Here is a 165,496-nt window from a genome sequence, read left to right as displayed (position 1 = left end):
GAGCCCTGACTAAACTGACCGGTAAGGTGGTCCAAATTTAGGGCCGCAGTACACGTGCCGATAAGCGTACCCGCCAAGACCAGGATCCAGGGTGCCTTTTGCATGACTTTGAGTTTACTCCCGAATCACCTCAATCAACTCATCCAGCTCCACCCGGCGCCCGAGGAGGACCTCGAGGGCGCCGTGGATCTTGGCCAGGGTTTCTAGGGTGGGCTGATGGCGTCCTTCCGCTGCGTTGTACACGGTGTTCGTCAATAGGCCACTAGTCCGCGCGATGCGGTATAGGGTGATGCCATTGGCGTCTGCGAGCTCTTTGATGCGGACCCGGTACCTAATCATGCGTGAAGCATATACCAATTCATCTGACCATCTGAAAAGACAAAGGTCTTGACCTCCTATAGACAAAGCCCAAGAAGGTTGGCCCCAACACGCATCCCTGGCAAGGAGGCTTATTCTTCCTCGTATTCCAAAAGGTCACAGACGTCATAGGGTTTTCCCGTGAGCTTGCGTAGCCCCCAGATGACCCAGGCGAGGGCCTCGAGGTCGGGGCGTGCCGGGGCACTTCGTACCCACCGGTATACCGTGGCCCGGCTAATCCGGTCGCCAAGAAGCCTCTCCAGGCGGTAGGCGCTCAACCCCTCCTGTTCAAGGACCTCCTTCAGTTTGAAGCGCACCCGTGGCATGCCTCAATAGTAGCAGATATATAGCCCTATTGACTGATAGTCGCAACTATGCTACCCTAAGGGCACCTAGGGGCCCCCCTACCAAGCAAGCCCCTAGGGCACCGGAGGTACTGGAGGTAGTGGAGGTAGTGGAGGTGCTTATGCATCGTACCACAAGTTTCGCGGCGATAATAGCGGCCTTTAGGACCACCCCCGGGTTGACCCTTTCTCCGGGTCAGGGGATTTTGTTCAACCGGCTGGCCCCATATCTGGAGGCCATCTGGGACGCGGCCCGTCAGGATGACTGGCCCGCTTTTGTTGAGGCGGTGCGGGAGGTGTACCTCGCCGGCCTGCTGGACGGCCCCCTGCCCCTCTCCGTGCTCCTAGCAAGCGCTCTGGAGGAGGACGATGACGACGCCTGAGGCCAAAATCATCCGGATGCGGGACCTCGAGGCCCCCGCCGGCACCCACCTGCCCGTGGCCTGGCTGGACGTGGGGGGGCGGACGGAGGTGGCGGTGCCCCTGGCGCGGTTGGCGGAGGCGGTTGGCTACGATCTGGGGCCTTTGAGGGGCATTGTCAAGCGGGATCCCGTTCTCGCTTCCTACCAGAGTATCGTAACGATCCTCCGGGACGGAGTGCCCCACAAAACGGCCTTCCTCCAACGCCCGGGCGTCCTTGGGGTCTTGGTCAAACTCTCCGCCTCCCGCATCCAGGATCCCGCCAAGCGGCAGAGGGTGATCGCCTTCCAGCGCTGGGCCTTTGAGACCCTGGACAGGCTCCTCTTTGAAGGGGCGGCCCCAGCCCCCGCCCAGCCGCCTCTTTTCCCAGTGGGGCAGGGCAGGGGAGACCGGGCTCTGGCCGTGCGCATGCTCACCGGTGAGGTGCGCGCTCCAGACGGCTCCTTGCTCTCGTACGGGGCCATTGAGCGGGCCACCGGGGTACCCAAGACCACGCTGGGCCGCTGGGCTCGCCGCCTAGGGGTCTTCCACCTGCGCAAGAGCCCCTACCCGACGAAGCGGGCCAAGAAGAAGCCTTTGAGGGCACAGGAGAAGGCGCCCGAGAAGGAGCGGGCCTCGGAAACCGACCTGGCCCGGCTCCTCATGGAACAGGCTAGGCTCCTGGGGGAGATCGCCCGCCGGCTACTGGACAAGCCCCAAGCTCTGGCGTAAACTTGGGCTAAGGTGCCAAACTGCCCCCCGGGCAACCGGGGGGCAAACCCTTATGCGCCTCATCTGGCCCTTTCCCGAACCCGACAAAGTGCGTGTGGACGCGGGTTTCCTGGACCCCGCCTACCCCACCTGGCGCCGGAACGCGGGGCTTCCCCCCGCCGAGCACCCCGGGGCCGATCTAAACCTGAAGGGCACCTCGGGGGACGGGGACTTGGGCTACCCGGTGGTGGCCATCGCCGAGGGGGTGGTTCGGCACGCCAGGCCCCACCGGGTCTGGGGGAACATCGTGCTCTTGGAGCACGACCTGCCGGGCCTGGGGCGCTTTTACACGCAGTACGCCCACCTTCTCTTCATGACCGTCCGCGAGGGGGACTGGGTCATGGCGGGCGAGCCTGTGGGGAGCGTGGGCAAGGGCGATCCCGCCCGCCCCTTCCTGGCCCACCTGCACGTGGAGGTGCGCCGGTCCCCCATCCCCCCCGACGCCTGGCCGGGCATGGACCGGGGCTACATCCAGGCCCACTACCTTGACCCGGTAGCCTTCATCAAGGAGAACTACGCCCCCGCGCGGCGCTACTACCGGGTGGGCGTCCTCTTCAACCCCACCCGGCAGGAGCTCGGCCCGGTGGTGCTGAACCTGGAGCGCCCTGACCTGGCGCAAATCGCCGTGAGGAAGCTGTGAACGCCTTCTTCCGCCTCCAAGTCCTCATGGAGCTCGTGGACCGCATGACGGGGCCCCTGGGCCGGGTAGGGGAGAGCCTGCGCCGGGTGGAGGAGCTCACCCACCGGGCGGACCTCGCCCTCCAGCGCATGGGGGCGGGGCTCAGCGTGGCGGGAGCCGGGGCCGCCCTGGCCACCCCCCTCGTCCTCGCCACCCGGGCGGCGATGGATTTTGAGGACGCCTTCGCCGACGTGCGCAAGGTGGTGGACGCCCCGGCCCCGGCCCTGGCGGCCCTGCAACGGGAGCTCCTCGGCCTGACCCGGGTCATCCCCATGACCGCTCGCGAGCTCACGGAGATCGCCGCCGCCGCCGGGCAGGCGGGCATCCCCATCGCCGAGCTCACCCGCTTCACCCAGGACGCCGCCCGGGTGGGGGTCGCCTTCGGCATTTCCGCGGGCGCCGCGGGGGACGCCCTGGCCAAGCTCCGGAACATCTTGGGGGTCTCCCAAGAGGGCGTCATGCGGGTGGCCGACGCCATCAATACCCTGTCCAACAACCTGGCGGCCACCGCCCCCGAGATCCTGGAGGTGGTCCGCCGCGTGGGGAGCACGGGGAAGCTCATCGGCCTCACAGGCCAGCAGGTGGCGGCCTTCTCCGCCAGCCTCCTGGCCCTGGGCACTGCCCCCGAGGTGGCGGCCACGGGGCTCAACGCCCTCTTCCAGCGCCTGGCCACGGCCCCGGCCCAGCCCAAGGCCTTCCAAGAGGCCTTGGCCCGGCTCGGGCTTTCCGCCACTGCGCTACAAGCCGCCCTCAAGCGGGACGCCACCGGGGCCATCCTGGACTTCTTGGGCCGGCTCAGGGCGGTCCCTGACCAGCTCGCCGTCCTCTCGGACCTCTTCGGCATGGAGTACGCGGACGATATCGCCAAGTTGGTGGGCTCCCTGGACGTCCTCCGGCGGGCCTTCGGCTTGGTGGCGAGCCCGGCGGGCTACGCCGGTAGCGTCATGGCCGAGTTCCAAAACCGCTCCGCCACCCTGCGCAACCAGCTCATCCTCCTCAGGAACGCCCTGGAGCGCATCTGGATCACCCTGGGGAACGCCCTCATCCCCGTGGTGAAGCCCGTGGTGGAGCGCCTCGCCGCCCTCGCCAACCGGGCGGCGGACCTCTTGGACCGCTTCCCCGCCCTACGGGTGGCGGTGGTGGCCGTGGGCGCTGGGTTGGGCGGGCTCCTGGTCGTGGGCGGGCTTTTGGTGGCGGGCCTCGGGGCCTTGGGCTTCGCCCTGGCCAACGCCCGGATGGGCCTCTTGGCCCTCCAAGGAGCCCTCGTGGGCGCCAGCCGCCAAGCCCGCCTCTTCGGCCTGGGGCTGGCCCTGTTGCGGGCCCAGGTGGCGGGGATGGGTGGGCCTTTGGCCGCCGCCCGGGCCGGGCTCCTGGCTTTGGAGCGGGGGGCCATCGCCGCCGGGCGGGGGGTACTCCTCCTGGGGAGGGCCATCCTCCTGAACCCCATCGGCCTGATGGCCACCCTGCTGGCGGGTCTGGCCTGGGCCTTCTGGCGGGCCTGGCAGGCCAGCGCCCAGTTCCGGGAGGGCGTCATGGGCACTCTGGGCGTCATCCGTGGCGCCTTCGCTCCCGTGGTGGCGGAGCTTCGGGGCGTGGGCGCCGCCTTGGCCGAGGCGTTCCGCCCGGTGGCGGGCGCGGTGCGGGCCTCCTTGGCGGCTATCCCGCAGGCCCTAGACCGGGTCCTCTACCACGTGGCCTTCGGGTTGGGCTTCATGGTAGGCCTCGTGGAGCTCCTGGCCCGCCGCCTCGCCCCCATCCTCGGGGAGGGGCTGGCCGGGGCCGTGAGGGTGGTGCGGGGAGCGGTGGACGTTCTGGTGGGCCTCTTCACCCTGGACCTGGACCGGGCCCGCCTGGGGGCTCTCCGGGTGTGGGAGGGCATCCGGGCTGTGCTGTCGGTGCCCATCCGGGTGGCGGGGGTGGTGGTGGACCTGGCTATCGCCGCCCTAGAGCGCCTGTGGGACGTGGCCAGCCGGCGCTTCCCCGCCCTGGCAGCTTTGGGCGAAGCGGTGGGGAGGGCCTGGCAGGGGCTCGTGGGCCTGGCCCAAGCCGTCTTTGGCTCCTTGCGGGCGGTGGTGGCCTCTGTCGTTCAGGCCATTTCCGCCCTCCTCCGAGGCGACCTTTCCCAGGCCCTGGGGTGGGCACGCGAGGCGTGGGGTTCCCTGGTTTCCCTCCTTTCCGCGCCCCTGCGGCTGGCGGGGGTGGTGTGGGAGGCGGTGCGGGGCTCCCTTTCCCAGGCCCTGGGATGGGTGCGTTCCCTCGCCGCTCCCTTCGCTGAGGCGGGCCGGGCCATCGTGCAAGGGCTCGCCGAGGGGATCCGGAGCTTGGCGCTGGCCCCGGTGAACGCCGTGAAGGGGATCGGCCAGAGCGCCCTCGCCACCCTCAAGCGCCTTCTGGGCATCCGCTCGCCCTCTCGGGTTTTCGCCCAGTTGGGGGCCATGACCGCCCTGGGGATGGCGGTGGGTCTGCAGGGCATGGCCCCCGCGGTGCATCGGGCGGCCCAGTCCCTGATTTCCCTGCCCCAGGTGGAGGTGCCCGCTCCTCGCCTGCCCGAACTCCCCGCCTTGCGCCTGGGCCTCGAGGGCGCCCCCGCCCTCCAGCCCCCCACCCTTGCGGCTTCCCCCGCCCAGGCCCCTGGGGCCTCCGCCCCGGCGTCCCCCCGGGAAGGGAGGGTGGTCCAGGTGGTGCGCATTGAGCGCATTGAGCTCCCCTCGGTCCAGGATCCCGAGGGGTTCCTGGAGGCGCTCAAGCGCCTCATGCTCCCCTACCTGGAGGAGGCCTGATGCCCTACTTGCGCTTCGCCACCGGCGACCGCCTGCGTCTGGACGGGGAGGAGATGCCCGGGATCGTGGTTTCGGTGGAGGTGGAAGGGGAGAACGCCGTGGAGAGCCTGCCCCGGGAGGGGAAAGCGGCGGACATCCACGTGCTCAGGGGCTACCGCGACCACCGGGTGCGCATTCTCCTCCGCCTCGTGGGGGGCGACCCTCTGGCGGAGGTAAAGCGGCTTCAGGCCAAGTTCGCCAAGAGCAAGACCGAGCCCCTGCGGGTGGTCCACCCCCACCTGGCGGCCCGGGGGATAGAGAAGGCCCTGTTCGCCCGGCTCACCACCCGGGAGGAGGGCGGGGAGGACGGCCTCTACGCCGTGCTGGAGCTCACCCAGACGGAGCCCCGGGAGGCCCTCAAGGAGGGAAACGCCCGGGAAGAAGCCGCCCTCCAGGCGGCCGTGCAAAGGGGGCCCGTGGCCGGCCCTCCCAAGGGGAGCGCCCAGGCGCAGCGCAACCCCCCCACGCCCCCCAAGCCGCCCGCGTTCGTCCAGGGCTTCGTGGACGGGCGCCAGTCCGCCCTGGCCCTCGGAGGAGGCCGGTAATGGTTCACCTGCCCCAGCCCAAGACCCCCTACGGGGTCCCCTCCCGGGTGGAGCTGTGGGAAGGCCTCTTCGTCCCCTGGCGCACCTGCCTCCTGGAGGGGGTGGAGGCCCCCGTGGGCGGCGAGGTTTCCGTGGAGCTGGAGGGTCTCCTCTTCCTGGGGGTGGCGACCGCCTCCCCAAGCCCCCTGGAACGGGTCTGCTGGGGGCTTCCCGCCTGGCGAAAGGAGGTGGGGCCGATGGGCTTCCAGGACGTGGACGCCGCCACCCTCCTCCGCTGGATCGCCGGCCAGGTGGGGGCAAAGATCCAGGTGGACCTGCAGGCCCCCCAGCGCCGGCACTACGCCCTGCCCCGCCTCCCCGCCTACCAGGCGGTGGAGCGGATCCTATCCCCCTGGGGCGCCGGGGCGGTGGCCCACGAGCTGGATGGGGGCGTGCTCTACGTGGGGCCCGCCTCCCGGAGCCCCCACTACGGCGTGCTGCACGTCTTGCGGGAGCAGGAGGTGGCGGTGGCGCGGGACCTGGGCGGGCGGACCTACCTCAAGATCGCCCCCCTCCCTCGCCTCCGCCTCCTCCACCGGGTGCGCTGGCCCGAGGGGGAGGGGAGGGTGGTGGAGCACCGCCTGGTCCTCGCCCCAAAGGGTTCGTACCACGAGGTGTACCTGGTATGAGGAGCGAAACCCTCAAGCACGCCCTGCGCCGCATCGTGGAGAGCCTGTGGCCGGAGCTCGCCCACCGCACCCACCTGCCCCACAAGGCCAGGGTTCTGCGGGTGCGCTCCGAGGCGGGGGTGGCCGGGCCCCCGGGGAGCGTGCGCTACAGCGTGGACCTGGAGCCCCTCACCCCCGACGGCCGGCCCGATCCCAGGCGCCCCGTCCTGCGGGACGTCCCCCTGGACGTGCCGTGGGCCGGCCCCGGGCGGGGGGTCTTCGCCCTGCCCGCCGTGGGGAGCGTGGTGCGGGTGGCCTACTACGACGGGGACCCCGCCTATCCCTATGTGGACGGGATCCTCCCCGAAGGCCAGGCGGTCCCCCAGGTGGAGGAGGGGGAGTACCTCCTGCAGAAGGACCCCGACACCTGGGTGAGGCTGAAGGCGGACGGGGGGGTGGAGGCCCAGGCGGCCCCCGGGGTGGTGTTGCGCCTGAAGCCGGACGGCACGGCGGAGCTCCGGGGCACGGCGGTGGTGCGCGTGGACGCCCCCCGGGTGGAGCTGGCGGGGGGAGGCCCCGCCGTGGCCCGGGTGGGGGACCCCGTGCAGGTGGGGGCCTCCATCGGGGTCATCGTCGGGGGCTCGGGCAAGGTGTTCTCGGGGTGAGGGATGTACCGGGATTGGCTTTGGGAGGATGGCGACTTCCGTTTTTCGCCCCGGGGCGATGCGGTCCTGGTGGAGGGGCTCGCGGTGGTGCGGCAGGACCTCTTGGCCCGCCTCGTCTCTCCCCGGGGAAGCCACTGGGCCTTCCCCGCGGAGGGGAGCGACCTGCTGGACTTCGTGCAGGCCGCCGCGGACGAGCTCACCCGCGTGGAAGCCCAGCAGGAGGCGGAGCGAACCTGCCTGGAGGACGCCCGGGTGCGGGAGGCGGCCTCGGAGTGGCAGGGGGACCGCCTGCGCCTCGTCCTCACCCTGGAGGAGGGGACGCTCGTGCTCCTGCCTGAGCTAAGGAGGGCCTGATGCCGGATATCCCCGTCCCTACCCTGGAGGAGGTCACGGAGGAGCTCCTCGGCTATCTGCCGAGCAATTTCCCCGTTCGCAACCCGGACGCGTTTAGCGCCTTCGGCACCTACCTGCGCCTGGCCGCCCAGGTGGGCCTGGACGTGCGGGCCACCCTCCGGGCCCTCCTGCCCCAGCTCTTCGTCACCACGGCCACGGGGGAGTGGCTGGACGAGCACGCCCGAGGGCTCGGCCTGGCGCGCAAGGTTGCCCGGCCCGCCCGCCTGCGGGCGCGGGTGGAGGCGAGCGGCGCGGGCACCTTCCCCCCCGGGGCCCTGGTGGGCCTAGACGACCTGCGGTACCGGGTGGAGGGCCCCTTCGCCCCCGGGGCGGAGGTGGTCCTCACCTCCGAGGGGGTGGGGGCCCGTTACAACCTTCCCGAGGGGACCCGCCTGTACCCCGTGACCGTGGTCCCTGGGGTAGAGCACCTCCAGGTCCTCGCCGTGGAGGAGCCGGGGCTGGACCGGGAGACGGACGAGGAGCTGCGGGCCCGGTGCCTCCTCTCTTGGCCCGCCCTGGGCCTGGGGAGCACGTACCACGCCTACATGAGCTGGGCCCTCGAGGACCCCGAGGTGCGCAAGGTGGTCGTCCTGGATGACCACCCCCGGGGCCAGGGGACCGTGGACGTGGTCATCGCCCCGGCCCAGGGCCTGCCCTCGGCGGAGCTCATCGCCCGGGTGCAGGCCGTGGTGGACGCCCGACGTCCCCTCACGGTGAACGCCCTGGTGCGGGGGCCGAGGGCAAGGACCTTGGACCTGGCCCTCCGCCTCTACCTGGAGCCCGGGGCCCCGGCCCCCGAGGTGTGGGCGGGGCGGGCGTCCGCCTTCCTCCACAGCCTGGGCATTGGCGAGGCGTTTTGGCCCTCGAGGCTCATGGACACCCTGCACGGCTACGGGGGCCTGAGGGCGGTGGAGCTCCTCTCGCCCGCTGGGAGCGTCTCCGTGGCCCAGGACGAGCTCATCGTCCCCGGGTCCGTGGCCGTGGAGGCGGTGAATGCTTAAAGAAGCCGCCTACCGCCACCTCCTCTCCCTCCTCCCTCCCGGGCGCTACCCCCGGGAGGGAGGGGCGGCGGATGGGATGGTCCGAATGTTGGGGGGGGTGGAGGGGCGGCTTCTGGAGGAGCTTTTCGCCCTCCTGCGGGAGGCCTTCCCCCACCAAGCCTCAGAGGAGGCCTTGGCAGAACATGCCAAGGCCCGGCTGATCCCTACGTTGGCTGGTGAACAGCCAGAGGCGTTCCGGGCGCGAGTAGTTCACGCCCGTACATTCTGGCTCCTCGCGGGTACCCTCTCGGGAGTCCAGCAAGGCCTCCTGGTTGCCGGCTACCGTGCGCACGTGCGGGAGCACTACCTGGACGACCCTACCCTATGGGCGGAGTTCAGCGTGTGGCTCTGGCCGGAGGTAACCGCCTACATCTCGGACTGGTGGGACGACGGGGCGGGGTCATGGGACGATGGGACGCCTTGGGACTATACGCTCGGAGCCACCGAGCTTAGGCGTATCCCGAACCTCATCAGGGAGCTTAAGCCGGCCCATGCCAAGCTTTGCGGCCTGTACTACACGCCCTCACCCTACGATGCCTGGGATGACGGGGCCGCCTGGGACGATGGCGGAGTGTGGAGTCCAGATGCCATTCAAATCCTTTAAGGAGGTAGACCATGCCTAAGAACCTGACACCGCAGAACCGGTGGGAAGACGAGTTTCAGGTACCCCTCCCTGGCGAACCGCGCAACATCGGGCCGTTAGAGACCTTGTTCCAACGCCTGCTCAACCGGACCGAGCGCCTGAAGAACCGCATCGCGGATATCCTGGGGGTGGCGTGGGACGCCACCCCACCGGACACCCTCGCCGGGGTCCACAACCGCGTGGCGCGGCTAGAGAACCCCTCCTCCCTCCCCGCCCTCACCCCGGTCGTGGGCGGGCTAGTGGTCGCTCTGGGGACGAGCGGCCTGGGGAGGGTCAGCCTGGGGACTCATGTCCCGGTGTCCGTTGACGGCGAGGTGGGCTTCAACGGGGTGGATTGGAATACCCTAGGCACCCACGGGGTTTACCGGGTGACGGATGCGGGCACGGGCGGTGCGAACCCACCCCCCGCGGCGTACCGGCATGGGGTACTCATCGTCGCCAGAGGGGGCCAGGACGCAGTAGCGCAGATATACGTACCCCACGATAGCGGGATTGACCCCTTTATCTACGTGCGACAGCGGTGGGTATGGGGTGGGTGGTGGTCTGGTTGGGTGCGGCTGGGCGTCCAGTACGGCCAAAACACGAACGGGCGCTTTGCGCGTTTCGGGGACGGGACGCAGGTTGCGTGGTTCTCCGTGGATGACGCCGACGGGGGTATATACACATGGGTATTCCCGGCGGCCTTCTCCGCGGCACCAACCATACTCGCGACGGCCAGCGTGATTGGTGGGAACGAAAACTGGTCGGGCAAGATGCTCCTGGCGACCAGCAACACAACCTCCGCCTCCATATACCCTTACAACAACACGAATACCGCCGCTCTGTTCACGGGCGCCATCCGGTATCACCTCATGGCCATCGGGAGGTGGCTCTGATGATCCACGTAGTGTACATACCCCAGGTCGCTTTGCCTGGGCACACGTTGACGTACTCGTGGGCAGCACGGGTCCTGACTGCCCGCTTGCAACGCGGTGAGGAGGTTTTGGAAGAGGTTTACGACCTAAGTGGGCTGAGTCCCGGGGATACGGTGATCGGGGTAGAGCCAGAGGTGATGTCCTTTTCTCCGCTCATCTCCGTGTGGGTAGACGACGATCATACACTGCACGTGCGCTTGCTGCGCTGGTACGAGGGCCCAGAACCCGACGTACTAGAGGAGGTCCTAGATGGCTAGGCTTAGGGTTCGTACACTGGCTGACCGCCTACACGAGGCATGGGCGGCCTTTCGAGCAGAACGTGACCGGAGGTTGGCAGCAAGCGACTGGGTGGTGGCTAGGGCCTACGAACGCGGTGAGCCCGTGCCGCCGGAATGGGCGGCCTACCGCCAGGCCCTCCGGGACCTGCCGGGCCAACTCACGGACGAGCAGGTGTTAGCTGGAGAGATACCCTGGCCTCAGTTGCCAACTAACGAACAATCCAGTTAGCCCATAGGGACTCATATAAAGTGTGCATAAAGACTCACATTACTGCCTCGGAACTTGACTGAACTCAGTCAAACTATCTAAAAACGTGATCAAAAATTGTCCTCTGAATGCGACGCATGACAGTGGGGTTTGCCGTGCCCCAGCCTGTTACCAGGCCAGGCGGTGGGCTCTTACCCCACCGTTTCACCCTTGCCCGCACCGGGCCTTGGGCCCGGCCGCTGGCGGTCTCTTCTCTGTGGCACTTTCCGTCGGGTTACCCCGCCCAGCCGTTAGCTGGCACCCTGCCCTATGGTGCCCGGACTTTCCTCACCCAAGGGGGTTTGGCCCCTTGAGCGCGACCGCACCCCTATCCCGGGGCATCCTTTAGTTTAGCGGTTCTTTCTGGTAAGGTGAAGGGGTGGGCCTGCGTCTGCCCTGGTATGTGCCCTTCCTGCTCCTCTTCCTGAGCTTGGTGGGCCTTGGGGTTTTGGCCACCCTATGGTTTTTGGGCGTGCTTTTCCTGCTTGGGGGCGCCGCCTACTTGGCCCTTAAGCGGCTATCGGGTCCCCGCTGGCGCCGCTTGCCCCCGCCCCGCTAGGCCTTGCCTTAAGGGCTTATGGGCCCTAAACTAGGAAGCGGTTTTCGCACGGCCAAGACCGTGCGGGAGGAGGCGAGCGTGAAAGAGGGCATTCATCCCAAGCTGGTTCCTGCCCGCATCATCTGCGGGTGCGGCAACGTGATCCATACCTACTCCACCAAACCCGAGATCCACGTGGAAGTGTGCAGCAAGTGCCACCCCTTCTACACGGGCCAGCAGAGGTTCGTGGACACCGAGGGGCGGGTGGAGCGCTTCCAGCGCCGCTTCGGCGACTCCTACCGCAAGGGGCGCTAGCGGTAAAGGGCCGGGCCGGGGGCTTCGGCCCCCGGTTCTTTTTAAAATGCCCCCTGGAGGAAAGGATGCCCCCCGTACTGCACCGTCAAGGGTGGATTGAGGTCATCGCCGGGCCCATGTTCTCCGGAAAGAGCGAGGAGCTCATCCGTAGGGTGCGGCGGGCCCTTATCGCCAGGCAGAGGGTTTTGGTCTTTAAGCCGAGGCTGGACGACCGCTACCACGCAAGCCACGTGGTGAGCCACGACGGGGAAAGGGTGGAAGCCATCCCCGTGGAGCGTGCGGCGGAGATGGAGGCCCACCTTGCCCCCTTGCCCCAGGTGGTGGCGGTGGACGAGGTGCAGTTCCTGGACCGGGGCTTCCTGGACCTGGCGGAGCGGCTGGCCCAGGCGGGGGTGAGGGTCATCGCCGCCGGGTTAGACCTGGACTTCCGAGGAGAGCCTTTTGGCATCATGCCCGAGCTGCTCGCCCGGGCGGAGTTCGTGGAGAAGCTCACCGCCATCTGCCCCCGTTGCGGGGCCCCTGCTACCCGGACCCAGCGCCTGGTGGACGGGAGGCCCGCCCGTTACAGCGACCCCGTGATCCTGGTGGGGGCCAAGGAGCACTACGAACCCCGGTGCCGGGCCTGCCACGAGGTGGCTTACTGAGCTAAGGGTAAGGGCGTTCCCTTCTTTTTCCTAAAGCGCACCTCCAATACCCCCTGGCGGAGGCTGGCCTGGGCGGTGCCCTCCTCAATGGGGCCGGGGAGGTCCAGGGTGCGGCGGAAGGTGCCCATGGGCCTTTCCTCCAGCAAGTAGGTTCCGGGAAGGGGGTGGCGCACCCCAGCCAGGGTGATGCGGCTTCCCTCTTCCAAAAGCTCCAGGTCCTCGGGGCGCACCCCGGGGAGGTCCACCAGGAGGACGTAGTGGTCCTCGTCCTCCAGGAGGTCCACCCGGGGGGTCCAGGCGGCGGGCTCCTCGCCGGTGAGCTGGTAGGCCAGCTCGGCGATGCGCTCTTGCAGCTCCTTTAGCTTGCGCAGGGTTTCCAGGCGGTCCAGGCGCTCCAGCATGCCCTTAGCATAAGGGATGTGGAAGCGGTGCCGGTGCTGGCGGGTCCCACGGGAAGCGGCAAGACCCTCCTCGCCTTGCGCCTGGGGGAGGAGGTGCCCCTCGAGGTCATCTCCGCCGACGCCACCATGGTCTACCGGGGCCTGGACATCGGGACGGATAAGCCAAGCCCAGAGGAGCGGCAAAGGGTGCCCCACCACCTGGTGGACGTGCTCGAGCCCTCCGAGGCCATGAGCGTGGCCCGTTTCGTGGAGATGGCGGAGGCGGCCATTGGGGACGTGCTCGCCCGGGGCCGCCTGCCCCTGGTGGTGGGGGGAACGGGCTACTACATCCGGGCCCTTTCCGAGGGGCTTCACGACCTGCCGCCGCCGGAGCCTGCGGTCCAGGCTGCCCTTTGGCAAGAGCTAGAGGAGCGGGGGCTTGCCCCCTTGTGGGCGGAACTTTTTCAGGCAAGCCCCCGGGATGCGGCCCGGGTAGGGCAAAACCCCAGGCGGCTCGTGCGGGCCCTGGAGGTCCTGCGCCGCACCGGAAAGCCGCCTGCCTGCTTTCCCAAACGCCCCCCGCGCTTTCGCTACAAGAAGCTCGTGCTCTGGCCGGAGCGGGCCTGGCTTTGGCCGAAGCTAGAGGAGAGGGCCCGCTCCCAGTTTGCCCGCGGGCTCGTGGAGGAGGTCCGAAACCTCCTCGCCCGCTATCCCGAGATCCCCACCGCCCTTCAGGCCATCGGCTACAAGGAGGTGGTGGGTTACCTGAAGGGGCAGTATTCCTTGGAGGAGGCCCTTTTGCGGGACATCCAAGCGGTGAGGGCCTACGCCAAACGGCAGTACACCTGGTTCCGCCACGAGCCGGGGGACGTCACCTACCTGCCCCGTGGGGGGGAGGCGGCCTACACGGGCTTTCGCGACTGGCTTGGCCTTCACTTCGGGCTATAGTGGGAGCATGTTGGCCTATGAGATCCGCGCCCGGGTGGCCCGGGGGGAGCTTACCCCAAAGGAGGTGGTCCAGGCGTACTGGGAACGGGTCCAACGGCTTGACCCAAAGCTCGGCGCCTTCCTCACCCTCAACGAGGCCATTGGGGAGGAAGCAGAGCGCCTAGACCCACGCCTTCCCCTGGCCGGGGTGGTGGTGGCGGTGAAGGACAACATCGTCACCCGAGGCCTGCGCACCACGGCGGGGAGCCGGCTTTTGGAAAACTTCGTTCCTCCTTACGAGGCCACGGCGGTGGCCCGGCTGAAGGCGCTTGGGGCCTTGGTCCTGGGCAAGACCAACCTGGACGAGTTCGGGATGGGCTCCTCCACGGAGCACTCCGCCTTCTTCCCCACCAAGAACCCCTTTGACCCGGGCCGGGTGCCGGGAGGGTCCAGCGGGGGAAGCGCCTCCGCGGTGGCGGCGGACCTGGCTCCCGTGGCCCTGGGCTCGGACACGGGGGGTAGCGTGCGCCAGCCTGCGGCCTTTTGCGGCGTCTACGGCCTGAAGCCCACCTACGGCCGGGTGAGCCGGTATGGCCTGATCGCCTACGCCTCGAGCCTGGACGGGATTGGCCCCATGGCCCGCTCCGTGCGGGACCTGGCCCTCCTCATGGACGCCATGGCGGGCCCAGACCCCTTGGACGCCACGAGCCTGGACCTTCCTCCCCGTTTCCAAGAGGCCCTGGGGGAGCCCTTGCTCCCTTTGCGCCTCGGGGTGGTGCGGGAGGGGCTAGGGGGCAACAGCCCGGGGGTGGAGCGGGCGCTGGCGGAGGCCTTAGAGGTGTTCCGGGGCCTGGGGTTTCGCATCCAAGAGGTTTCCTGGCCCTCCTTGCCCTTGGCCCTCAACGCCTATTACATCCTGGCCCCGGCGGAGGCCAGCTCCAACCTGGCCCGCTACGACGGGACCCTCTACGGCTACCGGGCGGAAGGGGAGGAGCTTTGGCCCGTGGTGGAGGCCACGCGGGCCCGGTTTGGCCTCGAGGTCAAGCGCCGCATCCTGGTGGGCACCTTCGTCCTCACGAGCGGCTACTACGAGGCCTACTACGGCCGGGCCCAGGCTTTCCGGAGGAGGCTTAAGGCGGAGGCCAGGGCCCTTTTCCAGGAGGTGGACCTCCTCCTCCTCCCCACCACCCCCCACCCTGCCTTCCCCCTCGGGGGGCGGCAGGACCCCCTCGCCATGTACCGGGAGGACCTCTACACCGTGGGGGCGAGCCTTTCGGGGCTACCCGCCCTCTCCTTCCCCGCCGGGTTTGAGGGGAACCTTCCCGTGGGGCTCCAGCTCCTCGCCCCTTGGGGCCAGGACGAGGGCCTCTTGCGGGTGGCCTTGGCCTTTGAAGAGGCCACGGACCGCGCTTTCCTGAAGACGCCTTTGGGAGAGGCCCTGTAGCATGCAGGACCCCTTCCTGCGCTACCGCCTGGCCACCCGCCTGGCCCGCGCCCTCAGGGAAGCGGGCCGGCCTTTACCCCTCCCTGCCTTGGGCGAGACCCTGGGCCTCCGGGGCCCGGTGGAGGGGGTGGTGCGGCCCCTCTTGGACGGGCGCTTCGTATTGGAGGAGGAGGTGGGGCTATGGGAGTGGCGCTATCCCTTTCCCCCCAAGGGGGAGGCGGTGGTGGTCCTGGACCTGGAAACCACGGGCCTGGCCCCCGGCTTGAACGAGATCATTGAGGTGGCCCTGGTGCGCCTGGAGGGGGAAAGGCGCATCCCCTTCCAAAGCCTGGTCCGGCCTGAGCGCCCGCCGAGCCCCTTCATTGAGCGCCTCACGGGCATCCGGGCGGAGATGCTGGAGGAGGCTCCTCCTTTGGAGGCGGTTTTGGAGGGGGTGTATCCCCTCCTTTCCGGGGCCACCTTGGTCATCCAAAACGCCGCCTTTGACCTCTCCTTCCTGCGCCCGGCCCTGGAGGGGATGGGCTACCGGTTGGAAGGCCCCGTGGTGGACTCCGTGCGCTTGGCGAGGCGCGCCTTCAAGGGGCTAAAGCGCTACGGCCTGGACGCCCTTTCCGAGGTGCTGGAGCTCCCCAAAAGGGAGGTGCACCGGGCCCTTGGCGATGTGGAGCGGACCCTTGCCGTGGTCTACGAGGTGTATTATATGCTCACTTCAGGGAGCCCCCGTCCCCTCGAGGACCTTGGGAGGTGATATGACCGCGCGCTATGTCCTCACCAGTGCGTGTATTCAAACGGGAACGATGGCCCTCACCGTCTCCTTGCGCCAGAGGCTATTGGGCAAGGAGCGGGTCCGCTTCGTGGACGAGGATGGCGAGGTGTACGAGGCGGAGGTGGACTGGAAGGCGGGGGTGGTCCGGGGGCTCGGCCCGTATTACGCCAAAAGGCGTTTGGCGGTGAACGAGGCCATTCTCCTCCACTTCCGGGGCGAGGAGGTGGCGCTTCAGGCGGCCCCCAGGGGGCAGGTGCGGCCCCCCGAGCCCCGCTCCGAGCGAAGGGAAGAGAAGGAGGAGGGCAAGGAAAAGCGCCGGGTCCGGGTGACCCCTTACCCCAAGGAGGTCCTCTTCCCCCACGAGCCCCAGGTCCTGGAGCCGCCGGGGGTCACGGAGGACCTGAGGCGGCTTGGCTTCGTCCTGGAGGGGGGGCTTCCCTGGGTCTACAAGGCCCCCTTGGGAAGGCGGCAGGTGGTCTTGGCCCTCCTGCGCTTGGGGGAAGGGGAGCCGGCCCTATTAAAGCCTTACCGCCGGGAGGGGAGTTACCCCGCCTACCTCGCCCCCGAGTCCCACAAGGACGAGGTGCCTGAGGGCTTCGGCCACGTTTCCCCCGAGGCCATCGGCCGCTTGGTCCGCCTGAAGGCCCGCTTCCCCGTTTCCGCCTTGGACCTGGAGGACCTCCTGCGCCAGGGCCGGGTGGACCTGGAGGCGGTGGAGGCCCTGGAGGACCGCCTCGTGGCGGAGCTCGCCGAAAGGGGGGCCTTTGCCGCCTTGCTCCTCCTCCTGGCCAAGAGGCCTTTGGGGCAGGTCTTCTTGCTTTCGGACCTCGAGGCCGAGGCCCTGGAGGAGGGCCTCATCCCCGAGGTGGTGCGCAAGGGGGTGGAGCTTTTGGCAAGCCCGCCCTTCCTCGTCCTAAAGAGGCTTTCCCCGGGGGAGTTCCTCTTAAGGCAGGAGGTGGAAGAGGCCCTAAGCGACCTCCAGGCCTTTGCCGAGGGGCTTAAGGCCAGGCTTAGCCGCGTCCGTGAGGGCGCTTGACCCGGGTGGTTTCCCCGAGGGCCAGGTCAAAGCTCTGCCGCGCCCGCTCCTTGAGGGCCGCCACCTTTTCCCAGTCGGGGCTACGGCCGTAAAGGGCCGCCTTGGATAGGGTGGTGGGGTCCCCGGGGAGGTCTTGGTAGTAGGCCCCCGTTTCCTTGGCGAAGGCGGCCACCTTGGGGTCGTAGGCCACCCCGGCGAAGGGGGTTCCCGCCGCCGCCGCCAGGATGAGGCCGTGGAGGCGCATGGAAATCACGTACCCCGCCTGGGCCGTTAGGTAGAGGAGGCGGCGGGGGTCCGAGGTCTTTTCAATCCGGTGGAGATAAAAGACGTTCGCCACCTCGTCGTCGTAACCGGGCTGGAGGAGGAGGACGATCACCTGCTTCCCCTCGTGCACCAGGTTGTTGGCGGTGATGTAGAGGTTCTTCAGGGCCTCCGGGTCCACCCCGGCCCGGGGGATGACCAGGACCAGGTCCTCCTCCCGCTTCACCGGGGGAGGGGTGAGGAGGAGGGCAGGGTCGGCGCCCAAGAGGGGGTCTAGGCCCAGTTCCCTGGCGTAGGCGTAGGAGTCCTGGTCCCGGACGATGAGGGGTACCCCCTTGAGGGCCCGGCGCACCTGGGCCTCGCCCCAGGGGGAGAGAGGGCCCAGGGACTGGTTGAAGACCACCACCTTCTTGCGGAAGAACCGGGCCAGGCGCAAGACGGAGAGGTAGTAGAGGAGGCTTAGGGAGCTCGTGGCGTCCTGCAAAAGCCCCCCGCCTCCCAAAAGCCAGAGGTCCGCCCGGAGGAGGGCCAAGGGGTTCAAGCGGTGGTAGGCGCGGATGCCGTGTTCCTCCCGGGTGCGCTTGGGGTCTCCGGAGAGGGCCGCCACCTGGTGCCCCCGGGCCTTGAGCTCCCGGGCGATGGCCTCGAGGATGGCCTCGTCCCCCGTGTTCCTAAAGCCGTAGTACCCCGCTACCCCAACCACCATGCCCTTAGCCTCCTTACCAGGATAACCCCGATTAGCCCCAAAAGAAGGCCCAAGATGGCCCCGTTCACCACCCGGAAAAAGGAGATGGGAAGGGGGGTGTGGAAGTGGCTAAACGTGTTCAGAATGGAGGCCATCCCCAAGGCGGCCAGAAAGAGGAGGCCGTTTTGCACGAAGCGGGGCCAGGGGAGGAGGAGGGCCAGGGGGAAGAGGGCGTGGCCGAAGACCTCCTTGAAGCGGGGGCGGACCATGAGGTCTTGAAGGAGGCTTCGCAGCTTAAGCTCAAGCTCCGGGACCAGGGGGGCCTCGTTCCCCCGGCGGAGGAGGGCGAGGGCCAGGAGGAGGAGGGCAAGCCCCGCCAAGGCCACCTCCCCGAGGCGCAGGGGGTGTTGGTAGAGCCGGGCCAGGGCCTGCTTGAAATCCTTCTCTAAAAAGCTATAGGCCACCAGGAGGGGCGGCACCAAAAGGGTCAAGGAAACGCCCTTGAAGGGGGTTAGCCCTTGCACCGTGGCCGGGGTGGAGCCCAGGGCGGAGAGGAAGACCACCCCCGCCAAGGCGTAGCCCAGGGTGCGAAGCCACATCCAAAGGCCGTTCCTCGGCCCCAGGAAGCCCAGCACGGGGAAGACCAGGGCGGCGAGGAGGGCTCCCGCCTGGCTTCCGGCATAGCCCAAGGCCAGAAGGAGGAGCCCGAAGGCCACCAGGGGTCCGTAGACGGGAAGCCCCAAGGCGAGAAGGCCAAGCCCCGCCAGCACCCCCACCCAGGCGGCGTGGCGCAAGGGGCTTGGGGCGAAGTCCCGGGGGGCGGGGCGGCCTAGGGGGATGCCGCTTGCCCTAAGCTCTTCCGTGAGCCGTTTGAGGAAGCGTTCCGTGTCCTCTCGGTAGGGGTAGGGCCTCAGGTAGAGGAGCTGGTGCCCCCGCTCCCGGGCCGCCAAGGCGTACTTGTCCGCCGCCTCCTCGGGGCTTAGGGTGAGCTGCCACTCGTAGCGGAGGCTAAAAAGCCGGAGGACCCCCTTTTCCCTATAGGCCTGAAGGCCCGGCTGGGGCGTGCCCTCAATGAGGGCCACGGGGACCCCCACCAGGGCCTTGGCCTCCTCCAGGCGGTAGGGGTAGCCCAGGGCCTCGAGGCCGGCGAAGACCACGGCGTCCGCCTCCTTGGGCACCAGGGGGAGGCGAGGGTCAAGGAGGCGCAGGCGGTGGTTGATGGGCCGCACGGCCACGTAAAACCCCGCCGCCTTGGCCTGGCGGACCTCCTCAAAGGGGTAGAAGGCGGGGAAGGCCTGCACGTCTAAGGGAAAGCCCAACCATTCCCCGAGGCGGTGGGTGGGGAGGGCGTACGCGTTTGCCAAGAGGTCCAGAAGCCCCTTTTCCCCCTTCACGTAGTACCAGCCCCTCCGGGCGGGAAGCCCTGCCTCCAGGAGCTCGCTTCCCGGCCGGTAAAGGAGAACCCCTTCGTCCACCCAGTCCTTGAGGAAGCGCTCGGGGAAGGCCACCCCCTGGACGCCCAAGGCCCTATAGCCTTCCAGGACCTCCAGGAGGCTTTTCCCCTCCACCCTGGCCTCCTCGCGGACGGACTCGGCGTCCAAAAGGAGGACCACGGGCCCAGGCCGTTCCGCCCTTAGGCGGGGCTCGAGGGCGAGGAGGGAGGGGAAAAGGGCCAGGAGGAGGAGGACATGGAAGAAGGTCCTCACGCTACCCCCATCTCCGCCAGGCGGGAAAGGGCCTTGGCCTTGAGCATCTCCAGGGCCACAGCGTTCTGTCCGCCACCCGGTAGGATCACGTCCGCATGGCGTTTGCTGGGCTCCACGAAGGCCAGGTGCATGGGTTTCACCTTCTCCAGGTACTGGGCCACCACGCTCTCCAGGCTCCGCCCCCTTTCCCGCACGTCCCTCTCCAGGCGGCGGATGAAGCGCTCGTCGGCGTCGGCGTCCACGAAGACCTTAAGGTCCATGAGGGCGCGGAGCTCGGCGAAGTGCAGGACCAGGATGCCTTCCAGGATCACCACCGGGGCGGGGGCGACCCGCACCGTCTGGCCCCCCCGGGTATAGGCCTTGAAGTCGTACGTGGGCCTTTCCACCGATTTCCCCGCCAGGAGGGCTTGGGCGTGGGCCAGGTAAAGGGGGAGGTCAAAGGCCTCGGGGTGGTCGTAGTTTAGGGAAAGCCTTTCGGGAAAGGGCAGGTGGGAGAGGTCTCGGTAGTAGTGGTCCATGGGCAGGAGGGCCACCCGCTCCCCCAGGGCTTCCGCCAGGGACCGGGCGAGGGTGGTCTTGCCGCTCGCCGTACCCCCGGCGATTCCGATGACAAAGGGCTTGGTCAAACCCACCACCCCTCCATCATAAAGGCGGGGGGCCATCCCCCCGCCCAGACCCCCACGGCCTACCGGGCCACCGCCGCCTTCTCCTGGGCGTGGCCGATGGTCCTGTCGGTGTCCACGTCAAAGGCGTGGAGGCGGGAGGTGTCCGCCAAGAGCTCCACCTTGTCCCCGGGCTTCACGGGGGCGTGGCCGTCCACCTTGGCCACCAGCACGGTGCCGTCCACGCTCACGTGGATTTCCGTTTCCGCCCCCAGGGGCTCGGCCACCTCCACCTCCCCCCGGATGACGTTCTCCTCCTCGGGGATCACCGTGTAGCCCTTGAGGCCCAGGTGCTCGGGCCGGATGCCCATCCAGACCTCTTTCCCGGCGTAGGGGCGCAGGGCTTGGGCCAGGACGGGGTTGGTGCGGATGCGGAAGCCCGGGGCGAAGAGGTAGACCTTCTCCCCTTGGGCCTCCACCCGGGCGCGGATGAAGTTCATGGAGGGGCTACCGATGAACCCGGCCACGAAGCGGTTGGCGGGGAAGTCGTAGAGGTTTAGGGGGGTGTCCACCTGCTGGATCTCCCCGTCCTTCATCACCACGATGCGGTGGCCTAGGGTCATGGCCTCCACCTGGTCGTGGGTCACGTAGATGGTGGTGACCCCAAGCCGCCTTTGGAGCTTGGCGATCTCGGCCCGCATCTCTACCCTTAGCTTGGCGTCCAGGTTGGAAAGGGGCTCGTCCATGAGGAAGACCTTGGGCTCCCGGACGATGGCCCGTCCCATGGCCACCCGCTGGCGTTGCCCGCCGGAGAGCTCCCGGGGCTTGCGGTTTAGGAGGTGCTCAATCTTCAGGATGCGGGCCGCCTCCTTCACCCTGCGGTCAATCTCGTCCTTGGGGTAGCGGCGGAGGCGGAGCCCGAAGGCCATGTTCTCGTAGACGTTCATGTGGGGGTAGAGGGCGTAGTTCTGGAAGACCATGGCGATGTCCCGGTCCTTGGGGGGGACGTCGTTCACCAGGCGGTCGCCGATGTAGATCTTCCCCTCCGAGATCTCCTCGAGGCCCGCAATCATGCGCAGCGTGGTGGTCTTGCCGCAACCGGAAGGCCCCACGAAGACCACGAACTCCCCGTCCTCGGTTTCCAGGTTGAAGTCCTTGACCGCCACCACCTTGCCGAAGCGCTTCCACACGTGCTCCAGCTTGACCTTGGCCATCCTAACCTCCTTGGCCCCGCGCTTTGAGCCCTTTGGCCCATCGGGGGTTCGCCGCCATTTTAGCAGGCCTTTCACAGGGGCGCGGTATAAAGACCTCGTGGCTTCCGCCACAAGGTTTGGGAGGTGGGTATGCTTCAAGGGTTTAAGAACTTCCTCATGCGGGGCAACGTGGTGGATTTGGCGGTGGCGGTCGTCATCGGCGGCGCCTTCGGCCAGGTGGTGAACTCCTTAGTGGCGGACGTCCTCACCCCCTTGATCGGGGCTATAGGGGGTGCGCCGGACTTCTCCGCCCTCAAGCTTGGGCCCATCGCCCTCGGCAAGTTCATCAACGCCCTGGTGAACTTCGTGGTGGTGGCGGCGGCCATCTACTTCCTGGTGGTGGTGCCCATGCAGGAGGCGCAAAAGCGCCTGAAGAAGGAGGAGGCGGCGGCCCCGCCCGAGCCCCCCGAGGAGGTCAGGCTTCTTCGGGAGATTTTGGAGGAGTTGCGGAAGAAGGCCTAAGCCGGTTCCAGAAGAAAAGGGCCAGGTACCCAAGGCCCAGTTCCGGCCTTGGGTTAAGGCTTACGGAAAGGGCGAAGGCGTGGAAGAGAAGGCTTTCCAGGGCGTGGCGGGGGCTTCTTCGCAAGAGGTCCTTGAGGGCGGGGCCCTGCCGGAAGGCCACCAGGGCGAGGTAGGGAAGGTAGGGCCAGGGCCCCGTGGGGAAGCCCAGGGCGGAAAGCCCCAAGGAGGCGAAGGCCATGGCCCTTAAAGGGGGTAAGGGGTCGGGCCTGAGGGAGCGGAGCTCTTGCCAAAGGAGGCCCTCCTCCCCAGGCCAAGGAGCCCGAAGGAGGAGGAGGCGCTTTCCCTCGTGCCCTCCCAGGTAGACCCCGGGGTCGGGGGCCACGCCCAGGGGGAGGAGGTGGGCGGGGTTTTCCTGGAGGGCCTGGTGGAGGAGGGGGTCTAGGGGGACGCCGTCCACTAGGAACCAGGTGTGGGGCCTTCCCGAGAGGAGGAAGCCCAAGGCCCTTTCCACCCTGTGCCCCCGGTGGGCCAAAATCCCCGGCCAAGCCTCCGGGGGCTCGCGGAGGAGGGCCTTGCGCCACGGGGGGCTTTCCCGCACGGGATACGTCTTCAGGCGGAACCTTAGCTCCAGGGCCTCCCCCTCCCTCAGGGCAAAGCGGGCCCAGAGGGTTCCCCGGGCCTCGTAGGCCTCGAGGGGCTTCTGCGAGAGGAAAAGGCCCTCCACCTCCTGCCCGGGAAGGCTTTGGGGGAGGGGCAGGAGATAGGTGTCCGGGGCGGGGGCGAGGAAGCGGAGGGCAAAGGCCACGGGACTACGATACACTTTTCCCATGGAGTGGCTCCTTACCCCAGGTCCTGTGCGGCTTCACCCCAAGGCCCTGGAGGCCCTGGCCCAGCCCCAGCTCCACCACCGCACCGAGCCCGCCCGCGCCCTCTTTTTGGAGGCCCGTTCCCTCCTCAAAAAGGCCTTCGGCACGGAAGGGGAGGTCCTCATCCTTACGGGCAGCGGCACCCTGGCCATGGAGGCCCTGGTACAGAACCTCTTTGCCCCCGGGGAGAGGGTCCTGGTCCCCGTCTACGGCAAGTTTTCCGAGCGCTTTTACGAGATCGCCCTGGCGGCGGGCCTAGAGGCGGAGCGCCTGGACTTCCCCTATGGCCGGGTCCCTCGCCCCGAGGACGTGGCCAGGAAGGGGTTTCAAGGGCTTCTCCTCGTGCACTCCGAGACCTCCACGGGGGCTTTGGTGGACCTCCCCGCCCTGGCCCGGGCCTTCAAGGAGGCGAACCCCGAGGGCCTGGTGGGGGTGGACATGGTGACGAGCCTCCTCGTGCGGGAGGTGGCCTTGGAGGCTTACGGGGTGGACGCCGCCCTCTCGGGAAGCCAAAAGGGCCTCATGTGCCCTCCGGGCCTTGGCTTCGTGGCCCTTTCCCCGAGGGCCCTGGAGCGCCTGAGGCCCCGGGGCTATTACCTGGACCTCGCCCGGGAGCTCAAGGCCCAGCGGGAAGGGGAGAGCGCCTGGACCCCCGCCATCAACCTGGTGGGGGCGGTTAGGGCGGTGCTGGAGGCGGTCTTGCCGGACCTGGAGGCGCACCTGGCCCTCAAGGCCTGGCAGAACGCCCTCCTTTACCAGGTGGGGGAGGCGCTTGGGCTAAGGCCCGTGCCCGAGGTGCGAAGCCCCGCCGTGGCCGCCTTTTACCTGCCCGAGGGGGTGCCCTACCGGGCGGTCAAGGAGGCCTTTGCCCGGCGGAAAGCGGTCATCGCCGGCGGGCAGGGGCCCTTAAAGGGCAAGATCTTCCGCCTCTCCCTCATGGGGGCTTACGACCGGTACGAGGCCTTGGGGGTGGCGGCCCTCTTCAGGGAAGCCTTTGCCGATATTCTTCCACCTTCTTGAGCATCTCCTCCCGGGTGTAGACCGCCCGGGCCCCCCCGATGAGCTTGGGCCGGGTCTTGGCAGCGAGGAGTACCGCCTCCCCCAGCTTGCGCACGGAAAGGCGCACGGGCACGGCCACGGGCCTTAGGTGCATGCCGATGAGGACCCCGCCGATGTCCATCCCCCCGTGGGCTTGGGCCTTTAGGCTTTCCACCACCACGGGCTCCCGGAAGCGGAGGAAGGCCGCCGTGGCCAAGGCCCCCCCGGCCTTGGGGTGGGGGAAGACCGTGACCTCCTCTAGGCCATAGGCTAGGGCCGCCTCCCTTTCCACCACCAGGGCGCGGTTCAGGTGCTCGCACCCCTGCACGGCCACGTGGATGCCCCGCTCCAAGAGGGGCGGCAGAAGCCCTTCCAGGATGGCCTCGGCGGCCTCGAGGCTCGGCCTCGTGCCCACCCTTTCCCCCAGGACCTCGCTCGTAGACCCCCCGAGGACGAAGAGGCTTCCCCTGGGCATAGGGAAGAGCTCCAAGAACTCCCGGATGGCCGCCTCCGCCTGCCGCTTTAGGCCCTCCATGCCCCAAGCCTACCCTAGCGGAGGAGGTCCAGGAGGATGAAGAGGAACATTCCCAGGCTCACCCCCACGTTGGCCTGGAAGAAGGCCACCTCCACCTTGGAGAGGTCCTCGGGGGATACCAGGCGGTGCTCCCAAAGGAGAAGCCCCCCCACCAGGAAAAGCCCTAGGTAAAAGGCCCACCCCGCCCCGTAGCTCAGCCCGGCCATCAGGAAGGCGAGCCAGGCGAGGAGGTGGGTGGCCCGGGCCACACTGAGGGCCTTGGGGATGCCGAAGCGGGCCGGGATGCTTTTTACCCCGTAGGCCCGGTCAAAGGCGTAGTCCTGGGTGGCGTAAAGGATGTCAAAGCCGGCGATCCAAAGCCCCACCCCCGCCCAGAGCCAGTAGGCGGTGGGGGCGAAGCTCCCCGTGACGGCGATCCACCCCCCAGGGGCGGCGGCCCCGATGGTGAGCCCGAGCACGTAGTGGCAAAGCCAGGTGAAGCGCTTGGTGTAGCTATAGGCGGTGAGGAAGAAGACGGCCACCGGGAGGAGCCTGGCCGTGAGGGGGTTTAGGGCGAGGCCCGCGTAGACCAAGAGGCCAAGGCCGAGGAGGGCGAGGAGAAGGGTCTCCCAGGGCTTCACCAAGCCCTTGGGCAGGTGGCGGTTTTGCGTGCGGGGGTTTAGGGCGTCAATCCGCCAGTCTATGAGGCGGTTTAGGGCCATGGCCATGGTCCTCGCCCCCACCATGGCCAGGGTGACGAGGAGGAAGGTGCGCCCACCCGGCCAACCCCCCGCCGCCAGGAGCATCCCGGCGTAGGCGAAGGGGAGGGCGAAAAGGGTGTGCTCAAAGCGCACGAGCTCCAGGTAGAGCTTGAGGCGGCTCACCCCTTCCTGACCTCCAGGATGCGGTTTTGCCCGTCCACCAGGACCACCGTGGGCTTGAGGGCCCGGGCCTCCTCCTCGTCAAAGATCCCGTAGGCCACAAGGATCACCAGGTCGCCGGGCTTCACCAGGTGGGCGGCGGCCCCGTTGATCTGGACCACCCCCGAGCCCCTGGGGCCTGGCAGGGCGTAGGTGGTGAGGCGGGCCCCGTTGGTGATGTCGTAGATGTCCACCTGCTCGTAGGGCAGGATGCCGGCGGCGTCCAGGAGGTCTTGGTCCACGGTCACCGAGCCCACGTAGTGGAGGTCGGCCTGGGTCACGGTGGCCCGGTGGATTTTGGCGTGGAACATCACCCTCTTCACGGGGTCTAAGTTTATCCCGCCTCGAGGCCCTCGGGAAGCGCCCCTTCCACGAAAAGGGTCTTGGCCTGGGTGTAGAGGACCTGGCCGGGTGGGGCTTTGCGGGGCCGCCAGACGTGCTTCTTGCGGGTGTAGTCCACGGGCACCTGCCGCTCTCCCCGGGCCTTGGAGTGGTAGGCGGCGAGCCTGGCGGCGAAGAGGAGGTCCTCCAGGGGGGGGTTCTTGCCCTCCGCCTTTAGGATCACGTGGCTCCCCGGCACCCCTTGGGCGTGGAACCAGAGGTCCTCGGAGTGGGCCATGCGGGTGAGGAGGTCGTTCTCCTTGGCGTTCCGCCCCACCAGGACGGGAAAGCCTGAAGGGGAGGTGTAGCGGAGGCCAAGCCTCGGGCCCTTTTCCCCCTTGGGCCTTTGGGTGAGGGCGAGGAGTTCCTGTAGGTCTGCGCTGGCGATGCGGGCCATCTCCCCTTCCAGTTCCGCGATGCGGGCTTCCGTCTTGGGGATGAGGTCCAAGGCCCTTTCCGCAAGCTCCTCCAGGCGCCGGGCCCTTTCGTAGAGCTTCTTGGCGTTTTCCTGGGGGGAGAGGGCGGGGTCCAGGGGGATTTCCACGGGGTGGCCGTCAAACCCCTCCAGGACCACCTTTGCCTCCCCCTTGGGCACCTCCTTGAGCCGGGCGAGGAGGAGGTCGGCCTTGCGCCTGTGGGTCTCCGCCTCCTCCAGGCGGGCGAGGGCCTGGTGGTAGTCGGCAAGCCGGGCCCTAAGGGTGCGCACCTCCCGGGCCAGGGCCTCGAGGAGGGGCTTCCTCAGGGCCTCCTTCTCCTCCTCCTGCCACTTCGCCCTGAGCTCCTCGGAAAGCGCCGTGCGCAGGGTGGGGTCCTCCACCAGGCCCTTGAGGGCCCGGTGGAGGCGGGCAAGCTCCCCTTCCCCCAGGACGCTTTCCGGGGTGAGCCCGGTCCGGCGGGCGAGTTCCCGCATGAGCTCAAGCCCCACCCCGTCCACGTGGCGCACCACCTCCTTGAGGGGCTTCCCCAGGAGGACCCTAAGGTCTTCCTCCTTGAGGGTTCTCGGGTCCAGCTTGGCGTAGGGGGGGGGTGGGGTGTAGGGGAGGCCGGGCTTGAGCTCCCGGTAGCGGTTCACCTCCCGGGTGATGACCCGGTCCACCCCCAGGATGGTGCCCTTCTCGTCCAGAAGGAGGAGGTTGGCGTTCCGCCCCGTGGCCTCAAAGACCAGGACGGAGGGCGGGGTGTCCACGAAGCCCTTCTCCCCAGCGAAGCGGAAGAAGACCACCCGGTCCAGCTTCCACTGCTCCGCCGCCACCAAGGGCCCCTTGACCCGGGCGGCGAGCTGCCGCTGGAAGGGGGTCTTGGGCTCCCCCAGGAGGCTCCCCTCCTCCAGGACCAGGCTGGGGTTTGGGGGGCGGTAGTGGAGGACCAGGTTGAAGATCCGCCCCGTCTTCCCCTTGAGGAGCACGGCCAGGGTGCCCTCGTCGGGGAAGGCGAGGCCCAGGTTCAGGGCGGGAAGCTCCGGGAAAAGCCCCCGCAAAAGGGCGTGGATCAGGAGGCCTTCCATCTGCGAAACGCCAGCAAAAAGGCGGTGTGCCCCACCTGCTGGAAGCGGGGATGGGCCACGGGAAGCCTCACCTCCCACTCCCGCCAGCCCACCTCCAAGACCCTCTCCAAGCGCAAGGGAAGCCCCTCTGCCGCCCGCACGGTTTCCAGGACCTGGGTGATGTTGGGGAGGTAGGCCACCAAAAACCGGTCCGGCATCAGGGCCTCCGCTGCCTTGGGGAGGACCTTCCAGGGCTCCATGAGGTCCAGGGCCACCCCGTGGAAGCTTTCCGGTTTTAGCTCCGCCTCCTCCAGGCCCTGGGCGTGGAAGCGCACGTTTTCCACCTGCCAGAAGGCCTTGACGTTTTCCTCCGCCTGCCTTAGGTGGTGGGGGCGCTTCTCGTAGCTTTCCACCAGGCCCTCTTTCCCCACCGCCCGGGCCAGGAAGAGGGTGAGGCCCCCCGAGCCCGTGCCCGCCTCGAGGACCCGCATCCCCGGGGCCAGGTCCAGGAGGGTCACCATGGCGCTGGCGTCCTTGGGGTAGGTGGGGGTGGCGCTCCGCCGCATGTGGAGGACGTACTCCTCCAGGGTGGGCCTGTGGACGGAAAGGGGTTCGCCCAGGTGGGTCGCCACCACCCCCCCGGGCCCTGCCTGCAGGATGGCCTCGTGGGGGACGCTCCCCTTATGGTGATGGAAAACCCCCCCGGGCCGCAGGCGCACCAGGAAGGCGCGGCCCTTGGTGTCTTTGAGGAGGAAAAGCTCGCCTTCCACCCCGCCCACTTTAGCGGGCGAGTTCCAGGTAGTCCAGTACCTGGGTGAGGCTAAAGGGGTTGGGCACCAGGTAGGGTCCGGCCAGGACCGTGGGGGTGCCACGGAAGCCAAGCCGGAGCGCCAAGGCCCGGTCCTCCTCCACGAGGGCCTTGGTCTTTGGGTCTTCCAAGCACCGGCGAAAGGCCTCCAGGTCCAAGCCCAGTTCCCGGGCCAGGGCCAGGTAGTTCCCAAGCCGCCCCGCCATGAGGCGGTCATGGTAGGGCCAAAAGGCCTTTTGCGAGGCAGCGCACTCGCTGGCTAGAGCGGCGGGGAGGGCCTCGGGGTGGATTTCCGTGAGGGGAAAGTGGCGGTAGCTTATCCGAAGCTCCCCCTGCGCCGCCCGGGCCTTGAGGGAGGGTAGCACCTCCCGGGCCAGGCGCTGGCAGTAGGGGCACTGGAAGTCGGAGAAGATCCGCAACATGGGCCCCTTTTCCCCCAGGACGAGGCGGTCTTGGTCCAAGGCGGTGGCCTCCACCCTCCTGGGGGCGAGCCGGGCGCGGAAGGGCTCGGAAAAGGCGAGTTCTAAGAGGAAGGCTCCTTCCAGGTTCAGGGTAAGGGCGCGCCCCTTAAGGCCGGGGGCGTTTTCCTTGTACCAGGTGAGGAAGGCTTCCGAGAAGGGGAGGCCTGTGGCCCGGTCCAGAAGCCGCCCCAGGAAGGCGGCGTTTTCGGGACCTTGGTAGCGCACGGCGAGGAGGCGGTTGTTTCGGGTTTCCACCTCTACCTGGGCGCCCGGGGGAAGGGGGCCCAGGGCTTTTTGAAAACCTTCCGGCGGCTTGGCGATCTGGGCTAGGGCCAGGCCCCCAAGAAGGCCAAGGAGGGCCCCTAGCCTCCTCATACCTTGAAGAAGCCTTCCACCGGCAGAACGAAGACCACCGCCCCTCCCACCTGTACCTCCACGGGCTGGGCCAGGAAGGGGTCGGGAGCCTCGGAAAGGGGAAGGCCCCGGGTCACCAGCCGGGTGCGGGTGCGGCACTTCTCCCGGATGAGCTCCAGGACCTCCTCCACCCGCCCGTCCTCCACCCCGATGAGCAGGGTGGTGTTTCCTTCCCTTAGGAAGCCTCCCGTGGAGGCCAGCTTGGTGGACTGGAGGCCCCGCTCCAAAAGGGCCTTGGTGAGGCCGGGGGCGTCCGTGTCCTGCACGATGGCGATGATGAGCTTCATTGCCGCCTATTGTACACCCGCCTTTAGGCGGGCGTGCCACTCCTGGAGGCTCTTCGCCTCTTGGGCCCTCTCCCGGGCCTTGAGAATGGCCTTGAGGCTCCACCAGGCCCCCTCCAGGGTGGTGATGAAGGGGAGCCCTTTCTCCACCGCGCGCCGGAGCTCGGGGTGGGGAACGGGGCTAATGAGGAGGTCGTACTCCCCTTCGCTCAGGCTAAACCCCGCCTCCTCATAGGCCTTTTTGAGCGCCTCCAGGTGTTCTAGCGCCTCCTTGCGGAGCCCATCGCCGATGAAGCGCACCCTGCCCTCCAGGGGAAGCCGCTGCCCGGCGCCCAGTTCCGCCTTGTAGTAGGCCAGGTAGGGGTCCTCGTCTATCCCCATGCTCTCCCCCGTGGAGCGCATCTCCGGCCCCAGGACGGGGATGACCCCGGGGAACTTGAGCCAGGGGATCACCACCTCCTTCACAGCGTAGTAGGGGGGCACGGGCTCCAGGTCCTTGACCCCAAGCTCCTTCAGGGTCTTCCCCACGGCGATGAGGGCGGCAAGCTTGGCCAGGGGCACGCCGATGGCTTTGGACACGAAGGGCACGGTGCGGCTCGCCCGGGGGTTGGCCTCGAGGACGTACACCTCCTCCCCCAAGACGGCGTACTGGACGTTCAAAAGCCCCTTCACCCCCAAGGCCAGGGCCAGGCGGCGGGTGTAGTCCTTCACCTTGGCCAAGGCCTCGGGGGAGAGGTGCACGGGCGGGAGGACCGTGGCCGAGTCCCCCGAGTGGACCCCGGCCCGCTCCACGTGTTCCATCACCCCGGCGATCATCACCGTCTCCCCGTCGGAAAGGGCGTCCACGTCCAGCTCCAAGGCCCCTTCCAGGTAGCGGTCCAGGAGGATGGAGGGCTTTTCCTCTAGAGGCGCATAGACCTCCTCCAGGTAGCGCGCGAGTTCCCCCTCGTCCCACAGGACCCGCATGGCCCGCCCTCCCAGGACGTAGCTGGGCCGGGCGAGGAGGGGGAAGCCGAGCTCCTTGGCCAGCCTCAAGGCCTCCTCCGGGGTGGCCGCCACCCTTCCCTCGGGCTGGGGGATGCCCAAGGCCTGGCAGAGCTCGTGGAACGCCTCCCGGTCCTCCGCCTTGTGGATGGCGGCGTAGGGGGTGCCGAGGAGCTTGACCCCGTGGGCCTCGAGGCCCTGGGCGAGCTTTAGGGGCGTCTGCCCTCCCAAGGTGGCGATGACCCCCAGGGGCTTCTCGTGCTCCACCAGGTTGAGGATGTCCTCGAGGGTCAGGGGCTCAAAGTAGAGGCGGTCGGCGGTGTCGTAGTCCGTGGAGACCGTCTCCGGGTTGGAGTTCACCATGATGGTCTCGTACCCCGCCTCCCTTAAGGCCCAGACGGCGTGCACCGTGGCGTAGTCAAACTCCACCCCTTGCCCGATGCGGATGGGCCCCGAGCCCAGGATCACCACCTTGGGCTTTTCCGAGGGCCAGACCTCGTCCTCCTCCTCGTAGGTGGAGTAGTGGTAGGGGGTGTAGGCCTCAAACTCGGCGGCGCAGGTGTCCACGGTCTTGTAGACAGGCACCACCCCGAGGGCCTTGCGCGCGGCGCGCACCTCCGCTTCCCCCTTTCCGAGGAGCTCCCCTATGCGCCGGTCGGGGAGGCCTAGGGCCTTGTAGAACCGCCAGTCCTCCCGGTCCTTGGGGGGGTGCTCCTTTAGCCAGGCCTCCGCCTCGGCGATCTCCTTCATCTGGTGGAGGAACCAGGGGTCTATGCGGGTGGCCTCGTGGAGTTCCTCCACGGGCATGCCCCGCCTCAGGAGCTCCAGCACGGCGTAGATGCGGTCCGGGTTGGGGTAGAGCTTCTTCTCCAGGTCCTCCGTGCGCACCCCCGCCAAGGCCCGCACGTCCCGCTCTAGCCCCCGGAGGGCCTTAAGGAGCGCCTCCTTGAAGGTGCGGCCTATGGCCATCACCTCGCCCACGGACTTCATCTGGGTGCCGAGCTCGTCCTTAAAGCCTCCTAGGGTGTTGGGGAGGTCTTGGAACTTCTCAAAGGCGAAGCGGGGGATCTTCACCACCACGTAGTCAATGGTGGGCTCAAAGGAGGCGGGGGTTTTGCGGGTGATGTCGTTGGGAAGCTCGTCCAGGCGGTAGCCCACCGCCAGGAGGGCGGCGATCTTGGCGATGGGGAAGCCCGTGGCCTTGGAGGCGAGGGCCGAGGAGCGGGAAACCCGGGGGTTCATCTCAATGACCACCTGGCGGCCCGTCTTGGGGTCCACGGCGAACTGGATGTTGGACCCGCCCGTGTCCACCCCGATCTCCCGGATCACCGCCTTGGCGGCGTCCCGCATCCTCTGGTACTCGGCGTCGGAGAGGGTCTGGGCCGGGGCCACGGTGATGGAGTCCCCCGTGTGGACCCCCATGGGGTCCAGGTTCTCAATGCTGGTGATGATGACCACGGTGTCGGCGTGGTCCCGCATCACCTCCAGCTCAAACTCCTTCCACCCCAAGACCGATTCCTCCACCAAGGCGGTGTGCACGGGGGAGAGGGCGAGGCCTCGCCCCAGGACCTCCCTAAGCTCCCCTTCGTTCCGGGCGATGCCGCCCCCCGTGCCCCCCAGGGTGAAGGAAGGGCGCACCACCACGGGGTAGCCCACCTCCCGGGCGAAGTGGAGCCCCTCCTCCACGCTCCCCACCATGAGGCCCCGGGGCACCTCGAGGCCGATCTTCCGCATGGCCTTCTGGAACTCCTCCCGATCCTCCCCTTTTTTGATGGCCTCCGCCTTGGCCCCGATGAGCTCCACCCCGTAGCGCTCCAGGACGCCCTCCTCGTGGAGGGCCATGGAAAGGTTGAGGGCGGTCTGGCCCCCCAGGGTGGGGAGGAGGGCGTCGGGGCGCTCCTTGGCGATGACCTTTTCCAGGTACTCCAGGGTCAAAGGCTCCACGTAGGTGCGCTCGGCGAGCTCGGGGTCGGTCATGATGGTGGCGGGGTTGGAGTTCACCAGGATGGCCTCGTAGCCCGCCCCCCTTAGGGCCTTCACCGCCTGGGTGCCGGAATAGTCAAACTCGGCGGCCTGGCCGATGGTGATGGGTCCAGAACCGATGATGAGGATCTTCTTGAGGTCTCTTCTCGGCGGCATCGCGTACCCGGTGGAAGAGCTTACCACAGGCTTGGGTTTCGGCCAAGGGTTGGTGCGAAGTCTATGCACAAGGGGCGGGTCTAAATGCATAGACTTGCGGCCAAGCCCCCGGCGCCCCCGCCCGCTATACTCAAGCCATGCGCAAGGTGCGCCCCGAGGAGCTTCCGGCCCTTCTGGCCCAGGGGGTCAAGGTGGTGGACGTGCGCCCCGCCGACCGGAGGACCACCCCCTTGCCCTTTCCCGCCGAGTGGGTACCTCTAGAAAAAATCCAAAAAGGAGAGCACGGCCTCCCCAAAGTCCCCCTCCTTTTGGTGTGCGAGAAGGGGCTTTTGAGCCAGGTGGCGGCCCTCTACCTGGAGGCGGAAGGGTACGAGGCCATGAGCCTGGAGGGCGGGCTTCAGGCCTTGACGGAGGGCAAGTAGCTCCTTAGAATGGCGGATGCTGAGCGTGGTGAGCGTAGCTCAGCTGGTTAGAGCACCGGACTGTGGATCCGGGGGTCGTGGGTTCAAGTCCCATCGCTCACCCCAAAACCACCACCCCGCAAGGGGTGGTATTTTGAAGGGGGGCCTCGCCCCCATGCGAGGATGGCGGAACCGGTAGACGCGCCGGACTTAGGATCCGGTGGGGCAACCCGTGCGGGTTCAAGTCCCGCTCCTCGCACCAACCGGGCGGGGCCCCTCCCTAGATGCGTGCGAGGTGTGGCGTGGCGGAGATCCTGGAGCGTTCCGGCTATCGGGTAAGGGTTCGGGTGGAGGTCCCGGCGGAGAAGGTGGAGGAGAGCTACCAGGCCCTCCTCAAGGACCTGGCCAAGCGGGTGAGGATCCCGGGTTTCCGCCCGGGAAAGGCCCCTTTGAAGGTGGTGGAGGCCCGTCTGGGCCGCGAGGAGCTCCTCGCCGACCTTAAGGAGCGCCTGGTGGAGGAAACCTACCCCGAGGCGGTGCGGGAGCTGGGCCTGACCCCCGTGGCCGCCCGGGTGGTGGAGGAGGAGCTTAAGGAGGGGGAAGGCTTCCGTTACGTGGCGGAGGTGGAGAACTACCCCGAGGTGAAGCTCCCCGACTGGCGCTCCTTTACCCTCGAGGTGCCCTCGCCTGAGGTCACGGAGGAGATGGTGGAAAAGGCCCTGGAGGAGCTTCGCCACCGCTATGCCGAGCTCGTGCCCGTGGACCGGGAGGCCCAGGAGGGGGACCACGTCTTCGTGCGCACGGAGGAGGGGGCGGAGTTCCCCATTGACCTTTCCAAGGCCCTGCCCCACGTGAAGGAGGCCCTTTTGGGCAAGCGGGCGGGGGATGTGGTCATGGTCCCCGTCCTGAACGAGCAGGGGGAGAAGGTGCGGGAGGTGAGGACCGAGGTCCTGGAGGTGAAGACCCTGGAGCTCCCCGAGCTGGACGAGGAGTTCGCCAAGACCCTGGAGGCGGAGAGCCTGGAGGACCTCAAGGCCAAGGTGCGGGAAAGCCTAAAGCGCCAGGCGGAGGCGGCCTACCAGGAGGCCCGGGAGCGGGCCTTTTTGGAGAAGCTCGCCGAGGGGCTAGAGGCGGATATCCCGCCTTCCATGTTGGAGGCGGAGGAGCGCCACCTCCTAGAGCACCTGGCGGAGGACCTTTACCGGCAGGGGATTGGCCTCGAGGCCTACCTCAAGGCCTTGGAGGAGCGGGGCGAGCTTGCGAAGTTCCAGGAGGACCTGCGGCAGGAGGCCCTCAAGCGGGTGCGCCGTTCCTTGGCCAAGGAGCGGCTTGCCGAGGAGCTCAAGCCCGAGCTCACGGAGGAGGAGTGGCAGGCTTACCTGCAGGCGGTGGCCCGCTCCTACGGCCTTTCTGTCCAAGAACTCAAGCGGCAGTTTGGCGAGCGGGGCCTGGCCCGGCTTAGGGCCGCTTACCTCCAGGACAAGGCGGTGCGCCAGGCCCTGGCGGCCCTGGCCTAACGGGGCATGGTGGCCCAGGGGGGATTTCCCCCTGGGCTTCCCCTTAGAATGGGAAACGGTATGGTCATACCCTACGTCATAGAGCAGACCGCCCGCGGCGAGCGGGTCTACGACATCTATTCCCGCCTCCTCAAGGACCGGATCATCTTCCTGGGCACCCCCATAGATGCCCAGGTGGCCAACACCGTGGTGGCCCAGCTTCTCTTCCTGGATGCGCAAAACCCCAACCAGGAGATCAAGCTCTACATCAACTCCCCTGGGGGGGAGGTGGACGCCGGGCTCGCCATCTACGACACCATGCAGTTCGTCCGGGCCCCGGTTTCCACCATCGTCATCGGGCTTGCGGCCAGCATGGCGGCGGTGATCCTGGCCGCCGGGGAGAAGGGCCGGCGCTACGCCTTGCCCCACTCCAAGGTGATGATCCACCAACCTTGGGGCGGGGTCCGGGGCACGGCCAGCGACATCGCCATCCAGGCCCAGGAAATCCTCAAGGCCAAGAAGCTTCTCAACGAGATCCTGGCCAAGCATACGGGCCAGCCCTTGGAAAAGGTGGAGAAGGACACGGACCGGGACTACTACCTCTCGGCGCAGGAAGCCTTGGCGTACGGCCTCATTGACCAGGTGGTGACCCGTGAGGAAGCCTAGGCCCCACTGCAGCTTCTGCGGCCTGCGCCCGCCCGACACGGGAAGGCTTCTGGAAAGCCCTATAGAGGACGTCTTCATCTGCGAGGACTGCGTGGCGCGGGCCCAAGAGGTCCTCCGCGGGGAAAGCCATCGGCCCAAGGGGCCAAGCCGCCTGCCCAAACCCCAGGAGATCAAGGCCCACCTGGACCAGTACGTGGTGGGCCAGGAGGCGGCGAAAAGGGCCCTAAGCGTGGCGGTTTACAACCACTACAAGCGCCTCCTCCACCCCGAGGCGGAGATCGGCAAGGCCAACATCCTCCTCATCGGCCCCACGGGCACGGGGAAAACCCTCCTGGCGGAAACCCTCGCCCGCTTCCTGGAGGTGCCCTTCGCCATCGCCGACGCCACCACCTTGACCGAGGCGGGGTACGTGGGGGAGGACGTGGAGAACGTCATCCTCCGCCTCCTCCAGAACGCCGACTTTGACGTGGAGCGGGCGGAGATGGGCATCGTCTACATAGACGAGATTGACAAGATCGCCCGCAAGTCGGAAAACCCCTCCCTCACCCGGGACGTCTCCGGGGAAGGGGTGCAGCAGGCCCTCTTGAAGATCATTGAGGGCACCATCGCCAACGTGCCCCCGCAAGGGGGCAGGAAGCACCCCCACCAGGAGTTCATCCCGGTCAACACCAAGAACATCCTCTTCATTCTGGGCGGGGCCTTTGAGGGCCTGGAAAACATCGTCAAGGCCCGGGTGGGCCGCACCGCCATCGGCTTCACGGGGGACAGGGAGAAGCGGGAAGAGCCCCTGGAGGTCATCCCCGAGGACCTGGTGAAGTTTGGCATGATCCCCGAGTTCGTGGGCCGGGCCCCCCTCATCGTCCAGCTCCACCCCCTCACGGAGGAGGACCTGGTGCGCATCCTCACCGAGCCCAAGAACGCCCTGGTACGGCAGTACCAGGAGCTTTTCCGCATGGAAGGGATTGAGCTCCGCTTCACCCCTGCCGCCCTCAAGGAGGTGGCCCGCAGGGCCCTCAAGCGGGGCACGGGGGCCCGGGGCTTACGGGCCATCCTGGAGAAGACCATGGTGGACCTGATGTTTGAGGCCCCGGGGAGCGGGGTGAAGGAGCTCGTCATAGACCTCCCCCACCTGGACAACCCCCTAAAGGCCCTGGAGGAGGCCCGGCTAAAGCAGGCCTCCTAGGCCTATCCGGCGAGCCGGGCCACCAGGGCTTCTTTTAGGGCGAAGAGGCGCTCGGTGAGGGAAACGTGGTAGACGTGGGGGTTCACCAGGCGGCGCACCCCGGGGTCTAGCCGGGACACGTCCTTGTGGCGCCTTTCCCGCAGGACCTCGAGGGGTAGGGGCGGGAAGAGGCGCTTGCCCCGGAAGGCTTCTTCCAGGAGGGGCTCGAGGGTGAACTCCCCGGGCCTTAAGGTGCGGCGCTTGGTGGGGTCGGTGGGGTGGCGGAGGTGGAGGGGGGTGTCCGCCCGCACCTCCTCGTCAAAGGTGGCGAGGAGGTCCGCCGTGGCCAGGCCCCGGTGATCGTAAACCCGGTAGACCTTCTTGTGCCCGGGGTTGAGCACCTTTTCCAAGGAGTCCGAGATCTTGATGGCCGGGGCCCAGGTGCCGTTTTCCCGGATGGCCACCAGCTTGTACACCCCCCCTAGGGCCGGGTACCCCCAGGAGACCACCATCCGCGTCCCCACCCCGTAGACCAGGCGTTTGAGGAGCCTTTCCGGCTCCACCCCGTAGCGGGGGGCCTCCTCCAGGATCTGGCTTTTGATCTGCCAAATCACGAGCTCGTCCAGGTCCCCGGAGAGCACGATGAGGGTGTCGGCAAAGCCCGCCTTGTCCAGCTCCTTGGCCACCTGGATGGCCAAGTAGGCCAGGTCCCCGGAATCAATCCGCACCCCCACGGGCCGGTGCCCCTTGCGCCTTAGCCTTTCAAAGACCTTGAGGGCGTGGGGTAGGCCGGAGTGGAGGGTGTCCACGGTGTCCAGGAGGAGGATGGTGTCGTCGGGGAAGACCTCGGCGAAGGCTTGGAAGGCGTCCTCCTCGGAGTAGCCCAGGGCCAAAAAGGCCTGCACCAGGCTGTGGGCGTGGGTGCCGGAGGAGGGGAGGCCCAGGAGGTGGGAGAGGCTTACGGCGCTGGAGCGGTTGGCGCCGCCGATGAGGCTTGCCCGGGTGGCGCTTTCCCCTCCCTTGCCCGGGGCCCGGCGCAGGCCGAACTCCAGGACGATGGCCTCCTCCCCCGCCGCCTCCCGCACCCGGCTCGCCTTGGTGGCGATGAGGGTCTCGTAGTTGATGCGGTTCAGGAGGGCGGTTTCCAGGAGCTGCGCCTGGAGGAGGGGGCCTTCCACGCTGAGGAGGGGCACCTGGGGGTGGGCCACCCGGCCCTCGGGGAGGGCCCTCACCGTCAGGCCGGAAAAGCCGCCCATCTCCTTTAGGTAGCGGAGGTAGTCCTCCGCGAAGAGGGGCTTGCCCGAGCGGCCCTTGAGGGCCCTGAGGGCCTCCAGCTCCTCGTTCCCGAAGCGGGCGCTTTCCATCCAGGAAAGCAGGGGGTCCAGGCCGGCGAAAACGGTATAGCCCGCCTGGTGGGCCCCGTAGTCCGGGTTTTTGCGATAGAAGGCCTCAAAGAGGGCCTCCTTTTCGTGAAGCCCTAGGCGGAAGTAGACCTGGCCCATGGTGAGCTGGTAGAGGTCAGTGTAGAGGATGCCGAAGGGGTCCATGGGCCTAGCATAGCCCTCCGCTTTTGGCTACACTAGCGGGATATGGTGGAGGTCCACACCTGCAGTCCCGGTTGCCGCCACCACCTGGGGGGGGCGGGGTGGGGGGATGCCCCTTTGGTGCGCCTGGGCTACAACAAGGAGGCCCGGGCCAAGAAGTTCCCCTACCTAAAGGCCCTTCTGGAGCGCCCCCTGGTCTTTGACGGGGCCATGGGCACCGAGCTGCAAAAGAGGGACCTCACCCCCGAGGACTACGGGGGGGAGGCGTACTTCGGCTGCCCCGAGGTGCTCAACCGCACCCGGCCCGAGGTGGTGCAGGAGGTCCACCGGTCCTACCTCGAGGCCGGGGCCGAGGTGATTGAAACCAACACCTTTGGGGCCTTGCGGCACGTGCTGGCGGAGTACGGGCTCGGGGAGGAGGCGGAGGCCCTCGCCTACCTTGGGGCCAAGCTGGCCAGGGAGGTGGCGGAGCCCTACGGGGCCTTCGTGGCGGGGGCCCTGGGCCCAGGGACCAAGCTCATCTCCTTGGGCCAGATCTCCTGGGACGAGCTCTTCGCCGCCTACAAGGAGGCGGTGCGGGGGCTACTCCGGGGCGGGGTAGACCTCATCCTTTTGGAAACCGCCCAGGACATCCTCCAGGTGCGCTGCGCCGTCCTGGCGGCGCGGGAGGCCATGGCCGAGGTAAAGCGGGAGGTGCCCCTGCAGGTCCAGGTGACCTTTGAGGCCACGGGCACCCTCCTGGTGGGCACGGACGAGCAGGCGGCCTTGGCCGCTTTGGAGAGCCTGCCCGTGGACGTGGTGGGCATGAACTGCGCCACGGGCCCCGACCTCATGGACAGCAAGGTGCGCTACTTCGCCCAGAACAGCACCCGCTTCGTGGCCTGCCTGCCCAACGCCGGCCTGCCGCGGAACGAAGGGGGGAAGGTGGTCTACGACCTCACCCCCGAGGAGCTCGCCCGGTGGCACCGCAAGTTCGTCCTGGAGTACGGGGTGAACGCCGTGGGGGGGTGTTGCGGCACGGGGCCCGAGCACATCCGCAAGGTGGCGGAGGCGGTCCAGGGGGTTCCCGTCAGGGAGAGGCCCAAGGCCTTCCCGCCCCAGGTGGCCTCCCTCTACCAGGCGGTGCCCCTCCGGCAGGAGACGAGCCTTTTCCTGGTGGGGGAGCGCTTGAACGCCACGGGGAGCAAGCGCTTCCGGGAGATGCTTTTCGCCAAGGACCTCGAGGGCATCCTGGCCCTGGCCCGGGAGCAGGTGGCGGAGGGGGCCCACGCCCTGGACCTCTCCGTGGCCTGGACGGGGCGGGACGAGCTTGCCGACCTCAACTGGCTTCTCCCAGGCCTCGCCACCGCCGTCACCGTGCCTATTATGGTGGACTCCACCTCCCCCGAGGCCATGGAGCTCGCCCTCAAGTACCTGCCGGGCCGGGTCCTCCTGAACTCCGCCAACCTGGAGGACGGCCTGGAGCGGTTTGACCGGGTGGCCTCCTTGGCCAAGGCCCACGGGGCGGCCCTGGTGGTCCTGGCCATTGACGAGAAGGGCATGGCCAAGACCCGGGAGGAGAAGGTCCGGGTGGCCTTGCGCATGTACGAGCGGCTCACGGAGCACCACGGCTTCCGCCCGGAGGACCTCCTCTTTGACCTCCTCACCTTCCCCATCACCCAAGGGGACGAGGAGAGCCGCCCCCTGGCCAAGGAGACCCTTTTGGCCATGGAGGAGCTAAGGGAGCGGCTTCCCGGGGTGGGGTTCATCCTGGGGGTTTCCAACGTGTCCTTCGGCCTAAAGCCCAGGGCCAGGCGGGTCCTCAACTCCGTCTTCCTGGACGAGGCCAGGAAGCGGGGCCTCACCGCCGCCATCGTGGATGCGGGGAAGATCCTCCCCATCGCCCAGATCCCCGAGGAGGCCTACGCCTTGGCCCTGGACCTCATCCACGACCGAAGGAGGGAAGGGTACGACCCCCTCATGGCCTTCATGGCCTACTTTGAGGCCCACCAGGAGGACTTGGCCCAAAAGGAGGACCTTTTCCAGGCCCTGCCCCTCTTGGAAAGGCTCAAGCGGCGGGTGGTGGAGGGGAGGAAGGTGGGCCTCGAGGCCGACTTGGACGAGGCCCTAAGGCAAGGGCATAAGCCCTTGGACCTCATCAACGGCCCCCTCCTTGCGGGCATGAAGGAGGTGGGGGAGCTCTTTGGGGCGGGAAGGATGCAGCTTCCCTTCGTCCTCCAGGCCGCCGAGGTGATGAAAAGGGCCGTGGCCCACCTGGAGCCCCACATGGAAAAGCGGGGTGCGGGCAAGGGCCGGATGGTCCTGGCCACGGTGAAGGGGGACGTGCACGATATCGGCAAGAACCTGGTGGACATCATCCTCACCAACAACGGCTACCAGGTGGTGAACCTGGGCATCAAGGTGCCCATTGAGGAGATCCTAAGGGCGGTGGAGGAGCACAAGCCCCACGCCGTGGGCATGTCGGGCCTCTTGGTGAAGAGCACCCAGGTGATGAAGGAAAACCTGGAGTACATGCGGGATAGGGGGTATACCCTCCCCGTCATCCTGGGCGGGGCGGCCCTTACCCGGAGCTTCGTGGAGGAGGAGCTTCGGGCCATCTACCCCAACGTCTACTACGCGGAGGATGCCTTTGAGGGCCTGAAGCTCATGGAGGAGCTCACGGGCCACGCTCCTCCCGAGCTCACCCGGAAGGCTCCGGCCCGCCCCAAGCGGGAGGCGCCCAAAGTGGAGGCCCGCCCCAAGCCCGTGGGCGAGCCCCCCGCCATCCCCCGCCCCCCCTTCTTCGGGGTGCGGGTGGAGGAGAACCTGGACCTGGCCACCATCGCCCACTACGTGAACAAGCTCGCCCTTTACCGGGGGCAGTGGGGGTATAGCCGAAAGGGCATGAGCCGGGAGGAGTGGCGGGCCTTGGTGGAGCGGGAGGCGGAGCCCGTGTTCCGCCGCCTCCTCAAGGAGGCGCGGGAGGAAGGGTGGCTTCGGCCCAGGGTGCTCTATGGCTTCTTCCCCGTGGCCCGGGAGGGGGAGGAGCTTTGGGTCTATTCCCCGGAAACGGGGGAGGTTTTGGAGCGCTTCCGCTTTCCCCGGCAACGGGGCGGGGGCCTGAGCCTCGTGGACTACTTCCGCCCCCGCTACGCCCCGCCCCTAGGAGACGAGGAGGCGTGGCTTCCCGCCTTCAGCGAAGGGGCCCGGGATGTGCTTGGGGTGCAGCTCGTCACCATGGGGGAGGAGCCTGGCAAGAAGGCGCGGGCCCTCTTTGAAGGGGGGGCGTACCAGGACTACCTCTTCGTCCACGGCTTCGCCGTGGAGATGACGGAGGCCTTGGCGGAGTACTGGCACAAGCGCATGCGGCAGATGTGGGGCATCGCCGGCCAGGACGCCACGGAGATCCAGAAGCTCTTCCAGCAGGGCTACCAGGGGGCCCGCTACTCCTTCGGCTACCCCGCCTGTCCCGACCTCTCGGACCAGGCCAAGCTGGACCGGCTTATGGGCTTTGCCCGCATCGGCGTGCGGCTCACGGAAAACTTCCAACTGGATCCCGAGCACGCCACCAGCGCCCTGGTGGTCCACCACCCCGAGGCCCGCTATTTCAGCGTGGACTGAAAAGGCCCCGGGATGCCCCGGGGCCTCCCCTTACTCCTCCCCTTTGGCGATGGGTACCCCCACCAGGTTGCCCCACTCCGTCCAGGAGCCGTCGTAGTTCTTCACGTGGGGGTAGCCCAGGAGGTACTTGAGGACAAACCAAGAGTGGCTGGAGCGCTCGGCGATGCGGCAGTAGACCACCACGTCCTTGTCCTTGGTGATGCCCAAGGGCTCGTAGAGGGCCTTTAGCTCCTCAGCGCTTTTGAAGGTCCCGTCGGGGTTCACCGCCTTGGCCCAGGGGATGTTCTTGGCCCCGGGGATGTGCCCGGCGCGCAGGGCCCCTTCCTGCGGGTAGTTGGGCATGTGGGTGAGCTCGCCCCGGTACTCCTCGGGGCTCCGCACGTCCACCAAGGCCCCCTTCCCCTCCTTGACCTTGAGGATGTGCTCCAAGACGTCGTCCCGGTAGGCGCGGATGGACTCGTCCCGGTAGGGGACCTCGTAGCGGCCCGGGGGGTAGCTCGGGACCTCGGTGGTGAGGGGCCGGCCCTCTTCTACCCACTTCTGCCGTCCCCCATTCATGAGGCGCACGTCCTTGTGCCCGTTGTACTTGAAGAACCAGAAGGCGTAGGCGGCCCACCAGTTGTTCTTGTCGCCGTAGAGGACCACGGTGGTGTCGTTGGAGATGCCGAGCCTTTCCATGAGCTGGGCAAACCCTTCCTCGCTGATGAAGTCCCGCACCACCGGGTCCCAGAAGTCCCTCTGCCAGTCAATCTTCTGGGCCCCTGGGATGTGGCCCGTCTCGTAGAGGAGGATGTCCTCGTCCACCTCGAGGATCCGTACCCCAGGGTCCTCCAAGTGCTCCTGCACCCATTGGGTGCTGACCAGAACCTCCGGATGCGCGTATCCCATAGGCACCTCCCGCTCCCAATATACCCTTGAGTGTCTGAATGCAAAGAACAGGGGACACAATTCCCATAACCTCCTTGTTCCCCAGGGCGGGGTCTGGTATAAAGGTACCTGCGGGGAGTAGCCGCCCCCATTCGGGGGCCAGCCGGTCGTCAGTACGGGAGGTTTCCCCGGTCGGCTGGGGCGCTTTAGGCGCATGGCGAGACCACCTAAAAGGTGGCCTCGGTTTTTGCTACGTCCCGCAAGGAGGTGAAGCATGGACTTACTGGCGATCGCGCTCATGGCCGTGGTTTTCGTGGCTAGCCTGGCCATTCAAGGGGGTCTGCAGGCCACCTTCGCCCGCTTCAGCCGGGTGGCCAACGCCCGGGGGCTCACCGGGGCCCAGGTGGCCCGGGCCATCCTGGACGCACACGGGCTCACCCACGTGCGGGTGGAACCGGTGCCCGGGGCCTTGACGGACCACTATGACCCGCACGCCAAGGCGGTGCGGCTATCCGAGCCCAACTACGCTTCGCCAAGCCTCGCCGCTTTGGCGGTGGCGGCCCACGAGGTGGGGCATGCGGTGCAGGACGCCCAGGGCTACGCTTGGCTCAGGGTGCGGGCAAGCCTTTGGCCCGCGGCGAGCCTCGGGAGCAACCTGGGGCCCATCCTGGTGGTGCTCGGGCTCATGGTGGGGGCCTTGGGCTTGGCGAAGCTCGGGCTTTACCTCTACCTGGCGGTGGCCTTCTTCCAGCTCATCACCCTGCCCGTGGAGTTTGACGCCTCCCGGAGGGCCCTGGACTTCCTGAAGCGCATGGGCTTCCTGGACGCCCGGGAGATGGGCCCGGCGCGGCAGGTGCTCACCTGGGCGGCCCTGACCTACGTGGCGGCCCTGGCCAGCTCCCTGGCCACCATCCTCTACTACGCCAGCCTCCTCATGGGGCGGAGGGAGGAGTAGATGCCCCTTCTCCTCTGCCCCCAGTGCGGCGTGGGCATGAAGGAGGTGGAGCGCCGGGGGGTGCTCATAGACGTCTGCCCCCAGTGCGGGGGGGTGTGGTTGGACCGGGGGGAGCTGGAAAAGCTCCTCGCCGAGGCCCGGGCGGTGGAGAGGGCCTACGAGGAGGAGCGGGAGGCCTACTACCGCAAGGAGGGCAAACCCTACAAGAAAAAGAAAGGCTTCTTGGAATTCTTTGACCTTTTTGACTGAGGGAACACCCCCTGGGTCCTTACCCCAGGGGGTTTCCCTTAGTCCGCCCGCTTCAGGCGCAGGTACCAGCGGCGGTATTCGGCGTACGCGTCCTTCCTAGCCTCATCGGCGTTGAGTTCGTCCCAGGTGGCGGGGGGCTTGACGTAATTGTGCAAGCAACTCTCGTTAGCGATTATCCCCAGACCCCGAAAGCTTCCCACGCGCCTTGCGGGAGCGGAGCTTCTCCAGGTTGGCCTGGGCCACCGCCTCGAGGCGCACCTCCAGGTCCGTGGCCACCTGGGCCACGTACCAGAGTACGTCCCCAAGCTCCTGCAAGAGGGCTTCCCGGATCTCGGGGGTAAGCCTGCCCCCGTGGTCGCGGAGGACCTTCTTCACCTTGTTGGCCAGTTCCCCCGCCTCCCCCGCCAGGCCCAGGGTGGGGTAGAGGAGGCGGTAGGCCTCGGGGTAGAGGGCGGTCTTCTTGGCCTCTTCCTGGTACGCGTCAAAGGTCATGGGCCACCTCCTTGCGGATGGCGTACACCCGGCTCACGCCCCTGTCCGAGGTGACGCCGTAGAGGGCGTGGCAGGCTTCCATGGTGCGCTTTTGGTGGGTGACGAGGATGAACTGGCGCCCCGAGGCCAAAAACCGGGCGAAGCGGAGGAGGTTGGCCTCGTCCAGGGCGGCGTCCACCTCGTCCAACACCGCCAGGGGAAGCCCCCCTTGGAGCTCCCCCAGGGCGAAGAGGAAGGCCAAGGCGCCGAGGGTTTTCTCCCCCAGGGAAAGGAGGCGGAGGTCCTGGGTGCGCTTGCCCTGGGGCACCAGGAGGAGCTTTAGCCCCCGGCCCTCCCGCCTCACCTCCGCCTGGGCCCCCAGGAGGGCCAGGGCCTGGGTGCGGAAAGCCTCCTGGAAGCGGAGGAAGCTTTCCTTGAGGCGCTCGGCGTAGGCCCTTTCCACGGCTTGGGTTTCCGCCTCCAGGCGCAAAAGGGCTTCCTTGGCCTCCGCCACCTCCCGCTCCCGCAGGGCGAGTTCCTCCAGGAGGGGCGCTAGCTCCCTTTCGGCCAGGGCGTTCACGGGGCCCAGGCTTTCCCGCTCCTTGAGGACCTGGGCTAGACGGGCTTGGAGCGCTCTTGGGGAGCCCGGTATCCTCTCCGCCTCGGGTAGGGGGGCGAGTTCCCGGGATAGCTCCTCCAAGGTGGCTTCCCGCCTTGCCAGGAGGAGGCGGAGGCTTTCCCGTTCGGCCAGGAGGGTGTTGGCCTGGGTGAGGGTGCGGGCCTCCTGCTCCTGCAGGGCTTGGCGCTCCTGCCGGAGCTTGGATAGCTGGGCTTCCAGGACCTTGGCCTCCTCCAGGAGGGGAAGGGTGGCCTCGAGGCGCTCCTTGAGCTCGGCGAGGCGTTCCCTTACCCGGGCCGCTTCCTCCGCTGCTTTCTGCCAGGCGGCGTGGGCCTCGGCCAGGAGGCGCCAGCGGGCGTGGGCCTCCGCCTGGGCCAAGAGCCCCTCCAGGGCCTGCCGCTCCTCCGCCAAGGCCTTGAGCTTCCCCTCGTCCCAGGCGGCCTCGGGCGGGGTGGGGGGCTTGGGGGCTGGGGGAAGGGGGGCCTTGAGCCTGGCCTGGAGGGCCGCCACCTTGGCCTTGGCCTCGGCGAAGGCCTGGGCGGGGGGGAGGGGCTTAAGGGCCTCCTCTAGGGCGTGGATGCGTTCCCGAAGCCGGGTTTCCTCCTCGGCCAGGTCCTCGAGGCGGCGGCGCAGGAGGAGGGTTTCCCCGCCCCCCTTGACCCGCCCCCCGGTGAGGGCCCCGAGGCGCTCCAGCACCTCGCCTTCCCGGGTCACGAGCCGCTCCCGGCCCCCGGCGCGGCGGTAGGCCAGGGCGGCCTCCAGGTCGGCGAAGACCAGGGTATCCCCCAAAAGGGCGAGGAGGATGGCCTCGGCGGGAAGCCCGGGGGCGCGCAAGGAGGCCAGGCGGTAGGCGGGGCCGAGGAGCCCGGGGGCGGGCTTGGGGTTGGGGGCGGGGGGTGGGTGGAGGAGGGTGAGGGGCAGGAAGGTGGCCCGCCCCCCTTCCCGCTTGAGGAGGGCGATGGCCGCCTTGGCCGCCTCCTCGTCCTGGGCCAGGACCCACTGGAGCCTGGGGCCTAGGGCCACCTCCAGGGCCACTTCCAGCCCGGGCTCGGGCCGCACCAGGTCCGCCACCACCCCCAGGATCCCCCTTAGCCCCCGCACCCGCTTGGGGCCCTCGTGCAGGTCCATCCCCGCCTCCAGAAGGCGGCTTAGGCGTTCCCGCTCCCGGGAAGCGGCCTTGAGCTGGGCCTTGGCCTCTTCTAGCTGGGCTTCCAGGGACTTCCTTTTTTCCCAAGCTTCCTCAAGCCTGGCCAGGGCCGCTTCCTTTTCGGCAAGCTCCGCCTGGAGGCGCTCCCGTTCCGCCAGGGCTTCTTGGTACTGGCGTAGGCGCTCCTCGTGGCGGGCGGCTTCGGCCTCGTAGCGGCGCCAAGCTTCCTCCAGGCGGCGCCTTTCCGCAAGGAGCTTGGCCTCCTCCGCCTTCAGCCGGGCGAGGCGGGCCCGGACCTCCTTCGCCTCCACCGGCGGGGCGGGGATGGGGGGTCCAGGGTCCTCCGGGGGCGGCCGGTCCAGGGCCTTGAGGACCCGGGAAAGCTCCCGCTCTTCCGCCTGAAGCCCCTCCCGTTCCTTGAGGAGGAGGCGCACCTCCTCTAGCCGGCGCCGCAGGGTTTCCTCCTCGGCGCGGAGGGCTTCTTGGCGCTCCTTGAGGGCCCGTTGCGCCTCCTTGAGGAGGGCTTCCTCCTTTGCCAGGTCCTCGAGGCGGGCCCGGGCCTTGGCCATCTCCGCCTCCGCCTCCTCCATGCGGGCCAGGAGGAGGCTTCGCCGAAGCCTCAGCGCCTCCAGGTCCAAGGCCCGGGCCCGGGCCGCCCTTTCCGCTTCCCCTTGGAGCCGGCTGGCCTCCGCCTTTAGGCGCCCCAAGGCCTCCTCCCGCTCTTTTAGAAGGGCAGAGGCCTCCTTAAGCCGCTCCTCCGCCATCTTGGCCGCCTCCGCCACGGGCCTGAGCCCGGCGGCCTCCTCCAGGTGGGCGAGGAGCACCTCCTCGGGGGCTTCCAGCAGGGCCCCGATCTCCCCTTGGCCCACGATGGCGTACCCCCCCCGGCCCAGGCCGGTGCCCGCCAGGGCGAGGGCCAAGGCCTTGGCGCTGGCCGGGCGGCCGTTCACCTTGAGGAAGGTGCGCTCCCCCTCAAGCCGCCTTTCCACCACCAGGCGCTCCTTCCCCCGGGAAAGCTCCAGCCGTACCTCGGCGTAGCCCAAGGGGGGGCGGCCCTCCGCCCCGTGGAAGAGGAAGGCGGCGAGCTCCTGGCCTCTTAGCTCGTGGGCCCGGGCCCCGGTGACGAAGCGCAAGGCCTCCACCAGGTTGCTCTTGCCCGAGCCGTTCGGGCCGATGATCCCCGTGACGGGGTCGGGGAAGTCCAGGGTGGTGCGCTCGGCGAAGGACTTAAACCCTTGAAGCGTCAAGCGGTCAATGCGCCAGGCTTCGCTCATGGCAGGCGGATGGGTTTTTGCAGGTCCAGGTGGGCCAGGCCGGGGGTGGGCTTCCCCTCCACCAGAAAGCGCACCTCCTCCGCCTCGGGAAAGGTGGCGAGGAGGGTGTAGGCCAGGCTATAGAGCCGGAAGGCCTCCCCGGTGGCGTCCAGCCCTTGGGCGAAGTTGGCGGGCAGGTCCACCACCAACGTTTTGCCCGTGCGGAAGAGGGCCCTGGGCCTGGGGGACTGGGTGGCCTCGGCCCAGGCGGCGAGGGCCCGGCCCTCGGGGCTTTCCCCGGGGGCGAGGGTGAGGGTTTCCGTTTCCTTCAGGAAGCCCCGGGGTGGGTCGGGGCGGTGGAGGACCAGGACGAGGGCGTTCGCCTTGGCCTCGCCTTCCGAGGGCAGGGGCAAGGCCCCCGTGGCCTCTTTCCCGGCGCTTTTCCAGTAGACGAAGGCCCCCAGGGCGAAGATGAGGAGGCCGAGCACGTTCCAAAAGGTAAATAACCCGCGCACGCTCATTCCTCCAGGTAGGCTTGGATGCCCCGGGCGATGGCCTCGGCCAGGGCCTCCCGGTCTTGCGGGTTTTTGAGGCGCTCTACGCCGACTTCCAAGAGGACCGCCGCCCCCGGCAGGTCCGTGAGGGCATAGGGCCCCTCCGCCCGCGCCAGGACCAGGCCCAAGGTGGAAAAGGACCGTTCCAGGGCGGCGGCAAGACGCCTGGGATCCCCGGCGTAGGTTTTGAGGAGGGCCCGCTCCTCGGCGGGGGCGGTGGCGAGGAGGCTTTCGGCGTTTTGGGCCAGGGCTAGGGAGCGCTCCTTGGGCAGGTAGAGGTTGAGGGCGCTTCCCCGGATGGCGTGCAGGGATAAGAAGACCGCTGCCCCTTGCGCCTGGGCCATGCGGGCCTCGAGGGGCAGGCTTTGGTCCCGGGTCCGGGTGAGGCGGCTTCCCGGGAGGCGGGCCGCCACCCGGCGGGCCAGGTCCAGGGTGAGGTCCTTTTCCGGGAGCCCCCCGAGGTCTACCCCCCGGTCCTCGCCCCCGTGCCCGGGGTCCAGGAGGACCAGGGGCTTGGCCCTGGGCAAGGGCCCCCACTCCAGGGCCACCTGGCCTCCCCCCGGGTAGTAGAGGCGGTCGGGGGGAGCGCTAAGGGGCAGGAAGAGCCCTAAGGGTTCCTGCCTTAGCCCCGCTCCCTCCCCCTTGGCGAGGAGGAAGAGGACCCCGCCCTCCTGGAGGCGGGCGTTCACCTCTCGGGAAAAGCGGAAGACCATGCGGCCATGGCCCTGGTCCACGCCCTGGAGCTCCGCCCAAGGCAGGTCCAGGAGAATGCCCTCCTGGGCCCGGTAGGTGAGGCCGAGGGCCTCGGCCAGGGGGCGGAGGGGCACGTAGACCTCGCCCCCCCGCCGCCAGGCGGCCAGGCGGGAGACGGCCTGGGCCTCCTGGTCCAGGATGGGGAAGACCTTCTGCCGGCTCCCTAGGCCCAGGGCCAGGCGGCCTTCCCCCTGCCAAAGGGCAAGCCCCAGGCCCTGGGCCACCAGGCGGGCGGGCCCGTAGGCCACCCCCCGCCCCCCAGGGTAGAGGGCCTCCCCCGTGAGGCCGCCCACCCTTAGGGGCTTGGGGGCCTGGGCGAAGGCCAAGGCGGCGAAGAGGACCAGGGCCCAAAGCCTCATAGCTCCTCCAGGGCGCGGCGCACCGCCTTCTTCTTATCGTCTTCCTTCTTCTGGTAGGCCTTCTTGCCCCGGGCGAGGCCCAGGAGGACCTTGGCGTAGCCCCGCTCGTTGAAGTAGATCTTGAGGGGGACCAGGGTGAGCCCCTTCTGCTCCACCTTGCCCCGCAGGCGGTTGAGCTCGTGGCGGTGGAGGAGGAGCTTGCGCTTGCGGCGGGGGTCCACGTTGGTGTAGGAGCCCTTTTCGTACGGGGCTATGTAGAGATTTTCCAAATAAAGCTCCCCATCCTCAAACTTGGCGAAGCTCCCGGTGAAGTCCACCTTCCCCGCCCTCAGGGACTTCACCTCCGTCCCCTTGAGGACCAGGCCCGCCTCGTAGGTCTCCAGGATCTCGTAGTCGTGCCGCGCCCGGCGGTTCTCCAGCACAGGGGCTATCTTACCAGAGGCGGTAGGCCCCTTCCCGGCGGTGCTTCAGGAGGGGATACCGGGCCCGGTAGGCCTCGAGGAACCCCCAGTCCGGCTCGGCAAGGAGAAGGCCCTCTTCCTCCCTCCGCCCGAGGACCCGGCCGTCGGGGCCCACGAAGAGGCTTGGGCTTCCCGTGTCCGCCCGGCTCGCCAGGAGGAGGTAGGCCTGGTTCTCCGCCGCCCGGGCCCGGGCCAGGACCTCCATGAGCTCGGCGTAGGCCCCGGGCCAGGCAGCCCCCACCAGAAAGCCCTGGGCGCCCTCGAGGGCGTAGGCCCGGAAGAGCTCGGGGAAGTCCAGGTCGTAGCAGAGGGCGAGGCCGAAGGTGCGGCCCCCGTGGACGAGGGGTACGGGACCCTCCCCTGGGCGGAGCCCCATGTCCCCCTCTTCCTCCTCCGTCAGGTAGAGGTGGACCTTGGCGTAGGCGGGGCCGTGGGGAAAGACCTGGAGGCGGTTTTCCCCTTCCAGGAGGAGGCCCGCCGCCACCTTTAGGCCCTCTTCCCCCGCCAGCTCCTCCAGGGCCTGGGGCAGGTCCGGCGCTTCCCGCTTGCCCAGGAGGAGCTCGGGAAGGAGCAAAAGCCCCGCCCCCTCGGCCCGCGCCTCTTGGGCCAGGGGGCGGAGGGCCCTAAGGAGCGCTTTCGGGCTATCCCGCCTGGCGAGGTGGGCCAGGGCGAGGCGCATCTACCGCCGGCCCAGGAAGCGCCAGGCCGTGGGCAGAAGGAGGGCGGCGAGCACCGCCTTCACCAGGTCGCCGGGGATGAAGGGGAAAAGCCCCATGGCCAAGAGCCCCCCTATCCCCGTGAACTTGCCCACCCCCATGAGCCAGGCCCCAAGCCAGGGGAGGCCCACCAGGTAGAGGAGGGCGTTGCCGGCGAGCATGGCGAGAAGGGTGCCGAGGAAAGTGCGGTCCAGGCCGAACCGCTCCACCAAGAGCCCCGCGAGCCCCGCCGCCAGGGGGAAGGCGAGGAGGAACCCCCCCGTGGGCCCGAGGATTTTGGCCACCCCGCCCGTGCCCCCGGCGAAGACGGGAAGCCCCATGGCCCCCTCCAGGAGGTAGGCCAGGAGGGCTAGGAAACCGAGCCGGCTCCCCAGGGCCGCCCCCACCAGGAGGAGGCCCAGGGTCTGGAGGGTGATGGGCACCGGGGTGAAGGGGAGGGGGATGGCCACCTGGGCGGTGAGGGCCACGAAGAGGCTTCCCGCCAGGACCAGGCTTAGGTCGCGGGCCAAGGTGCGCTTGGGCCAAAGGGTCTTGGCCAAGGGGGTGTAACTCAGGGCTTCCGTCTTCATAGTCGTCAACCAAGTTATTGCTTGGCGGTTTACATGTCAAGGCCTTAAAGGTGTGGGCCGGGAGGCTTAAGGATCTAGGGGTATACTGGAGCCGTGCCTTCTTCCCCTTGGCCTCCCATGCCTTTCGCGGTGGGGCGGTGAGGGTGGAAGGGTTTCCATATAGGAGGTGAACCATGAAGGTAGGGATTAACGGGTTCGGCCGCATCGGGCGCCAGGTCTTCCGCATCCTGCACACCCGGGGCGTGGAGGTGGCCCTAATCAACGACCTCACGGACAACCGCACCCTGGCGCACCTTTTGAAGTACGATTCCGTCTATCACCGCTTCCCCGGCGAGGTGGGCTACGACGAGGAAAACCTTTACGTGGACGGCAAGGCCATCCGGGCCACCGCCATCAAAGACCCCAAGGAGATCCCCTGGAAGGCGGTGGGCGTGGACCTGGTGGTGGAGTCCACCGGCGTCTTCACCGACGCCGAAAAGGCAAAGGCCCACCTCGAGGCCGGCGCCAAGAAGGTCATCATCACCGCCCCCGCCAAGGGGGAGGACATCACCATCGTCATGGGGGTGAACCACGAGGCCTACGACCCCGCCAAGCACCACATCCTCTCCAACGCCTCCTGCACCACCAACTCCTTGGCCCCCGTGATGAAGGTCCTGGAGGAGGCCTTCGGGGTGGAGAAGGCCCTCATGACCACGGTCCACTCCTACACCAACGACCAGAGGCTTCTGGACCTGCCCCACAAGGACCTGCGCCGGGCCCGGGCCGCCGCCATCAACATCATCCCCACCACCACGGGGGCGGCCAAGGCCACCGCCTTGGTCCTGCCCTCCCTCAAGGGGCGCTTTGACGGCACCGCCCTAAGGGTGCCCACGGCCACGGGGAGCATCTCCGACATCACCGCCCTCCTCAAGCGGGAGGTGACGGCGGAGGAGGTGAACGCCGCCCTCAAGGCCGCGGCGGAGGGGCCCCTAAAGGGCATCCTCGCCTACACCGAGGACGAGATCGTCCTCCAGGACATCGTCATGGACCCGCACTCCTCCATCGTGGACGGCAAGCTCACCAAGGCCATCGGCAACCTGGTGAAGGTCTTCGCCTGGTACGACAACGAGTGGGGCTACGCCAACCGGGTGGCGGACCTGGTGGAGCTCGTCCTGAAGAAGGGGGTCTAGATGCGCACCCTGCGCCAGTTGGACCCCAAGGGGAAGCGGGTCTTGGTGCGGGTGGACTACAACGTCCCCATCCAAAACGGGGTGGTCCAGGACGAAACCCGCATCCAAGAGAGCCTCCCCACCCTGCGCCACCTCCTGGAAGGGGGGGCCTCTTTGGTCCTCCTCTCCCACCTGGGCCGGCCCAAGGGGCCCGACCCCAAGTACTCCCTCGCCCCCGTGGCCGAGGCCTTGGCCCGCCACCTCCCGGGGGTCCGCTTCGTGCCCCACAGCCCGGGCTCGGAGGAGGCCTACCAGGCGGTGCGGGCCTTGGGGGCAGGGGAGGTGGCGCTTTTGGAAAACGTCCGCTTTGAGCCGGGGGAGGAGAAGAATGACCCCGAGCTCGCCGCCCGCTACGCCCGGCTTGGCGACGCCTTCGTCCTGGACGCCTTCGGGAGCGCCCACCGGGCCCACGCCAGCGTGGTGGGGGTGGCGCGGCTTCTCCCCGCCTACGCCGGCTTCCTCATGGAGAAGGAGGTGCGGGCCCTCTCCCGCCTCCTCCACGAGCCCGAGCGGCCCTACGCCGTGGTCCTGGGCGGGGCCAAGGTTTCCGACAAGATCGGGGTCATTGAGAGCCTTCTGCCCCGCATTGACCGGCTTCTCATCGGCGGTGCCATGGCCTTCACCTTCCTCAAGGCCTTGGGGGGTGAGGTGGGGAAGAGCCTGGTGGAGGAGGACCGCCTGGACCTGGCCCGCGACCTCCTCAAGCGGGCGGAGGGCCTGGGCGTCCGGGTTTACCTTCCCCAGGACGTGGTGGCGGCCACGGAGATCGCCACGGGGGTGGAAACCCGGGTCTTTCCGGCGGACGCCATCCCCGTGCCCTACATGGGCTTGGACATCGGCCCCAAGACCCAGGAGGCCTTCGCCGAGGCCCTCAAGGGGGCCAAGACAGTGTTCTGGAATGGGCCCATGGGGGTCTTTGAGGTGCCCCCCTTTGACCAGGGGACCTTGGGCGTGGGCCGGGCCGTGGCCGCCCTCGAGGGCGCCTTCACCGTGGTGGGCGGGGGCGACTCCGTGGCGGCGGTGAACCGCCTGGGCCTGAAAGAGCGCTTTAGCCACGTTTCCACCGGGGGCGGGGCCAGCCTGGAGTTCTTGGAAAAGGGCACGCTCCCCGGGATTGAGGTCCTGGAGTAGGCCCCCTTCCTTCCCGCCCCCCTCGAGGGGGGCGGGGTTTTCGTTATGATGGCCCCATGCGCCGGGTACTGGTGGCGGGCAACTGGAAGATGCATAAAGTCCCTTCGGAAGCCCGGGTTTGGTTCGCCGAGCTCAAAAGGCTCCTTCCCCCCTTGCAATCGGAGGTGGCCCTCCTTCCCGCCTACCCCATGCTCCCCGCCGCCAAGGAGGTTTTCTCGGGGAGCCAGGTGGCCTACGGGGCCCAGGACGTCTCCGCCCACCGGGAAGGGGCCTACACGGGGGAGGTTTCGGCCCGGATGCTCGCCGACCTCGGGTGCCGCTACGCCATCGTGGGCCACTCGGAAAGGCGGCGCTACCACGGGGAGACGGACCGCCTGGTGGCGGAGAAGGCCAAGCGGCTTCTGGAGGAAGGTATCACCCCCATCCTCTGCGTGGGGGAGCCTTTGGAGGTGCGGGAAAGGGGGGAGGCGGTGCCCTACACCTTGGCCCAACTCCAAGGAAGCCTGGAGGGGGTGGAGCCCCCTTCCCCGGACGCCCTCGTCATCGCCTACGAGCCCGTCTGGGCCATCGGCACCGGGAGGAACGCCACCCCGGAGGACGCCGAGGCCATGCACCGGGCCATCCGCCAAGCCCTGGCGGAGCGGTACGGGGAGGGCTTTGCGGGGCGGGTGCGCATCCTCTACGGGGGAAGCGTGAACCCCACGAACTTCGCCCAGCTCCTCTCCATGCCCAACGTGGACGGGGGTTTGGTGGGCGGGGCGAGCCTGGAGTTGGAGAGCTTCCTCGCCCTCCTGCGCATGGCGGGCTAAACTCATATTTATGCGGCTCCACCCCCGGACCCAGGCGGCGAAGGAGAGCATTTTCCCCAAGATGAGCGCCCTGGCGAGGGAGCTCGGGGCGGTGAACCTGGGGCAGGGCTTCCCCTCCAACCCCCCGCCCCCCTTCCTCCTGGAGGCGGTGGGGCGGGCCTTGGGGCGGTACGACCAGTACGCCCCCCCAGCGGGCCTTCCCCTTTTGCGGGAGGCCTTGGCGGAGGAGTTCGGCGTGGCGCCCGAGGGCGTGGTGGTGACCTCGGGGGCCACGGAGGCCCTCTACGTCCTCCTCCAAAGCCTGGCGGGGCCGGGGGAGGAGGTGGTGGTCCTAGAGCCTTTTTTTGACGTCTACTTGCCCGACGCCTTCCTGGCGGGGGCGGAGGCGCGGCTCGTGCGCCTGGACCTGACCCCAGAGGGCTTCCGCTTGGACCTCGCCGCCCTGGAAAGGGCCATTACCCCGAGGACCCGGGCCCTCCTCCTCAACGCCCCCATGAACCCCACGGGCCTGGTCTTCGGCGAGGGCGAGCTCAAGGCGGTGGCCGAGCTCGCCCGGAGGCACGGCCTCTTCCTCATCTCCGACGAGGTCTACGATGAGCTTTACTTCGGGGAGCGGCCTAAGCGCCTCAGGGACTTCGCCCCCGAGCGCACCTTCACCGTGGGGAGCGCCGGGAAGCGCCTCGAGGCCACGGGCTACCGGGTGGGCTGGATCGTGGGCCCGCCCGAGTTTATGCCCACCCTGGCGGGGATGCGCCAGTGGACGAGCTTTTCCGCCCCCACCCCCTTGCAGGCGGGGGTGGCGGAGGCCTTGAGGGTGGCGCGGCGGGAAGGGTACTACGAGGCCTTGCGGGAAAGCTACAGGAAGCGGCGGGACCTCTTGGTGGAGGGCCTGAGGTCCTTGGGGCTTAGGGTTTTCCTCCCCCAGGGGACCTACTTCCTCATGGCCGAGCTTCCGGGCTTGGACGCTTTTTGGCTCGTGCGGGAGGCGAAGGTGGCCCTCATCCCCGCTTCCGCCTTTTACCGGGAAAATGCCCCTCAGGACCTCTTCCGCTTCGCCTTCTGCAAGAGCGAGGAGGAGCTTGCCCTGGCGCTGGAGCGGCTTGGGCGTGTGGTAAACTCCCCCCGTGAAGCCTAAAGTGGTCCAGTACCTGGAAAAGGGGGAGTTCCCCTTGGGGGCCGAGGAAGCCCTCGCCCTCTACCGGGCCATGCGGCGGGCCCGGTTCTTTGACGAGAAGGCCCTGACCCTGCAACGGCAGGGGCGGCTTGGGGTTTACGCCCCCTTCATGGGGCAGGAGGCGGCCCAGGTGGGGGTGGGCCTGGCCCTGGGGGAGGGGGACTGGGTGGTGCCGAGCTACCGGGAAAGCGCCCTGCTCCTCACCCGGGGGCTTCCCATCCACACCCTCATCCTCTACTGGCGGGCCCACCCCGCCGGCTGGCGCTTCCCCGAGGGGGTGCGGGCGGTGAACCCCTATATCCCCATCGCCACCCAGATCCCCCAGGCGGTGGGGCTCGCCCTGGCGGGCCGTTACCGGGGGGAGGGCTGGGTGGTGGCCACCAGCATCGGGGACGGGGGGACGAGCGAGGGGGACTTCCACGAGGGGCTCAACTTCGCCGCCGTCTTCCAGGCCCCGGTGGTCTTCCTGGTGCAGAACAACGGCTACGCCATCAGCGTCCCCAAAAGCCGGCAGATGCGGGTGGAGTACATCGCCCAAAGGGCCGAAGGCTACGGCATGCCCGGGGTGGTGGTGGACGGGAACGACGCCATCGCCGTCTACCTGGAGGCCAAGAAGGCGGTGGAGAGGGCGAGGCGAGGAGAGGGGCCCACCCTCCTCGAGGCCCTCACCTACCGCCTCGCCCCCCACACCACCTCCGACGACCCCTCCCGCTACCGCTCCAAGGAGGAGGAAGAGGCTTGGCGGCAGAAAGACCCTGTTTTGCGCCTGCGGAGGGCCTTGGAGGAAAGGGGGCTATGGGACGAGGGGAAAGAGGAGGCGCTTTTCCAGGCGTTGGAGGAGGAGTTCCAGAGGGAGCTCGCCCTGGCGGATAGCGTCTCCGAGCCCCGGCCCGAGGAGATCGTGGAACACGTTTATGCCGAGATGGGGCCTGACCAAAAACGGGCCTGGGAGGCCTTGCGCCAAGGCCTGCACGTGGAGGAGGTATGGTGAAGGAAAAGGCGCGCGTCCTCAACATGGTCCAGGCCATCAACGAGGCCCTGGACCTGGCCCTCGCCCGGGACGAGCGGGTCCTGGTCTTTGGGGAGGACGTGGGGCGGCTTGGGGGGGTGTTCCGGGTCACGGAGGGCTTGCAAGGAAAGTACGGAGAGAACCGGGTCTTTGACACCCCCTTGGCGGAAAGCGGCATCCTGGGCCTGGCCATCGGCCTGGCCATGGGCGGCATGCGCCCCGTGGCGGAGATCCAGTTCGCCGGCTTCCTTTACCCCGCCTTGGACCAGATCCTCTCCCACCTGGGGCGTTGGCGGCACCGCAGCCGGGGCCGGGTGGGGTTGCCCGTGGTGGTGCGGGCTCCCTATGGCGGGGGCGTGCACACCCCCGAACAGCACGCCGACTCCCCGGAGGCCATCCTTTGCCACACGCCGGGGGTGAAGGTGGTCATCCCCTCGAGTCCCGAAAGGGCCAAGGGGCTTCTCCTCGCCGCCATTGAGGACCCGGACCCCGTGTTTTTCCTGGAGGCCATCAAGCTCTACCGGGGCGCGAAGGCCGAGGTGCCCGAGGGCTACTACACCCTTCCCCTGGGCAAGGCCCGCATCCTGAGGGAAGGAAAGGCGGCCACCCTCATCGGCTACGGGGGTATGGTGGAGGTGATGCTGGAGGCGGCGGAGGTGGCGAAGAGGGAAGGGGTGGAGGTCATGGTGGTGGACCTGGAAACCCTGGTGCCCCTGGACGAGGACACCCTCCTTTCCGCCGTGAAGGAAACGGGCAGGGCCATCGTGGTCTACGAGGCCATGCGCACCGGGGGCTTCGGGGCGGAGATCGCCGCCCGCATCGCCGAGGGGGCCATAGACTACCTGGAGGCCCCCGTGGTGCGGGTGGCGGGGTACGACGCCCCCTACCCGCCCTTTAGCGCCATTGAGCACCTCTACCGCCCCAACGCGAAAAGGGTTCTCGCAGCTTTGCGCCGGGTGATAACCCATTAGGCCCGGCGTAACCCCACGGAAGGCTTGATGGCCTTCCGTGGCTATTCTTGTGTGCAGAAAAGGCACATTCTGCCCATGGATGGGCTATAAAACTCGGCAGTAAAAGCCTAGTGTAATAGGTTAACTTGACATATGGTCAATGCTATCCCATCATCAAGCTATGAGTTGGGGACCCATGGGCGCTCCACTACTCAAGGATCTCATGCGGACCGAGCTGGTGGTGGCTGGGCCCCAGATGTCCCTAGAGGAGGCCCACCGCCTGATGGCGCAGACGGGGGTGCGCTACCTACCCGTGGTGGAGGGGCAGCGCTATTTGGGGCTTTTGGGGGAGCGCCAGCTCCGCTTGCTCCTGGCTCCTTGGGCTCCCATGCACCATCGGGCGGACCTGAAAGCTCCGTTGGCTCGCTTTCTCCAGACCGTTCCCGTGGCCCATCCGGACGAGCCCCCGGAGGAGGTGGCCTTGCGCATGGAGAGCGTTCGCATCGGGGGCATGCCGGTGGTGGAGGAGGGGCGTCTTCTGGGTATGGTTACCGCCTACGACCTCCTGCGGGGTCTTCTGGCCCTCCTCCGTCCGCAAGCACCGGCAAGCCGGTTAGAGCTCCTGGTGCCCGACCTGGAAGGGATTGTGACCGTTCTCCAGGCTTTGCGGGCCACCCGTACTCCCCTGGTGGGTCTTCACGTCTATCCGGAAGCGGGGAGGCTCGGGTTCAGGCTTCTCCTGCAGGTGGGAGCCTTGGACACAAGACCCCTGCGGCAGCGCCTTCTCGCCTCGGGCCTGCATCTTCTTCGGCCCTAGGACCCGGTTCTCCTCTAGAGGTCAGCGCTAAGTCCCCATGCCCTATCATTCCAACCTCGGCGCTCCTTAGGACTCGCCTTAAAACCAAGCGCTCCTGCGCCTTTCCCAAGACGCCAAGGCGCGGGAGAAGATCCGGCTTTGGGGAGACCTCCTGGAGAGGCCTACCCCCGAGGTGGTGGAGGCGTGTTGGAGGAAGAGGGAAAGGGTCTCAATCTGTGGAGGTATAAGGGTGGCCTATCTAGACGAGGGTTGCTTTGCCCTGGGCCCGCTACTAGGGTGCGCTGGGTGCCGAAGGGAAGTGGGGTGCCTGCCAGCATCCGGTCCGTACCGCCATCCCGTGGAGGGGGTGTGGCGGTGGTGAAGGGGCATGGGATGCCGCGGCGGTGCTATGAGCGTTTCAGACGTTACGGGAGGCGGTGGTGGGAGTGCTGCGGGCTTTTGGAGAGGACTGGCCTGAAAGGCTAAGGGGAGGCACTTGGTAAGGGCTTGCTACACTAGATAGCGCAGGGTCCGGGATCCCCCCGGTAGCCCTAGGAGGCGTATGCGCGCGCACATCATTACCTACGGTTGCCAGATGAACGAGTACGATTCCCACCTGGTGGCGAGCGAGTTGGTGAGCCTGGGGTGGGAGCTGGTGGACTCGGTGGAGGAGGCGGACTTCGTCCTGGTGAACACCTGCGCCGTGCGGGGCAAGCCGGTGGAGAAGGTGCGCTCCCTTTTGGGCCAGCTTCGCAAGGAGAAGGAGAGGCGGGGCCTTCTCGTGGGCATGATGGGCTGTCTGGCCCAGCTGGACGAGGGCCAGCAGATGGCCAAGAAGTTCGGCGTGGACATCCTCTTGGGCCCGGGGGCCCTCACCTCCTTGCCCGAGGCCCTGAAGCAAAACGAGCGCTTCTTTGACCTCACCTTCCGGGACGACCTCCTGGACTACATTCCCCCACCCCCCAAGGGGGCCCTTTCCGCCCACGTGACCATCATCCGGGGGTGCAACCACCACTGCACCTACTGTATCGTCCCCACCACCAGGGGTCCCGAGGTCTCCCGCCACCCCGACCTCATCCTGAAGGAGATTGAGCTTCTGAAGAAGGCGGGGGTGGTGGAGGTTACCCTTCTCGGCCAGAACGTGAACTCCTACGGCAAGGACCAGCCGGGCTACCCGAGCTTCGCCGAGCTTTTGCGGATGGTGGGGCAGATGGGCATCCCCAGGGTGCGGTTCCTCACGAGCCACCCGGTGAACTTCACCGACGACATCCTCGAGGCCATCGCCGAAACCCCCGCCATCTGCCGCTACATCCACCTCCCCGTGCAGTCAGGCTCGGACCGGGTGCTTAGGCGCATGGCCCGGGAGTACCGCCGGGCCCACTATCTGGAAAGGATCCGGCGCATCCGGGAGCTGTTGCCCGATGCAGTTCTCTCCACCGACATCATCGTGGGCTTCCCCGGGGAAACGGAGGAAGACTTCCAGGAAACCCTCTCCCTCTACGATGAGGTGGGCTATGACCAGGCCTACATGTTCATCTACTCCCCCCGCCCCGGTACCCCCGCCTACAAGCACTTCCAGGACCTGCCCCGGGAGGTGAAGGTGGAAAGGCTGATGCGCCTCATTGAGAAGCAGAAGGAGTGGAGCTACCGCCGCAACCTGGAGTGGGTGGGGAAGACCGTGGAGGTCCTGGTGCGGGGCCAGGCCAAGGAGGAGGGCTTTGCCCAGGGGCACGACCGGGGGAACCATCCGGTCCTCATCCCCGCCGCCCAAGCTCCCACCCCGGGCCTTTACCAGGTGGAGGTCAAGCAGGCCACGCCCCACCTCCTCTTCGGCGAGGTGGTGGGGGCCAGGGAGCCCGCGCCCATTCCCCTGCCGGTGGCCTAAGGAGGCGGCGTGGCCCGGGTCCTTCCCCTAAGCGCCGCCTTGGCCCTTTTCCTCCTCCTGTGGGCGGGCTTAGGGTTTTCCGCTTTTGGCCTTGTCTTGGCCTTGGGGGCGGCCTTTTTGGGCTACCTGGGCGTGGCCCGCTGGCAGGGGCGGGTGCTTTCCCAAGGGCCTTCCCCAGCGGCTTTAGAGCGGCTTGCCATGAAGGAGGCCTGGCGGCGGGGCGGCTTCTTGCGCCCGGAAGACCTCTCCCCTTACATGGGGGAAGGGGAGGCCCAGGCGCTCTTGGAGGGCCTGGCCGCCCGGGGGCTTTGCCGGAAGGAGGGGGAAGGGTTCCGCTTTTGATGCGGGAAGCGGAGCTGGTGGTCCTGGGGGCCGGGGTGGCGGGGCTTACCCTGGCCCGCCTCCTTTGGGAGGCGGGGCGTTCCGTGCTGGTGGTGGCGGAGGCCCTAGGGGAGGCGAGCCGCCCCCCTGTGGCCCTGGTGAACCCCCTAAGGGGGCGGCGCTTCACCTTGGCGGAAGAGGGGGAGAGGGCCTTGGAAGCAGCCCTCGCCTTCTACGGCCGCTTTGCTCCCCTTCACCTCGGCGTTTACCGCCCCGTGCCCGAGAAGGACCGGGATAGGGTGGCGGAGCGGCTTGGGGGGCTTAGGCACCGCTGGGAGGGCGGGGGCGTGGTGCTGGAAGAGGCCTTTTGGCTGGAGCCCAGGCCCCTCTTGGAACGCTTGGCCCAGGGGGTGCCCCTCCTAAAGGGGCGGGTTTTGGCCTGGGAGCCCCCTTACCTACGCTTGGAAGGCGGGGAGAAGGTGCGGGGTGAGATCTTGGTCTACGCCGGGGGTGGGCGGGGGGCGCACCTCCTTGGCCTCCTGGGCCGGCACATCCCGGGCCTGGTGCTCACCCTTTTGGACTACTTCCCCCGGGCCCTAAGCTACCGGGTCTATCTGGCGGGAAGCGCCCTTGGGGGAAGCTACCTGCCCGAGGGGGAAGGTCCAGACCCTCCGCCCCCCACGGAGGGGGAGGTGGCGTGGCTCTTGGAAGGGGCGGAGGCCCTGGTGGGCTACCGGCCCCAGGTGGCCTCCGCCTGGCGGGGGGTGCGCTTCCGTCTTTCTGGGCCAGGGGAGGGTCTTCCTTACCTCTTTCCCGTGGAGGGAGGGTATGCCCTCACGGGCTTTGGCTCCACGGGCTTTCTGTATGCGCCCCTTCTGGCAAAGGGGCTTGCGGCAAGGCTTTAGGGGCGGTGGGGGGCGGTAAACTGGGGGCGTGTACAGCGGGGCGGTCCTTGCCGGGGGAAGGTCTAGGCGCTTTGGGGAAGACAAGGCCCTTTTCCCCTACCGGGGAAAGCCCCTGTTGGCTTGGGTTCTGGAAAGCCTTTCGGGGGCGAAGGAGCGCTTTATCGTGGCGAACCGCCCCTACGAGGGCTTTGGCGTGCCCGTATACCCGGACCTCCTTCCAGGGGCGGATAGCCTCTCTGGGCTCCACTCGGCCTTGGTCCACGCCCAAAACCCTTGGGTGGCGGTGGCGGCCACGGACCTTCCCTTCCTTTCCCAAGCCTACTGGGACTTCCTCTATGAAAAGGCCCTAGAGTCCTCCTACCCCGTGGTGGTGCCGGTGAACCCGGAAGGCCACCTGGAACCCCTCATGGCCTTTTACCACAAGGACTGCCTGCCCCAGGTGGAAGGGCAGATCCGGGAGGGGGACTTCCTCCTGCGGCGGGTAGTGGAGGCCCTGGGGGCTACCCTCGTGGCGCCAGAAGAGGTGGTGGCCCGGTTTGGCCGGGAGGTGTTTGTGAACGCCAACCGAAAGGAGGCGTTGCCCTAGGCCCCTGCGCCCGGTTGCGGCCGGTCCCCTGCGCCCACGGGCGGGGGAGGAGGGGGCAGGAGGAGGAGCCTCAGGACCTCTCCCACCTCCTCCACGAAGGTAATCTCAAGGTCCTTGAGGATTTCCTCCGGCACCTCCTTGAGCTCGGCTTCGTTTTCCTTGGGCAGGATCACCCTATGGATGCCCGCCTGGTGGGCGGCGAGGAGCTTTTCCTTGACCCCCCCGATGGGGAGGACCTTGCCCCTTAGGGTGATCTCCCCGGTCATGGCGATGTCCATGCGCACCGGGCGGCCCGTGAGAGCGCTGGCCAGGGCGGTGGCCATGGTGATGCCGGCGGAGGGGCCGTCTTTGGGCGTGGCCCCTTCCGGCACGTGCACGTGGAGGTCAAAGTCTTTGTGGAAGCCCTCAGGCAAGCCCCACTCCTCCCGGTGGGCCCTTAGGTAGGTAAGGGCGGCGTGAGCGGACTCCTTCATCACCTCCCCCAGGTTGCCCGTGAGGTTCAACTTGCCCGTGCCGGGCACGGCCACCGCCTCAATGGTGAGGAGGGCGCCCCCGTAAGGGGTCCAGGCCAGGCCTTGGGCCGCCCCCACCTGGGGGACCTTTTCTGCCCGGTCGGGGCGGTACTTGGGCACGCCCAGGTAGGCCTCGAGGTCCTTCGCCTCCACAACCCGCACCCCCTCCCAAGGGGCCTCCAGGTAGTCCTTGGCCGCTTTGCGGGCCACCTTGGAGAGCTCCCGGTCCAGGTTGCGCACCCCCGCCTCCCGGGTGTACTCCTGCACGATGCGGTCAATGGCGGCATCGGTGATTTCCAGCTTCCCCTCGAGCCCCGCCTCCTTCACCTGGAAGGGCCAGCGGAAGTGGCGGGCGATGGCCCGCTTTTCCGGCAGGGTGTACCCGGGGATCTCAATCACCTCCATCCGGTCCAGAAGGGGCCTGGGGATGGTGGCAAGGGTGTTGGCGGTGGTGATGAAGAAGACCTTGGAGAGGTCGTAGGGCACGTCCAGGTAGTGGTCGGTGAAGGTGTGGTTCTGCTCGGGGTCCAAGACCTCCAAAAGGGCCGAGGCCGGGTCCCCCCGCCAGTCGGAGGAGAGCTTGTCAATCTCGTCCAGGAGGAAGACGGGGTTCACCACCCCCACCTGCTTCATCCCCTGGATGATCTTGCCGGGAAGCGCCCCGATGTAGGTGCGGCGGTGGCCCCGGATCTCCGCCTCGTCCCGCACCCCGCCCAGGGAGATGCGGTGGAACTTGCGGTTCATGCTCCGGGCGATGCTCTTGCCCAAGGAGGTCTTGCCCACCCCGGGCGGCCCCACGAAGCAGAGGATGGGGGCGTGGCCCCGCACCTCCTTGCCCTGGGTGAGCTGGCGGACCGCCAGGTACTCCAGGATGCGCTCCTTGACGTCCTTGAGGCCGTAGTGGTCCTCGTCCAGGACGCGCTTGGTGACGGCGATGTCCAGGACCTCGGGGTCCGCTTCGGTCCAGGGCACGTCCAGGAGCCAGTCCAGGTAGGTGCGGCTTACCGTGGCCTCGGGGGAGCCAGGCTGCATCCTTTCCAGGCGCTTGAGCTCCTTGAGGGCTTTTTCCTTCACCGGCTCAGGCATGCCCTTCTTCTCAATGCGCTCCCGGAGCTCTTCAATCTCGGTTAGGAAGTCCTCCCCGCCCCCGAGCTCCTTCTGGATGGCCTTCATCTGCTCCCGGAGGTAGTACTCCCGCTGGTTCTGGTCCATCTGTTCCTTGACCCGGGCGGCGATCTTTTTGTCCAGCTCAAAGCGCTCCAGGTCGCGCAGGAGAAGGGCCAGGACCTTCTTCAGGCGCTCTTCCACCTCCGGGGTTTCCAGGAGGTCCTGCTTCTCCTCGAGGGACCAGGTGGCGTGGTGGGCTACCAGGTCCGCCAGGATAGCAGGGTCCAGGGTGCTCCTGATGGCCTCCTGCTGGTAGCGGTCCAGGCGCAGGGTCTTGTGGTTTTGCAGGTAGCGCTCAAAGGCCTCCTGGACCTCGTTCACCAAAACGCGGGCGAGCCCAGGGTCCGCCAAGGGGGGCTCGGGGAGCACCTCGCCCAAGGCCCTGAGGTAGGGGGCGGCCACGAACCCTTGGAGGCGCACCCGGTTCCGGGCCTCCACCATCACCTGCAGGGTGCCGTCGGGGAGGCGCATGGCCTGCTTGACCACCGCCAAGGTGCCCACCCCGTAGAGGTCTTCGGGCGTGGGGTCGTCCACCTCCGGGTCCTTCTGGGCCACCAGGAAGATGAGGCGGTCAGCGGCCAAGGCCTCCTCCACCGCCTTCTTGCTCTTGGGGCGGCCCACGTCCACCCCGGTGGTGGTGTGGGGGAGGATTACGGTGTTCCTCAAGGGGAGAACGGGAAGTTCCAGGCGCAAGACGTCCTTCATCTGCCTTCCATGATAAGGCAGGGGGCGGGCGCTTTAGCGCCCGAGGGCACAAAGGAGGCCTAGAGTCCCACGGTGACGTGGGCCTTCATCTCCTCCAAACGGATTTCACCAAGGCCGGGCGGCACGTTGCCCTCCACGGCCACGCCCAACCAGAGTCGCCCATGGCGTAGGCCCTGGAGCAGGGTATCCCCCGCGAGGGTAAAGGGGGTTTCTGCCCGACCTCCGAAGTCCAGGGTTCCCACCCTCTCCCCGGCCTTGCTGGCGGGGCAAAGAACAAACTGGCTCGTGGCGTAGCATTCGGATCCGGGTTCTTGGGCGCGGGCGTAGACGAGGACACGCGCCTTTAGGGCCAGGTTAGCCCTGGCTATCCCTTTCACCTCCAGGGCCCGCACCGCATCCAAGGGAGGGGGGGTTAGGGTGAGGGGCGTTGTGGGGTAGACCACGTAGGGCTCCCCAAAGGGGTTTGTGGGAGGGAGGCCGTCTAGGTTGAGTTTTGTGGAGCCCAGGTCCACGGTGAAGGTGTAGCTACAGGCGGCGAGGAGGGTAGCCAGGATGAGAAGGGAAAAGCGCGTCTTCCGCACGGGGCCATTCTACCGGAGAATGGAAAGGATGCACCGCCTCCTCTTCGCCCTGGACCCGGAAACGGCCCACGAGGTTGCCCTGAAGGCCCTCGCCTGGTGGTCGGAAAGGGGGCCCCTTTTGGAGGCGCCGGCGAGGCTTCTTCGGGTGGAGGACCCGAGGCTTACGGTGGAGGCCCTGGGCCTCACCTTTCCGAACCCCTTGGGCCTGGCGGCGGGCATGGACAAGGACGCTCGCGCCCTGGGAGCCTGGTGGGCCTTGGGCTTTGGCTTCGCCGAGGTGGGGACCCTCACCCCAAGGCCCCAGGAGGGAAACCCAAGGCCGAGGCTTTTCCGCCTCCTCGAGGACCACGCCCTCATCAACCGCATGGGCTTCAACAACCAGGGGGCTTTAGAGGCGGCCAAGCGGCTAGAGGCCTTCCGGGCGCGGGGGCTTCCTTTCCCGGTGGGGGTGAACCTGGGGAAGAACCGGGAAACCCCCCTGGGAAGGGCGGCGGAGGACTACCTGGAGGCCCTTCGCCTCTTGGAGCCCCACGGGGACTACTTCGTGCTCAACGTGAGTTCCCCCAACACCCCGGGCCTGCGCACCCTGCAGGAGGGCCCCTTCTTGGACGAGCTCCTCTCCCGCCTCCGCCCCGCCACGGCCAAGCCCCTCCTCCTCAAGGTGGCCCTGGACCTTTCCTTTGCGGCCTTGGACCAGGTGGCGGCTCTGGCCCTAAAGCACCGCTTGGAGGGATTGGTGGCGGTGAACACCACCCTAAGCCGGGAAGGGCTCCGAAGCCCCCTTGCCCGGGAGGCGGGAGGGCTTTCGGGGAGGCCCCTTAAGGGGCGGGCCCTGGAGGTGCTCAAGCACCTGGCCCAGGTCCCGGGCTTAACCCTCGTGAGCGTGGGGGGGATAGAAACCCCCGAGGACGCCTGGGAAAGGCTTCGGGCGGGGGCAAGCCTCCTTCAGGTCTACACGGGCTTCGTGTACGGTGGGCCCCTTTTCCCGAGACGGCTTCTAAAGGGGCTCCTTTCCCTCATGGAGGCGGAAGGGCTTAAAGCTTTGGGAGAGCTTCAGACGGTGAGGACGCAGCCGCAGCGCAACGCCAGCTCCACGGGGGAAACGTAGCGGAAAGCCCCGTCCTGGCGCAGGTGGAGGACGAGGAGGGTATAGGGGTCAAAGACCACCACGTCCTTGACCCATTGAAAGGTAGAAGCGGGGGCCGATCTCCAGGTCCTTGGCCTCGTAACCCCGGCGCACCGCCTCGGGGAGAAGGGTGATGGCCTCGTCCAACTCCTCGGGCTCCCGGCAGAAAAGGGCGATGTCTGGCCGCTTGTAGGAGCCATCGGGAAAGCGCACGTAGACGTCGGCCACGTGGATACAAGGGCAGGGCGAGCCCTCCTTGGGACGAATGCTTTGGCGGATCCGGTCCACGGCCTTTTGGTGGCGGTAAGTGGGCTGGGCCTCCCAAAGGGGAAGCCCACCCACCCATTCCAGCCGGAGGCCGATGGCGTCCGCCTCCAAAAGCTTCCTCAGCACCCCTTCATTCTAGCGCCTCGTGGGCCACCCTTCCCGCCACCAGGGTGAGGACGGGCCACCCCCCGAGGACCCACCCCGCCCAAGGGGAGAAGCGGGCCTTGGAGGCGAAGGCCTTGGGGTCCACGGGCTTTTCTTTGGGGGAGAGGAGGACAAGGCTCGCCTCCGCTCCCGCCTCCAGGTGGAGGGGCTTTAGGCCCAGAACCCTCCTTGGCCCGTCCGTGAAGAGGGCCACCAGCCGGGGGAGGGGGAAGCCCCGCTTGAGGTGGAGCTCGGTGTAGAGGAGGGGGAAGGCCACCTCGAGGCTCGGGATGCCAAAGGGAGCCCTCAGGAGGTCCATCTCCTTCTCCGCCGGGGTGTGGGGGGCGTGGTCCGTGGCGATGGCGTCCAGGGTGCCGTCCAGAAGCCCCTCCAGAAGGGCCTCCTGGTCCTCCTTGGTCCGGAGGGGCGGGGCCACCTTGAAGAGGGGGTCAAAGCCCTTTAGGGCCTCCTCCGTGAGGGTGAGGTGGTGGGGGGTGGCCTCGGCGGTCACGGGAAGCCCGGCCCGCTTGGCCTCCCGGACGAGCTCAAGCCCCCGCCGGGTGGAGAGGTGCTGGATGTGGAGGTGGGGCCTGGCCTGGCCTCGCCTTAGGGCGTAGCGGAGGACCTCGAGGTCCCGGGCGATCCGGGCCGCCTCGGCTTCCGGGGGGTTTCCGGGAAGGCCCAAAAGGTCCGCAAGCGCCCCGTCGTTCATCACCCCGCCCCGGCGCAAGGTGGCGTCCTCCGCATGCACCGCCACGGGAAGGCCCAAGGGAGCGGCCTGGAGGAGCCCTAGGGCCAGGACCCCTGCGTCCTCGTTGGTGCGGCCATCGTCCGTGAGGAGGGCGGCCCCCGCCGCCTTAAGGAGGCCCGCCGGGGCGAGGTGCTTCCCCTCCTGCCCCAGGGTGAGGGCGGCGGCGGGGTGGAGCCGGGCGAGGCCCAGGGCTTCCGCCTTCTCCTTCAGGGCCCGCACCGCCTCCGGGGCGTCCACGGGGGGCTTGGTGTTGGGCATGCTCACCACGTCGGTGTACCCGCCCCGGACCGCCGCCAAGAGCCCCGTGGCGAGCTCTTCCTTCACCTCCTCCCCCGGCTCGCGAAGGTGGGCGTGGAGGTCCAAAAACCCGGGGGCCAGGAAGAGGCCCGTCCCGTCAATGACCCGCTCGGCCTCCCCGCCCTCCAGGGAGAGGATCCGGCCTTCCCCGATGAGGACGTCCGCAGGGCCCCGCTCCCCACGGGCGTCCACAAGCCGCACGTTCTTGATGAGGATCATGCCCCCTCCCTTCCCACCAGGAGGTGGTAGAGCACCGCCATGCGCACCGCCACGCCGTTTTGCACCTGCCGGTTCACCAGGCTCCTTTCCGAGTCCGCCAAGGCCCCCTCCAGCTCCACGTCCCGGTTCATGGGGCCCGGGTGGAGGAGGGGGGCCTGGGGCTTCGCCAGGCCTAGCCTCCTTTCCGTCACCTGGTAGCGGGCGATGTAGTCGTCCAGGTGAACCAAGCCCGTTTCCATGCGCTCTTTCTGGAGCCGAAGCACCATGACGGCGTCCGCCTCCCTCAGGGCTTCCTCCAGGCTAGGGGTGAGCCTCGCCCCGGGCAGGGCCTCGGGCAGGAGGCTTGGGGGCCCGGCGCACCACACCTCTGCCCCCAGGAGGGAAAGGAGCTCGGCGTTGGAGCGGGCGACCCGGGAGTGGAGGATGTCCCCCACGATGGCCACCTTCTTCCCCTCCAAGGTGCCCAAAGCCTCCAGGAGGGTGTAGGCGTCCAGGAGGGCCTGGGTGGGGTGGGCCCGGCGCCCGTCCCCCCCGTTGATGACCGCCCCCTTCACCCAGCGGGTGGCCTGGTGGGGTACCCCGGCGGCGTCGGCGCGGATGACGTAGGCGTCTATCCCCATGGCCTCGAGGGTGAGGAGGGTGTCCTTGTAGCTCTCCCCCTTCTGCAGGCTGCTGGTGGCGGCGGTGAAGGAGACCACGTCCGCCGACATGCGCCGGGCCGCCAGCTCAAAGGAGATCCGGGTCCGGGTGGAGGGCTCAAAGAAGACGGTGGCCACGGTGAAGCCCTGGAGGGCGGGCACCTTTTTCACCGGCCTCTCCAAAACCTCCCGCATCACCTTGGCGGTGTCCAGGAGGCTTTCCACCTGGGCCCGGGTCCAGCCTTGGAAGTCCAGGAGGTGCCTCATAGGCCCTCCCTTTCCCAAAGCTCCACCCGGTCCTCCCCGTCCACCTCCTGGACCTTCACCTTCACCACCTCGCTTTTGGCGGTGGGGACGTTTTTGCCCACGAAGTCCGCCCGGATGGGAAGCTCCCGGTGGCCCCGGTCCACGAGCACCGCCAGGTAGATGCGCTTGGGACGGCCCAGGTCCATGAGGGCGTCAAGGGCGGCCCGGGCGGTGCGGCCCGTGTAGAGGACATCGTCCACCAGGACCACCGCCTTGCCCGTGAGGTCAAAGGGGATGCGGGTTTCCCGCACCTTGGGCCTCACCCCGATCTCCGTGAGGTCGTCCCGGTAGAGGGTGATGTCCAGGGTGCCCACGGGCACCTCCTTCCCCTCAAACCCGAGGATGTACCGGGCGATGCGTTCCGCCAAGGGGATACCCCTGGTGTGGATGCCGATGAGGACCAGGCCCTCCACGCCCTTGTTGGCCTCCACGATCTCGTGGGCGATGCGGTAAAGGGCCCGGCGCATCTCCTCGGCGTTCATCAGTTCCGCCTTAAAGCGCACGGCCTACCCCCCTAAAAAAGCGGGGGCGAAACCCCCCGCGCCGTTTTCCTTTTGCCGCTAGCCCTTTGCGCTTCATGTTTCCCCCTTTCCGGCCTCGCTGGACCGGTTTAAAGGCCACCCCCACCTTACACCTTGGGCCTTTTGGGCGCAAGGGAAACCCGCCCAGGAGGTCCTGGGCGGGAAGGGGGGTAGTTCTTAAGCCGCCTTGGGCTTTTCCCGGGTGACGCTTAAGGCCAAGGCCCCCACCAGGACGCCCACGATGAGGGCGTTCCACAGGGCGTTGGCCTCCCCGCTAAACCCCAGGATCCAGGGGGAGAGGATGAGCCAAACGCCCAAGAGGACGTTAACCCACTCCTCCCACAGGGGGCCGCCCCTCAGGTGCATGAGGGCCATAAGCCCCACCACCACCCCCACGATGACGGCGTTCCACATGGCCGCAGGGGTACCGCTAAAGCCGAGAAGCCACGGCGAGAGGATGAGCCATACGCCCAGGACGAGATTGGCCCAGTCCTGCCAGCGCGTCATGGTTGCCCACCTCCTTTCACCCCTTATTGTGAAAGGGCTTGAGCGTGGCGAATAGTGCAAAAGGTTACTTTCGCCCCCCCGAGGGGCGAACGTACCGCCACCCCGTCCAGAGGAGGACGGCGGCGAAGACCACCCGCAAGGCCCCTTCGGGCAGGAAGTGGGCGAGCTCCCCCCCAAAGAAGGTCCCCACCAAAACCCCGGGCACGAGGCCCAGGGCGAGCTTCTCCTCTACGTTCCCCAGGCGCAGGTGGGTGTAGGCCCCCACCAGGCTTGCCGGCACCATGGCGAGGAGGCTCGTCCCTTGGGCGGTGTGCTGGGGCATGCCCAGGAGGAGGACCATGGCCGGCACCATGATGGTCCCCCCGCCCACCCCCATCATTCCCGAGAGGAAGCCGGTGAGGGCCCCCGCCAGGAGGAGGGTGAGGTCCTCCAAGACCTCGCCCCGCACCAGGCCCATGGGGGCCAGGTAGGGCCTGAGGAGAAGGAGGAAGCTCACGGCCACCAAAAACCAACCGAAGGCCCGCTTGAGCTCCCTCTCCGGGAGGCCGTGGGCGTAGCGGGCCCCCAGGCGGGCGGTGAGGATGGCGGTGAGGGCCAGGAAAAAGGCGGCTTTGAGGTCCAAGGAGCCCTGGAGGCCATAGGTGAAGGCCCCCACCAGCCCGGTGAAGAAGACGGCCACGAGGCTCGTGCCGTGGGCCTTGTGTTGGGAAAGCCTGAGGACGCCCACCATGAGGGGGATCATCACCGTGCCGCCCCCAAGGCCCACCAAGCCCCCAAACGCCCCGCCCAGGAAACCGATGAGGAGGCTCATGGGGCTCATACTACCGGGTTTGGCGGCTTGCGGCCTTCCAGGACCGAAAGCAGGTTTTCCACCGCCACCTCGGCCATGCGCTCCCTTGTGCGCCTGCCCGCCGAGCCGATGTGGGGGGTGATGACGGCGTTTTTGAGGGCGTAGAGGGGGTGGCCAGGGGGCAGGGGCTCGGGGTCGGTGACGTCCAGCCCCGCCCCGAAAAGGTGGCCCTTTAGGGCCTCCACCAGGGCCTCCGTGTCCACCAGGCCCCCCCGGGCGGTGTTGATCAGGATGCTCCCGGGCTTCATGGCGAAAAGCCTTTCCCGGTTGAGGAGGCGGTGGGTTTCCGGGGTAAGGGGGGCATGGAGGGAGACGATGTCCGCGGTGGCGAGGAGGTCTTCCAGGGGAAGGAAGGGGTGGGGGAGGGGCTTTGGGGTGCGGCTCGTGTAGACCACCCGCATCCCGAAGGCCAGGGCCCTCTTGGCCACCGCCTGGCCGATGCGGCCCATCCCCACCAGGCCCAGGGTGAGGCCCTCGAGGTCCAGGCCCAGGAGGAGCTCGGGGTGCCAGGCCCGCCACCGGCCCTCCCGGGCGTAGTCCACCCCCTCCACCACCCGCCGGGCCACGGCGAGGAGGAGGGCGAGGGTGAGGTCGGCGGTGGCCTCGGTGAGGACGTCCGGGGTGTGGGTGACCCGGATGCCCCTTTGCCGGGCGGCCTCGAGGTCCACGTGGTCCACCCCCACGCTGTAGCAGGCGATGACCTTGAGGGTTTTCCCCGCCCGGTCCATGACCTCGGCGTCAATGCGGTCCTCCACGGTGGGGATGAGGCCGTGGACGCCTTCCACCTTTCTCAGGAGTTCCTCCCGGGGGAGGAAGAGCCCCTCGTGGACCTCCACCTTCAGGCCCCGCTCCCGAAGGCGTTCCAGGGCCTTTCCCGGTAGGGTGCGGGTGACGAAGACCCTCATGCCCCGGCGAAGGAGAGCTCGGCCACGGCCACCAGGGGGCTACCAAAGGCGCTTGGCCCCATGGGAAGCCACTCCAGCGCTGCCCCTAAGGCCTCTATCCCTTGCAAAAGCTCCAGGAGGTTGCCGCTTACGGCGAAGTTCTCCACGGCGTACTGGGGCTTCCCTTCCTCCACCCAAAGCCCCAGGGCCTGGAGGGAGAAGTCCAGGGTGATGGGGTTGGCCCCGGCGTGGAGGCCCATGAACTCCGTGACCAGGACGCCCTCCTCGAGGGCCAGGTTCCCCAGGGGCTTGAGGTAGAGGTTGCTCGGGGCCACGTCCAGGGCGGAGCGGTAGCCCCGGTGGGCGTGGCCGGTGTTCTCCTGACCCAGGGCCCGGGCGGTTTCCGTGTTGTGGAGGAAGGTGCGGAAGACCCCCTCCTCCATGAGGGCCACGGGCCTGGCCGGGGTGCCCTCGGCGTCAAAGGGGCGGGAGGCGAGGCCCTGGGGCAGGGTGGGGTCGTCCAGGAGGGTGACGAGGGGGCTTGCCACCCTTTCCCCTAGGCGCCCCAAGAGGCGGCTTTTCCCTTCCAGGGCGTTCTTTCCGGAAAGGGCCTGGGCCAAGACCGCCAGGAGGCTCGCCATGGCCTTGGGCTCCAGGTAAGCCCGGTAGCGGCCCGTCCTCAAGGGTTTGGCGTGGAGGAGGCGGGCGGTCCTTTCCCGGAAGTCCAAGGCGGTGCGCCCGGGGTCCAGGGCGTGGAACTCCTTGCTGGGGGCGAGGTCAAAGCCCTGCTTGAGGCTATCCCCTTCGGCCAGGACGAAGCTCGCCATGAGGGCGGCAAGGCCCGTGCGGTAGCCCCCTTCCGCCCCCAAGGTGCTGGCCAGGCTGAGGCGGCGTTCCCGCTCGCTGTAGGCGGCGAAGGCGAGGGCTTTCGTGCGGGGGTCTTGGCGGAGGGCGGCGTCCAGGGCCAAGGCGGCCTCCTTTTTGGCCTCCAAGGGGGCGGAAAGCCCCTCTCCCAAAAGGTCGTGCTCCCCCAGGGGCCTCCCCGGGGGCAGGTGGGCGGGTCTTCCCCCGAGGAGGGCGTTTTCCCGGGCCTCCTCCAGGGCCCAGTCCAAGGCCTTTGGGGAGAGGTCCTCCGTGTAGGCGTACCCCACCCGGCCTTGGGCCAGGACCCTCAGGCCCAAGCCCCCTTGCCGCGCCTCCTTGATCTCCTCCAAGGCGCCTTCCCGGGCCCGCAGGGAAAGCTCCCTGTCCTCCAGGAAAAGGAGTTCCGCCTCGAGGCCGAGCTCCTTGGCCCGCCGGAGCAGGTACCGCTTCGCCTCTTCCAGGGTCATGCCCGTCCTCCCACCACCATCTCCGAGACCAGGACGTGGGGCTGGCCCACCTCCACCGGGACGAAACCGGAAAGGCTGCCGCACATCCCAGGGGCGTTCTCCCAGTCCTTGGCCACGGCCACCACCCGCTAGAGGGTTTCCGGCCCCTTGCCCACCAGCATGGCTCCCCGCACCGCCTCCTCTATGCGGCCCTTGCGGATGATGTACCCCTCCTGCACGGCGAAGTTGTACTCCCCGGAGCCCGGCTTCACCTGGCCGCCCCCCATCTCCTTGGCGTAGAGGCCGAAGGCAATCCCCTGGAAGAGGTCTTCCACCTCCGCCTCCCCGGGGGCGATGAAGGTGTTGCGCATGCGGGAGGTGGGGGCGAAGGTGTAGTCCTGGCGGCGGCCCGAGCCCGTCATGGGGTAGCCGGTGAGGAGGTGGCCGAGCCGGTCCACCATATAGGCCTTGAGCACCCCCTTTTCTATGAGCACCGTGCGCTCCGTGGGGCGGCCTTCGTCGTCCACCTCGCTGGAGCCCCAGGCGTGGGGCAGGGTGCCGTCGTCTATGTAGGTGACGGCGGGGCTCGCCACCGCTTCCCCAAGCCGGTCCGCCAGGACGCTCGCCTTCTTGGCCACGCTGGTGGTTTCCAGGAGGTGGCCCACCGCCTCGTGGAAGAGGACCCCGCCGAAGCCATTTCCCACCACCACGGGGAAGGTGCCCGCGGGGGCGGGCCTGGCCCGGAGGTTGGTGAGGGCCTGGCGGGCCGCCTTCTCCCCCACCGCCTTGGGGGGAAAGAGCTCAAAGAGCTCCAGGCCCACGCCCTTCCCGGGGGCGCTCACCCCGGTCTGGACCTCGGCCCCGTCCTGGGCCACGGCGAGGACGTGAAGCCGCGTTCGGACCCGCTTTTCCTCCGCCCAGGTCCCCTCGGTGTTGGCGATGAGGACCTCCTGCTCCCACTCCAGGAGGCTCGCCTCCACCTCCTTGATCTCCGGGGCGATGCGGGCCCCCGCCTCCGCCTCCAGGAGGCGTTCCAGGCGGTAGCTCTTGTCCTTGGCGGAGAGGGGCACCTGGGGGGCGTGGAGGCCTTGGGGGGCGCGCCTGCGGAAGTCCAAGCCCCCCTGGCCCCGCTCGTCCACCTGGCCTAGGGTCCCCCTGGCCCTAAGGAGGGTTTCCAAGGCCTCCAGGAGGCCTTCCTTCGTGAGGTGGTTGGTGTAGGCGTAGACCACCTGGGTGCCGAAGAAGAGCCGGATACCCGCCCCGTAGTCCAGGCCCGAAAGGGCCTCTTCTAAGCTTCCCGAGCGCACCCGCATGCGCCGCCTCAGGGAGCGTTCGGCGTAGACCTCGGCGAAGTCCGCCCCGCCCCTCAAGGCGCGCCGGAGCACTCCTTCCACCAGTTCGGGTGGGAGCATGGCAAGACTCTACCGCGTGGCTGACCGGCCGGTCAAGGCGCTATGGAGGAGGGCGAAGACCGCCCCCTCCAGGGCGAGCCAGGGGTCCTTCCCCTCCTTGGCCCGCCTTTCCGCCTGGATCAGGGTGTCCAGGGCCTGGCGGAGAAGGCCTTCCTCCAGGGTCCGGGCGAACTCCAGGGCCTTCTTGGCGGCGTAGGGGTGGGCCTCGAGGCGGTGGAGGTCCTCCTCCTTGGGCCTCGGGTTCTCCTTGAGGAGGAGGTGCGCCCGGGCGAGGAGGGCAAACTGCCAGGAAAGCGCCCCCAGCACCCGCAAGGGCTCTTCCCCCTCTTCCCGTAGGGCCTTCAGGCGGCGGAAGGCCTCCTTGGCGTTCCCCTCCAGCACCGCCCGCACCAGGTCAAACCCCGTGACGGGGGGCTTTAGGGCCACCACCCTTTCCACCTTTTCCAGGGTGAGGGGCGGGGTGAGGAGGGCGAGCTTCTCCAGCTCCCTTTCCAAGGCCTCCAGGTCGGCCTCGAGGCCCGCCAGGTACTGGGCCACCCCGGCGGGCAGCTTTAGGCCAAGCCGCTTGGCCCGGTTTTCCAGGTGGCGCACCAGGTCCTTGCCCTTGGGGGTGGGGAAGTCCCGCCTTTCCCGGCCCCGGTAGAAGGCGGCCCGGGCGGGGGTCGGCTTGGGGTCTAGGAGGAGGACCGGCACCCCCTCGGGAACCCCCTCCAGGAGGGGCTTTAGGGCCTTCCACTCCCCCTCGCCCACCTCCCTTAGGTCCAAGAGGGCCCCCGCCCCCCCGAATAGCCCGGGGGAAAGGGCCTCGGCCAGGGCCTCGGGGGTGGGCTCGGTGAAGCGGGATAGGCCCCGAAGCCTGGCCTCCTCCAGGAGGGCCTCCTTGGCCAAAAAGGGGTCGCCGGTGAAGGCGATGACCATTTAAAAGGCGCTAAGCCCCGTGGCCTCCCGGCCCAGGACCAGGGTGTGGATGTCGTGGGTGCCCTCGTAAGTGTAGACGGTTTCCAGGTTGAGCATGTGCCGGATGGCGTGGTACTCCAGGGTGATGCCGCTTCCCCCGAGGATGTCACGGGCGAGCCGCGCGGCCTCCAGGGCCTTTTTGACGTTTTGCCGCTTGGCTAGGGAGACCTGGGCCGGGGTGAGCTTCCCCTCGTCCTTGAGCCGGGCAAGCCGCCAGGCCAGGAGAAGGCCTTCCGTGTGCCAGGCGAGCATGTCCGCCAGCTTGGCCTGCACCAGTTGCTTCTGGGCGATGGGGGTGCCGAAGGTGGCGCGGCTTTTGGCGAAGGCCACCGCTTCGGCGTACACCGCCTCCAAAGCCCCCAAGACCCCCCAGGCGATGCCGAAGCGGGCTTGGGTGAGGCAGGAAAGGGGCGCCTTAAGCCCTTCCGCCCGGGGCAGGCGCAAGGACTCGGGCACCCGAACCTCCTCCAGGACGAGCTCGCTCGTCACCGAGGCGCGGAGGCTCATCTTGTGCTTCACCTCGCTGGCCTGGAACCCTGGGGTGTCCGTGGGGACGATGAAGCCCAAAACCCGCCCCTCCTCGTCCTTGGCCCAGATGATGGCGATGTGGGCCAGGTTGCCGTTGGTGATCCACATCTTGGTGCCGGAAAGGACCCAGGTGTCCCCCTCCCGGCGGGCTCTGGTCTTCATGTTCCCGTAGGGGTCCGAGCCCCCATCCGGCTCCGTGAGGCCGAAGCACCCTACTAGCTCCCCCCGGGCGAGCCTAGGGAGGAACTCCCGCTTTTGCGCCTCGCTCCCAAAGGCGTAGATGGGGTACATGACCAAGGAGCTCTGCACGCTTACGAAGCTCCTTAGCCCCGAGTCCACCCGTTCCAGCTCGTAGCAGATGAGGCCGTAGGCGGCGCTAGACACCCCTGCCCCCCCGTACTCCGGGGGCAGGGTGGGGCCTAGGAAGCCGAGCTCGGCGAAGCGGGGGATGAGGTGGGTGGGGAAGACCCCTTCTTCCCACCAGTCCCGGATATAGGGCAAAGCCTCCTTTTCCAGGAAGCGGCGGGCGGCCTTTTGCACCTCCTTCTCCTCGGGGGTGAGGAGGTCTTCCAGGGCGTAAAGGTCCAGCATGGGGCACCTCCCCTAGAGCATACCCGCCAGGAAGCCCTCTTCCCGGATGGTGCGGATCAGGTCCATGACCGTGAGGGACTGGGGGTCGTACTCCACCAGGACCTGGGCGGGGCCCGTGGCCTGGGCCTGGGCCACCCCTTCCAGGGCCTTCAGGGCCTTGAGGATCCGCTCCATCCCCTCTGGGGTGGGCTCCCCCCGGATGCCGATGAGGACGCGGTTCATGCCCCTATTCTAAGACGCCCCGGGTCTCGCCCCTGGCCCCCCGGCTCCCCAGGACCCGCACCGCCAGGACCAGGGGGCCGATGGCGAAGCCCTGGGCCCTCAGGGCCTCCTCCAGGTCCTTCCGCTCGGGGTCCAGGTGGAGGGCCACCTCGTAAACCCCGGCGTCGTAGGCGCTTTTCACGATGGCGGCGAGGAGGCCTTCCAGGACCTCTGGGCTTTTCCCTTCTATCCGGGTAACGAAGACCGTGGCCCTTTCTCCCTGCCAGACGGCCTGGGCCAGGGCGAAGCCCAGGGGCTCTTCCCCTTCCTCCGCCAAAAAGGAGTGGCCCGTGCGGGCGAAGTGGCGCACGGCCCCCAGGCTTAGGGGGCGGTTTCCCGCCACCCGGTTCAGGGCCTCGAGGTCTAGCTCGCTAAAGGGGCGAAAGCGCATGGCCCCATTATCGCCTTGGGAAGAGGAGGGCCTCCAGGAGGAGGACCAGGGCGGCGAGGAGGGCGAAAAACCGCCCCCCGCCCCCCGGGGTCTTGGGGAGGAAGCTCCCTTCGGGGGTGGGCAGGAGGGTTTCCTCCGGGGCGAGGAGGCCTTGGCGCACCTCCCGGTAGGGCTTGAGGAAGTTGTAGACCAAAAGGGGGAAGAAGGGCCTATCCTGGATGGCCTCGAGGGGGGGAAGGTAGAGCCCCTTTTCCGCCGCGTAGAGGAGGCCCACGCCCCCTTCTCCTTCCGCCAGGGGCTTCCAGGGGCCTTGGGGCTTTGGGGGTGGGGGAAGGCTTTCCCCGAGGAGGGCCACGCCCTCCAGGAGGGGGTGGAGGGCGGTGAGGAGGACGGGGGTGGGGGGGCCAGATGCGGGGGCGAGGAAGAGGGTGGGGGTTTCCGGCGCCCCCTCCGGCACCCCGAGCCGCACCCGGACCTCCCCCCCAGGGCCCACCCCGAGGAGGGCGAAAAGCCTCTCCAGGGCGGGAAGCCTGGGGTAGTCCGCCCCAAGCCGCCTTAGGCCAAAGGCCGCCCCGTCGTCCAGGGCCAGGGCGTCCTCCCCAAGAAGCCGGGCGGAGAAGGTGGAAGGAAGCCCCTCCAGCCGGGCGAAGCCCCGCGCGGGCACCGCCACCTCCAAGACCCTTCCCGCCACCTCCACCCGGGCGGTGAGGGGCCGGCTTGCGCTATTGCCCAGGGCCAAAAACCCCCTGGCCACCGCCACCAGGCCCAGGTTCTCCTGGGGGCTTCCCACCCCGATGTACCCCTCGGCCCCCTTGGGCGGGGGGCCGTCCGTGGCCACCACCACCGGGGCCTTAAGGAGCCGCCTCCCGAGGGCCATCCCCCCCTCCAGGTCCGCCCTGGGGTCCCCCGCCTCCAGGGCCAGAAGCCTTCCCTTGAGGGCCACCCCGGGGGCGGGGCCGTGGGCCTCGAGGGCCTCCCCCGCCCGCACCAAGACCGCCTCCGGGGCCCTTTCCAAGAGGGGAAGAAGCCTCTCCTTGGCCAGGTCCAGCCGGGTCTTGGCCCCCTCCTTGGCGCCCATGCTGGCGGAGGCGTCCACCACGAGGACCAGGGGAGAGGGGCCCATGGGGGGGTTGTCCAGGGCCAGGACCAGGAGGCTTGCGGCGAGGAGGAGGAGAAGAAGCCTTAGGTCCAGCCGGGGGCGGAAGCGGCGCCCCTTCCCCTTCCGCCAAAGCCACACCCCGGCCCAGGCCCTGGGCCTCGGCCTTAGGGCCCGGTAGAGGAGGTAGACGAGGAGGAGGGTGGGGAGCAAAAGCCAGAGCACCTTCCCCCTAGCCTAGCCTTGGTAGGGTGGAAGGGTGTGGGTTTTGGGGATTGACACCTCTTGCGACGACACCGGGGTGGGCCTGGTGAGGGACGGGCAGGTGGTGGTGAACCTGGTGGCGAGCCAGGTGCGCCTCCACGAGGCCTACGGCGGGGTGGTGCCGGAACTGGCAAGCCGCGAGCACCTGAAGGCCATCCGCCCCCTCACGGAGAGGGCCCTGGCCGAGGCGGGGCTTCGCCCCAAGGACCTGGACCTGGTGGCGGCCACCCGGGGTCCGGGGCTCATCGGGGCCCTCCTCGTGGGCTACACCTTCGCCAAGGGCCTGGCTTGGGCCTTGGGAAAGCCCTTCTACGCCATCCACCACCTCGAGGGCCACATCGCCGCCGCCTGGCCCGAGGGGCTAGACCCCCCCTTTTTGGCCCTGGTGGCCTCGGGGGGGCACACCCACCTCTTTGAGGTCCAGGCCCTGGGCCGCTACCGCCTCCTGGGCGCCACCCGGGACGACGCCGCCGGGGAGGCCTTTGACAAGGTGGCGCGGCTTTTGGGCCTCGGCTTTCCCGGGGGGCCGGAGGTGGAGCGGCTTGCCCAGGAGGCGGAGGAGGCCATCCCCTTCCCCGTGCCCCTGCGGGAGCAAAGGGGCTATGACTTTAGCTTCTCGGGGCTCAAGACCAAGGCCCTCCAGCTCGTGGAGCGGGGCCTCCCCAGGCCCGCCCTGGCCAAGGGCTTCCAGGAGGCGGCCATCCTCCACCTGGCGGAGGTGGTGCTAAGGGCGGCGGAGGACACGGGGCACAGGGTCCTCCTGGTGGCGGGAGGGGTGGCGGCGAACCAGGCCCTCCAGGCCCGCTTTAGGGAGGCGGGGCTTCAGGTCTACTTCCCCCCCAAGGGGCTTTCCCAGGACAACGGGGCCATGATCGCCCTCGCCGCCTACCGCCGCCACCGGGCGGGTTTTCCCCCAAGCCCCCTCGCCCTAGGGGCCACCGCCTACTGGCCCCTGGAGGAGGCCTAAAGGGGTTTCTCATCCCCAAGGAGTACAATCGGCCCTAGGATGCTAGGCCTTTTGCGGAAGCTCTTTGACAACAACGAGCGGGAGATCGCCCGCTACTACAAGCAAGTGGTGGAGCCCACCAACCGGCTAGAGCCCGAGGTGGAGAAAATCCCCGACCTGGCCGCCGCTTACCGGGAACTCAAGGAGAAGCACCAAAAGGGAGCCTCCCTGGACGAGCTCCTTCCCATGGCCTTCGCCCTCACCCGGGAGTCCGCCAAGCGCTACCTCGGCATGCGCCACTTTGACGTGCAGCTTATTGGCGGGGCGGTCCTCCACGAGGGCAAGATCGCCGAGATGAAGACCGGGGAGGGGAAGACCCTGGTGGCCACCTTGGCCGTGGCCTTAAACGCCCTCACCGGCAAGGGCGTCCACGTGGTCACGGTGAACGACTACCTGGCCAAGCGGGACGCCGAGTGGATGGGGCCCGTCTACCGGGGCTTGGGCCTGAGCGTGGGGGTGATCCAGCACAGCTCCACCCCGGAGGAGAGGCGCAAGGCCTACCTGGCCGACGTCACCTACGTGACCAACGCCGAGCTCGGCTTTGACTACCTCCGGGACAACATGGCCATCAGCCCGGACCAACTGGTCCTCCGCCACGACACCCCCTTGCACTACGCCATCATTGACGAGGTGGACTCCATCCTCATTGACGAGGCCCGCACGCCCCTCATCATCTCCGGCCCGGCGGAGAAGGCCACGGACCTCTACTACAAGATGGCGGAGATCGCCAAGAAGCTAGAGCGGGGCCTGCCCGCCGAGCCTGGGGTGCGCAAGGAGCCCACGGGGGACTATACCATTGAGGAGAAGAACCGCTCCGTCCACCTCACCCTCCAGGGCATCGCCAAGGCGGAGAAGCTCCTTGGGGTGGAGGGGCTTTTCAGCCCCGAGAACATGGAGCTCGCCCACATGCTCATCCAGGCCATCCGGGCCAAGGAGCTTTACCACCGGGACCGGGACTACATCGTCCAGGATGGCCAGGTCATCATCGTGGACGAGTTCACGGGCCGCCTCATGCCGGGGCGCCGCTACGGCGAGGGCCTCCACCAGGCCATTGAGGCCAAGGAGGGGGTGCGGATTGAAAGGGAGAACCAGACCCTGGCCACCATCACCTACCAGAACTTCTTCCGCCTCTACGAGAAGCGCGCCGGCATGACCGGCACCGCCAAGACGGAGGAGAAGGAGTTCCAGGAGATCTACGGCATGGACGTGGTGGTGGTGCCCACCAACCGCCCCATGATCCGCAAGGACTACCCCGACGTGGTCTACCGCACGGAGAAGGGGAAGTTCTACGCCGTGGTGGAGGAGATCGCCGAGAAGTACGAGCGGGGCCAGCCCGTCTTGGTGGGCACCATCAGCATTGAGAAGTCGGAAAGGCTTTCCCAGATGCTCAAGGAGCCCAGGCTCTACCTGCCCCGCCTGGAGATGCGCCTGGAGCTCTTCAAAAAGGCGAGCGCCAAGCAGCAGGGGGAGGCTTGGGACCGGCTCAGGAAGCTTCTGGAAAAGCCCACCCAGCTCAAGGACGAGGACCTTGCGCCCTTTGAGGAGCTCATCCCGCCAAAGGGGAACCTGCGCACCGCCTGGGAAGGCTTGAAGCGGGCGGTGCACACCCTGGGCATCCTCCGCCAAGGCATCCCCCACCAGGTCCTAAACGCCAAGCACCACGCCCGGGAGGCGGAGATCGTGGCCCAGGCGGGCCGGAGCAAGACCGTCACCATCGCCACCAACATGGCGGGGCGGGGTACGGACATCAAGCTTGGGGGGAACCCCGAGTACCTGGCCGCCGCCCTTTTGGAGAAGGAGGGCTTTGACCGCTACGAGTGGAAGGTGGAGCTCTTCATCAAGAAGATGGTGGCGGGGCAGGAGGAGGAGGCGAAGGCCTTGGCGGCGGAGCTTGGGGTGAAGGAAGAGCTCCTGGAGAAGATCCGCCAGATCCGGGAGGCGTGCAAGGAGGACGAGGAGCGGGTGCGGGCCCTGGGGGGGCTTTTCATCCTGGGCACGGAACGGCACGAGTCTAGGCGGATTGACAACCAGCTCCGGGGCCGCGCCGGCCGCCAGGGGGACCCTGGGGGAAGCCGGTTTTACGTGAGCTTTGACGATGACCTGATGCGCCTCTTCGCCTCGGACCGGGTCATCGCCATGTTGGACCGCATGGGCTTTGACGACTCCGAGCCCATTGAGCACCCCATGGTCACCCGCTCCATTGAACGGGCGCAAAAGCGGGTGGAGGACCGCAACTTCGCCATCCGCAAGCAGCTTCTGCAGTTTGACGATGTGCTTAGCCGCCAGCGGGAGGTGATCTACGCCCAGCGCCGCCTCATCCTCCTGGGCAAGGACGAGGAGGTGCGGGAGGCGGCCATGGGCATGGTGGAGGAGACGGTGGCCGCCTTGGCGGAGAACTTCCTCAACCCCCAGGTCCACCCTGAGGACTGGGACCTCGAGGGCCTCAGGGCCGCCCTCCTGGACACCGTGCCCCAACTGGCGGACTTCCCCTTTGAGGAACTGAGGAAGCTCAAGCCGGAAGAGGGCGTGGAGCGCCTGGCGGAGGGGGCCCTCAAGGCTTACGAGGCCCGGGAGGCGGAGCTTTCCCCGCCCCTGATGCGGGCCGTGGAGCGCTTCGTCATCCTCAACGTGGTGGACTCCGCCTGGAAGGAGCACCTGCACAACCTGGACGTGCTCCGGCAGGGCATCTTCCTCCGGGGCTATGGGCAAAAGGACCCCTTCCAGGAGTACAAGATTGAGGCCACCCGCCTTTTCAACGATATGGTGGGCTTCATCAAGGGCGAGGTGGCCAAGTTCCTCTTCCGCCTCAAGGTGGAGGCCGAGCCCGTGCGCCCGGTGCGGGAAGCCCCCTACGTGCCCGTGCCCGAGGCGCCCAAGGCCCCGGAGGCCTTTGGGGTGGAAAGGAAGCGTCCCCCAACCCCCACGCCCCAGCCGGGCCTCTCCCGGGCGGAGCGCCGGCGGCTCATGCGGGAGGAGAAAAAGCGCAAGAAGGGATAGGCGTCCGCCCGGGGTGACCCCCGGGCGGCCTCTTTACGCCTCCACCTGGAGGCTTGCCGGGTCTAGGTTGGTGTAGACGTTCTGCACGTCGTCCAGGTCCTCTAAGGCCTCCACCAGGCGCATGACCTTGGCGGCCTCCTCGGGGGAGAGGCTTACGGTGTTCTGGGGGTGTTGCACCACCTCCACCGCCTCCACGGGGATGCCCCGCTTCTTGAGCTCCTCGGCGATGCGGTAGGCCTCGGCGGGGTCGGTGTAGAGGGTGAGGCTATCCCCTTCCTCCTCCAGGTCCAAAGCGCCGAGCTCAATGGCCGCCTCCTGGGCAGCTTCGGAGTTTTGGCAGACGATGACGCCTTTCCGCTCAAACTGCCAGGCCACGCTCCCCGAGGTGCCCAAGGAACCCCCGTACTTGGAGAAGACGTGGCGCACCTCGCCAGCGGTGCGGTTCCGGTTGTCCGTGAGGGCGTAGACCAAAAGGGCCACCCCGCCCGGGGCGTAGCCCTCGTAGACGATCTCCTCGTACTGCTCGGCGCTCTCCCCGCCCCCTTGGAGCTTCTGCAGGAGGCGCTCAATGTTCTCCATGGGCACATCGTCGGCGCGGGCGGCCTCAATGGCGTTGCGCAGCTGGACGTTGGCCTCGGGGTAGGGGCTTCCTCCGGCGCGGGCCGCCGCCTGGATGGCCCTGAGGTGCTTGGAGATGATCTTGCCGCGCTTTAGGTCGTTGGCGGCTTTCTTGCGCTTGATTTGTGCCCACTTGCTATGACCGGCCATGGCTCACCTCACCCATTATAGCGAGCCTTTCCAGTACCTTCTCCGCCAAGCGCTCCCCCGCCTCCCGGAAGGGGTGGAAGAGGAGGCTCACCCCGGCGGCCTCCAAGGCCGGGTCCTCCTCCAGGTGGAAGCTGGTGGCCGCCACCACGCCCCTAAAGCCCCTTTCCTTGAGCCAGCGGGCGGCGAGGAGCTTGGCCTCGAGGTCCGGCAGGGCCAGGACCACCGCCTTGACCCCCGAGAGGTCCAGCCTTTCCCAAAGCTCGGGGTCCTCCGCATCCCCGTAGAGGACCCGCCGGCCCTTGGCCCGGTGCCTTTCCACCTTCTCGGGGTCGGCGTCCAGGCCGAAGGGCCGCTCCCCACCCGCCTCCAAGACCCGGTAGACCGCTCCCCCCGTGCGCCCCATGCCCACGATGAGGACCGTGGCCCCGTCCAGGCGCTCGGGCTCCTCGTCGGGGTGGCGGCCCTTCCGCTCTAGGCGGAGGAGCAGGGGCTCGAGGCGCTTATAGAGGGTGTGGCTATAGCGGCCAAGGGGGGCGGAGAGGGCCATGGAAAGGGCCACCAGGAGGGCCAGGTTGCTCAGCGTCACCGGGAGAAGCCCGGCCTTCTCCAAGGCCACCCCCACGATGAGGGCGAACTCCGAGTAGTTGCCGAGGTAGGTCCCCGCCACAAAGGCGGTGCGGGCCCGGAGGCCCAGGAGGAGGAAGAGGAGGAAGAAGAGGGGGGCTTTGAGGAGGGAAAGGAGGAGGAGGCCCAGCACGAGCTTTGCCTCCACCCCGCTTAGCCCCTCCTTTAGGCCGATTTCCAGAAAAAAGGCCACCAGGAAGGCTTCCTTCAGGCTCCACAAGGACTTGGCCATCTCCGTGCCCTTGGGGTGCCCGGAGAGGAGGGTGCCCATGAGGAGCGCCCCCAGCTCCGGGGATAACCCCACCTGGCGGAAGGTTTCCCCGCCCAAAAGGGCAAGCCCCATGCCGAAGAGGACCAAGAGTTCCTCGTGGCCGCTCCTTTCCAGAAGCCAGCCCACCTGGGAGCGGAAAAGGGGGAAAAGGAGGACCAAAAGGGTCCAAGGGCTCACCGAACCCGCCCCATAAAGGGTGAGGAGGCCCACCGCCACCAGGTCCTGGAGTACCAGGATGCCCAAGGAGAGGCGGCCGTGGTAGGTGGTGAGTTCCCGCTTGTCTTCAAGAAGCTTGGCCACCAGCACCGTGCTGGAAAAACCCAGGGCCACGGCCAGGGGAAGAAGGCCCACGAAGGGCAGGGCCAGGAGGGCGAAGAGGAGGAGGTGAAGCCCCCCTGCCCCCAGGACCCGGGGCTCCAGGAGGTCCTTAAGCCGAAGCTTGAGCCCCACGCTAAAAAGGAGAAGGAGGACGCCGATCTCGGCGGCGTGGCGCAAGAACTCCGTTTCCCTAAGGCCCAGGGCGTGAAGGCCAAAGCCTGCCCCCAGGTACCCCACCAAGGGCGGGAGGCCTAGCCGGGTGGCGAAAAGGCCTAGGGCGAAGGCGGCGGCGACCCAGAGGGCCTCCATGCCCCCAGGGTAGCAGAGCAAGGGAAAAGGGGCGGGGGTGTGCTTCCCCCGCCCCTACACCGCTTGGCCTATTTCTGGGAAAGGGCCTGGTCCAGGAGGGCTTTCCATTCCTCGTAGGGCAGGAAGCCCGTGCGCTTCTCCCCGGCGATGAAGAAGGTGGGGGTTCCGGTGAGGCCGAGGTCGTTTGCCAGCTTCTGGTCCGCCAAAACGCCATCCCGGTGCCGCCCGGAGGCCAAGCAGGCCTGGAAGGCCTGGGTGTCCAGGCCCAGTTGCCCCGCCAGGTCCACCAAATAGCGGTCCAGGACCTCCCCCGCCAGGTTGCCCCAGGCGCTCGCCGCGCGGAAGAGGACCTCGTGGTACTCGTAGTAGCGCCCCGCTTCGCTGGCGCAGGCGGCGGCCTCGCTCGCCCGGATCACGTTGGCCTGGCCGGGGAAGGGGAAGTCGCGGAAGAGGTAGCGCACCTTGCCCGTGTCTATGTACTCCGCCTTCAGCCGGGGAAGGACGTTCAGGGCGTGGTTCTGGCAGTGGGGGCAGAGGTAGTTGGAGAAGTCCACCACCACCACGGGGGCGTCCTCCCGCCCCAAGGCGAAGCGGGCCCCCTGGGTGGGGTCCAGCCCCGCCTTGCCCTTGGGTCCCCACAGGATCCAGCCCAGGCCCAAAAGGGCCAGGGCCACCACCAGGAGAACAATAGCGCGCGGCATGGGCTTACTCTACCACCTACCGGATGTAGGGCGCTTGGCGGGCGTCCCCTTCTGGGGTGACGTAGAAGGGGTTGGCGTCGGTGGAAACCATCTCCTCCTTGTCCAAGGCCTCCTGCAGGTCCTTGGGCAGGACGAACATGGCCTCGAGGTAGGGGGCGTTCAGGTGGCGCAAGGGGAGGTTCCGCTCCCGGATGCGGGCCTCTATGACCCCTTCGGAGAAGGCGGCGGGGTCAAAGGCGTCCGAGGCCAGGAGGAAACCGAAGTTTAGGAAGAAGCCCGGGATATGGTTCTTGTAACTCCGCACGTAGCGGAAAGCCTCCCGCACCGTGCGGTGGACCACGGGGTGGACCCGGTGGTGGGTGAGCATGATCATCCCCGCCTGCATCCCCATCACCCCGCCCGGGTTCAGGTGCGCCTTCACCAGGCGGTAGAACTCCACAGTGTAGAGGAGGCGGGCCGGGTTGTCCTCCCCCACGGGGTCGGTGAGGTCAACGATCACCACGTCGTAGGCGTCCTGGGTCCGCTCCAGGTAGGCCCGGGCGTCGTCAATGACGAGGACGGTCCGGGGGTCGTCAAAGGCCCCCTGGTGCCATTCGGGCATGTGCTGCTTGGCCACCTCCACGAGCTCCCCGTCAATGTCCACCATCACCGCCCTTTCCACCGTGGGGTGGCGGAGGACCTCCCTCAGGGTCGCCCCCTCCCCGCCCCCCACGATGAGCACGGTCTTGGGCTCGGGGTGGGCGAGCATGGCGGGGTGGACCAGGGTTTCGTGGTAGATGTACTCGTCCTTTTCCGTGCTTTGCACGTCCTTATCCAGGATCAGCACCTTGCCGAAGCCCTGGCTCTCAAAGAGGAAGTAGTCCTGGTACCGGGTGCGGCCCGAGGCGATGACCCGCTCCATGCGCCGCACCATGGTCTCAAAGGGGGTGATGTGTTCAAAAAAGTACATGCCGTATTCCATCGCTAACCTCCTTGGTTGCCCGCAAAGCTCCGGCGCCGGATGGCGTGCTCCGTGCCCCGCCAGTAGCGGAAGGCGGACTCCTCCTTGGCCCCAAAGGCCCGGGAAAGCCCCTTGAGGACCTCCTCCGGGTCCACCCCGTCCCGGTAGAAGTAGAGGTCCAAGGTGGCGGAGGCGTTGTCCTCGGGCCAGGTGTGGATCATCACCGCCGCCACCGGGCTCACCACGGCGGCGGAAAGCCCCTGGGGGTGGAACTTGTAGACCACGGACTGGGCCGAGTCCTTAGGGGCCCCCAGGCGCATCACCGCATCCAGAAGGGCCGCCTCCACCATCTTGGGGTTTTCCAGCACGTCCAGATCGCAGCCGTAAATCTCCGCTACCCAGCGCCCACCCGGCACCATTTCCACAAGGGGCCATGATAGCACACCCCTAGCCGAAGAAGTCCTTGAGTTGCTCCTTGGTGATGAGGACCTCCCGGGGTTTGGAGCCCTTGGGGGGGCCCACGATGCCCATGGCCTCGAGGGCGTCCATCAGCTTTCCGGCCCGGGCGTGGCCGATGGAAAGCCGGCGTTGCAGTCGGCTCACCGACCCGTAGCCTTCCTCCACCACGATCTCCGCCGCCTTCTTCAGGAGGGGGTCGGAGAAGTCCACCTCTCCCGGCCCGGTACCCTCCGGGGCCTTGGGGGGTTCAAAGTCGGCCCCGTAGGCCTCGGCGAAGCGGTCCTCAAAGCTCTGCCCCCGCAGGTACCCGGCCAGGCGGGCCACCTCCTCCTCGGAGAGGTAGGGCACCTGGAGGCGCACGGGCTTGGTGAGGCCGGGCTGGTGGAAGAGGGCGTCCCCTTGGCCGATGAGCTTCTCCGCCCCTTGCGTGTCCAGGATGGTGCGGGAGTCAAAGCCGCTGGCCACGGCGAAGGCCAGGCGGGCAGGGATGTTCACCTTGATGAGGGAGGTGAGGATGTCCACGCTGGGGCGCTGGGTGGCGAGGATGAGGTGCATCCCCGTGGCCCGGCTCATCTGGGCGAGGCGGAGGATGGCCGCCTCCACCTCCTTGGGGGCGGTCATCATCAGGTCGGCGAGCTCGTCCACCACGATGACCAGGTAGGGCAGGGTTTCGCCCCCCTCCTTCTCCATCTTGGCGTTGTACTGCTCCAGGTTCCTGGCCCCCACCTGGCTCATGAGGCGGTAGCGCCTTTCCATGTGGGCCACCGCCCCTTGCAGGACCCCGGCGGCCTCCTCGGGGCTCGTCACCACGGGGCGCACCAGGTGGGGGATGCCCTCGTAGGGGGTGAGCTCCACCATCTTGGGGTCAATGAGGAGGAGGCGCAGGTGGGTGGGGAGGTGTTTGAAGAGGAGGCTTGCGATGAGGACGTTGATGGCCACGCTCTTCCCGCTTCCCGTGGACCCGGCGATGAGGAGGTGGGGCATCTTGGCCAGGTCCCTTACCCAGATCTCCCCCTCAATGCTTTTGCCCAGGACCAGGGGCAGGAGGGCCTTGGCGTTTTGGAAGCTTGGGGAGAGCACCGCCTCGGAGAAGCGCACCAGCTCCCGCTTGGGGTTCGGCACCTCCAGGCCCACGGTGTGCTTCCCGGGGATGGGGGCCTCAATGCGCACCGCCCCCACCGCCAAGGCCCGGGCCAGGTCGTTTTGCAGGCTTTGGATGCGGCTGATCTTCTCCCCGGGGGCGGGGAGGAGCTCGTAGCGGGTGACCGAGGGCCCCCGGGCGTGGCCCACCACCTCCGCCTGCACGCCGAACTGCTTGAGGGTTTCGGCGATGGCCCCCTTGAGCCTTTCCGCCTCCTCCTCCAGGGCGCGGAGGTGGCCCTTGGGCTCGGGGGGGTCAAGGAGCCCGGGGGTGGGCAGGGTGAGGGCGGTGCTCGGCGCCACCGCCACCCGGACCTCCCCTTGGGGGCGGGGGGGGTCTTTGGGGGGCGGGGTGGGTTCGGGGAAGACCAGGTCCAGGTCAAAGGGCTCGGGTTCGGGCTCCGCCCTGGGGGCTTCCTTGGCCTCCGAAGGCGAGGGTGGGGGGTTGCCGGTGAGGAGGGCCTTGAGGGCCTCCTTCTCCGCCTCGGGCCCAAGGGTGAGGAAGGGGAGCCAGCGGGATAGCTCCTCCTGGCGGGCCTCCAGGTCCTCGAGGAGCCCCGCCACCTCCTCCCAGCGCCCCCGCCGCTCTTCCCGCAGTTTGCGGCCCAGGAGGAGGCCCCTAAGGGAAGGGGTTAGCCGGGGAAGGGTTTGCAGGGCTTTAAGCCGCGCCTTTAGGGCCTGGACCTCCAGGTATAAGGCGGCGCGCCGCTCCTCCAGGGCCTCCCGCAAGGGCCCTTCCCCCGGGATGGGGGCCTTGAGGGCGCCCTCCAGGGCGAGGAGCCTGGGCTCGAGGGGCCTTTGGTCCGCTTCCATTTGGCGCCTAAGCTCCGCTACCCGTTCCTCCAAAAACCTTCGCAAGGCCCCTTCCACCTCGGGGAGTTCCTCGGGGGCGAGGCTTTTGGCCAGGGCATGGAGGGCGGCGTGCTCGGGGTAGAGCCGGGCTAAGGCCCGGATTCTCTGCCGCAAGAGGAGGGCTTTTAGCGCCTGCCGCGTCCGCCGCACCCCCTCCACCCCCTTCCGCATCCCCAAAAGGAGGAGGGAGAAGGGGGGGCGGGAACGCCAAAGGTCCAGGACCAGGCTCCCGAGGAGGAGGGGCGCCAGGAGGCCCAAGGCCCCCGCCCGTTCCTCCAAAAGGCGCCTAAACCCTTGGCCCCATTCCCCCGCCAAGGGCCCCGCCAGGGGGAGGAGGCTAAAGGCGAGGAGGTAGGCGAAAAGGAGGTGGCGGAGGAGGGGCTTGAGGGGCTTTTGCCGGTACAGGGCCACCGCCAGGAGGAAAAGGCTTGGGGGAAGGAGGTAGCCGGGCAGGCCCACCGCCCGGTAGAAGGCGCCCAAGGCCTCGCCGAGGGCTCCGGTGTCCAGGGGGAGGAAGGGGGAGGAGAGGAAGATGGCCAGGGCCCCGAGAAGGGCGACGTAACCCTCCCGCTCGTACCCACGGCTAGCCTTGGCGGGCTTCCGCTTGGCCATCGGGACGATTATAAGGCGCACTCCGGGCAACGGCCATAGACCGTGACCTCGTGGTCCTCGGCCTGGAAGCCGGGGGGGAGGTGGGTTAGGGCGAGCTCGCACCCCAAAAGCTCAAACACCCGGCCGCACCGCCGGCAGAAGAAGTGGTGGTGGTGCTCCAGGCCGGCGGGCTCGTACCGGGGGGGCTCGCCCGGCAGGGCCACGGGGGTGAGGAAGCCTTCCTCCACCAGGGCCTTGAGGTTGCGGTAGACGGTGGCGAGGCCCAGGGAGGGCACCTTCTTCCGGGCCAGGGCCAGGACCTCCTGGGGGGAGAGGGGCCTTTTCGCCTCCAAGAAGGCCTCCCGGATGGCCCGCCGTTGCTTGGTGGCCCGCTCCATGCCCCTTAGCATACAATCTGAGAAGCTCCTTTCATCTTCCCGGGCTAGAGTGGGGGCATGTGGCAAGGGCTTTTCCTTTTTCTCCTCCTTTCCGCTTGGGCCGCGGGGGAAGGAGGCTACCTTTTGGGGCAGATCCTGGCCCTGGACCCGGCGCGGGGCGTGGCCCAGGTGCGGGTGGCGGAAGGGGTCCAGGAGGCCCTCCTTCCCGCCGACGGGGGCGGCTTCCGGGTGGGGGAGCGGGTGGTCCTCTACCGCGAGGGGGGAAGGCTTTACGTCACCGAGCCCGACCGGTTTCCCCACCTTTTCCTTCTCCTCGGCCTCTTCGCCCTTTTTGCCCTCCTCCTCGGGCGGGGAAAGGGGTTTAGGGGGCTTTTGGGCACCTTCATGAGCCTTCTGGTGGTGGTCTACTTCGTGGTGCCCCGGGTGGCCTCGGGGGGAAACCCCCTTCTCTACGCCTTCTTGGGGAGCGTGGGCGTGCTCTTCCTCACCCTTTACCTGGTGCACGGGGTGAACCGCAAGACCACGGCGGCCCTCCTCGGGACCCTGCTCTCCGTGGCCTTCGTCCTCCTCTTAGCCCTTTTTTTCACCCGGGCCATGGGCTTCACGGGCCTCGCCTCCGAGGAGGCGCTTCTCCTCCGGCAGTGGGGTGGGGTGGACCTCGTGTCCCTGTACCTGGCGGGGGTGGTGGTGGGGGCCTTGGGGGCCCTCACGGACGTCACCGTCACCCAGGCGGCGGTGGTCCAGGCCCTAAGCCACGCCAATCCCCACCTGGGGCTTTGGGAGCTCTACCGCCGGGGGATGGAGGTGGGGTACGACCACATCGGGAGCCTGGTGAACACCCTGGTCCTGGCCTACGCCGCCGGTTCCTTGCCCCTTTTCCTCCTCCTCACCAAGGACCCCACCCCCTTGCGCTTCCTCCTCAACACCGAGCCCTTCGCCGCCGAGCTCGCCAGCATGGTCTTGGGCTCGTTGGGGCTTCTCCTCGCCGTGCCCCTCACCACCTGGGTGGCGGCCTTGGCCTTCCGCGGGGGGCGGGGCGGGCCGCCGGACCACGCCCACCCCCACTAGGGCATAATGGGGGCGATGCGCCTCCTTCACACGGCGGACTGGCATTTGGGAAAGCTATTAAAAGGTGTGGACCGCACCCCGGAGATCGGCGAAGCCCTGGAGGCGCTTCTTTCCATCGTCAAAAGCGAGGGGGTGGACCTGGTGGTGGTGGCGGGGGACCTCTTTGACCGGCCCCAGGTTTCCGCCGAGGCCGAGGCTTTGGCGGTGGAGTTTTTCCTAAGGCTTCGCGAGCTTGGGGTACCCGCCCTGGTCATCGCCGGGAACCACGACCCCAAGGAGCGCCTCGAGGCCCTCTCCCCCCTCCTCGCCCTGGCCGGGGCCACGGTGCGGGGCCGGCCCCTTTTTCGCGAGGAGGGCGGCGTGGTGGAGGTGAAGGGCGTAAGGGCGGCCCTCCTCCCCTTCGTTTCCGAAAGGGTGCTCATGAAAAGGCTTTGGCAGGAAGCGGAGGAGCGCCACCGCACCTACGCCGAGAACATGCGCCGCATCCTGGATAACCTGGCGAGCCCCCTCATGCTGGGGCACTTCGCCGTGGAGGGGGCGAGGCCCGGGGGAGGGGAGTTCGCCTTCCACCTCTCAGAGAGCTACGCCGTGCCCGTTTCCGCCCTGCCCACCGCCGCCCGGTACGTGGCCTTGGGCCACCTCCACCGCCAGCAGCAGGTTTCCGAGGCCCCCTTGGCCTGGTATTCGGGAAGCCTCATCCAACTGGACTTTGGCGAGGGGGAGGAGGCGGAGCGGGGAGCCCTTCTGGTGGAGCTTCCCCCTTCGGGCCCGGCCCAAATCCATCCCATCCGGGAGCGCTGGGGCAAGCCGTTAAGGACCTACCGCCTGGCCCCCGAGGCCTTGGATGGGCGGCTAGAGGAAATCAAGGGCTTCCCCGGCTACGTGCGGCTCGTCATAGAGGGGAGGCTTTCCCCGGCGGTGAAGGAGCGGCTTTTCCAGGCCATGCCCAACCTCCTCGCCGTGGAGACCGCCGGGGCCTTGTCCGAGGAGGTCCAGGGCCAGGGAGGGGCGGAGCTTGGCCTTCTGGAGGCGTACGCCCGCTACCTGGAGGAGAAGGGGCGCAAAGAGGAAGCCCTTGTGGGAGGCTTGAAGCAGGTCCTGATGGAGGTGGAGCTTGCGGCCCTTGCGCCTGGAGCTTGAGGGGTTCGGCCCCTACCGGGAACGCCAGGAGGTGGACTTCTCCGACGTGGAGCTTTTCGCCATCACCGGGCCCACGGGGAGCGGCAAGAGCACCCTTTTGGACGCCATCGCCTTCGCCCTCTATGGCCGCGTGCCCCGGGTGGGCCGGGAGGTGGCCAACCTGGTGCACCCCGCTTTGGGAGAGGCCCGGGTGCGCCTCACCTTCCAGGTGGGGGAGAGGGTGTACCGGGTGGAACGGGTGAGGGGCAAGAGGGGCGAAGGGCGGCTTTTTGAGCTGGGGGCCTGGGGCGAGCGCCTGGTGCCTTTGGAAACCCTGGACCGGCTCAACCAGGGGATTGCGGACCTCCTGGGCCTCTCCTACGAGGCCTTCACCCGCGCCCTCCTCCTGCCCCAGGGGGAGTTTGACCGCTTCATGAAGGGGGAGGCGAAGGAAAGGCGCCAGATCCTTTTTGACCTCTTTGAGCTCACCCGCTTAAGGAAGGCCCGGGAGAGGGCGTCCGAGCGGCGAAGCGCCCTCTTGGAGGAGAAGGGGCGCCTGGAGGGGGAGCTTGCCGGCTTGGAGGGGGCTACCCCGGAGGCCTTGGAGGCCTTGGAGGCCGAACTGGAAAGGGCCCAAGAGGAGGCTGCGGCGCTGGAGGGGGAAAAGGCCCGGCTCGAGGGGGAGGTCAAGAAGTGGGAGAAGCTAGTCCAGGACCTGGAGGAGCGCCAGGCCCTGGAGGCGAGGCGAGCCCGCCTGCAGGCGGAAGCCCCCGCCATGGAGGCCCTGCGGGAGCGCTTGGCCCGGGCGGAGGAGGCGGCGCGGGCCCTTCCCCTTTGGCAGGCGTATCGGGAAAAGGAGGCGGCCCTTAGGGGCACGGAGGCGAAGCTTGGGGAGTGGGAAAGGGAACTGGCCCGCTTGGAGGAAGAGCGGAAGCTCCTTGCCTTTGACCCCGAGGCCCTGAGAAAGGCCCGGGAGGCCCTCCTGGAGGCCCAGGGGTTGAGGGCCCAAGAGGCTCTTTGGCGGCGGGTGGGCGTTAGGGAGCACCCCAAGCCGCGCCTAGACCCCAAGGCCCTGGAGGCCCTTTTGGAAAAGGAGCCCCTTCTGGAAGAGGAGGTGCGCGCCCTCGAGGCCTGGGCCAGGGCCGAGCAGGCGCTTCGGGATGCAGAGGCGGCCTTGGATAGGCTCAAGGAGGAACTGAAGGCGGTGGAGGCCCAGGGCAAGGCCAAACGGGAGGAAGTTTCCGCCCTGGAGGAGGCCCTAAAGGGGGCGGAGGCCCACGCCCTAAGGGAGGAGCTTGTGGCCCTCCAAGGGGAACTAGGCCGCCTCCTTCAGGAGAAGGCCCGTTTGGAAGGGGAGCTTGCCAAGCTCAAGGAGGCGGAGAGGCGGCAGGGGCTATTGGCCTACCACGACCTTCTGGAGCCGGGAAAGCCCTGTCCCCTTTGTGGCGGCGTGGTCCACGCCCTGCCCCCAAGGCCTGAGGGTCTGGACCTTTCGGGAAGGCGAAACGCCTTGGAGAAGGCCTTAAACGAGGTCTTGCGGACGCTTGGAAGCCTAGAGCGGGATGTTTCCGAAAAGGAGAAAGCCCTAAAGGCCCTAGGGGTGGAGCCCAAGCCCGGGGACCTCGAGGCCCTCAGGCAGGCCCATCTAGAAGCGCAAAGGGACCTGGAGGACCTGCGGGGCCGCTACCAGGAACTTAGAGGAGAGCTAAAGTCCAAGGAGACGGCGGTGAGGGAGCTAAGGCAAGAGGAATCCCGCCTCCGCCAAGGCCGGGAAGGGGAGGCGGAGGCCCTCCTCGCCGAGGCCCAGTCCGCCCTGGCTGCCCTTCGGGAGGAGAAGGCCGCCTTGGGGGCCGGGCTACACCGCCACCTCCAGGAGGCCACCCGGGGCCTGGGGGTGGAGGCCCACCTGCGGGCCCTCGCCGATGAGGTGAAGGCGCTAGAAGAAAAGGAGAAGAAGGACCGGGCGCTTTCCCAAAAGGTGGAGGAGACCCTCCGAACCCTTTCCGCCTTGCGGGCCAAGAAGGAGGAGCAAAGGAAAGCCCTCGCCGAGGCGGAGGCTTCCCTCCAAGGGCTTTTGCCCGAGGAAGAGGCGAAGCGGTTCCACCTTTCCCCTGAGGAGGAGGCGGCCTTGAGAAGCCGCCTTCAGGGCCACGAAAAGGAGCTCGCCGAGGTGGAGGCCCGTTGGCGCGCCCTGCCCCCTTTACCCGAGATCCCCTTGGAGGAGGCGAGGGCTCGCCTTGGGAAGGCCCAGGAGGCCCTCAACCGGACCCACGAGGGGCTTCGGGAGCTGGGGGAAAGGATGGCCGTTCTGCGGGACCGGGCGAAGACCCTGCGGGAAAATCTGCAAAAGCGCCGGGAGCTGGAGGGCCGGCTGGCGCAGGTGGTGCGGGAGGTGGACCTGTGGGACAAGCTCGCCCGCGACCTCCAGGACAACCAATTCCCCGCCTATCTCCTGGGCCTCAGGCAACAAAGCCTGGTGGAGCGGGCCGACGCCCTCCTCGTCACCCTTTCGGGCGGGCGGTACCGGCTCCTCGCCAAGGAGGACGAGTACGAGGTGTACGACCTCTGGACCGAGGCCCGCCGCCCGGTGAAGACCCTTTCCGGGGGGGAGAGCTTCCTCGCAAGCCTCTCCTTGGCCCTGGCCCTTTCCGAGGAGCTTTCCCGGGGCCGTTTGGGGGCGCTCTTTTTGGACGAGGGTTTCGGCACCCTGGACCCGGAGACCCTCGAGGTGGTGGCCGGGGTATTGGAAAGCCTTCCCACCCGGGGCAGGCTCGTGGGCGTGGTGACCCACGTGGAGGCCTTGGCGGAAAGGCTTCCCGCTAGGCTCCGCGTGCGCAAGCACCCCTCGGGTAGCCGGGTGGAGTGGGTCTAGGGGACGGATGTCCCTGGCCAAGGGCATACCCCTTTGGGTACCTTGAGGGTGCCCGGAAAGCCTTCCCCGAGGTTCGGGCAAGGAGGTGTCCCGTGAAAAAGGCCAAGGACATCATGTCCACCGAGGTGGTGATGATCCAAGGTTCGGCCACGGTGAAGGAGGCCATCAACCTCATGAAGGAAACGGGCCTCCGCGCCCTTATCGTGGACCGCCGGAACGAGGAGGACGCCTACGGCATCGTCACCGAGACGGACATCGTCTACAAGGTCATCGCCTACGGCAAGGACCCCTCCACGGTCCAGGTGCACGAGATCATGACCAAACCGGTGATTACGGTGAACCCCGACCTGGGGGTGGAGTACGTGGCCCGGCTTTTCGCCAACACCGGCATCCGCCGCGCCCCGGTGATCCAGGGCGAGGTCCTTGGGATCGTTTCCGTGAGCGACATCCTGCGCAAGGCGGTCTTTTAGGGAGAGGGGTCCTTAGGGGCGGCCTTGGGGCCGCCTTTTCTTGACTCGGTCCAAACCCTCTTTTAGACTGGGGGCGGAGGTGGAAATGAAGCGGCTTCTAGCCCTCCTTTGGCTTTTGGGTTTGGCCTTGGCCCAGGGGCTTGCCCTCTGGCAGGCGGTGGAGGTGCCGGGCGGGGTTTGCGCCGACGGCTCCCCCTACCGCTTTTACGTGAGCCCGGGGGACCCGAAGAAGGTGGTCTTGGACTTTCAAGGGGGCGGGGCCTGCTGGGACGCCGCCACCTGCGGCCCGGAAAGCCGCACCTACCGCAAGCGGGTGGACACGCAAGAGCTCGCCCTCGCCCAGGGCATCTATAACCGCCTGAGCGTGGCGAACCCCTTCTACGGCTGGACCCACGTCTTCGTCCCCTACTGCACCGGGGACCTCCACGTGGGCAGGGCCACGGTGGACTACGGGGGCTACCGGGTGCACCACCAGGGGGCGCGGAACGTGCAGGCGGTGCTGGAGTACCTTTTCAAGAACCACACCAACCCGGAGCGGGTCTTCGTGACCGGGTGTAGCGCCGGGGCCTACGGGGCGGTCTTCTGGGCGGACAAGGTGCTTGCCACCTATAAAAACGCCCAGGTGGCGGTCTGCGGGGACGCCGGGGTGGGGGTGCGCACGGAGGGCTTCCCGGGGTTCGCCCGCTGGAACCCCCGGTTGCCCGAGCTCCCCGGCCTCGCCCCGAACCCCGAGGTTGCGGAGATCTACCTGGCCTTGGCCCGGGCCTACCCGAAGGCGGTCATCGCCCAGTACACCGCCGTCCTGGACGGTACGCAGATCTTCTTCTACGCCCTCATGAAGGGCGAGGCCACCCCCTCCGAGGCCACCGCCCGGGAATGGGCCCTGAAAGCCCAGGAGGCGGTGCTCCGTCCGGCCCAGGCGGAGAACTACACCTTCTACCTGGCCCCGGGGGGCCAGCACTGCATCCTGCCGAGGCCCGAGCTCTACACCTTGAAGGTGGGGGAGGTGAGCTTCCTGGACTGGCTTAGGGGGTTGGCGGAGGGGAAGGCGTCCCCTCGGGTGCGGCCTTGAGGCCGAAGCCGGCGAACCAGTCCTTTAGCCCGGGGTAGAGCGCCAAAAGGAGGCGGTGGCCCTTCCTCCGGTCCAGGGGGGCCGCCGCCAAAAAGGTTTTGAGGAGCCGGTCGCCGTCTTCCCGGAGGAGCGCTTCCGCCTTTAGGGTGAACTGGGCCTGGAACCAAAGCGCCCCCGCCAACCCCCCCCGCCTTCTCTCGTAGGCGGAAAGGCTCGTTTTGGGGGGTGCCAGGCGGGCGAGGTAGCGGCACCAGGCGAGGAGGTTTTCCGCCAGGTGGGGCCAGGCCTCCTTCAGGGCCAGGAGGAAGAGGTAGTTGGCGAAGAACTCGTCCAGCCACCTGGCCCCGGTGCGGAGCCGCCAGGCCACCTGCACGGCGTGGGCGTACTCGTGCCCCAGGTTGAGGTCCAAGAAGGCGGGGATCTCCCCGGGCGGGGGGCCCAAGGGCAAGAGGGCTTCCCGCAGGCGGTGGAGGAGCCTTTCCGGGTAGGTCAAGGGCGCATAGAGGGCGAGCCCCTCCTTTCCCGCATGCTGGAAGGGGAGGCCATAGGGGTAGGGAACCCGGGCCCGCCAGTCCTTTTCCGAGAGGACGTAGAGGGTCACCTGGGGCAGGGGGGCGTAGCGGGCGTAGGTTTCCCCGAGGGCCAGGAGGTAGTCCCTGAGGGCCTTGGCCCGGAGCACCCCCCCTTCCGAGGCGAAGGCGGGGAGGAGGGGGTGGGGGAGGGCCCGCATCAGATCACTTCCCTAAAGCCGATGCGCGCCGCCTGGGCCCTGAGCTCCTCCTTCAGGGCCTGGTGCTCGGGCCGGGAGAGGTCCGGGTCGGCCTCGAGGATCCGCTTGGCCAGGGCCCGGGCCCGCTCAATGATCCCCGTGTCCTCCGCCAGGTCGCCGAGCTTGAGCTCGGGGTAGCCCGACTGCCGCGTGCCCCTAAGCTCCCCCGGGCCCCTTAGCTTCAGGTCCATCTCGGCGATGTAGAAGCCATCGGTGGACTCCTCCAAGACCCGAAGCCGCTTCAGGGTCTTCTGGCTCGCCTCCCCCGCCAGGAAGATGGCGTAGCCCGGTAATCCCCCCCGGCCTACTCGGCCCCTTAGCTGGTGGAGTTGCGCCAGGCCGAAGCGCTCGGCGTTCTCCACGATGATGAGGGTGGCCTTGGGGATGTCCACCCCCACCTCAATCACCGTGGTGGATACCAGGAGGTCAAAGGCCCCCTGGCGGAAGGCCTCCATCACCTCCTCCTTCTCCCGGGCGGGCATCTTGCCGTGGAGGAGGGCCATGCGCACCTCGGGGAGGAGGGCTTTGAGCTCCTCGTAGAGGGTTTTCGCCGCCTTCAGGTCCAGTTCCTCGTTCTCCTCAATGGCCGGGGCTACCACAAAGACCTGGTGGCCCTTTCGCACCTCCTCCCGGGCGAAGGCGTAGGCCTGGAGGCGGAGGCGGTGGGGGAGGACCTTGGTCTTTACCGGGGTGCGGCCCGGGGGCATCTCGTCCAGGACGCTCACCTCCAGGTCCCCGTAGAGGGTGAGGGCCAGGGAGCGGGGGATGGGGGTTGCGGACATGACCAGGACGTCGGGGGGCACCCGGGCCATCTTGAGGAGGGCCCGCCGTTGGAGGACGCCGAAGCGGTGCTCCTCGTCCACCACGGCGAGGCCAAGGTCCCGGAAGGCCACCCCCTCCTGGATGAGGGCGTGGGTGCCCACGGCCACCTGGGCCTCCCCCGCCGCCAGGCGCCCGATGGCCGCCTCCTTCTCCTTGGGGCTCATGGAGCCCAGAAGGAGCTCCACCCGCACCCCCAAGGGGAAGAGGTAGCGGGTGAGGTTTTGGAAGTGCTGCCGGGCCAGGATCTCCGTGGGGGCCATGAGGGCCCCTTGGGCCCCGTTTTGCGCCGCCAAAAAGAGGGCGAAGGCCGCCACCACCGTCTTCCCCGAGCCCACGTCCCCCTGGAGGAGGCGGGCCATCTGCCTCGGGCTTTGCATGTCCTCGGCGATCTCCCCCATGACCCTTTCTTGGGCCCGGGTGAGGGGGAAGGGGAGGGCCTTCTTGAAGGTTTCCACCCAGGCCTCCTCCACCCGGAAGCTCCGGCCCAGGACCATTCCCCCGGCGTCCAAAAGGGCCTTCAGTTCCAAAAGGAGGTACTCGTCAAACTTGAGCCGCAGGAGGGCCCGCTTAAGGGCCTCCTCGTCCTCGGGGAAGTGGATGTTTTTGAGGGCTTTGCTGTAGTCCTCTAGGCCCTCCGCCTCCCGGTAGGGCCCCAAAGGGTCTGGAAGGGGCAGGGCAAGTTCCAGGGCCCGGTGGACCGTGCGCCGGAGGAAGGCCTGGCTGATCCCCTCCTTGGCGGGGTAGATGGGGACGATGCGCCCGGTGGAGAGGGACTCGGTGCCCTCGTCCTCAAAGTGCTCCACGAAAAGCTGCACGCCTCCCCGCCGTTGCACACGGCCCGTGACGATCAGGGTGGTGCCTTCCTCTATTTGGGAGAGGACCCAGGGCTGATTGAACCAGACCAGGGTGAGGCGGAAGCCCCAGGCGTCCTGGGCCTTCACCTGCACCACCTGCATGCCCTTCTTGGGGGTCTTGATGAGCTCCTTGCTAAGCACCTTCACCTGCAAGGTGGCCTTCTTGCCGTCCTCCAGAAAGCGCACCCCGGGGAGGGTGCGGCGGTCCTCGTAGCGGCGGGGGTAGTACTGGAGGACGTCCCGCACCGCGTGGAGGCCGAGCTCGGAGAGCTTCTTGCGGCTTTGCGGGGGGGCGAGGCGGTGGGCGGGCTCCTCGAGGCCCAGGCGGGAAGGGGGAGGCGTGGGCTTCTCCTGGGAAAGGCCGTCCTGGAGAAGGCGGATGGCGGCTTCCAAGACCTCTTTCCGCGCTTCCGGGGTTTTGGCCCCGTAGCCCTGGAAGAGCCGCTGGACCTCGGGGAAGGGCCGGGCCAGGTTCGCTATCAGGCTCTCCAGGCCCCCCACCACCACCCGGTCCTGGGCCCCGTCCTTGAGCTCGCGAAGAAGGGGCCTGAGAAGCCTTTCCTTAAGTTCCCCTTCCCTCACGCTCCCCATGATACCCTTAGGCCTGTGAGCCGCGTGGAGCGACTGCCGAATGGCCTCCTCCTGGCCCTGGAGGAAAGGGACTACCCAGGGGTGGCCTTCCAACTTTTGGTCCCCGCCGGGGCGGTGAACGAGCCCGAGGGGCTTTTGGGGGCGAGCACCCTCCTGGAGGGGTGGCTTTGGAAAGGGGCAGGGGAGCTGGACGCCCGGGGCCTGGCGGAGGCGCTGGACGCCTTGGGGGTGCGGCGGAGTAGCGGGGCGGGGCTAGAGTACACCGCCTTCGCCGCCGCCTTCCTGCCCGAGGTGCTGGAGGAGGTCTTCCGCCTCTACGCCCTCCTCCTCACCCGCCCCCGCCTCCCCGAGGAGGGGTTTGAGGCGGTGCGGAGCGTGGCCCTTCAGGCCCTCCTTTCCCAGGAGGACCAACCGGCGCGGAAGCTCTTCTCCGAGCTTCGCCGCCACGTCTTCCTCTCCCCCCACGGGCGCGACCCCTTGGGGGAGGAGGAGAGCCTGAAGGGGGCGAGCCCCGAGGCGGTGCGGGAGGACTTCCGTAGGCGCTACACCCCCAAGGGGGCCATCCTGGCGGTGGCGGGGGGGGTTTCCTGGGAGAGGCTCTTGGCGGCCCTCGAGCCCCTTTTGGCCTGGGAGGGGGAGGAGGCCTTTTACCCTACCCCCAGGCTCTCCGAGCCCCACCGCTTCGCCCTGGACAGGCCCACGGCCCAGGTGCAGATCGGCTTGGCCTACCCCGACGTGGGGCCGGAAGACCCCAACTTCTACGCGGCGAGGCTCGCCCTGGAGGTCCTCTCGGGGGGCATGGCTAGCCGCCTCTTCACGGAGGTGCGGGAGAAGCGGGGCCTGGTCTACGCCGTCTCCGCCTTCCCCGCCGGGGTGAGGGGCCAGGGCCTCCTCATGGCCTACGCCGGGACCAGCAAGGAGAGGGCGGGGGAGACCCTGGCGGTGATGCTAAGGGAGATGGAGCGCCTACAGGAAGGCGTGGAGGAGGAGGAGCTCGCCCGGGCCAAGGTGGGCCTGAAGACCGCCTTGGTCCTGGCGGACGAGTCCATCCGGAGCCGGGCCGCCTCCATGGCCCGGGACCTCTTCTACCTGGGGCGGGTGCGCCCCCTGGCGGAGATTGAGGCGGCCATCGCTGGGACGGGCCTCGAGGCGGTGAACCGCTTCTTGCGGGAGCACCCCTACCGGAACCCTTGGGTGGGGCTCCTGGGGGAGGTGAGCCATGTTTCGTGAAGCGGAGCTAAAGAACGGCCTTAAGGTCATCGCCGAAGTCCTGCCCGAGGCCCGCAGCGTGGCCTTGGGCTACTTCGTGAGGACGGGGGCCCGGGACGAGCGGGAGGAGGAAAGCGGGGTCAGCCACTTCCTGGAGCACATGGTCTTCAAGGGGCCCGAGGGGATGGACGCCCTTTCCGTGAACCTGGCCTTTGACCGCCTGGGGGCCCAGTACAACGCCTTCACCTCGGAGGAGGCCACGGTCTACTACGGGGCGGTGTTGCCGGAGTTCGCCTTTGAGCTTCTTGCCCTCTTCTCCAAGCTCCTGCGGCCCGCCCTCCGCCAGGAGGACTTTGACACGGAGATGAAGGTCATCCTGGAGGAGATCGCCCGCTACCAGGACCGCCCCGGGTTCATGGCCTACGACTGGGCCCGGGCCCGCTTCTTCCAGGGCCACCCCTTGGGGAATAGCGTCTTGGGCACGGTGGAGAGCATCACCGCCCTCACCCGGGACCAGATGGCCGCCTACCACCAAAGGCGCTACCTTCCCAAGAACATGGTTCTGGCCGCCACGGGCAGGGTGGACTTTGCGAGGCTTCTGGAGGAGGCGGAGGCCCTCACGGCGGACTGGCCCCAAGGCGAGGCGGAAAGGACCTACCCTCCCCTTAGCCCGGCCTTGGGCGTGGAGGAGCGCCCCTACGAGAAGGCCCGGGCGCTTTACCTGGTGGGGCTATTCCCCGGGGTGGCCTACCAGGAGGAAAGCCGCTTTGCCGCCCAGGTCCTGGCCCATCTCTTGGGGGAGGAGGGCTCGGGGAGGCTGCACTTTGCCTTGGTGGACCGGGGCTTGGCGGAGGTGGCCTCCTTCGGCCACGAGGAGGCGGATAGGGCGGGCTTCTTCCACGCCTACGTGCAGGCGGACCCCGAGAACAAGGAAAGCGTCCTCGCGGCCCTAGAGGAGGAGCTTTCCCGTCTGCGGCGGGAAGGGGTGGGGGAGGAGGAGGTGGAAAGGACCAAGACCCCCTTGGCCACCGCCTTGGTCTTCGCCGGGGAGACCCCCATGGGCCGGCTCTTCCACCTGGGGATGGAGTACCTCTACACCGGCCGCTACCTCTCCCTGGGGGAGCTCAAGGAGCGGATTGGCCGGGTATCCGCTAGGGAGGTGAACGCCCTCTTGGAGGAGGGGCTCTTGGACCGGGGCCTCTACTATCTGGTCGTGCCCCATGGAGCCTAGGGCCTTAGGGGCGGCGCTTCTCACCATCCTCTTTTGGGCGAGCGCCTTCGCCGGCATCCGGGCCGGGCTTCAGGGCTTCGCCCCGGGGCACCTCGTGCTCCTCCGCTTCCTCGTGGCGGGGGGCGTGCTCCTCTTGTACGCCCGCCTCCGGGGCCTACGCCCGCCCAGGCGGGAGGACCTGCCCCGGCTTTTCCTCCTGGGTTTCCTGGGCATCACCCTTTACCACACCGCCTTGGTCTACGGGGAGCTCACGGTGAGCGCCGGGGCGGCGAGCCTCCTCATCGCCACCGGGCCGGTCTTCACCGCCATCCTCTCCTACTTCTTCCTGGGGGAAAGGCTCAGGCCCCTCGGGGTCTTGGGCTTGGGCCTAGCCCTTCTGGGCTCGGGCCTCATCGCCTTAGGGGAGGGGGGTGGGGTGGCCTTCAGCCCGGGGGCGTTCCTCATCCTGCTTTCCGCCCTGGCCACCTCCTTCTACTTCGTCCTGCAAAAGCCCCTCTTCGCCCGCTACCGGAGCGAGGAGATGACGGTCTACACCTTGGTCCTGGGCACCCTGCCCCTTTTGGCCTTCCTCCCGGGGTTGGGCGAGGCCCTAAGGGAAGCGCCCAGGCCGGCCCTTTGGGCCGCCTTGTACCTGGGGGTGTTTCCCGGGGCCTTGGCCTACCTCACCTGGACCTACGCCCTTTCCCGTACGCCGGCCTCGAGGCTCTCCTCCTTCCTCTACCTCTCCCCCCTCTTGGCCCTCCTCATCGCCTACCTCTGGCTTGGCGAGGTGCCTTCCCCCCTTTCCCTGGTGGGCGGGGGGCTTGCCCTTTTGGGCGTCCTCTTGGTGAACCTCCGGGGCGTAAAATAGCCCCCGAGAGGTGGCCTATGGAGGTGAAGACCATCGGCGTGGTGGGGGCGGGCCAGATGGGAAGCGGCATCGCCCAGGTGGCGGCCCAGGCGGGGTACGAGGTGGTGCTGGTGGACGTGGCGGAGGGCTTCTTGGAACGGGGCTTAGCCGCCATCCGCCGCTCCTTGGGGAAGTTTTTGGAAAAGGGGCGCCTCAGTCAGGAGGCCTACGAGGAGACCCTTGGCCGCATCCGGACAAGCCTTGCCCTCGAGGCCCTCGAGGAGGCCGACCTCATCGTGGAGGCCATCGTGGAGGACGAAGGGGAGAAGCGGCGGCTCTTTGAGCGCCTCTCCACCTTGGCCAAGCCCGAGGCCATCCTGGCCAGCAACACGAGCTCCATCCCCATCACCGCCTTGGCCCGCTATTCCGGGCGGCCCGAGCGGTTCATCGGCATGCACTTCTTCAACCCCGTGCCCCTCATGCAGCTCGTGGAGGTGATCCGGGGGGAGCTCACCGCCCCGGAAACCCGGGACGTGGTGGTGGCGGTGGCGAAGCGCATGGGGAAGACCCCCTTGGAGGTGCAGGACTACCCGGGCTTCATCTCCAACCGCCTCCTCATGCCCATGATCAACGAGGCCATAGAGGCCTTGCGGGAAGGGGTGGCCAGCAAGGAGGCCATTGACGGGATCATGCGCCTTGGGATGAACCACCCCATGGGGCCCCTGGAGCTTGCCGACTTCATCGGCCTGGACACCTGCCTGGCCATCATGGAAGTGCTCCATAAGGGCTTCGGAGACGACAAGTACCGCCCCTCGCCCCTCCTTCGCCGCATGGTGCAGGCGGGGCTTTTGGGGCGCAAGGCGGGCCGGGGCTTTTACACCTACGACGAGAAGGGCAACAAGGTGGGTTAGGGGGGCTGGAAGCCTTTCCACGTAGGGGGTAGACTGGGGGCATGGACCTACCCCGCGCCTACGGTTTGCTCCTCCACCCCACGAGCCTTCCGGGCCCTTGGGGCGTGGGGGTGTTGGGGGAAGAGGCCCGGGCCTTTCTCCGCTTCCTGAAGGGAGCCGGGGCCCGCTACTGGCAGGTTCTGCCCCTCGGCCCCACGGGCTATGGCGACTCCCCCTACCAGTCCTTTAGCGCCTTCGCCGGGAACCCTTACCTGGTGGACCTAAGGCCCCTGGCGGAGCGGGGCTTCCTCCGGCTGGAAGACCCCGGTTTCCCGGAGGGCAGGGTGGACTACGGGCTCCTTTATGCCTGGAAGTGGCCCGCCCTACGGGCGGCCTTCCAAGGCTTCCGCCAAAAGGCCTCCCCGGAGGAGCGGGAGGACTTCGCCCGCTTCCGGGAGGAGGAGGCCTGGTGGCTCCGGGACTACGCCCTCTTCATGGCCCTCAAAGCCCACCACGGCGGCCTACCTTGGAACGCCTGGCCCCTCCCCCTGAGAAGGCGGGAGGAGCGGGCGCTTAGGGAGGCGGAAGCTTCCTTGGCGGAGGAAATCGCCTTCCACGCCTTCACCCAGTGGCTCTTTTTCCGCCAGTGGGGCGCCCTCAAGGAGGAGGCCGAGGCCTTGGGCATCGCCTTCATCGGGGACATGCCCATCTTCGTGGCCGAGGACTCCGCCGAGGTCTGGGCCCACCCCGAGTGGTTCCACCTGGACGAGGCGGGGAAGCCCACGGTGGTGGCAGGGGTGCCCCCGGACTACTTCTCGGAAACCGGGCAGCGCTGGGGCAACCCCCTTTACCGCTGGGAGGTTTTGGAACGGGAGGGCTTCTCCTTCTGGATCGCCCGTTTGCGGAAGGCGTTGGAGCTTTTCCACCTGGTGCGCATAGACCACTTCCGGGGCTTTGAGGCTTATTGGGAAATCCCCGCCTCCTGCCCCACGGCGGTGGAGGGGCGCTGGGTCAAGGCCCCGGGGGAAAGGCTTTTCGCCCGCATCCGGGAGGTCTTCGGAAGGGTCCCCATCCTGGCGGAGGACCTGGGCTTCATCACCCCCGAGGTGGAGGCCTTGCGGGACCGCTTTGGTCTGCCCGGGATGAAGGTGTTGCAGTTCGCCTTTGACGACGGGATGGAAAACCCTTTCCTCCCCCACAACTACCCCGAGCACGGGCGGGTGGTGGTCTACACCGGCACCCACGACAACGACACCACCCTGGGGTGGTACCGCACCGCCACGCCCCACGAGCGGGACTTTATGGGGCGGTATCTGGCGGACTGGGGGATAACCTTTAGGGAGGAAACCGAGGTGCCCTGGGCCCTTATGCGCCTCGGGATGATGTCCCGGGCCCAGCTTGCCGTCTACCCCGTGCAGGACGTTTTGGCTTTGGGGTCCGAGGCGCGGATGAACTACCCGGGAAGGCCAAGCGGCAACTGGGCCTGGCGGCTCCGGCCGGGGGAGCTGGGCGAGGTGCACGGGGAGAGGCTTTTGGCCATGGCGGAGGCCACGGGCCGAACGTGAAGGGGGCCCCAAGCGGGGCCCCCCTGGGGCTTAGGCCCCTTAGCCCAGGGCCTTTTTCACGAGCTCCACAATCTCGTCAATGGTGTCCGCCACGGGGATGCCCGCCTCGGCGAAGGCCCTGAGCTTGGACTCCGGGGTGCCCACGTTCCCCATGATGATGGCCCCGGCGTGGCCCATGCGCTTCCCCTTGGGGGCGGAGCGGCCGCCGATAAAGCCCACCACGGGTTTTTTCATGTTCTCCTTCACCCAGGCCGCCGCCTCCTCCTCGTCCGAGCCCCCGATCTCGCCGATGAGGACCACGGCCTCGGTCTCGGGGTCCTCGTTGAAGAGGGGGAGAAGGTCCTTGAAGGTGGTGCCGATGACCGGGTCGCCGCCGATGCCCACGGTGGTGGTGGTGCCGATGCCCGCCTGGGATAGGGCGGCCGCCGCCTCGTAGGTGAGGGTGCCCGAGCGGCTGATGAGCCCCACCTTGCCCCGTTTGAACACGTGGCCCGGCATGATGCCGATCTTGGTTTCCTCGGCGCTGATGATGCCCGGGCAGTTCCCCCCGATGAGGCGGCTACCCAGGGCCTTGATCTCCGCCACCGCCTTCACCATGTCCAGGGTGGGGATGCCCTCCGTGATGAGGACGATGAGGGGGATGCCGGCGTGGGCCGCTTCCAAGGCGGCGTCCGCCGCCATGGGGGCAGGCACGAAGATGATGGAGGCGTCTATGGCGTGGTGGGCCACCGCCTCCTTCACGGTGTCGTAAACGGGTAGGCCGAAGACCTCGGTCCCCCCTTTCCCCGGGGTGACCCCGGCCACGATCTTGGTGCCGTAGTCCAGCATCTGCTTGGTGTGGAACTGCCCTTCCCGGCCGGTGATGCCTTTGACCAGGACCCGGGTTTCGCGGTTCACCAGGATCACGCCGCACCTCCCACCATGGCCACGATGGCCTTAGCCGCTTCTATGGACGTGGGGTACATGTAGATGGGCTTGCCTTCCAGAAGCCGCTTGGCCTCCTCCTCGGCGGTGCCCGCCACCCGCATGACCACCGGTTTGGTGAGAAGCCCTTCCTCCAGGGCCCGGATCACCCCCTTGGCCACCTCGTCCGCCCGGGTGATGCCGCCGAAGATGTTGATAAAGACCCCCTTCACATCGGGGTCTTTAAGGACCACCTTGAGGGCGTTGTAGACCACTTCGGCCTTGGCCCCGCCCCCGATGTCCAGGAAGTTGGCGGGCCTGCCCCCCACCCGGTTCACCAGGTCCAGGGTGTACATCACAAGCCCGGCCCCGTTTCCAATGATGCCGATGTTGCCGTTAAGCTTCACGTAGGCGAAGCCGTAGTTGCTGGCCTCCACTTCCAGGGGGTGTTCCGCCTCAATCTCCCTTAGCTCCGCCAAATCGGGGTGGCGGAAGAGAGCGTTATCGTCCAGGACGATCTTGGCGTCGGCGGCCACCACCTGGCCGTCCGTGGTCACCACCAGGGGGTTGATCTCGGCGATGGAGGCGTCCACCCCCTCGTAGGCGCGGTAGAGGGCCACCAGGACCTGGGCTAGCTTGTTGAGGTTGCCCTCGAGGCCCGCCCGCTTCACCATCTCCCGGGCCTCAAAGGGACGGAACCCCTTGTGGGGGTCAATCCAGAACTTGTGGATGGCCTCGGGGCGTTCCGCCGCCACCTCCTCAATGTCCACGCCCCCCTCCTTGGAGAGCATGAGGACCACCCGCTTCTGCGCCCGGTCCAGGATGAGGCCGGCGTAGTACTCCTTGGCGATGTCCACCGCCTCGGCCACCAGGACCTTTTTCACCGTGAGGCCCTTGATGTTCATGCCCAGGATGGCCTGGGCCTTCTCGTAGGCCTCCTGGGGGGTGTCGGCGAGCTTCACCCCGCCCGCCTTGCCTCTCCCGCCCACGTGCACCTGGGCCTTGATGACCACCCGCTTGCCGAACTCCTCGGCGATGCGCTTCGCCTCGTCTGGGGTGTAGGCCACCTTGCCGGGCGGCACCGGCACCCCGTAGCGGGCCAGGATTTCCTTGGCTTGATACTCGTGCAGGTTCAAGCTCCACCTCCTCGGCCGGCCAAGGCCGAGGGGCATTATACTCCTAGGCCTGGTGAGCGGGACGGGCGAAGAAAAGGCGGCCCACCTGGGTCTGGATGGCCTGGGTCACCACCACCTCAATCTCCTGCCCCCGGTAGCGGATCCCCCCGTCCACCACCACCATGGAGCCGTCCTCCAGGTAGCCCACCCCCTGGTGGGGCTCCTTCCCCTCCTTGAGGATCAGGAGCTTCAGGGTGTCCCCCACCTGGAGTTGGGGCCTTAGGGCCTGGGCCAGGGCCTGGACGGAAAGGGCTTTTACCCCGTAGATGCGGGCCATCTGCAAGAGGGCGAGGTCGTTGCTCACGAGGGCGGCCCCCAGGTCCCGGGCCAGGAAGAGGAGCTTCTCGTCCACGCTTTCCCCCTTGGGGGTTTCCTCTAGGACCTCGAGGGGGACGTGCTCCTTGAGCTTTTCCAGGGCCTCGAGGCCCCGCCTTCCCTTGGCCCGCTTGAGGGGGTCTTGGCTGTCGGCGAAGTGCTGCAGCTCTTTGAGCACGAAGTGGGGCACATAGAGGGGCCCTTCCAAAAACCCCGTGGCCGCCACCTCGGCGATGCGCCCGTCCACCAGAACGCTCGTGTCCAAGAGCTTGCCCCCCTTGGCCCTTTCCGGCCGGGGCAGGCGCAGGTAGTCCCGGTAGCCCAGGGCCAAGTAGGAAAAAAGCCCCACCAAAAAGAGGGCGAGGAGGAGGCTATGGTAAGGGGAGAAGCCCGGCACCTGGGAAAGCAGGGTGGTGAGGAGGACCGTGAGGAGAAGGCCTAAGGTGGCCCCCAGGGTCAGGGCCACGGGCACCTCGGGAGGGAGGTCCTTTAGGCGGCGCAGGGGCCTTTCCGCCAGGGCCTCCAGCCTCGGGACGAGGAGGACGCCGGCGAGAAAGCCCGCCAGGAAGAGGTAGAGCCGGTTGAGGGAAAGGAGCCCGGCGGAGCGGGGAAGGAGGCCCAACCCCTCCAGGACCACCGCCAGCTGGTAACCCAGGAAAGCAAAGAGAAGATACAAGAAGACTTGGCCGCTCATTCCAGGTACCTCTCCACGGCCTCCTTCAGGCCCCGGGTGTTCCCGGGGTGGAGGAAGCGGGAAAAGCCCGCCCGCTCCCCTTCCTTAAGCCGCCTCTCCAGGCCCACCACGTTCCGCACCTCGCCGAGAAGCCCCACCTCTCCCACCACCGCCAGGTCCTGGGGAAGGGGCTTACCCACCACCGCAGAATACACCGCCAGGGCCACGGCCAGATCCAGCCCGGGGTCCAGCACCCGAAGCCCCCCCGCCAGGTTCACGTAGACGTCCAGGTTGCCCAGGGGGAGGCCGAGCCGCCTCTCTAGCACGGCGAGGACCATGTCCACCCGCCTCCCGTCTAAGCCCTGCACCACCCGGCGGGGAGCGGGGAAGGGGGTCTTGGCCGCCAGGGCCTGGACCTCGAGGGCCAAGGCCCTTTCCCCAGCCAAGGCCAGGGCGATGGCGCTTCCCGGCACCCCAATGGGCCTTTCCAGGAGGAAGGCCTCGGAAGGGTTTTTCACCTCTAAAAGCCCCCCTTCCTCCATGCGGAAGACCCCAAGCTCCCCCACGGGGCCAAAGCGGTTCTTGGCGCTCCGGAGGACCCGGTACACCCCAGCGGTCTCCAGGTAAAGGGTGGCGTCCACGGCGTGCTCCACGCTCTTGGGCCCCGCCACCACCCCTTCCTTGGTCACGTGCCCCACCAGGACCACCGCCGTGCCCGTGGCCTTAGCGAAGCGCACAAACGCCCCCGTGGCCTCCCGTACCGCCACCAGGCTCCCGGGGCTTCCCCCCGCCTCAATGGTCTGGATGGAATCCACGAAAAGCGCCTCGGGCGGCGTGCGTTCCAAGAGGGCCAAAAGGGGCTCCAGGCGCGTTTCCTTTAGGAGGAGAAGGTCATCTAGGCCGAGCCGCCGGGCCCGGAGCTTGATCTGCGCCGGGGACTCCTCCCCGGCCACGTAGTACACCTCCCGGCCCATGCGCTTGGCCATCTCCAGGAGGAGGGTGCTCTTGCCCACCCCAGGCTCGCCTCCCAAGAGCACCACCTCCCCCGGGACGAACCCCCCGCCCAGCACCCGGTCCACCTCCGCAAGCCCCGAGGAAAAGCGCCGCTCCTCCCCTTCGTCCACCTGGGAAAGGGCAAGGAGGGAGGCCGCCTCCTTTGGGGCTTCCCGGCGGGTGGTGGGGGCCACCTCTTGGAAGCTTCCCCAAGCCCCGCACCCCGGGCACCGGCCCAGGGGCTTGGGCGTGCGGTAGCCGCACTCCACGCAGGCGTATGCGGTCTTGGCCATGGTCAAAAAGAGGGGAAAGGGCCCTAAAACCCTTTCCCCCACCTTGCGCTACCCATCTAGACCAAGAGCTCCTCGCCCTCCACCTCGTGGAAGGCCAGGCGGCCTTCCTCCACGGCCACGTAAAGCCGCCCCGTGGGCTTTTTCAGGAGGGCCAGGGAAAGGGGGTCTTCTATGCGCTCCCGGATCACCCCGCGGATGGCCCGGGCGCTTCCCGTCTTGGGGGCCTGTTCCACCACGAAGCGGGCCACTTCCGGAGCGAAGGCCACCTCTATGTCCCGGCTCTTCAGCTCCTTCTGGATATCCTCCAGCATGAGCCGGGCCACCTGCACCAACTCCTCCTCCGTGAGGGGACGGAAGCGGATCACCTCGTCCAGGCGGTCCAGGAACTCAGGGGTGAAGAGGGCCTTCAAGGGGGACTCGGTGTCCACCTCCTTGCTGGTGAAGCCGATGGCGGGGCCCACGTTGTAGCCGGTGTTGGAGGTCATGATGAGGATGACGCGGCGGAAGTCCACGGTGCGCCCCATGCCGTCCGTGAGGCGGCCTTCGTCCAGGACCTGGAGGAAGGTGTTGTAGATGTCGGGGTGGGCCTTTTCAATCTCGTCCAGGAGGACCACGCTAAAGGGTTGGCGGCGCACCGCTTCCGTGAGACGGCCCCCTTGCTCGTAGCCCACGTAGCCGGGCGGGGCCCCGATGAGCTTGGAGATGGAGTGGGGCTCCTGGAACTCGGACATGTCAAAGCGGATGAGGGCCCGTTCCGAGCCGAAGAGCACCTCAGCCAGCGCCTTGGCCAGTTGCGTCTTGCCCACGCCGCTTTGCCCCACAAAGAGGAAGCTCGCGGCTACCCGGGTCCTGCCCCCGAGGCCCACCCGGGCCCTCCTTAGGGCGTTCGCCAGGGCGCGGATGGCCTCCTCCTGGCCCACCACCCGCTTCCTTAGCTCCTCTTCCAGGCGCATGAGCTTTTCGTCGTCCTTGTCGTCCACGTAGACCCCGCCCCAGGAGTCCACCACCGCCTCGATGTCCTCCCGGGTCACCACGGGGGTGCCGTCCTCCTCCTCGGCCACGGGCAGGCCCAAGGAGGCATTGAGGCGCACGCGGCTTGCCGCCTCGTCAATGAGGTCAATGGCCTTGTCGGGGAAGTTGCGCCCGGGCAGGGAGCGGATGCCGATTTTGACCGAAAGCTCCAGGATCTCGTCCGGGATGATGACCCCGTGGTGGGCCTCGTAACGGGGGCGGAGGCCCTTGAGGATCTCCAGGGTTTCCTCCGGGGAGGGTTCCAGGACGATCACCGGTTGGAAGCGGCGCTCCAGGGCGGGGTCCTTTTCAATGTAGCGGTGGTACTCCCCGGTGGTGGTGGCCCCAATGACCTGGATCTCCCCCCGGGCCAGGGCCGGCTTCAGGATGTTGGCGGCGTCCAGGGTGCCCTCGGCCCCCCCGGCCCCGATGAGGGTGTGGAGCTCGTCAATGAAGGCGATGACCTTGGCGTTTTTGAGCTCCTCAATGATCTGGCGAAGCCTCTCCTCAAACTCGCCCCGGTACTTGGTGCCCGCCACCACCCCGGCCAGGTCAATGGCCACCACCCTGGCCCCCCGCAGGATGGGGGGAACCCGGCCCTCCACGATGGCCTGGGCCAGGCCTTCCACGATGGCGGTCTTGCCCACCCCCGGGTCCCCGATGAGGACGGGGTTATTCTTGGTGCGCCTCGCCAGGATCTGGATGACCCGGTTGATCTCCTCCTGCCGGCCGATCACGGGGTCCAGCTTCCCTTCCCGGGCCTCCTTGGTGAGGTCGCGGCCGTACTCGTCCAGGAAGGGGGTGTTCACGGGCTTTTCCCGCTCCCGCCCCTCAGCCATGGACAGGACCCGCCAGCGGATGGCGTCCACGTCCTTGGCGAAGTGGGAGAGGATGCGGTAGGCGATCCCGTCCCCCTCGCGGATGATGCCCAGGAGGATGTGCTCGGTGCCGATCACCGAGGCGCCCATGTTGCGGGCCTCGGCGCTCGCCAGCTCCATGACCCGCCTCGCCCTGGGGGTGATGGCGGGGGGCTCGCCCGTGCGGCTCCCCTCACCCCGGCCCACCAGCTCCTCCACCATGCGGCGCATGGCCTCGAGGCTCGCCCCGTACTCCTGGAGGATGCGGGCCGCGGTGCCCCCCTCGCGCATCAGGCCCAGGAGGAGGTGCTCTGGGCCGATCATGGAGTGGCCTAAGCGGCTCCCCTCCTCCCTTGCGTAGTGAAAGACCAGCCTGGCGCGGTCGTCGTACCTGTTCATGCTCCCCTCTACCTCACATTCTAGCCTAAGCCCTGCCCCTTCGTGGGTTTGCGCCCCCGCTCACCTTGGCCTTAAGATGCCCTTTAACCGGGGCTTGGCCCCTTGGGGAGGAGAGATGCCAGCGAGCACCCTTGACGAACTGGTGGCGCTTTGCAAACGGCGTGGGTTTATCTTTCAGGGCTCGGAGATCTACGGGGGCCTTCAGGGCACCTACGATTACGGGCCCTTAGGGGTGGAGCTCAAGAACAACCTGAAGCAGGCCTGGTGGCGCAGGAACGTCTACGAGCGGGACGATATTGAGGGGCTGGACGCCAGCATCCTCACCCACCGCCTGGTCCTCCACTACTCCGGCCACGAGGCCACCTTCGCCGACCCCATGGTGGACAACCGCATCACCAAGAAGCGCTACCGCCTGGACCACCTCCTGAAAGACCAGCCCGAGGCGGTGCTTTCCCGCCTTTACCGGGCCATGGAGGTGGAGGAAGGCCACCTCCACGCCCTGGTGCAGGCCATGATGGCCTCCCCGGAGCGGGCCGGGGGGGCCATGACCGCCGCCGGGGTCTTGGACCCGGCCACGGGGGAGCCCGGGGACTGGACCCCACCCCGGTACTTCAACATGATGTTCAAGACCTACGTGGGGCCGGTGGAGGAGGAGGCGGCCTTGGCCTACCTGCGCCCGGAGACCGCCCAGGGCATCTTCATCAACTTCAAGAACGTCCTGGACGCCACAAGCCGCAAGCTTCCCTTTGGCATCGCCCAGATCGGCAAGGCCTTCCGCAACGAGATTACCCCCAGGAACTTCATCTTCCGGGTGCGGGAGTTTGAGCAGATGGAGATTGAGTACTTCGTGCGCCCGGGGGAGGACGAGTACTGGCACCGCTACTGGGTGGAGGAACGCCTCAAGTGGTGGCAGGAGATGGGCCTAAGCCGGGAAAACCTGGTGCCCTACGAGCAACCCCAGGAGGAGCTCGCCCACTACGCCAAGGCCACGGTGGACATTCTCTACCGCTTTCCCCACGGCCTGGAGGAGCTAGAGGGCATCGCCAACCGCACGGACTTTGACCTGGGAAGCCACACCAAGGACCAGGAGGAGCTCGGGATCACCGCCAAGGTGCTCAGGAACGAGCACTCCACCGCCCGCCTGGCCTACCGGGACCCGGACACGGGGAAGTGGTTCGTCCCCTACGTGATAGAGCCCTCCGCCGGGGTGGACCGGGGGGTCTTGGCCCTTTTGGCCGAGGCCTTCACCCGGGAGGAGCTGCCCAATGGGGAAGAGCGCATCGTCCTCAAGCTCAAGCCCCAGCTCGCCCCCATCAAGGCGGCGGTCATTCCCCTCGCCAAAAACCGGCCCGAGATCACCCAGTACGCCAAAGCCCTTAAGGCCAAGCTCCAGGCCCTGGGCCTCGGGCGGATCCTCTACGAGGACACGGGCAACATCGGCAAGGCCTACCGCCGCCACGATGAGGTGGGGACCCCCTTCGCCATCACCGTGGACTACGATACCATCGGCCAGAGCAAGGACGGCACCACCCGGCTCAAGGACACGGTCACGGTGCGGGACCGGGACACCATGGAGCAGATTCGGCTCCACGTGGACGAGCTGGAGGGGTTTTTGCGGGAGAAGCTTAGGTGGTGATACCATGGGCGGCATGAGGGTAGCCGTGGTGGGGGCCACGGGGGCCGTGGGGCAGGAGATCCTGAAGGTCCTCGAGGCCCGCAACTTTCCCCTAAGCGACCTTAGGCTCTACGCCTCCCCCCGCTCCGCCGGGAAGCGCCTGGCCTTCAGGGGGGAGGAAATCCCCGTGGAGCCCTTGCCGGAAGGCCCCTTGCCCGCCGATATCGTCCTGGCGAGCGCCGGCGGGGCCCTTTCCAAGGCCCTCGCCCCCCTTTGGGTGGAGGGGGGTGCGGTGGTGGTGGACAACTCCAGCGCCTTCCGCTACGAGCCCTGGGTGCCCCTGGTGGTGCCCGAGGTGAACCGGGAGGCCATCTTCCGCCACCAGGGGATCATCGCCAACCCCAACTGCACCACCGCCATCCTGGCCATGGCCCTTTGGCCCCTGCACCGGGCCTTCCGGGCCAAGCGGGTTATCGTGGCCACCTACCAGGCGGCCTCGGGGGCGGGGGCGAAGGGGATGGAGGAGCTTCTAAGGGAAACCCACCGCTATCTCCACGGGGAGACGCCAGAGGCCCAGGTCTTCGCCCACCCCCTTCCCTTCAACGTCATCCCCCACATAGACACCTTCCAGGAAAACGGCTACACCCGGGAGGAGATGAAGGTGGTGTGGGAAACCCACAAGATCTTCGGGGACGAGTCCATCCGCATCAGCGCCACCGCCGTGCGGGTACCCACCCTTAGGGCGCACGCGGAGGCGGTGAGCGTGGAGTTCGCCGAGCCCGTCACCCCCGAGGCGGCGCGGGAGGTCCTGCGGCAGGCCCCCGGGGTGGAGGTGGTGGACGAGCCTTTGGCCAAGCGCTACCCCATGCCCCTCACCGCCAGCCACAAGTGGGACGTGGAGGTGGGGCGGATCCGCCAAAGCCTCGCCTTTGAGAACGGCCTGGACTTCTTCGTGGTGGGGGACCAGCTCCTGAAGGGGGCCGCCCTCAACGCCGTGCAGATCGCCGAGGAATGGCTTAAGGGCGCCTGAGCCAAAGCCAGACCTCCCGGTTTCCCTCCTTGCCCGGGAGGGGGCTTTCCTTTTCCCCGAGCACCCGGAAGCCCAAGGCTTCCGCCTTCTCCCGCACCCGGCGGAGGGCCTCTCGCCTTAGGGCCTCCTCCCGCACCACCCCCTTGTGGGCTCCAGGCCAGAGCTCAAACTGGGGCTTGACCAGGACCAAGGCGTCCCCCCCGGGCTTGAGAAGGTCCAAGACCTTGGGCAGGAGGAGGGTGGAGGAGATGAAGGACACGTCCATGACCAAGAAGTCCACGGGCTCGGGGAGGTGGAGGGTGCGGGCGTCCTGCTTCTCGAGGCTCACCACCCGGGGGTCCTGGCGCAAGGTGGGGTGGAGTTGCCCTTTCCCCACGTCCACGGCGTAGACCCGCCTCGCCCCCCTTTCCAAGAGCACCTGGGTGAAGCCTCCCGTGCTCGCCCCCAGGTCCGCCGCCACCTTGCCCGCCACCTCCAAGGGAAAGGCCTCCAGGGCCCCCAGGAGCTTGTAGGCACCCCGGCTCACGTAGCGGGCCTCTTCCAGGACCTCCACCCGGGCCCCTTCGGGCACAGGGAAGGCGGGCTTCGCCACCACCTTGCCCTCCACAAGAACCTTGCCCTGGGCGATGAGGGCTTTGGCCTTCTCCCGGCTTTCCGCAAGGCCCTTTTCCACCAGGTACCGGTCCAGGCGCACGGAAGGTATTATCTACCCGTGGAGCCCGAGCTTTCCGGGGTCTGGTACGTGTTGGAAGGGGAGCCGGGGGAGCACCTGGTGGTGGAGGCCCTGGGCCAGAGGCTTTCCGGCATCTGGACGCGCCGGGAACTGGCCGAGGCCTTTCTCGCCCACCATCCGCATCTGGGCATGCGGGTGAGCCCTTTGGAAAGCAGGGCCCTAAAGGAGGCCTTCCTCAGGGCCTTGGGGATGCTCAAGGTGGAGGCGGTCATGGTGGACTACCGGCCCGGGGTGCACCGGGCCCAGGTGGCCAAGGTGGCGGAGCTCTTAGAGGAGGTGCGGCGTGCGTAGGGCTTTGGCGCTACTTGGGGTTCTTTTGGCCTTGGGGCTAGCCCAGCGGGCGGAGGTGAGCCTGGGTAGCCCCTTCGGCGTGCAAGGGGGCGTGCGCTTCGCCCTGGTGCCTTTTTTGGCGGAGGGGCGGGTCTACGGGGGGGTGGGCCTCGAGGTCCTGGGGGGTGGGGTGGACCTCCTCCTCAAGCTTCCCCTCACCGACCTCTACCTGGGCCTGGGGAGCTTCTACGGCACGGGGCCCGCCTTAAGCTACCCCGGGGACACCCGGGGCCAGGGGGGCGTGCGGGCGGTCTTGGGCACCTGGCTCAACCTGCCCCTCCCCCTCCTCGGGGCCTACCTGGAGGTTCACCCCACCTACTACCTAACCCCCACCCAGGGCTTCGGGGTGGGGGCGGCCTTGGGCCTAAGCCTGGGGCTTTAGGCCTTGTACCCCTCCTTGAGGGGGACGATGCGGTTTAGGACCAGGGCCCCGGGCCTCGAGTCCACAGGGTCTTGCCAGAAGTAGCCCAGCCGCTCCAACTGGTAGCGGGTGTCCTTGGGGTTTTGGGCGAGGCTCGGCTCCACGAAGCCATGCCTGACCACCAGGGCCTCGGGGTTCAGGTTCTTCAGGAAGTCCCCGCCCTCCTCCGGGTCCTTGGTGAGGAAGAGGCGGTTGTAGAGGCGGAACTCCACGGGCAGGGCGTGGCGGGCGGAAACCCAGTGGATCACCCCCTTGGGCTTGACCCCGTCCTCCGGGTTGGCCCCCAGGGTCCCGGGGACGATGCGGGCCTTGAGGAGCTTCACCTCGCCCCCTTCCTCCACCACGTCCTCCAGCTCTATCACGTAGGCGTGGCGGAGGCGCACCCGCTGCCCGGGGGCGAACCGCTTCCAGCCCTTGGGGGGGTTGAGGGCAAAGTCCGTGCGCTCAATGTAAAGCTCGGGGGAAAAGGGCAGGGGACGGGTACCCTCCTTGGGGATGTCCCGGGGCCAGTAGGGGGCCTCGAGCCACTCCTCCCCCTGGTAGTTGGTGAGGAGGACCTTTAGGGGCTCCACCACCCCCAGGACCCGGGGGGCGATGGGGTTCAAGTCGTCCCGCACCACCTCCTCAAAGAGGTCCATCTCAATGAGGGCCTCGTTGCGGGAAATCCCCGTGCGGCGAACGAACTCCAGGATGGCCTCGGGCCGCACCCCCCGCCGCCTAAGCGCCCTTAAGGTGGGAAGCCTGGGGTCGTCCCAGCCCGAAACGTACCCCCCCTCCACCAGCCGGATGAGCTTGCGCTTGGAGAGGACCGTGTGGCTCAGGTCCAGCCGGGCGAACTCGTACTGGTGGGGCCTGGGGGCGAGGGGCAGGCCGCACTTCCCCTTGAGGTTCTCAATGACCCAGTCGTAGACCGCCCGGTTGTTCTCAAACTCCAGGGTGCAGAGGGAGTGGGTCACGCCCTCAATGAAGTCCTCGAGGGGGTGGGCGTAGTCGTACATGGGGTAGATGACCCACCGGTCCCCGGCGTGGTAGTGGGGGGCGTGGACGATGCGGTAAAGCACCGGGTCCCGGAGCTTGAAGTTGGGATGGGCGGGGTCAATCTTGGCCCTCAGGACCCGGCTTCCCGTGGGGAACTCCCCCCGGCGCATCCTCTCAAAGAGCTCCAGGTTCTCCTCCACGCTCCGCTCCCGGTAGGGGCTCGGCTTGCCCTCGGCCCTGAGGGCGCTCATCTCCTCCTCGGAAAGGTCGTCCACGTAGGCCTTGCCCTCTCGGATGAGGACCAGGGCGCATTCGTACATCGTTTCAAAGTAGTCCGAGGCGTAGAGGATGCGGTTCGGCGTGAACCCGAGCCAGCGCACGTCCTCCTCAATGGCCCGGGCGTACTCCTCCTTCTCCGTTTCCGGGTTGGTGTCGTCGTAGCGGAGGTTGCACTCCCCACCATAGTCCAGGGCGAGGCCGAAGTTGAGGAGGATGCTCCGGGCGTGGCCGATGTGCAGGTAGCCGTTGGGTTCGGGGGGAAAGCGGGTGAGGAGCTTAGGGTACTTTCCCTCCTTGAGGTCCCGCTCCACGATCTCGGTGATGAAGCACTCGGGGACGAGGCCCATAACCCAAGTCTACGAGAAGCGGGGCTTTCTCTTCTCAAAAAAGGCGCGGATGCCCTCCTTGAGATCCCCGGTTTCCCGCACCCAGGCGTTGGCCAAGGCGGCGAGGCGGAAGCCGTCCTCGAGGCCCATCCCCGGCAGGGCGAGCAAAAGCTCCTTGGTGAGGCGCAAGGAGGTGGGGGCGTTTTGCGCCACCTCCTCCGCCAGGGCCACCGCCTCCTCCAGGGCCTTCCCGGGAGGGCTTATGCGGTTTGCGAGCCCTAGGGCCCGGGCCTCTTCCGCCCCCACGAGGCGCCCCGTGAGGAGGAGGTCCTTCGCCACCTTTTCCCCCACGGCCCGCACCAGGATCACGGAAACCAGGGCGGCCACGAAGCCGATCTTGACCTCGGTGTAGCCCAGCTTGGCCCCCTCGTCCATGACCACGAGGTCGCAGGCGGTGGCAAGCCCGGCCCCGCCCGCCACCGCCGGGCCGTTCACCGCCGCCACCGTGGGCTTGGGGAAGGTGTAGAGGCGGTGAAAGAGGCGCATGAGGGAAAGGGAGTGGCGGTAGTTTTCCTCCGCCCCCATCTCCGTGACCCTTTCCAGAAAAGCCAGGTCCGCCCCAGCGCTAAAGGCCTGGCCTTTCCCGGTGAGGACCACCGCCTTGGCCTCGGGGTCTTCCTCCGCTTCCCCTAGGGCCTTCAGGAGGCCCTCCACCATGGCGGGGGAGAGGGGGTTTCGCCGCTCGGGGTCATTGAGGTAAAGGCGGTAGACCCGCCCGCGTTCCACCTGGACCATGCCCCCATTGTAGTGGGGAAGGCTTCCTGCTAGACTGCCCTTAGCCCGCACAGGAAGAGGCCAAGGCCCTGCGGGCTAGGAGGTGGTGTAGATAAAGGAGTACCTGGTAAACGAACGCATCCGCGCCAAACAGGTGAGGGTCATCGGACCCGATGGGCAACAGCTCGGCATCATGGACACGCGGGAGGCCCTGCGCCTTGCAGAGGAGCAGGACCTGGACCTGGTCCTGGTGGGCCCCACCGCCGACCCGCCCGTGGCCCGCATCATGGACTACTCCAAGTGGCGCTACGAGCAGCAGGTGGCGGAGAAGGAGGCCCGGAAGAAGGCCAAGCGCACCGAGGTCAAGTCCATCAAGTTCCGGGTCAAGATTGACGACCACGACTATCAGACCAAGCTCAACCATATCAAGCGCTTCCTGGAGGAGGGGCACAAGGTCAAGGTCACCATCATGTTCCGGGGGCGGGAGATGAGCCACCCCGAGCTTGGGGAAAGGCTTTTGAACCGCGTGGCCGAGGACCTCAAGGGCCTTGCCGTGGTGGAGATGAAGCCCGAGCTCTTGGGCCGGGACATGAACATGCTCCTGGCCCCCGCCAAGGTGTCCGCCTAGACGGAGGGCGTTTCCCTTGGTATAGTGGGAAGGCTTTTGGGGAGCCCTCAAGACCCCTTCTAGGGGCGCTTCCCAAGGGCAGGAGGAAGCGTATGCCGAAGATGAAGACCCATAAGGGCGCCAAGAAGCGGGTAAAGGTGACCGCTTCGGGCAAGGTGGTGGCCATGAAGACGGGCAAGCGGCACCTCAACTGGCACAAGTCCGGTAAGGAGATCCGGCAGAAGGGGCGGAAGTTCACCCTGGCCAAGCCCGAGGCGGAGCGGATCAAGCTCCTTCTCCCCTACGCGTAAAGGAGGTAGAGGATGCCGCGCGCCAAAACCGGGGTTGTCCGCCGCAGGAAGCACAAGAAGATTCTGAAGCTCGCCAAGGGCTACTGGGGCCTTCGCTCCAAGAGCGTGCGCAAGGCCCGGGAAACCCTCTTCGCCGCTGGGAACTACGCCTACGCCCACCGCAAGCGGAAGAAGCGGGATTTCCGCAAGCTCTGGATCGTGCGCATCAACGCCGCTTGCCGCCAGCACGGGCTCAACTACTCCTCCTTCATCCACGGCCTGAAGAAGGCGGGGGTGGAGCTGGACCGCAAGGTCTTGGCGGATCTGGCGGTGCGGGAGCCCCAGGCCTTTGCCGAGCTCGTGGAAAGGGCCAAGGCCGCCCGGGCCTCGGCCTAAAGCGTGCCCCTTGGCGCCCTGCGGGAGGCTTCCTGGCAGGGCGCTTTTTTTGACCATGCCGCCTGAGCTTTACGTGGTCTTGGTGGCCGCCCTGCCCGTGGTGGAGCTAAGGGGGGCGATCCCCTTGGGGGTAGCCTTGGGGCTTCCCCCGTGGGAGGCTTTTCTCTTGAGCCTTCTCGGCAACCTCTTGGTGGCCCCCGTGGCCCTGGCCCTCCTGCCCTGGGCGGTGGGCCTAATCACCCGCCACCCCTTCTTTGCCCGGCTCTGGCGGGCCCTCGAGGCCCGGGTTCGGCTAAAGGGGGAAGAGCAGGTGCAAAGGCTCGGCGCTTTGGGCCTTTTCCTCTTCGTGGCCGTGCCCCTTCCCGGCACCGGGGCCTGGAGCGGGGCGGTCCTCGCCGTGGTGCTCGGGCTTAGGCGGCGCTACGCCTTCTTGGCCATTTCCTTGGGGGTCCTGGCCGCAGGGCTTATCGTCCTCCTCCTCACCGGGGGAGCGGTGGCCGGGCTAAACTACCTGCGATGACCGCCTTCTTGCTTCCCTTGGCATACGCGGTGGGGGCGCTTCCTTTGGGGTACTGGCTCGCCCGGCGGCGGGGGGTAGACCTGCGCACGGCAAGCCCCTACACCTTGGGTCTGGAAAACGCCGTTAGGCGCCTAGGTATAGGGTTTACCCTCCTGGCCTTTGCCCTGGACTTCTTGAAGGGGTACCTCCCCCTCCTCTTGGGGCGCGCCCTCGGGCTTTCCCTGGCGGAGCTTCTCCTTCTGGCGATGGCGGCCTACCTGGGCCACCTCTACCCCCTTTTCCTGCGCGACCCTTGGCCGCTTCGGGCCAAGGGGGCCGGGGTCCTCTTGGGCATCGTGGCGGGGCTTCCCTTGCCCCCCGCCTTGGGGATGGTGCCCGTGGCCCTGGGGCTTGCCCTTTACGCCCTCACGGGCTACGCCTCCTTGGGGGCTTTGGGGCTTCCCTTGGGCCTCGTCTTGGCGGGGTTCCTCGGGGGGTGGGGCGGGGTGGAAAGGCTTCTCGCCTGGGGGCTCCTTCTCCTCGCCCTTTGGCGCTACAAGGAGAACCTGGGCCGGATCCTCGAGGGCACCGAGCCCAAGCTGGGAAACCCCTTGCCCCTCCCCTCGGAAAAGCAGGTGGTCTGCGCCTTCCTCATCCACCCCCTTACCCTAGAGGATTTTTGGCAAAGCCCCCGGTTCCGCTGGCTTAGGCCCTTGGTGCGCCTGGGGCTTCTGCGAAAGGAGTGGATAGAGGGGCTTGCGGAGCGCTTCCGCCCCATGAAGGTGGGGGAGGTGCGCGGGGTGAAGACGGCGGACGGGCGGGAGGTGCTCTGCCACCTGATCTCCGCCCCCCTCCTGCCCCACCAGATCAAGGGGAAGCCCGAGCTTGCCGTGAGGCGGGCCATCCAGGGGGCGAGGCTCGCCCAGGAGCTTGGGGCCACGGTGGTGGGCCTGGGGGCCTTTTGGAGCGTGGTGGGGGAGAAGGGGAAGAGGGTGCAGGAGGCGGTGCCGGGGATCCAGGTGACCAACGGCGGCGCCTACACCGCTGGCACGGTAAAGGCGGCCATCCCCCAGATCCTCGCCCACTTCGCCCAAAGCGGCAAGGACCTAAAGGCCACCACCGCCGCCGTGGTGGGGGCCAACGGGGTGGTGGCCTTCGGCATCGCCCGGCAGATCGCCCCCCTGGTGGGCCGGCTCATCCTGGTGGGGCGGGACCTGGAACGGCTTGGGCGGGCGGCGGAAACCTTGAGGAAAAACCTGGAGCGGAAAGGGGAAGCCCCCGAGATCCAGGTGAGCACCGAGGTGGGGGCCATCCGGGAGGCGGACCTCGTCTTCACCGCCACCAGCGACCCCAACCCCGTCATCTACCCCGAGCACGTGAAGCCCGGGGCCTGGATCTACGATGAGGGGGTGCCCCCGGACGTCCACCCCTCCGTGAGGGAGGTGCCGGGGGTGCGGGTCATCCCCGGGGGGGTGGTGCGGCTTCCCGGGGAGGCTTGGGCCACCCTGGACCTCCACTTTGGCGCCCGGGACCAGGTCCCCGCCTGCCTGGCGGAAACCATGATCCTGGCGGCGGAGGAGGCCTTTGACCGCAAGAGCCTGGGGGGAGAGCTCAAAGGGGAAAACATCCAGTTCTTCGTGGAGCGGGCGGAGGCCTTGGGCTTCCGGGTGGTGGACTAGTGTGGCTCCTCCTTTCCCCCACGGCCCTCGAGGCCCCCTTCCTCCGGGGCGAGCCCTTCGCCTTCCTCGGGCGGAAGGGGCTTAGGGGGGAGGGGTTCGTCTACCTGGAAACGGGCATCGGCAAGGTCAATGCCGCCCTCGCCCTGGCCCTTTGGGCGGCCACCCACGAGGTGGAAAAGGCCCTCCTTTTCGGCATCGCCGGGGCCTACCCGGGTAGCGGCCTCCGCCCGGGGGATCTGGTCCTGGTGGGGGAGGAGGTAGAGGCGGACCTGGGGCTAAAGGAGGGCCTTGCTCCCTTGGGCTTCCCGGCCTTGGAGCTTGGGGAAAAGCTCTACTTTTTTAACCGCTTTCCCCTGGATCCTGGCCTCACCCAAAGCCTGGCCCAGAGCCTCGGCCTTCGGGTCGTCACCGGCCTCACCCGGGACCTGGTTTCAGAAGGCCTCGAGGAGGCCCTGGCCTTGGCCAGCCGGTGGAACGCCGCCTTGGAGAACATGGAGGGGGCGGCCTTCGCCCGGGCCTGCCTCGCCCTCGGCATCCGGGGGGCGGAGCTTCGGGCCATCTCCAACCCCGCCGGCGTCCGGGACAAGGGGGCCTGGCGGGTGAAGGAGGCGGTGGCGGCCCTGGAGGAGGCCCTGGCCCGCCTCTTGGAAGGATAAAGGGGGCCTCTCCCGGCCCCCTGGAGGCGCGAGGCCTTTAGGCCTTCTTGTAGAAGGCCTCCGCCACGTCCCAGTTGAGCACGTTCCAGATGGCCTGGAGGTAGTCCGCCCGGCGGTTTTGGTACTTCAGGTAGTAGGCGTGCTCCCAAACGTCAATGCCCACGATGGGGGTGAAGCCCTCCATCACGGGGTTGTCCTGGTTGGGGGTGGAGAGGACGTGGAGCTTGCCGAAGGGGTCCTTCACGAGCCAGGCCCAGCCCGAGCCGAAGCGGCCCATGGCCGCCTGGGTGAGCTTCTCCTTTAGGGCCTGGAAGCCGCCCAGCTGCTCGTCAATGGCCTTCTTGAGCTCCCCCACGGGCTCCTTGGCCCCGCCCGGGGTAAGGAGTTGCCAGAAAAGGCTATGGTTCAGGTGCCCGCCCCCGTTGTTGCGCACCGCCATCTGGATGTCCTGGGGCAAGGCGGCCAAATGGCGGAGGAGCACCTCCAGTTCGGCCCCGTGCAGGTAGGGGTACTTTTCCAGGGCGGCGTTGAGGTTGTTCACGTAGGCCCCGTGGTGCTTCTGGTGGTGGATCTCCATGGTCTGGGCGTCAATGTGGGGCTCCAGGGCCTCGTAGGGGTAACCGAGTTCGGGTAGCTTGAACGGGTACGGCATACCTCACCTCCCAAGCCCCACTATAAGGCACCCACCCCTTTAGGGGGTGGGCGTCCTCACAAAGCGCCCTAGCCCTCGTGGGGCTTGGCGAGCTTTAGGGGCACCACGATGCGGTCAAACTCCTCTTCGGTAAGGTAGCCCAGCTCCAAGGCCGCCTGCTTCAAGGACTTCTTCTCCTTGATGGCCTTCTTCACAATCTCCGCCGCCTTGTCGTAGCCGATGGCCTTGTTGAGGGCGGTGGCCAGCATGGGGTTTTTCTGCAGGTGCTCCTCAATCCGCTCCAGGTTGGGCTCAATCCCCTTGGCCAGGTGCTCGTCAAAGGATTCCATGGCGTCCGCCAGGAGCTTGATGGACTCGAGGGCGGCGTCCACCATCACCGGCTTGTAGACGTTGAGCTGGAAGTTCCCCTGGCTTGCGGCAAAGGCCACGGCGTGGTCGTTGCCGTAGACCCGCACCACCACCATGGTGAGGGCCTCCACCTGGGTGGGGTTCACCTTGCCGGGCATGATGGAGGAGCCGGGCTCGTTGGCGGGGATGAAGATCTCCCCAATCCCCCCGTAAGGCCCCGAGGCCAGCCAGCGGATATCGTTCCCGATCTTCATCAGGGCCCCGGCCAGGGTGCGCAAAGCCCCCATCACGTGGGCAAGCTCGTCGTGGGCGGCCAAGGCGGCGAAGCGGTTTTCCGCCACCCGGAAGGGAAGGCCCGTCTCCTCCGCCAGGTACTGGGCCACCAGCTCGCCGAAGCGGGGGTGGGCGTTGAGCCCCGTGCCCACGGCGGTGCCGCCGATGGCGAGGTTGTAGAGGCCCTTTCCCGCCTCCTTCACCATGCCCAGGGTGTTCCTAAGTTGCGCCGCCCAGCTTCCCACCTCCTGCCCCAAGGTGATGGGCACGGCGTCCATAAGGTGGGTGCGCCCGGTTTTGACGATGGTGTCAAAGGCCTTGGCCTTCTCCTCAAAGGTGGCGATGAGGGCTTCCGCCGCCGGGTAGAGCCGTTGGTGAAGGGCCAGGGCCGTGGCCACGTACATGGCGGTGGGGAAGGTGTCGTTGGAGCTCTGGCCCCGGTTCACGTGGTCGTTGGGGTGGACGTACTTGCTCCCAAGGGGCTTTCCCAAGATCTCCGAGGCCCGGTTGGCGATGACCTCGTTCACGTTCATGTTGGTCTGGGTGCCCGAACCCGTCTGGAAGACCACCAGGGGGAAGTGCTCGTCCAGCTTGCCCTGGACCACTTCTTCCGCCGCCTGGATGATGGCCTTGGCGATTTCCTCGGGAAGCTCCCCAAGTTCCAGGTTGGCTCTGGCGGCGGCCTTTTTCAGCATGCCGTAGGCCCTTATGACCTCTATGGGCATGCGGAAACGCCAGGCCCCAATCTTAAAATGCTCCAGGGAACGCTGGGTCTGGGCCCCCCAGTACTTGTCCGCCGGCACCTTCACCTCGCCCATGGTGTCCCGCTCAATCCGGTATTCCATAGGACCACCTCCGGCCCGATTTTACCCTTCCTCTTCATACGGCTGGTGGAGCTTCACGGGCTTGCCCCTGAGCCCCGCCCGCAGGTTCAGCCACTCCACGAAGACGGCGAAGCCCATGGCGAAGTAGACGTAGCCCTTGGGGATGTGAACCCCTGTTCCTTCCGCCACCAGGGTGAAGCCGATGAGGAGGAGGAAGCTTAGGGCGAGCATCTTCACCGTGGGGTGCTCGTTCACGAAGGCGTAGATGCCCTTGGAGGCGAGGAGCATGATGGCCACGGAGATGAGGATGGCCGCCACCATCACGGGCACATAGCGGGTGAGGCCCACGGCGGTGATCACGGAGTCAATGGAGAAGACGATGTCCAGCAGGAGGACCTGGGCGATGACGCTGGCGAAGCTCGGAGCCACCCGCTTCACCGCATGCCCCGGCTCCCCTTCCAGCTTCTCGTGGATTTCCTTCACCGACTTGTAGATGAGGAAAAGCCCCCCAGCCATCAGGACCAGGTCCTTCCCCGTGACCTCGTGGCCCAAAAGGGCGAAGAGGGGTTTCTTAAGCGCCATGATCCAGGCGATGGAGAGGAGGAAGAGGATGCGGGTCACCGCCGCCAGGCTCAGGCCCAGAACCCGGGCCCGGTCCTGCTCCTCTTTGGGAAGCTTAGAGGCCAGGATGCTGATAAAGATCACGTTGTCCACGCCCAGGACCACCTCCAGCACCGTGAGGGTGACGAGGGCGATCCAGACCTCGGGGTTAGCGAGCCACTCCATGGGCAAGAACTATACCCCATAAACTGGGGAGCATGGTGGACGTGTTGGTGGTGGGGGCGGGTCCCGTGGGGCTTGCCTGCGCCATAGAGGCCAAGCGCCATGGGCTTTCCCACCTGGTGTTGGAAAAGGGCACGGTGGCGGAAACCATCTACCGCTTTCCCCGGAACATGCTCTTTTTCTCCGAGAGCAAGAACATAGAGATCGGGGGCCACCCCTTGGTGTCCCACGGCCCCAAGCCCACCCGCAGGGAGGCCCTCCTCTACTACCAGCGCGTGGCGGAGCGGGAGGCCTTGAACGTCCTCACCTACACGGAGGTTCTCCGCATCCAAGGCCAGGAGGGGGCCTTTCAGGTTTTCGCCCGGGGACGGCAAGGGGAGAAGACCTTCCTCGCCCGCTACGTGGTCCTGGCCACGGGCTACTACGGCAACCCCAACCGCCTGGGCGTGCCCGGGGAGGACCTGCCCCACGTCCTGCACCGCTACGAGGAGGGGGAGGCCTTCTTCGGCCGCAAGGTGGCGGTGGTAGGGGGGAGCAACTCGGCGGTGGAGGCGGCTTTGGAGCTTTACCGGGCTGGGGCGAAGGTGGTCTTGGTCCACCGGGGGAAGTGGGTGCGCCCTAGCGTCAAGTACTGGCTTCTTCCCGATTTTGAAAACCGGGTGAAAGAGGGGAGCATAGAGGCCTTCATGGAGGCGGAGGTGGAGGCGATTACCCTCGAGGGCCTCTGGCTTAGGCGCCCCGCTGGGCGGGTCTTCTTGGAGGCGGACTTCGTGCTGGTCCTCATCGGCTACCGGGCCGAGGACCGCCTGCTGCGGGAGGCCGGTGTGGTTTACGAAGGGGAAAAGCCTCGCCTAAGCCCTGAGTTGGAAACCTCCATTCCGGGCCTCTTCGCCGTGGGCTCCTGCGCCTTTGGCCCCGACACCCGCTCGGTGTTCATAGAAAACGGCCGGGAGCACGCCAGGCTGGCCCTCTTTGCCATCGCCAAGCGGCTTGGCCCCTTGACACCCCCGCGGGGTGCGGGCTATCCTTAGCGGCAAGATGCGTTTCGCTCTCACCCTATCCCTAGGCCTGGTCCTAATCGTAGGGCCAGCGGGGGGTAGGGTGTAGCGGTTTTCAGGCGCATCCAAACCCCCCGGGAAACCGGGGGGTTTCGGTTTAGGAGGGGGCGATGAAGGGAGCGGAGGCACTTTTAAAGGCGCTGGAACGGGAAGGGGTGGAGTTGATCTTCGGCCATCCGGGCGGGGCCATCATGCCCACCTACGACGCCCTCTATGACAGCAAGATCCGCCACATCCTGGTGCGGCACGAACAAGGAGGGGTGCATGCGGCCACAGCCTATGCCCGGGCGAGCGGCCGGGTGGGGGTGGTCATGGCTACCTCGGGCCCCGGGGCGCTCAACCTGGTCACGGGGCTTGCCGACGCCTACATGGACTCCACCCCGGTGGTGGCCATCACCGGCAACGTTCCCCGGGCCCTCATCGGCACGGACGCCTTCCAGGAGGCGGACGTCACCGGGGTCACCATGCCCATCACCAAGCACAACTACCTGGTCCAGGACGTGAACGAGATCCCCCGGGTGGTGCGGGAGGCCTTCCACATCGCCTCCACGGGGCGCCCGGGGCCCGTCCTGATTGACATCCCCAAGGACGTGCAGCTCGCCGAGTTCACGGGGGATTTTGAGGTGGAGCTGGACCTGCCCGGCTACAAGCCCACCACCAAGGGCCACCCCAAGCAGATTGAGCGGGCCCTGGACGCCCTGGAGAAGGCGGAAAGGCCCATCCTGATGGTGGGGGGCGGGTCCCAGCACGCCCACGCCGAGCTCCTCGCCTTCGCCGAGAAGACGGGCCTGCCCGTGATCACCACCCTGATGGGCCTCGGGGCCTTCCCCGGCAACCACCCCCTCTGGCTCGGGATGCCGGGGATGCACGGCACCGTGGCCGCCAACCGGGCCATCCACCACGCCGACGTGATCCTGGCCATCGGCCTTCGCTTTGACGACCGGGTCACGGGCAAGGTTTCCCGCTTTGCCCCCCACGCCCACACCATCATCCACGTGGACATAGACCCGGCGGAGATCGGCAAGGTGGTGCGCACCCACATCCCCATCGTGGGGGATGCCCGGCTGGTCCTGAAGGAGATGCTCAAGGGGGCCAAGCCCCTGAAGCTTGCGAGCTGGTGGCGGGAGCTGGAGGAGTGGCGCACCCGCTACCCCTTGCGCTGGAAGCCTAGGCCCCACCTGCAAAGCCAAGAGGTGATCCGGGCCTTCTTTGAGGCCACCGGGGGGAACGCCATCGTCACCACGGGGGTGGGGCAGCACCAGATGTTCGCCGCCCAGTTCTTCCCCGTGACCCGGCCCAGGAGCTTCATCACCTCTGGGGGCCTGGGTACCATGGGGGTGGGGCTTCCCTTCGCCATCGGGGCCAAGTTCGCCCGGCCGGACGAGCTCGTCATTGACTTTGACGGGGACGGCTCCTTCCAGATGACCCTGCAGGAGCTGGCCACGGTGGTGAAGTACGGCCTGGACGTGAAGGTGGTGATCCTGAACAACGGCTACCTGGGGATGGTGCGCCAGTGGCAGGACCTCTTCCACGCCAAGCGCTACTCCGAGGTCTACCTGGCGGACTCCAACCCGGACTTCGCCCGCCTGGCCGAGGCCTACGGCATCCGGGGCATCAAGGTGGAGCGCAAGGAGGACCTGAGGAAGGGCGTGGAGGCGGTCCTGAACGCCGATGGGCCCGTGGTGGCGGAGTTCAAGGTCTACCACGAGGAGGGCGTCTTCCCCATGATCCCCGCGGGCGGCGCCGCGGAGGACATGATCCTCGAGCACCCCGAGGAGAAGGAGGAGGTGGAGGCGTGAGGCACGTCATCTCGGTCCTAGTGCAGGACCATCCCCGGGTCCTGAACCGCATCACCAGCCTGTTCGCCCGCCGGGGCTTCAACCTGGAAAGCCTGGCCGTGGGGACCACCCATGTGCCCGGCCTTTCCCGCATCAGCCTGGTGGTTTCCGGGGACGACCACACCCTGGAGCAGGTGGAGAAGCAACTCAACCGGCTCATAGAGGTGCTCAAGGTCACGGACCACTCCGAGCCCCACGTGGAGCGGGAGCTTTGCCTGGTAAAAGTCCACGTGGCCGGGGTGGAGGAGCGGCTTGCGGTGAAGGACATCCAGGAGGCCTTCCGGGCCCGGGTGGTGGACGTGGCCCAGAGGAGCCTGATCCTGGAGCTCACCGGCGACTCCAAGAAGGTGGACTCCTTCATTGAGGCCCTGAGGCCTTACGGGATCCTCGAGGTCATGCGCACCGGGGCCGTGGCCATGAGCCGCGGCGAGAGGACCCTTAAGGTCAGGGAAAAACGGGAGGCGGTATGAAGATTTACTACGAGCACGATGCGGACCTAGGCTTCATCCTCGGCAAGAAGGTGGCGGTACTGGGCTTTGGCTCCCAGGGGCACGCCCACGCCCTGAACCTGAAGGAGTCGGGGGTGGACGTCCGGGTAGGCCTCCGGCCCGGTTCCAAGAGCTTCGCCAAGGCGGAGGCGGCGGGGCTCCGGGTGCTTTCCGTGGCCGAGGCGGTGCGGGAGGCGGACATCGTCATGGTCCTCCTCCCCGACGAAACCCAGGGGCGGGTCTACCGGGAGGAGATAGAGCCCAACCTGAAGGAAGGGGCGGCCTTGGCCTTCGCCCACGGCTTCAACATCCACTTCGGCCAGATCAAGCCCAGGCGGGATCTGGACGTCTGGATGGTGGCCCCCAAGGGGCCCGGCCACCTGGTCCGGAGCGAGTACCAAAGGGGTAGCGGAGTGCCCGCCCTGGTGGCGGTGCACCAGGACGCCTCGGGGAGCGCCTTCCCCACCGCCTTGGCCTACGCCAAGGCCATCGGGGCCGCCCGGGCCGGGGTCATCGCCACCACCTTCAAGGACGAGACGGAAACCGACCTCTTCGGGGAGCAGGCGGTGCTCTGCGGGGGGCTCACCCGGCTCATCCAGGCGGGGTTTGAGACCCTGGTGGAGGCGGGGTACCCGCCGGAGATGGCCTACTTTGAGACCGTGCACGAGGTGAAGCTCATCGTGGACCTCATCTACGAGGCGGGCTTCGCCGGGATGCGCTACTCCATCTCCAACACCGCCGAGTACGGGGACTACACCCGGGGCGAGGTGGCGGTGCCAGTGGAGGAAACCAAAAGGCGCATGCGGGAAATCCTCCGGCAGATCCAGACCGGGGAGTTCGCCCGGGAGTGGATGCTGGAGAACCAGGTGGGCCAGCCCGTCCTCGAGGCCAACCGCAAGCGCTGGAAGACCCACCCCATTGAGGAGGTGGGGGCGAGGCTGCGGGCCATGATGCCCTTCCTCAGGGCGAGGGTATTGGAGGAAGTGGGGTAGCGAGAAGGCCCCCTTTTGGGGGCCTTCTGCGTAAGGGAGGGAACCATGGAGCGGCACATTCGGATCTTTGACACCACGCTCAGGGACGGCGAGCAAAGCCCAGGGGTGGCGCTTTCCTTGGACCAAAAACTGGAAATCGCCCACGCCCTGGCCCGGCTCAACGTGGACATCATTGAGGCGGGCTTCCCCGTATCCGGGCCCTTGGAGTTTGAGGCGGTACGGCGCATCGCCACGGAGGTCAAGGGCCCCATCATCGCCGCCTTGGCCCGCACCCACACCCTGGACATTGACCAGGCGGCCAAGGCCCTGGAGAAGGCGGAAAAGCCCAGGATCCACGTCTTCACCTCCGCCTCCAAAATCCACCTGGAGTACATGCTGAAGAAGACGGAGGAGGAGGTTTTGGAGATGGCCGATAAAATGGTCCGCTACGCCCGTCGCTACGTGGACGACGTGGAGTTTTCCGCCCAGGACGTGATGCGGGCGGACTGGGACTTCGTGAAGCGGCTTTACGAGGTGGCCATAGAGGCGGGGGCCACCACCATCAACATCCCCGACACCACGGGCTACGGAACCCCCGGGGAGTACGGGGCCCTCATCCGCCGCATCCGCGACGAGGTGGTGCGGGGCCGGGACGTCATCATCTCCACCCACACCCACGACGACCTGGGCCTGGCCACGGCCAACGCCCTGGCGGGGATAGAAAACGGGGCGGGCCAGGTGGAGTGCACCATCAACGGCATCGGGGAGCGGGCGGGGAACACCTCCTTGGAGGAGGTGGTCATGGCCCTCTACGTGCGCCGCGACTGGTACAAGGCCTACACCCAGATCAACACCCGGGAGATCTACCGGGTTTCCCGCCTGGTGGAGCGGTACACGGGGATGCCCGTTCCTCCCAACAAGGCCATCGTGGGGGACAACGCCTTCGCCCACGAGTCCGGCATCCACCAAGACGGCGTCCTGAAGCACCGGGCCACCTACGAGATCATGGACGCCGAGCTCATCGGCCGCCGGCCTGCGGTGATCGTCCTCGGGAAGCACTCGGGACGGGCGGCCTTTAGAAAGGCCCTCGAGGACCTGGGCTACAAGGACCTCTCCGAGGAGGACCTGAAGAAGCTTTTCGCCCGCTTCAAGGAGATCGCCGAGAAGAAGGGCCCCCTTTCCGCCGAGGAGCTTCAGGCCCTGGTGGAAAGCGAGCGCGAGCCCGCCTCCCACTTCTTCGCCCTGGAGCACGTGCAGTTCTTCTCGGGCTCGGGCCTCCTGCCCACGGCCACGGTGAAGGTAAGGACCCCCGATGGGGAAAGGGTGGCCACCCACACGGGGGACGGGCCGGTGGACGCCGTGTACAAGGCCATCCAGGAGGCCATTGGCCTCAGGCCCGAGCTTGAGCTCTACCGGGTGGAGGCCATCACGGGGAGCACCGAGGCCTTGGGCCAGGTGACGGTGCGGCTCAGGCTCGGCGAGCTCCAGGCGGTGGGGGTGGGGGTTTCCCCCGACATCATTGAGGCGAGCGCCCTGGCCTTCTTGGACGCCGCCGGGAAGCTGGCCTCGGGCCGGGCCACCCGGCACCCCCCTTCCATCGCCGAGGTGGAGCGAGGGGTTTAGGCATGGTGGAGATCCTGGACACCACGCTCCGGGACGGCACCCAAGGGGAGGGGGTGAGCCTCTCCGTGGACGACAAGGTGGCCATCGCCAAGCGTTTGGCCGCCTTCGGCGTCCACGTGATTGAGGGGGGGTGGCCTGGCTCCAACCCCAAGGACGCCGAGTTTTTCGCCCGCATGAAGGGGGTGGACCTGGGGGCGGCGAGCCTCGCCGCCTTCGGGGCCACCCGCCGCAAGGGGCTTTCCCCAGAGGAGGACCCCTCCGTCCTCGCCCTCCTGGAGGCGGAGACCCCGGTGGTGGTCCTCTTTGGCAAGAGCTGGACCCTTCATGTCCTCGAGGCCCTGGAGACCACCCTGGAGGAGAACCTCCGCATGATCCGGGACACGGTGGCCTTCTTCGCCCAGAGGGGAAAGCGGGTGATCTACGACGCCGAGCACTTCTTTGACGGCTACAAGGAGGACCCCGCCTACGCCCTCGCCACCCTCGAGGCCGCCCGGGAGGGAGGGGCGGACACCCTGGTCCTCTGCGACACCAACGGGGGAAGCCTCCCTGAGGAGGTCTACGCCATCACCAAGGCCGTGGTGGAGCGCTTTCCCGGGGTTCGCATCGGCATCCACCCCCACAACGACGCCGAGCTCGCCGTGGCCAACGCCCTGGCGGCGGTGCGGGCCGGGGCCACCCACGCCCAGGGCACCATCAACGGCTACGGGGAGCGGTGCGGCAACCTAAACCTCACCAGCTTCCTCCCTACCCTGGTCTTCAAGTACGGCATCCCCGCCATCCCCCCGGAAAGGCTAAAGGGCCTTCGGGAGCTCTCCCACTTCGTGGACGAACGGGCCAACCTTACCCCAAACCGCCGCGCCCCCTATGTGGGGGAGGCGGCCTTCGCCCACAAGGCGGGGGTGCACGTGTCCGCCGTTCTCAAAAACCCCCGCACCTACGAGCACATCCCCCCGGAGTGGGTGGGGAATACTCGCCGCTTCCTGGTTTCGGACGTCTCGGGCCGCTCCAACCTCCTCGCCAAGCTCCAGGAGCTCGGGGTGGACCTCTCCAAGGAGGAGGCCAGGCGCCTCCTGGAGGAGGTGAAGGCCTTGGAGTACGAGGGCTACGCCTTTGAGGGGGCGGAGGCGAGCTTCTACCTTTTGGCCCACCGCCTGAAGGGCGGGGCCCTTCCCTTTAGCGTGGAGGGGTTTAGCGTCTTCGTGCACGGCTCGGGCCTGGACACCGCCTGGGCCGAGGCCACGGTGAGGGTGCGGGTGGGGGAGACGCTCCAACACACCGCCGCCGAAAGCCCCTTCGGGCCCGTTTCCGCCCTGGACCGGGCCTTCCGCAAGGCGGTGTTGCAGTTCTACCCGGAGCTCGCCGAGGTGGAGCTCACGGACTACAAGGTGCGCATCCTCTCGGGCCAGGAGGCAGGCACCAACTCGGGGGTGCGGGTGATGACCGAGATGCGGCGGGGGGAGGAGCGCTTCGCCACGGTGGGGGCCAGCGAGAACATCCTCGAGGCCTCCCTCAAGGCCCTCACGGACGGCTACGCCTACGCCCTCCTCTTTCCCGTGCGCGCCCTTACCCCCAGGGAAGCCTGACCTCGGGGAAGGCCAGGGGGCTTGCGGGCTCTTCCGGGGTGAGGAGGCGGATCTCCCGGTACCGCCCGCCCCGGGGGTCCCGGTACACCTCTAGGAGGTTTTCCTGGAGGTTTAGGAGCCACACCTCGGGGATGCCCGCCTCGGCGTAGAGGGGAAGCTTCACCTCCTTGTCAAAGGGCAAGGAGGTGTCCGCCACCTCCACCAAGAAGAGGACGTCCTCCGGGGCAGGAAGCCTTTCCGCATACCGCTCCAGGGGGGGCTTGAGCACCAGGAGGTCCGGCTCGGGCTGCGAGTCTTCGGAGAGGCGCAAGGGGCTTTGCACCAAGATAACGGCTTTGCCCCGGAAGGCTTCCTGGAACCGCTCGTCCAGTTGGGCTACCTTATGCACGTGCCTAGGGCCGATGGGGCTCATCTGGTACACCTCTCCCCGCAGTAGCTCCACGTGCGGCACCCCTTGGAAGGCCCGCTCAAACTCCTCCACGCGGAACCGGTACCGGGTGGCCATACCCCCATTATGCCCCTTGGCCGGAGTAGTGCCTAAGCCCAAGCCGCCAAAGCCCCCGCCAAAGGAGGAGGAAGAAAAGCCCCCAGAGGAGCATCACCCAAAGGCCCGGGAAAAGGCGCACCTCCTGTCCGGCAAGGAGGGCGGCGGGGAGGTAGACCAGGTAGGGGAAGGGGGTGAGGAGGGCGAGGGAGCGCAAGGGCTCGGGGAAGACCTCGAGGGGGGCGATGGTCCCCGAGAGGAAGAGGTAAAGGAGGAAGAAGACCTCCTCCACCGCCGTGGCCCGCTCGCTCCAGAAGGTGAGGAGGGCGGTGACGTACTGCATGAGGTAGCGGAGCAAAAAGGCCAAGGCGGTGAGGAGAAGCCCCAGGAGGAAGGGCAAGGGCTCGGGCCGGAAGCGGGCCTCGGGAAAGAGGAGGAAGAAGAGGAGGGTGAGGAGGACCACAAAGGGAAGCCGGGCGAGCCTTTCCGCCACGTGGGCCGCCAGGTGGTCCAAGAAGGGGTCCAGGGGCCTCAGGAGGCGGAAGGAAAGCCTCCCTTCCACCACGTCCCGCTCAAACTCCCACACCACCCAGACCACCGTGGCCTGGCGCACCAGGAAGACCATGAGGAAGTAGCGGGCGAACTCCCCAGGGCTTAGGGGAAAGTCCCCGTGCCGCGCCGCCTCGGTCCAGACCCCAAGGAGGATTAAAGGAAGCGCCCCCGCCAAGGCCCAAAGGAAAAGCTCCGCCCGGTACTCCAGCATGTAGGCGAGGTAGACCGCAAGAAGGGTCCTGGCCTTCCTCATCCTTCCACCTCCTTGGGGCTTTGGAAGACCCGGGCGATGACCTCTTCCAGAGGGGGTTCCTTGACCTCGAGGTCCTCCACGGGAAGCCGCTTTAGGATCAGGGCCACCCGCTCCGTGAGCCCATCCCGGGGGACGAGGAGGCGCGCTTCCTGCCCCTCCACCTCCCGCACCTCCCCAAAGGGCGCAAGGGCCTCCCGGGGAAGGGGCCGGGCGAGGACCAGGCGCACCTCCCGGTAGGGGGCGAAGCGGGCCGTGAGGCCCGCAAGCTCCCCGTCGTAAAGGAGCCGGCCTTGGTGGATCACGAGGACCCTGTCCGCCAGGGCGGCGATGTCCGCCATGTAGTGGCTCGTGAGGAGGACGGTGGCCCCGTAGCGGGCGTTGTAGGCCCGCACGAAGGCCCGCACCGCCACCTGGGCGTTCACGTCCAGGCCCAGGGTGGGCTCGTCCAGGAAGAGCACCTCCGGCCGGTGGAGGAGAGCGGCCAAAAGCTCCGCCTTCATCCTCTCCCCCAAGGAGAGCTTGCGCACGGGTTGGTGGAGCTTGTCCCCTAGGCCCAGCATCTCGGCGAGCTCCCCCACCCGCCGCCGAAACTCCCGCTCGGGGATCTCGTAGATGGCGGCGTTCAGGCGGAAGGTGTCCATGGCCGGGAGGTCCCAGATGAGTTGTTGCTTGTTGCCCATGACCAGGGTGATCTTCTTCAGGAAGGCCTTTTCCCGCCGCCAGGGCACGTGCCCCGCCACCAGGGCCTGGCCCCGGGTGGGGTGGATGAGGCCCGTGAGCATCTTCAGGGTGGTGGTCTTGCCCGCCCCGTTGGGGCCCAGGAAGCCCACCACCTCCCCCCGCCGGATGGCGAAGCTCACCCCCTCCACGGCCCGCACCAGGCGGTACTGGCGGAAGAGGAAGTGGCGCAGGGTACCCAGGAGGCTTTCCTCCTTTAGGGCCACGCGGTAGTGCTTGGTGAGGTCCTGGGCCAGGATGATGGCCTCTTCGCGCACCCCCTAAGTCTACCCTGTGGTGTAATGGTTTTCGTGCGTTATCTACGGGTTTTCGGCCTGTTCCTACGCCTTTCCCTGGCGGCGGAGATGGAGTACCGCCTGAACTTTCTCCTCGGGCTTTTCTCCTCGGCGCTTACCCTTCTTGGGGCCCTCTTCGGCCTCGTCCTCCTCTACCAAGGGGGGTACCGGCCAGGGGGATGGGCCTGGGAGGAGGCCCTTTTGGTCCTCGCCGCCTTTACCCTCCTCCAGGGGCTTGGGAGCACCCTCTTCGCCCCCAACCTCAACAAGATCGTGGAGCACGTGCAACAGGGCACCCTGGACTTCGTGCTCCTGAAGCCTTTGGACCCCCAGTTTTGGCTCTCCTTGAGGGTCTTCTCCCCTTGGGGCCTCGGGGATTTCCTCCTGGGGCTTGGGCTTCTCCTCTATGGGGGAGGCCGGCTTGGCCTGGGGCTTCAGGACTACCTCCTCTTCGCCCTCTACTGGCTTTTGGGGGCGGTGATCCTCTATAGCCTCTGGTTCCTCCTCGCCACCACCAGCATCTGGTTCGTGAAGATCTACAACGTCACCGAGGTCCTGCGGGGGCTCTTGGAGGCGGGGCGCTTTCCCGCCTCCAGCTATCCGGCCCTCTACCGCTTCTTCTTCACCTTCGTGGTGCCCGTGGCCTTCCTCACCACGGTGCCGGCGGAGGCCGCCTTGGGAAGGGGGGCGCCCTGGGTGGCGTTGGGGCTTGCCCTGGGCCTTTTCCTCCTGGCGCGGGGCTTCTTCCGCCTGGCCCTTCGGAGCTACACATCGGCGAGCAGTTAAAATCCACCCCATGGACTGGCTTTGGGTCCTCCTTCTCGCCTACCTCTTCGGCTCCATCCCGGCGGGGGTCCTGGTGGCCCGCACCTACGGGGTGGACATCCGCAAGGTGGGTTCGGGGAACATCGGGGCCACCAACGTCCTTAGGACCTTGGGCCCTGGCCCCGCCTTCGTGGTGGCCTTCTTTGACGTGTTCAAGGGGGGCATTGCCGTGCTCATCGCCCGGGCGGTGGGGATAGAGGGGCCCTTGCTTGGGGGGGTGGCCTTGGCGGCGGTCTTGGGGCACAACTACTCCGTGTTCTTGGGGTTTAAAGGGGGGAAGGGGGTGGCCACCAGCTTCGGCACCCTTCTCTTCCTGGACCCAGCCCTCGCCCTTTGGACCCTGCCCATTGGGCTATCCGTGATGCTCCTCACCCGCTACGTTTCGGCGGGGAGCATGACCGGGGGGGTGGCGGCCTTGGTGCTCGCCTTGGCCCTGGGGCGGCCCCTCTGGGAGGTGGGCACCGTGGCCCTCATGGCCTTCCTCATCTTCTTCACCCACCGGGAAAACCTAAAGCGCCTCCAGGCGGGCACGGAAAGGCGGCTTGGGGAGCGGGTGGAGGTGAGGGATGCTTGACCTTTTGGTCATCGCCCCCCACCCCGACGACGGGGAGCTCGGGTGTGGGGGGACCTTGGCCAGGGCCAAGGCGGAGGGGCTTTCCACGGGCATCTTGGACCTTACCCGGGGGGAGATGGGCACCAAGGGCACCCCGGAGGAGAGGGCCCGGGAGGTGGCGGAGGCGAGCCGCATCCTGGGCCTGGACTTCCGGGGAAATCTAGGGCTTCCCGACGGGGGGCTTGCCGACATCCCCGAGCAGCGCCTTAGGCTTGCGGAGGCCTTGCGGAGGCTTCGGCCCCGCATCCTCTTCGCTCCCCTCGAGGCCGACCGCCACCCCGACCACACGGCGGCAAGCCGCCTGGCGGTGGCTGCCCTCCACCTGGCGGGCCTGAAGAAGGCCCCCGTGGAGGGGGAGCCCCACCGGGTGGAAAGGCTTTTCTTCTACCCGGGCAACCACCCCTTCACCCCCAGCTTCCTGGTGAAGATCTCCGCCTTCATAGACCAGTGGGAGCAGGCGGTCCTGGCCTACAGGAGCCAGTTTTCCGGGGAGGCGGCGAGCGAGACCGTGGGGCCTAGAGGGGTGGAGGCCCGCAAGGCCATGCGCCGCTACTTTGGCAACTACCTGGGGGTGGACTACGCCGAGCCCTTTGTGAGCCCGCTTCCCGTGCTCTACGTCCCCTGGTCCCGGGCCTAGGGTCTTGCATAACTTTGCAAGGGCGGGGTATCCTAAGGGCCTCATGGGGGGAGACGCCCTGACCCTGCCCAAGGACCTTTTGGACTTTTCCGGCTACGGCCCCGAGGCGCTTAAAAGGCTCCTTTCCCTGGCGGAAAGGCTTAAGCGGGAGCGCTACCGCGGGGAGGACCTCAAGGGCCAAGTCCTCGCCCTCCTCTTTGAAAAGCCCTCCTTGCGCACCCGGACCACCCTCGAGGTGGCCATGCTCCACCTGGGAGGGAATGCGGTTTACCTGGACCAGAAACAGGTGGGCATCGGGGAGCGGGAGCCCGTGAGGGACATCGCCAAGAACCTGGAGCGCTTTGTGGAGGGGATCGCCGCCCGGGTCTACCGGCACGAGACCGTGGTGGCCCTGGCCCGCCACGCCCGCATCCCCGTCATCAACGCCCTCTCCGACTGGGCCCACCCCCTGCAGGCCCTGGCGGACCTCCTCACCCTGAAGGAGGCCTTCGGGGGGTGGGAGGGCCTCGAGGTGGCCTGGGTGGGGGACGGGAACAACGTTTTAAACTCCCTCCTGGAGGTCGCGCCCCTGGTGGGGCTAAGGGTGCGGGTGGCCACCCCTAAGGGCTACGAGCCCGATCCCGCCCTTCTGGAAAAGGCCAAGGCCTACTTCACCCACGACCCCAAGGAGGCCGCCTTTGGGGCCCACGCCCTCTACACGGACGTCTGGACCAGCATGGGCCAGGAGGCGGAGCGGGAAAAGCGCCTCAAGGACTTCCGTGGCTTCCAGGTGAACGGGGAACTCCTCTCCCTCCTCCACCCCGAAGGGATCTTCCTCCACTGCCTCCCCGCCCACTACGGAGAGGAGACCACGGAGGAAGCCGTGCACGGCCCCAAAAGCCGCGTCTTTGACCAGGCGGAAAATCGTCTCCACACCGCCAAAGCCGTCCTCCTCACCTTGCTAAAGTAGGGGTATGGTCCGCCCTTACCGCTTTAGCCTGGAGGAGTTCCTGAAGCTTCCCCTGCCCGAGCGGGGGGTGGAGCTTCTGGAGGGGGAGATTTACCAGATGGCACCCATCGGCCCACGCCACGCCTACGTTCTGAACCGCTGGAACCGTCTCTTCGTGGAGCGCTTTCCCGAAGCGTTGGTGCAGGTTCAGGGTCCCTTGGCCCTGGCTCCGGATGTGTATTTGGAGCCGGACCTGGCCCTTCTGCGGCCGGGGGACTATGGGGAGCGCCTTCCTGGGGCGGAGGACGTGCTTTTGCTCCTGGAGGTTTCCGATGCTTCCTTGGAGTACGATTTAGGCAAAAAGGTGCCCCTATACGCCCGTATGGGCGTGCCCGAGGTTTGGGTCCAGGACCTCCAGGGAAGCCGGCTCCTCGTTTTCCGCACCCCGGAGGAGGACCACTACCGGGAGCAGATCTGGGTTAAGCCCGGGGAGCGCCTGGCGCCCCTGGCCTTCCCGGAAGTTCTTCTGGAGGTGCCGTGGTAAGGGTGGGGATCCTGGGCGCCTCGGGGTATGGCGGGGCGGAGCTCCTCCGCCTGCTTAAGCGCCATCCTGGGGTGGAACTGGTGGGTTTTTCCAGCCGCAAGCACGAGGGTAGACCCCTTTCTTCCGCCTGGCCCCAGCTTTGGGACGAAAGGCCCTTCGTTGCCCAAGAGGAGGTCTTGGAGCGGGCGGACGTCCTGTTTCTGGCCCTCCCCAACGGCCTCGCCATGGGGATCACCCCCGAGGCCCTTCGCGCGGGCAAGCGGGTCATAGACCTTTCCGGGGACTACCGCCTTCCCCCGGAGGTCTACGAGGCCTGGTACGGGATCCGCCACCAAAGCCCCGAGCTCTTCCGGGAGGCGGTCTACGGCCTGCCCGAGCTCCACCGGGAGGAGCTCAGGGAAGCCCGCCTGGTGGCGAACCCTGGCTGCTACGTCACCGCCGCCACCTTGGCCCTCGCTCCCTTGGCGGCGGAAGGGGTTCTCCGGCGTGCCTTCGTGGTGGGCTTAAGCGGGGTTTCGGGGGCGGGCAGGGAGGGGGAGGGCACCTTCTTCGCCGAGGTGAACGAGAACCTGAAACCCTACAAGGTAGGGGGCACCCACCGCCACATCCCCGAGATGGAAGCGAACCTGGGCCGCCTCCTGGCCCAAGGGCGGAGGGTGCGCACCCACGGGCCCAGGCGGGAGGTGCGCCTTTCCTTCACCCCCCACCTGGTGCCCATGACCCGGGGGATTTTGGTCACCGCGGAGGCGGAGGTGGAGGGGACCTGGAGCCAGGAGGCTCTGGACGCCCTCTACCGGGACTTCTACCTAGGGGAGCCCTTCGTGCGGGTTTTGGGGGGGCTTCCCGAGACCAAGGGCACCTATGGCGCCAACCGGGTGGACCTCAAGCCCCTCTACGAGGAAAGGACTGGGCGCGTCCTGGTCTTCGCCGCCTTGGACAACCTGGTGAAGGGCATGGCGGGGCAGGCGGTGCAGAACCTGAACCTGATGCTGGGCCTACCCGAGGACACCGCCTTGCCCAAGGAGGGCGTATGGCCGTGAGGTTACCCAGGGGTTTCCGCGCCGGGGCTACCCGGGCGGGCATCAAGCCTTCGGGCAAGCCGGACCTGGCCCTTTTGGTCTCAGGGCTTCCCGCCCAATGGGCCTACGCCGCCACCCAGAACCGGGCCGCGGCCCCTTCCATCCACCGGGGCCGGGGGCTTTACGCCACCGGAGCCCCCTTGCGGGCCGTGGTGGTGAACGCCGGCAACGCCAACTGCGCCACGGGGGAGCGGGGCTTTCGGGACGACGCGCGGATGGCCGAGCTCGCCGCCTTCCGCCTGGGCCTTGCCCCCGAGGAGGTGCTCACCGCCTCCACGGGGGTGATCGGGGTGCCCCTGCCCGTGGAGCGGATCGCGGCGGGCCTGCCGCAAATAGAGCTCACCCCTTACGCCGACCCCTTCGCCGAGGCCATCCTCACCACCGACCTGGTGCCCAAGGTGGCGGAGGCCGAGGTGGCGGGGGCCAGGGTGGTGGGCATCGCCAAGGGAAGTGGGATGATCCACCCCAACATGGCCACCATGCTGGCCTTTTTGGTCACGGACGCCTGGGTGCCCCAGGAGGCCTTGCGGGAGGCCTGGAGGGGCATCGTGGACCGCACCTTCAACCAGGTGACCGTGGACGGGGACACCTCCACCAACGACCTGGCCCTGGTCATGGCCAATGGGGCTTATGGGGAGGTGCCGCCCGAAGCCCTCTTCCAGGCTTTGGAAGGGGTGGCGCGGGAGCTTGCCAAGAGGATTGCCCGGGATGGGGAAGGGGCCACGAAGCTTTTGGTGGTGCGGGTGGTGGGGGCGGTCACGGAGGAGGAGGCGAGGCGGGCGGCTAGGGCGGTGGCGGGAAGCCTCCTTTGGAAAAGCGCCCTTTACGGGAACGACCCCAACTGGGGACGGATTTTGGCCGCCTTGGGCAACTCGGGGGCCCGATTTGACCCCTTGCGGGTGCGGATTTCCCTCCAAGGTATCCCCCTGTACGCCGGCGGGGACCTCCCCTTTGACCGGGAGAGGGCGAGCCAGGCCATGCGCCAGGAGGTGGTGGAGGTCCTGGTGGACCTGGGAGAGGGGGAAGGGGTGGGGGAGGCCTACGGGTGCGACCTGACCGAGGGGTATGTGCGCATAAACGCCTTGTACACGACTTGACTTTTTCTTGGGAAGAACGTAGCATATCTTCACGAGGGTGGAAACCCTCTATATGGAGGTGAAGGATGAAGAAAGCGGTGGTTGTAGCTTTTGCGGCTCTCCTGACGGCGGCCATGGCGCAGAAGTTTTCCGTGGAGGCTGGTGCTGGCCTCTACGGAAACCTAGGCGGGCAACTGGCTGTGGTGGCGGAGGACTTTACCCCTGGGCTTCCCTTGGGGGTGCGGCTGGGCGTGGGCTTCGCCCAGAGCGATGCGCTGGACGATGGGTATGACCTTGGGGGAGGCACGACTTGGGGTGACTACAAGAAGACCAACGAGCTCTCCGAGTGGGGCCAAAACATCACCCTTTCCTTGGATGTTCTCTACAAGGTGGCGGGCTTGGGTCTGCCGGTGGAGGTGGCGCCTTACGCCGGGATCCGCTACAACCTCTTCTCGGGTGGCTATACGGATCCGCAGAATAAGATTTCGGGCACCAAGAGCGAATCTGTTTCCACCAACCAGTTTGGCTTCGGCGCCGGTGTGCGCCTCGCTTACCCCCTCATGCCCAACCTGAGCCTGGTGGGGGACCTGGGGGCGGACTACTACCTGAACGCTTGCTTCAAGCGTGTCGTTGAGGATGACTCCGGGAATAAGAATGAGGGCACTGTGTGCCCCGGGGACAGCGGCTACGATAGCCGCAACGAACGGGTTACCCAGCCCGAGTGGGTCTTCAAGCTCCGCGTGGGCGCCGCTTATCGCTTCTAAGCCCTAGGGTAGCATGAAGGGGATGCTTAGGCATCCCCTTCTTCTTTTGCTTTTCCTTGCCGGTTGTGCCCGGCCCGATGGGGCCCCGCCGGAGCTCGGCCTGGTGGAGCCCTTAGGTGGAGCGGTGGCCCCCGGCAAGGCCCTGGTGGTGGAGGGCTACGCCTTTGACCCCTCCGGGGTGGCGAGCGTGCGGGCGCAAGGGGCGGAGGTGCTGGGGGAGGCGGAGAAGGGCAAGCGGCTCGTGCGCTTCCGCTTCCGCCTACAGGCCCCCACCTCGGGGGAGGTGGAACTGAGGATGGAGGCGGTGGACGCCCTGGGCCACCGGGTGGAGCGGCGCGTTCCCTTGGTGCTGGACGCCGCGCCGCCCCGCATCGTGCTGGAAAGGCTAGAGCGGGAGGGGAGCCTTTACCGGGTCTATGGCCGGGTGGAGGACAACGTGCGGGTGGACCGGGTGGTGGTGCAAATGGGGGGGCGCTACACGCCGCTTTCCCTGCCCAAGGAAGCCAGGGTTTCCTTTTTGGTGGAGGTCCCTTCGGGAGCGGTGGTGGTAGCGGTGGACGCCGCTGGCAACCGTTCTTCTAGGCGCATTCCCTAAGGGGCGCCTTGTGGTACACTTTGGGCCGGTATGCCGCTAGGGGAAACCCTTCACGACCTGGCCCGGGCCCTGAGGGAGACCCCCCTCGAGGCCCGGGAGGCGGGGCGCTTCCGGGAAATCGCCAGGCTCCTCCACCGCCTCCCCCCGATCCGGGAGCGGGACGGGCTTTTGGCGGTGGCGTACCTCAGGCTTTACCAGCTTTTAGGCCAGGAGGAGGACTACCTCAGGGGGTATAGCTACGCCCGCACCGCCCGCCTCGAGGCGGTGCGGCTTCTAAGCGAACGTTTGGGAGAACGCCAATGAAGGAACTTCTCGGCTTGCTTGCCGTTTGGAGCATTGGTCTTTCGGGCCTGGCCCTCGTGGTGGGGGTGGTCTTGATCCGCCGGGGGGAGCGGGTTCTTCACCACCGCACCATGCTCGTCGCCACCAGCTTGGCGGCCCTCTTCTTGGTCTTCTACCTCACCAAGTGGGGCCTTTACGGCACCACGGCCTATGGGGGGCCGGAGGCTTGGCGGGGGGTCTACTACTTTATCCTCATCACCCACACCCTTTTGGCCACCCTGAACGGGCCTTTGGCCCTTTACGTTATCTGGCGGGCCATTAGGGGCGAGTTCGCCCTCCACAAGCGCTGGGCTAAGGTCCTGGTGCCCATCTGGCTCTACGTGGCCCTCACGGGTTGGGTCATTTACCTCGTGCTCAAGCGCTACGGGGTGGAGTCGGGGGGGATCGCCTTCTAGCCCAGGGCTCCACCACGATCCGCCCCTCCACCACCCGGGCGAGCTCGGGCCCCTCCGCCGCTTCCCCCTCGGGGGCCTGGGCCAGGTGGGGCCCGATGCGCAGTTGCTTGGCGCCGAGGCTTAGGGCGAAGATGAAGCGCTCCTCATCCCCCCCTGCCCCGGCGTGGGCGAGGCCCCGGAGTTTCCCCACCACGATCACGTCCCCACCCGCCACCACCTCGGCCCCTGGGTTCACGTCCCCCAGGACCACGACGGTGCCAGGGTGCTCCACCCGCTCCCCGGCCCTTAGGGTTTTGCTCACCACCAGGGTGCTTAGGCCCTTGTGGCTTCGGGCGGGTACGAGGGTGAGGGGGCGGCCTAAGGCCAGGAGGGCCTCTACGACCTCTTGGGACACGGGGCCCGCCACCTCCACCTCCAGGGGAAGCCCCTCGGGGAGGGCGAGCTTGGCGATGTCTTCGGCGCTTTCCCCGCCGTCTAGGCGCAGGGCCAGGGCCTTGGGTGTGGCGCGGAGGCGCATGGGGCTATTCTACGGGGACCTGGCTTCCTCGGGCACCTTCCAGTAGGCCGCCATCACCTTGCGCACGGCGGGGAGGGCCACCCGGCTACCCTCCCCGCCGTTTTCAAAGAAGGCCACCACCACCAAGGGGGGGTAGGGGCTTTGGGGGTCCGTGGGGCCATAGCCCATGTACCAGGCATGCTCGAGGCCCCGCCTTTTCCCCGGGGTTTCCGCCGTGCCCGTCTTCCCCCCGGTGGGCACGGGGAAGTTGCCGAGCACGTGCCGCGCCGTGCCCTCGGTCACGGTCTTGCGCAGGCCCTCCTGGAGCACGGCGAAGAAGCGCCCCGGTACCGGCTCCAAGGCGGGCCTCACCTCCTCTTCCCCGATCCGCCTTACCAGGTGGAGCCGGGGCTTCCTGCCCCCGTTGGCCAGGGTGGCCAGCATGCGGGCGATCTGGGCCGGGGTGGCGAGGACCGGGCCCTGGCCGATGGCCACGGAAAGGGTTTCCCCGGGGTACCAGGGCTCCCCCAAGGCCTCCCGCTTCCAGGCCCGGGTGGGGAGGAGGCCCGTCTTCTCCGCCACCTCTACCCCCGTGGGCTCCCCAAGGCCCAGGAGCCGGGCGCGGGCCGCCAGGCGGTCTGGGAAGCCCAAGGGGTCTTGCGCCACCGCCTGGTAGTACCAGGTGTTGCAGCTAAAGGCGATGGCCTCCCGCACCGTCATGGTACCCAGGTCCCGGGTGGCCCAGTTGCGGCGCACCTGGCCCCCGTAGACGATGTAGGGGCTACAGCGGTAGGTGGTGCTTGGGCCCACGTAGCCCTCCTCCAGGAGGGCGTAGCTCGTGGCCAGCTTGAAGGTGGAGCCCGGGGTGTAGGGTTGGAGGGCGCGGTTGAGGAGGGGGAGGTCGGGGTCCTTTAGGAGGTCCTGGACCTCCTTGGGCACGGGGCGCCTGGCGAAGAGGTTCGGGTCAAAGGAGGGGGCGCTCGCCATGGCCAGGATCTCCCCGGTCCTCGGGTCCAGGGCCACGATGGCCCCCTTGACCCGGGTGGCGGGGGGGAGGCCATGGAGCCTGCGGCCGGTATTGATGTCCGCTAGGGCTTCCTCTAGCGCCCTTTCCGCCGCCCGTTGCAGGTCCAGGTCCAGGGAGAGGACCACGTCCTTCCCCGGGGTGGGCTCCTCCAAGATGGTCTCCCGCAGGCGCTCCCCCCGGACGTTCACCTCCACCGCCCTGACCCCTCGCTTGCCCCGAAGGTAGGGCTCGAGGGCGGCCTCGAGGCCCGCCTGCCCCACCTGCTCCTCGGGGCTATAGCCCTGTTTGACCTGTTCAGCGTTGGCCTGGAGCACGTAGCCCAAAACGGGCCCCGAGATGGGGTTGGGGTAGTAGCGCTCAATGCGCTCCACCAGCTTCAGGTTCCCCTGCCCGGCGGTGAGCTCCGCCAGGGTGGGGAGGAGGTGCTCCGGCACCCCAGCCTTGAGCACCCCCGGCTCCTTGGGGAGCTCCTTCATGCCCAAAAGCGGGAGAAGCCTTTCCTTAAAGGCCACCTCCCCTCCCTCGTAGACCAGGTCCACCACCAGCCGGTCTTGGGCGATCACCCGGCCCTTGCGGTCCAGGATCCGCCCCCGGGGGGCAGGGATGCCCTCGGTCTTCAGGTAGTTCCCCTGGCTCTTCAGGGCATACTTCTCGTGCTCCAGGACCTGGAGTTGCCAGGCCCTCAGGCCAAGGAGGCCAAAGGCCAGGAGGAAGAAGAGCATGAGGGCGTAAAGGCGTGCGGTCATGTTCCCTTGCCAACCCGTAGGCGCAGGCTAAGGAGGAAGAGGGGCAGGGTGAAAACCCCTTCCAGGAGGAGGTCCAGGAGAGAGAGGGGCGGCAACTCCAGGCGGAGCCAGTAGGCCACCAGGAAGTAGCCGAACCACTTGGCGAGGAAAGCCCAGAGGAAGGCGAAGATGGTTCCCAGGCCTTCCCCGGCCACCAGGCGGCGGCTTGCGGCGTAGAAGGCGTAAGAGGCGAAGAGGAGGCCCGTGGCGTGGAGGCCCAGGAGGCCATACCCCAAAAGGTCCTGGAGGAGGCCGAAGAGGAAAGCCATGGGAAGCCCCAGGTAGTAGGGCCTTCCCCCGGCGTACCAAAGGGCGAGGAGGAGGAAGAGGTCCGGGGCCATAAGCCCTTGGGGCCAAAGGGCGGAAAGGAGCCCGGCCAGGAAAAGGGTGAGAAGAAGGGCTACAAGCGCCGTCATAAGGGCCTCAGGACGATGACCTCTTCCAAGAGGGAAAGCTCCACCAAGGGCTTAGCCCAGGCCCTTAGTTTGAGCCCGCCCTGTACCCGCTCCACCCGCTCCACCAGGCCCACGGGGATGCCCGCCGGGAAAAGGCCTAAGGGCGCCCCCGTGAGGAGGAGGTCTCCCGGGGCCACCTTGACCGTGGGGGGAAACTCGGCGAGGAGGCGGTCCGGCGGGGCGCCGCGGGCGATGCCCCGCCCCGGGGCCTTCTCGGGCCGCACCCCCACCTGGCTTTCCGGGTCTAGGAGGGTGCGCACCAGGGCCCGGTTGGCCTCCACCTCCACCACCAGGCCCACAAGCCCCTCGGGGGCGGTGACGGGCATGCCCACCCGGATCCCGTCCCGCTCGCCCAGGCCAATCACCAAGCGGCGGTAAAGCCCCGAAAGGTCTTCTCCCACCACGGGGGCCACCGCCACCACCCCCGGGGCCTGCTCCTCCTGGACCTTCAGGGCCCGGGAAAGGCGCTCCACCTCCAGGCGGAGCCTGCGGTTTTCCGCCTCTAAGGCCGCTACCCGGTCTTTGAGGAGGCGGTTTTCCCGGTAGAGGTCTTGGCGGTTTAGGAGGGCGGAAACCCCCGCGTGGAGGTTTTCCCCAAACCGGTGCCCCAAGGCGGGCAAGGGAGCGGTGAGGGGGGAGAGGCGGAGGGAAAGCGAGGGGGCGAGGGGCCGGGTGAGGGCGGCCAGGGTGAGCCCTAGGGCGAGGAGGGCGAGGAGGAAGAGGCGGCGCCAGGCGGTTTCGCTCACGGCCTAAACCCCCTTTCCCAAAGCAGGGCGAAGACCCGGGAGACGGGGAGGCCCACCACGGTGTAGAAGTCGCCCTCCACCCCTTCCAAAAGGGCCATGCCGAGCCCCTGGGCCCCGTAGCCCCCTGCCTTGTCCAGGCCTTCCCCGCTTGCCACGTACCAGGCGATTTCCTCTTCGGAAAGGGAACGGAAGCGCACCTTTGCCGTGTGCACCTCCAGGACCAGGTCCTTGGGGGTGCGCAGGTAGATGGCGGTGTGGACGAGGTGCGCTTTCCCGGAAAGGAGCCTGAGGAAAAGGCGGTTCTCCTCCGGGTCCTTGGGCTTACCGAGGGCCTTGCCCATGAGGTCCACCACGGTGTCCGCCGCCAGGACCCATTCCCCTTCCACGCTTTCCCCCTTGCGCCGGGCGAGGGCCTGGGCGAGCTCGGCCGGGGGGAGGTCCAGGCCCTCTTCCTTGACCCCCGGGACCACCACCTTGAGGGGGTAGCCCAGGGCCTCGAGGAGGGCCCTGCGCCTGGGGCTACCGGAGGCCAGGACTAAAGGGGTTCGCCCGCCTCCCAAAGCCTTAACACCTCCTTTCGGTAGGCCTCCGCCAGGGTGGGGCTCCTTAGGACCAGGAGGTTTTCGTTGTTCACCTCCCGGGCGCGGAAGGAGAAGTTGTAGCTTCCCGTGATCACGTGGCTTCCGTCCAGGACCATGACCTTGTGGTGCAGGGTGTAGGGGTTGGCGTCCTTGCGCACGGGGATACCCTCCTCGCGGAGCCTTTCGTCTTGGCTATCCCCCAGGTTGCGGGCCTCGAGGACCACCCGCACGTCCACACCCCGCTTCTTGGCCTCCAAGAGGGCCCCCACGATTTCCCGGTCCGTGAGGACGAAGGCGGCCACCAGGATTTCCCTCTGCGCCGCCCGGATCTGGCGAAGGATTGCCTCTTGGGCGAGCTTGCCCCCTTGGGGGCTGAAGTAGGCGGTACCCTCTACCCCCTCCAGGGCGAAGTCCACGGGGCGGCCCAGGCCCTCCTTGGCGCCCCCATAAAGGGCCTGGAACTCCCGGGCGTAGCCTTCCGCCAAGGTGGGGGAGGGGAGGAGGAGGGCGTTTTCGTTGTTGCGGGCGAAGGCGTTCCAGGTCATGTTCACGCTTCCCGTCCACACCGCCTTTTGGTCCGCCACCAGAAACTTGTGGTGCATGAAGCCTTCCTGCTCGTCGTAGCAGACGGGGATGCCGGCGATTTCCTCGCAGTCTAGGGAAAGGGGCTTGACCCTTTCCCTTAGGAGGGCGCGGGGTACCCTTGGAGGTTCTTCCCCTTGCCCTAGGGAGGCCGCCACCAGGTAGCGGCGGAAGTCTTCCCGGTAGTCGCTTTCCCCGTAAAGCCGGACCCTTACCCCCCGCTTGTGGGCGGCGAGGAGGCCTTGGGCGATCTTGAGGTCGCGGAACTCGTAGAAGGCCCCCTCTAGCGCTTCCTGGGCCGAGGCCATGAGGGCGAGGAGGCGGGCCTTGGCCCGTTCCCCATCCTGGGGCATGAAGTAGACCTCCGTTTTCCCCGCCTCCACCGGGGGCGGGGCGGGCCTCCGGAGTTCTTGGTAGGCCCAAAGGAGGAGAAGGACGAGGAGGAGCAGGTAGCCGGGAAGCCCCCCTAGGGTCTTTGGCTTCCGCCTAGTACCCACCGGCCTCCTCCCCCCGCACCAGGGCCACGCCGCTGGAGGTGCCGAGCCGGCTCGCCCCCGCCGCCAGGAGCTTCAAGGCGGTTTCCCGGTCCCGGATGCCCCCCGCCGCCTTCACCTGGGCCCGGCCCCTCGCCACCCGCACCAGGAGCTCCACGTCGGGCAGGCTCGCCCCCCGGGGGCCAAAGCCCGTGGAGGTCTTGAGGAAGTCCGCCCCGCCTTGGATGGCGGCCTCGGCCAGGGCCTCCAGGGCTTCGGGGGGGAAGTGGCCCGTTTCCAGGATCACCTTGAGCACCGCCCGGGGCACCGCCCGGCGCACGGCGCGCACCTCCTCCTCCACGTAGGCCAAGTCCCCGGATAGGGCCCGGCCCAGGTGGAGGACCATGTCAATCTCGTCCGCCCCTCGGGCGTAGGCCAGGCTAGCCTCGAGGGCCTTCACCTCCTTTTCCTGGTACCCCAGGGGAAAGCCCACCACGGTCACCAGGCGGAAGGGGGCATGGGGGTAGCGCTCCCGCACGAAGCCCACGTAGGAGGGGGGAATGCAAAGGCCATAAAAGCCGTACTCCAGCGCCTCTTCCGCCACCTTTTGGATTTCCTCCGGGGTGGCCGTGGGTTTCAGGAGGGTGTGGTCAATGTGGGCGGCCAGGTCCATACCCCGCCATCATACGCAAAGGGCGTGATAGGATGGAAAGAGGCCCCCAAGCGGGGCTTTTTTTGAGGTAAGCATGCTTGCAGTCGGCATCGTAGGTCTACCCAACGTGGGCAAGTCCACCCTCTTTAACGCCCTGACCCGAGCCGGGGCGCTCGCCGCCAACTACCCCTTCGCCACCATTGACAAGAACGTGGGGGTGGTGCCCCTAGAGGACGAAAGGCTTTACGCCCTGCAGAAGGTTTTCGCCAAAGGGGAAAGGGTACCCCCCGTGGTCCCCACCCACGTGGAGTTCGTGGACATCGCCGGCCTCGTGAAGGGGGCCCATAAGGGGGAGGGGCTCGGGAACCAGTTTTTGGCCCATATCCGCGAGGTGGCGGCCATCGCCCACGTCCTCCGGTGCTTTCCCGACCCCGGGGTGGTGCACGTCATGGGCCGGGTGGACCCCTTGGAGGACGCCGAGGTGGTGGAGACCGAGCTCCTCCTCGCCGACCTCGCCACCTTGGAGCGCCGGCTTGAACGCCTGCGCAAGGAGGCCCGCGCTGACCGGGAGAAGCTTCCCCTTTTGGAGGCGGCGGAAGGCCTCTACGCCCACCTCCAGGCGGGAAAGCCCGCCCGCACCTTTCCCCCTTCCGAGGAACTAGGCCGTTTCCTCAAGGAAACCCCCCTCCTCACCGCCAAGCCGGTGATCTACGTGGCCAACGTGGCGGAGGAGGACCTACCCCAGGGGGCGGGGAACCCTCACGTCCAGGCGGTGCGGGAGAAGGCGGAGGCGGAAGGGGCGGAGGTGGTGGTGGTGTCCGCCAAGCTGGAGGCGGAACTGGCCGAGCTCTCGCAAGAGGAGGCTAAGGAGCTCCTCGCCGCCTACGGCCTTAAGGAAAGCGGCCTGCAGCGTTTGGCCCAGGCGGGGTACCGGGCCTTGGGCCTCCTCACCTTCTTCACCGCTGGGGAGAAGGAGGTGCGGGCTTGGACGGTGCGCCGAGGCGCCAAGGCCCCGGAGGCAGCGGGGGAGATCCACTCGGACATGGAAAGGGGCTTCATCCGGGCCGAGGTCATCCCCTGGGACCGGCTGGTGGAGGCGGGGGGGTGGGCCAAGGCCAAGGAGCGGGGCTGGGTGCGCTTGGAGGGCAAGGAGTACGAGGTGCAGGACGGAGATGTCCTTTTCGTGCTCTTCAACGCGTGATGCCCTTGCTGCTTGACCGAACCCGAAGCCTCCCCTAAGATGGGGGTTGCCTGGCGCCCTTGGCGGCGTAGCTCAGGTGGTTAGAGCACACGACTCATAATCGTGGTGTCGTGGGTTCGAGTCCCACCGCCGCCACCAGCGCCCCCGGGAAGGGACTTCCCGGGGCTTTCTTATCGCAAAATCCTCGCTTCCCCAGAAACAGGCGAACACCCCCTTGTCCCGCGTCATCCGAACACAATCATGTGGTCGTACCCGGTACAAAACCGAACACGGGAGGGGTTGTGTGGAAAGGCTATCGGAATGGTTTGGGGTGTTCTTGCAGGACGGGAAGGCTAGAGGGTTGTCGCCCAGGACCTTGGCCTTTTATGGGGAAGGGGTTAGGAGCATGCTTAGGATTGTGGGGGACAAGCGGGTGCAGGATTTAACGACGCAGGACCTTAGGGTCTTCCTCGCGCGGTCCCACGAGGAAGGGCTTAGCCCCGGTGGGGTTGTGGCGCGCTACCGGGCCGTGCGGCCCTTCCTCCGGTGGCTTGTGCGGGAGGGCGTCTTGGAACATGACCCCACGGCCAGGATGAAGCCGCCCAAGGCGCCACCCCCCGACCTTGCGGTGGTGAGGCCCGGGGAGGTACGCAAGATGCTCCTAGCGGCGGATGGTGGGAAGCACCCCTTCCGGGACAAGGCGATACTGCTTCTGCTTTGGGATACGGCGGCCCGGATAGGGGAGATTGTTGGCCTTAGGCTCGAGGATGTTCGCCCTGAAGGGATAAGGGTAAAGCGCAAGGGTGGGGCATACCAGGTGCTTCCCATTTCGGCGCCCACGCGGAGGGCGGTTTGGGCCTATCTTAGGAACGAAAGGCCAGAAAGCACAAGCGATGCCCTATTCCTTAGCGGTACGGGGAGGCCGATAACGGCCGATGCGGTCCGGCAAATGCTACGGCGGCTTGCTAGGGCGGCGGGCGTCCCCTACAAGTCCCCCCACGCCTTTCGTAGGGGCGCGGCGGTGGTCATGGTCAAGAACGGGATGAACCCCTATGCCCTGCAAATGCTTATGGGGCACCAGTCCCCAGCCATGACCGCCCACTATGTGCGGCTTGCGGAAAAGGACCTGAGGGAAATCCATGGCAAGGTATCACCTACCCTGGGCCTCCTTCGGGATGGTTAGCACGGCGCCTTCTACTTCCCGCAAAGGGACGCGCCAAACCACGCTATACCAAATGCGTCCGCCGCGGCCTTCGGTTTTCGTTATGTCCAAGTAGGGGCCCCATTTCTCCCCCCTTTCGGCGGCGATGGCGCGCAGGGTGGGAAGGTGGAGGGCAAGGGGCTCGTCGGCGTAGGCGATGACCAGGAGGTCGGCGGGGCTTGTCCACAGCCACCCCGGGGTGCCCCTGTCCAGGTCCGCGATGTCCTCTAGGAAGACCAGGGCGGTGCGAAGGGGGTGCAGGGTTCCCCGGTAGCGCTTGACCTGGACAGGGACGGGGAAGCCGGGGCGGTCAATGACAAGGTCAACGCCCTCGAGGTCCAGGCCGGGGGGCGCAGGGGTGATGGGGTAGCCCGGGTAAAGTTGGCCTAATAAGGCCCGGACTTTGGGGTCCGCTTCCGCCGCGCGGCCGTAGGCCAAGTCGGCGAAGAAGGAACGCGGGGTCATGGGCCACCCCCTTCCGCAAAGGCCGCAAGCGTTTGGGGGTCAGGAGGAAGCCCCGTGGCCTGGCAGAAGGCGCGAAGGGCCGTGGCCGAGGCTTTGCGGACGACGGGGGAAGGGCTTCGCAGGCCTGCCAGGTTAGCCCGCAAGAAGCGGGGGATGTCCACTACCACCACGCCAGGGGCTAGCCGCACAGGTTCAGCGGGGAGGGAGCGCGCCTTTTGTGTACCCGGGTACACAACCCTCCCCGTGGAGGCCCAAAAGCCCCGCGCGCCTTGAATGGCGTCGTAATGCCGACGTTGGGCGGCCTTCGCGAGGTACCGCGCCGCGGCCCGGGGGTCGCGCAAGGCTTCCGCGTGGAGCGTCAGCCCCGAACGCGCCGCCAGGACCTTTAGGCGGGCCAGAGGCACCCCGGCTACGATGCCGTGGGCATGGGGGAAAAAGGCGCCAGCGTCCGACCGCGTTTCTACCACGACGGCGAAAAGGGCCCCTTCCCGGCGAAGGCGAGCCGCGAACGCGGAAAAGCATTTGGCGATGGATGGGTGGACGGCGGCCAGGCGGCGGGCCTCATCCGGGGTGGGGGTGGTGGGGGTTAGGGTGAGGAAAAGGGCGGCAGGGCGCCCCGCCAGAGCCTCGGCGATGGCGTCCAAAATCGCGCGGCGCTTTTTATGCGTTCTATGTGAAGGGAAGGCCCGGAAGCGGCGGGTCTTTCCCGGACGGCCCCGGCGCTTGGGGGCGGCCCTTAGCGGCGGCGGTGGGTCGTCCTCCTGGTCCCCGCCTTCCCCGCCGTCTTCGCCACCCCCGCCCTCAGGTGGCCCGTTGGCGGCGGCGTCCGAGGTTCGGGTACCGGAAGCCTTGGAAGGGTGCGGCTTGGAGCGAGCGACGTTGGGACGGCGGGCGAGGAGGGTTTGCCGCCATATCAACCCGGGCATTACGTAACCCAAGTTGCTACCCAAGCATTCTCTGCACCATGAGCCCAAGGTTCTGGGCCAGGACGAAGGAGCGCACCTCCATGACGAAGCCCTCCTGGGTCACGGCGCGAACCCGCCTGGGAAAGGAGGCGTGGAGGGTGCTCCCCACCGTCTCCACCACCCGCCGCCCCACCACGGCCAGGTACTGGGGCCAAGGCACATAGCGCCGACCCTTCCCCCTTCGGATCCCCATGGGAACAAGCCCCTGCGCCTCCTTGAGCAGGTCCTCATGGAGATGGCGCTCGTACCCCCGGTCCAGGTAGCGCTCCGCCCCCTCGGGTAGCTCCAGGGGGAGGAGAAGGAAAGGGGTCAAACCATGCGGGCTTCCCGGGGTCAGGTTCACCTCGTGGAGGGACTTCCCATCGTCCACCCGGAGGTGGTGCTTCAGGCCGTGGAAGGGGACCCGCTCCCTGGGGATGAAGCCCCGGTAGACCCCATCCGGGAAGGGCCTGGCGCGAGGGGCACGAATGTTCTCACAGACCGGGAGGGGGAAGGTGTCCAGGGCACAGGCCTGGGCCTGGTGGAGGTTCTTCCAAACCTGGGCCAGGAGGTAGTGGAGGGGCAGGAGGAGGGGGGAGAGGGCGTGGAGCCTGCGGTGGAAGCGGCTTGGGGAGGGGATGTGGGTGAAGCGTTTCAGGTCTTGGGCGAGGGCCAGGGCTTTGTTGTGCTTGCCTCCCCGTTCCATGGCGGCCAAGATGGCCAGGGTGAGGATGGCGGATGCGGGGGTCTTGGCTTGGGGGTCATCCCGGTGGCCCAGGGCTTGGAGGGCATCGTCTAGGGTGCAGAGGGCCGGTAGGATGCGCGAAGGCATACCGGCCGCTATGGTTTCAAAGCCGGGGACAGGTGGCAACTTGGGTTAAAATAAAAGTGGGCTGTCCCAGGTGATGCGCTCCCAGGTAGTAAGCAAAGAATGGGTACTGACTGACGAGGACGGGACGGTGTAAAGGGTTTTGAACGATGTGACAGTTCGCTTCGGGTTGGTGATCGTTCTGAAGGGGTACCTATGGTAAATCTAAGGGTGGAAGAAGTCAGGGAAATCCTCCCTTTGTAACCTGAAGAGGTCGATCGCCACCGAGCAATGGGTCCTCGTTTGTTTGATTGGATGACTGGAGGGTAATACCATGATTTCCCGTATCGAAGCGCTCAATTACAAGTGCTTGCATTACATCAGCCAAGATCTTCGTCCATTCCAAATCTTGGTCGGACCGAACGCTAGCGGCAAGAGCACATTTTTGGATGTGCTAGTCTTTTTGCAGGATTTGTTGGAAGAAGGAGTTGAAGCGGCCGTTTTGGCGCGAGCGAATACCCTTCAGGAAATGACATGGAAGCGGCAATCGCAGACCTTCGAGTTGGCGATAGAAATGGAGGTTCCTCTGCCATTGTCGTCTAGTGGCTATCGCTCTTGTCGCTACGAAATTCGGGTCGGAGTTGGTACCGAGGGCGGCATTGTGCTTGAAAGGGAGACCTTTTGGTTGAAGCGTTCAAGTGATGAGGAGGAGAAGGGTCAAAGATTGCTTTTCCCTAGCGAACCGAGCCCGCCGGAAAGGATTGTTGCTGAGCCGGGGCAACACGCACCTGCTGGATGGCGGAAAGTCATTGGTCGCATAGCCGATGGCAGAGTCTATTTTCGTTCTGAGACCAGCGGCTGGAACTCGCCTTTCCGAATTGACCCCCGCAAAGCCGCCCTTGCCAATTTACCCGAGGACGAGGAGAGATTTCCGGTATCGCTATGGGCAAGGCGGATCATCCTTTCTGGGCTCCATCGCTTGATGCTAAACAGCCAACGAATGCGCGAACCCTGTCGTCCTGATGCGCCCAGGGCATTCCAGCCTGATGGTAGCAATTTGCCGCTCGTGGTGCGTCAACTGAGGGAAGGCTCACCTGAACGCTTTCACCGGTGGCTTGCCCACGTGAAGCAGGCGTTGCCCAACATCGAAGACATCGCTGTTCGGGAACGGGAAGTTGACCGCTTCCTCTTTTTGGACGTTCACTTTCCCCAAGACCTGAGATTGCCGAGTTGGATGCTGTCAGACGGGACTTTGCGTTTTTTGGCGCTTTCTCTACTAGCTTACCTTCCTGAAGCCGGAAAGATTTACCTGATTGAGGAGCCAGAGAACGGGATTCATCCGAAGGCTTTGGAGTTGGTTTTCCAGTCCATTTCGTCGGTATACGATGGTCAAGTGTTTGTCGCGACGCACTCGCCCTTGCTCTTGCAGTTGGCGAAGCCTGATGATTTGCTGTGTTTTGCCCTCACCCCTAACGGAGCGACAGACATTGTTCGTGGCGACATGCATCCCAAACTCCAAAAGTGGCGCGAAGAAGCGACTTTGGGCGACTTGCTGGCAGCGGGGGTGCTGGGGTGAAGGATATAGTGGTCCTCGTTGCGGACAAAAACATGGAAGCAGTCGTGCGAACCCTGTTGGAAAAGCGTTATCCTGCTTTGCAAATTTGTCCAGTGCAGGTTGATATATTTGTGCATCCACGGCGTGACCCTGGGGTTTTGCGCGAGGCGGAAAAATTCTTAAGTCCTTTTTCCGAAGAATACCGTTACGCCTTAGTTATATTTGACTACGAGGGTTGCGGTCAGGAACAAGATCCGCCTGAAAAACTTGAAACTGACCTCAAGAGCCGTTTAGAGCAATCGGGTTGGCAGGAGCGGTGTGAAGTGATAATTTTGGTGCCCGAGTTGGAGGTTTGGGTTTGGTCCAATTCGCCCCATGTACCTCAGGTTCTGGGTCTAACTCAGCAGCAGGTGAACCAGGTGTTGATAGGCTTTCCGAGGAACAAATTGGGTAAACCAGAGCGACCCAAGGAGGCAATGGAGAAATGCTTGCATTTGTCCAAGTTGCCGCGCTCGTCCAGCATATACGCTGAATTGGCGGGAAGTGTAAGCTTTCAACATTGTGCTGACCCAAGTTTTAACAAGCTGCGCGTCGCTTTACGGAAGTGGTTCCCTCCTTCGCGTTCTACTTGATCTCCAAGGTTAAATGCCTTGGTGTGCTACTTGATTTCCAGGCTCAGATGTGTAAGGAGAGGGGGTGCTATAAAACTTAACGAACCTTTACCTTCTCCACACAAAACCTTTTTGGTATCCATCCACATTTGGGCGAACGACACCCTCAAAGCCCTCCAAGCCCAAGGCCGCAAACTCCCAAAACCCCAAAAGCGCCAAAAAGCTACCCTCGCTGAACTCCTATCCCTCGCCCTCTTCTTCCTCGTTAGGAGGTCCAGACCTCGCCAAAGGCTACCCGGCTAGCAAAACCCTCCTCAAACCCTTCTTCCCCCTCCCTACCCTACCCCTCCCGCTTCTACCGCGTCCTCCAAGAAGCCGCCGACCTCCCCGCCCTCCTGGCCCAACGCCTGGCAGGCGGACCCGGCCTCCTCCAAGGGGTGGACCGCAAACCCCTACCCCTAGCCCACGGCCACCGCATCCACACCCTCTTCTTCCCCCATGCTGCTATAGAGGTGGGACCTTTGGGAGCGTTGGCTGGGCTTGTCCTGGGGGCGGTGATGAACGAGCGGGGACGCTTCTTTCGCTTTGCCCTTTTGACCGGGAACGCTCGGGAGAAGTGAAGCGAGGGGCTATCCGCTGTGCTGGGGGATCGGGGATTTCGGTGGGTAGCGGGGGTTAAGACACTTCCCTGCCGGTTGCGTGGAGGGAAGCGGGTGGAAACGGGAGGGGAGGGATGGATGGGGCGGGTGAGGAACTGGATGGAGACGCGGTTGAGCGTGTTGGTGCGTTCGCTTGGGTTTCACCGGATGGAGGCGAGGTCGTGGTTGGGGTTGGTGGCGCGGGTGGGTCCCCTTCGCTTGGCCCACAACCTCATCCGGAGCCGGGTGTTGTTGAAGATGGCGGGAGATGAGGATTTCAAAAGCTTCGGCCAAGGACAACTTGAAAACCTTGTCCAGCACCCGGTTCCAAAGGGGAAGGGTAGCAGCCACTTAGCCCCGTAAGGGGATTGATACGGTCTTGCCCGTCAAGCCACCCGGGCTGGCTTGTCGCCGTGGAGTCGTCATGGGCTACCCTTTTCGCCTTTTAAGCCGCTAGAGTGGGAGGCATGGAACGGCCTACCTCTGCCCGGCTTTTCGCCGAGGCGAACGAGCACATTCCAGGCGGCGTTTCTAGCCCTGTGCGGGCCTTTAGGGCCGTGGGGGGAACCCCCGTCTTCCTCGTGCGAGGGGAAGGGGCCTACGCCTTTGACGCCGACGGCAACCGCTACCTGGACTACGTGATGAGCTGGGGTCCCCTCATCCTGGGCCACGCCCACCCGGAGGTGGTGGCCCGGGTGAAGGAGGTGGCGGAAAAGGGGCTCACCTTTGGGGCGCCGCACCCCTTGGAGGTGGCCCTGGCCCAGGCGGTGAAGCGGGCCTATCCGGGGGTGGACCTGGTGCGTTTCGTGAGCACAGGGACCGAGGCCACCATGTCCGCCATCCGTCTCGCCCGGGGGTACACGGGCAGGAAGTACGTGGTGAAGTTCCGGGGCAACTACCACGGCCACGCGGACGGCCTCCTGGTGGAGGCGGGCTCGGGGGCCCTCACCTTCGGCGTGCCCTCCAGCGCCGGCGTGCCCGAGGAGTACGCCCGGCTCACCCTGGTCCTGGAGTACAACGACCCTGAGGGGCTAAGGGCGCTTTTGCGCACGCGGGGCGAGGAGGTCGCCGCCATCATCTTTGAGCCCGTGGTGGGGAACGCTGGGGTACTCATCCCCACGGAGGAGTTTCTCAAGGCCCTCCTCGAGGCCCAAAACTACGGCGTCCTCCTTATCGCCGACGAGGTGATGACGGGCTTCCGCCTGGCCTTCGGCGGGGCCACGGAGCGGCTTGGCCTAAAGCCCGACCTCATCACCCTGGGGAAGATCCTGGGCGGAGGGCTTCCCGCCGCCGCCTACGCCGGGAGGCGGGAGATTATGGAGAAGGTGGCCCCCTTGGGGCCCGTCTACCAGGCGGGGACGCTTTCCGGAAACCCCTTGGCCATGGCGGCGGGCCTGGCCACCCTGGAGATTTTGGAGAAAAACCCCGGCCACTACGCCCACTTGGAGGCCCTGGGGGCCAAGCTGGAGGCAGGCCTAAAGGAGGTCCTCTCCGCCAAGGGCATCCCCCACGCCGTGAACCGCATGGGCTCCATGCTCACCGTGTTCTTCACGGAAGGCCCTGTGGTCACCTTCCAGGACGCCAAGCGCACGGACACCGAGCTCTTCAAGCGCTTCTTCCACGGCCTCCTGGACCGGGGGGTGTACTGGCCGCCCTCCAACTTTGAGGCGGCCTTCCTCTCCGTGGCCCACACGGAGGAGGACGTGGAGAAGACCCTGGAGGCGCTGCAAAAGGCCCTGTGATGCGGCTTAAGGACCCCATCTGCGCCATCGCCACCCCGCCCGGGAAGGGGGCCATCGGGGTGGTGCGCCTCTCCGGGGAAGGGGCATTGGAGGTGGCGGCGAGGGTGTGGCGGGGGAAGGACCCAAGGGGGCTAAAGGGGGGGCGCTTCACCCTGGGGGAGGTGGTGGACCCCGAAACGGGGGAGGTGCTGGACCAGGCCCTCCTCCTCGTCTTCCGGGCCCCCCGGTCCTACACGGGGGAGGACGCCTGCGAGTTCCACACCCACGGCTCCCCGGCGGTGCTCCGGCGGGTCCTCGAGGCCCTCTACCGGGCGGGGGCGAGGCCCGCTGGGCCTGGGGAGTTCACCCTGCGCGCCTACCTCAACGGCAAGCTGGACCTGGCCCAGGCGGAAGCGGTCTTGGCCCTGGTGGAGGCGGAAGGGGACCTGGCCCGCAGGCAGGCCCTAAGGGCCCTGGAGGGGGCCTTTTCCCGCCGGATAGAAGCCTTGGAAAACCGGCTTCTGGACCTCTTCGCCCACATCCAGGCCCTTTTGGACTACCCCGAAGAGGGGGTGGAGCCTGTGGAGGCGGAACGCACCATCCGGGAGGTCCTGGGGGAGGTGGAGGGCCTCCTCGCCCAAGCCCGGGCCTCCCGGCTTGCGCAGAAGGGGGCCCGCCTCGCCCTCATCGGGGCCCCCAACGCCGGGAAAAGTAGCCTCCTGAACGCCCTTTTGGGCTACGAGCGGGCCCTCGTTTCCCCCATCCCCGGCACCACCCGGGACTACCTCGAGGCCCCCCTGGAGCTTTCCGGCATCCCCCTAGTGGCGGTGGACACCGCCGGGGTGCGGGACACGGAGGACCCCTTGGAGCGGGCCGGTGTGGAAAGGGCCCTGAGGATCGCCGAGGAGGCGGACCTCATCCTCTACGTGGCCGACCGCTCCGCCCCCAGGCCCGCCCCGCCCCCCTTGCCCTGGGAGCGCACCCTGAAGGTGGCCACCAAGGCGGACCTGCCCCCCGCCTGGGAAGACCCCGCCTTCCTCCCCGTTTCCAGCCGCACGGGAGAGGGGATGGACCGGCTCAAGGAGGCCATCCACCGGGCCCTCCTCGGGGAGGGGGCTGGGGAGTTCCTCCTCACGGAAAGGCAGGTGGAGGCCCTCCACCGCATCCGGGAGAGGCTCCTTGAGGCCCTCTCCTTGCCCCAGGACCTCATGGGCCTGGCCCTGCAGGAGGCCCTGGAGGCCCTAAGCGCCCTCCGCGGCCGGGGAGAGGTGGCGGAGGCGGTGGTGGCCCGGGTCTTCCAGAACTTCTGCGTGGGCAAGTAGCTAGGGCAGGAAGCCCTCCAAAATCTCCTCCACCTGGTCCGTTTCAATGAGGAAGGCGTCGTGCCCGTGGGGGCTTTTGATCTCCCGGTAGCGCCCCCCGCTCAGGCGGGCGAGGTGCCGCACCTCCCAGGCGGGGTAGAGGAGGTCCGTGTCAATCCCCACGAAGAGGGAGGGGATGGACCGGAGGCGCTTCAGGGCCTCCTCCACCCCCTCCCGGCCCCGGCCCACATCGTGGGTGTCCATGGCCCGGGAGAGGACCAGGTAGCTTTCGGCGTGGAAGCGCTTTAAGAACTTCTCCCCCTGGTGGTCCAGGTAGGTTTCCCCAAGCTCCGGCTCCCCGCCCCAGCGGGCCTCAAACCCCTCGGGGGCCCGGTAGCTCATCATGGCGATGCCCCGGGCGAGGGCCATGCCCTTGGGGGCGGGATGGCCCTTCTGGTACTCGGGGTCTTGCAGGATGGCCTGGCGGGCGAGGTGGTTGAAGGCCCGGGCCCAGGGCCCATGCCGGGCGGGGGCCGCCAGGACCACCAGCTTTTTCACCCGCTCGGGGTACATGAGGGCGAACTCCAAGGCCACCATCCCCCCGAGGCTTCCCCCGATCACCGTGGCCCTTTCTACCCCCAGGTGGTCCAAAAGCCTCGCCTGGACCCGGGCCAGGTCGCGGATGGTGAGGGGGGGGAAGTCCTTGCCGTAGGGCCTCCCTGTGCGGGGGTCCAGGGAGAGGGGGCCGGTGGAGCCGTAGCAGCTTCCCAGGTGGTTGGCGGAGACCACGTAGTAGAGGGCGGGGTCCAGGATGCGGCCTGGGCCCACCAGGCTATCCCACCAGCCCTCCCGGCCGAAGGCCTGCTCCAGGGGGGAGAGGCTTTGGAAGGTGGCCTCATCGTAGGTTCCCGCCAGGTGGGCGCTGCCCGTGAGGGCGTGGAAGACGAGGACGGCGTTGTCCCGCTTGCGGGAAAGCCTCCCGTAGGTTTCAAAGCGGAGGCGCACCTCGGGCAGGAAGCCCCCAAGCTCCGTGTAAAACCCTTCCCGCCTGGGGAAGAGGACGGCGGTGCGGGGTTTGGGCGGGGGGATGGAGAGGGGGGAGCGGGGCGGCTTGAGGAGGAGGGCCTCGTGGTCCCCCCAGGCCTCGAGGGTGATCTCGCTCATGCTAGGGCCTCCTCTAGCTCCGCCTTTAGGTCCTCCACGTGCTCCAGGCCCACGCTAAGCCGCACCATCTCCGGGGAAACCCCCGCCAAGGCCTGCTCCTCGGGGGAGAGCTGGGAGTGGGTGGTGGAGGCGGGGTGGATGGCCAGGGTGCGGGTGTCCCCCACGTTGGCCAGGTGGGAGATGAGCTTAAGCCGGGAGATGAAGCGCTTCGCCCCCTCGTACCCCTCCTTCAGGCCAAAGGTGAGGACCGCCCCGGGCTTGCCCCGGAAGTACTTCTGGGCCCTGGGGTAGTGGGGGTGGTCCTCGAGGCCCGGGTAGTTCACCCAGGCCACCTTGGGGTGCTCCTTGAGCCAGTGGGCCAGGTGCAAGGTGTTCTCCACGTGGCGCTCGGCCCTCAGGGAGAGGGTTTCCATCCCCAAAAGGACCACCCAGGCCTCAAAGGGGCCCAGGGCCTGCCCCTGGTCCCGGAGGCCGTCCACCCGGGCCTTGACGATGAAGGCGAGCTCGCCGAAGGCCTCCGTGAGCCTCAGGCCGTGGTAGCCCGGCTGGGGTTCGGTGAGGAGGGGGTAGCGGCCGTTGTCCCAGGGGAAGCTCCCCCCGTCCACAAGGCCTCCGGCGATCACCGCCCCGTGCCCCCCCACCCACTTGGTGAGGGAGTGGGTGACCAGGGCGGCCCCCCATTCCAGGGGCCTCAGGAGGTAGCCCCCCATGCCGAAGGTGTTGTCCACGATGAGGGCCACCCCGGCTTCCCGGGCCGCTTGGGCCAGGGCCTCGAGGTCGGGGATGTTCAGGGCGGGGTTGCCCACGGACTCCACCCACCAGGCCCGCGTCCTTTCGTCGGTGAGGGCCAAGAACTCTTCCGGCCGCTCCTCGCGGGAGGTGAAGCGCACCTCAATCCCAAGGCGCTTCAGGGTCACCTTGAACTGGTTGAAGGTGCCGCCGTAGAGGTTCGGGGTGGAAACGATGTTGTCCCCCGCCTGGGCCAGGGTGGTGAGGGTGAGGAACTGGGCGGCGTGGCCGCTGCTCGTGGCCAGCGCCGCCTTTCCCCCTTCTAGGGCGGCGAGGCGCTTTTCCAGCACGTCCACCGTGGGGTTCATGATGCGGGAGTAGATGTTGCCAAAGGCCCGCAAGGCGAAGAGGTCGGCGGCGTGCTCGGGGCTTTGGAAGACGTAGCTCGTGGTGGGGTAGATGGGAACCTGGCGGCTTAACGTGGTGGGTTCCGGCTCGTAACCGGCGTGGAGCTGCAGGGTCTCAAAGCGCATCCTTGGCCTCCTTTCCAACACCCGGCCTGGGGCGCTTGGAAGGGGCCAGAAAAAGCCCCTTCCCGGCAAGACCGTTCTCTCGCCAAGAAGGGGTTGGGCGTGGCGCTTACCCCCCTCTCTTATCGTCCCCGGGCGTTTCCCCCGCCCGGGCCGGCGTTGGCACCAGCCCCGCCCGCTTCCGGCCATGGAACGGAAGGGACGGGAGGTTGCCGCGGTTTCACTGGGCCGTACCCTCCACCGCTCTGGATAAGAGAACGGGCTGGTTTTCGCCGCGCCCCGGCGCGGTTAGGAGCTAGTGTAGGAAAACCCGCCTCCCCCGTCAACCCCTTTGACCTTTTCCCCTCCATGGCCTATACTGGCTTCCGCTACGGGGAGTAGCGCAGCCCGGTAGCGCACCTCGTTCGGGACGAGGGGGTCGCTGGTTCAAATCCAGTCTCCCCGACCAGGGAAGCCGGCCTAAGGGCCGGCTTTTCCGTATACTCCGGGCGTGGGCTTCTGGGCGGGGCTTGCCCTACTCTTGCTTGGGCTCCACCTGGTGGGGGAGGGGCTTTCCGCCCTCAAGGCCAGGCGGCACCTCCTGGCCCGGGCCCTCGGCCATCCCTTGGGCGTTTTGGGGGCAGGGTTTTTCTTGGGGCTCCTTTCGGGGAGCGGCACGGGGTTCTCCCTCCTGGCCCTGGGCCTTCTGGAAAGCGGGGTGCTCGGCCTTGGGCGGGCCGCCCTCCTCTCCTTGGCCGCCACGGCGGGGGCGGCCTTCTGGGTGGGGGTGGTTTCCCTGGCGCAGCGGGGGTTGGCGGAGGCCCTCCTGGCCCTTGGGCTTCCCTTCCTCCTATGGCCGAGCCTCCGCCGGGTGGCCTTCTTTTTCCTCGGGCTTGGGCTCCTTTTCCTGGGCTTTTTGCGCATGGGGGAGGGGGTGGAAAGCCTAAGGCCCCTTTTGGCCCTCTTGGACCCAGGCCCCTTGGGCCTTTACCTTTTGGGCTTTTTCCTGGCCTTCCTGCTCGCCACCGCCAACGGGGTGGCGGCCCTGGCCTTGGCCCTTTCCCCGGCCTTGGGCCAGGCAGGGGCCATGGCCTTGGTCCTGGGGGCGGGGGTGGGGGTTTCCGGGGCCCTCTTTTGGGCCTATGTGGCGGGCAGGCGGGAGGCCTTGCCCCTGGGGGCGGTGCTCCTCGCCCACCGCTTTCTCCTTTCCTTGCCCCTTCTGGGGCTCTTGCCCTGGTTTGGCCCCTTGGGGGTGGTGGGGTTTCACGCCCTGGCGCACCTCGCCTTCGCCTTGGGGTTCTTGCCCTTGGGGGAGCGGTATGCCGCCTTGGCGGGCAGGCTTTTTCCCAAGCGGGGCGTGGCCCCCAAGTACCTCTCCCAGGAGGCCCTGGAAACGCCGGGCCTTGCCTTTGCCTTGGTGCAACGGGAGCTTGCCCGGGTGGCGGATGCGGTGCGGGGGATGTTAGCCCAGGCGGTGAGGGTCCTGGCCCAGGAAGAGGGGGGCGAGGCGGAGCTTGTCCCCTTGGAGGAGAAGGTGGACCGCCTCACCCGGGAGGTGGTCCTCTACACGGCGGAGCTCTCCACCCGCACCAAGGACGAGCGGGCGGTGCGCTTTTTCGTCATGGCCTCGGAGCTGGAGCACCTGGGGGATTTGGTGCGGCGGATTGTGCGCCAGGCGGAGAGGCTTTGGGCGCAGGGGCTCACCTTTAGCCCGGAGGGGCGGGAGGACCTTTTGGAGGCCATGCGGGAGGTCCTAAAGCGGCTTGAGCTTCTGGCGGCCGCCTTGGGTACCGGGGACAAGGCTTTGGCGGAGGAGGTCCTGCGGCAGGCTCCCGCCCTGGAAGCGTTTCTGGACCGCTTGCGCCGGGCCCACCTGGCCCGCCTCGAGGGGGGAAGGGCGGAGAGCCGGGCCACCACCTTGGCCCACCTGGACCTCCTCATCACCCTGGAGGAGCTCGGGGGCGGGGTGGAGAGGCTTTGCCGCCTGGTCCTGGAGCTTTAAGCTAAGGGGCGTGGTGAGGATTCTGGGCGGCAAGGCCAAGGGGGTGCCCCTCAAGGTGCCCGCCTCGGCGAGGCCCTCCCCGGTGCGGCTCAGGAAGGCCCTTTTTGACTACCTGCGCCTTCGCTACCCGGCCAAGGGACGCTTTTTGGACCTCTATGCGGGGAGCGGGGCGGTGGGCCTCGAGGCCGCCAGCGAGGGCTGGCAGGCCACCTTGGTGGAAAAGGACCCCGAGGCCGTCCGCCTCCTTCAGGAAAACGCCCGGCGCACGGGGCTTCCCGTGCGCATCGTGCCCCTGCCCGTGGAGGTCTTCCTGCCCGAGGCGAAGGCCAAAGGGGAGCGCTACACCGTGGCCTTCATGGCCCCGCCGTACCTCCTGGACCTGGTGGCGGCCTTCCAGGCCCTTTTGGAAAGCGGTCTGGTGGAGGAAGGCGGGCTTTACATCCTGCAGCACCCCAAGGACCTCCTATTTCCCCTAGGGGAGCGGCGGGTTTACGGGGAAAACGCCCTCACCTTCGTGGAGGTATGAATGCACGTGGTCTATCCCGGAAGCTTTGATCCCCTCACCAACGGCCACCTGGACGTGATCCAGCGGGCGAGCCGCCTCTTTGACAAGGTGACCGTGGCCGTCTTGGAAAACCCCAACAAGCGGGGCCAGTACCTCTTCACCGCCGAGGAGCGCTTAAGCATCATCCGGGAGGCCACGGCCCACCTGCAAAACGTGGAGGCCCACACCTTCTCCGGCCTCCTGGTGGACTTCGTGAGGCGGGTGGGGGCCCAGGCCATCGTGAAGGGCCTCCGGGCGGTTTCCGACTACGAGTACGAGCTCCAGATGGCCCACCTCAACCGCCAGCTCCTGCCGGGGTTGGAAACCCTTTTTATCCTGGCGGCCACCCGCTACTCCTTCGTGTCCAGCACCATGGTGAAGGAGATCGCCCGCTACGGGGGGGATGTCTCCAAGCTGGTCCCCCCCGCCACCCTCCGGGCCCTCAAGGCCAAGTTCGGCTAACGCCGCTGGGTGACGTAGACCCCGAGGGCGATGAGGAGGAGCCCCGGGAGGTCCATTCCCTTGGGGGCTTCCCCCAGGAGGAGGATGCTCAGGAGGAGGGCGAGGGCGGGGGTCAGGTTCATGAAGGGGGCCACCAGGCTTGCGGGGTGGCGCTTGAGCACTTCCCCCCAGAGGGTGAAGGCGAGGAAAGCGCCCCCCAAGGCGGTGTAGAGGAGGGCGGCCCATCCCTTGGGGCTCGCCTCTGGGAAGGGCCAGGCGAGGGCTAGGGGAAGGAGAAGGAGGCTTCCTAAGAGCATGCTGGCCGCCGTGACCTCCAGGGGCTCGCGCCTTTGCACCGCCAGGGTGACCCCCACGCTATAGCCCCCCCACAGGAGGGCGGCCAGGACCAGGAGGAGGTCCCCAAGAAGCCGGTTTCCACCCCCGCCTGCGGCGTGGCTTAGGGCCAAAAGGACCACCCCGCTCCCCGAAAGGAGAAGCCCGAGAAGGAGCTTGGGGGCAAAAGGTTTGCGGAAGTAAAGGCTGTAGGCGAAGGCGGTGGAGAGGGGGTAAAGGGCGGCCACCGCCGCCGCGTCCGAGGCCGGGGCGAGCCGCACCCCGGAGAAAAAGACCAGGTTGAACACCGCTACCCCGCTTAGGGCGAGGAAAAGGGTCTGGCCCAAGGGCCTTAGGCGGGGGAGGCGGCGGAGGACGAGGAGGAAGAAGGGGAGGGCGAGGGCGAAGCGCAAAAAGGAGCCCCACGCCGGGCCCACCTCGCCCATGGCTATGCGGGAGGCCACCACGTTGAGCGCCCAGAGGAAGGGGGGCAGGTAGACCAAGGGGTCGCGGTGGGGCGGCATAGGCCCAGTATCCGCTAAAATCCCCTTGGAGGTCAGCATGAAGGCGTTTTCCGCCAAGTACGGGAACACCCTGGAGTTCGGCCACCTCATCGGGGGTGAGGAGGTATGGGAAGGGGAGGCCTTGGAGCGCCATAACCCCTCGGACCGGGAAGACCTGGTGGCCCGCTTTCCTGAGGGCACCAAGGACACCCTGCGCAAGGCGGCCCTCAAGGCCCGGGAGGCCTTTGAGGTCTGGAGCCGCACCCCGGCCCCGGTGCGGGGGCAGGTGCTCTTCAACCTGGCGAAGATCCTGGAGCGGGAAAAGCCCACCCTGACCCGCCTCATGGTGCGGGAGGTGGGGAAGACCTTCAAGGAGGCGGGCGGGGACGTGCAGGAGGCCATAGACACCGCCCTCTTCTTCGCCTCCGAGGGGCGGAGGCTCTATGGGCAGACCGTGCCCAGCGAGATGCGGGACAAGGAGCTCTTCACCTTCCGCAGACCCCTAGGGGTGGTGGGCATGATCACCGCCGGCAACTTCCCCATCGCCGTGCCCAGCTGGAAGCTCATCCCGGCGGTCCTCACGGGAAACACCGTGGTCTGGAAGCCCTCGGACGACTCCCCCACCCTCTCCTACGTCTTCGTCAAGCTCTTTGAGGAGGCGGGCCTGCCCCCTGGGGTCATCAACGTGGTCTTCGGCGGGGGTAAGGGCTCCACCGGCCAGTGGCTGGTGGAGCTCATGGACGAGGGGCTTCTCAACAAGTTCGCCTTCACGGGGAGCACCCAGGTGGGGCGCTGGATCGGGGAGGTGGCGGGGCGGAACCTCATCCGGCCCACCCTGGAGCTGGGGGGCAAGAACCCCCTGGTGGTCATGCGGGACGCCGATCTGGACCTGGCGGTGGAGGGGGCCTGGTGGAGCGCCTTCGCCACGGGAGGGCAACGGTGCACCAGCGCCGGGAACATCCTGGTGGACGCCCCTATTTATGAAGAGTTCAAAAAGCGCTTCCTGGAGCGCACCGAGGCCACGGTGGTGGGCAACCCCCTCCTCCACCCCGAGGTCACCTACGGCCCCTTCCTCAACGAAAGGCTTTTCCGCCGCTGGGAGGAGCACTACGCCTGGGGCAAGGAGGACGGGGCCACCCTCCTTTTCGGCAAGGGGCGGATTACCCGGGACAACCCCTACCCCCGCTTCCTGGGGGACCCTGAGGCGGGGCTTTACGGCTGGCCCACGGTGTGGGAGGCGGCCCCCGGCATGCGCCAGTTCCAGGAGGAGATCTTCGGGCCCACCATCAACCTGGTGAAGGTGGACGGGATTGAGGAGGCCATCCGGGTGGCCAACGCCACGCCCTACGGCCTTTCCAGCGCCATCTACACCAACCACCGACACTGGGCCTACCTCTTCAAGGTGGGCATCCGGGCGGGCATGACCAGCATCAACAACGCCACCGTGGGGGCCGAGGCCCACCTGCCCTTCGGCGGCGTGAAGGCGAGCGGCAACGGGGCCCGGGAGTCGGGCATCTGGGTGATTGAGGAGTACACTTAACCCAAGTTGCTACCTATCCCCTGGATCTGAAAAAATAGTGGCCGCTATG

Annotated in this window: 164 protein-coding genes, 4 tRNA genes, 1 other RNA gene, 3 pseudogenes and 1 riboswitch; of the genes and pseudogenes, 94 read left to right on the top strand and 78 right to left on the bottom strand. The window is 67.5% G+C overall.

Going from position 1 to position 165,496, the window contains the following annotated elements:
• Nucleotides 1-114: 114 nt before the first annotated feature.
• Nucleotides 115-339 (bottom strand): helix-turn-helix domain-containing protein, encoded by a 225-nt coding sequence (locus tag L0C60_RS04140; protein ID WP_234503289.1) that lies wholly within the window; start codon nt 337-339, stop codon nt 115-117.
• A gap of 110 nt (nt 340-449) precedes the next feature.
• Nucleotides 450-683, bottom strand: coding sequence for a helix-turn-helix domain-containing protein (locus L0C60_RS04135; RefSeq protein ID WP_234503291.1), 234 nt, complete (start codon nt 681-683; stop codon nt 450-452).
• 224 nt (nt 684-907) lie between these two features.
• On the opposite strand from L0C60_RS04135, the gene L0C60_RS04130 reads away from it, so the two are divergent.
• The 12 genes from L0C60_RS04130 (at nt 908) to L0C60_RS12955 (ending at nt 10,723) form a co-directional block, all read left to right on the top strand.
• Nucleotides 908-1,084, top strand: coding sequence for a hypothetical protein (locus tag L0C60_RS04130; protein ID WP_243092531.1), 177 nt, complete (start codon nt 908-910; stop codon nt 1,082-1,084).
• On the top strand, nt 1,071-1,832 hold the full coding sequence (locus L0C60_RS04125) for a hypothetical protein (protein ID WP_234503294.1): 762 nt from the start codon (nt 1,071-1,073) through the stop codon (nt 1,830-1,832). The genes L0C60_RS04130 and L0C60_RS04125 overlap by 14 nt, the downstream gene beginning before the upstream one ends.
• Nucleotides 1,833-1,884: 52 nt before the next feature.
• On the top strand, nt 1,885-2,511 hold the full coding sequence (locus tag L0C60_RS04120) for a M23 family metallopeptidase (protein WP_234503296.1): 627 nt from the start codon (nt 1,885-1,887) through the stop codon (nt 2,509-2,511).
• On the top strand, nt 2,508-5,330 hold the full coding sequence (locus L0C60_RS12775; protein WP_326491116.1) for a phage tail tape measure protein: 2,823 nt from the start codon (nt 2,508-2,510) through the stop codon (nt 5,328-5,330). Before L0C60_RS04120 ends, L0C60_RS12775 begins: the two co-directional genes overlap by 4 nt.
• Entirely contained in the window at nt 5,330-5,914 is a 585-nt protein-coding gene (locus L0C60_RS04110; RefSeq protein WP_234503297.1) for a hypothetical protein, read from the top strand. Before L0C60_RS12775 ends, L0C60_RS04110 begins: the two co-directional genes overlap by 1 nt.
• Nucleotides 5,914-6,582, top strand: a complete 669-nt coding sequence (locus L0C60_RS04105) for a hypothetical protein (RefSeq protein ID WP_234503298.1) — start codon at nt 5,914-5,916, stop codon at nt 6,580-6,582. Before L0C60_RS04110 ends, L0C60_RS04105 begins: the two co-directional genes overlap by 1 nt.
• Nucleotides 6,579-7,226, top strand: a complete 648-nt coding sequence (locus L0C60_RS04100) for a phage baseplate assembly protein V (protein WP_234503302.1) — start codon at nt 6,579-6,581, stop codon at nt 7,224-7,226. Before L0C60_RS04105 ends, L0C60_RS04100 begins: the two co-directional genes overlap by 4 nt.
• Nucleotides 7,227-7,229: 3 nt before the next feature.
• Nucleotides 7,230-7,580, top strand: coding sequence for a hypothetical protein (locus L0C60_RS04095; RefSeq protein ID WP_234503305.1), 351 nt, complete (start codon nt 7,230-7,232; stop codon nt 7,578-7,580).
• Nucleotides 7,580-8,620, top strand: a complete 1,041-nt coding sequence (locus tag L0C60_RS04090) for a baseplate J/gp47 family protein (RefSeq protein ID WP_243092530.1) — start codon at nt 7,580-7,582, stop codon at nt 8,618-8,620. The genes L0C60_RS04095 and L0C60_RS04090 overlap by 1 nt, the downstream gene beginning before the upstream one ends.
• On the top strand, nt 8,613-9,263 hold the full coding sequence (locus L0C60_RS04085) for a hypothetical protein (RefSeq protein ID WP_234503312.1): 651 nt from the start codon (nt 8,613-8,615) through the stop codon (nt 9,261-9,263). Before L0C60_RS04090 ends, L0C60_RS04085 begins: the two co-directional genes overlap by 8 nt.
• A gap of 11 nt (nt 9,264-9,274) precedes the next feature.
• On the top strand, nt 9,275-10,177 hold the full coding sequence (locus L0C60_RS04080) for a pyocin knob domain-containing protein (protein WP_234503315.1): 903 nt from the start codon (nt 9,275-9,277) through the stop codon (nt 10,175-10,177).
• Nucleotides 10,178-10,465: 288 nt separating this feature from the next.
• On the top strand, nt 10,466-10,723 hold the full coding sequence (locus L0C60_RS12955) for a phage tail assembly chaperone (protein ID WP_418952980.1): 258 nt from the start codon (nt 10,466-10,468) through the stop codon (nt 10,721-10,723).
• Nucleotides 10,724-10,788: 65 nt separating this feature from the next.
• On the opposite strand, the gene rnpB is transcribed toward L0C60_RS12955, so the two are convergent.
• Nucleotides 10,789-11,064, bottom strand: an RNA gene (rnpB, locus tag L0C60_RS04075) — RNase P RNA component class A.
• A gap of 56 nt (nt 11,065-11,120) precedes the next feature.
• Between rnpB and L0C60_RS04070 the strand changes: the two genes are divergently transcribed.
• The 3 genes from L0C60_RS04070 (at nt 11,121) to L0C60_RS04060 (ending at nt 12,238) form a co-directional block, all read left to right on the top strand.
• Entirely contained in the window at nt 11,121-11,300 is a 180-nt protein-coding gene (locus L0C60_RS04070) for a hypothetical protein (RefSeq protein WP_234503319.1), read from the top strand.
• Nucleotides 11,301-11,378: 78 nt separating this feature from the next.
• Complete coding sequence (rpmE, locus tag L0C60_RS04065; protein WP_026234242.1) at nt 11,379-11,594, top strand: 50S ribosomal protein L31; 216 nt, start codon at nt 11,379-11,381, stop codon at nt 11,592-11,594.
• A gap of 65 nt (nt 11,595-11,659) precedes the next feature.
• Complete coding sequence (locus tag L0C60_RS04060) at nt 11,660-12,238, top strand: thymidine kinase (protein ID WP_234503322.1); 579 nt, start codon at nt 11,660-11,662, stop codon at nt 12,236-12,238.
• Here the strand turns inward: L0C60_RS04060 and L0C60_RS04055 are convergent.
• A complete protein-coding gene (locus tag L0C60_RS04055; protein ID WP_071677799.1) occupies nt 12,232-12,639 on the bottom strand; it encodes an Hsp20/alpha crystallin family protein in 408 nt (135 codons plus the stop codon). The two genes, L0C60_RS04060 and L0C60_RS04055, sit on opposite strands and share 7 nt — an antisense overlap.
• 18 nt (nt 12,640-12,657) lie before the next feature.
• On the opposite strand from L0C60_RS04055, the gene miaA reads away from it, so the two are divergent.
• Genes miaA through L0C60_RS04035 form a run of 4 tightly spaced genes read left to right on the top strand, consistent with a single transcriptional unit; the run spans nt 12,658 to nt 16,791 of the window.
• Nucleotides 12,658-13,566, top strand: coding sequence for a tRNA (adenosine(37)-N6)-dimethylallyltransferase MiaA (miaA, locus tag L0C60_RS04050; protein ID WP_234503324.1), 909 nt, complete (start codon nt 12,658-12,660; stop codon nt 13,564-13,566).
• A gap of 7 nt (nt 13,567-13,573) precedes the next feature.
• Nucleotides 13,574-14,989, top strand: coding sequence for an Asp-tRNA(Asn)/Glu-tRNA(Gln) amidotransferase subunit GatA (gene gatA / locus L0C60_RS04045; RefSeq protein WP_234503327.1), 1,416 nt, complete (start codon nt 13,574-13,576; stop codon nt 14,987-14,989).
• 1 nt (nt 14,990) lies between these two features.
• Nucleotides 14,991-15,737, top strand: a complete 747-nt coding sequence (locus L0C60_RS04040; RefSeq protein ID WP_234503330.1) for a 3'-5' exonuclease — start codon at nt 14,991-14,993, stop codon at nt 15,735-15,737.
• A 1-nt stretch (nt 15,738) separates the two neighbouring features.
• Nucleotides 15,739-16,791 (top strand): hypothetical protein, encoded by a 1,053-nt coding sequence (locus tag L0C60_RS04035; protein WP_234503333.1) that lies wholly within the window; start codon nt 15,739-15,741, stop codon nt 16,789-16,791.
• Here the strand turns inward: L0C60_RS04035 and csaB are convergent.
• From csaB to L0C60_RS04015, 4 genes are read right to left on the bottom strand one after another with little or no spacing between them, the layout of a single operon-like run.
• Nucleotides 16,766-17,758 carry a polysaccharide pyruvyl transferase CsaB gene (csaB, locus tag L0C60_RS04030; protein WP_234503335.1) on the bottom strand — a complete coding sequence of 331 codons (993 nt, stop codon included), beginning with the start codon at nt 17,756-17,758 and terminating at the stop codon, nt 16,766-16,768. The genes L0C60_RS04035 and csaB overlap by 26 nt on opposite strands.
• Complete coding sequence (locus L0C60_RS04025; protein WP_234503337.1) at nt 17,743-19,443, bottom strand: DUF5693 family protein; 1,701 nt, start codon at nt 19,441-19,443, stop codon at nt 17,743-17,745. Before L0C60_RS04025 ends, csaB begins: the two co-directional genes overlap by 16 nt.
• Nucleotides 19,440-20,075, bottom strand: coding sequence for a uridine kinase (gene udk / locus L0C60_RS04020; RefSeq protein WP_234504112.1), 636 nt, complete (start codon nt 20,073-20,075; stop codon nt 19,440-19,442). The genes L0C60_RS04025 and udk overlap by 4 nt, the downstream gene beginning before the upstream one ends.
• A gap of 53 nt (nt 20,076-20,128) precedes the next feature.
• Nucleotides 20,129-21,259 carry an ABC transporter ATP-binding protein gene (locus tag L0C60_RS04015; protein ID WP_234503340.1) on the bottom strand — a complete coding sequence of 377 codons (1,131 nt, stop codon included), beginning with the start codon at nt 21,257-21,259 and terminating at the stop codon, nt 20,129-20,131.
• 129 nt (nt 21,260-21,388) lie between these two features.
• Here L0C60_RS04015 and mscL point away from each other — a divergent pair, with 129 nt between their 5' ends.
• Nucleotides 21,389-21,760 (top strand): large conductance mechanosensitive channel protein MscL, encoded by a 372-nt coding sequence (mscL, locus tag L0C60_RS04010; protein ID WP_234503343.1) that lies wholly within the window; start codon nt 21,389-21,391, stop codon nt 21,758-21,760.
• Here the strand turns inward: mscL and L0C60_RS04005 are convergent.
• Nucleotides 21,714-22,565 carry a hypothetical protein gene (locus tag L0C60_RS04005; protein WP_234504115.1) on the bottom strand — a complete coding sequence of 284 codons (852 nt, stop codon included), beginning with the start codon at nt 22,563-22,565 and terminating at the stop codon, nt 21,714-21,716. The genes mscL and L0C60_RS04005 overlap by 47 nt on opposite strands.
• 22 nt (nt 22,566-22,587) lie before the next feature.
• Between L0C60_RS04005 and L0C60_RS04000 the strand changes: the two genes are divergently transcribed.
• Nucleotides 22,588-23,646 carry a pyridoxal-phosphate-dependent aminotransferase family protein gene (locus L0C60_RS04000; protein WP_234503348.1) on the top strand — a complete coding sequence of 353 codons (1,059 nt, stop codon included), beginning with the start codon at nt 22,588-22,590 and terminating at the stop codon, nt 23,644-23,646.
• Here the strand turns inward: L0C60_RS04000 and L0C60_RS03995 are convergent.
• Genes L0C60_RS03995 through carB form a run of 8 tightly spaced genes read right to left on the bottom strand, consistent with a single transcriptional unit; the run spans nt 23,609 to nt 32,052 of the window.
• Nucleotides 23,609-24,199, bottom strand: coding sequence for a TIGR01440 family protein (locus L0C60_RS03995; RefSeq protein WP_234503350.1), 591 nt, complete (start codon nt 24,197-24,199; stop codon nt 23,609-23,611). The genes L0C60_RS04000 and L0C60_RS03995 overlap by 38 nt on opposite strands.
• A 14-nt stretch (nt 24,200-24,213) precedes the next feature.
• Nucleotides 24,214-25,062 (bottom strand): menaquinone biosynthesis prenyltransferase MqnP, encoded by an 849-nt coding sequence (mqnP, locus tag L0C60_RS03990; protein WP_234503353.1) that lies wholly within the window; start codon nt 25,060-25,062, stop codon nt 24,214-24,216.
• A complete protein-coding gene (gene panD / locus L0C60_RS03985) occupies nt 25,059-25,409 on the bottom strand; it encodes an aspartate 1-decarboxylase (protein WP_234504118.1) in 351 nt (116 codons plus the stop codon). Before panD ends, mqnP begins: the two co-directional genes overlap by 4 nt.
• A gap of 23 nt (nt 25,410-25,432) precedes the next feature.
• Complete coding sequence (locus tag L0C60_RS03980) at nt 25,433-26,983, bottom strand: Rqc2 family fibronectin-binding protein (protein WP_234503356.1); 1,551 nt, start codon at nt 26,981-26,983, stop codon at nt 25,433-25,435.
• The gene (locus tag L0C60_RS03975; RefSeq protein WP_234503360.1) at nt 26,968-27,732 is read right to left on the bottom strand and encodes a tRNA (adenine-N1)-methyltransferase; all 765 of its coding nucleotides are present in this window, start codon (nt 27,730-27,732) and stop codon (nt 26,968-26,970) included. Before L0C60_RS03975 ends, L0C60_RS03980 begins: the two co-directional genes overlap by 16 nt.
• Nucleotides 27,733-27,742: 10 nt before the next feature.
• Entirely contained in the window at nt 27,743-28,606 is an 864-nt protein-coding gene (locus L0C60_RS03970) for a DsbA family protein (protein WP_234503364.1), read from the bottom strand.
• Entirely contained in the window at nt 28,603-28,932 is a 330-nt protein-coding gene (locus tag L0C60_RS03965; protein WP_234503367.1) for a cyclic-di-AMP receptor, read from the bottom strand. The genes L0C60_RS03970 and L0C60_RS03965 overlap by 4 nt, the downstream gene beginning before the upstream one ends.
• A 6-nt stretch (nt 28,933-28,938) precedes the next feature.
• Nucleotides 28,939-32,052 carry a carbamoyl-phosphate synthase large subunit gene (gene carB / locus L0C60_RS03960; protein ID WP_234503372.1) on the bottom strand — a complete coding sequence of 1,038 codons (3,114 nt, stop codon included), beginning with the start codon at nt 32,050-32,052 and terminating at the stop codon, nt 28,939-28,941.
• A gap of 137 nt (nt 32,053-32,189) precedes the next feature.
• On the opposite strand from carB, the gene L0C60_RS03955 reads away from it, so the two are divergent.
• The 6 genes from L0C60_RS03955 (at nt 32,190) to clpX (ending at nt 35,798) form a co-directional block, all read left to right on the top strand.
• Entirely contained in the window at nt 32,190-32,474 is a 285-nt protein-coding gene (locus L0C60_RS03955) for a rhodanese-like domain-containing protein (protein ID WP_234503375.1), read from the top strand.
• Between the two features lie 28 nt (nt 32,475-32,502).
• Nucleotides 32,503-32,579, top strand: a tRNA-His gene (locus L0C60_RS03950).
• Nucleotides 32,580-32,630: 51 nt separating this feature from the next.
• Nucleotides 32,631-32,715 (top strand) — tRNA-Leu (locus tag L0C60_RS03945).
• Between the two features lie 40 nt (nt 32,716-32,755).
• A complete protein-coding gene (gene tig, locus L0C60_RS03940) occupies nt 32,756-33,970 on the top strand; it encodes a trigger factor (protein WP_234504122.1) in 1,215 nt (404 codons plus the stop codon).
• A 60-nt stretch (nt 33,971-34,030) separates the two neighbouring features.
• Nucleotides 34,031-34,615, top strand: a complete 585-nt coding sequence (gene clpP / locus L0C60_RS03935; RefSeq protein ID WP_234503377.1) for an ATP-dependent Clp endopeptidase proteolytic subunit ClpP — start codon at nt 34,031-34,033, stop codon at nt 34,613-34,615.
• Nucleotides 34,602-35,798, top strand: coding sequence for an ATP-dependent Clp protease ATP-binding subunit ClpX (gene clpX / locus L0C60_RS03930; RefSeq protein ID WP_234503381.1), 1,197 nt, complete (start codon nt 34,602-34,604; stop codon nt 35,796-35,798). The genes clpP and clpX overlap by 14 nt, the downstream gene beginning before the upstream one ends.
• A 2-nt stretch (nt 35,799-35,800) precedes the next feature.
• Here the strand turns inward: clpX and L0C60_RS03925 are convergent, their stop codons facing one another.
• Nucleotides 35,801-37,324, bottom strand: a complete 1,524-nt coding sequence (locus L0C60_RS03925; protein WP_234503383.1) for a nicotinate phosphoribosyltransferase — start codon at nt 37,322-37,324, stop codon at nt 35,801-35,803.
• 42 nt (nt 37,325-37,366) lie between these two features.
• Here L0C60_RS03925 and metH point away from each other — a divergent pair, with 42 nt between their 5' ends.
• Entirely contained in the window at nt 37,367-40,921 is a 3,555-nt protein-coding gene (gene metH / locus L0C60_RS03920; RefSeq protein ID WP_234503385.1) for a methionine synthase, read from the top strand.
• Nucleotides 40,922-40,951: 30 nt separating this feature from the next.
• On the opposite strand, the gene L0C60_RS03915 is transcribed toward metH, so the two are convergent.
• The gene (locus L0C60_RS03915; RefSeq protein WP_234503387.1) at nt 40,952-41,809 is read right to left on the bottom strand and encodes a sulfurtransferase; all 858 of its coding nucleotides are present in this window, start codon (nt 41,807-41,809) and stop codon (nt 40,952-40,954) included.
• A 253-nt stretch (nt 41,810-42,062) separates the two neighbouring features.
• Between L0C60_RS03915 and L0C60_RS03910 the strand changes: the two genes are divergently transcribed.
• Together L0C60_RS03910 and L0C60_RS03905 are read left to right on the top strand one after the other, a co-directional pair.
• The gene (locus L0C60_RS03910; protein WP_234503388.1) at nt 42,063-42,743 is read left to right on the top strand and encodes a zinc metallopeptidase; all 681 of its coding nucleotides are present in this window, start codon (nt 42,063-42,065) and stop codon (nt 42,741-42,743) included.
• Complete coding sequence (locus L0C60_RS03905) at nt 42,744-42,992, top strand: TFIIB-type zinc ribbon-containing protein (protein ID WP_071677824.1); 249 nt, start codon at nt 42,744-42,746, stop codon at nt 42,990-42,992.
• Nucleotides 42,993-43,157: 165 nt separating this feature from the next.
• Here the strand turns inward: L0C60_RS03905 and L0C60_RS03900 are convergent, their stop codons facing one another.
• The 7 genes from L0C60_RS03900 to L0C60_RS03870 are packed head-to-tail and all read right to left on the bottom strand — an operon-like array spanning nt 43,158 to nt 49,894.
• Nucleotides 43,158-43,484, bottom strand: a complete 327-nt coding sequence (locus L0C60_RS03900; RefSeq protein ID WP_234503390.1) for a nucleoside triphosphate pyrophosphohydrolase family protein — start codon at nt 43,482-43,484, stop codon at nt 43,158-43,160.
• Nucleotides 43,474-46,503, bottom strand: a complete 3,030-nt coding sequence (locus tag L0C60_RS03895; protein WP_234503392.1) for an AAA family ATPase — start codon at nt 46,501-46,503, stop codon at nt 43,474-43,476. The genes L0C60_RS03900 and L0C60_RS03895 overlap by 11 nt, the downstream gene beginning before the upstream one ends.
• Nucleotides 46,500-46,997 carry a GerMN domain-containing protein gene (locus L0C60_RS03890; protein WP_234503394.1) on the bottom strand — a complete coding sequence of 166 codons (498 nt, stop codon included), beginning with the start codon at nt 46,995-46,997 and terminating at the stop codon, nt 46,500-46,502. The genes L0C60_RS03895 and L0C60_RS03890 overlap by 4 nt, the downstream gene beginning before the upstream one ends.
• A gap of 2 nt (nt 46,998-46,999) precedes the next feature.
• Nucleotides 47,000-48,148, bottom strand: coding sequence for an N-acetylmuramoyl-L-alanine amidase (locus tag L0C60_RS03885; RefSeq protein ID WP_234503396.1), 1,149 nt, complete (start codon nt 48,146-48,148; stop codon nt 47,000-47,002).
• A complete protein-coding gene (gene smpB / locus L0C60_RS03880; RefSeq protein WP_071677982.1) occupies nt 48,145-48,579 on the bottom strand; it encodes an SsrA-binding protein SmpB in 435 nt (144 codons plus the stop codon). Before smpB ends, L0C60_RS03885 begins: the two co-directional genes overlap by 4 nt.
• Before the next feature lies 1 nt (nt 48,580).
• Nucleotides 48,581-49,288 (bottom strand): carbon-nitrogen hydrolase family protein, encoded by a 708-nt coding sequence (locus tag L0C60_RS03875; protein ID WP_234503398.1) that lies wholly within the window; start codon nt 49,286-49,288, stop codon nt 48,581-48,583.
• Nucleotides 49,289-49,894 (bottom strand): biotin transporter BioY, encoded by a 606-nt coding sequence (locus L0C60_RS03870; protein WP_234503400.1) that lies wholly within the window; start codon nt 49,892-49,894, stop codon nt 49,289-49,291. It abuts the gene before it with no gap.
• Between the two features lie 173 nt (nt 49,895-50,067).
• Here L0C60_RS03870 and gap point away from each other — a divergent pair, with 173 nt between their 5' ends.
• The 11 genes from gap to L0C60_RS03815 all read left to right on the top strand — a co-directional run bounded on the left by gap (nt 50,068) and on the right by L0C60_RS03815 (nt 60,668).
• Nucleotides 50,068-51,063 (top strand): type I glyceraldehyde-3-phosphate dehydrogenase, encoded by a 996-nt coding sequence (gap, locus tag L0C60_RS03865; protein ID WP_234503401.1) that lies wholly within the window; start codon nt 50,068-50,070, stop codon nt 51,061-51,063.
• Entirely contained in the window at nt 51,064-52,233 is a 1,170-nt protein-coding gene (locus L0C60_RS03860; RefSeq protein WP_234503402.1) for a phosphoglycerate kinase, read from the top strand.
• Nucleotides 52,234-52,289: 56 nt separating this feature from the next.
• Nucleotides 52,290-53,042: a triose-phosphate isomerase gene (gene tpiA / locus L0C60_RS03855; protein ID WP_234503403.1), complete on the top strand. Its 753-nt coding sequence runs from the start codon at nt 52,290-52,292 to the stop codon at nt 53,040-53,042.
• 10 nt (nt 53,043-53,052) lie between these two features.
• On the top strand, nt 53,053-54,177 hold the full coding sequence (locus L0C60_RS03850; protein WP_234503406.1) for a pyridoxal phosphate-dependent aminotransferase: 1,125 nt from the start codon (nt 53,053-53,055) through the stop codon (nt 54,175-54,177).
• Entirely contained in the window at nt 54,167-55,207 is a 1,041-nt protein-coding gene (pdhA, locus tag L0C60_RS03845; protein WP_234503410.1) for a pyruvate dehydrogenase (acetyl-transferring) E1 component subunit alpha, read from the top strand. The genes L0C60_RS03850 and pdhA overlap by 11 nt, the downstream gene beginning before the upstream one ends.
• Nucleotides 55,201-56,196: an alpha-ketoacid dehydrogenase subunit beta gene (locus L0C60_RS03840; protein WP_234503411.1), complete on the top strand. Its 996-nt coding sequence runs from the start codon at nt 55,201-55,203 to the stop codon at nt 56,194-56,196. Before pdhA ends, L0C60_RS03840 begins: the two co-directional genes overlap by 7 nt.
• A gap of 202 nt (nt 56,197-56,398) precedes the next feature.
• Entirely contained in the window at nt 56,399-56,992 is a 594-nt protein-coding gene (locus L0C60_RS03835) for a CBS domain-containing protein (protein ID WP_234503425.1), read from the top strand.
• A 541-nt stretch (nt 56,993-57,533) separates the two neighbouring features.
• The gene (miaB, locus tag L0C60_RS03830; protein ID WP_234503429.1) at nt 57,534-58,856 is read left to right on the top strand and encodes a tRNA (N6-isopentenyl adenosine(37)-C2)-methylthiotransferase MiaB; all 1,323 of its coding nucleotides are present in this window, start codon (nt 57,534-57,536) and stop codon (nt 58,854-58,856) included.
• Nucleotides 58,857-58,865: 9 nt separating this feature from the next.
• The gene (locus L0C60_RS03825) at nt 58,866-59,198 is read left to right on the top strand and encodes a hypothetical protein (RefSeq protein ID WP_234503431.1); all 333 of its coding nucleotides are present in this window, start codon (nt 58,866-58,868) and stop codon (nt 59,196-59,198) included.
• The gene (locus L0C60_RS03820; RefSeq protein WP_234503433.1) at nt 59,195-60,082 is read left to right on the top strand and encodes an FAD-dependent oxidoreductase; all 888 of its coding nucleotides are present in this window, start codon (nt 59,195-59,197) and stop codon (nt 60,080-60,082) included. Before L0C60_RS03825 ends, L0C60_RS03820 begins: the two co-directional genes overlap by 4 nt.
• A 28-nt stretch (nt 60,083-60,110) precedes the next feature.
• Nucleotides 60,111-60,668: a molybdenum cofactor guanylyltransferase gene (locus tag L0C60_RS03815; protein ID WP_234503434.1), complete on the top strand. Its 558-nt coding sequence runs from the start codon at nt 60,111-60,113 to the stop codon at nt 60,666-60,668.
• Here the strand turns inward: L0C60_RS03815 and lon are convergent.
• On the bottom strand, nt 60,665-63,052 hold the full coding sequence (gene lon / locus L0C60_RS03810; protein WP_234503437.1) for an endopeptidase La: 2,388 nt from the start codon (nt 63,050-63,052) through the stop codon (nt 60,665-60,667). The genes L0C60_RS03815 and lon overlap by 4 nt on opposite strands.
• Before the next feature lie 59 nt (nt 63,053-63,111).
• The gene (locus L0C60_RS03805) at nt 63,112-63,633 is read right to left on the bottom strand and encodes a hypothetical protein (RefSeq protein ID WP_234503439.1); all 522 of its coding nucleotides are present in this window, start codon (nt 63,631-63,633) and stop codon (nt 63,112-63,114) included.
• A 28-nt stretch (nt 63,634-63,661) separates the two neighbouring features.
• On the opposite strand from L0C60_RS03805, the gene L0C60_RS03800 reads away from it, so the two are divergent.
• Nucleotides 63,662-64,741 (top strand): quinone-dependent dihydroorotate dehydrogenase, encoded by a 1,080-nt coding sequence (locus L0C60_RS03800; protein ID WP_234504125.1) that lies wholly within the window; start codon nt 63,662-63,664, stop codon nt 64,739-64,741.
• On the opposite strand, the pseudogene L0C60_RS03795 reads toward L0C60_RS03800, so the two are convergent.
• The 14 genes and pseudogenes from L0C60_RS03795 to L0C60_RS03730 form a co-directional block, all read right to left on the bottom strand.
• Nucleotides 64,687-65,152 (bottom strand): annotated as a pseudogene (locus L0C60_RS03795) (Uma2 family endonuclease). The gene L0C60_RS03800 and the pseudogene L0C60_RS03795 overlap by 55 nt on opposite strands.
• 4 nt (nt 65,153-65,156) lie before the next feature.
• Complete coding sequence (locus L0C60_RS03790; RefSeq protein WP_234503446.1) at nt 65,157-66,437, bottom strand: dihydroorotase; 1,281 nt, start codon at nt 66,435-66,437, stop codon at nt 65,157-65,159.
• The gene (locus L0C60_RS03785; RefSeq protein ID WP_234503447.1) at nt 66,434-67,342 is read right to left on the bottom strand and encodes an aspartate carbamoyltransferase catalytic subunit; all 909 of its coding nucleotides are present in this window, start codon (nt 67,340-67,342) and stop codon (nt 66,434-66,436) included. Before L0C60_RS03785 ends, L0C60_RS03790 begins: the two co-directional genes overlap by 4 nt.
• Nucleotides 67,339-67,884 (bottom strand): bifunctional pyr operon transcriptional regulator/uracil phosphoribosyltransferase PyrR, encoded by a 546-nt coding sequence (gene pyrR / locus L0C60_RS03780; protein ID WP_234503449.1) that lies wholly within the window; start codon nt 67,882-67,884, stop codon nt 67,339-67,341. Before pyrR ends, L0C60_RS03785 begins: the two co-directional genes overlap by 4 nt.
• Nucleotides 67,885-68,079: 195 nt before the next feature.
• Entirely contained in the window at nt 68,080-68,409 is a 330-nt protein-coding gene (locus tag L0C60_RS03775; RefSeq protein ID WP_234503451.1) for an SPW repeat protein, read from the bottom strand.
• Nucleotides 68,410-68,473: 64 nt separating this feature from the next.
• Nucleotides 68,474-69,220, bottom strand: a complete 747-nt coding sequence (locus L0C60_RS03770) for a sulfite exporter TauE/SafE family protein (RefSeq protein WP_234503453.1) — start codon at nt 69,218-69,220, stop codon at nt 68,474-68,476.
• Nucleotides 69,221-69,225: 5 nt separating this feature from the next.
• Entirely contained in the window at nt 69,226-70,164 is a 939-nt protein-coding gene (locus L0C60_RS03765) for a 2-hydroxyacid dehydrogenase (RefSeq protein WP_234503454.1), read from the bottom strand.
• Complete coding sequence (locus tag L0C60_RS03760) at nt 70,161-71,474, bottom strand: TldD/PmbA family protein (protein WP_234503470.1); 1,314 nt, start codon at nt 71,472-71,474, stop codon at nt 70,161-70,163. The genes L0C60_RS03765 and L0C60_RS03760 overlap by 4 nt, the downstream gene beginning before the upstream one ends.
• A pseudogene (locus L0C60_RS03755) lies at nt 71,471-72,865 on the bottom strand (TldD/PmbA family protein). The gene L0C60_RS03760 and the pseudogene L0C60_RS03755 overlap by 4 nt, the downstream one beginning before the upstream one ends.
• A 9-nt stretch (nt 72,866-72,874) precedes the next feature.
• A complete protein-coding gene (gene holA / locus L0C60_RS03750; RefSeq protein WP_234503474.1) occupies nt 72,875-73,783 on the bottom strand; it encodes a DNA polymerase III subunit delta in 909 nt (302 codons plus the stop codon).
• Nucleotides 73,784-74,941 (bottom strand): acyl-CoA dehydrogenase family protein, encoded by a 1,158-nt coding sequence (locus tag L0C60_RS03745; RefSeq protein ID WP_234503476.1) that lies wholly within the window; start codon nt 74,939-74,941, stop codon nt 73,784-73,786.
• A 12-nt stretch (nt 74,942-74,953) separates the two neighbouring features.
• Entirely contained in the window at nt 74,954-75,163 is a 210-nt protein-coding gene (locus tag L0C60_RS03740; RefSeq protein ID WP_234503477.1) for a heavy-metal-associated domain-containing protein, read from the bottom strand.
• 4 nt (nt 75,164-75,167) lie between these two features.
• On the bottom strand, nt 75,168-75,593 hold the full coding sequence (locus L0C60_RS03735) for a DUF1999 family protein (protein WP_234503479.1): 426 nt from the start codon (nt 75,591-75,593) through the stop codon (nt 75,168-75,170).
• Between the two features lie 7 nt (nt 75,594-75,600).
• Complete coding sequence (locus L0C60_RS03730; protein WP_234503481.1) at nt 75,601-76,914, bottom strand: vWA domain-containing protein; 1,314 nt, start codon at nt 76,912-76,914, stop codon at nt 75,601-75,603.
• A gap of 34 nt (nt 76,915-76,948) precedes the next feature.
• On the opposite strand from L0C60_RS03730, the gene tsaD reads away from it, so the two are divergent.
• Together tsaD and secA are read left to right on the top strand one after the other, a co-directional pair.
• Nucleotides 76,949-77,920 (top strand): tRNA (adenosine(37)-N6)-threonylcarbamoyltransferase complex transferase subunit TsaD, encoded by a 972-nt coding sequence (gene tsaD, locus L0C60_RS03725; protein ID WP_234503483.1) that lies wholly within the window; start codon nt 76,949-76,951, stop codon nt 77,918-77,920.
• Nucleotides 77,921-77,959: 39 nt separating this feature from the next.
• Nucleotides 77,960-80,956 (top strand): preprotein translocase subunit SecA, encoded by a 2,997-nt coding sequence (gene secA / locus L0C60_RS03720; RefSeq protein WP_234503486.1) that lies wholly within the window; start codon nt 77,960-77,962, stop codon nt 80,954-80,956.
• 33 nt (nt 80,957-80,989) lie between these two features.
• Here the strand turns inward: secA and L0C60_RS03715 are convergent, their stop codons facing one another.
• From L0C60_RS03715 to L0C60_RS03685, 7 genes are all read right to left on the bottom strand, one after another.
• Nucleotides 80,990-81,724: a YebC/PmpR family DNA-binding transcriptional regulator gene (locus L0C60_RS03715; RefSeq protein WP_234503490.1), complete on the bottom strand. Its 735-nt coding sequence runs from the start codon at nt 81,722-81,724 to the stop codon at nt 80,990-80,992.
• The gene (locus tag L0C60_RS03710) at nt 81,711-83,246 is read right to left on the bottom strand and encodes a cation:proton antiporter family protein (RefSeq protein WP_234503493.1); all 1,536 of its coding nucleotides are present in this window, start codon (nt 83,244-83,246) and stop codon (nt 81,711-81,713) included. Before L0C60_RS03710 ends, L0C60_RS03715 begins: the two co-directional genes overlap by 14 nt.
• Before the next feature lie 68 nt (nt 83,247-83,314).
• Complete coding sequence (locus tag L0C60_RS03705; RefSeq protein ID WP_234503496.1) at nt 83,315-83,947, bottom strand: DsbA family protein; 633 nt, start codon at nt 83,945-83,947, stop codon at nt 83,315-83,317.
• 16 nt (nt 83,948-83,963) lie between these two features.
• Nucleotides 83,964-84,908, bottom strand: a complete 945-nt coding sequence (speE, locus tag L0C60_RS03700) for a polyamine aminopropyltransferase (RefSeq protein ID WP_234503499.1) — start codon at nt 84,906-84,908, stop codon at nt 83,964-83,966.
• Between the two features lie 2 nt (nt 84,909-84,910).
• The gene (speD, locus tag L0C60_RS03695) at nt 84,911-85,312 is read right to left on the bottom strand and encodes an S-adenosylmethionine decarboxylase (protein ID WP_234503518.1); all 402 of its coding nucleotides are present in this window, start codon (nt 85,310-85,312) and stop codon (nt 84,911-84,913) included.
• 22 nt (nt 85,313-85,334) lie between these two features.
• Nucleotides 85,335-87,950 (bottom strand): DNA translocase FtsK, encoded by a 2,616-nt coding sequence (locus tag L0C60_RS03690; protein WP_234503521.1) that lies wholly within the window; start codon nt 87,948-87,950, stop codon nt 85,335-85,337.
• An 8-nt stretch (nt 87,951-87,958) separates the two neighbouring features.
• Entirely contained in the window at nt 87,959-88,327 is a 369-nt protein-coding gene (locus tag L0C60_RS03685) for a zinc uptake transcriptional regulator (protein WP_071677968.1), read from the bottom strand.
• Nucleotides 88,328-88,384: 57 nt separating this feature from the next.
• On the opposite strand from L0C60_RS03685, the gene L0C60_RS03675 reads away from it, so the two are divergent.
• The 5 genes from L0C60_RS03675 to L0C60_RS03655 all read left to right on the top strand — a co-directional run bounded on the left by L0C60_RS03675 (nt 88,385) and on the right by L0C60_RS03655 (nt 94,928).
• Complete coding sequence (locus L0C60_RS03675) at nt 88,385-89,395, top strand: YibE/F family protein (protein ID WP_234503523.1); 1,011 nt, start codon at nt 88,385-88,387, stop codon at nt 89,393-89,395.
• A gap of 15 nt (nt 89,396-89,410) precedes the next feature.
• The gene (locus L0C60_RS03670) at nt 89,411-90,535 is read left to right on the top strand and encodes a metallophosphoesterase family protein (protein WP_243092529.1); all 1,125 of its coding nucleotides are present in this window, start codon (nt 89,411-89,413) and stop codon (nt 90,533-90,535) included.
• Nucleotides 90,510-93,386 carry an AAA family ATPase gene (locus tag L0C60_RS03665; protein ID WP_234503527.1) on the top strand — a complete coding sequence of 959 codons (2,877 nt, stop codon included), beginning with the start codon at nt 90,510-90,512 and terminating at the stop codon, nt 93,384-93,386. The genes L0C60_RS03670 and L0C60_RS03665 overlap by 26 nt, the downstream gene beginning before the upstream one ends.
• A 92-nt stretch (nt 93,387-93,478) precedes the next feature.
• A complete protein-coding gene (locus L0C60_RS03660) occupies nt 93,479-93,856 on the top strand; it encodes a CBS domain-containing protein (protein WP_234503542.1) in 378 nt (125 codons plus the stop codon).
• An 85-nt stretch (nt 93,857-93,941) separates the two neighbouring features.
• A complete protein-coding gene (locus tag L0C60_RS03655) occupies nt 93,942-94,928 on the top strand; it encodes a pectin acetylesterase-family hydrolase (protein ID WP_234503545.1) in 987 nt (328 codons plus the stop codon).
• On the opposite strand, the gene L0C60_RS03650 is transcribed toward L0C60_RS03655, so the two are convergent.
• Together L0C60_RS03650 and recG are read right to left on the bottom strand one after the other, a co-directional pair.
• A complete protein-coding gene (locus L0C60_RS03650; protein WP_234503548.1) occupies nt 94,882-95,658 on the bottom strand; it encodes a hypothetical protein in 777 nt (258 codons plus the stop codon). The genes L0C60_RS03655 and L0C60_RS03650 overlap by 47 nt on opposite strands.
• Nucleotides 95,658-97,964, bottom strand: a complete 2,307-nt coding sequence (gene recG / locus L0C60_RS03645; protein WP_234503552.1) for an ATP-dependent DNA helicase RecG — start codon at nt 97,962-97,964, stop codon at nt 95,658-95,660. Before recG ends, L0C60_RS03650 begins: the two co-directional genes overlap by 1 nt.
• A 15-nt stretch (nt 97,965-97,979) precedes the next feature.
• Between recG and L0C60_RS03640 the strand changes: the two genes are divergently transcribed.
• The 5 genes from L0C60_RS03640 to malQ are packed head-to-tail and all read left to right on the top strand — an operon-like array spanning nt 97,980 to nt 103,688.
• Nucleotides 97,980-99,194, top strand: coding sequence for a M16 family metallopeptidase (locus tag L0C60_RS03640; protein ID WP_243092528.1), 1,215 nt, complete (start codon nt 97,980-97,982; stop codon nt 99,192-99,194).
• Complete coding sequence (locus L0C60_RS03635; RefSeq protein ID WP_243092527.1) at nt 99,184-100,404, top strand: M16 family metallopeptidase; 1,221 nt, start codon at nt 99,184-99,186, stop codon at nt 100,402-100,404. Before L0C60_RS03640 ends, L0C60_RS03635 begins: the two co-directional genes overlap by 11 nt.
• Nucleotides 100,394-101,254 carry a DMT family transporter gene (locus L0C60_RS03630; RefSeq protein WP_234503557.1) on the top strand — a complete coding sequence of 287 codons (861 nt, stop codon included), beginning with the start codon at nt 100,394-100,396 and terminating at the stop codon, nt 101,252-101,254. Before L0C60_RS03635 ends, L0C60_RS03630 begins: the two co-directional genes overlap by 11 nt.
• 17 nt (nt 101,255-101,271) lie before the next feature.
• Entirely contained in the window at nt 101,272-102,144 is an 873-nt protein-coding gene (locus L0C60_RS03625; protein WP_234503559.1) for a 3-hydroxyacyl-CoA dehydrogenase family protein, read from the top strand.
• A gap of 41 nt (nt 102,145-102,185) precedes the next feature.
• Nucleotides 102,186-103,688, top strand: coding sequence for a 4-alpha-glucanotransferase (gene malQ, locus L0C60_RS03620; RefSeq protein WP_234503562.1), 1,503 nt, complete (start codon nt 102,186-102,188; stop codon nt 103,686-103,688).
• Nucleotides 103,689-103,727: 39 nt separating this feature from the next.
• Here malQ and sucD read toward each other — a convergent pair whose 3' ends face one another.
• From sucD to L0C60_RS03595, 5 genes are read right to left on the bottom strand one after another with little or no spacing between them, the layout of a single operon-like run.
• The gene (sucD, locus tag L0C60_RS03615) at nt 103,728-104,594 is read right to left on the bottom strand and encodes a succinate--CoA ligase subunit alpha (protein ID WP_243092526.1); all 867 of its coding nucleotides are present in this window, start codon (nt 104,592-104,594) and stop codon (nt 103,728-103,730) included.
• On the bottom strand, nt 104,591-105,727 hold the full coding sequence (gene sucC, locus L0C60_RS03610; RefSeq protein WP_418952981.1) for an ADP-forming succinate--CoA ligase subunit beta: 1,137 nt from the start codon (nt 105,725-105,727) through the stop codon (nt 104,591-104,593). Before sucC ends, sucD begins: the two co-directional genes overlap by 4 nt.
• A gap of 43 nt (nt 105,728-105,770) precedes the next feature.
• The gene (locus L0C60_RS03605; RefSeq protein ID WP_243092525.1) at nt 105,771-106,775 is read right to left on the bottom strand and encodes a PIN/TRAM domain-containing protein; all 1,005 of its coding nucleotides are present in this window, start codon (nt 106,773-106,775) and stop codon (nt 105,771-105,773) included.
• Nucleotides 106,772-108,040 (bottom strand): DNA repair protein RadA, encoded by a 1,269-nt coding sequence (gene radA / locus L0C60_RS03600; RefSeq protein ID WP_234503588.1) that lies wholly within the window; start codon nt 108,038-108,040, stop codon nt 106,772-106,774. The genes L0C60_RS03605 and radA overlap by 4 nt, the downstream gene beginning before the upstream one ends.
• Nucleotides 108,041-108,096: 56 nt before the next feature.
• Nucleotides 108,097-110,307: an ATP-dependent Clp protease ATP-binding subunit gene (locus tag L0C60_RS03595; RefSeq protein WP_234503591.1), complete on the bottom strand. Its 2,211-nt coding sequence runs from the start codon at nt 110,305-110,307 to the stop codon at nt 108,097-108,099.
• Nucleotides 110,308-110,422: 115 nt separating this feature from the next.
• Here L0C60_RS03595 and L0C60_RS03590 point away from each other — a divergent pair, with 115 nt between their 5' ends.
• Both L0C60_RS03590 and L0C60_RS03585 read left to right on the top strand, forming a co-directional pair.
• A complete protein-coding gene (locus tag L0C60_RS03590) occupies nt 110,423-111,943 on the top strand; it encodes a glycine--tRNA ligase (RefSeq protein ID WP_234503593.1) in 1,521 nt (506 codons plus the stop codon).
• A 13-nt stretch (nt 111,944-111,956) separates the two neighbouring features.
• Nucleotides 111,957-112,952, top strand: coding sequence for an aspartate-semialdehyde dehydrogenase (locus L0C60_RS03585; RefSeq protein WP_234503596.1), 996 nt, complete (start codon nt 111,957-111,959; stop codon nt 112,950-112,952).
• On the opposite strand, the gene L0C60_RS03580 is transcribed toward L0C60_RS03585, so the two are convergent.
• Nucleotides 112,939-113,646, bottom strand: coding sequence for a TlyA family RNA methyltransferase (locus L0C60_RS03580; RefSeq protein WP_234503599.1), 708 nt, complete (start codon nt 113,644-113,646; stop codon nt 112,939-112,941). The genes L0C60_RS03585 and L0C60_RS03580 overlap by 14 nt on opposite strands.
• An 18-nt stretch (nt 113,647-113,664) precedes the next feature.
• Between L0C60_RS03580 and L0C60_RS03575 the strand changes: the two genes are divergently transcribed.
• A complete protein-coding gene (locus L0C60_RS03575) occupies nt 113,665-113,976 on the top strand; it encodes a DUF3234 domain-containing protein (RefSeq protein WP_234503603.1) in 312 nt (103 codons plus the stop codon).
• On the top strand, nt 113,969-114,397 hold the full coding sequence (locus tag L0C60_RS03570) for a hypothetical protein (protein WP_234503605.1): 429 nt from the start codon (nt 113,969-113,971) through the stop codon (nt 114,395-114,397). Before L0C60_RS03575 ends, L0C60_RS03570 begins: the two co-directional genes overlap by 8 nt.
• Here the strand turns inward: L0C60_RS03570 and L0C60_RS03565 are convergent.
• Together L0C60_RS03565 and L0C60_RS03560 are read right to left on the bottom strand one after the other, a co-directional pair.
• A complete protein-coding gene (locus L0C60_RS03565; protein ID WP_234503607.1) occupies nt 114,394-116,040 on the bottom strand; it encodes a glutamine--tRNA ligase/YqeY domain fusion protein in 1,647 nt (548 codons plus the stop codon). The two genes, L0C60_RS03570 and L0C60_RS03565, sit on opposite strands and share 4 nt — an antisense overlap.
• 9 nt (nt 116,041-116,049) lie before the next feature.
• The gene (locus tag L0C60_RS03560; protein ID WP_234503608.1) at nt 116,050-116,814 is read right to left on the bottom strand and encodes an enoyl-CoA hydratase/isomerase family protein; all 765 of its coding nucleotides are present in this window, start codon (nt 116,812-116,814) and stop codon (nt 116,050-116,052) included.
• Between the two features lie 91 nt (nt 116,815-116,905).
• On the opposite strand from L0C60_RS03560, the gene infC reads away from it, so the two are divergent.
• The 6 genes from infC to mqnB all read left to right on the top strand — a co-directional run bounded on the left by infC (nt 116,906) and on the right by mqnB (nt 120,920).
• On the top strand, nt 116,906-117,421 hold the full coding sequence (infC, locus tag L0C60_RS03555; RefSeq protein ID WP_071677664.1) for a translation initiation factor IF-3: 516 nt from the start codon (nt 116,906-116,908) through the stop codon (nt 117,419-117,421).
• A gap of 92 nt (nt 117,422-117,513) precedes the next feature.
• Nucleotides 117,514-117,711: a 50S ribosomal protein L35 gene (gene rpmI / locus L0C60_RS03550; RefSeq protein WP_071677665.1), complete on the top strand. Its 198-nt coding sequence runs from the start codon at nt 117,514-117,516 to the stop codon at nt 117,709-117,711.
• A 12-nt stretch (nt 117,712-117,723) separates the two neighbouring features.
• A complete protein-coding gene (rplT, locus tag L0C60_RS03545; RefSeq protein WP_234503610.1) occupies nt 117,724-118,086 on the top strand; it encodes a 50S ribosomal protein L20 in 363 nt (120 codons plus the stop codon).
• Between the two features lie 55 nt (nt 118,087-118,141).
• Complete coding sequence (locus L0C60_RS03540) at nt 118,142-118,606, top strand: COG2426 family protein (RefSeq protein WP_234503613.1); 465 nt, start codon at nt 118,142-118,144, stop codon at nt 118,604-118,606.
• Nucleotides 118,603-120,264, top strand: a complete 1,662-nt coding sequence (locus tag L0C60_RS03535) for a glycerol-3-phosphate acyltransferase (protein WP_234503614.1) — start codon at nt 118,603-118,605, stop codon at nt 120,262-120,264. Before L0C60_RS03540 ends, L0C60_RS03535 begins: the two co-directional genes overlap by 4 nt.
• Nucleotides 120,264-120,920 (top strand): futalosine hydrolase, encoded by a 657-nt coding sequence (gene mqnB, locus L0C60_RS03530; RefSeq protein ID WP_234503616.1) that lies wholly within the window; start codon nt 120,264-120,266, stop codon nt 120,918-120,920. Before L0C60_RS03535 ends, mqnB begins: the two co-directional genes overlap by 1 nt.
• A gap of 37 nt (nt 120,921-120,957) precedes the next feature.
• Here the strand turns inward: mqnB and L0C60_RS03525 are convergent, their stop codons facing one another.
• From L0C60_RS03525 to L0C60_RS03515, 3 genes are all read right to left on the bottom strand, one after another.
• Entirely contained in the window at nt 120,958-121,572 is a 615-nt protein-coding gene (locus tag L0C60_RS03525; protein ID WP_234503618.1) for a superoxide dismutase, read from the bottom strand.
• A gap of 68 nt (nt 121,573-121,640) precedes the next feature.
• The gene (fumC, locus tag L0C60_RS03520) at nt 121,641-123,038 is read right to left on the bottom strand and encodes a class II fumarate hydratase (protein ID WP_234503632.1); all 1,398 of its coding nucleotides are present in this window, start codon (nt 123,036-123,038) and stop codon (nt 121,641-121,643) included.
• Between the two features lie 21 nt (nt 123,039-123,059).
• Nucleotides 123,060-123,803, bottom strand: coding sequence for a TerC family protein (locus L0C60_RS03515; protein ID WP_234503635.1), 744 nt, complete (start codon nt 123,801-123,803; stop codon nt 123,060-123,062).
• 32 nt (nt 123,804-123,835) lie between these two features.
• Between L0C60_RS03515 and L0C60_RS03510 the strand changes: the two genes are divergently transcribed.
• From L0C60_RS03510 to cimA, 6 genes are all read left to right on the top strand, one after another.
• Nucleotides 123,836-124,831, top strand: a complete 996-nt coding sequence (locus L0C60_RS03510) for a YpdA family putative bacillithiol disulfide reductase (RefSeq protein ID WP_234503638.1) — start codon at nt 123,836-123,838, stop codon at nt 124,829-124,831.
• A 137-nt stretch (nt 124,832-124,968) separates the two neighbouring features.
• Nucleotides 124,969-126,657 (top strand): biosynthetic-type acetolactate synthase large subunit, encoded by a 1,689-nt coding sequence (gene ilvB, locus L0C60_RS03505; protein WP_234503641.1) that lies wholly within the window; start codon nt 124,969-124,971, stop codon nt 126,655-126,657.
• On the top strand, nt 126,654-127,166 hold the full coding sequence (gene ilvN / locus L0C60_RS03500; protein ID WP_234503667.1) for an acetolactate synthase small subunit: 513 nt from the start codon (nt 126,654-126,656) through the stop codon (nt 127,164-127,166). The genes ilvB and ilvN overlap by 4 nt, the downstream gene beginning before the upstream one ends.
• Nucleotides 127,163-128,176 carry a ketol-acid reductoisomerase gene (gene ilvC / locus L0C60_RS03495; RefSeq protein ID WP_234503669.1) on the top strand — a complete coding sequence of 338 codons (1,014 nt, stop codon included), beginning with the start codon at nt 127,163-127,165 and terminating at the stop codon, nt 128,174-128,176. The genes ilvN and ilvC overlap by 4 nt, the downstream gene beginning before the upstream one ends.
• A gap of 45 nt (nt 128,177-128,221) precedes the next feature.
• Nucleotides 128,222-129,778 carry a 2-isopropylmalate synthase gene (locus tag L0C60_RS03490; RefSeq protein ID WP_234503670.1) on the top strand — a complete coding sequence of 519 codons (1,557 nt, stop codon included), beginning with the start codon at nt 128,222-128,224 and terminating at the stop codon, nt 129,776-129,778.
• Nucleotides 129,779-129,780: 2 nt separating this feature from the next.
• A complete protein-coding gene (gene cimA / locus L0C60_RS03485; protein WP_234503672.1) occupies nt 129,781-131,361 on the top strand; it encodes a citramalate synthase in 1,581 nt (526 codons plus the stop codon).
• On the opposite strand, the gene L0C60_RS03480 is transcribed toward cimA, so the two are convergent.
• The 3 genes from L0C60_RS03480 to L0C60_RS03470 are packed head-to-tail and all read right to left on the bottom strand — an operon-like array spanning nt 131,342 to nt 133,645.
• Nucleotides 131,342-131,866: a Uma2 family endonuclease gene (locus L0C60_RS03480; RefSeq protein WP_234503674.1), complete on the bottom strand. Its 525-nt coding sequence runs from the start codon at nt 131,864-131,866 to the stop codon at nt 131,342-131,344. The genes cimA and L0C60_RS03480 overlap by 20 nt on opposite strands.
• 7 nt (nt 131,867-131,873) lie before the next feature.
• Nucleotides 131,874-132,650, bottom strand: coding sequence for an ABC transporter permease (locus tag L0C60_RS03475; protein WP_234503675.1), 777 nt, complete (start codon nt 132,648-132,650; stop codon nt 131,874-131,876).
• Nucleotides 132,647-133,645 (bottom strand): ABC transporter ATP-binding protein, encoded by a 999-nt coding sequence (locus tag L0C60_RS03470; RefSeq protein ID WP_234503676.1) that lies wholly within the window; start codon nt 133,643-133,645, stop codon nt 132,647-132,649. The genes L0C60_RS03475 and L0C60_RS03470 overlap by 4 nt, the downstream gene beginning before the upstream one ends.
• Before the next feature lie 24 nt (nt 133,646-133,669).
• On the opposite strand from L0C60_RS03470, the gene L0C60_RS03465 reads away from it, so the two are divergent.
• The 11 genes from L0C60_RS03465 to L0C60_RS03415 all read left to right on the top strand — a co-directional run bounded on the left by L0C60_RS03465 (nt 133,670) and on the right by L0C60_RS03415 (nt 141,461).
• Nucleotides 133,670-134,449 (top strand): ABC transporter permease, encoded by a 780-nt coding sequence (locus tag L0C60_RS03465; RefSeq protein WP_234503679.1) that lies wholly within the window; start codon nt 133,670-133,672, stop codon nt 134,447-134,449.
• 10 nt (nt 134,450-134,459) lie between these two features.
• Nucleotides 134,460-135,062, top strand: a complete 603-nt coding sequence (plsY, locus tag L0C60_RS03460; protein ID WP_234503682.1) for a glycerol-3-phosphate 1-O-acyltransferase PlsY — start codon at nt 134,460-134,462, stop codon at nt 135,060-135,062.
• Nucleotides 135,055-135,738, top strand: a complete 684-nt coding sequence (bshB1, locus tag L0C60_RS03455; RefSeq protein ID WP_234503684.1) for a bacillithiol biosynthesis deacetylase BshB1 — start codon at nt 135,055-135,057, stop codon at nt 135,736-135,738. The genes plsY and bshB1 overlap by 8 nt, the downstream gene beginning before the upstream one ends.
• Before the next feature lie 43 nt (nt 135,739-135,781).
• Nucleotides 135,782-136,687: an ornithine carbamoyltransferase gene (argF, locus tag L0C60_RS03450; RefSeq protein ID WP_243092524.1), complete on the top strand. Its 906-nt coding sequence runs from the start codon at nt 135,782-135,784 to the stop codon at nt 136,685-136,687.
• 4 nt (nt 136,688-136,691) lie between these two features.
• Entirely contained in the window at nt 136,692-137,210 is a 519-nt protein-coding gene (locus L0C60_RS03445; protein WP_071677684.1) for a Uma2 family endonuclease, read from the top strand.
• A gap of 2 nt (nt 137,211-137,212) precedes the next feature.
• Nucleotides 137,213-138,250, top strand: coding sequence for an N-acetyl-gamma-glutamyl-phosphate reductase (gene argC, locus L0C60_RS03440; RefSeq protein WP_152024465.1), 1,038 nt, complete (start codon nt 137,213-137,215; stop codon nt 138,248-138,250).
• Nucleotides 138,241-139,386, top strand: a complete 1,146-nt coding sequence (gene argJ / locus L0C60_RS03435; RefSeq protein ID WP_243092523.1) for a bifunctional glutamate N-acetyltransferase/amino-acid acetyltransferase ArgJ — start codon at nt 138,241-138,243, stop codon at nt 139,384-139,386. The genes argC and argJ overlap by 10 nt, the downstream gene beginning before the upstream one ends.
• Nucleotides 139,387-139,451: 65 nt before the next feature.
• Entirely contained in the window at nt 139,452-140,129 is a 678-nt protein-coding gene (locus tag L0C60_RS03430; protein WP_243092522.1) for an outer membrane beta-barrel protein, read from the top strand.
• A gap of 22 nt (nt 140,130-140,151) precedes the next feature.
• Nucleotides 140,152-140,724 carry a hypothetical protein gene (locus L0C60_RS03425; RefSeq protein ID WP_243092521.1) on the top strand — a complete coding sequence of 191 codons (573 nt, stop codon included), beginning with the start codon at nt 140,152-140,154 and terminating at the stop codon, nt 140,722-140,724.
• Between the two features lie 30 nt (nt 140,725-140,754).
• Nucleotides 140,755-141,027 carry a hypothetical protein gene (locus tag L0C60_RS03420; RefSeq protein ID WP_243092520.1) on the top strand — a complete coding sequence of 91 codons (273 nt, stop codon included), beginning with the start codon at nt 140,755-140,757 and terminating at the stop codon, nt 141,025-141,027.
• Complete coding sequence (locus L0C60_RS03415; protein WP_243092519.1) at nt 141,024-141,461, top strand: DUF420 domain-containing protein; 438 nt, start codon at nt 141,024-141,026, stop codon at nt 141,459-141,461. The genes L0C60_RS03420 and L0C60_RS03415 overlap by 4 nt, the downstream gene beginning before the upstream one ends.
• Here L0C60_RS03415 and L0C60_RS03410 read toward each other — a convergent pair.
• From L0C60_RS03410 to deoC, 7 genes are read right to left on the bottom strand one after another with little or no spacing between them, the layout of a single operon-like run.
• Nucleotides 141,421-141,978 carry a septum site-determining protein MinC gene (locus L0C60_RS03410; protein ID WP_243092518.1) on the bottom strand — a complete coding sequence of 186 codons (558 nt, stop codon included), beginning with the start codon at nt 141,976-141,978 and terminating at the stop codon, nt 141,421-141,423. The genes L0C60_RS03415 and L0C60_RS03410 overlap by 41 nt on opposite strands.
• A gap of 9 nt (nt 141,979-141,987) precedes the next feature.
• Complete coding sequence (locus L0C60_RS03405; RefSeq protein WP_234503702.1) at nt 141,988-143,730, bottom strand: penicillin-binding transpeptidase domain-containing protein; 1,743 nt, start codon at nt 143,728-143,730, stop codon at nt 141,988-141,990.
• Nucleotides 143,727-144,185, bottom strand: coding sequence for a rod shape-determining protein MreD (locus tag L0C60_RS03400; RefSeq protein WP_234503704.1), 459 nt, complete (start codon nt 144,183-144,185; stop codon nt 143,727-143,729). Before L0C60_RS03400 ends, L0C60_RS03405 begins: the two co-directional genes overlap by 4 nt.
• Nucleotides 144,182-144,970, bottom strand: a complete 789-nt coding sequence (gene mreC, locus L0C60_RS03395) for a rod shape-determining protein MreC (RefSeq protein WP_234503706.1) — start codon at nt 144,968-144,970, stop codon at nt 144,182-144,184. Before mreC ends, L0C60_RS03400 begins: the two co-directional genes overlap by 4 nt.
• A complete protein-coding gene (locus tag L0C60_RS03390; protein WP_234503709.1) occupies nt 144,967-145,530 on the bottom strand; it encodes a Maf family protein in 564 nt (187 codons plus the stop codon). Before L0C60_RS03390 ends, mreC begins: the two co-directional genes overlap by 4 nt.
• Entirely contained in the window at nt 145,506-146,630 is a 1,125-nt protein-coding gene (locus L0C60_RS03385; RefSeq protein ID WP_234503711.1) for a phospholipase D-like domain-containing protein, read from the bottom strand. Before L0C60_RS03385 ends, L0C60_RS03390 begins: the two co-directional genes overlap by 25 nt.
• A complete protein-coding gene (gene deoC, locus L0C60_RS03380) occupies nt 146,620-147,279 on the bottom strand; it encodes a deoxyribose-phosphate aldolase (RefSeq protein WP_234503712.1) in 660 nt (219 codons plus the stop codon). The genes L0C60_RS03385 and deoC overlap by 11 nt, the downstream gene beginning before the upstream one ends.
• 73 nt (nt 147,280-147,352) lie before the next feature.
• Here deoC and ychF point away from each other — a divergent pair, with 73 nt between their 5' ends.
• The 3 genes from ychF (at nt 147,353) to L0C60_RS03365 (ending at nt 149,621) form a co-directional block, all read left to right on the top strand.
• Complete coding sequence (ychF, locus tag L0C60_RS03375) at nt 147,353-148,459, top strand: redox-regulated ATPase YchF (protein ID WP_234503714.1); 1,107 nt, start codon at nt 147,353-147,355, stop codon at nt 148,457-148,459.
• Nucleotides 148,460-148,520: 61 nt separating this feature from the next.
• Nucleotides 148,521-148,597: transfer RNA gene (locus tag L0C60_RS03370), tRNA-Met, on the top strand.
• A 145-nt stretch (nt 148,598-148,742) separates the two neighbouring features.
• Nucleotides 148,743-149,621, top strand: a complete 879-nt coding sequence (locus tag L0C60_RS03365; protein WP_341474656.1) for a tyrosine-type recombinase/integrase — start codon at nt 148,743-148,745, stop codon at nt 149,619-149,621.
• Here the strand turns inward: L0C60_RS03365 and L0C60_RS03360 are convergent.
• The 3 genes from L0C60_RS03360 to L0C60_RS03350 form a co-directional block, all read right to left on the bottom strand.
• Nucleotides 149,589-150,104, bottom strand: a complete 516-nt coding sequence (locus tag L0C60_RS03360; protein ID WP_234503760.1) for a hypothetical protein — start codon at nt 150,102-150,104, stop codon at nt 149,589-149,591. The genes L0C60_RS03365 and L0C60_RS03360 overlap by 33 nt on opposite strands.
• Nucleotides 150,101-150,748 carry a hypothetical protein gene (locus L0C60_RS03355; protein ID WP_234503763.1) on the bottom strand — a complete coding sequence of 216 codons (648 nt, stop codon included), beginning with the start codon at nt 150,746-150,748 and terminating at the stop codon, nt 150,101-150,103. Before L0C60_RS03355 ends, L0C60_RS03360 begins: the two co-directional genes overlap by 4 nt.
• A 298-nt stretch (nt 150,749-151,046) precedes the next feature.
• A complete protein-coding gene (locus tag L0C60_RS03350; RefSeq protein ID WP_234503765.1) occupies nt 151,047-151,880 on the bottom strand; it encodes an IS982 family transposase in 834 nt (277 codons plus the stop codon).
• A gap of 310 nt (nt 151,881-152,190) precedes the next feature.
• Between L0C60_RS03350 and mads3 the strand changes: the two genes are divergently transcribed.
• From mads3 to mnmE, 5 genes and pseudogenes are all read left to right on the top strand, one after another.
• Nucleotides 152,191-153,432 (top strand): methylation-associated defense system AAA family ATPase MAD3, encoded by a 1,242-nt coding sequence (mads3, locus tag L0C60_RS03345; RefSeq protein ID WP_234503768.1) that lies wholly within the window; start codon nt 152,191-152,193, stop codon nt 153,430-153,432.
• Between the two features lie 8 nt (nt 153,433-153,440).
• The gene (mads4, locus tag L0C60_RS03340) at nt 153,441-154,043 is read left to right on the top strand and encodes a methylation-associated defense system protein MAD4 (RefSeq protein ID WP_234503771.1); all 603 of its coding nucleotides are present in this window, start codon (nt 153,441-153,443) and stop codon (nt 154,041-154,043) included.
• 69 nt (nt 154,044-154,112) lie between these two features.
• Nucleotides 154,113-154,933: pseudogene (locus L0C60_RS12950) on the top strand (transposase family protein); the annotation flags it as partial.
• 194 nt (nt 154,934-155,127) lie between these two features.
• The gene (hemL, locus tag L0C60_RS03330) at nt 155,128-156,402 is read left to right on the top strand and encodes a glutamate-1-semialdehyde 2,1-aminomutase (protein ID WP_234503775.1); all 1,275 of its coding nucleotides are present in this window, start codon (nt 155,128-155,130) and stop codon (nt 156,400-156,402) included.
• Nucleotides 156,402-157,703: a tRNA uridine-5-carboxymethylaminomethyl(34) synthesis GTPase MnmE gene (gene mnmE / locus L0C60_RS03325; protein ID WP_234503776.1), complete on the top strand. Its 1,302-nt coding sequence runs from the start codon at nt 156,402-156,404 to the stop codon at nt 157,701-157,703. The genes hemL and mnmE overlap by 1 nt, the downstream gene beginning before the upstream one ends.
• On the opposite strand, the gene metX is transcribed toward mnmE, so the two are convergent.
• Together metX and L0C60_RS03315 are read right to left on the bottom strand one after the other, a co-directional pair.
• Nucleotides 157,704-158,846 carry a homoserine O-acetyltransferase MetX gene (gene metX, locus L0C60_RS03320; protein ID WP_234503778.1) on the bottom strand — a complete coding sequence of 381 codons (1,143 nt, stop codon included), beginning with the start codon at nt 158,844-158,846 and terminating at the stop codon, nt 157,704-157,706. It abuts the gene before it with no gap.
• A complete protein-coding gene (locus L0C60_RS03315; RefSeq protein WP_234503781.1) occupies nt 158,843-160,108 on the bottom strand; it encodes an O-acetylhomoserine aminocarboxypropyltransferase/cysteine synthase family protein in 1,266 nt (421 codons plus the stop codon). Before L0C60_RS03315 ends, metX begins: the two co-directional genes overlap by 4 nt.
• A gap of 116 nt (nt 160,109-160,224) precedes the next feature.
• Nucleotides 160,225-160,361, bottom strand: a riboswitch (SAM riboswitch).
• 115 nt (nt 160,362-160,476) lie between these two features.
• Between L0C60_RS03315 and L0C60_RS03310 the strand changes: the two genes are divergently transcribed.
• From L0C60_RS03310 to coaD, 4 genes are all read left to right on the top strand, one after another.
• A tRNA-Pro gene (locus L0C60_RS03310) sits at nt 160,477-160,553 on the top strand.
• A 42-nt stretch (nt 160,554-160,595) separates the two neighbouring features.
• Nucleotides 160,596-162,086 (top strand): PhoU domain-containing protein, encoded by a 1,491-nt coding sequence (locus L0C60_RS03305; protein ID WP_234503785.1) that lies wholly within the window; start codon nt 160,596-160,598, stop codon nt 162,084-162,086.
• 10 nt (nt 162,087-162,096) lie between these two features.
• The gene (locus L0C60_RS03300; RefSeq protein ID WP_234503787.1) at nt 162,097-162,612 is read left to right on the top strand and encodes an RsmD family RNA methyltransferase; all 516 of its coding nucleotides are present in this window, start codon (nt 162,097-162,099) and stop codon (nt 162,610-162,612) included.
• On the top strand, nt 162,613-163,092 hold the full coding sequence (coaD, locus tag L0C60_RS03295; protein WP_234503788.1) for a pantetheine-phosphate adenylyltransferase: 480 nt from the start codon (nt 162,613-162,615) through the stop codon (nt 163,090-163,092).
• Here coaD and L0C60_RS03290 read toward each other — a convergent pair.
• Nucleotides 163,089-163,928, bottom strand: a complete 840-nt coding sequence (locus L0C60_RS03290) for a DMT family transporter (RefSeq protein ID WP_234503790.1) — start codon at nt 163,926-163,928, stop codon at nt 163,089-163,091. The two genes, coaD and L0C60_RS03290, sit on opposite strands and share 4 nt — an antisense overlap.
• 37 nt (nt 163,929-163,965) lie before the next feature.
• On the opposite strand from L0C60_RS03290, the gene L0C60_RS03285 reads away from it, so the two are divergent.
• Nucleotides 163,966-165,447, top strand: a complete 1,482-nt coding sequence (locus L0C60_RS03285; RefSeq protein ID WP_243092517.1) for an aldehyde dehydrogenase family protein — start codon at nt 163,966-163,968, stop codon at nt 165,445-165,447.
• Nucleotides 165,448-165,496 lie beyond the last annotated feature (49 nt).

It is taken from the genome of Thermus hydrothermalis (assembly GCF_022760925.1).
Lineage (GTDB): Bacteria > Deinococcota > Deinococci > Deinococcales > Thermaceae > Thermus > Thermus hydrothermalis.
This window is presented reverse-complemented; position numbering and strand designations above follow the sequence as displayed.

Coding starts and splice junctions, on each gene's coding strand:
- L0C60_RS04140 (WP_234503289.1), bottom strand. CDS start 339: ATGATTAGGTACCGGGTCCGCATCAAAGAGCTCGCAGACGCCAATGGC.
- L0C60_RS04135 (WP_234503291.1), bottom strand. CDS start 683: ATGCCACGGGTGCGCTTCAAACTGAAGGAGGTCCTTGAACAGGAGGGG.
- L0C60_RS04125 (WP_234503294.1), top strand. CDS start 1,071: ATGACGACGCCTGAGGCCAAAATCATCCGGATGCGGGACCTCGAGGCC.
- L0C60_RS04120 (WP_234503296.1), top strand. CDS start 1,885: ATGCGCCTCATCTGGCCCTTTCCCGAACCCGACAAAGTGCGTGTGGAC.
- L0C60_RS04110 (WP_234503297.1), top strand. CDS start 5,330: ATGCCCTACTTGCGCTTCGCCACCGGCGACCGCCTGCGTCTGGACGGG.
- L0C60_RS04105 (WP_234503298.1), top strand. CDS start 5,914: ATGGTTCACCTGCCCCAGCCCAAGACCCCCTACGGGGTCCCCTCCCGG.
- L0C60_RS04100 (WP_234503302.1), top strand. CDS start 6,579: ATGAGGAGCGAAACCCTCAAGCACGCCCTGCGCCGCATCGTGGAGAGC.
- L0C60_RS04095 (WP_234503305.1), top strand. CDS start 7,230: ATGTACCGGGATTGGCTTTGGGAGGATGGCGACTTCCGTTTTTCGCCC.
- L0C60_RS04090 (WP_243092530.1), top strand. CDS start 7,580: ATGCCGGATATCCCCGTCCCTACCCTGGAGGAGGTCACGGAGGAGCTC.
- L0C60_RS04085 (WP_234503312.1), top strand. CDS start 8,613: ATGCTTAAAGAAGCCGCCTACCGCCACCTCCTCTCCCTCCTCCCTCCC.
- L0C60_RS04080 (WP_234503315.1), top strand. CDS start 9,275: ATGCCTAAGAACCTGACACCGCAGAACCGGTGGGAAGACGAGTTTCAG.
- L0C60_RS12955 (WP_418952980.1), top strand. CDS start 10,466: ATGGCTAGGCTTAGGGTTCGTACACTGGCTGACCGCCTACACGAGGCA.
- L0C60_RS04060 (WP_234503322.1), top strand. CDS start 11,660: ATGCCCCCCGTACTGCACCGTCAAGGGTGGATTGAGGTCATCGCCGGG.
- L0C60_RS04055 (WP_071677799.1), bottom strand. CDS start 12,639: ATGCTGGAGCGCCTGGACCGCCTGGAAACCCTGCGCAAGCTAAAGGAG.
- gatA (WP_234503327.1), top strand. CDS start 13,574: ATGTTGGCCTATGAGATCCGCGCCCGGGTGGCCCGGGGGGAGCTTACC.
- L0C60_RS04040 (WP_234503330.1), top strand. CDS start 14,991: ATGCAGGACCCCTTCCTGCGCTACCGCCTGGCCACCCGCCTGGCCCGC.
- L0C60_RS04035 (WP_234503333.1), top strand. CDS start 15,739: ATGACCGCGCGCTATGTCCTCACCAGTGCGTGTATTCAAACGGGAACG.
- csaB (WP_234503335.1), bottom strand. CDS start 17,758: ATGGTGGTTGGGGTAGCGGGGTACTACGGCTTTAGGAACACGGGGGAC.
- L0C60_RS04015 (WP_234503340.1), bottom strand. CDS start 21,259: ATGGCCAAGGTCAAGCTGGAGCACGTGTGGAAGCGCTTCGGCAAGGTG.
- mscL (WP_234503343.1), top strand. CDS start 21,389: ATGCTTCAAGGGTTTAAGAACTTCCTCATGCGGGGCAACGTGGTGGAT.
- L0C60_RS04000 (WP_234503348.1), top strand. CDS start 22,588: ATGGAGTGGCTCCTTACCCCAGGTCCTGTGCGGCTTCACCCCAAGGCC.
- L0C60_RS03995 (WP_234503350.1), bottom strand. CDS start 24,199: ATGGAGGGCCTAAAGCGGCAGGCGGAGGCGGCCATCCGGGAGTTCTTG.
- panD (WP_234504118.1), bottom strand. CDS start 25,409: ATGTTCCACGCCAAAATCCACCGGGCCACCGTGACCCAGGCCGACCTC.
- L0C60_RS03980 (WP_234503356.1), bottom strand. CDS start 26,983: ATGGAAGGCCTCCTGATCCACGCCCTTTTGCGGGGGCTTTTCCCGGAG.
- L0C60_RS03970 (WP_234503364.1), bottom strand. CDS start 28,606: ATGAGGAGGCTAGGGGCCCTCCTTGGCCTTCTTGGGGGCCTGGCCCTA.
- L0C60_RS03965 (WP_234503367.1), bottom strand. CDS start 28,932: ATGAAGCTCATCATCGCCATCGTGCAGGACACGGACGCCCCCGGCCTC.
- carB (WP_234503372.1), bottom strand. CDS start 32,052: ATGCCGCCGAGAAGAGACCTCAAGAAGATCCTCATCATCGGTTCTGGA.
- L0C60_RS03955 (WP_234503375.1), top strand. CDS start 32,190: ATGCGCAAGGTGCGCCCCGAGGAGCTTCCGGCCCTTCTGGCCCAGGGG.
- clpP (WP_234503377.1), top strand. CDS start 34,031: ATGGTCATACCCTACGTCATAGAGCAGACCGCCCGCGGCGAGCGGGTC.
- L0C60_RS03925 (WP_234503383.1), bottom strand. CDS start 37,324: ATGGACCCCTTCGGCATCCTCTACACTGACCTCTACCAGCTCACCATG.
- metH (WP_234503385.1), top strand. CDS start 37,367: ATGGTGGAGGTCCACACCTGCAGTCCCGGTTGCCGCCACCACCTGGGG.
- L0C60_RS03915 (WP_234503387.1), bottom strand. CDS start 41,809: ATGGGATACGCGCATCCGGAGGTTCTGGTCAGCACCCAATGGGTGCAG.
- L0C60_RS03910 (WP_234503388.1), top strand. CDS start 42,063: ATGGACTTACTGGCGATCGCGCTCATGGCCGTGGTTTTCGTGGCTAGC.
- L0C60_RS03905 (WP_071677824.1), top strand. CDS start 42,744: ATGCCCCTTCTCCTCTGCCCCCAGTGCGGCGTGGGCATGAAGGAGGTG.
- L0C60_RS03900 (WP_234503390.1), bottom strand. CDS start 43,484: ATGACCTTTGACGCGTACCAGGAAGAGGCCAAGAAGACCGCCCTCTAC.
- L0C60_RS03895 (WP_234503392.1), bottom strand. CDS start 46,503: ATGAGCGAAGCCTGGCGCATTGACCGCTTGACGCTTCAAGGGTTTAAG.
- L0C60_RS03885 (WP_234503396.1), bottom strand. CDS start 48,148: ATGAGGCTTTGGGCCCTGGTCCTCTTCGCCGCCTTGGCCTTCGCCCAG.
- L0C60_RS03875 (WP_234503398.1), bottom strand. CDS start 49,288: ATGCGCCTCGCCCTGGCCCACCTCGCCAGGCGGGATAGCCCGAAAGCG.
- L0C60_RS03870 (WP_234503400.1), bottom strand. CDS start 49,894: ATGAAGACGGAAGCCCTGAGTTACACCCCCTTGGCCAAGACCCTTTGG.
- gap (WP_234503401.1), top strand. CDS start 50,068: ATGAAGGTAGGGATTAACGGGTTCGGCCGCATCGGGCGCCAGGTCTTC.
- L0C60_RS03860 (WP_234503402.1), top strand. CDS start 51,064: ATGCGCACCCTGCGCCAGTTGGACCCCAAGGGGAAGCGGGTCTTGGTG.
- tpiA (WP_234503403.1), top strand. CDS start 52,290: ATGCGCCGGGTACTGGTGGCGGGCAACTGGAAGATGCATAAAGTCCCT.
- L0C60_RS03850 (WP_234503406.1), top strand. CDS start 53,053: ATGCGGCTCCACCCCCGGACCCAGGCGGCGAAGGAGAGCATTTTCCCC.
- L0C60_RS03840 (WP_234503411.1), top strand. CDS start 55,201: ATGGTGAAGGAAAAGGCGCGCGTCCTCAACATGGTCCAGGCCATCAAC.
- L0C60_RS03835 (WP_234503425.1), top strand. CDS start 56,399: ATGCGGACCGAGCTGGTGGTGGCTGGGCCCCAGATGTCCCTAGAGGAG.
- miaB (WP_234503429.1), top strand. CDS start 57,534: ATGCGCGCGCACATCATTACCTACGGTTGCCAGATGAACGAGTACGAT.
- lon (WP_234503437.1), bottom strand. CDS start 63,052: ATGAAGGACGTCTTGCGCCTGGAACTTCCCGTTCTCCCCTTGAGGAAC.
- L0C60_RS03800 (WP_234504125.1), top strand. CDS start 63,662: ATGCACCGCCTCCTCTTCGCCCTGGACCCGGAAACGGCCCACGAGGTT.
- L0C60_RS03790 (WP_234503446.1), bottom strand. CDS start 66,437: ATGATCCTCATCAAGAACGTGCGGCTTGTGGACGCCCGTGGGGAGCGG.
- L0C60_RS03785 (WP_234503447.1), bottom strand. CDS start 67,342: ATGAGGCACCTCCTGGACTTCCAAGGCTGGACCCGGGCCCAGGTGGAA.
- L0C60_RS03775 (WP_234503451.1), bottom strand. CDS start 68,409: ATGACGCGCTGGCAGGACTGGGCCAATCTCGTCCTGGGCGTATGGCTC.
- L0C60_RS03770 (WP_234503453.1), bottom strand. CDS start 69,220: ATGAGCCTCCTCATCGGTTTCCTGGGCGGGGCGTTTGGGGGCTTGGTG.
- L0C60_RS03765 (WP_234503454.1), bottom strand. CDS start 70,164: ATGAGGGTCTTCGTCACCCGCACCCTACCGGGAAAGGCCCTGGAACGC.
- L0C60_RS03760 (WP_234503470.1), bottom strand. CDS start 71,474: ATGACCCTGGAAGAGGCGAAGCGGTACCTGCTCCGGCGGGCCAAGGAG.
- holA (WP_234503474.1), bottom strand. CDS start 73,783: ATGGTCATCGCCTTCACCGGCGACCCCTTTTTGGCCAAGGAGGCCCTC.
- L0C60_RS03745 (WP_234503476.1), bottom strand. CDS start 74,941: ATGCTGGACCTTTACGCCCTGGAAGACCTCCTCACCCCCGAGGAGAAG.
- L0C60_RS03740 (WP_234503477.1), bottom strand. CDS start 75,163: ATGAACCGCGTCCTCATCGGCATCCGGGGGGAGCCCACCCCAGAGGGG.
- L0C60_RS03735 (WP_234503479.1), bottom strand. CDS start 75,593: ATGCGCTTTCGCCCCTTTAGCGAGCTAGACCTCGAGGCCCTGAACCGG.
- secA (WP_234503486.1), top strand. CDS start 77,960: ATGCTAGGCCTTTTGCGGAAGCTCTTTGACAACAACGAGCGGGAGATC.
- L0C60_RS03715 (WP_234503490.1), bottom strand. CDS start 81,724: ATGGCCGGTCATAGCAAGTGGGCACAAATCAAGCGCAAGAAAGCCGCC.
- L0C60_RS03710 (WP_234503493.1), bottom strand. CDS start 83,246: ATGGAGGCCCTCTGGGTCGCCGCCGCCTTCGCCCTAGGCCTTTTCGCC.
- L0C60_RS03705 (WP_234503496.1), bottom strand. CDS start 83,947: ATGCCGCGCGCTATTGTTCTCCTGGTGGTGGCCCTGGCCCTTTTGGGC.
- speE (WP_234503499.1), bottom strand. CDS start 84,908: ATGGAATACGGCATGTACTTTTTTGAACACATCACCCCCTTTGAGACC.
- L0C60_RS03690 (WP_234503521.1), bottom strand. CDS start 87,950: ATGGCCAAGCGGAAGCCCGCCAAGGCTAGCCGTGGGTACGAGCGGGAG.
- L0C60_RS03685 (WP_071677968.1), bottom strand. CDS start 88,327: ATGGAGCGGGCCACCAAGCAACGGCGGGCCATCCGGGAGGCCTTCTTG.
- L0C60_RS03675 (WP_234503523.1), top strand. CDS start 88,385: ATGTGGCAAGGGCTTTTCCTTTTTCTCCTCCTTTCCGCTTGGGCCGCG.
- L0C60_RS03670 (WP_243092529.1), top strand. CDS start 89,411: ATGCGCCTCCTTCACACGGCGGACTGGCATTTGGGAAAGCTATTAAAA.
- L0C60_RS03655 (WP_234503545.1), top strand. CDS start 93,942: ATGAAGCGGCTTCTAGCCCTCCTTTGGCTTTTGGGTTTGGCCTTGGCC.
- L0C60_RS03650 (WP_234503548.1), bottom strand. CDS start 95,658: ATGCGGGCCCTCCCCCACCCCCTCCTCCCCGCCTTCGCCTCGGAAGGG.
- recG (WP_234503552.1), bottom strand. CDS start 97,964: ATGGGGAGCGTGAGGGAAGGGGAACTTAAGGAAAGGCTTCTCAGGCCC.
- L0C60_RS03635 (WP_243092527.1), top strand. CDS start 99,184: ATGTTTCGTGAAGCGGAGCTAAAGAACGGCCTTAAGGTCATCGCCGAA.
- L0C60_RS03630 (WP_234503557.1), top strand. CDS start 100,394: ATGGAGCCTAGGGCCTTAGGGGCGGCGCTTCTCACCATCCTCTTTTGG.
- L0C60_RS03625 (WP_234503559.1), top strand. CDS start 101,272: ATGGAGGTGAAGACCATCGGCGTGGTGGGGGCGGGCCAGATGGGAAGC.
- malQ (WP_234503562.1), top strand. CDS start 102,186: ATGGACCTACCCCGCGCCTACGGTTTGCTCCTCCACCCCACGAGCCTT.
- L0C60_RS03605 (WP_243092525.1), bottom strand. CDS start 106,775: ATGAGCGGCCAAGTCTTCTTGTATCTTCTCTTTGCTTTCCTGGGTTAC.
- radA (WP_234503588.1), bottom strand. CDS start 108,040: ATGGCCAAGACCGCATACGCCTGCGTGGAGTGCGGCTACCGCACGCCC.
- L0C60_RS03595 (WP_234503591.1), bottom strand. CDS start 110,307: ATGAACAGGTACGACGACCGCGCCAGGCTGGTCTTTCACTACGCAAGG.
- L0C60_RS03590 (WP_234503593.1), top strand. CDS start 110,423: ATGCCAGCGAGCACCCTTGACGAACTGGTGGCGCTTTGCAAACGGCGT.
- L0C60_RS03585 (WP_234503596.1), top strand. CDS start 111,957: ATGAGGGTAGCCGTGGTGGGGGCCACGGGGGCCGTGGGGCAGGAGATC.
- L0C60_RS03565 (WP_234503607.1), bottom strand. CDS start 116,040: ATGGGCCTCGTCCCCGAGTGCTTCATCACCGAGATCGTGGAGCGGGAC.
- L0C60_RS03560 (WP_234503608.1), bottom strand. CDS start 116,814: ATGGTCCAGGTGGAACGCGGGCGGGTCTACCGCCTTTACCTCAATGAC.
- rpmI (WP_071677665.1), top strand. CDS start 117,514: ATGCCGAAGATGAAGACCCATAAGGGCGCCAAGAAGCGGGTAAAGGTG.
- rplT (WP_234503610.1), top strand. CDS start 117,724: ATGCCGCGCGCCAAAACCGGGGTTGTCCGCCGCAGGAAGCACAAGAAG.
- L0C60_RS03540 (WP_234503613.1), top strand. CDS start 118,142: ATGCCGCCTGAGCTTTACGTGGTCTTGGTGGCCGCCCTGCCCGTGGTG.
- L0C60_RS03535 (WP_234503614.1), top strand. CDS start 118,603: ATGACCGCCTTCTTGCTTCCCTTGGCATACGCGGTGGGGGCGCTTCCT.
- L0C60_RS03525 (WP_234503618.1), bottom strand. CDS start 121,572: ATGCCGTACCCGTTCAAGCTACCCGAACTCGGTTACCCCTACGAGGCC.
- fumC (WP_234503632.1), bottom strand. CDS start 123,038: ATGGAATACCGGATTGAGCGGGACACCATGGGCGAGGTGAAGGTGCCG.
- L0C60_RS03515 (WP_234503635.1), bottom strand. CDS start 123,803: ATGGAGTGGCTCGCTAACCCCGAGGTCTGGATCGCCCTCGTCACCCTC.
- L0C60_RS03510 (WP_234503638.1), top strand. CDS start 123,836: ATGGTGGACGTGTTGGTGGTGGGGGCGGGTCCCGTGGGGCTTGCCTGC.
- ilvB (WP_234503641.1), top strand. CDS start 124,969: ATGAAGGGAGCGGAGGCACTTTTAAAGGCGCTGGAACGGGAAGGGGTG.
- ilvC (WP_234503669.1), top strand. CDS start 127,163: ATGAAGATTTACTACGAGCACGATGCGGACCTAGGCTTCATCCTCGGC.
- L0C60_RS03490 (WP_234503670.1), top strand. CDS start 128,222: ATGGAGCGGCACATTCGGATCTTTGACACCACGCTCAGGGACGGCGAG.
- cimA (WP_234503672.1), top strand. CDS start 129,781: ATGGTGGAGATCCTGGACACCACGCTCCGGGACGGCACCCAAGGGGAG.
- L0C60_RS03480 (WP_234503674.1), bottom strand. CDS start 131,866: ATGGCCACCCGGTACCGGTTCCGCGTGGAGGAGTTTGAGCGGGCCTTC.
- L0C60_RS03475 (WP_234503675.1), bottom strand. CDS start 132,650: ATGAGGAAGGCCAGGACCCTTCTTGCGGTCTACCTCGCCTACATGCTG.
- L0C60_RS03465 (WP_234503679.1), top strand. CDS start 133,670: ATGGTTTTCGTGCGTTATCTACGGGTTTTCGGCCTGTTCCTACGCCTT.
- plsY (WP_234503682.1), top strand. CDS start 134,460: ATGGACTGGCTTTGGGTCCTCCTTCTCGCCTACCTCTTCGGCTCCATC.
- bshB1 (WP_234503684.1), top strand. CDS start 135,055: ATGCTTGACCTTTTGGTCATCGCCCCCCACCCCGACGACGGGGAGCTC.
- argF (WP_243092524.1), top strand. CDS start 135,782: ATGGGGGGAGACGCCCTGACCCTGCCCAAGGACCTTTTGGACTTTTCC.
- L0C60_RS03445 (WP_071677684.1), top strand. CDS start 136,692: ATGGTCCGCCCTTACCGCTTTAGCCTGGAGGAGTTCCTGAAGCTTCCC.
- argJ (WP_243092523.1), top strand. CDS start 138,241: ATGGCCGTGAGGTTACCCAGGGGTTTCCGCGCCGGGGCTACCCGGGCG.
- L0C60_RS03430 (WP_243092522.1), top strand. CDS start 139,452: ATGAAGAAAGCGGTGGTTGTAGCTTTTGCGGCTCTCCTGACGGCGGCC.
- L0C60_RS03425 (WP_243092521.1), top strand. CDS start 140,152: ATGCTTAGGCATCCCCTTCTTCTTTTGCTTTTCCTTGCCGGTTGTGCC.
- L0C60_RS03420 (WP_243092520.1), top strand. CDS start 140,755: ATGCCGCTAGGGGAAACCCTTCACGACCTGGCCCGGGCCCTGAGGGAG.
- L0C60_RS03415 (WP_243092519.1), top strand. CDS start 141,024: ATGAAGGAACTTCTCGGCTTGCTTGCCGTTTGGAGCATTGGTCTTTCG.
- L0C60_RS03410 (WP_243092518.1), bottom strand. CDS start 141,978: ATGCGCCTCCGCGCCACACCCAAGGCCCTGGCCCTGCGCCTAGACGGC.
- L0C60_RS03405 (WP_234503702.1), bottom strand. CDS start 143,730: ATGACCGCACGCCTTTACGCCCTCATGCTCTTCTTCCTCCTGGCCTTT.
- L0C60_RS03400 (WP_234503704.1), bottom strand. CDS start 144,185: ATGACGGCGCTTGTAGCCCTTCTTCTCACCCTTTTCCTGGCCGGGCTC.
- deoC (WP_234503712.1), bottom strand. CDS start 147,279: ATGGACCTGGCCGCCCACATTGACCACACCCTCCTGAAACCCACGGCC.
- ychF (WP_234503714.1), top strand. CDS start 147,353: ATGCTTGCAGTCGGCATCGTAGGTCTACCCAACGTGGGCAAGTCCACC.
- L0C60_RS03360 (WP_234503760.1), bottom strand. CDS start 150,104: ATGACCCCGCGTTCCTTCTTCGCCGACTTGGCCTACGGCCGCGCGGCG.
- L0C60_RS03350 (WP_234503765.1), bottom strand. CDS start 151,880: ATGCCTTCGCGCATCCTACCGGCCCTCTGCACCCTAGACGATGCCCTC.
- mads3 (WP_234503768.1), top strand. CDS start 152,191: ATGATTTCCCGTATCGAAGCGCTCAATTACAAGTGCTTGCATTACATC.
- hemL (WP_234503775.1), top strand. CDS start 155,128: ATGGAACGGCCTACCTCTGCCCGGCTTTTCGCCGAGGCGAACGAGCAC.
- mnmE (WP_234503776.1), top strand. CDS start 156,402: ATGCGGCTTAAGGACCCCATCTGCGCCATCGCCACCCCGCCCGGGAAG.
- metX (WP_234503778.1), bottom strand. CDS start 158,846: ATGAGCGAGATCACCCTCGAGGCCTGGGGGGACCACGAGGCCCTCCTC.
- L0C60_RS03315 (WP_234503781.1), bottom strand. CDS start 160,108: ATGCGCTTTGAGACCCTGCAGCTCCACGCCGGTTACGAGCCGGAACCC.
- coaD (WP_234503788.1), top strand. CDS start 162,613: ATGCACGTGGTCTATCCCGGAAGCTTTGATCCCCTCACCAACGGCCAC.
- L0C60_RS03290 (WP_234503790.1), bottom strand. CDS start 163,928: ATGCCGCCCCACCGCGACCCCTTGGTCTACCTGCCCCCCTTCCTCTGG.
- L0C60_RS03285 (WP_243092517.1), top strand. CDS start 163,966: ATGAAGGCGTTTTCCGCCAAGTACGGGAACACCCTGGAGTTCGGCCAC.